The organism is Flavobacterium sp. ASV13 (genome assembly GCF_000745775.1).
Classification (GTDB): Bacteria; Bacteroidota; Bacteroidia; order Flavobacteriales; family Flavobacteriaceae; genus Flavobacterium.
The window spans coordinates 113320-344005 of record NZ_JQJY01000005.1 but is presented as its reverse complement, the minus strand read 5'-3'; the positions used below and the strand labels follow the sequence as shown (position 1 = coordinate 344005).

General features: G+C 35.7%; 204 protein-coding genes, 2 tRNA genes and 5 pseudogenes (2 of these 211 running past the window's edge). 90 read left to right on the top strand and 121 right to left on the bottom strand.

From position 1 onward, the window contains the following. The 7 genes from GQ47_RS15390 to GQ47_RS15360 form a co-directional block, all read left to right on the top strand. Nucleotides 1-661: the 3' end of an MBOAT family O-acyltransferase gene (locus GQ47_RS15390; protein WP_051951577.1), read on the top strand. 1022 nt of this gene lie to the left of the window's left edge; 661 of the gene's 1683 nt are visible here — the last part of the coding sequence; the start codon falls outside the window, past its left edge; its stop codon occupies nucleotides 659-661. Nucleotides 662-1014: 353 nt separating this feature from the next. Continuing rightward, the gene (ffh, locus tag GQ47_RS15385) at nucleotides 1015-2367 is read left to right on the top strand and encodes a signal recognition particle protein (RefSeq protein ID WP_035650191.1); all 1353 of its coding nucleotides are present in this window, start codon (nucleotides 1015-1017) and stop codon (nucleotides 2365-2367) included. 126 nt (nucleotides 2368-2493) lie between these two features. After that, nucleotides 2494-3381, top strand: coding sequence for a bifunctional 5,10-methylenetetrahydrofolate dehydrogenase/5,10-methenyltetrahydrofolate cyclohydrolase (locus tag GQ47_RS15380; protein ID WP_035650704.1), 888 nt, complete (start codon nucleotides 2494-2496; stop codon nucleotides 3379-3381). Nucleotides 3382-3599: 218 nt separating this feature from the next. Beyond that, the gene (locus GQ47_RS15375) at nucleotides 3600-4526 is read left to right on the top strand and encodes a magnesium transporter CorA family protein (protein WP_035650188.1); all 927 of its coding nucleotides are present in this window, start codon (nucleotides 3600-3602) and stop codon (nucleotides 4524-4526) included. 316 nt (nucleotides 4527-4842) lie between these two features. Then, nucleotides 4843-5457, top strand: coding sequence for a hypothetical protein (locus GQ47_RS15370; protein WP_035650186.1), 615 nt, complete (start codon nucleotides 4843-4845; stop codon nucleotides 5455-5457). Between the two features lie 4 nt (nucleotides 5458-5461). Continuing rightward, nucleotides 5462-5752, top strand: a complete 291-nt coding sequence (locus GQ47_RS15365) for a winged helix-turn-helix domain-containing protein (RefSeq protein ID WP_026727744.1) — start codon at nucleotides 5462-5464, stop codon at nucleotides 5750-5752. Between the two features lie 58 nt (nucleotides 5753-5810). After that, complete coding sequence (locus GQ47_RS15360; RefSeq protein WP_035650183.1) at nucleotides 5811-7205, top strand: DUF4153 domain-containing protein; 1395 nt, start codon at nucleotides 5811-5813, stop codon at nucleotides 7203-7205. 54 nt (nucleotides 7206-7259) lie between these two features. Here the strand turns inward: GQ47_RS15360 and rluF are convergent, their stop codons facing one another. The 3 genes from rluF to GQ47_RS15345 form a co-directional block, all read right to left on the bottom strand. Continuing rightward, complete coding sequence (rluF, locus tag GQ47_RS15355; protein ID WP_035650181.1) at nucleotides 7260-8084, bottom strand: 23S rRNA pseudouridine(2604) synthase RluF; 825 nt, start codon at nucleotides 8082-8084, stop codon at nucleotides 7260-7262. 88 nt (nucleotides 8085-8172) lie between these two features. Next, on the bottom strand, nucleotides 8173-8520 hold the full coding sequence (locus tag GQ47_RS15350; RefSeq protein ID WP_035650179.1) for an antibiotic biosynthesis monooxygenase family protein: 348 nt from the start codon (nucleotides 8518-8520) through the stop codon (nucleotides 8173-8175). An 8-nt stretch (nucleotides 8521-8528) separates the two neighbouring features. Beyond that, entirely contained in the window at nucleotides 8529-9680 is a 1152-nt protein-coding gene (locus GQ47_RS15345; RefSeq protein ID WP_035650175.1) for a cytochrome P450, read from the bottom strand. Between the two features lie 74 nt (nucleotides 9681-9754). On the opposite strand from GQ47_RS15345, the gene GQ47_RS15340 reads away from it, so the two are divergent. After that, nucleotides 9755-10435 (top strand): ArsR/SmtB family transcription factor, encoded by a 681-nt coding sequence (locus GQ47_RS15340; RefSeq protein WP_035650172.1) that lies wholly within the window; start codon nucleotides 9755-9757, stop codon nucleotides 10433-10435. 199 nt (nucleotides 10436-10634) lie between these two features. Here GQ47_RS15340 and GQ47_RS15335 read toward each other — a convergent pair whose 3' ends face one another. From GQ47_RS15335 to GQ47_RS15325, 3 genes are all read right to left on the bottom strand, one after another. Next, on the bottom strand, nucleotides 10635-11492 hold the full coding sequence (locus tag GQ47_RS15335; protein ID WP_035650171.1) for an alpha/beta fold hydrolase: 858 nt from the start codon (nucleotides 11490-11492) through the stop codon (nucleotides 10635-10637). An 82-nt stretch (nucleotides 11493-11574) separates the two neighbouring features. Next, nucleotides 11575-12354, bottom strand: coding sequence for a zinc ribbon domain-containing protein (locus tag GQ47_RS15330; protein ID WP_035650170.1), 780 nt, complete (start codon nucleotides 12352-12354; stop codon nucleotides 11575-11577). A 13-nt stretch (nucleotides 12355-12367) separates the two neighbouring features. After that, on the bottom strand, nucleotides 12368-13462 hold the full coding sequence (locus tag GQ47_RS15325; RefSeq protein WP_035650158.1) for a Nif3-like dinuclear metal center hexameric protein: 1095 nt from the start codon (nucleotides 13460-13462) through the stop codon (nucleotides 12368-12370). A 106-nt stretch (nucleotides 13463-13568) separates the two neighbouring features. Between GQ47_RS15325 and GQ47_RS15320 the strand changes: the two genes are divergently transcribed. The 3 genes from GQ47_RS15320 to lpxK are packed head-to-tail and all read left to right on the top strand — an operon-like array spanning nucleotide 13569 to nucleotide 15095. After that, a complete protein-coding gene (locus GQ47_RS15320; RefSeq protein ID WP_035650155.1) occupies nucleotides 13569-13811 on the top strand; it encodes a DUF2683 family protein in 243 nt (80 codons plus the stop codon). After that, nucleotides 13787-14068: a Txe/YoeB family addiction module toxin gene (locus tag GQ47_RS15315; protein ID WP_035650152.1), complete on the top strand. Its 282-nt coding sequence runs from the start codon at nucleotides 13787-13789 to the stop codon at nucleotides 14066-14068. The genes GQ47_RS15320 and GQ47_RS15315 overlap by 25 nt, the downstream gene beginning before the upstream one ends. 4 nt (nucleotides 14069-14072) lie before the next feature. Further along, a complete protein-coding gene (gene lpxK, locus GQ47_RS15310; RefSeq protein ID WP_035650149.1) occupies nucleotides 14073-15095 on the top strand; it encodes a tetraacyldisaccharide 4'-kinase in 1023 nt (340 codons plus the stop codon). Nucleotides 15096-15114: 19 nt separating this feature from the next. Here lpxK and GQ47_RS15305 read toward each other — a convergent pair whose 3' ends face one another. From GQ47_RS15305 to lipA, 3 genes are all read right to left on the bottom strand, one after another. Continuing rightward, nucleotides 15115-17289 (bottom strand): tetratricopeptide repeat-containing hybrid sensor histidine kinase/response regulator, encoded by a 2175-nt coding sequence (locus GQ47_RS15305; protein WP_035650146.1) that lies wholly within the window; start codon nucleotides 17287-17289, stop codon nucleotides 15115-15117. Between the two features lie 25 nt (nucleotides 17290-17314). Continuing rightward, entirely contained in the window at nucleotides 17315-18313 is a 999-nt protein-coding gene (gap, locus tag GQ47_RS15300; RefSeq protein ID WP_035650142.1) for a type I glyceraldehyde-3-phosphate dehydrogenase, read from the bottom strand. A 73-nt stretch (nucleotides 18314-18386) separates the two neighbouring features. Next, entirely contained in the window at nucleotides 18387-19253 is an 867-nt protein-coding gene (lipA, locus tag GQ47_RS15295) for a lipoyl synthase (RefSeq protein WP_035650139.1), read from the bottom strand. A gap of 328 nt (nucleotides 19254-19581) precedes the next feature. Between lipA and GQ47_RS15290 the strand changes: the two genes are divergently transcribed. After that, on the top strand, nucleotides 19582-20463 hold the full coding sequence (locus GQ47_RS15290) for a M48 family metalloprotease (protein ID WP_035650136.1): 882 nt from the start codon (nucleotides 19582-19584) through the stop codon (nucleotides 20461-20463). Nucleotides 20464-20526: 63 nt separating this feature from the next. On the opposite strand, the gene GQ47_RS15285 is transcribed toward GQ47_RS15290, so the two are convergent. The 6 genes from GQ47_RS15285 to murB all read right to left on the bottom strand — a co-directional run bounded on the left by GQ47_RS15285 (nucleotide 20527) and on the right by murB (nucleotide 25484). Further along, nucleotides 20527-20907 (bottom strand): PH domain-containing protein, encoded by a 381-nt coding sequence (locus GQ47_RS15285; protein ID WP_035650134.1) that lies wholly within the window; start codon nucleotides 20905-20907, stop codon nucleotides 20527-20529. Nucleotides 20908-21080: 173 nt separating this feature from the next. Continuing rightward, nucleotides 21081-21902: an energy transducer TonB gene (locus GQ47_RS15280; RefSeq protein WP_035650132.1), complete on the bottom strand. Its 822-nt coding sequence runs from the start codon at nucleotides 21900-21902 to the stop codon at nucleotides 21081-21083. Between the two features lie 156 nt (nucleotides 21903-22058). Then, a complete protein-coding gene (locus tag GQ47_RS15275; RefSeq protein WP_035650130.1) occupies nucleotides 22059-22610 on the bottom strand; it encodes an RNA polymerase sigma factor in 552 nt (183 codons plus the stop codon). Next, on the bottom strand, nucleotides 22601-23707 hold the full coding sequence (locus GQ47_RS15270) for a glycosyltransferase (RefSeq protein ID WP_035650128.1): 1107 nt from the start codon (nucleotides 23705-23707) through the stop codon (nucleotides 22601-22603). Before GQ47_RS15270 ends, GQ47_RS15275 begins: the two co-directional genes overlap by 10 nt. Before the next feature lie 83 nt (nucleotides 23708-23790). Continuing rightward, entirely contained in the window at nucleotides 23791-24405 is a 615-nt protein-coding gene (locus tag GQ47_RS15265) for an FMN-binding negative transcriptional regulator (protein ID WP_035650127.1), read from the bottom strand. 65 nt (nucleotides 24406-24470) lie between these two features. Further along, entirely contained in the window at nucleotides 24471-25484 is a 1014-nt protein-coding gene (murB, locus tag GQ47_RS15260; RefSeq protein WP_035650125.1) for a UDP-N-acetylmuramate dehydrogenase, read from the bottom strand. 133 nt (nucleotides 25485-25617) lie between these two features. Here murB and GQ47_RS15255 point away from each other — a divergent pair, with 133 nt between their 5' ends. Beyond that, nucleotides 25618-26349: a hypothetical protein gene (locus tag GQ47_RS15255; RefSeq protein WP_035650122.1), complete on the top strand. Its 732-nt coding sequence runs from the start codon at nucleotides 25618-25620 to the stop codon at nucleotides 26347-26349. Nucleotides 26350-26358: 9 nt separating this feature from the next. Here the strand turns inward: GQ47_RS15255 and GQ47_RS15250 are convergent, their stop codons facing one another. The 3 genes from GQ47_RS15250 to GQ47_RS15240 form a co-directional block, all read right to left on the bottom strand. Continuing rightward, nucleotides 26359-27411 (bottom strand): glycosyltransferase, encoded by a 1053-nt coding sequence (locus tag GQ47_RS15250; protein WP_081909366.1) that lies wholly within the window; start codon nucleotides 27409-27411, stop codon nucleotides 26359-26361. Between the two features lie 72 nt (nucleotides 27412-27483). Then, nucleotides 27484-28161, bottom strand: coding sequence for a DUF2461 domain-containing protein (locus GQ47_RS15245; protein WP_035650120.1), 678 nt, complete (start codon nucleotides 28159-28161; stop codon nucleotides 27484-27486). Nucleotides 28162-28284: 123 nt separating this feature from the next. Further along, complete coding sequence (locus GQ47_RS15240) at nucleotides 28285-29364, bottom strand: DNA replication/repair protein RecF (RefSeq protein WP_035650118.1); 1080 nt, start codon at nucleotides 29362-29364, stop codon at nucleotides 28285-28287. Nucleotides 29365-29605: 241 nt separating this feature from the next. Here GQ47_RS15240 and GQ47_RS15230 point away from each other — a divergent pair, with 241 nt between their 5' ends. The 7 genes from GQ47_RS15230 (at nucleotide 29606) to GQ47_RS15200 (ending at nucleotide 36631) form a co-directional block, all read left to right on the top strand. Beyond that, the gene (locus GQ47_RS15230) at nucleotides 29606-30385 is read left to right on the top strand and encodes a tetratricopeptide repeat protein (RefSeq protein ID WP_035650114.1); all 780 of its coding nucleotides are present in this window, start codon (nucleotides 29606-29608) and stop codon (nucleotides 30383-30385) included. 96 nt (nucleotides 30386-30481) lie between these two features. Beyond that, nucleotides 30482-31054 carry a 6,7-dimethyl-8-ribityllumazine synthase gene (ribH, locus tag GQ47_RS15225; protein ID WP_035650112.1) on the top strand — a complete coding sequence of 191 codons (573 nt, stop codon included), beginning with the start codon at nucleotides 30482-30484 and terminating at the stop codon, nucleotides 31052-31054. A 210-nt stretch (nucleotides 31055-31264) separates the two neighbouring features. Further along, nucleotides 31265-33196 carry a DNA mismatch repair endonuclease MutL gene (mutL, locus tag GQ47_RS15220; protein WP_035650109.1) on the top strand — a complete coding sequence of 644 codons (1932 nt, stop codon included), beginning with the start codon at nucleotides 31265-31267 and terminating at the stop codon, nucleotides 33194-33196. Continuing rightward, nucleotides 33193-33942 carry a rhomboid family intramembrane serine protease gene (locus GQ47_RS15215; RefSeq protein WP_081909365.1) on the top strand — a complete coding sequence of 250 codons (750 nt, stop codon included), beginning with the start codon at nucleotides 33193-33195 and terminating at the stop codon, nucleotides 33940-33942. The genes mutL and GQ47_RS15215 overlap by 4 nt, the downstream gene beginning before the upstream one ends. 46 nt (nucleotides 33943-33988) lie before the next feature. Further along, nucleotides 33989-34852 carry a rhomboid family intramembrane serine protease gene (locus GQ47_RS15210; RefSeq protein ID WP_035650106.1) on the top strand — a complete coding sequence of 288 codons (864 nt, stop codon included), beginning with the start codon at nucleotides 33989-33991 and terminating at the stop codon, nucleotides 34850-34852. A gap of 17 nt (nucleotides 34853-34869) precedes the next feature. Continuing rightward, nucleotides 34870-35922, top strand: a complete 1053-nt coding sequence (locus GQ47_RS15205; protein WP_035650103.1) for an endonuclease/exonuclease/phosphatase family protein — start codon at nucleotides 34870-34872, stop codon at nucleotides 35920-35922. A gap of 94 nt (nucleotides 35923-36016) precedes the next feature. After that, complete coding sequence (locus GQ47_RS15200) at nucleotides 36017-36631, top strand: tetratricopeptide repeat protein (RefSeq protein ID WP_152561040.1); 615 nt, start codon at nucleotides 36017-36019, stop codon at nucleotides 36629-36631. A gap of 159 nt (nucleotides 36632-36790) precedes the next feature. Here GQ47_RS15200 and GQ47_RS15195 read toward each other — a convergent pair whose 3' ends face one another. From GQ47_RS15195 to GQ47_RS15170, 6 genes are all read right to left on the bottom strand, one after another. Beyond that, nucleotides 36791-37405: a WbqC family protein gene (locus tag GQ47_RS15195; RefSeq protein ID WP_035650100.1), complete on the bottom strand. Its 615-nt coding sequence runs from the start codon at nucleotides 37403-37405 to the stop codon at nucleotides 36791-36793. A gap of 91 nt (nucleotides 37406-37496) precedes the next feature. Then, nucleotides 37497-39053: a signal peptidase I gene (lepB, locus tag GQ47_RS15190; protein ID WP_035650096.1), complete on the bottom strand. Its 1557-nt coding sequence runs from the start codon at nucleotides 39051-39053 to the stop codon at nucleotides 37497-37499. Between the two features lie 66 nt (nucleotides 39054-39119). Continuing rightward, complete coding sequence (gene dapB / locus GQ47_RS15185; RefSeq protein ID WP_035650093.1) at nucleotides 39120-39821, bottom strand: 4-hydroxy-tetrahydrodipicolinate reductase; 702 nt, start codon at nucleotides 39819-39821, stop codon at nucleotides 39120-39122. A gap of 37 nt (nucleotides 39822-39858) precedes the next feature. Further along, nucleotides 39859-40431 carry a DUF5683 domain-containing protein gene (locus GQ47_RS15180; protein ID WP_051951575.1) on the bottom strand — a complete coding sequence of 191 codons (573 nt, stop codon included), beginning with the start codon at nucleotides 40429-40431 and terminating at the stop codon, nucleotides 39859-39861. Next, complete coding sequence (locus GQ47_RS15175) at nucleotides 40431-41333, bottom strand: ParB/RepB/Spo0J family partition protein (RefSeq protein ID WP_035650087.1); 903 nt, start codon at nucleotides 41331-41333, stop codon at nucleotides 40431-40433. Before GQ47_RS15175 ends, GQ47_RS15180 begins: the two co-directional genes overlap by 1 nt. Before the next feature lie 5 nt (nucleotides 41334-41338). After that, nucleotides 41339-42106, bottom strand: coding sequence for a ParA family protein (locus GQ47_RS15170; RefSeq protein WP_035650085.1), 768 nt, complete (start codon nucleotides 42104-42106; stop codon nucleotides 41339-41341). A gap of 498 nt (nucleotides 42107-42604) precedes the next feature. Here GQ47_RS15170 and GQ47_RS15165 point away from each other — a divergent pair, with 498 nt between their 5' ends. Continuing rightward, entirely contained in the window at nucleotides 42605-44785 is a 2181-nt protein-coding gene (locus GQ47_RS15165; protein ID WP_035650082.1) for a hypothetical protein, read from the top strand. 630 nt (nucleotides 44786-45415) lie between these two features. On the opposite strand, the gene GQ47_RS15155 is transcribed toward GQ47_RS15165, so the two are convergent. The 9 genes and pseudogenes from GQ47_RS15155 to GQ47_RS15115 form a co-directional block, all read right to left on the bottom strand. Beyond that, nucleotides 45416-46150, bottom strand: coding sequence for a metallophosphoesterase family protein (locus GQ47_RS15155; protein WP_035650077.1), 735 nt, complete (start codon nucleotides 46148-46150; stop codon nucleotides 45416-45418). Nucleotides 46151-46171: 21 nt separating this feature from the next. After that, nucleotides 46172-47248 (bottom strand): annotated as a pseudogene (gene arsB / locus GQ47_RS15150) (ACR3 family arsenite efflux transporter). A 2-nt stretch (nucleotides 47249-47250) separates the two neighbouring features. Further along, nucleotides 47251-47865, bottom strand: a pseudogene (locus GQ47_RS15145) (low molecular weight phosphatase family protein). Between the two features lie 45 nt (nucleotides 47866-47910). Next, nucleotides 47911-48384: pseudogene (locus GQ47_RS15140) on the bottom strand (DUF6428 family protein). A 206-nt stretch (nucleotides 48385-48590) separates the two neighbouring features. Further along, nucleotides 48591-48959 (bottom strand): GNAT family N-acetyltransferase, encoded by a 369-nt coding sequence (locus GQ47_RS15135; protein ID WP_371199639.1) that lies wholly within the window; start codon nucleotides 48957-48959, stop codon nucleotides 48591-48593. Nucleotides 48960-48969: 10 nt separating this feature from the next. Then, nucleotides 48970-49304, bottom strand: a pseudogene (locus GQ47_RS15130) (ArsR/SmtB family transcription factor). Nucleotides 49305-49919: 615 nt separating this feature from the next. Further along, nucleotides 49920-51152: a hypothetical protein gene (locus GQ47_RS15125; protein ID WP_035650074.1), complete on the bottom strand. Its 1233-nt coding sequence runs from the start codon at nucleotides 51150-51152 to the stop codon at nucleotides 49920-49922. After that, a complete protein-coding gene (locus GQ47_RS15120; RefSeq protein WP_035650071.1) occupies nucleotides 51149-51589 on the bottom strand; it encodes a Rieske (2Fe-2S) protein in 441 nt (146 codons plus the stop codon). The genes GQ47_RS15125 and GQ47_RS15120 overlap by 4 nt, the downstream gene beginning before the upstream one ends. Before the next feature lie 2 nt (nucleotides 51590-51591). After that, complete coding sequence (locus tag GQ47_RS15115) at nucleotides 51592-52797, bottom strand: di-heme oxidoredictase family protein (RefSeq protein ID WP_035650068.1); 1206 nt, start codon at nucleotides 52795-52797, stop codon at nucleotides 51592-51594. A gap of 350 nt (nucleotides 52798-53147) precedes the next feature. Between GQ47_RS15115 and GQ47_RS15110 the strand changes: the two genes are divergently transcribed. From GQ47_RS15110 to GQ47_RS15095, 3 genes are all read left to right on the top strand, one after another. Then, nucleotides 53148-53333, top strand: a complete 186-nt coding sequence (locus tag GQ47_RS15110; protein ID WP_035650065.1) for a hypothetical protein — start codon at nucleotides 53148-53150, stop codon at nucleotides 53331-53333. A 742-nt stretch (nucleotides 53334-54075) separates the two neighbouring features. Further along, the gene (locus GQ47_RS15100) at nucleotides 54076-54744 is read left to right on the top strand and encodes a response regulator transcription factor (protein ID WP_035650060.1); all 669 of its coding nucleotides are present in this window, start codon (nucleotides 54076-54078) and stop codon (nucleotides 54742-54744) included. 54 nt (nucleotides 54745-54798) lie between these two features. Continuing rightward, the gene (locus tag GQ47_RS15095) at nucleotides 54799-55479 is read left to right on the top strand and encodes a DUF1345 domain-containing protein (protein WP_152561039.1); all 681 of its coding nucleotides are present in this window, start codon (nucleotides 54799-54801) and stop codon (nucleotides 55477-55479) included. 513 nt (nucleotides 55480-55992) lie between these two features. On the opposite strand, the gene GQ47_RS15090 is transcribed toward GQ47_RS15095, so the two are convergent. From GQ47_RS15090 to GQ47_RS23870, 10 genes are all read right to left on the bottom strand, one after another. Next, complete coding sequence (locus GQ47_RS15090) at nucleotides 55993-56748, bottom strand: methyltransferase family protein (protein WP_193745230.1); 756 nt, start codon at nucleotides 56746-56748, stop codon at nucleotides 55993-55995. Between the two features lie 450 nt (nucleotides 56749-57198). After that, complete coding sequence (locus tag GQ47_RS15085; protein ID WP_238567998.1) at nucleotides 57199-58932, bottom strand: LTA synthase family protein; 1734 nt, start codon at nucleotides 58930-58932, stop codon at nucleotides 57199-57201. A 796-nt stretch (nucleotides 58933-59728) separates the two neighbouring features. Then, nucleotides 59729-60463: a ZIP family metal transporter gene (locus GQ47_RS15080; RefSeq protein ID WP_035650053.1), complete on the bottom strand. Its 735-nt coding sequence runs from the start codon at nucleotides 60461-60463 to the stop codon at nucleotides 59729-59731. A gap of 311 nt (nucleotides 60464-60774) precedes the next feature. Continuing rightward, nucleotides 60775-61956: an efflux RND transporter periplasmic adaptor subunit gene (locus tag GQ47_RS15075; protein WP_035650051.1), complete on the bottom strand. Its 1182-nt coding sequence runs from the start codon at nucleotides 61954-61956 to the stop codon at nucleotides 60775-60777. 11 nt (nucleotides 61957-61967) lie between these two features. Beyond that, entirely contained in the window at nucleotides 61968-66341 is a 4374-nt protein-coding gene (locus GQ47_RS15070; RefSeq protein ID WP_035650048.1) for a CusA/CzcA family heavy metal efflux RND transporter, read from the bottom strand. Between the two features lie 87 nt (nucleotides 66342-66428). Then, entirely contained in the window at nucleotides 66429-66749 is a 321-nt protein-coding gene (locus GQ47_RS23875) for a DUF6660 family protein (RefSeq protein ID WP_371199638.1), read from the bottom strand. Between the two features lie 341 nt (nucleotides 66750-67090). Further along, nucleotides 67091-69091 carry a heavy metal translocating P-type ATPase gene (locus tag GQ47_RS15065; protein ID WP_051951571.1) on the bottom strand — a complete coding sequence of 667 codons (2001 nt, stop codon included), beginning with the start codon at nucleotides 69089-69091 and terminating at the stop codon, nucleotides 67091-67093. A gap of 50 nt (nucleotides 69092-69141) precedes the next feature. Next, nucleotides 69142-70029, bottom strand: a complete 888-nt coding sequence (locus tag GQ47_RS15060; protein ID WP_035650043.1) for a bestrophin family protein — start codon at nucleotides 70027-70029, stop codon at nucleotides 69142-69144. Nucleotides 70030-70141: 112 nt separating this feature from the next. Continuing rightward, the gene (locus GQ47_RS15055) at nucleotides 70142-70600 is read right to left on the bottom strand and encodes an MgtC/SapB family protein (RefSeq protein ID WP_035650041.1); all 459 of its coding nucleotides are present in this window, start codon (nucleotides 70598-70600) and stop codon (nucleotides 70142-70144) included. A gap of 446 nt (nucleotides 70601-71046) precedes the next feature. Further along, nucleotides 71047-71388 carry a DUF6660 family protein gene (locus GQ47_RS23870; RefSeq protein WP_371199637.1) on the bottom strand — a complete coding sequence of 114 codons (342 nt, stop codon included), beginning with the start codon at nucleotides 71386-71388 and terminating at the stop codon, nucleotides 71047-71049. A 112-nt stretch (nucleotides 71389-71500) separates the two neighbouring features. Between GQ47_RS23870 and GQ47_RS23785 the strand changes: the two are divergent. From GQ47_RS23785 to GQ47_RS14920, 27 genes and pseudogenes are all read left to right on the top strand, one after another. Further along, a pseudogene (locus GQ47_RS23785) lies at nucleotides 71501-71757 on the top strand (heavy metal translocating P-type ATPase); the annotation flags it as partial. A 373-nt stretch (nucleotides 71758-72130) separates the two neighbouring features. Next, entirely contained in the window at nucleotides 72131-72448 is a 318-nt protein-coding gene (locus tag GQ47_RS15050) for a hypothetical protein (RefSeq protein ID WP_035650038.1), read from the top strand. Nucleotides 72449-72599: 151 nt separating this feature from the next. Further along, on the top strand, nucleotides 72600-73454 hold the full coding sequence (locus GQ47_RS15045) for a DUF3347 domain-containing protein (protein WP_035650037.1): 855 nt from the start codon (nucleotides 72600-72602) through the stop codon (nucleotides 73452-73454). Nucleotides 73455-73467: 13 nt separating this feature from the next. Next, nucleotides 73468-74538 (top strand): hypothetical protein, encoded by a 1071-nt coding sequence (locus GQ47_RS15040; RefSeq protein ID WP_035650035.1) that lies wholly within the window; start codon nucleotides 73468-73470, stop codon nucleotides 74536-74538. A gap of 136 nt (nucleotides 74539-74674) precedes the next feature. Further along, on the top strand, nucleotides 74675-75367 hold the full coding sequence (locus GQ47_RS15035) for a DUF3347 domain-containing protein (RefSeq protein ID WP_035650691.1): 693 nt from the start codon (nucleotides 74675-74677) through the stop codon (nucleotides 75365-75367). A gap of 244 nt (nucleotides 75368-75611) precedes the next feature. Continuing rightward, entirely contained in the window at nucleotides 75612-76124 is a 513-nt protein-coding gene (locus tag GQ47_RS15030; RefSeq protein ID WP_035650034.1) for a DUF3347 domain-containing protein, read from the top strand. A gap of 1 nt (nucleotide 76125) precedes the next feature. Next, complete coding sequence (locus GQ47_RS15025; RefSeq protein WP_035650032.1) at nucleotides 76126-76596, top strand: heme-binding domain-containing protein; 471 nt, start codon at nucleotides 76126-76128, stop codon at nucleotides 76594-76596. 4 nt (nucleotides 76597-76600) lie between these two features. Next, entirely contained in the window at nucleotides 76601-77911 is a 1311-nt protein-coding gene (locus GQ47_RS15020; RefSeq protein ID WP_035650031.1) for an efflux RND transporter permease subunit, read from the top strand. Then, on the top strand, nucleotides 77883-79832 hold the full coding sequence (locus GQ47_RS15015) for an efflux RND transporter permease subunit (RefSeq protein WP_238567997.1): 1950 nt from the start codon (nucleotides 77883-77885) through the stop codon (nucleotides 79830-79832). Before GQ47_RS15020 ends, GQ47_RS15015 begins: the two co-directional genes overlap by 29 nt. Further along, entirely contained in the window at nucleotides 79816-81066 is a 1251-nt protein-coding gene (locus GQ47_RS15010; protein WP_238567996.1) for a TolC family protein, read from the top strand. The genes GQ47_RS15015 and GQ47_RS15010 overlap by 17 nt, the downstream gene beginning before the upstream one ends. Further along, entirely contained in the window at nucleotides 81044-82384 is a 1341-nt protein-coding gene (locus tag GQ47_RS15005) for an efflux RND transporter periplasmic adaptor subunit (protein ID WP_035650029.1), read from the top strand. The genes GQ47_RS15010 and GQ47_RS15005 overlap by 23 nt, the downstream gene beginning before the upstream one ends. Nucleotides 82385-82387: 3 nt before the next feature. Beyond that, nucleotides 82388-83602 (top strand): efflux RND transporter periplasmic adaptor subunit, encoded by a 1215-nt coding sequence (locus GQ47_RS15000; protein WP_035650027.1) that lies wholly within the window; start codon nucleotides 82388-82390, stop codon nucleotides 83600-83602. A gap of 21 nt (nucleotides 83603-83623) precedes the next feature. Continuing rightward, nucleotides 83624-84163, top strand: a complete 540-nt coding sequence (locus tag GQ47_RS14995) for a DUF3347 domain-containing protein (RefSeq protein WP_035650025.1) — start codon at nucleotides 83624-83626, stop codon at nucleotides 84161-84163. Nucleotides 84164-84342: 179 nt separating this feature from the next. After that, nucleotides 84343-86868 carry a heavy metal translocating P-type ATPase gene (locus GQ47_RS14990; protein WP_035650023.1) on the top strand — a complete coding sequence of 842 codons (2526 nt, stop codon included), beginning with the start codon at nucleotides 84343-84345 and terminating at the stop codon, nucleotides 86866-86868. 26 nt (nucleotides 86869-86894) lie between these two features. Next, a complete protein-coding gene (locus GQ47_RS14985) occupies nucleotides 86895-88139 on the top strand; it encodes a hypothetical protein (RefSeq protein WP_035650020.1) in 1245 nt (414 codons plus the stop codon). A 12-nt stretch (nucleotides 88140-88151) separates the two neighbouring features. Continuing rightward, entirely contained in the window at nucleotides 88152-89024 is an 873-nt protein-coding gene (locus GQ47_RS14980) for a DUF2911 domain-containing protein (protein ID WP_035650017.1), read from the top strand. A gap of 150 nt (nucleotides 89025-89174) precedes the next feature. Continuing rightward, on the top strand, nucleotides 89175-89663 hold the full coding sequence (locus GQ47_RS14975; protein ID WP_238567995.1) for a DUF305 domain-containing protein: 489 nt from the start codon (nucleotides 89175-89177) through the stop codon (nucleotides 89661-89663). Between the two features lie 27 nt (nucleotides 89664-89690). Continuing rightward, complete coding sequence (locus tag GQ47_RS14970; RefSeq protein ID WP_035650012.1) at nucleotides 89691-92201, top strand: multicopper oxidase domain-containing protein; 2511 nt, start codon at nucleotides 89691-89693, stop codon at nucleotides 92199-92201. Between the two features lie 1258 nt (nucleotides 92202-93459). Continuing rightward, on the top strand, nucleotides 93460-93837 hold the full coding sequence (locus GQ47_RS14960; RefSeq protein WP_035650007.1) for a single-stranded DNA-binding protein: 378 nt from the start codon (nucleotides 93460-93462) through the stop codon (nucleotides 93835-93837). 43 nt (nucleotides 93838-93880) lie between these two features. Further along, nucleotides 93881-94954, top strand: a complete 1074-nt coding sequence (locus GQ47_RS14955) for a DUF932 domain-containing protein (RefSeq protein ID WP_035650005.1) — start codon at nucleotides 93881-93883, stop codon at nucleotides 94952-94954. Nucleotides 94955-95039: 85 nt separating this feature from the next. After that, nucleotides 95040-95204 (top strand): DNA-binding protein, encoded by a 165-nt coding sequence (locus tag GQ47_RS14950; protein ID WP_238567994.1) that lies wholly within the window; start codon nucleotides 95040-95042, stop codon nucleotides 95202-95204. Nucleotides 95205-95216: 12 nt separating this feature from the next. Continuing rightward, a complete protein-coding gene (locus GQ47_RS14945) occupies nucleotides 95217-95411 on the top strand; it encodes a hypothetical protein (protein WP_035650004.1) in 195 nt (64 codons plus the stop codon). A gap of 12 nt (nucleotides 95412-95423) precedes the next feature. Next, a complete protein-coding gene (locus GQ47_RS14940) occupies nucleotides 95424-96026 on the top strand; it encodes a PRTRC system protein E (RefSeq protein ID WP_035650003.1) in 603 nt (200 codons plus the stop codon). 25 nt (nucleotides 96027-96051) lie between these two features. Further along, the gene (locus GQ47_RS14935; protein WP_035650001.1) at nucleotides 96052-96270 is read left to right on the top strand and encodes a PRTRC system protein C; all 219 of its coding nucleotides are present in this window, start codon (nucleotides 96052-96054) and stop codon (nucleotides 96268-96270) included. Nucleotides 96271-96286: 16 nt separating this feature from the next. After that, on the top strand, nucleotides 96287-97462 hold the full coding sequence (locus tag GQ47_RS14930) for a hypothetical protein (protein WP_035650681.1): 1176 nt from the start codon (nucleotides 96287-96289) through the stop codon (nucleotides 97460-97462). Further along, on the top strand, nucleotides 97459-98181 hold the full coding sequence (locus GQ47_RS14925) for a PRTRC system protein B (protein WP_035649999.1): 723 nt from the start codon (nucleotides 97459-97461) through the stop codon (nucleotides 98179-98181). Before GQ47_RS14930 ends, GQ47_RS14925 begins: the two co-directional genes overlap by 4 nt. After that, complete coding sequence (locus GQ47_RS14920) at nucleotides 98181-98987, top strand: PRTRC system ThiF family protein (protein ID WP_035649997.1); 807 nt, start codon at nucleotides 98181-98183, stop codon at nucleotides 98985-98987. Before GQ47_RS14925 ends, GQ47_RS14920 begins: the two co-directional genes overlap by 1 nt. Nucleotides 98988-99244: 257 nt before the next feature. On the opposite strand, the gene GQ47_RS14915 is transcribed toward GQ47_RS14920, so the two are convergent. The 13 genes from GQ47_RS14915 to GQ47_RS14860 form a co-directional block, all read right to left on the bottom strand. Beyond that, nucleotides 99245-100765 carry a PAS domain-containing sensor histidine kinase gene (locus GQ47_RS14915; protein ID WP_051951570.1) on the bottom strand — a complete coding sequence of 507 codons (1521 nt, stop codon included), beginning with the start codon at nucleotides 100763-100765 and terminating at the stop codon, nucleotides 99245-99247. Nucleotides 100766-101409: 644 nt separating this feature from the next. Continuing rightward, nucleotides 101410-101850 carry a DUF3872 domain-containing protein gene (locus GQ47_RS14910; protein WP_035649993.1) on the bottom strand — a complete coding sequence of 147 codons (441 nt, stop codon included), beginning with the start codon at nucleotides 101848-101850 and terminating at the stop codon, nucleotides 101410-101412. Between the two features lie 11 nt (nucleotides 101851-101861). Next, nucleotides 101862-102422 carry a conjugal transfer protein TraO gene (locus GQ47_RS14905; RefSeq protein ID WP_035649990.1) on the bottom strand — a complete coding sequence of 187 codons (561 nt, stop codon included), beginning with the start codon at nucleotides 102420-102422 and terminating at the stop codon, nucleotides 101862-101864. 24 nt (nucleotides 102423-102446) lie between these two features. Then, on the bottom strand, nucleotides 102447-103340 hold the full coding sequence (traN, locus tag GQ47_RS14900) for a conjugative transposon protein TraN (RefSeq protein WP_035649987.1): 894 nt from the start codon (nucleotides 103338-103340) through the stop codon (nucleotides 102447-102449). Nucleotides 103341-103363: 23 nt separating this feature from the next. After that, nucleotides 103364-104686 carry a conjugative transposon protein TraM gene (gene traM, locus GQ47_RS14895; protein WP_035649984.1) on the bottom strand — a complete coding sequence of 441 codons (1323 nt, stop codon included), beginning with the start codon at nucleotides 104684-104686 and terminating at the stop codon, nucleotides 103364-103366. Next, nucleotides 104673-104957, bottom strand: coding sequence for a hypothetical protein (locus tag GQ47_RS14890; protein WP_035649981.1), 285 nt, complete (start codon nucleotides 104955-104957; stop codon nucleotides 104673-104675). The genes traM and GQ47_RS14890 overlap by 14 nt, the downstream gene beginning before the upstream one ends. A gap of 20 nt (nucleotides 104958-104977) precedes the next feature. After that, nucleotides 104978-105415 carry a hypothetical protein gene (locus GQ47_RS14885; RefSeq protein ID WP_035649978.1) on the bottom strand — a complete coding sequence of 146 codons (438 nt, stop codon included), beginning with the start codon at nucleotides 105413-105415 and terminating at the stop codon, nucleotides 104978-104980. A 12-nt stretch (nucleotides 105416-105427) separates the two neighbouring features. Next, nucleotides 105428-106051 carry a conjugative transposon protein TraK gene (gene traK / locus GQ47_RS14880; protein ID WP_035649976.1) on the bottom strand — a complete coding sequence of 208 codons (624 nt, stop codon included), beginning with the start codon at nucleotides 106049-106051 and terminating at the stop codon, nucleotides 105428-105430. Nucleotides 106052-106062: 11 nt separating this feature from the next. Continuing rightward, nucleotides 106063-107067, bottom strand: a complete 1005-nt coding sequence (gene traJ, locus GQ47_RS14875; RefSeq protein WP_035649973.1) for a conjugative transposon protein TraJ — start codon at nucleotides 107065-107067, stop codon at nucleotides 106063-106065. A gap of 2 nt (nucleotides 107068-107069) precedes the next feature. Then, nucleotides 107070-107690 carry a DUF4141 domain-containing protein gene (locus GQ47_RS14870; RefSeq protein WP_371199645.1) on the bottom strand — a complete coding sequence of 207 codons (621 nt, stop codon included), beginning with the start codon at nucleotides 107688-107690 and terminating at the stop codon, nucleotides 107070-107072. 42 nt (nucleotides 107691-107732) lie between these two features. Beyond that, nucleotides 107733-110237, bottom strand: a complete 2505-nt coding sequence (locus GQ47_RS14865; RefSeq protein ID WP_035650676.1) for a TraG family conjugative transposon ATPase — start codon at nucleotides 110235-110237, stop codon at nucleotides 107733-107735. Beyond that, nucleotides 110234-110566: a DUF4133 domain-containing protein gene (locus GQ47_RS23210; protein ID WP_081909364.1), complete on the bottom strand. Its 333-nt coding sequence runs from the start codon at nucleotides 110564-110566 to the stop codon at nucleotides 110234-110236. Before GQ47_RS23210 ends, GQ47_RS14865 begins: the two co-directional genes overlap by 4 nt. 12 nt (nucleotides 110567-110578) lie before the next feature. Next, nucleotides 110579-110884: a DUF4134 domain-containing protein gene (locus GQ47_RS14860; RefSeq protein WP_035650673.1), complete on the bottom strand. Its 306-nt coding sequence runs from the start codon at nucleotides 110882-110884 to the stop codon at nucleotides 110579-110581. A 209-nt stretch (nucleotides 110885-111093) separates the two neighbouring features. Between GQ47_RS14860 and GQ47_RS14855 the strand changes: the two genes are divergently transcribed. After that, nucleotides 111094-111894: a TIGR02391 family protein gene (locus tag GQ47_RS14855; protein WP_051951568.1), complete on the top strand. Its 801-nt coding sequence runs from the start codon at nucleotides 111094-111096 to the stop codon at nucleotides 111892-111894. A gap of 90 nt (nucleotides 111895-111984) precedes the next feature. Here the strand turns inward: GQ47_RS14855 and GQ47_RS14850 are convergent, their stop codons facing one another. The 8 genes from GQ47_RS14850 to GQ47_RS23465 form a co-directional block, all read right to left on the bottom strand. Continuing rightward, the gene (locus GQ47_RS14850; protein ID WP_152561038.1) at nucleotides 111985-112968 is read right to left on the bottom strand and encodes a hypothetical protein; all 984 of its coding nucleotides are present in this window, start codon (nucleotides 112966-112968) and stop codon (nucleotides 111985-111987) included. 50 nt (nucleotides 112969-113018) lie between these two features. Continuing rightward, entirely contained in the window at nucleotides 113019-114719 is a 1701-nt protein-coding gene (locus GQ47_RS14845; RefSeq protein WP_035649965.1) for a restriction system-associated AAA family ATPase, read from the bottom strand. Then, a complete protein-coding gene (locus GQ47_RS14840) occupies nucleotides 114716-116125 on the bottom strand; it encodes a restriction endonuclease subunit S (RefSeq protein WP_035649962.1) in 1410 nt (469 codons plus the stop codon). The genes GQ47_RS14845 and GQ47_RS14840 overlap by 4 nt, the downstream gene beginning before the upstream one ends. Further along, nucleotides 116125-117744: a class I SAM-dependent DNA methyltransferase gene (locus tag GQ47_RS14835; RefSeq protein ID WP_035649957.1), complete on the bottom strand. Its 1620-nt coding sequence runs from the start codon at nucleotides 117742-117744 to the stop codon at nucleotides 116125-116127. Before GQ47_RS14835 ends, GQ47_RS14840 begins: the two co-directional genes overlap by 1 nt. 369 nt (nucleotides 117745-118113) lie before the next feature. Continuing rightward, nucleotides 118114-118746: a hypothetical protein gene (locus GQ47_RS14830; RefSeq protein WP_035649956.1), complete on the bottom strand. Its 633-nt coding sequence runs from the start codon at nucleotides 118744-118746 to the stop codon at nucleotides 118114-118116. A 3-nt stretch (nucleotides 118747-118749) separates the two neighbouring features. Further along, on the bottom strand, nucleotides 118750-119154 hold the full coding sequence (locus GQ47_RS14825) for a DUF3408 domain-containing protein (protein WP_035649953.1): 405 nt from the start codon (nucleotides 119152-119154) through the stop codon (nucleotides 118750-118752). Between the two features lie 12 nt (nucleotides 119155-119166). Then, nucleotides 119167-119922, bottom strand: coding sequence for a ParA family protein (locus tag GQ47_RS14820; protein WP_035649950.1), 756 nt, complete (start codon nucleotides 119920-119922; stop codon nucleotides 119167-119169). A 3-nt stretch (nucleotides 119923-119925) separates the two neighbouring features. Then, entirely contained in the window at nucleotides 119926-120135 is a 210-nt protein-coding gene (locus tag GQ47_RS23465; protein ID WP_152561037.1) for a hypothetical protein, read from the bottom strand. Between the two features lie 484 nt (nucleotides 120136-120619). On the opposite strand from GQ47_RS23465, the gene mobA reads away from it, so the two are divergent. Further along, nucleotides 120620-121057, top strand: a complete 438-nt coding sequence (mobA, locus tag GQ47_RS14810) for a conjugal transfer protein MobA (RefSeq protein WP_035649941.1) — start codon at nucleotides 120620-120622, stop codon at nucleotides 121055-121057. Nucleotides 121058-121059: 2 nt separating this feature from the next. Next, nucleotides 121060-122337 carry a conjugal transfer protein MobB gene (gene mobB / locus GQ47_RS14805; protein WP_035649938.1) on the top strand — a complete coding sequence of 426 codons (1278 nt, stop codon included), beginning with the start codon at nucleotides 121060-121062 and terminating at the stop codon, nucleotides 122335-122337. Between the two features lie 50 nt (nucleotides 122338-122387). Here the strand turns inward: mobB and GQ47_RS14800 are convergent, their stop codons facing one another. Together GQ47_RS14800 and GQ47_RS14795 are read right to left on the bottom strand one after the other, a co-directional pair. After that, the gene (locus GQ47_RS14800; protein WP_035649936.1) at nucleotides 122388-123218 is read right to left on the bottom strand and encodes an oxidoreductase; all 831 of its coding nucleotides are present in this window, start codon (nucleotides 123216-123218) and stop codon (nucleotides 122388-122390) included. Between the two features lie 80 nt (nucleotides 123219-123298). After that, nucleotides 123299-124192, bottom strand: coding sequence for a helix-turn-helix domain-containing protein (locus GQ47_RS14795; protein ID WP_035649934.1), 894 nt, complete (start codon nucleotides 124190-124192; stop codon nucleotides 123299-123301). A gap of 241 nt (nucleotides 124193-124433) precedes the next feature. On the opposite strand from GQ47_RS14795, the gene mobC reads away from it, so the two are divergent. The 12 genes from mobC (at nucleotide 124434) to GQ47_RS14735 (ending at nucleotide 137701) form a co-directional block, all read left to right on the top strand. Then, nucleotides 124434-126431 (top strand): conjugal transfer protein MobC, encoded by a 1998-nt coding sequence (mobC, locus tag GQ47_RS14790; protein WP_035649932.1) that lies wholly within the window; start codon nucleotides 124434-124436, stop codon nucleotides 126429-126431. A gap of 302 nt (nucleotides 126432-126733) precedes the next feature. Continuing rightward, nucleotides 126734-127099 carry a DUF2147 domain-containing protein gene (locus GQ47_RS14785; RefSeq protein WP_035649929.1) on the top strand — a complete coding sequence of 122 codons (366 nt, stop codon included), beginning with the start codon at nucleotides 126734-126736 and terminating at the stop codon, nucleotides 127097-127099. Nucleotides 127100-127112: 13 nt separating this feature from the next. Next, the gene (locus GQ47_RS14780; RefSeq protein ID WP_081909363.1) at nucleotides 127113-128420 is read left to right on the top strand and encodes a TolC family protein; all 1308 of its coding nucleotides are present in this window, start codon (nucleotides 127113-127115) and stop codon (nucleotides 128418-128420) included. Between the two features lie 31 nt (nucleotides 128421-128451). After that, complete coding sequence (locus GQ47_RS14775; RefSeq protein ID WP_035649920.1) at nucleotides 128452-129585, top strand: efflux RND transporter periplasmic adaptor subunit; 1134 nt, start codon at nucleotides 128452-128454, stop codon at nucleotides 129583-129585. A 143-nt stretch (nucleotides 129586-129728) separates the two neighbouring features. After that, a complete protein-coding gene (locus GQ47_RS14770) occupies nucleotides 129729-130970 on the top strand; it encodes an ABC transporter permease (RefSeq protein ID WP_035649918.1) in 1242 nt (413 codons plus the stop codon). A 213-nt stretch (nucleotides 130971-131183) separates the two neighbouring features. Continuing rightward, nucleotides 131184-131855 (top strand): ABC transporter ATP-binding protein, encoded by a 672-nt coding sequence (locus GQ47_RS14765; RefSeq protein WP_035650668.1) that lies wholly within the window; start codon nucleotides 131184-131186, stop codon nucleotides 131853-131855. Between the two features lie 90 nt (nucleotides 131856-131945). Continuing rightward, nucleotides 131946-132437: a DUF6515 family protein gene (locus GQ47_RS22920; RefSeq protein ID WP_051951566.1), complete on the top strand. Its 492-nt coding sequence runs from the start codon at nucleotides 131946-131948 to the stop codon at nucleotides 132435-132437. 238 nt (nucleotides 132438-132675) lie between these two features. Next, entirely contained in the window at nucleotides 132676-133644 is a 969-nt protein-coding gene (locus GQ47_RS14755) for a DUF6268 family outer membrane beta-barrel protein (protein ID WP_035649916.1), read from the top strand. Between the two features lie 32 nt (nucleotides 133645-133676). Continuing rightward, complete coding sequence (locus GQ47_RS22915) at nucleotides 133677-134651, top strand: sensor histidine kinase (RefSeq protein ID WP_051951564.1); 975 nt, start codon at nucleotides 133677-133679, stop codon at nucleotides 134649-134651. Nucleotides 134652-134683: 32 nt separating this feature from the next. Next, entirely contained in the window at nucleotides 134684-135430 is a 747-nt protein-coding gene (locus GQ47_RS14745) for a LytR/AlgR family response regulator transcription factor (protein WP_035649914.1), read from the top strand. 211 nt (nucleotides 135431-135641) lie between these two features. After that, a complete protein-coding gene (locus GQ47_RS14740) occupies nucleotides 135642-136337 on the top strand; it encodes a DUF4397 domain-containing protein (protein ID WP_035649912.1) in 696 nt (231 codons plus the stop codon). 131 nt (nucleotides 136338-136468) lie between these two features. Then, on the top strand, nucleotides 136469-137701 hold the full coding sequence (locus GQ47_RS14735; RefSeq protein WP_152561036.1) for a hypothetical protein: 1233 nt from the start codon (nucleotides 136469-136471) through the stop codon (nucleotides 137699-137701). A gap of 26 nt (nucleotides 137702-137727) precedes the next feature. Here GQ47_RS14735 and GQ47_RS14730 read toward each other — a convergent pair whose 3' ends face one another. Then, on the bottom strand, nucleotides 137728-138081 hold the full coding sequence (locus GQ47_RS14730) for a winged helix-turn-helix transcriptional regulator (protein WP_035649906.1): 354 nt from the start codon (nucleotides 138079-138081) through the stop codon (nucleotides 137728-137730). A 151-nt stretch (nucleotides 138082-138232) separates the two neighbouring features. Here GQ47_RS14730 and GQ47_RS14725 point away from each other — a divergent pair, with 151 nt between their 5' ends. Next, nucleotides 138233-139099 carry an SDR family oxidoreductase gene (locus GQ47_RS14725; protein WP_035649903.1) on the top strand — a complete coding sequence of 289 codons (867 nt, stop codon included), beginning with the start codon at nucleotides 138233-138235 and terminating at the stop codon, nucleotides 139097-139099. Nucleotides 139100-139150: 51 nt separating this feature from the next. Further along, the gene (locus GQ47_RS23205; protein WP_371199636.1) at nucleotides 139151-139300 is read left to right on the top strand and encodes an RteC domain-containing protein; all 150 of its coding nucleotides are present in this window, start codon (nucleotides 139151-139153) and stop codon (nucleotides 139298-139300) included. On the opposite strand, the gene GQ47_RS14720 is transcribed toward GQ47_RS23205, so the two are convergent. The 5 genes from GQ47_RS14720 to GQ47_RS14700 form a co-directional block, all read right to left on the bottom strand. Next, nucleotides 139295-144697, bottom strand: coding sequence for an N-6 DNA methylase (locus tag GQ47_RS14720; RefSeq protein ID WP_035649901.1), 5403 nt, complete (start codon nucleotides 144695-144697; stop codon nucleotides 139295-139297). The two genes, GQ47_RS23205 and GQ47_RS14720, sit on opposite strands and share 6 nt — an antisense overlap. Continuing rightward, nucleotides 144684-145121 (bottom strand): DUF1896 domain-containing protein, encoded by a 438-nt coding sequence (locus GQ47_RS14715; protein ID WP_035649898.1) that lies wholly within the window; start codon nucleotides 145119-145121, stop codon nucleotides 144684-144686. The genes GQ47_RS14720 and GQ47_RS14715 overlap by 14 nt, the downstream gene beginning before the upstream one ends. 230 nt (nucleotides 145122-145351) lie before the next feature. Next, nucleotides 145352-147436, bottom strand: coding sequence for a type IA DNA topoisomerase (locus GQ47_RS14710; protein WP_035649896.1), 2085 nt, complete (start codon nucleotides 147434-147436; stop codon nucleotides 145352-145354). 5 nt (nucleotides 147437-147441) lie between these two features. Beyond that, a complete protein-coding gene (locus tag GQ47_RS14705) occupies nucleotides 147442-148896 on the bottom strand; it encodes a DUF3945 domain-containing protein (protein WP_035649893.1) in 1455 nt (484 codons plus the stop codon). A gap of 75 nt (nucleotides 148897-148971) precedes the next feature. Beyond that, on the bottom strand, nucleotides 148972-149286 hold the full coding sequence (locus GQ47_RS14700) for a helix-turn-helix domain-containing protein (protein ID WP_035650660.1): 315 nt from the start codon (nucleotides 149284-149286) through the stop codon (nucleotides 148972-148974). 414 nt (nucleotides 149287-149700) lie between these two features. Between GQ47_RS14700 and GQ47_RS22910 the strand changes: the two genes are divergently transcribed. After that, a complete protein-coding gene (locus GQ47_RS22910; protein WP_051951561.1) occupies nucleotides 149701-150189 on the top strand; it encodes a Panacea domain-containing protein in 489 nt (162 codons plus the stop codon). Between the two features lies 1 nt (nucleotide 150190). Continuing rightward, nucleotides 150191-150547, top strand: coding sequence for a hypothetical protein (locus GQ47_RS14690; protein ID WP_035649890.1), 357 nt, complete (start codon nucleotides 150191-150193; stop codon nucleotides 150545-150547). A gap of 111 nt (nucleotides 150548-150658) precedes the next feature. On the opposite strand, the gene GQ47_RS14685 is transcribed toward GQ47_RS14690, so the two are convergent. From GQ47_RS14685 to GQ47_RS14670, 3 genes are all read right to left on the bottom strand, one after another. Continuing rightward, nucleotides 150659-151501 (bottom strand): RteC domain-containing protein, encoded by an 843-nt coding sequence (locus GQ47_RS14685; RefSeq protein WP_035649889.1) that lies wholly within the window; start codon nucleotides 151499-151501, stop codon nucleotides 150659-150661. Nucleotides 151502-151674: 173 nt separating this feature from the next. Next, a complete protein-coding gene (locus GQ47_RS14680; RefSeq protein WP_035649886.1) occupies nucleotides 151675-152550 on the bottom strand; it encodes a helix-turn-helix domain-containing protein in 876 nt (291 codons plus the stop codon). 283 nt (nucleotides 152551-152833) lie between these two features. After that, nucleotides 152834-153544 carry a hypothetical protein gene (locus GQ47_RS14670; protein ID WP_035649882.1) on the bottom strand — a complete coding sequence of 237 codons (711 nt, stop codon included), beginning with the start codon at nucleotides 153542-153544 and terminating at the stop codon, nucleotides 152834-152836. 413 nt (nucleotides 153545-153957) lie between these two features. Between GQ47_RS14670 and GQ47_RS14665 the strand changes: the two genes are divergently transcribed. Beyond that, nucleotides 153958-155571, top strand: a complete 1614-nt coding sequence (locus GQ47_RS14665; protein WP_051951559.1) for a helix-turn-helix transcriptional regulator — start codon at nucleotides 153958-153960, stop codon at nucleotides 155569-155571. Between the two features lie 53 nt (nucleotides 155572-155624). Here GQ47_RS14665 and GQ47_RS14660 read toward each other — a convergent pair whose 3' ends face one another. From GQ47_RS14660 to GQ47_RS14635, 7 genes are all read right to left on the bottom strand, one after another. Next, complete coding sequence (locus tag GQ47_RS14660; RefSeq protein ID WP_035649875.1) at nucleotides 155625-155993, bottom strand: hypothetical protein; 369 nt, start codon at nucleotides 155991-155993, stop codon at nucleotides 155625-155627. 41 nt (nucleotides 155994-156034) lie between these two features. Beyond that, entirely contained in the window at nucleotides 156035-157792 is a 1758-nt protein-coding gene (locus GQ47_RS14655; protein WP_202965020.1) for a diadenylate cyclase, read from the bottom strand. 377 nt (nucleotides 157793-158169) lie between these two features. Beyond that, entirely contained in the window at nucleotides 158170-162033 is a 3864-nt protein-coding gene (locus GQ47_RS14650; RefSeq protein WP_035649872.1) for a protein NO VEIN domain-containing protein, read from the bottom strand. Between the two features lie 128 nt (nucleotides 162034-162161). Continuing rightward, the gene (locus tag GQ47_RS23655; protein ID WP_193745229.1) at nucleotides 162162-162332 is read right to left on the bottom strand and encodes a hypothetical protein; all 171 of its coding nucleotides are present in this window, start codon (nucleotides 162330-162332) and stop codon (nucleotides 162162-162164) included. A 116-nt stretch (nucleotides 162333-162448) separates the two neighbouring features. Next, complete coding sequence (locus tag GQ47_RS14645) at nucleotides 162449-163174, bottom strand: peptide arginase family protein (protein ID WP_035649867.1); 726 nt, start codon at nucleotides 163172-163174, stop codon at nucleotides 162449-162451. Between the two features lie 296 nt (nucleotides 163175-163470). Beyond that, a complete protein-coding gene (locus GQ47_RS14640; RefSeq protein ID WP_051951556.1) occupies nucleotides 163471-163713 on the bottom strand; it encodes a hypothetical protein in 243 nt (80 codons plus the stop codon). 210 nt (nucleotides 163714-163923) lie between these two features. Beyond that, nucleotides 163924-164253, bottom strand: a complete 330-nt coding sequence (locus tag GQ47_RS14635; protein WP_035649865.1) for a hypothetical protein — start codon at nucleotides 164251-164253, stop codon at nucleotides 163924-163926. A gap of 664 nt (nucleotides 164254-164917) precedes the next feature. Here GQ47_RS14635 and GQ47_RS14630 point away from each other — a divergent pair. From GQ47_RS14630 to GQ47_RS14620, 3 genes are read left to right on the top strand one after another with little or no spacing between them, the layout of a single operon-like run. Beyond that, a complete protein-coding gene (locus GQ47_RS14630; protein ID WP_035649862.1) occupies nucleotides 164918-167947 on the top strand; it encodes a SusC/RagA family TonB-linked outer membrane protein in 3030 nt (1009 codons plus the stop codon). A gap of 12 nt (nucleotides 167948-167959) precedes the next feature. Then, complete coding sequence (locus GQ47_RS14625; protein WP_035649861.1) at nucleotides 167960-169354, top strand: RagB/SusD family nutrient uptake outer membrane protein; 1395 nt, start codon at nucleotides 167960-167962, stop codon at nucleotides 169352-169354. A gap of 2 nt (nucleotides 169355-169356) precedes the next feature. Further along, on the top strand, nucleotides 169357-171936 hold the full coding sequence (locus GQ47_RS14620; RefSeq protein ID WP_035649858.1) for a S9 family peptidase: 2580 nt from the start codon (nucleotides 169357-169359) through the stop codon (nucleotides 171934-171936). Nucleotides 171937-171971: 35 nt separating this feature from the next. Here the strand turns inward: GQ47_RS14620 and GQ47_RS14615 are convergent, their stop codons facing one another. The 3 genes from GQ47_RS14615 to GQ47_RS14605 form a co-directional block, all read right to left on the bottom strand. Further along, the gene (locus GQ47_RS14615) at nucleotides 171972-172247 is read right to left on the bottom strand and encodes a DUF6520 family protein (RefSeq protein ID WP_026726920.1); all 276 of its coding nucleotides are present in this window, start codon (nucleotides 172245-172247) and stop codon (nucleotides 171972-171974) included. A 93-nt stretch (nucleotides 172248-172340) separates the two neighbouring features. After that, complete coding sequence (locus GQ47_RS14610) at nucleotides 172341-173870, bottom strand: MauE/DoxX family redox-associated membrane protein (RefSeq protein WP_035649855.1); 1530 nt, start codon at nucleotides 173868-173870, stop codon at nucleotides 172341-172343. 236 nt (nucleotides 173871-174106) lie between these two features. After that, nucleotides 174107-174871, bottom strand: a complete 765-nt coding sequence (locus GQ47_RS14605) for an XRE family transcriptional regulator (RefSeq protein WP_035649853.1) — start codon at nucleotides 174869-174871, stop codon at nucleotides 174107-174109. Nucleotides 174872-174956: 85 nt separating this feature from the next. Between GQ47_RS14605 and dinB the strand changes: the two genes are divergently transcribed. Beyond that, nucleotides 174957-176138 (top strand): DNA polymerase IV, encoded by a 1182-nt coding sequence (gene dinB, locus GQ47_RS14600; protein ID WP_152561045.1) that lies wholly within the window; start codon nucleotides 174957-174959, stop codon nucleotides 176136-176138. A 3-nt stretch (nucleotides 176139-176141) separates the two neighbouring features. Further along, a complete protein-coding gene (locus tag GQ47_RS14595) occupies nucleotides 176142-179204 on the top strand; it encodes a DNA polymerase III subunit alpha (protein WP_035649851.1) in 3063 nt (1020 codons plus the stop codon). Between the two features lie 179 nt (nucleotides 179205-179383). On the opposite strand, the gene GQ47_RS14590 is transcribed toward GQ47_RS14595, so the two are convergent. From GQ47_RS14590 to GQ47_RS14575, 4 genes are all read right to left on the bottom strand, one after another. Further along, nucleotides 179384-181252, bottom strand: coding sequence for an SMC family protein (locus GQ47_RS14590; protein ID WP_035649850.1), 1869 nt, complete (start codon nucleotides 181250-181252; stop codon nucleotides 179384-179386). Then, nucleotides 181249-181737, bottom strand: coding sequence for an ABC-three component system middle component 2 (locus tag GQ47_RS14585; protein WP_152561035.1), 489 nt, complete (start codon nucleotides 181735-181737; stop codon nucleotides 181249-181251). Before GQ47_RS14585 ends, GQ47_RS14590 begins: the two co-directional genes overlap by 4 nt. Beyond that, nucleotides 181734-182825, bottom strand: a complete 1092-nt coding sequence (locus GQ47_RS14580; protein WP_035649846.1) for an ABC-three component system protein — start codon at nucleotides 182823-182825, stop codon at nucleotides 181734-181736. Before GQ47_RS14580 ends, GQ47_RS14585 begins: the two co-directional genes overlap by 4 nt. A 159-nt stretch (nucleotides 182826-182984) precedes the next feature. Then, the gene (locus tag GQ47_RS14575; protein WP_035649843.1) at nucleotides 182985-183263 is read right to left on the bottom strand and encodes a helix-turn-helix domain-containing protein; all 279 of its coding nucleotides are present in this window, start codon (nucleotides 183261-183263) and stop codon (nucleotides 182985-182987) included. Between the two features lie 401 nt (nucleotides 183264-183664). On the opposite strand from GQ47_RS14575, the gene GQ47_RS14570 reads away from it, so the two are divergent. Together GQ47_RS14570 and GQ47_RS14565 are read left to right on the top strand one after the other, a co-directional pair. Then, a complete protein-coding gene (locus GQ47_RS14570) occupies nucleotides 183665-184429 on the top strand; it encodes an SDR family oxidoreductase (protein ID WP_035649841.1) in 765 nt (254 codons plus the stop codon). A gap of 18 nt (nucleotides 184430-184447) precedes the next feature. After that, nucleotides 184448-185362, top strand: a complete 915-nt coding sequence (locus GQ47_RS14565) for a helix-turn-helix domain-containing protein (RefSeq protein WP_035649839.1) — start codon at nucleotides 184448-184450, stop codon at nucleotides 185360-185362. A 155-nt stretch (nucleotides 185363-185517) separates the two neighbouring features. Here GQ47_RS14565 and GQ47_RS14560 read toward each other — a convergent pair whose 3' ends face one another. Beyond that, nucleotides 185518-186756 (bottom strand): site-specific integrase, encoded by a 1239-nt coding sequence (locus GQ47_RS14560; protein ID WP_035649837.1) that lies wholly within the window; start codon nucleotides 186754-186756, stop codon nucleotides 185518-185520. 299 nt (nucleotides 186757-187055) lie between these two features. Then, a tRNA-Pro gene (locus tag GQ47_RS14555) sits at nucleotides 187056-187130 on the bottom strand. A gap of 254 nt (nucleotides 187131-187384) precedes the next feature. Between GQ47_RS14555 and trxB the strand changes: the two genes are divergently transcribed. Next, the gene (gene trxB, locus GQ47_RS14545) at nucleotides 187385-188332 is read left to right on the top strand and encodes a thioredoxin-disulfide reductase (RefSeq protein ID WP_035649832.1); all 948 of its coding nucleotides are present in this window, start codon (nucleotides 187385-187387) and stop codon (nucleotides 188330-188332) included. Between the two features lie 164 nt (nucleotides 188333-188496). Here trxB and GQ47_RS14540 read toward each other — a convergent pair whose 3' ends face one another. The 5 genes from GQ47_RS14540 to GQ47_RS14520 form a co-directional block, all read right to left on the bottom strand. Further along, the gene (locus GQ47_RS14540; protein WP_035649831.1) at nucleotides 188497-189330 is read right to left on the bottom strand and encodes a GIN domain-containing protein; all 834 of its coding nucleotides are present in this window, start codon (nucleotides 189328-189330) and stop codon (nucleotides 188497-188499) included. An 86-nt stretch (nucleotides 189331-189416) separates the two neighbouring features. Next, on the bottom strand, nucleotides 189417-190151 hold the full coding sequence (locus GQ47_RS14535; protein ID WP_035649827.1) for a head GIN domain-containing protein: 735 nt from the start codon (nucleotides 190149-190151) through the stop codon (nucleotides 189417-189419). Nucleotides 190152-190162: 11 nt separating this feature from the next. After that, entirely contained in the window at nucleotides 190163-191893 is a 1731-nt protein-coding gene (locus tag GQ47_RS14530; protein ID WP_035649825.1) for a PspC domain-containing protein, read from the bottom strand. Nucleotides 191894-191896: 3 nt separating this feature from the next. Further along, nucleotides 191897-192229, bottom strand: coding sequence for a PadR family transcriptional regulator (locus tag GQ47_RS14525; RefSeq protein WP_017498072.1), 333 nt, complete (start codon nucleotides 192227-192229; stop codon nucleotides 191897-191899). Between the two features lie 98 nt (nucleotides 192230-192327). Further along, the gene (locus tag GQ47_RS14520; protein WP_081909359.1) at nucleotides 192328-192807 is read right to left on the bottom strand and encodes a DUF4870 domain-containing protein; all 480 of its coding nucleotides are present in this window, start codon (nucleotides 192805-192807) and stop codon (nucleotides 192328-192330) included. Between the two features lie 230 nt (nucleotides 192808-193037). Here GQ47_RS14520 and GQ47_RS14515 point away from each other — a divergent pair, with 230 nt between their 5' ends. Beyond that, nucleotides 193038-193490, top strand: coding sequence for a DUF4442 domain-containing protein (locus tag GQ47_RS14515; protein WP_026727702.1), 453 nt, complete (start codon nucleotides 193038-193040; stop codon nucleotides 193488-193490). Between the two features lie 76 nt (nucleotides 193491-193566). Here the strand turns inward: GQ47_RS14515 and GQ47_RS23650 are convergent, their stop codons facing one another. The 9 genes from GQ47_RS23650 to GQ47_RS14475 all read right to left on the bottom strand — a co-directional run bounded on the left by GQ47_RS23650 (nucleotide 193567) and on the right by GQ47_RS14475 (nucleotide 202417). Then, the gene (locus tag GQ47_RS23650) at nucleotides 193567-193728 is read right to left on the bottom strand and encodes a hypothetical protein (RefSeq protein ID WP_154275325.1); all 162 of its coding nucleotides are present in this window, start codon (nucleotides 193726-193728) and stop codon (nucleotides 193567-193569) included. Between the two features lie 129 nt (nucleotides 193729-193857). Then, nucleotides 193858-194544, bottom strand: coding sequence for a hypothetical protein (locus tag GQ47_RS14510; protein WP_051951551.1), 687 nt, complete (start codon nucleotides 194542-194544; stop codon nucleotides 193858-193860). Further along, nucleotides 194541-194873, bottom strand: coding sequence for an EF-Tu C-terminal domain-related protein (locus GQ47_RS14505; RefSeq protein ID WP_051951549.1), 333 nt, complete (start codon nucleotides 194871-194873; stop codon nucleotides 194541-194543). The genes GQ47_RS14510 and GQ47_RS14505 overlap by 4 nt, the downstream gene beginning before the upstream one ends. 34 nt (nucleotides 194874-194907) lie before the next feature. Further along, nucleotides 194908-197148 (bottom strand): multicopper oxidase family protein, encoded by a 2241-nt coding sequence (locus GQ47_RS14500; RefSeq protein WP_035649822.1) that lies wholly within the window; start codon nucleotides 197146-197148, stop codon nucleotides 194908-194910. A 6-nt stretch (nucleotides 197149-197154) separates the two neighbouring features. Beyond that, nucleotides 197155-199689 carry a heavy metal translocating P-type ATPase gene (locus tag GQ47_RS14495; protein ID WP_035649820.1) on the bottom strand — a complete coding sequence of 845 codons (2535 nt, stop codon included), beginning with the start codon at nucleotides 199687-199689 and terminating at the stop codon, nucleotides 197155-197157. Between the two features lie 244 nt (nucleotides 199690-199933). After that, nucleotides 199934-200494 (bottom strand): AraC family transcriptional regulator, encoded by a 561-nt coding sequence (locus GQ47_RS14490; RefSeq protein WP_035649818.1) that lies wholly within the window; start codon nucleotides 200492-200494, stop codon nucleotides 199934-199936. 2 nt (nucleotides 200495-200496) lie between these two features. Next, complete coding sequence (locus GQ47_RS14485; protein ID WP_035649816.1) at nucleotides 200497-201027, bottom strand: DUF3347 domain-containing protein; 531 nt, start codon at nucleotides 201025-201027, stop codon at nucleotides 200497-200499. Nucleotides 201028-201136: 109 nt separating this feature from the next. Then, nucleotides 201137-201463 (bottom strand): hypothetical protein, encoded by a 327-nt coding sequence (locus GQ47_RS14480; protein WP_051951548.1) that lies wholly within the window; start codon nucleotides 201461-201463, stop codon nucleotides 201137-201139. 120 nt (nucleotides 201464-201583) lie between these two features. Then, the gene (locus GQ47_RS14475; RefSeq protein ID WP_035649811.1) at nucleotides 201584-202417 is read right to left on the bottom strand and encodes an AraC family transcriptional regulator; all 834 of its coding nucleotides are present in this window, start codon (nucleotides 202415-202417) and stop codon (nucleotides 201584-201586) included. A gap of 103 nt (nucleotides 202418-202520) precedes the next feature. On the opposite strand from GQ47_RS14475, the gene GQ47_RS14470 reads away from it, so the two are divergent. The 4 genes from GQ47_RS14470 (at nucleotide 202521) to GQ47_RS14455 (ending at nucleotide 210895) form a co-directional block, all read left to right on the top strand. Then, nucleotides 202521-203687 carry an MFS transporter gene (locus GQ47_RS14470; RefSeq protein WP_035649808.1) on the top strand — a complete coding sequence of 389 codons (1167 nt, stop codon included), beginning with the start codon at nucleotides 202521-202523 and terminating at the stop codon, nucleotides 203685-203687. Between the two features lie 561 nt (nucleotides 203688-204248). Then, complete coding sequence (locus GQ47_RS14465; RefSeq protein WP_035649805.1) at nucleotides 204249-207476, top strand: SusC/RagA family TonB-linked outer membrane protein; 3228 nt, start codon at nucleotides 204249-204251, stop codon at nucleotides 207474-207476. 20 nt (nucleotides 207477-207496) lie between these two features. Beyond that, a complete protein-coding gene (locus GQ47_RS14460) occupies nucleotides 207497-209287 on the top strand; it encodes a RagB/SusD family nutrient uptake outer membrane protein (RefSeq protein WP_035649802.1) in 1791 nt (596 codons plus the stop codon). Between the two features lie 30 nt (nucleotides 209288-209317). Beyond that, on the top strand, nucleotides 209318-210895 hold the full coding sequence (locus GQ47_RS14455; protein WP_035649799.1) for a DUF5123 domain-containing protein: 1578 nt from the start codon (nucleotides 209318-209320) through the stop codon (nucleotides 210893-210895). Between the two features lie 91 nt (nucleotides 210896-210986). Here the strand turns inward: GQ47_RS14455 and GQ47_RS14450 are convergent, their stop codons facing one another. The 4 genes from GQ47_RS14450 to GQ47_RS14435 form a co-directional block, all read right to left on the bottom strand. Next, entirely contained in the window at nucleotides 210987-211187 is a 201-nt protein-coding gene (locus tag GQ47_RS14450; protein ID WP_035650643.1) for a hypothetical protein, read from the bottom strand. A 71-nt stretch (nucleotides 211188-211258) separates the two neighbouring features. Beyond that, the gene (locus GQ47_RS14445; protein ID WP_035649798.1) at nucleotides 211259-212179 is read right to left on the bottom strand and encodes a helix-turn-helix domain-containing protein; all 921 of its coding nucleotides are present in this window, start codon (nucleotides 212177-212179) and stop codon (nucleotides 211259-211261) included. Between the two features lie 2 nt (nucleotides 212180-212181). Then, nucleotides 212182-212745, bottom strand: coding sequence for a DUF6642 family protein (locus tag GQ47_RS14440; protein WP_035649795.1), 564 nt, complete (start codon nucleotides 212743-212745; stop codon nucleotides 212182-212184). 144 nt (nucleotides 212746-212889) lie between these two features. Further along, nucleotides 212890-214356, bottom strand: a complete 1467-nt coding sequence (locus GQ47_RS14435) for a glycoside hydrolase family 130 protein (RefSeq protein ID WP_035649793.1) — start codon at nucleotides 214354-214356, stop codon at nucleotides 212890-212892. 477 nt (nucleotides 214357-214833) lie between these two features. Here GQ47_RS14435 and GQ47_RS14430 point away from each other — a divergent pair, with 477 nt between their 5' ends. The 4 genes from GQ47_RS14430 to GQ47_RS14420 all read left to right on the top strand — a co-directional run bounded on the left by GQ47_RS14430 (nucleotide 214834) and on the right by GQ47_RS14420 (nucleotide 218017). Beyond that, complete coding sequence (locus GQ47_RS14430; protein ID WP_238567993.1) at nucleotides 214834-216183, top strand: glycoside hydrolase family 2 protein; 1350 nt, start codon at nucleotides 214834-214836, stop codon at nucleotides 216181-216183. A 42-nt stretch (nucleotides 216184-216225) separates the two neighbouring features. After that, a complete protein-coding gene (locus GQ47_RS23780) occupies nucleotides 216226-216642 on the top strand; it encodes a hypothetical protein (protein ID WP_238567992.1) in 417 nt (138 codons plus the stop codon). Nucleotides 216643-216736: 94 nt separating this feature from the next. Then, nucleotides 216737-217366 carry an MgtC/SapB family protein gene (locus GQ47_RS14425; protein WP_035649790.1) on the top strand — a complete coding sequence of 210 codons (630 nt, stop codon included), beginning with the start codon at nucleotides 216737-216739 and terminating at the stop codon, nucleotides 217364-217366. Nucleotides 217367-217432: 66 nt separating this feature from the next. Then, nucleotides 217433-218017: a 5'-methylthioadenosine/S-adenosylhomocysteine nucleosidase family protein gene (locus GQ47_RS14420; protein WP_035649787.1), complete on the top strand. Its 585-nt coding sequence runs from the start codon at nucleotides 217433-217435 to the stop codon at nucleotides 218015-218017. 53 nt (nucleotides 218018-218070) lie between these two features. On the opposite strand, the gene GQ47_RS14415 is transcribed toward GQ47_RS14420, so the two are convergent. The 8 genes from GQ47_RS14415 to GQ47_RS14380 all read right to left on the bottom strand — a co-directional run bounded on the left by GQ47_RS14415 (nucleotide 218071) and on the right by GQ47_RS14380 (nucleotide 225294). After that, on the bottom strand, nucleotides 218071-218910 hold the full coding sequence (locus GQ47_RS14415; protein WP_035649784.1) for a DUF4249 family protein: 840 nt from the start codon (nucleotides 218908-218910) through the stop codon (nucleotides 218071-218073). 4 nt (nucleotides 218911-218914) lie between these two features. Beyond that, nucleotides 218915-221533 carry a TonB-dependent receptor gene (locus tag GQ47_RS14410; protein ID WP_035649781.1) on the bottom strand — a complete coding sequence of 873 codons (2619 nt, stop codon included), beginning with the start codon at nucleotides 221531-221533 and terminating at the stop codon, nucleotides 218915-218917. 101 nt (nucleotides 221534-221634) lie between these two features. After that, nucleotides 221635-222477: a FecR family protein gene (locus GQ47_RS14405; protein ID WP_035649780.1), complete on the bottom strand. Its 843-nt coding sequence runs from the start codon at nucleotides 222475-222477 to the stop codon at nucleotides 221635-221637. A gap of 12 nt (nucleotides 222478-222489) precedes the next feature. Continuing rightward, the gene (locus tag GQ47_RS14400) at nucleotides 222490-222699 is read right to left on the bottom strand and encodes a hypothetical protein (RefSeq protein ID WP_035649778.1); all 210 of its coding nucleotides are present in this window, start codon (nucleotides 222697-222699) and stop codon (nucleotides 222490-222492) included. Between the two features lie 47 nt (nucleotides 222700-222746). Then, nucleotides 222747-223265, bottom strand: a complete 519-nt coding sequence (locus GQ47_RS14395) for an RNA polymerase sigma factor (RefSeq protein ID WP_035649776.1) — start codon at nucleotides 223263-223265, stop codon at nucleotides 222747-222749. Between the two features lie 260 nt (nucleotides 223266-223525). Further along, nucleotides 223526-224623: a DUF1214 domain-containing protein gene (locus GQ47_RS14390; protein WP_238567991.1), complete on the bottom strand. Its 1098-nt coding sequence runs from the start codon at nucleotides 224621-224623 to the stop codon at nucleotides 223526-223528. A gap of 225 nt (nucleotides 224624-224848) precedes the next feature. Continuing rightward, the gene (locus GQ47_RS14385; RefSeq protein WP_035649773.1) at nucleotides 224849-225106 is read right to left on the bottom strand and encodes a hypothetical protein; all 258 of its coding nucleotides are present in this window, start codon (nucleotides 225104-225106) and stop codon (nucleotides 224849-224851) included. A 114-nt stretch (nucleotides 225107-225220) separates the two neighbouring features. Next, nucleotides 225221-225294: transfer RNA gene (locus GQ47_RS14380), tRNA-Met, on the bottom strand. Nucleotides 225295-225447: 153 nt separating this feature from the next. On the opposite strand from GQ47_RS14380, the gene GQ47_RS14375 reads away from it, so the two are divergent. Both GQ47_RS14375 and GQ47_RS14370 read left to right on the top strand, forming a co-directional pair. Continuing rightward, nucleotides 225448-225840, top strand: coding sequence for an START-like domain-containing protein (locus GQ47_RS14375; protein ID WP_026727620.1), 393 nt, complete (start codon nucleotides 225448-225450; stop codon nucleotides 225838-225840). 55 nt (nucleotides 225841-225895) lie between these two features. Further along, nucleotides 225896-226732 carry an aminotransferase class IV gene (locus GQ47_RS14370; protein WP_035649770.1) on the top strand — a complete coding sequence of 279 codons (837 nt, stop codon included), beginning with the start codon at nucleotides 225896-225898 and terminating at the stop codon, nucleotides 226730-226732. Here the strand turns inward: GQ47_RS14370 and GQ47_RS14365 are convergent. The 4 genes from GQ47_RS14365 to GQ47_RS14350 form a co-directional block, all read right to left on the bottom strand. Next, nucleotides 226729-227289, bottom strand: a complete 561-nt coding sequence (locus tag GQ47_RS14365; RefSeq protein WP_026727618.1) for a YqgE/AlgH family protein — start codon at nucleotides 227287-227289, stop codon at nucleotides 226729-226731. The two genes, GQ47_RS14370 and GQ47_RS14365, sit on opposite strands and share 4 nt — an antisense overlap. Nucleotides 227290-227417: 128 nt before the next feature. Next, complete coding sequence (locus GQ47_RS14360; protein WP_012022249.1) at nucleotides 227418-227690, bottom strand: HU family DNA-binding protein; 273 nt, start codon at nucleotides 227688-227690, stop codon at nucleotides 227418-227420. Between the two features lie 180 nt (nucleotides 227691-227870). Continuing rightward, nucleotides 227871-228818, bottom strand: coding sequence for a methionyl-tRNA formyltransferase (gene fmt / locus GQ47_RS14355; RefSeq protein ID WP_035649767.1), 948 nt, complete (start codon nucleotides 228816-228818; stop codon nucleotides 227871-227873). Beyond that, nucleotides 228818-230686: the 3' portion of a RecQ family ATP-dependent DNA helicase gene (locus tag GQ47_RS14350; protein WP_035649764.1), read on the bottom strand. Its footprint extends 27 nt past the window's final position; only the last 1869 of its 1896 coding nucleotides appear in the window; its start codon lies beyond the right edge, outside the window — the gene reads right to left on this strand; its stop codon occupies nucleotides 228818-228820. Before GQ47_RS14350 ends, fmt begins: the two co-directional genes overlap by 1 nt.

The window sequence follows — 230686 nt, the reverse complement described above, 5'->3', positions numbered from 1 at the left end:
TTTATTTCCAAGTTTATTTTTCTTCGGATTATTGCTTTGGGGAATCACAAGTTACAATACGAGTATAATTCCATTGATTGTTGCGTCCGTTTCAATATTGCTTTTTTGTTTGTCGTTTTTGCTTTCCAGCAAAAAGAAACAAACTTTGGTAACCAATTTAAATTTATTCACCACAATGCTTTTGGGCGGATTGTGGCACGGAGCAGGAGCACAGTTTATTGTTTGGGGAGCATTACACGGATTAGCGTTGGCGATTCATAAAATTTTCGTGGAGATTTTCCCATCCAAAAAAGATAAAAGTCCAAATTTCTTATGGAGATTTTTCTCCATCCTAATTACATTTCACTTCGTAGTTTTCTGCTGGATCTTCTTCCGTGCAAGAGATTTCGAAACGGCATTACAAGTAATTAACAATATTGGACAATTAACATTCGAACCAGAACTTTGGAAAACAATTGTAATTGGTTATAAAAACGTATTCGGATTAATGTTGTTTGGTTACGTTTGGCACTTTTTGCCAGAAACGTTCACGAACGGAATGAAATCTGTTTTTGATAAAACACCGATCTTGGTAAAAGCAATAATTCTGGGATTCGTTTACTGGATTGTATACGCAACAGCAGTAGCAGGATCTCAACCATTCATATATTTCCAGTTCTAAAATAAAGTTACAAAGTGACATAGTTACAAAGGCGCAAAGGTTTTTCTTAGCGCCTTTTTTGTTTCACGTAGATTCTGCAGATTTGAGCAGATTTAATTTCTCAGATTTTAGATGATAATCTACATAAATCTGCGTAAACAAAAACTTTAAGCTTTTGTTGCTTTGCGAATAATCTGCAAAATCTATGCAATCTGCTAGAGGGAAAATTGCAGTTGCATAATTCGAGAAAGTAGTGAAATTCGTGGCTAAAAACCTTTGTCCCTTTGTAACTTTGTCCCTCTGAACCTTAGAAAATAAAAATTGCCTGAAATATCTAATTAGATTATCTTTGCACTTCAAATAAAGAAAATAATATGTTTGATAATTTAAGCGATAAGTTAGATAAAGCGTTCCATATATTAAAAGGACACGGTAAAATTACAGAAGTAAACGTTGCCGATACTTTAAAAGAAGTGCGTCGTGCATTACTTGATGCCGATGTTAACTTTAAAATTGCTAAAGATTTTACAGCTAGAGTAAAAGACAAAGCAATTGGTCAGGACGTACTTACAACCTTACAACCAGGACAATTATTAGTTAAACTGGTAAAAGATGAGTTGACGGAATTAATGGGTGGAGATGTTGCTGGTGTTAACTTATCAGGAAATCCAACTGTTATTTTGATGTCAGGACTTCAGGGTTCTGGTAAAACTACTTTCTCAGGAAAATTAGCCAACTTTTTAAAAACTAAGAAAAATAAAAAACCACTTCTTGTAGCGTGTGATATCTACCGTCCTGCGGCAATCAATCAGCTTCATGTTGTTGGAGATCAAATAGGTGTTGAGGTTTACTCAGAACCAGAAAACAAAAATCCTGTTGAGATTGCACAAAATGCAATCAAACATGCAAAAGCAAACGGTTTCAATGTTGTAATTGTCGATACAGCCGGACGTCTTGCAGTAGATCAGGAAATGATGGACGAAATTGCACGTGTTCACAAAGCAATTCAGCCTCAGGAAACATTGTTTGTTGTAGACTCTATGACAGGACAGGATGCTGTAAACACAGCAAAAGCGTTCAACGATATTTTGAATTTTGATGGAGTTATCTTAACGAAATTAGATGGTGATACTCGTGGTGGAGCTGCACTTTCAATCAAATCGATTGTAAACAAACCAATCAAATTTGTTGGTACTGGAGAAAAAATGGAAGCAATTGATGTTTTCTATCCAGAACGTATGGCTGAGCGTATCTTAGGAATGGGAGACGTTGTGTCGCTTGTTGAAAGAGCTCAGGAACAATTTGATGAAGAAGAAGCTAGAAAACTTCAAAAGAAAATCGCGAAAAACGAATTTGGTTTTGATGATTTCCTAACGCAGATTCAACAAGTGAAAAAAATGGGTAATATGAAAGACTTGGTTGGAATGATACCAGGTGCTTCAAAAGCCATGAAAGATGTAGAAATCGAAGATGATGCTTTCAAACATATCGAAGCAATCATTCACTCGATGACTCCGGGTGAAAGAAGCAAGCCGGCCATTATTGACGTAAAAAGAAAAGCCAGAATCGCTAAAGGTTCCGGAACTAAAGTCGAGCAAGTAAATCAGTTAATGAAGCAGTTTGACCAAATGAGCAAAATGATGAAGATGATGCAAGGTCCGGGCGGAAAAAACCTGATGAAAATGATGGGCGGAATGAAAGGAATGCCAGGCGGAATGCCGAGATAATAAAATTAAAAGTTTCAAGTTTCAGGTTTCAAGTTAGAGACTGAAATTTGAAACTTTTTTCGATTAATAATATTTGGTTTCACAAGTAACGTGAAGCATGAAACTTTAAACCTGAAACAAAACACAATGCAACTACTAGACGGTAAAAAAACATCTAACGACATTAAAAACGAAATTGCAATCGAAGTTCAAGCTATAAAAGCAGCTGGAGGAAAAGTGCCTCATTTAGCAGCAGTTTTAGTTGGAAACAATGGTGCAAGTTTAACTTATGTAGGAAGTAAAGTAAAATCATGTCAGGAAATCGGATTTGATTCAACTTTAGTAAGTCTGCCGGAAACAATTACTGAGGACGAATTGCTTGCTAAAATTAAAGAGTTGAACGAAGATGATAATCTAGATGGCTATATCGTTCAGTTGCCTTTGCCGAAACATATTGACGAGCAAAAAATATTATTAGCAATCGATCCAGATAAAGACGTAGACGGATTTCATCCAACGAACTTTGGTAGAATGGCACTTGAAATGGAAAGTTTTATTCCAGCAACACCATTCGGAATTATGGAATTGTTAGAGCGTTACAAAGTTGAAACTTCAGGAAAACATACAGTTGTAATTGGAAGAAGCCATATCGTTGGACGCCCAATGAGTATCTTGATGAGTCGTAAAGGAAATCCTGGAGATTCTACAGTTACATTAACTCACAGTCGAACTAAAGATTTAGCTGAATTCACTAAAAATGCTGATATTATCATCACAGCCTTAGGAGTTCCAGAATTCTTGAAAGCAGATATGGTAAAAGATGGAGTAACAGTTATCGACGTTGGAATTACTCGCGTAGATGATGCTTCAAATCCAAAAGGATACGTAATCAAAGGTGACGTTGATTTTGATGGCGTAAGCAAAAAAGCATCATTTATTACACCAGTTCCGGGTGGAGTAGGGCCAATGACAATTGCGATGTTGCTTAAAAATACACTTTTAGCACGCAAAATGAGAAGCGCAAGAAATAAATAATTTCTTTTCAAAATACTTTGCAAAGCCTGTTCATTTGAGCAGGCTTTGTTGTTTTTAATATTTAATTAATAGTTTAAAGTTTTGGTTCTTAAAAATAAAGGATACTTTTGCACCACTTAAAAAACACTTCTCCAAATGGACGATTATTATTCGTTAGTATTTAATTAAAAGCAGCTTTTGAAATTTCAAAATGCTGCGATAAAAACCTGTATTTTGAAATGAAAGCCTTTTACACAAACGACAACGGATTACTAGAAATACCAAAATGGATTCCAAATTGCTGGATAAGTATCGAGGATCCTACAGAAACAGAAAAAAAATACTTATTAGAAGAACTTCAAATTCCCGAAGCATTCTACAATGATATTGAGGATATTGATGAAAGACCTCGTATAGAAGTCGAAGACGGGTGGACACTTATTATCATGCGTGTTCCTATAAAAAGTAACGATATTAAACTTCCTTTTCAAACCATTCCGATGGGTGTGATTTTCAAAGATGATATCTGCGTAACAATTACTTTTTACAAAACAGAGGTTATATATGATTTTATGTTGTATTCACGACGCAAATGCATTCAGGTAAAAAACAATTTTGACTGGGTTTTGAGATTGCTTTTGTCATCGAGTGTTTGGTATCTAAAATATTTGAAACAAGTAAATCAAAAAATAAAACTGGCCGAGGATAATTTAGAGAAATCTATTAAAAATGAAGAGCTGCAAGCATTGCTTCAAATTGAAAAATGTTTGGTTTTCTTTATTACATCTTTAAAAGCAAATGATGTTTTATTTCAACGCATTAAAAATCTAAAAGCACACAAAGCAGAGTACGATTTGGATTTGTTAGAAGATGTTGAAATCGAATTAAGTCAGGCACAAGACACGGCAAATATTTATAGCAATATCTTGACTGGAATGATGGATGCTTATGCCTCGGTGATTTCAAATAATATGAATAACATCATGAAGCAGATGACTTCAATTTCGATTATCTTAATGATTCCAACTCTAATTGCCAGTTTGTACGGAATGAACGTACCAAACGGTCTAGAAGAAAGCAAATACGGAATCTGGATTCTACTTTTAGTCTCTATCATCTTATCAACTTTCGGAGTCTTTTTATTCAAAAGAAGAAGATGGTTTTAAATTAAAAATTCACAACAACAAAAGCCTGTTCATTATGCGAATAGGCTTTTTTCGTTTTATATGCTTTGGGCGTGACCGTCTCGTTGCAAAAGGGCAAATATGCTTTATGGTTATGCGCCCTTTTGCAACGAGACGGTCGGGCTATCCGCTCCGCCGCGGCGGATAGCTCCTATCCCTCACGCAACTCACAAGTCCTTTTCTATTTCTGTTAGCTTTTTAGAACTTGACGGGTAGAATTTTCAACTAGAAAAAAAAGTGTTTTTTTATTTGTCAATCCAAAATAAATAATAACTTTGTATTGCAAAGTACTTTTATTATGAATCAGAAACACCAAGAAGATTTAGCACACATTCGTTCCATGATGGAGCGTTCTTCACGATTTATATCATTAAGCGGACTTTCGGGAGTCTTTGCTGGACTTTCGGCCTTAATTGGCGGTTTGTATGTGTATCAATTGTTTAAGATAAATGGTATTGAGTATTTTACAGATGATCATATTTTGTTATCTGGAGATTTGGTTTTTCATTTATTCCTGACAGGAGTTGTAATTTTAGTTTGTGCATTTGTATTTGGAGCCTTTTTTACAATCAGAAAATCGCGAAAATATAATTTGCCAATTTGGACATCGGCAACAAAAAAGATGCTGTTTAATTTAGCCGTTCCATTAATGGCGGGAGGTATTTTTTGTTTGGCTTTAATCTATCACGGATATTTCGGTTTAGTTGCGCCATCAACTTTGATATTTTATGGTCTTGCAGTGATAAATGCCGAAAAATATACATTTTCAGATATAAAATATTTGGGCTTTTTGGAGCTTATTTTAGGAGGTATTTCGCTTTTTTATATAGGTTATGGTTTGATATTTTGGATCATTGGATTTGGAATTCTACATATTATATACGGATTAGTGATGTTCAAAAAATACAAATAACCCAATGGGAATTATTGATAAACTAAATAAAGATTTTGAAAGCCGTGTCAGACTGGGTATTATGTCCGTTTTGATGGTTAACGACTGGGTAGATTTTACCGAGATGAAAACTCTTTTGAATATCACCGATGGTAATTTAGCAAGTCATGCCTCAGCGCTTGAAAAATCAGAATATATTGAAGTTAAAAAAGAATTTGTTGGAAAGAAACCTCGAACTTCCTATCAGGTAACTGCTTTAGGACGTGCGGCTTTTAAAGAACATCTTTCTTACCTTGAAAAATTAATGAAATCTTAATAACTATATTTTTTTGTCTACTAACTTTGAAATACAAAGTACTTTTAATTAAATAACCATGAAAAAACATCACATTATTTTAGTTTGCAGTTTTATCTTTTTACTGCTTTTTTATAGAGAAGATCCAGGACTTAACTGGTCTATTTTTGGACTTGTATTAACGGGATTTATTTGCTACTTCTTTCAGGATAAATTTACTGAAAGAACACATTTAATATTGGTCATAACATCGGTTTTGTCTTGTTTGGCTTTCGGATGGTACGGTGATGCGGCTTCTTTCTTTGCAATGGCAATTTCGATTTTGTTTTTGCAGTTCAAAACGCAGGACAATAAATTAAAAATCGTTCAGGTTTTTCCATTGATAATCCTAAACGGAATAACTTCTTTAGGGCGCATCTGGATTTTCAAACAATGGCTTCCAGAAAAGCAAATTCATAACAATTTTGCTAAAAAGTTGGTTGCTTTTGTTTTAATTCCAGCTATTTTTCTAGGATTGTTTTTCATTGTTTATTCTTTTGGAAGCGAACACTTTTCTTCTCTTTTTACAGATTATCAATTAGATATTGATATGCCACAGTTTTTGCTGTTGAGTATTGCAGGTTTTTATATTTCATTTAGTTTTTGGAATTATTGGGTTCCTGAAGTTTGTTATGAAAAAAATGAGCTTCTTGATAATGAATTTAAAAATATTGCCGAAGTCAAAAACCAGAATACATTTTCATTCCTAGATTTAGATTTCGAAAGAAAAAGTGGTGTAATTACTTTGGTACTTTTAAATTTGATGCTTTTGGTTTTTATTGCAACTTACAATTACGAACAGTTTTTTGAAGTAGCTACGGCACAGGCTTCTAAATTGAGTGCTGATACACATGAAAGAGTAAATTCTGTTATCCTTTCAATTCTAATGGCGGTTGGCGTAATTATGTTTTATTTCAAAGGCGGATTCAATTTTGATAAAAAAGCAACTCTTCTTAAAACACTTTCTAAGATCTGGATTTTTCTAAATGGAGTTTTGATTGTAAGTACCTTTGTCAAAAATGCTGAATATGTTTCATTTTTTGGTTTAACATATAAACGTTTGGGGGTTTATGCTTTTCTTATTTTGGCAATTATTGGTTTAGTTTATACTTTTTTGAAAATAGCAAAACAGAAAACAAACGCTTATTTAGTAAATCAAATGGTTTGGTATTTTTACGGAACGGTTCTTTTATGCAGTTATGTAAATTGGGGAAATCTAATTACAAATTATAATATCTCTGTAAATAAAGGAGTGACACCACAATTTCTAAGCAGTTTGAATTTTAATGACGACACTCGAAGAACCTATTTTTCACAAAACCATTTAGATGGAGGCAAAACTGAAATACAAAGAGAGGAATTGATCGATTTTTACCAAAACTCTACTTTCCTTTCTAAAGCATTGTACTACGATTTTCTAACGGAGAAAAAATAAGAAATTAAAAATCCCGAACTGTTTTATGGTTCGGGATTTTTTTATGATTTCACTTTAGTTATCGCCTCTTTTTTTAAATCGGGGATCGTGTTTTGAGATAAATGTTGTTCTTCTATTGGAAGTTGGTTTCGGACTTTCAACTTTTGGAAAACTTGCTTCTTCGGTTTTACTCGAAGGCTCAATCAACTGATTTAATTCTTTAATTTCAGCATCCGTCAAATCGCGGTAACGACCAACTGGAACATCTAAAGAAATATTGATAATTCTGATACGTTTCAACGCCGTAACTTCATAACCTAAATATTCAGACATTCTTCGAATTTGTCGGTTTAAACCTTGAGTCAGAATAATTTTGAAAGTGTATTTGCTGATTTGCTCAACTTTACATTTTTTAGTTACCGTATCCAAAATCGGAACACCATTTCCCATTCTCTGAATAAAACGATCTGTGATGGGTTTGTTTACTGTAACCGTATATTCTTTTTCGTGATTGTTTCGGGCGCGCAAAATCTTGTTTACGATATCACCGTCATTCGTCATAAAAATTAATCCTTCACTCGCTTTGTCCAATCTTCCAATCGGGAAAATACGTTTTGGGTAATTAATATAATCAACAATATTGTTTCGAACTTCTAAATTGGTTGTACATTCAATTCCGATAGGCTTATTGAACGCCAAATAAATCATTTTTTCGTGCTTTTCCACGATTAATTTTCCGTCTACGCGTATTTCATCATTTGGCGAAACTTTGGTTCCCATTTCTGGCACAACGCCATTTATTGTCACACGTCCTTCTTCGATAAGTTTATCGGCTTCACGACGAGAACAGAATCCCGTTTCGGCAATAAATTTATTAAGACGTTTTAAATTTTCTTCCATACTGCAAAAGTAGGCAAAATTTAAATTTTAAGCTTTCATTTCAGATTTAAAAAGCTTAGTAGCTTAGAATCTTAGCATCTCAGAATCTTTATCGATGATGAAATTCTTTGCTGTCTTCCGGAGTTTCATTTCTTTCAAACATTCCATAATCGCGAACAACAGTTGCAATTCGTAAATGATAATCTTTAAAAACTTCATTTCTGCCTTTTTCCTGCGCCTGACGGTGCATTTCAAGATTTCGCCATTGTTGAATGCTTTTTTCATCTCTCCAAAATGACAAAGACAAAATTTTTCCGGGATCAGCCAAGCTTTGAAATCTTTCTATAGAAATAAATCCATCAATATGGTTTAATTCAGGTTTTAGATTTGCGGCTATATCTAAATATTCATCTTTTCTTCCTTCATTCGGAATAACTTCAAAAATTACAGCTATCATATTTTTATTTATTGTAATGAAATCCAAATTGCTTTTGGCAGTCTGGCGTTGATCATTGGTTCGTATTGTATGTTATTTTCTAAAAGTTGTATCGTTTTATAATTATCAAATAAAAACCATAAAGCATCAGTGGCTAAATGGATTGAAAAATGTTTGGCGAGGCACATATGTCCGCCAATTCCAAAAGTTAGATTTTCGTTATTGTTGCTTCTTTCAATGTCAAAGTTAATTGGATTTTCAAATTTTTCAGAATCAAGATTTGCCGATGCAAGTACAATTAATATCTGATCACCTTTTTTAATTTGGCTTTCGCCGATAGAAATATCTTCTACAGCAATTCGTCTTGTATTATGAATTGGAGGATCAAAACGCAACGTTTCAATAACCGATTTTTGTATTTCATTTTTATTTGAAAACGTCTTGTAGTTCAGAATCTGCAAAAATGAATTACTTAAAATTCCTCTTCCGGCATCAAAACTCTGAATGAATAATCCAATTAAATTGCTAATGCTTATTGTTTTAATTTCGTCAAGCGAAAGAGAATTGGAGTTAGGAATTTTGGATGATAAAGATTCGAAAAAATGTAATGAAGAAAGCTGTTTTTCTGCAATTGAAAATATCGCTTCTGAAATTTCATTGATAGAATTTACTTGTATTTCTGTTTTCTGCGGAAGCATTATTTTAACCAAAGATTCAATTTCATTAGAAACAAAATCACAATCCTTTTCTTCAAAACCAAAACTTTTTAAAACAACTAAAACGGGCAACTTTTTGCAAACCGAATTTACCCAATCGATTTTGTTTTCAGTCAGATCACTTTTTATTAATTGAGAAATAATCGAATTAATATCAACTGATTTCATTTTTGAGAACAGCAACATTGCAATTTCTTTTGAAATTTCATGCTGAATTCCGTTTGATAGTCGTGTCAAATTATTTAAAATTTCTAAAGCCTTTTTATTCAGTTTTTGTTCGTTGTTCGCATTTACAACCGGAATTTCGGCTTTCGAATTTTTTAAAATTGAAACGCAATCTTCATAAGAATATATTGCCCATATTTTATTCGTTTCATCCCAATAAACCGGATTGTTTTGCAACATGGTTTTATAAATCAAATAAGGATTGCTGACATCAGATTGAAGGAATAAAGTCGGATTCATGTGGAATGTTTTTAGCAAAGTTATTTAACTTTACAAGGCAATAGTTCATTCTGTACTTAACTATGAAAATTTAGATGGAAGATCAATTTATAAAAACGGCATCTTTAATTGGCGACCCAACGCGCGCCTCAATTCTATGGACTTTAATGAACGGAAGAGCTTTTACAGCCACAGAATTAGCGGTTTCTGTAAATACTTCACCACAAAATATAAGCATGCATTTAGGAAAACTTCTCGATGCCAATTTACTTTGTGTAGAAAAACAAGGCCGTCATAAATATTATAGATTTTCGAACAAAGAAGTCGCGTACGCCCTTGAAGCAATGGCAAGTTTGGTTCCGAAACCTGAAATTCCTTCAAAAAACAAACCCGAAAAATATCCTCCAATAAAATTCTGCCGAACTTGTTATGATCATTTAGCCGGAAAAATTGGCGTTGCGTTGACGGATAGTTTATTGGAACAAAATATTATTAAAGAAAATAATAATGCGTTTGAAATTAGTACCGAAGGCAAAAAATGGTTTTCTGATTTTGGAATTAATTTAGAAGATGCTCAAAAGCAAAAACGAATATTTTTAAAACCATGTCTAGATTGGAGCGAACGAAGAAATCATATTTCAGGTTCAGTTGGAACTTTGCTTTTCAATAAAATGCTGAAAGAAGATTGGCTAAGGAAAACTGAAAATTCCCGAGCAATAATTGTGACTGCAAAAGGAGAGAAGGAGTTGTTGAAGTATTTTAAAATTGTTATTTAGACAACTTAGACTTCTTAGATTATTAGAATTTTAGATTTAGAACTTTATATTTTCGCGTAAAGTTTGTCATCCTGAGCGAAGTCGAAGGGCACGCAAGAAACCCGTTCCTAAAATCGCCGATCTTTGTACAGCTTCTCGCGGAGATTGCTCGTTCCTCGGAATGACAAAAAAGAGAAACCTCTGTCCCTTTGTCGCTTTGTTACTTTGAACCTTCAAACAAAAACTCAATCACCTTATCATACAATTCATCATCATGCATTCCGTGACCTAAACCAGTTGTTTCAATAAATTGACTGTTTTTCCAATTGCTTGCTATTTTTTTTCCTTCTTCAAAAGCAACAATTTTATCGGAAACATCGTGAGCAATCAAGCCCGGAATATTAAATTCTGAAGCAAATTTTTGCCCTGAAAAATCTTCTAATTTAAAATTGAAACGATCAAGAAATTTGCTTTCCAAAAGCGAAAACATTTTGGTATTCAGGCTCAGCATTGATATGTAATTGTCAATCAAAGTTTTCAATTCAGATGGCGCTCCCAGAATCACCATTTTATTAATACTGGTATTCGGAAATAAATATTGATGATATATAGATGCCGCACCGCCAATAGAATGCCCGATAATTATTTCTGGCTGATATTTTTCGACTGCCTTATTAATAAATTCTGCGTAAAGAGGAACATTGAATTCTTTTCCACTACTTTGCCCGTGCGCTGGCGCATCAATTGCGATAATAGTGCTTCCTGATTTTTGCAGATGAGGTAACGTTTTTTTCCAACGTGAAGCATTGCTTTCCCAGCCGTGAACCAATAAAATTTTGGTTTCATTTCCTTTCCAGATATAGGTTTGAAAATGATGTTCGTTATGATGGAAAATTTCTGTTTCTGTATTCTTTAAAACTTTTGGTAGTTCTTCTTTTTGCAACCTTCCAATTCTTGGCTGGCTAAAAAGTGCATAAGAAAGTTCAACGGCTTTTTGCGGACGCACATAACTCAAAAGGTTAATATAAGATCCAACTGATTTTAATGTAATGAAGCGAATGCCTTTTTTAATTCCCAAAACTTAAATTTTTTCTAAAGGTAAAAAATATGATTTTAATCTGTGGCAAAAAAAAAGTCCCGATTTAATCGGGACTTGATATTTAGAATTTTGCGAACAATTGTTCCATTTTTTCTTTTTCTTCTTCAGCTAATTGCGTATCAACTAAAATTCTTCCAGAGTGTTCATCAGTGATGATTTTCTTTCTTGAAGCAATTTCAACCTGAGTTTGTGGTGGAATTGTAAAGAAAGATCCTGCAGAAGCTCCTCTTTCAATAGAAACTACAGCTAAACCATTACGAACACTGCTTCTGATTCTGTTGTAAGCAGCTAATAATCTGTCTTCGATTTGAGAAGCATATTCAGCAGATTTCTCGCTCAAGAAAGCTTCTTCTTTCTGAGTTTCAGCCATGATAGCATCTAATTCAGATTTTTTATGTTTTAAATGAGAGCTTTTAGCATCAAGTTTTTCTTTTAAATTAGAAATAACTTCTTTTTTGTGCTCGATAGAAGCTTTCATTTCTTTGATTTGCTTTTCAGCTAATTGAATTTCCAATTCTTGAAATTCAACCTCTTTAGTCAAAGAATTAAATTCTCTGTTATTACGAACTGATTCTTGTTGTTTTGTGTATTTTTTGATAACCTCTTTGTGCTCCTCAATAGCATTTTTCTTAGCTTTGATTTGCTCCTCAATCACTTCAAGTTCACTTTTCAGTTTCTCTGAACGCGTGCTTAAACCTGCAACTTCATCTTCTAAATCTTCCACTTCTAAAGGAAGTTCTCCTCTCACGTTTCTGATTTCGTCAATTCTAGAGTCAATAAGCTGTAAATCGTATATTGCTCTTAACTTGTCCTCAACACTTAATTCTTTCGTATTCGCCATATTCTATAAGTTTCTATAAGTACTTAACTGGATTTGTATTTTCTTCTGATAAAATGATGGCAAAATTAAGGATTTTTTTTCGAAGATAATCAACAATATAGTTTTTTGTATAGCGTTCGCTCTCAAAATGACCAATATCTGCTAAAAGTAGTCGGTTTTCAGCCTCATAAAATTGATGGTATTTTAAGTCGGCGGTCAAAAATGCATCGGCTCCTGCCTGAATTGCATTTTTTATGGCAAAACTTCCTGATCCGCCCAAAACAGCCACTTTCTTTATTTTTTTTCCTAAAAATGCCGAATGGCGGATTCCGTCGGCAATCATTTTGTTTTTTACGAAGTGAAGAAATTCCTTTTCATCCATTTCATTTTCAAATTCGCCAATCATTCCCAAACCAATATTTTGATGCGAATTCTGTAAATCATAAATTTCATAAGCGACTTCTTCATATATATGATTGGAAAAAAGTGCTTTTAAAATTCTGGATTGTAAATGTTTTTCAAACGTAACTTCGATTTTTATTTCTTGAGTTTCGGTCAATTCATGACGTTCTCCAATAACAGGATTACTTTCAGAATTTCCTTTATAAGTTCCAATTCCTTCCGAATTAAAACTACAATTGTCATAATTTCCAATCGTTCCTGCGCCAGCATCAAATAGAGCCTGACGCACTTTTTGAGCATTTTCTGGAACGGTATAAGTGACCAGCTTTTGAATAAAATTCTGTTTCGGAATTAAAACCTTGGTATTTGTCAAACCCAAAGCATCACAAAATATTTTGTTTACTCCAGCCGAATGATTGTCTAAAGCGGTGTGAACGGCATAAATCGCAATATCATTTTTGATTGCTTTTAAAATGGCGCGTTCAACATAATTCTTTCCAGTAATTTTTTTGATTCCCGAAAATAGAATTGGATGAAAACAAACCACCAGATTGCAGTTTTTCGAAATGGCCTCGTCAATTACATTTTCCAGAGCGTCGTGGCAAACCAAAACGCCTGTGCTTTCGGTTTCAGCATCTCCAACTAAAAGTCCTACGTTGTCAAAATCTTCCGCATAAGCCAAAGGAGACATTTCTTCGAGAACTGAGATTATATTTTTGATTTTCATTTTGGTGATTTCAAATTTTTGTTAGTACAATTACCTTGTACTAAATGTGTGAAAAGTTTATACTAAATACAAATTTAGTACATTTGTAATATAAAATTTATAAGTTATGACAACTATAAAAATTAACGAACATACGAAGACAGGAAAAGCATTTATGGAAATGTTCGAAGCTTTTTTTAAAGGTCTTGATGGTATCGAAATCATTGAGACAGATGGTTATGGACAGGTGAACGAAGAGGAAAGTCCATATAATCCAGAGTTTGTGGATATGGTTTTAAAATCAGCTAAAAGTAAAAATAGTACAGAAATTAATCCTAAAGACGTATGGGGAAGTTTAGGATTGAAATAAAAGAATTAGCAAAAAAGCAAATTATTCAACACTATAAATCTGGAGATAAAAAAAGTATTAAAAATATTGAAAAAATTCTATTAGAACTTTCTGAAACTCCTTTTGAAGGGATTGGAAATCCGGAACCTTTAAAATATGAACTTACTGGTTTTTGGTCGAGAAGAATAAATCAAAAAGACAGAATGATATATTATCTTGAAGATGAAACGGTTACCGTTTTTGTCGTTTCAGCAAAAGGCCATTATTCTGATAAATAATTCTATGAATCTACTTCGAAAAATACTTTTTCCATTTGCCATTTTATACGGATTCATTACTTCGATCCGAAATTTTCTATTTGATAAAGGAATTCTGAAATCGACTTCATTTGATATTCCGGTAATTGCTGTTGGAAATTTAAGTGTTGGCGGAACCGGGAAAACGCCACAAATCGAATATTTGATTCGGTTATTGTCAGATAAATATCAAATCGCAACTTTAAGCCGAGGTTATAAAAGAAAGTCGGAAGGTTTTGTTTTAGCCGACGAAAATTCCAATGCCGAAATTTTAGGAGATGAACCTTTTCAGTTTTATCAAAAATTTCCATTTGTTATGGTTGCTGTTGATGCGAATAGAACAAATGGGATAAAACAATTGCTTTCACAACAAATTACGCCTGAAATTATTTTGCTTGATGATGCCTATCAACATCGAAAAGTAAAAGCCGGTTTTTATATTTTATTGACTTCGTATGATGATTTATATGCCGATGATTTCATGCTTCCAACAGGGAATTTACGCGAAAGCAGGAGCGGAGCAAACAGAGCAAAAATTGTAATTGTAACAAAATGCCCAAGAGATTTATCAGATGAAAAACAGGCTGAAATTCGATTGAAATTAAATTTAAGTTGTTCGCAACAAAGCTTTTTTACTTTTATAGATTATGATGATGAAATTTATAGTAAAGAAGAAAAAATAGAAATAAATCAAATAAAATCAGAATCAAAATTGCTTTTGGCTGGAATTGCAAAACCAAAACCATTTTTCGATTATCTTAAAAATGAAAATGACGAATGCTTGACTTTTCCTGATCATCATCACTTCTCTGGTGCCGATTTAGATTCCATTCAGGAAAAAGCAAAAGGCAGAAAAATAATTACAACTGAGAAAGATTACGTAAGATTGAAAGATTCAAAATTGGTTTCGCAATTGTATTATCTTCCAATAAAAAGCACTTTTATCAATCATCAACAAAATTTTGATGCTACGATTTTAGAGTATGTGAAAAATAACTTAGGAGCTTAGATGTTTCTTAGATGCTTAGTTAATCAAAAAACTTAGCAATTGTACTGTAGAATTCGTCAGGCACAAATGGTTTTGTAATTACATCGTTCATTCCGAAAGATAAAAGCATATCGCGATTTTCGTCAAGTGAAATGGCTGTCAAGGCAATAATTGGAGTTGTTTTGTCAAACTCTCGAATCAATTTTGTAGCCGTTGTTCCGTTGATGCCAGGCAAATGTACATCCATCAAAACCATATCAAAACGTTTTGCTTTTAAAAGTTCGACAGCTTCTTCACCATTGTCAATTATATCACAGCAAATGGCTTTGTTTTCCAGCATTTTTCGAGTAATCATCTGATTGATTTTGTTGTCTTCAATCAATAAAATCGATTTATGCTCTAATTGTTTGTCGCTGTATAATTTTGTGTTTTCTTCAACGACTTCTAATGGCTCAGTATTAATGTGGAAATTTAATTTGAAAGTAAAAGTAGAACCTTTACCAACTTCACTTTTTAATTTTATTTCGCCGCCAAGTAACTCAATTAATTTTTTTACAATAGTAAGACCTAAACCTGTTCCGCCATATTTACGGTTTACTTCAATAGAACCTTGCGAAAAACTTTCAAAAACAGATTGTAGTTTGTCTTCCGGAATTCCAATTCCAGTATCTACGATTTCAAAATAAACCGTGGCATTTTCTTCTTCAATCGCATATAATTTTGCGATTACATTGACATGCCCATTTTGTGTGAATTTTAAAGCGTTGTTGATTAAGTTGAGTATAATTTGAGACAATTTTGTTGGGTCACCAATCAAATTATCAGGAATTGCTTCGTCAATTTCCAGATTGAAGTAGTTTTTATTGGCTGTAGCCAATTCTTTTAAAGAACTCTGAATGTTAAACAACAGTTCTTTTAAATTGAAACTAATATATTCAACTTCAACTTTAGTGGAGTCAATTTTGTTGATTTCCAGAATTTCATTGATAAAAGTAGTCAGGTAGTTTCCTGAGAATTTCAATGATTCTAGATATTTTAATTGATTTTTTTTAGGATTGTCTTCTAAAAGTAAATGTGTAATTCCGTTGATTGCATTAAGCGGAGTCCGGAGTTCATGACTTACTGTTGATAAAAATTCAGATCTGGCTTTTGAAGCTTTTTCGGCTTTGTTTTTTGCCAAAATCAGTTCTTTGTTTTTTTCTCTTAAAAGTAAATTATTCTGGTTTCGAATAATATTGTTTTTGTAAAGCGCCAGACTTAAAAGTGATAAAATCGAAATCAATGCAATTGCCAGAATACTAACCAATTTTGAATAACGATAGGTTTTAAGCTGGATTTTCTGGTCACTTTCTCGCTGAATCGTATTGTTTATGGATTGCGTTTTTTTGAATTTCTCAAATTCATTGAGATCCAATTTTGCGTTTTTAAGTTTTAAAATATAATTTTCAATCTGATAATGCTCATCTAAATAAGAATAGGCAAGATCAAAATTTCTGTGTTTTTTGTAATACTGACTGATAGCAAGTATAATCTTAGATTTTTGAACAAGATTGTTGTTTTTTGCGCTATAATCGAGAGCATTGTCAAAATAAACTAAAGCCGAATCATTTCGCTTAAGTGCAGTTTCAAGAAGTCCAAGTTGATAATAAGAATCTGCTTTTGTTTTAAGGATTTTTGGATTGTCAGGTTTCTTTACTATTTTTTGGAAGGTCTTTGCAGAAAGCGGCAAATTTTTTCCAATTTTTAAAGCCATCGCTTTTTGATAACCTAAAATTTCGCCATGATCGACAATTTTTAATTCTTTTAATAAGCTGTCTGCTTTTTTGTAATAAATATTGCCAATTTCAAAATTTCCCTGTGCGGTATTGGTGGCTCCAATATAATGCAAAGCCAATATTTTTGTACATGTTGGTTTTACTTTATCAAACAGCGAAACGCTTTTATGAAAGTTTTTTAAAGCCGCATCAAATTTCTGCTGGTTGTAATAAATTTTCCCCAGTTTGAAAGTTTGATTGGCTAAATTTTCAGTTTTATTATTAGTTTGGCAAAAATCAATAGATTTTTTAGTGTAAAAAAGTGCCTTATTGTACTTTTTCTTTTCAAGATTTGAGTTGGCTAATTTATTGTAATAGGAAATACTATCCGTATTCTTTTTGGTTTGAGAATACAAAATTGAACTAAAAAAACAAACAAGAATAAGAATGCGGTATTTCATGTATGGCAATGCTTTTACAATGAATTTATGTTTTTCTTATCAGTAAAATCAAATCTATTAATCTTGATGAATAACCAATTTCGTTATCGTACCAGCCCACTACTTTTACCATTTTATCAATGACAGAAGTAAGTTGAGCATCAAATAAGCACGAATGTCTATTTCCAATTATATCAACAGAAACGATCGGATCTTCTGTGTAATCTAATATTCCTTTTAAATTTGTTTTTGAGGCTATTTCAAATGCTTTATTAATTTCTTCAATAGTAACAGCACGTTTTACATTGAATGTAATATCTGTTAATGAACCATCGGGAACTGGAACACGAATACCACATCCTCCGATTTTTTGATGCAATTTAGGAAAAATTTTTGTTAATGCCTTAGCTGCACCTGTAGTTGTTGGAACAATCGACTGACTTGCGCCTCGCGCCCTGCGTAAATCCTTATGTGGCTGGTCGTGAAGACTTTGGTCAGTTGTGTATGAATGTATCGTTGTAATATAAGCTTGTTCAATTCCGCAAAGATCGTCAATGATTTTAATCATAGGCGCAGCATTATTTGTTGTGCAGCTTGCATTTGAAACAATTGTCTCATTTCCTTCTAAAATATCTTCATTTACACCTAAAACTACTGTTTTTATTGTGTCAACTTCTGACGGAGCTGAAAGAATTACCTTTTTTGCTCCAGCTTCCAGATGCGCATTTAATTCTTCATGCGTTTTATATTTTCCGGTTGATTCAATTACAAAATCAATATTGTGGCTTTTCCAATCTAAGTTAGAAATATTTTTTTCATGAAAAAACTTAAAATGTTTATTATCAACAATAATTGATTCTTCATCATGACTCACAGTAAAAGGCAAAACACCATGAATACTGTCGTATTTTATTAAATGTGCCATCGTTTTATTGTCGGCAATATCGTTGATGGCAACAACTTCAATTTCTGGATGATTTAAAAGTAGGCGAAATAAATTTCTGCCGATTCTTCCAAAACCATTTATAGCAATTCTAGTTTTCAATTTTTCGTTTATTTGTTTAATCGTTTAACCGTTTAATCGGTTTTACAATTAAACGATTAAACGGTTAAACTTTTTATAAAATATGTTTTTGTGCTTTGTATGAAGAACGAACCAATGGCCCGCTTTCAACATGACGGAAACCTAATTCAAGTCCAAATTTTTCGTATCTCGCAAATTGTTCAGGAGTAATAAATTCCTTTACAGGCAAATGTTTTTTACTTGGTTGTAGGTATTGTCCAATAGTAACGACATCAACATTTGCATTGCGTAAATCAGTCATCGTCTGAAAAACTTCTTCTTCAGTTTCACCAAGACCTAACATAATTCCAGATTTAGTTCTGTTGATTCCTTTTTCTTTTAAGTAACGCAAAACTTCAAGACTACGGTCATATTTTGCCTGAATTCGAACTTCTCGTGTTAATCGGCGAACCGTTTCAACGTTATGAGAAACTACTTCAGGATTTGCTTCGACAATTCGGTCTATGTTTCTTTCGATTCCCTGAAAATCCGGAATTAAAGTTTCAAGTGTAGTATTTGGGTTCATTCTTCGGATTGCTTTTACAGTTTCAATCCAGATTATAGATCCTCCATCTTTTAAATCATCTCTGTCAACGCTAGTAATTACAGCGTGTTTGATGTTCATGATTTTAATAGAGCGGGCAACTTTTTCTGGCTCATCCCAATCTACTGTTTCTGGACGTCCGGTTTTTACACCGCAAAAACCGCAAGAACGTGTACAGATGTTTCCAAGAATCATAAAAGTTGCTGTTCCTTCACCCCAGCATTCCCCCATATTTGGGCAGCTTCCAGAAGTACAAATTGTGTTTAAGCTGTATTTATCAACTAAACCACGAAGTTCAGTATATTTTTGTCCAATTGGAAGTTTAACCTTTAACCATTTAGGTTTTCCAGTTGGTATATTTTCAATGACTGTTTCCATATATCAAAATTCAAAATACAAAGATAAGGAATGTAGTTTATTTTGGGATTTGTTTGTGGGTTTATTTGATGATTGATGTTTATGAAGTAGGAAGTTCTGTTTGAATATAATTCAGTTTAAATGTTAAAAATACGATTTTTAAGAACCACATTTGTCAAAATATTCCTCTTTTTGTTTGTCTAGCCTCTTAAGCCCAATAATTATGATATATAGTTGACTTTTAATCCTTTAATTTTTATACCTTTATTTGTTATAAAATACCTTTTTTTGAAATAAAAATAGAAATATAATGTAGTACATTTGTTGTTAAATTGTAATAAATAAAAACATGAAAAAGAAATTAATAGTTTTAGGAATTTTATTTGCCACATTGGGATTTACTAAAATGAATGCGCAAATTAATTTAGGAGATAAAGCAATGGGAGCGCTGCAAAAAGGTGTCACTAGTTTTACCTTGACTAATGCTGATGCAGCAACTTTATCGAAAGAAGCTGTTCGTAAATTAGATTCGACAAATGAAGTTGCAGGACCAAACGATGGTTATACTTTAAGATTAAACAGGGTTTTTGGAAAATATACTTCTGGTGAAGGGTATACGCTGAATTATAAAGTTTATAAATTGAAAGAAGTAAACGCATTTGCAACTGCTGACGGAAGTGTTCGTGTATATTCAGGTTTAATGGATATTATGGATGATAATGAATTGTTGGCGGTTATTGGTCATGAAATTGGTCACGTAGCAAATAATGATACGAGAGATGCTATGCGAGCGGCTTATCAAAAAGAAGCTTTAATTGATGGAGCATCTTCACAATCAACAAAAATTAGTGCTGTAACAGATAGTCAGTTAGGGAAAATAGGAAGTGCAATGATTGATAGTAAACACAGCCGAAAACAAGAAGCTGAAGCCGATTTGTTTTCGTATAATTTCTTAAAGAAAAATGGTTACAATGTAAATGCTGAAGAATCTGCTTTTAGAATTTTGGCTAAAATGAGTCAGGGAGCTGAAGCTTCTTTTCTTGACAGAATGATGAGTTCGCACCCGGATTCTGCTAAAAGAGCCGATGATGCTAAAGCAAGAGCAGAAAAAGATGGTTTATATAAGCCATATGTACAGCAAAAAATTGTAAATACAGCTCCTGTTGTCAAAACTACTACAACAAAAAAAGCAACTACAACAAAGAAAACGACAACAACTAAAAAGAAATAGTTGTTCTGATTTAAATAAAAAAAACGGCAAATTTTAAATTTGCCGTTTTTTTTATTTAAAAGATTATCCTAAAACGTGGTGTGCCAAAACTTTTTGAACATCATACACATTTACAGATTTATTGAATTGTTTTACAATACTCGGGTTTAATTCGCTTGAAACCCAAATTTTCAATTCGGCATCCAAATCAAAAGTACCGGCAGTTTCAACACTAAAACGAGTAATGCTTTTATAAGCGATTGATTTGTATTCCGTTTTGCTTCCTGTAATTCCTTGAACATCAACTAGAATTAATCTTTTGTTTGTGAAAATAAAAGTGTCACGAATCAATTTAAAACCCATTTCGATTTCTTCGTTATCAGTTAAAAGTTGTCCGTATTTTTTAAGTAAATCTTCTTGACTGACAGTACCTGCATTGCCCATAAGAGCAGAAAATATTCCCATTTTTTAGTTTTTAGTTTTAGTGTAAATGTTTTGCCTTTTTAAGGAATAGCAAAAGTAATTAAAATTAAAAAATAAGTTCGTCTTTAAATAATAAATGAGATTTGTGAGGTTAAGTTTTATAGCATAAAAAAAGCAGAACCTAAGTTCTGCTTTTCTGTTTTTCGATTATTATTTTATTCAGGTTGTGTTTTAATTGTAATAGGAAGATTATATGCTGTTCTAACAGCTTTTCCATTTAAAACACCTGGAACCCATTTTGTTTTTAATGATTTTAATACTCTAATAGCTTCTTTGCCCATTCCGTAACCTGGATCTTTTTGTACCATGATGTCAGTTATTGATCCGTCTCTTTCAATTACAAAAGAAACATATACTTTAAGAGTCATTTCAGCGTCCAATTCTGGTCTTTTAAAGTTATTTCCAACATAGCTGTAAAACTTGTCCATTCCTCCAGGAAAACTAGGCATTTTGTCTAGTGCTGCTGCAATTACAGGGCTATTGTCAACCGGAGCTGGATCGGAAACATTTCCTTCTCCACCGCTTCCTGGCAATGCATTTGTTACAGTTCCATCGCCACCTGTAGCATTGTCTACAACCGTATGATTTTCAACATTTGTTGCAATTTCCTGAACAGCTTCTTCTGTACGAGATACAACAGGATTTGTTAACTGTTCCGAAGTAATTGGTTTAGTAGCTTCCTGTTTTTGTGCAGGTGGAGCAACAGGTTCCTGTTTTTCAGGTTTTACCAATGGATCTACTTTTACAACAATTGGATCTGGAAGAGTAGTAATAGGTTCAACAGCTTCATGTGGTCTTAACTTATTAATCAGCATCGATGCGCTTCCTAAGGCGGCTATCAACAGCAACGCCATAAATAAGGCAGTAACTGTTGTTTTAGAATTTTCTTGGCGTAATTGATACGCTCCATACTCTTTGTTTTTGTTTTCGAAAACAAGATCGGTCCACTTGCTTTCATAGATGCTTGATTTTGACATGATTTTTGGATTTTAAGGTTAAGTAACTTTAAATCATACGCGAATAGGGTTTGGGTTTTAGCAAACAACGTAGGAGTTGTTGTTTTAGTATGTTAGATAATAAGTTTTTTAAGAAAAAGTATGACAATACTTTAATCTTTTCTTAAAGATAATAAATTATCTGTTACGTTCAATGATTTCTGCCAATAATTTTTTGGCACGAAGAAGTTTGACTTTTACATTGCTTAAAGGCTCATCAATTTTAGAAGCGATCTCCTGATAGGACATTTCCTGAAAATAACGAAGTTGAATAACTTCCTGATAGTGGGGTTTTAATTCTTTGATGCATAAAAGCAAACGAGAGAGATTTTGCTCTTTAATTAATGCATCTTCTGCAGATGGAGTAGGGTCGGCAATGTTGTATGCCTGCTGATCTTCGCTATCTGTGATTTCGATAAAAAGATTGGTTTTCTTTTTACGCAATAAATCTATATAAACATTTTTTGCGATGCTAATCAGCCAGGTATTGAATTTAAATTCGGAGTTGTATGTGGCGATCTTGTCGAAAGCTTTTGAGAAAGTTTCAATAGTGATATCTTCGGCAATTGTTTCGTTTTCGGTGCGCTTCAGCATGAAGCCGTAAACTTCATTCCAATAAAAATCTAATAAAAAAGTAAAGGCGATCTGATCGCCTTTTTTTGCTTTTTCTATTTTAGAATTTATTTCCAATGTACCGGTTTTGAAAAGATATTAGTTATAAAGATATTAATTTGTGTCAATATAAGCATCATCTCTACAACAGGAAACCAAATTTTCAAGTCTTTTTCTTTTAGTTTTCCAGCTGAAAATCCCATTACGGTCCATGCAACGGTATAACGAGTCGCTAAAATTGCCAACACTGCAATCCATTGAAATTGGAAAGACAATAAAAGGATAACCAAAATAAAGAAAAATAATTGTGAGATATAAAAAATACCCAATTGCATTTTGTCAAAAAACTTGTAATGTTCTGCAGTCGAAACGTGTCTTCTTTTTTGATTGAACCACTCTTTATAAGATTCTTTCGGTTTTGAATATGTAAAACTTTCAGGATTATAGGAAATTGTTGTGTTTGATTTGTTTGCTGCCTGATTTATGAATAAATCATCATCACCAGAACGCACTTGAATGTGATCAATAAAACCATTTACATTAAAAAATTCTTCTTTTTTGTAAGCAAGATTTCGTCCAACTCCCATATATGGAACGCCTATTTTTGCCCATGAAAAATATTGTACGGCAGTTAAAATGGTTTCAAAACGAATTACTTTGTTTAATATTGAACGATTTATTTTTTCATAACCTCCATAACCAAGAACAATAGTTTTGTTCATTGTAAAATGCGAAGTCATTGAAGTGATCCAATTTTTAGAAGTTGGATAACAATCGGCATCAGTAAATAAAAGGTATTCTTTTTTCGAAGCTTTGATTCCTAAAGTCAGCGCATATTTTTTATTTCCCCAGAAAGCTTCGTTATTTTCAACTTTCACTAAACGAATATTTGAATACTGTTTTTCAAATTCTTCAAAAACCTCTAAAGTTTCATCTCTTGAAGCGTCATCAATTAAAACAATTTCAAAATCCGGATAATCTTGTTCGGCTAAAAGCGGTATAAATTTCTTGACATTTTCTTCTTCATTTTTGGCACAGACAATTACGGAAACCGGAAGTTTTTTGGGTGTAATTTCTTGTTGTTTAGCGAAAGCAAACTTTCCAAATACTCCTAAGTAATAAAAAAGTTGTACGACAACGATACCAATAAAAAAGTAAAATAAAATTGTAAGCATCTGATTTTAATATCTTTTAATTTCTGAATCTTGCGAGTGCAAATGTACTTATGAATTCCTAATTTTCAATGTCCAAAACCAATTTACTTTCGGCATTTTGACATTTCTTTTGCAACAGCAATAGCCTGAGGGTTTTCGGTTTTTTCTAATTCCGAAATTATGTTTTTATAATTAAAATCATCACGATTTTGAGATAGTTTTTTAGTTGCCTGAATTTCACTGATTTCGATTTCAAAACCGAAGATTCCTCTTGCTTCACGCATTGTTTTTTCTGATAAATTTTCAACACGAACAGGATTTTCTGAATTTGCTTCGTACTTATCAACCAATTTTTTTAATTGCTCAACAGAAGTTTCATAATCCACAATCTTGATTTTTCCATAAACATGTACGGCTATATAGTTCCATGTTGGTACATTTTCATGATCATACCAAGAAGAAGAAATATAACTATGCGGACCTGTAAAAACGGCTAAAACCTGATCGTTTTCCTTAAAACCTTCTGCTTGCGGATTCAGTTTTGAAATATGTCCTTGCAAAATTTCTTTTCCGTCAGCATTAATTTCAAGTTCTATTGGAATATGAGTTGCGCACAATTTTCCATTAGTTTGATTGATTAGGATTCCAAAACTGTTTTCTTTTAAAAAAGTTCTGATTTCTTCAGGATTTTCGTTTTTGTATAAATCTGGAGTGTACATTTTTTTCTTTTTTAGGTTCAAAGGCTCAAAGAAACAAAGGTTCGAAGGTTTGAAAACCTTAATTTTTAGATCACATTGACTTCGGCTTCAATATGAATTCCGAATTTTTCAAAAACTGTTTTTTGAACTTCTTTAGAAACAGCCAAAATTTCCTGCCCCGTTGCATTTCCATAATTCACTAAAACCAAAGCTTGATTTTTATGAACTCCGGCGTCGCCAAAACGTTTTCCTTTAAAGCCCGCTTGCTCAATCAACCATCCTGCCGGAACTTTAACTTCAGTATCTGAAACTTCATAATATTTCATTTCAGGGAATTTTTGATGGATTTTCTCAAAATCAGATTTTAATAAAATCGGATTTTTGAAGAAACTTCCGCTATTTCCTAATTCTTTCGGATCTGGCAATTTGCTTTGTCTGATAGCAATTACAGCATTGCTTACATCTTTTAATGTTGGTTCAGAAATGTTGTTTTTAGCCAATTCAGCTAAAATATCTCCGTAAGAAGTATTGATTTTATGATTGCGTTTCGTCAATTTAAAAATAACCGAAGTAATAATATATTGGTCTTTTACTTCGTGTTTGAAAATACTTTCGCGATAACCAAAATTACATTCGGCATTTGTGAACGTTTTCATTTGTTGCGTTACAATATTCATCGCTTCGCAAGAAATAAAAGTATCTTTAATTTCGGTTCCATATGCGCCAATATTCTGCACTGGAGTTGTACCAACATTTCCTGGAATCAACGACATGTTTTCTAATCCGCCAAAATTGTTTTCGATTGTCCAAAGAACGAAATCGTGCCAGGTTTCGCCGGCTTGACTTTCAACCCAAACAAAATCGTCGTCTTCTTTTGTGATTTTTTTTCCTTTTAAATCAATATGAATAACTAAGGCCTCAATATCTTTCGTTAAAAGCATATTGCTTCCTCCTCCTAAAATGAACTTTTTCTCGTTTTTGTTTTCTTCTAAAATTGTTTTTAATTCATCGATAGAATGAACGGCAACGAATTGTTTTGCATTGGCTTCAATACCAAAAGTGTTGTGTTTTTTTAAAGAAAAATTGGATTGGATTTCCATATATAAAAGGCTTTTTAATCAGTGTCAAAAGTAAGGATTATAATTTATTTGAAACGGGTTTTAAATAAATATCAAGCCTCGAAAAACAAATTGATTTCTTTTGTAAGTTTGAAAGAATTATAATGTTATAATTATGAAAGAATTTTTTCTTAAGAATAAAGTTTTCCTCTTTTTAAGTTTCTTTTTATCAATTTCTTCTTTCGCGCAAATTAATATTGTCGGTGAATGGAAAACGAAAGATGTAATTGGATATACAGATGTTGCAGAATATTCTTTGATTAAATCTAAATCAGCACAGAATAATTATGGTCGCCGTTTAATGTTCAAATTAGATGGCACATTTTTATGTGATGAGCCAATTGAATGTCCTAATGGTTGCTCTGTTTTTACTTCAGGTACTTATACAGTTGTTGATGAGGATCATATACGTATGATTGTTGAAAATATTCGTTTTGTTGGGTTTTATTGTGGAGGGAAAAAATCACAACTGGGAGATGTTAGTAAAGATTTAGGTATTTTTTATGTTTATAAAGAAAAAGAAGATGTTATTCGATTAATTCCGAGTAACGGAATTTTACAGGAAGATAAAGATAAAATTCTATACAATCAACTGACCAATAATTTTTACAAAGAATGGAAAAAGTATGATTACTCATGGCAAAATACTAATGGAAGCAATCAGCAAGAAATTATAAAAGATTGCGTCGATTCTAAAAAACAGATTGATTTATCGAATTGCGAAGTTGTTTTTTCTGCAAAAAAGGATTTAGAGGAGTTTTTAATTTTGAAAGATGAAAAAGAATTTCATTATGTAGTTTATGATTCTTATCGTAAAAAAGTTTCTTTAGCTTATCCTAAAGAATAAAGGTTAAGGTTATTTCATTGTTTGTGAATTTAATAACTGATGATATTTCTCCGAAATAACTTTCATATTAATATCATAATTCGCATTTTCCTCAACAAATTTTCTATTTCGAATAATACTCTCATTTCGTAATTCAGCATTTTCAAACGACCAAATCAATTCTTCTGCAAGCATTTCGATATTATCAATTTCAATCAATTGTCCGTTTTCACGATGTGTTATCCAGCTTTGATTTCCAGGAATGTCAGAAACTACAGGATAACAATTGCAGGCCATGGCTTCAAATAAAGATGCCGAAACACCTTCAGTAATTGGCATGCTGATATAAATATTAGATTGCTGTAATAATTTAGGAAGTTCTGTATTTGGAATTCTTCCGGTAAAAATCACTTTGTTTTCGATTTGAAGTTCTTTCGCTAAATCTTTTAAAGATTGCAATCTTGTTCCGTCTCCAACAATTGTCAAAGAGAAATCAATTCCTTTTTGATTTAAAATTCCGAAAGCTTTTAAAATAGAATCGTGTCGATATTCAGGCTGAAGCGAACGCGTAACAATCGCTTCAATTTTATTTGAATTATTGGTTAAAGGAGTGAAAAGTTCTAAGTCAATTCCTTTTGGGAGTACCAAAACTTTGTTCATGTCAACGCCAGTTGCTTTCATGTGAATTGCCATAACAGGTCCCCACGCATGAATTAAATGCGCTTTTTTGAAAGCATATTTCTGAATGAATTTTTTATAAGGATATAAAACAGAAGTTTCTGGCCATAAATCGGTGCGGCCTTGTTGTGCGATTGCGATAGTTTTAGATCCGGATAAAGCAGCAAGAAAACCGTAACTAGTAGTTCTTTCTGCGATAACCATATCTGGTTTTTCTTTTTTGATGATTTTACGAATAGAAATCGGAGCGAAGAAATACTCTAGAATACGTTTGAATCTCTGATTGTTTGAAGTTTGAAGTTCCCAAGTGATAATTTCAAAATCACCAAATTCTTTCAGGCCTTTCATCCAAGTTATGGCGTCGGCGCGATACGATTCTCCAAGAAAAAGTATTTTTCTTTTCATTATAAAAGTTTTTCGCTGCGAATTCACGAATTAATTTTGAATAATTCATGAATTCGTGGCGATTTTTTATCTCTAAAATTCTTCAGTGTCTAAAGCGCGATTGATAAATTCGTTTAGAGGTTTTAAAGCAATTAGTTTTTTGCTGATTTTTGCAACGAAATCTTTCTGAGTCACTTCAGAAATATCATATTTTTGAGTTGCAGTGAAACTCTTTAATTTTAAAAATTCAATCGCCGGATGGTCTTTTTCGTAACCACGCGGCATGCTTTTAAGCGAATTATTTTCGTTGAAATCTAAATTTCCGAATTCTTTTTTGAAGTCTTTTTCGTTTAAAATTTCCTGTAAATCATCATAGAAAAAGGCAATTTCTTTACGAACCTTTTTCAAATCTTCTGACTCGGGAGAATAAAATCCGCCGGCGATAAAACTGGCGCCTTTTTCGATATGAACATAATATCCTGCTCGGTTTAAACCTCGAATTCCGCTTGACATCCAAACACCTAAATGTGCTTTATAAGGAGATTTGTCTTTAGAAAAACGAATATCACGATTGATTCTGAAAGTACAGTTTTTGACTTCTAATAATTCTAATGACGGATCAAGTGGTTTCATCGCATCAAGAAAATCACTTACCAATTGATGGTAATCTTTCTTGAAAACTTCGTATCGCTTTTTATTTTCCTGAAACCATTCTCGATTGTTGTTCTTTTTTAAATCGTCTAAAAATTGCAATGATTCTTTCGCTAGCATATTCCTTAAATATTTATTGCAGTTGTTTTTTAAGTTTTGTTCTGGCTAATTTAATAATTTCTATTTTGGGATTGATTGTAAAAACTGATACAAATTATATCAATTTTAAATCATCAGATAAAATCACAAATTGAATATTTTATAACTCTGATGTGTCGATTTTACAATCGTTTCGGTCCTTTCAGGATGTGTGTCAGAAATGAAAAGTTGACCAAAAGTTTCGCTGTTTACCATTTCGACAATTTTGGCAACGCGAGTTTCATCCAATTTGTCAAAAATATCATCAAATAAAAGGATTGGTTTTACGCCACTTTGTTTTTTCAAAAATTCAAATTGAGCTAACTTTAAAGCAATCAAAAAAGATTTTTGTTGACCTTGCGACCCGAATTTTTTTATCGGATGCGAATCAATTTCAAAAGACAAATCATCTTTATGAATTCCAACTGTTGTATAATGAAGCACACGGTCTTTGTTAATGTTTTCCTGTAGAAGCGTCAATAAGTCTTTTTCAAACAAATGACTTTCATAAACCAACTGAACACTTTCTTCAGATCCTGTTATAGCTTGATGATGTGTATTAAATATAGGTATAAACTGCTCGAGGAATTCTTTTCGTTTTTCAAAAATCGATTTTCCATATTCTTGCAGTTGCTCATTATATATAGATAAGGTATCGTTATCGAATGTATGATTGAGGGCGAAATATTTCAAAAGCGCATTTCGCTGCGTAATCACTTTTTGATAATTTATCAGTTCATGTAAATAGGTTGAATCGAGTTGCGAAATTACGCTGTCCATAAATTTACGACGCGTTTCGCTTCCTTCAACAATTAAATCTCGATCGGCAGGCGAAATAATCACAAGCGGAATAAATCCAATGTGATCGGAGAATTTGTCGTACGCTTTTCCGTTTCTTTTTAAAACCTTTTTTTGTCCTTTTTTTAAACTGCAGACAATTTGCTCTGTTCTGTTATTTTTGTTTATTTCGGCATCAATTACAAAAAACTCTTCGCCATGTTTGATATTTTGAACCGCAAGAGGATTAAAATAACTTTTTCCGTATGCTAAATGATAAATCGCATCGAGTACATTGGTTTTTCCAATGCCATTTTTTCCCACGAAACAGTTGATTTTGATGTCGAAATCAAAACTTGCTTCAGAAAAGTTTTTATAATTGAATAATGAGATCTTGTTTAAATGCATTTTTCAGGGACTCCATTTGTAAATTTACCGTTTTTGGACGGTGAAAATTTGAGGGTGCAAATTACCGAAAATTATCGATATAATTGGCTTTACGGCAGTCTTGAACCGATTTATTTTATCGCTTCCGCGAAAGCGCAAGTGAATAAGAAAATTATTTTTTTTAAAATAGTGATAAAATTGATTTTTTTTGCCTCAGTTTCAAGAAAAATTTTATTTTTGCCGTTCACTAAATTATTTTTAAATGGCAACTTACAATAAAAGAGGATATAAGACACCAAAAGAGAAGGAAGTTAAAGAAGTTACTGAAGAACAACAGGTAGTTATTGACGAAAAAGACAGCGCAACTGCTGGTGTTTTTTCTAAATTAGATGAGACTGCTTCAAGAACTGAGGATTGGGTGGCTAAAAATCAAAAAATCATTATTGGTTTAGTTGCTGGTATTGCGGTGGCTACTATTGGTTATTTGGCTTACCAAAAATTTGTAGAAACTCCTAAGCAAGATGAGGCTGCAAACGAAATGTTCGTTGCACAACAAAACTTTGATAAAGCTGTAAACGGTGTTGCAAGTGATTCATTGTACAAATTGGCATTAAACGGTTCAGAAGGTAAATTCGGATTTGTTAAAATTGCTGACGAATATTCTGGAACAGATGCTGGAAACTTAGCAAACTACTATGCTGGTATGGCTTATTTGAATACTGGTAAATTTGATGATGCTATCAAATATTTAGGAGAATTTAAATCTGAAGATGCTATTTTAGGTGCTTTGGCAACTGGGGCTATCGGTGATGCTTACTCTCAAAAAAACAATCAAAAAGAGGCTTTAAGCTATTATGTTAAAGCTGCAGGTGTTAATAAAAATGATTTTACTACACCTCGTTTCTTGCTAAAAGCGGCTAAAACAGCAATCGCTTTAGGTCAGAAAGAAGATGCTTTAAAATATTTAAACGATATCAAAGATAATTTTGATGCTACTCCAGAAGCTGCTTCTGTTGATGTATTAATTGGATTAGCACAATAATTTAATTTTTAGAGTTCAGATTTAGTTTTTAGATTTGTATTTTTACAATCTGAAATCAAATTCCGAAGTACCGGAATTAAATCTTAAATATTAAAAATGGCTACCGAAAATAAAAATTTATCAGAATACGATAAAAACACAATCCCAAATGCGAAAGACTTTCGATTTGGGATTGTTGTTTCTGAGTGGAACGACACTATAACCGAAGGACTATACAATGGTGCATATGATGCGCTTGTTGATTGTGATGTTCCGTTAAATCAAATTATTCGCTGGAATGTTCCAGGAAGTTTTGAGCTTATTTATGGCGCTAAAAAAATGCTTCAGACTCAAAATGTTGATGCAGTAATTGTAATTGGATGTGTAATCCAGGGAGAAACAAAACATTTTGATTTTGTATGTGAAGGCGTAACACAAGGAATTAAAGATTTGAATGTTCAAACAGATATTCCGGTTATTTTCTGTGTTTTGACAGATAATACAATGCAGCAGTCAATTGACAGAAGTGGAGGAATTCACGGAAACAAAGGAACTGAAGCAGCAATAGCGGCAATCAAAATGGCATATATTCGTCAGCAGGCTTCAATGTCACATCCATTTAATCAGCCATTATTGTCTTCGGGTGCGCTTCAAATTGAAGATAAACCTAGAAAAATCGAGAACGAATAAAACACAATTGTTTTAAAAATACTAAAACCTATACTGTGTAAAAATAGTATAGGTTTTTTGTTTTTTTTATGAGTATAGATGTTCTGAATCACAATCAAAATTCATTAAATTTGTACACCTTGGTTTTTTAAAATCAAAGAGAACTAACATTATCAATCTAAGATTTTTAGTAAATAAAGTCGAAGAGAAACCTTTAACCCAAATTTTTTAATGTCGAGTATTATTCAATTGCTTCCAGATCACGTTGCTAACCAAATTGCTGCTGGAGAAGTGGTTCAAAGACCAGCTTCAGTTGTAAAAGAACTGTTAGAAAATGCCGTTGATGCGAAGGCAACTGATATTAAATTGATTATAAAAGATGCCGGCAAATCGTTAGTTCAGGTTGTTGATAACGGAGTTGGAATGACGGTTACAGATGCGCGTTTGTGTTTTGCTCGCCATGCGACTTCAAAAATTCGTCAGGCTGAAGATTTATTTTCACTTGGTACAAAAGGTTTTCGTGGAGAAGCACTGGCTTCTATTGCAGCGATTGCGCACATGGAAATGAAAACCAAACAAGATCAGGATGAACTTGGAACGCATATTGTAATTGAAGGAAGTAAATTTGTTTCACAGGAAGTAGCAGTTTTGCCAAAAGGAACATCATTTGCGGTTAAAAACCTTTTTTTCAATATTCCCGCCCGACGTAATTTTTTAAAATCAGACACAGTTGAGTTTCGCCATGTTATGGATGAATTTCAACGTGTTGCTTTAGCGCATCCAAATATTCATTTTAGTTTTTATCATAACGGAAGTGAATTATATAATCTTCCATCATCAGGATATCGTCAGAGAATTGTCGGAATTATGTCTGGCAAAACCAATGAAAAATTAGTTCCGGTAAATGAAGATACCGAAATTATAAATATTCAAGGATTTGTCTGCAAACCTGAATTTGCTAAAAAAAGCAGAGGAGAGCAGTTCTTTTTTGTAAACGATCGTTTTATCAAAAGTGGTTACCTGCATCATGCTGTTATGGCGGCTTATGACGGTTTGTTGAAAGATGGTTCACAGCCAAGTTATTTCTTATATCTGCAGGTTCCGCCAAATACAATTGATATTAATATTCATCCCACAAAAACGGAAATTAAGTTTGATGATGAGCAGGCTTTGTATGCTATTTTAAGAGCGTCTATTAAACATAGTTTGGGACAATTCAATGTAGCGCCTGTTTTGGATTTTGAAAGAGATTCTAATTTAGATACGCCATATCACTACAAAGATGTAGAAGCTGAAACACCAACCATTCAGGTAGATGGAACTTTTAATCCTTTTACAGATGATAAAACAAATCAGCATTATACAAAAGGAAGTTCGGGATCTGGCTATAGCTCGGGTTCATCTTCTTCATCAGGCTCTTCTTATTCCGGATCATCATATTCTGGTTATTCAAAAAGAGTCGAACCAACAGCGAGCTGGGAAAGTTTATATGTTGGTTTAGACTTAGAAAATCCGGAAACGATTGAAAGTTCTCCGTTTACATTTGAAAATGAAGAAGTGACTTCTTCCTTGTTTAATGATGATGAAGTAGAGCAGGCAAGTCAGAAAACCTATCAAATTCATAAAAAATATATTGTTTCGCCAATAAAATCAGGAATGATTATTGTAGATCAGCAGCGTGCGCATCAGCGTATTTTATACGAGCAATTTTTGTTGAATATGACTGTTAATCAGGCTTCAAGTCAGCAATTGCTTTTTCCGTTAGATTTGTTTTATTCGACTGTCGAAATGAAATTGATTGAGGAATTAAAACCTTCGCTGGAAACGACAGGATTTATTTTTGAAGATGCCAAAACGGATCATATTGTAATTTCAGGAATTCCTGTAAATATTACTGAAAGTGAAGTTTCAATAGTTATCGATCAGTTGTTGAGTGATTTGCAGGACGGAATTCCGGCAAATAGTTACAGTCAGAATGATACAATTGCCAAATCGATGGCGAAAAGTTTAGCGGTTAAAACCGGATCATATTTAACCGAAAAAGAACAAGATAATTTAGTAAATGGGTTATTTGCCTGTAAAGATCCAAATATTTCACCTTTTCAAAAACCTACCTTCATCACCATGCGTGTAGAAGATATAGATAAAAAGTTTGCCTTATGATGAATATTACTCCAGTTGTCAAACAACTGCTTATAATTAATATTATCTTTTTTATTGGTTCTCAGTTAGTGCCAGTATCTTATGATTATCTGATTATGTATTTTCCTGAAAATCCAGATTTTAAAATCTGGCAGATAATTACGCATATGTTTATGCATGCAAATCTGTTGCATATCGCATTCAATATGTTTGCATTATATTCATTTGGATCTATGCTGGAGCATTTTTGGGGCGGTAAAAAATTCTTGTTTTTTTACATTTCATGTGGTTTAGGTGCTGCTTTGTTGAATTTTGCAGTAAATTATTATTCTTTTCAGGAAGGTTTAAATATTTTGATTGCGAACGGATATTCAAAATCTTATGTTTTACAGCTTTTGAGTGAAAATCAAATAGCAGTTAAATGGAAAGAAATATTGACAGTTACTCAATTTGAAAATTTTACAACAGCATATGGAAGTGCAGTTCTAGGTGCTTCAGGGGCTATTTATGGTTTACTGACGGCTTTTGCATTTATGTTTCCAAATGCAGAATTGGCTTTAATGTTCATCCCAATTCCAATTAAGGCTAAATATTTTGTGCCAGGACTTTTATTAGTTGATTTATTTTTAGGTTTAAAAGGAAGTTCTCTTTTTGGAAGCGGCGGAACTGGAATTGCCCATTTTGCACATCTTGGAGGTGCTGTTGCTGGTTTCTTAATGATGTTATACTGGAAAAAAAATCAGTTTAATAACAATCGTTGGAATTAATTTTTAACTTTAATTTATTAACTTTAAAAAACGAAACGAAGACTTTATGAATATTCTTGATGATTTAAAACTGCAATACAGATTGGGAGGCATCGCAATGCGTGTCATTTATTGGAATATTGCTTGTTTTCTTGTTTCCTTGATTTTTTTCTATCAGTTTTCAATTGGTCAGTTTGATTTTCCGAATTGGCTGGCATTATCTTCAGACCCTCAGGTTTTCATGTTTAAGCCATGGACATTTTTAACCTATGCATTTTTTCATTTTGGATTCATGCATTTGTTGTTTAATATGTTGGTTTTGAACTTCGCAAGTAATTTATTTTTGACTTTTTTTTCTCAAAAGCAATATTTAGGGCTGTATATTTTAGGAGCTATATTTTCAGGAATTGTATTTGCTTTAAGTTATTATTTTTTAGGAAATTCTGCTTCAATTGTTGGTGCCTCGGCGGCAATTATGGCAATTTTGGTTGCTGCAACAACATATCGGCCTTTAATGGATGTTCGACTGCTTATAATTGGTAATGTTAAGCTTTGGCATATTACTGGCGTTATTTTGCTTTTAGATTTAATGCAGTTTCGTTTAGAGAATATGGGTGGCCATATTTCACATTTAGCTGGAGCTTTTTTTGGATTTATATTTATAAAATTGCTTCAAAATGGTACCGATTTGAGTATCATTGTTTCTAAAGTTTTAGACTTTTTTGCTAATCTTTTTAGAAAATCCCCAACGACCCCATTTACAAAAGTTCATAAAAATTACAAAAAACCTACGGAAAAAACTTCGTCAAGAATTGTTACGAAAGACAAAACGCAGCAACAAATTGATGAAATTTTGGATAAGATTAGCCAATCTGGTTATGACTGTCTTACAAAAGAAGAAAAAGAGTTTCTATTTAGAGCTGGAAAATAATCCTTTTAGCAAATAATATGAAAAACCTTTCGTGGTTTAACAAAATAATGTTCTTTCTGAATATAGTGCTGACTGTTCTCACATTTAGCGTCTATGTTTTACCATTTCTAGCACCTAAGAGCTTTCCGCTTTTATCGGTGCTAACGCTGTTTATGCCAGCTTTTTTTGTTGCCAATGGGCTTTTCTTTGTTTATTGGGCAATTCAGTTTAAAAAACGCCTTATTTTATCTGGTTTGGTTTTGTTGATGGGGATTACATTCATTAGTAAATTCTATAAATTTTCAGCGAAAGAATATGTAAAAGATGAAAGGGATTTTTCGGTTATGAGTTATAATGTTCGTTTGTTTAATGTTTTTAAATGGCTGGATCGTGACGACATTCCTGAGAATATTAAAACTTTTATAGATGATAAGGATCCTGATATTTTGTGTATTCAGGAATATTCTAATTCAGCACATTTGGATTTAAAAGTATATCCGCATCGTTATATTTTTATCGATGGAAATCAGATCAAAACGGGTCAGGCTATTTTTTCAAAATTTCCAATTATTGATGAAGGAAATATTGTTTTTCCTAAATCAGATAATAATGTGGTTTATGCAGATATTAAACGCGGAAAAGACATTATTCGTGTTTATAATATGCACTTGCAGTCTATTAAGATTTCTCCAGACGTAAGTGATATTTCGGATAATATTGACAATGTAAATCAGAAGAAATCACAGCGCATTTATGCGAGAATCAGTAAAGGATTTACGCAGCAACAAGAACAAGCTGAAATTTTTAAAGAACACATCAAAAAGTGCAAATATCCAATTATTATTTGCGGAGACATGAATAACAGCCCGTTTTCATACGTTTACCGAAATATTAAAGGAAAACTTAAAGATGCTTTTGAAGAGGCCGGGGAAGGCTTTGGAGCAACTTATAAATTTAAATACTATCCTGCGCGAATTGACTATATTTTTACTGACACCAAAATGAAAGTAAAACAGTTCGAAAGTTTTTCTGATTTTGAAAATTCAGATCATTATCCAATAATGACAAGACTTTCGATAGATCAGTTTTAGTGGAAAGTTGGCAAGTAATTCGCCAAATTGCCGTGAGCTAAAGCTAATGGAGAAAGTGAAAAATGGACAATACTAAAAACAAAACGACTACATAATGAAGTTAATACGGATTCTAATTGTTTTTGTTTTTATTGCCACTGTTTCTTGTATGGATGAGTCTAATTATTATAATAGGGGAATAGAAAAAAGTGAGTTGGAAAACCATGAAGGAGCTCTTTTAGATTTTTCTAAAGCAATAGAATTAGACAAGACTTTTGTAGAGGCTTATCGTCGAAGAGGAATTGAAAAGCATATTTTAGGAGATTATAATGGAGCAATGATAGATTTTTCTAAAGCAATAGAAATAGATTCTCATAGTTGCTACTCTTATTACCATCGAGGGCTTGTAAAAAATGATTTAGCTAATTATCAAGGAGCAATAGATGATTTTACAAAAACTATAGAGTTTCAGCCAACTTCATGGGCGGCTTATTCTGATAGAGGCTTGGCTAAATATTATTTAAAAGATTACAAAGGTGCAATCAGCGATTGCACGAAAGCAATAGAAATACATAGTGATATGGCTTCAGAAGCTTATTATAATAGAGGAATCGCTAAATTAAGAATAGGAGATAGAGATGGGGCTTGTTTTGACTTAAATAAAGCTGACGAGCTATGGGTTATAAATGGACAAAGGTGTCGGGATACTATAGAAAAATATTGTAAATAAAAAACTACTACCAACAATCTCTATAATAGATTTGGCAATTGAATTATTGGAAAGTTGGTTCTGTATTTTAGATGATTTGGCAAATCCGAATAATGGGCTTAATTTAATCCCTAACCCACGGTAGCACAAGAACGTTAGAAGTTAAAAGTAAAGCAAAACTTATATTAATTTCTGGGTTTTTAAATAATCCATCGCAAACTTACCTTCATTAAAAAGCAAATCCAACACGCTTAAATTGTTGATAAAACCATGTTTGTCATCAAAGACCTGAGTGTATTTTTCGAATGAATTAGCGTCTTTTTTGCCGTTTGCTAAATATCTGAAATCCGAAATATTTTCCACTTCATGAAAGTATTCAGAAGTTTTTCCAAATTCTAGTTTCATTCTAAGGCATTTTGTAACGATCTCTAAAACTTCTAAATTTAGATCCATTAAAAAAGTGTGCTTTTTTTCGAAAATAGGAGTGATATCATCTTCAAAAAACTCAAAAAACGGAGAACTTCTGTAAGCAGCTTCTAAAGATTTGAAGTGCTGTTTTTGCCAATCAAATTCATTTTCTATCAAAACGTCTTTTGTTTTTTGGTGAGCCGATTTTGAATGTTTTACAGGAATATTTAATAACTGAATTCCGTTTGGACTATAAATATAAGTTCTGTTTCTATTAGTCTGCTTCTGAAAATTATCTTCCATTTCAAAAGTAATCGTCTCAGATTGAGCCATTACTGCAAAGTGACTGATGGAAGGGAAATAAGTAGGAAGTAATAAGGAATTCATGGTCATTTTTATGTTTAATCGGTAAATCGTTTAATCGTCCTTTTTTTGAGAAACGATTAAACGATTTACTAGTTTAACGAATTAACGTTTTTTATGCTTTGTTTTCTTTTTTCTTTCTCCAAAAGAATTCTCCAACGAAGTAAAGAGCAAGAAGAATCAAGAAATATTTGAAATAGGATTGAGGCTGTCCTTCACCATCAACAGTTGTGAAAACGCGGCTCCAACGAATTTTGTTTATGCCTTTTCCGTTTGTGTCCCAGCTTAGCCAGATGAAAACAGGTTTTCCAACAATATGGTTTTCCGGAACGTAACCCCAATAACGGCTATCTTCAGAATTGTGACGGTTGTCTCCCATCATCCAATAGTAGTTTTGTTTGAAAGTATAAGTAGTTGTTGGTTTTCCATTGATGAAAAACTTTGAATCTCTTAATTCTAATGTATTCCCTTCGTAATTGGTGATAATATCTTTGTAATATGGTAAAGATTCATTTGTCAATGCTACTGTTTTTCCAGCTTCAGGAATATAAATTGGCCCCATATTATCTTGGCTTCCTTTATTAATATGCGGATAAATAGCATTATCGTTTCCTTTGTCAATTTTTCTGATTACTGCAGTAACGCCTGGAGTATTTCTAAATCTTTCAGCACCATCTTCTGTTAATGCGCCTAAAACAAGAGTGTCTCTTTTTTCTTCATTTTTGAAATATCCACCATCAGTGATATCCAATTCTTTTACTAAAGACTGTAAATCAACAGGAGTTTTTCCGTCAAATGCTATTGTATAAGAATATTGTGGTTTAGCTCTTTCAGGAAGAATTAATTTCTTGCCATTGATGAATACATAACCATCTTTAATTGATAAACTGTCTCCAGGAATACCAACACATCTTTTTACGTAATTTGATCTTTTATCAATAGGTTTTATAACACCTGGTTGGCCTTTTCGCTCATAAAAATAATGAACAGTATCAGCAGGCCAGTTGAAAACGACAATATCGGTTCGTTTTATTTTTTCAAATGCAGGTAATCTGAAATATGGTAATTGTGGCCATTTTAGATATGATTTGCTTTTTGTTAATGGAATAGAATCATGAACCATTGGTAAAGCAACTGTTGTCATTGGAACTCTTGGTCCGTAATTTAATTTGCTGACAAATAAAAAGTCTCCAATCAATAATGATTTTTCAAGAGAAGATGTTGGAATTGTGTAAGGCTGTACCACATAAGTGTGTACTAATGTTGCTACGATTATGGCAAAAAGCAATGAACTTACAGTGTCTGCAGTTTTGGTTTTTGGAGTTAAATCTCGGTCTGCACGGTATTCTAGTTTTTGAGTGTAGTTTACGTAATAGATATAAAATCCTAATGTAAAAATTCCCAAAATAGTATCTAAAGTTGATCTTTTTCCAAAAGTTCTCAAGGTTTCAACCCATACAACCGGAAACATAATTAGGTTGATGATTGGAATAAAAAGCAACAAAGTCCACCAAGTTGGACGGCTTATTATTTTCATTAAAACAATTGAGTTGTAAACCGGAATTGCAGCTTCCCAGCTTTTTCTTCCAGCTGCCTGATACAATTTCCATGTTCCGATAAAATGAATCACCTGAACGGCAAGGAAAAATACAAACCAAAGATATAGTGTCATAATATTTTTGTTTAAAGTTTGAAGTTTAAGATTGTCGGATTTGAAATCTTAAACTTTAAATCAGTTTTAGTTTAGATTTAATACGTCTTTCATGGTATAGATACCTGTTTTTCCTGCTAACCATTCAGCAGCAATAACTGCTCCAAGAGCAAAACCTTCACGATTGTGAGCGGTATGTTTAATTTCAATGCTGTCAATAGCTGAATCGTAATTTACTGTATGAGTACCAGGAACTTCGCCAATTCTTTTTGCTTCAATATGAATTTGATTGTTTTTTGCTTCGTCCAAAGTCCATTCAGAATAATTGCTATTTTCAATAACACCTTTTGCTAGAGAAATTGCAGTTCCGCTTGGAGCATCAAGTTTATGAATATGGTGAATTTCCTCCATTGAAACTTTATAAGAATCAAATTGGTTCATGATTTTCGCCAAATATTCATTCAATCCGAAGAAAATATTTACTCCAAGACTAAAATTTGAGCTAGATATAAAACCTCCTTTTTTTTCATTGCAAAGCGAAATCATTTCGTCATAATGTTCTAACCATCCCGTTGTTCCGGAAACTACAGGAACATTGGCATGAAAACAATTTGAGATATTATCAACAGCAGCAGTTGGAACACTAAAGTCAATAGCGACATCAGCAGTTGAAAGTCCTTCGTATGTGTTAAATTCGTCTTTCTTTAAAACAATTTCGTGGCCTCTTTCTAAAGCAATTCTTTCGATTACTTTACCCATTTTGCCATATCCTAAAAGCGCAATTTTCATTTTGTGTATGTTTTTTGAATTTTAAACAGTATTTGTACTATTTAAAAGTGTAATTAAAAGTTAGTCCAACGTTTGGTCTGAATGTTACATCGTTGGGGTATATTTCTGGACGCATTGATAATCTTTCGTTTACATTAAACTGAATCAAAGCGGCATCAACATTGGCATCAATAATATTTAAGACATAAAAGCCAACTACAAAAAGGGCAGATAAATCTCTGTTTCGCTGATAGAATTTTTGACCAGCAATAAGTCGGCTGTCGTCTAGAAAATCGTATTTTCCACCAGTTCCAGGGCCATAGCCTTCGAGTCTTCGTTTGTATTCGTCTCGATAATCATGGTATTTTTTGTTGTTGTCAATGTAGAAATAAAGGCTAGTTCCAATTGCTCCGTAAACGAGGGGGATTTTCCAGTATTTTTTGTTGTATGCTTGACCTAATCCGGGTAAAATTGCAGAGTAAAATGCAGCTTTTGCTGGTGTAAGCGGGTCTATTTCTTGAAGTTTAGTAGTGTCTTTAGCGACTAAAACCGCATCTGATTTTGCCTGGGCAAAAATAGAAGCGGTTCCTATGAGAAAGAACAATAAACTTATGGGGACAATCTTATTCACTATCCATTAATTAATTTTATAATCCTGTTAAAGTCGGCTTCAGAATTAAATGGAATTGTAATTTTTCCTTTTCCATTGCCAGCCACTTTAATATCAACTTTTGAGCCAAAATAATCGTTGAAGGTGTTTTTTTGAGTTTCTCTAACCACAAAAGAAGATTCCGCTTTTGGCTTTCCTTCTGCTTTTGGTTGTTGACCTTCGTGATAATTTTTAACTAAAGCTTCAGTTTCGCGAACAGATAAATTTTGACTTACAATTTTTTGATAAATATCAGTCTGAACATCTAAATCTTCAATATTGATGATTGCGCGACCATGTCCCATGCTAATAAAACCGTCACGAATTCCGGTTTGGATAATCGGATCTAATTTTAAAAGACGTAAATAGTTGGCAATTGTAGAACGTTTTTTTCCAACGCGCTCACTCATTTGTTCCTGTGTCAATTGTATTTCGTCAATCAAACGCTGATACGAAAGCGCAATCTCAATTGGATCTAAATCATGACGCTGAATATTTTCTACTAACGCCATTACTAATGATTCATTGTCATTAGCAATACGAATATATGCCGGAACATGAGTTAACCCCACTAATGTTGAAGCACGCAAACGGCGTTCTCCGGAAATTAGCTGGTATTTGTTGAATTCTAATTTTCGAACAGTAATAGGTTGAATTACACCAAGTTCTTTGATAGAAGTGGCTAATTCACGTAATGATTCTTCGTTAAAATTGCTTCTAGGCTGAAACGGATTTATTTCGATAGCACTTATTTCAAGCTCAATGATGTTTCCAACAACTTTATCAGCATTTTTATCGTCTACTGATTTAATGTCGTTTTCCGGATCCTTTAATAATGCTGATAATCCTCTACCTAAGGCTTGTTTTTTAATTGCTTTTGTCATAAAAACTATTTGCTGTTTTTCTTTATAATTTCTTGAGCTAAGTGAATATAATTCACCGCACCTTTGCTTGTTGCGTCATAATTAATGATGCTTTCTCCAAAACTTGGCGCCTCGCTTAATTTTACATTTCGCTGAATAACAGTTTCAAAAACCATATCGTTAAAGTGTTTTTGAACCTCTTCAACAACCTGATTCGATAAACGCAGTCTTGAATCGTACATCGTCAATAATAAACCTTCGATGTCAAGATCCGGGTTATGTATTTTTTGAATACTTTTAATAGTATTCAATAATTTTCCTAATCCTTCAAGTGCAAAATACTCACATTGAATAGGAATAACCACAGAATCCGCAGCTGTTAAAGCATTTAAGGTTAACAAACCTAGAGATGGTGCACAATCAATAATGATATAATCATATTCTTGTTTTGCCTCTTCTAATGCTTTTTTAAGCATATACTCACGGTTTTCTTTGTCAACCAATTCAATTTCGATAGCAACAAGGTCGATGTGAGCAGGTATCACGTCAACATTTGGAGCTGTACATTTTAAAATGGCTTCTTTTGGTGTTGCAGTATGTTCCAGAATTTGATACGTTCCAACTTCAACTGTTTCTACGTCAATTCCAAGACCAGATGTTGCATTGGCCTGAGGATCAGCGTCGATCAATAATACTTTTTTCTCTAAAACACCTAATGAGGCAGCAAGATTTACTGATGTAGTAGTCTTTCCAACGCCTCCTTTTTGATTAGCAATAGCAATGATTTTGCCCATTTATTTTCTGAATTTTGAACCGTAAAAATACAATTATTTATGGTTTTTGAAAATCTATTTTGTTAACATTTATGAAACGTTGTTTATTCGTGGTTTCATGGGTCTTCGGAACAAATTATTTTTAGTTATAAATAGAATTGCCAATTGAATTTTGATCAATTTAGATAATGTTATTGCTGTAAAAAGGCAGGAATTTAATTTTGCCTTCGAGAAACGGTCTCATTTTAAAATTTAAACGTTTAGATAAACTAAAAGCGGTTTTTCTATTATAAGATGCACTCATCATTTAGATTCTTCATTTTTAATTTTTGTTGACTAGCAAAATCTATGTAGAAACGAATGAAAATATTGTACACGGCTTGTTTGTGCCAAGAAATGTTGATTTTGTATAGTTTTTGATAAGAAAAATGAGAGTAAAAATGGACTTTCAGGTTAAAGATTATCGCTATTTTGGATTCTTTAAAAATTACTATTATTACAAACTATTAAACCACAAAAATGAACATTCTTAAGAGTAAAAAAGCGATTTCAGTATTTGCAGGATTCATGTTTATACTGATTTTATGCAGTTTCGTTTCGCCCTTTTCAGTTGATGAAAAAAGCGAGCAGAATAAAATAGAATACAAAATTGAATACAATAAAAAGAAACACAACATCACATTGGCGTGGACAGCTTTTGGGACTTCTGGAAATTATGTAATTACCAGAGGAGGAAGTCGCCTGGCGTCGGATTTTGTTTCGGTTGGCTCGACTTCTAAATTAACATTCACAGATAATAAGCCAAATGGAGATAAATATGAAAACTATTATAAAGTTACCCGTAACGATATAACCATAATAATTTCATTAGAAAACCAAATTTTTGGTGACACTATGTATTTCTATGATAGAAAGCATGAAAAAGCCGAAACAGCACGAAACGAAATTAATTCGCAATTTGCTACTATTGGTTTAGGGGGTGCAAATGGTGAGTGGACAACAAAACGTCAGGCTTATTATTTCAAGCCAAATGTTAACGGACAAACTTATGATGTCGGCGGATCTGGTTCTGCATCATCAGCGGAAGCTAATGCAATCGAATTAGGTTTTTATTCTCATATTGGAGGTTTAGGAAGAGTTCCGTCAGATGTGAAATTGGGTGCTATATTTACAAGACCTCATCTTTCAGGTGGTGCAAATGCTACTTGTACTTTTTGGCGTTCTGTTGAAAATGTTGAAGTAATGCGCGATTTTTCCTGGACCGTTTCTCAGTCAACGAGCGCACGAAGAATGTTGATTGAAAGTACTTCAAAATATATTTCAGATATTGGAAATACTAATTTTTGGGGAAGTGGCGGTTTCATTGCCGATACGCATTACACAACTGACCGACCAAACTGGAAAGGACAGCAACAATGGTATACAAGAAATACTGTTTTCCCTGCAGGTTCTGAAGCAATGGGGGGCTCTTATAATATGGTTTGGCAAGGGTGTGTAAATCCTCCTCAGGCAGATGAGAAGAACTCGCCAGTTCCTATGACACCTATTATTAGAGAAAAACCTTTTCTTTTCATTGATAAAGATGGCGAATATAAAGTGTTTGTTCCGGCTTGGCAAAAAGATAGAGTAGGAGTTTCATGGTCATCAACAGATATGGGTAAAGGCAAAATTCAAGATTTGGTAACGGAATGGTATGTTACTAAAGAAGATGATACCGAAGTAGAAATCAACAATGCTTTGACAGCTGGTAAAAATATATTTTTTACTCCAGGACATTATTCGCTGAATGCTCCAATTCAGGTAAATAGAAAAGATGCAATACTTTTAGGCGCTGGGATAGCTTCAGTGACATTGGAGCCTACTGAAAAAAATACTTGGGGATGTATTTATGCTGATGATAAAGACGGAATTATTATCGCCGGTCTTCTTATGGATTCTTTCAATAGCACAACTTATCAAATTAGAATAAGCAATGAAGGTGCAAAGGTTGATCATTCTGCAGATCCAATTCTACTGACAGATATCACATGTAGAGTAGGTGGGGTTCAATCGAAAAATGTTCAGATACAAGCTTCAATGCAGATAAATAGTAACAATGTTGTTGGAGATCACTTTTGGCTTTGGCGTGCTGATCATGGCTCGCAAAAAGGTGGTGCTGCAAGATGGACTAGAGACAGATGCAAAAACGGACTTATTGTTACCGGTAACGATGTTACGCTTTATGGGTTATTTGTTGAGCACTTTCAAGAATACGAGGTGTTATGGCTTGGTGAACGTGGTAGAACTTATTTCTTTCAAAATGAACCACCATATGATGCGCCAAATCAAGCAAGCTGGAGTAGTCAAAACGGAAAAGTTGATGGTTATGCTGCATTCAAAGTGGCTAATACGGTTAAAGAACATCATAGTATAGGAATGGGATCTTATGCTGTTATGACAGGAACCGATGGAAATGTAAACAAGAAAAATGGTTTTGAAATTCCGAACAGCCCAAATGTGAAACTCGAAAAAATGTGTACCACGCGTTTTGCAGGTTCAGGAAATATTCAAAATGTTATTAATAGCGAAGGCGGAAGCACGGCAACAGGTGTTAAGCGTGTACTGTCATATAATAATGGATCGGGCACACAACCTTTTGATGAAGAATTTACTTTGCCAAGTCGTGAATCGTATCCTGCTTACATTAAAATGGAGAAATAAATAAAATATAATATTTTTTAGTATAGCCTGCGGTTTTAACCGTGGGCTATTTTTTTACAATTGAACAATGAGATTTGGTTTTCAGTTTATTGCAAAAAAAAAGTCTTTCCAAGTAAATGAAAAGACTTTTGTCGGGGTGGCAGTCCCGAAAGCTTTCGGGAGAACCTGCGGCCTTCCCGATCTCAATCGGGACGAGATAACCGTTCTATGCTATAATTTTATATTTCAGTTTACTGCAAAAAAAAAGCCTTTTCAAATAAATGGAAAGACTTTTGTCGGGGTGGCAGGACGACCTACCTATTCCTTAATTCGTTGATTTTATTGGTATTCTCAAGCACTCTTCCAAAAAGGGTAGCCGAATAGGTCTCATTTATAATGACTTACCTTGTAGCCCCTTTGTGTCCTTGATCAATTTAACCGCAGTCAGTAAATGTACTTTTATAAATGTAAATGTATTAAAAATGATATTAAAACACAACATAATAATCTTGAACTGCAAAATAGCTATTTTGGGTAAACTATAGCTTTTAAAAGATTGGCTGTAATTTTCAAATTCCTGATTGCTTATAGGGGTGATGCTATTTAACAATAATTTAAAACTTTCCATAAATGATTTTATTGTGACAGCTTTTAATATGCTTTTCTGAGCATAAGTGAGTAAACATTTGGCAGTGGACTTTCTTCAATAGCTTGCGCTGTTTTTTCGATATCATAGTCGACTCTGATGAATTTGACCTGTACACCATCTTTTTTTGAAAAATTACTGCTTTTATCAATGGTTATTATTGCATAGCAGCATTTTGGATTTCCATCTTTAGGTTTGCCCACGGATACTGTGTTTACAGCATAGAAATAACTGCCTTTTTTATTTGGGTTTTCTAAAATTCGACGATATGGTTTGTGGGAATGACCGCAGATAATGATATCTGCACCAGTGTCAAGAAAAATATCAGTAAAGTCTTTTTCTTTTTTATCCTCAAGCAAATATTCCTTATTACCGTATGGACTGCCATGTACCATTAAAATCTTGATTAACTTATCAGCTGCCTGATATTCCAATTTAATATGGGCAGGCAGAGCAGAAAGGTATTTGATCTGCTCTTTGCCCACAATCTGATAAGCATAACTTTCTGAGTCGTTGGATCCATCATTGTGTATATCTACAGCTTTTACTTCATGGTTTCCTGCCAGTGTAGGAATATGTCTTTTTCGGATTTCATTGATTACAGCATTTGGACATAGATTGTAACCTACTAAATCTCCCAGGCAGTAAATAGCATCAATATTTTGTTCTTCAATGCTTTTTAAGGTTTGTTCTAGTGCCGGAAAATTGGCATGTATATCTGCTATTATTGCAATTCTCATATTAAACAGTTATAACAATTATTAGTTGGTAACTGGTTTTGTGTAATATTTTTTTCTGAACCAGAAAGCAACATTAACTAATGCAATAAGTGCTGGCACTTCTACCAAAGGCCCTATAACTCCTGCAAATGCCTGACCGCTGTTTAAGCCAAAGACACCAATTGCTACTGCAATAGCGAGCTCAAAATTATTACCGGTAGCCATAAAAGCAATAGCTGTCGCTTTTGAATAATCTACACCAAAATATTTTCCAACGAAAAAGCTTATGATAAACATTATGGTAAAATAAATCACTAACGGAACTGCGATGCGTATAACATCCAAGGGGATTTGAACAATCAGTTCTCCTTTAAGGCTGAACATAACAATGATTGTAAAAAGTAAAGATATTAGAGTGATTGGTGAAATAAAAGGGACATATTTAGTTTCAAACCATTCGGCTCCTTTTATTGCAATTAAACCATAGCGACTTATGATTCCAAGTGCGAATGGAATTCCTAAATATATTCCGACACTTTCGGCAATCTGAGCAATACTAATATTAACTTCAAAGCCATGATAGCCAAAATACGGTGGCAGAATTGTAATGAATACATAAGCGTAAACACTCTAGAGTAAAACCTGAAAAATACTATTAAGTGCAATAAGACCTGCTGCGTATTCCCTGTTTCCATCAGCCAAATCATTCCAAACTACTACCATGGCAATACAGCGCGCTAGTCCAATTAGAATGACTCCGATCATATATTCCGGATAACCATTTAAAAAAAGCAAGGCTAAAGAAAACATTAAAATAGGTCCAACAATCCAATTTAGAAACAATGAAGCTCCTAAAATTTTAGTGTTTCTAAAAACCTGTCCCATTTGCTCGTATTTTACTTTTGCCAAGGGTGGATACATCATAAGAATAAGTCCAACAGCCAAGGGAATGTTTGTTGTTCCACTTGAAAATGAATTGATGAAATTTGCACTGGAAGGAATAAAATAACCTATTGCCACGCCAAGAACCATAGCAAGGAAAATCCACAGGGTTAAAAATCTATCAAGGAAACCTAATTTCTTTCGCCCCGCGACAGGGGCACAGTTATTTGCTGACATTTTTATTGCTTGATTTGTGAGAATACATAGAACATTTCAGTTCCGATTTGAAAACTGCGCTCCTGATATACCTGTTTTTGTTGTGGTGTATTATCGGATACTTTTGGATCTTCAAAAGTAATTGGGATACGTTTTTCTGCACCTGCAATAAAGGGACATCCTCCATCGGCTTGTGAGCAGGTCATAATAGCAACAAATTCGCTCTCCGGATTAAAATCATCATCATAGGTTTTAGAAAATCAAATAACAGGAAGTTCATTCGATGAATATTTTATGGAATAAACAGGATTTTCACCCTCTGAAATAGCTTTAACTTTAAATCCTGAATGATGCAGAGTTTCGGCAACCATTGGAAATAAAGCAGTAGCTTCAGTACCTCCCGAATAGCATGAAACATTTTTTATATTATAATATGCAGCGGCAGTTTGTGCCCAGACTTGAGATAAATGACTCCTTCTGGAATTGTGTGTACAGATTAAATTAAGTCTAATCTGTTGGTTATTGTCTGCTTTGCTTTGGATATATTCAACTAATGGCTGCAGGATAGTTTTACGTTCTGCTGAGATTTGATTAAAATCAAATGAATTAATTGTGTTTTTTATTTCAGTAAATAACATAGTTTTTTTGGTATTGAAAAAAAATATTACGTTATAGTTTAAAAATTAACAACAGCCTGCGCCAGGTGTGCATGAATTTGTACTGTCAGCACTTAATTGAGATAACTGTATCTTAGATTTATCTGACGGGATTCCACATTGATCCTGAGCCAGACACGCTGTCTGTCTGTTTAATAAAATGAAATTTTTACCATTAAAATCTAAATCGTATTTACCAATTGTGGTGTCCTGATATTCTACTTCAATTTCATGATCTTCAATACCCAAAACCTTTTCAGAAAGTTCAATAATATGAATTAATTTTTGAGGTTTTAGTCTGTGTTCATAATCATTGGCATCTCATAATTGAAAATTCAAAACCGTTTCTTTTCTAACTACCCCACCGCAGTCAATAAAATTTTTAGTAATCAAACCAACTTCAGTCACATGGAAATATTCCGGTACAAGAGTTCCGTTCGGTAGTTCGAAATTTACAGCTTCAACTGTTTTTAATACTTGTTTAATTTCTGAAAGTTTCATAATTTATGTGTTTTAAAAATTTATATCTTTTTCCTTTACAGCAAAAGCATGAGTAATAATTAATTTACCAATGCTGTTATACTATTTGTAATTATTTAATCAATCGCTTCGTCTTTCCAGGAGTACAGTATCTCTCCAGATTCCATTCTGTTTCCCGATTTTTTCGCGAATGCCTAATATTCTGAATCCAGCTTTCTCATGGATGCTCAGACTTGCTCTGTTTTCAGGAAATAGACCAGCTTGTAAAGTCCATATGCTTCGGCCTCACTCAGATGAACAAGATCATTTAAAAGCGCAAGACCTATTCCATTTCCGGAATGTTCAGTGTCAACGTATACGCTTACCTCGGCTACACCCGCATAAACACATCTTGAAGAAATAGGAGTGAGTGCTTCCCATCCTTTAATCAAATGATTACTTTCGGCAACAATTCTGCAGGTGGCAAGATGCGAATCATTCCAGTCTTCCCAAGTTGGTGTGGTGGTTTGAAAAGTGGCATTGCCTGTATTTATTCCTTTTTCATAGATTAATCTAACCTGTGGCCAATCGGCACTTAATAGTTTTCTGAATTCCATATTTATAAGATTAGCAGCACTCGTTTCTCTTTTTTTTCAAGATGAGCTGTGATATGTTCGAAAAAACCTTTTATTTTTTCTAATCCAGGTTCATTAATACAGTAACAAATAGAGTTACCATCAATACTTCCTTTTATTAAACCAGCGTTTTTTAAGTTCCTTAAGATGCTGAGATACCGTTGGCTGAGAGAGTGGAAGTTCGTTAACTATATCTCCGCATATACAAGTGTCTACTTTTAATAAATATTCCATTATGGCTATTCGGGCAGGATGCCCTAATGCTTTAGCCAAAACGGCAAGTTCGTTTTGATTATCTGTAAAGTGATCTGTTTTTGTAATTCCCATCGTTTTATATTTATATTGCAATATTGCGATATGTTTTTACAATTAAAGCATATTGCATAATTTTTTTTAAATCACCTTGTATGCTTTATAACTGAAGTAAGTGTAATATTCTGATAGGATACTAGATAGAAGAGATTGTATTCCTGTTGATTTCAAAATTTCAAATATGTTGAAAATAAAAGAAGAAGTCTTAAACCTAAAACAAGTTCTTGAGAATTGCATATTTCAGATCCACACTCCAACAGGAGTCCGAATAAAAAATAGAAAAAGAGGCGGTCTCAGAACTTAGTAAAACAGCCTCTTTTATTAGTTAGATTTAGAACACTGTTCTAAGATTCTTTTATCCTGTCCTTGAAGATTTTTTTGTGCTCAATTAATCTATCAATAATGTGAAAAAAATGAAACAAAACCCATTGCACCAGTAATCATAAGAACACATTTCCAACAATTTAGTCTATTACTCATTTTGAAGTGTTTTAAAATTAATATAAATATATTATTACAATTTTTATGCCATATATAAAATAGCTTGCAAGTTTTATGATTATATTATAGTAAATAAATAAGTGAATTACTAAGATATAAGTCGATGGGAATCTTTTTATAAATGTGTATTTAAAAGTAACTAGAAATCCCCATATTAAATCCATCAGTAATTGATGGTGGATTAGAAAAAATGTCTCTTTGTTTTAAATAGCGATAGTTTAGACGAATTACGGTTTGAGAGGTTGGTCTGAAACTAATGGCAGGCATTATACTCCATACATCTTCACCAATATTGCCTCCTGTCTCTTTAAATTTTCCCACATTCCAATCCACATATTCTAATCTGCAGGCAATGTTTATAGTTGCTTTTTCCCATCCCAGAATTGTTTTTGTCAAGATAGGCTGTACAATATCTATAAAGCCCCCCTTTTGTTTATTTCCGAATTGTTGAGAATAAGTTTCGGGAACATCAACATAAATCCAGGCAAATTCTGTAGTGATAAAGGTTTTGATTTTTGGCAGAGTAGTGTTAAAATCCAAGGCAAAAACTGCTACACGTCTTTTCTTGTCAATAACAATTCCTTCATCCTGGAATTTGTTATATATTCCACCCATATATGAAATTCCCAGTTCACCTATTTTATTATTCCTAAGGGCTATTTTTCCTGTAAATAAGGGTTCGCCACTATTTATTTCTTCAAATCTTTCAGGGTTATTTTTTGCTGCCGGCAAGAAAGTTTTATTTTCGGTGTTCTCAATTATAGAATTATCAAAACTTCCAGATAAATAGGCTTCATATCCAAACATCCAGTTTTTTGTATATTTTTTCCCAAAAAGTCCCGCGCCGGCATTACTAAATGTATCGGGTAACATTTGAGTTGATGAAATTGGCCGGTCGGTAAATTCCCATTTGGGGCCGTCATGATTTTGATTGAAAGAACCTATTGGATTCAAAATTATTCCAGCCCTTAAATTTACCAAAGGATCAAATTCAACGTCTACAGATGCAAATTCAATTGCAATTTCTTTTCCTCCATCTTCAAATTCAATTTCACTTAAAAACTTCACTCTTTTACTAATGGCTGATGACATGAAAATAGATAATCTTCTGGCTTGAAATTGATGACCTTCTGATACTCCGTCTGTGGTTAGTTTTTGCCAGTTCATTTCAACGTACCCACCAATAGAAATTGGTGTTTTGTTTATATTCAATGCCGGTCTATTGTAAACAGCATCCATGTTTAAGATGTTTTTTACAGTATCTTTTGGTACCCTTTTTAGTAAATTGGGATCAATTTGTGCAAAACAATTTGCGTAAAAGAAGAAAGCGATTGCCAGAAATAAAGTTAGTTTTAATCTCATTTTAAAGATATTTTTAGAATATTATTTTCTATTGCTACCGGAAATTTTCTAAGATCTGTATTTGCGGGACCGTTCTCTAAAATACCCCGGTTGCTGAATTCACTTCCGTGTGCGGGGCATTGTAATTTATCTCCAAAAACCTGTAATTCCGCACCCTGATGTGTACATAACATAAATATGGCGCAATAATCGTTTGCATCAAATCGATACACACAAATTGGTGCTTTTAATATTTCATTTTGAATGATGATGTATTTTTTAAATTCTGTTTTTGTTCCTTTTTGTATTATAAAATCAGAAATGGGAACTAAAAGATCAGAGTCTTTAATCTCTCTTGAAAGAATCTGGGAAGAAGCACAGCTTTGTAATAAAGTTACTCCGGCTATTCCTGCCAAACATCCAAAACCACATGTTTTTAAAAATTGTTTCCTATCCATTATTATAATGATTTTATAAATTTCAGTAAAGCTTCTTTATCTTGTGTAGACAGTTTTTCAAATGCATTTCTGCTTTGTTGCGCCTCACCGCCATGTAATGTTATGGCTTGTTCAATAGTTTGTGCACGACCGTCATGCATCAGAAATAAGTTTCCTCCTTGTGAATTTTCTGAAAGACCTATCCCCCAAAGTGGAGGAGTTCTCCATTCATAGGTTTTGGCACTTCCCTCTGTGTAGCCATCATCTAATGCGCTTCCCATATCATGTAAAAGCAAATCAGTGTAAGGGGCAAAAGTTTTATAAGAAAGGGCGTTTATAGGAGAATAACTTGTCTTAAGTTCACTTTTATGACAAGCCACACAATTAATTTGAGTAAATATGTTTTTACCGCGAATAACACCGGCATCATTTTGATTTCGCTGAATAGGAGCTTTTAAGCTGCTTAAGTAAAAAATAACATCATTGACTTTAGCAGTTGAGATTTCAGGATCAATTTCTAAATTAGAATAATGATCAATAGGATTAAATACAGATGTAATTCCCATATCCTGATTGTAGGCATTAACTGTTTGATGCAATAAATCAAAAGCAGATGCTTTTTTGCCATATCGTCCAATATGTTTGCTGTTTTGGGTTATTGCATTGGAAGCTGGAATTGAATAACCAGGAATAGTAATCCAGTTTACAGTACCTGAAATACCATCTCCATTACTATCCTCCGGATCTGTCATCTGAATTAAATCATTATCCGAAACATATTGTAAAAAGCCCAAGCCTGTAAATGCCGGGGGTGTAAATTTAGAGAATGTTGCCCCGGCTGGGATTTGTTCCGGCAAGTAACCTGGTAAAGCTCTGTTTTGAAGCTGTGGACCTCCCTGATTTAAAAATTGATTTCCTGTCTCATCAATTTGCCCAAAACGAGTAAGTGTGGTAAATAAATGCCCTTTTCCGTCTCCCGCATGGCAATTGATACAGCTCGTTCCAACAAATGTTGGTCCCAGACCAGTTTCCCGGGTAAAAACTTCATTTACTGCTGCATCACCTCTTAAGAATTGTGCAGATTCAGAATTCGACAAACCATCAACCGGACCGTCCAGTATTTCATCATTGGCTGGTATTTCAACATAACTTGTATCACAAGATAATAGTGTAAAACAAAAGATTAGCAATAAGAAAGGTTTTCTTAAAAAAATATTTTTATAACACATGATTTAATTTTTAGGCAAATCTAATTTTTTTTTTAAATAAATAATGTTTTATGCGTGGATATTTGTAAAATAAATGGGAAGTTAATTATCTATAGAAAAGTTCCTAAAAATATTTTAATTTGTACCATTTTCTATATATTGAGAATGTTTACTTTTTTAAATAATTAAATTCTAGCTGGTTTAGAATAATAATCTAAGATCTTAATTTTTTGTTATTCATTAAATCTTAGTTTAATCTTAAGGAACCACTTTGAATTATTACGTAAATTAGTATAAATGACTACAGGTGCCGTTTAGTAATTGATTTTTAGGTATTTGTAAGGCTAATTTATTAATTAAATATATACATTATGAACACAGAAAAAAAAGAGGGACATGTACATCCGGAACATGACAAACATAAGGAACATCACCAGCATCCGGAACATCATGAAGGAGAACAGGGAAAAAATGATCCGGAACATCATGATGAATTAGAACACCACGATGAAAAAGAACATCATAAAGAAGGTGAGCATCATAAGGAAAGCAAATAAAAGTAGAGAATGCCAAAAAGTCCCCTTATAGTCTTTTGATTAAAGGGGCTTTTTTTATCTGCTTATATTATTAAATTTTGCGGATTTTATAAAATATAAATTACTTTTCTTTTTCTTTTTTTTGTAAATTTACAATGATGACTTACCAGAAATCTATTTTCGTAATCTTGTTGGCGGTACATTTACTGACCGTACTTTTCATTCCTTGTATAGATATGGAAATTTCTAGCAGTGGCGGGAGGACTGTAGTTTCCCACCAAACAAGTACTGGTTGTGATAGTAATAAACAATTATGCTGTTCAGTCTGCCACTGTATTACCTGTAAGTGTGACATTACTCTTCCAATGAAAAATATGCTATTTTTCCCCATTAGCGTTGTGATTACCGATGCTAATTTAATATTATATCAATCCTTGAGGTCTGATTACCTTAATTCAATATGGCAGCCACCGCAAGAGCTTGGTGAGGCATAGCCAAAAGACACAATCTCTTGGGGAGAGTTGTCTGCATATTGACACAATACAGCTTTGTTAGCTTTATTGAATCAGTATGTCATCACAATTTATCTATGTACTGTACCATCTATCTTTATTTTTCTGTTTATTAAAATAAATTGCGGATTATGTTCGCACGTTATTTTAGGGTCGCTGACTGAAATGCACAAACATTTGGCAGGTTTTCAGATTAACACTCTTAAAATCAGAGAGCCCTAAATCTCCAACAATTAATTACCGTCTTAACAATGAATATTCTTATAATTGATGACCAACCAAAAATTGTAAACTTCCTGCGCATTGGACTCGAGGAAGGAGGACATTTTGTCCATACCGCTGAGGATGGTAAGGAAGGGGTTCTTAGAGCAGCTACAAGAAACTATGATTTGATTCTTCTGAACTGGATTCTTCCTACAGTTTCAGGGATAGAAGTATGCCAGGCAATCCGTGTATCCGATACCCAGACGCCTATAATTTTTATCACCACAAAAGATACACTAGAGGACACCATAGTTGCCCTGGAACATGGAGCAAATGATTATATAAAAAAGCCGTTTAGTCTTGAGGAATTAATTTCAAGAATTATGGCCTATGAAAGAAAAGGACAAAATTCAGAACGTGAATACTGGCTTTCAGATATAAATATAAAAATGAATACTTATAAAGTTTTTAAGTCAGGCCGAGAGGTTCTAATGACTCGTAAAGAATTTCTGCTGTTGGCTTATCTGCTGCGGCATAAAGGACAAGTATGTTCTCGCACAGACATTATCAAGGAGGTATGGAGTTCAGACTATGAGTATGACCCTGGCATTATTGATGTTTTTATGAGTAATATAAGAAAAAAACTCCGAATCTCTGCCACCGATGAAAGACTTCGAACTGTAAGAGGTATCGGTTTTATTGCTAATGAATCTTAATACTAATAAATCAATATTCTACGGGAGTTGATTAAATAATTTAAATTAAATATTTTGAAATCAAAGATAATTTGGATGAGCAAGATTGACAGTAACCTTCGATTATATATATCATTATCCATTGGTGCTGCTATGTTTTTTATGTTGGAAAATACTGAAAAAGCATCCGTACATTGGATGGCTTCATGGCTGGCTTTCTCTGGCGCCTATCTTCTTTTATGCTGGATGACAATTTTAAGCTTTCATCCTAAAGATTTGCATAAAATTGCAGAGAAGCAGGATTCAGGCCGCTCTTTAATTATGATACTGATTTTGATGGCTTCCATAATTAGTTTGATTGCTATTGTTTTGTTTTATAGGACTTCAGGTGAAATGAAAGGAACTGAATTGCTTATTCATATTTTACTTACGGTTTTCTCAGCCATATTGGCTTGGTGGCTGGTTCACACGACTTTTACATTTAAATACGCACATTTATACTATGCTGTGGGAGAAGAAAAAGCGGGGAGGCGTGTATTTGGAGGTCTGAATTTTCCTGAAGACAATACGCCGGATTATTTGGATTTTTGTTATTTTTCGTTTGTTCTGGGAACCACATTTCAGGTATCCGATGTTAGTATCACGGCAAGGCATATCAGGAGAATAGTTTTACTGCATGGTATGCTTTCCTTTTTTTTTAATACTATTATTTTGGCCCTAAGTATTAACATAATAGGCGGTTTGATCCAAAAGTAGTCCTATTCTTAGATATAAAAAGATCAAATAATGACTTTTTTATAAAGATGGAATTCATAATTAAAATTAATACTGAAAACTTTACGGTAAATGGCTATCTCAAATATAAAGTATGAATCGTATAGCGAAGGTTTTTGAGTAACTATTTTTGAGAGGCTTTAGAGTAATTTTATCATTGGCCTTACCTTAATCAAGAATCGAAGAGGTTTATTTGTAAAAGAACAGTATATAGTTTGTTTTATTGCCAAATTGTGCAGGCTGTCTAACAGTTTTTCAAAAAAAAGATTGTAGTAATCTGAAAATAATATACTGTGAATTATTTGTTTTTTATCAAATATAGAACCCCTCTGGATGCATTAATGGCTTTATGCATCCAGATAGGGAACTATTATATTGGGCAATACATATTCCCGGATAATTTCAATGATAATGTAATATTTATGAATATTTCATCATTTTGTAAATAATAATATCCATTTAGAGATTTCTTCGGATTTAATTCTATTTACACTCTTACCTCATTTTTACAATTATTCTCCGGAAAAAGGAAATTATGGATTTCAAGTTTTCACAGATATAAATAATACCGAAGATCAAACTTATTATAAGTGATACAAAATTATAGTTGTTTTTTCCTTGCATTAACTGACAGGAAATTTCAAACACAAAGAAAATAAAAAATGTACTGCAGAGACGCCCGGTTTCACTCTTTCTTATTTTTTTCCAGTTAAAAGATGAGTGTGACTTTTTATACAGCCAGACATTAGGAAGTATTGCAGGTACTTTTTCAGCCCAGCGAGAGTATTTAAAACCAAACGTACTTTTTAATTGCCTTTCTTTTGCCATCATTATTCTTTCAAGATATATAAAATATAAAAGTGCAAAGGCAAAGATGAACCAAAAGTCACCGGTGATGACAATCATTCCAAGCCATATTATAAAATTGCCTAAATACAAAGGATGCCTGACCATCGAATAAGTACCAGAGCTATAATGATTGGATACACCTGTTTTTTTATGTTCATGTCTTGGAATACTGGGAGTGTAACCTACGGTGAGTATTCTAATGGTGCATCCTAGAAGGCTTATTGCCAGGCATAAATATTCAAATAAGCTTTCAAAAGGTGATTGTCTTAAGATTAACCCATTTGGATTTTTTTCAGACTTAAGCAGTAATAAATAACCTATAAGAAGCATAATGTGGGGAAATGTTTTCCCGTATTTAAGCAGCCATATACTTTGTTTCTCGAATTCTTCCTGAAGTGCCATAATTATAAGTATTACAAGAATTGATATAGGAATGTAAGCAAGTGATGATATAGAAATTTGCATTGCTGAAAATTAGTTTGTAAGGCTAGAGTATGTTTTATCTGCCTAATTTTTAAGATAATAATGGTATAAATACATCATCGATATAACGATGCCTGCAATAATTACCAGAATAGCAAAAAATATAGCAAGATCCCGCAATCTTTTCATGGACTTGGAAGTTTTCCTGCTGTAGCGGGAATGACTCTTGTATACCGGCTGTTTTCCTTTTTTCATTTGTAAAATTTTTAAAGTTATACATTCTTGATATAGCTTGTCTTAAAGTAATTTCTCTTATGGCTCTGGACCAATTGGATGGGATTTGGTGAAGAATCATAGTAATAGACGAAAAAAACCTCCATTAGGTGTGTACTGGTACTGTTTTTTTCTGCAATTAATTTGTAATTAGAATTATTTCAATAATTTATTGGTAAAAAAATGATCTGCCGTCTGATACCATGCAATCGTTTCTTTTAGAAAAACCCTGTCCATGGGTATTTCCAATAGACTGTTGTCTTCTTTTTTCCATTTGTAAAACGACTGTCTTTTTTGATCGGATAGGATCATTACTTTATTTCTCTTCATCAGGGCTAGTTTTCGGTATGTTCCCAAAAAAGCACGTTGTTCAAATGAATTCTTTAAGACGTCTTTACCAAAAAAATTGGTCTGATAGCTCCAGTTCATAACGCCAAAAAGAGTAGGAAAGATGTCTATTTGCGAACACAATTTTGGAATATTTTGGTTTTGAGATGCTGGAAGATTTATAATCATGGCTGGAATATGGTAGTTGGCTACATCAATGGCATCTTTTCCTGCACTGCTGGCACAGTGATCACCAATTATGACAAAAATGGTATTTTTATACCATTCTTTTTTGGAAGCTTTTTTAAATAATTCCCGAAGTGCAAAATCAGTATATTTTACGGCTCCTTCACGGCTTGTTCCCGAAGGTATGTCAATTTTTCCTGAGGGATAGGTATAAGGTCTGTGGTTGGAGGTTGTCATGATAAAATTAAAGAATGGAACACCTTCTGTATATTGTTTGTCGGCAACACTTAACATTTTATTGTAGATATCCTCATCGCAAATACCCCAAGCATTTTCAAATGTAATTTTATGGTCCTCAATATTATTTCTGACGGTTCTAATCTGGTCACTTAGCACACTTCCACGTCCACGGTCGTAAATAGTAAAACCATTACCGCCGAAATAGGAATTCATATTGTCAAAATAGCCATCCCCGCCGTAAAAGAAATTACAATCGTATTGTTTTTCCTTAAAAACGCTGGCAACAGTAAAGAGATTTTGGTTTTCAGGTCTTTTTACAATACTTTGCCCAGGGGTTGGAGGGATTGATAATGTCACAGCTTCCATTCCTCGGACAGTTCTTGTCCCGGTGGCAAAAATATTTTCAAAAAAAATGCTTTTTTGAGCCAGACTGTCCATAAAGGGTGTGATATCCTGCTTATTTCCAAATTCTTTAAGAAAACTGGCACTAAGGCTCTCCACCAGGATAAAAACAACATTTCTTTTTGATGATAATTTCAAAGAGTCATTAATCTTTCTATGTATTGAAGGATATTTACCTGTAAAGCTGGCATTTGAATCTGACAGTTTACTGCGAACCAATTTAAAAGCCATGTCATCATCAATTGAAGTATAAAATTCATCATACTTCATTTGATTGTTGCGAAAGGCTGCAAAGAAAGAATAAATTCCCGATTTTGAAATTTCAGAATTATAACGGTTAGCAGACCACTCTGCCTGGGCATTTGAAATGTAAGAAGTAAAGAATGCCATAATAACTACAGTTATGGATAAAAAGGCTATTCTAGTGGAAGGTTTGGCGATAAACTCAAAAGTTTTTCGAAATGATTCCCGCCATTTAAAGATCAAAATGATGATCAAGGAGATTAGAACGGTTCCTCCAATTAAGAGTGGCATCGGATATGACTCTTCGATATTGGCCACTACCTCATGGGTATAGATCAGGTAGTCAACAGCAATAAAATTGAATCTAGTTCTGAATTCGTCCCAAAATGTAATTTCGGCAAAAAAAACTAATACCAATATAAATACGATAAGGAATGTGAAGAACCAGATTAGGATTTTATCAGTATATGTTCCAATCCATTTATTAGGCATAACTGCATAGTATAGCACTGCTGGAAATATAAGAAAGGAAATTGCTCCTATATCATAAAATAGTCCGATAAAAAGTGTTCGAAGCACGTCCAATATCTTCCATGAAACTTCCTGATACTGCCATATAAAAAATAAGAGCCGCAAAAGAAATGAAGCAGATATAAAAAATAAGATTAAATCCCTTATAAGGGCGTATCTTGGTGATAAAAATTGTTTATAAGACATATGATGTATCGTTTTAATTAAAAATTAGAGTTCTATTTGTATGTACTAAAAATTGTACAACAATATTTACTGTCGCTAAAAGACATTGTAAGGCAATTCAAAAAATAGCAATCAGCATACAAGCAACTTTTTTTATTGCTTTTTATTTATAGAGGCCTGGACTTTAAAATAGTGGGAGTGCTTTACATTAGGTCCAAATCACAATTTTTAAAAGCCATTTTTTTTTGAATCTCAATCTGGTAGACGTAGATTAATAATATCATAATCGCATCAGGTATTTAATTTAGTATGCCAACAAAGTTTGTATGATTTTTTTCTGATCGTAAAACTTCGGGTGTGACGTGCCATGCACTTAAACTTTTCTTGTCTTAGTCTAACTCAAATGCATTCTTATGAATCAAAGTGAGCAGAAATTAAAAATAATTAAGCCGCAATATCAAATCATCCTAAAAAAATAAATTCAATCTTATAAGGAAGTTTTCGTAAAGGCAGAATTTCTCTCCAAAAAACAATCAGTACAAATACATGTCAGCCGCCAGATATTGTTATAATGAATCAATGTTTAATTACATCAGTTCATCATACCCAGTATTAGAAATAACAGGAAACCAAGAAAAAAACAGGCTGTCTGGATTGGCGACTCTTTTTCTTCATGAGCCTCAGTCAGCAGTTCTTCTGTTACAAGAAACAGCAAGGCCGCTAAACCAAATGAAAGCAGTAATTCTAATAATTCCTGAGACAGGTGAGAAAGTAAAGTTATTCCTAAGAGCGCTCCAATAAAGAAGGTCAGGCCAAGTCCTGCCAAAATCAAAAAGTTTTCTAACTTTGAAATGCTGCTTTTGCGACAGGCTATCACTACGGCCAGCCCTAAAGAAAATGTTTCCAAACCCAGTGCAACAGAAAGCAGTATTCCTTCCTTCTTGCCAGCGGCAAACCCAATACCAAGCAAAAGCCCATCAATAATTAAATCAATGATTAGAGCACTAAGCAGGCCGAATGGCAGCCGATCTTTATTTTCATTTAGCGCATTTTCTGTTTTTTGGTTTCTTTCTGTAAAATACTTTACAAAAAGCATTAAAACAATCCCCATGCTAAAACCTATTCCAACCTCAATAGGCAGATGATTTTTAACAATATCAGGTAAAAGTTCCACAGCTACTACAGAAAAAACAACACCCGCAGCAAAATGTAAAATGGAACTGCGAATTACACCGCCAGGATTTTTGTAAAGTCCGACAGCCCCTCCAGCGATTATGGTTATTACGGGTAAAAATGCATATCCTAAAACTTCAGAAAGTATTTCCACTACTGTATATTTTATTTAATATTAACATACCTGTTTCCAGTTGCACTAAATTTGCCTTCCAAGCCTGCTGATCATGATTTGTTGCTTTTTGATCAGCTTACGTCCCAGTTGGTTTGATCATCTTTTGTATTTGTCCTTTTACTATTCTCTTAAAGACCGCTTATTTGTCATCTTCATGGTTATTTGTTTAAGATAAAACAGTCTGCAGGACAAATGTTTGTCACTACGGCCACTAGCAAAACTAATGGCAGTATATGACAATTTTGACCAGCGCGGAATTCTGAGCTTATAAAGAACTGTGTATCGGGGTGTTAATCTTCTTCGCCGCTGTTTTTCATTTTCGACAGTAAATCATAAGCGCCATTAATAACTATTTTAAGGTTTTTATAATCAGTCTGTTCATCAAAAATGATTTCAGTATAGTTCAATTCTGAGATTCCTGTTTTAACGTTCATTAATTTAAAACGGTTTACATTACCATGCTTATCTTTTGTCTGGCCATCTGCTACAAAGATATATTTGCTCCCTTCGAATTCCACGACAGCTTTTGAAACTACTGCAGGGACCTGTGAGCTTCCGCTCTCAACGAGGGCTTTCAGATACATCCCCGGCAAGAGATTCTTATCATTCTGATCTAATTTACAGTGGATCTGCACTGTTCTTTCTGCACTGATTTCTCTACCGATTAAAGTTACAGTAGCGGTTCTTTCTTTTGTTTCATTTGCAAGTGTGAACCTTACTTTTTGACCTATTTGAAGTTTTGGAACATCTTTTTCAAATACCGTAAGTTCAGCGTGAAGATTTCCCGTGTCAGCAATTTTAAAGAGAACATCTTCAGAATTTACAAAAGCGCCAATATTTGTATTTACTTGGGTCACATACCCATTTATCGGTGAATATAGTGGAATTGAGCTTTGTATAGTTCCCTTTTCAAGGCTTAAAATATTGACATTCATTAACTGCAGTTTTGATTTAAGCCCTGCAACGCGTGCGCGGACACTCTCATATTCTGATTTGGATTTCTGTAATGTTTTTAACGCATTAACATTTTCTTTCGACAATTGCAGCTGACGATCATAATCCTGTTTCAAATAGTTCAACTGGCTTTTAAGATCGATATAATCCTGCTGAGGCTGTATATAATCAGGGTTTTGCATCATGGCCACGAGCTGGCCTTTGCTTACTTTCATTCCCTGTAACAATGTTGTACTCTTCACAAAGCCTCCAAATGGTGTAGATATGGAAACAAGATTCTGCGGAGGAACATCAAGTATGCCATTTACCTTGGTAGTGCCACTTAACGCTTTTGATTCAATGGAGCCGAGTTCGATAGCTGCTGAATTATATTGCTCTGCGGTAATCTCTACAATGTTTGCCTGTGCTGCAGGTTTTGCCTCAGCTGCAGCAGGCTCTGATTCCTTGGTCTTATCGCCGCATGCTGTAAACAGAGTTACAGCTAAAAATAACATAGATGTTTTATATAGAATATTCATATTTTTTGATTTTATCTTGATAATTGGTTTGTTCCTGAAAGGTATTCCAACAGGGAAATACTCAGGTTGTATTGTAAAATTGCTGACAAATAATTCTCCTGGATTCCGGTGGCGGTCCTTAAATTAAAAAGATTTTCGGCATAACTGATATCACCATTTTTGTATGCGCTTTCACTTTTGTTTAAGAGTAGTTCAGCATTTGGCAAGCCAGATGTTAGATAGTAATCAATACTTGTTTTATTTTTCATGTATTCCTGCGAGGCCTGCTCAAACTGTCCTTTTATCGTTATCTGTTGACTCTCCAGTGTTTTAGAAGCTACCTGAGTATTAATTTCGGCTGCTTTTACTCTTGAACTGTATGAGCCAAAGAAAATTGGTAAAGAGATACCGGCCTGAAACCCCTGAAACCTGTCGCCTGAACGGGCGAGCTCGGTTCCCGAAGCATTAAGAGGAGAGCCTATGAGGGATTGATTAAAATAACCAAAGGTTAGATCGGGCAGTGATTTTGTTTTCTGTACTCTTTTTTGAAGTTTTGCAACCTCGATCTGTTGCTGTATAAATGCCAATGCAGGATTTGAAGATGCAAGTGCAGCATTATCCACAGCTGTATAATCGGAGAGTACTAAAGTTTTATCTGCAATAGCTATACGCTCGCTGCTTCCCAGTAATGCTTGAAGCTGCGAAAGATAAATTTCAATATTTGCCTCGTCCTGTCTTAAAACATTCCGTGTCTCGTTTAGTTGTGTCTCAGCAGTGCTTTGTTCCAAGAGGGTACTTTCCCCTGTTTCGAAGCGCAGTTTTGCTGATTTAAGGAAGCCGGAAAATATACTGTCCTGCTTTCTCAGAAGGGCCTGCCTTGCATACAAATACTGTAAATTTGTATATGTGTTTCTGATACGGTAGATTAGTTCATTTTTAGTGATATTTGTTCTTAACTCACTACTTTTTACCAACGCATTTCCTAATGCTGCATTTGCTCCAAAGACAGTTGGAAAAGGAATAGTCTGGGATACAGCAAAATTTTTATCGTTTTTCACATAGCTGTTGTATTGTCCAAACTGACCTGAAATTTCAGTTTTTGGGATTTCTACAGCGGATTTTTTCAGCTGTTGCTGATAATTAATATCCAATTGAGAGATGAGTACTTCGCGGTTGTTGCGCAATCCCTCTTCGATAGACTGTTCTAAGGTTAAGGTCTTATTTTGTGCTGTCGCAAAATTAGCTGTAAGCACTAAAACAATAATGGCTACTGTTGGATTTATCTTCATAGCTTTTTTATTAAATTTTTCAAACCAGATATAAAGTATTGGCAGGACCAGTAAAGTAAGCAACGTTGCAGTAAATAAACCGCCTATTACTACTGTCGCCAGAGGTTTTTGCACTTCTCCTCCACTACCATGGGATAGAGCCATTGGCAAAAATCCAAGTGAAGCCACAAGGGCTGTCATTACTACGGGCCTTAGCCTGACAGAAGTTCCCTTTATAACGATTTGTTTTAGGTCATCCATACCTTCTCTCTTCAGGAGATTAAATTCGGCAATCAGTACTATACCATTTAATACTGCAACACCAAAAAGAGCGATAAAGCCGACTCCAGCTGAAATACTAAACGGCATGCCTCGCATCCATAAGGCAAATATACCTCCAATGGCTGATAAAGGAATGGCAGTAAATATTAGCAATGCCTGCTTAACGGAACCAAAAGCAAAGAACAATAATAAAAATATCAGCATAAGCGATGCAGGTACAGCAATAGTCAGACGTTCTTTTGCAGCCTGCAGATTTTCAAATGTACCTCCATAAGTAGGATAATAACCTGATTCGAATTTAACCTGTGTGTCTATTTTTTTCTGAATTTCAGCAACAACACTCTCTACATCCCTTCCACGCACATTAAAGCCGACAATAATTCTTCTTTTGGCATCTTCTCTCTGTATCTGGTTTGGACCTTCTTTAAAACTAACATTGGCAAGCTGATCTAAAGGAATCTGATTTCCATTAGGGGCAGTAATAAAGAGGTTTTTTATATCATCGATCGACTGTCGATTTTCTTTTCCAAGTCTTACTACCAGACTGAATCTTTTCTCGCCTTCAAAAACCAGTCCTGCGGCTTCACCGGCAAAGGCCGAGCGAATCGCTGTATTTACATCTTCTACATTTAGACCAAACTGTGCTATTTTATCTCTTTGAAAGCCAATTACAATTTGTGGCAGCCCTGAAACCTGCTCCACATAAATGTCCTCTGCACCATTGATTTTACCCGCTATTGAACCTATTTGTTTAGCGTATTTGGATAGTTTATCTAAATCTTCACCAAATATTTTAATGGCCACGTCCTGTTTTACACCTGAAATTAATTCATTGGAACGCATTTGAATCGGCTGTTGGAATCCAAAAGTGGCTCCTGCTATATTTTCTTCAAGTTTTTTCTGCATCAATTCTGCGAGGTCGGCTGAATTGTCAGCACTTGTCCACTCACTTTTATCTTTTAAGATAACCATCATATCACATGCTTCTACAGGCATGGGGTCGGTAGGAATCTCAGAAGAACCAATCTTACCAATAACTTCCTTTACTTCAGGAAAATTATCTTTAAGTACCTTAGCTGTTTTTTGTGTTGTTTCAATGGTCTGAGAAAGGCTGCTGCCGGTCAGGACTCTAAGTTCTACAGCAAAATCGCCTTCTTCGAGCGTCGGAATAAATTCGGCTCCGAGATAAGTAAACACGATCATGCTTAATACCAGCATTCCAACGGCAATCCCCACTATAATAGCTTTGGAGCGAAGTGCAAAAGCCAAAATCGGTGTATAGGCCCTTTGTATAGCATTAACAATCCGATCTGAAATATTTTCCTTTACAGCTACTTTTTTGCTTAAAAATAGCGCACTCATAACAGGCACGTAAGTCAATGAAAGTATAAAAGCTCCCAATATTGCAAAAGATACTGTTTGTGCCATAGGCCTGAACATTTTGCCTTCTACGCCTACCAATACCAGAATTGGTAGATATACGATAAGAATCACGATTTGACCAAAGGCAGCAGAACTCATCATTTTACGCGCATTACTCATAACGCTGTGATCCATCTGTTCCTGTGTAAGGACTTGGCCCTTATGTTTGACATGCAGATAATGCATTGTGGCCTCTATAATTATGACGGCTCCATCTACAATTAATCCAAAATCAATTGCACCCAGGCTCATCAAATTGCCATCGACACCAAAGAGATTCATAAGGCATATAGCAAATAGCATAGCCAGTGGGATTACAGATGCCACAATAAGTCCGGCTCTCAAATTTCCTAAAAGCAATACCAAGACAAATATTACAATAAGTGCTCCTTCTGCAAGATTTTTGGTAACTGTGCCGATAGCATTGTCAACCAATTTAGTCCTGTCTAAGAAAGGTTCTATAGTAACACCTTCCGGCAGAGTTTTTTTAATCTGCTCCATTCGGGTTTTTACATTCCCAATTACTTTGGATGCATTGGCCCCTTTTAACATCAAAACAATTCCGCCGACCACTTCACCTTCATCGTTTCTTGTCATTGCACCATACCGGGTAGCTGCCCCAATATTAACCTCGGCGACATTTCGAATTAAAACAGGAGTACTGTTAGCATTGGTTTTAACGACAATGTTTTCAATATCATCAACATTATTGATTAAACCCTCGCTTCGAATGAAGTAGGCATTTGGTTTTTTATCAATATAGGCTCCGCCCGTATTTTGGTTGTTTTTCTCAAGTGCTTGAAAGACATCATTTATACTGATGTTCATACTGCGCAGTTTGTCAGGATTAAGGGTTATTTCATATTGTTTAAGAAAACCTCCAAAGCTGCTGACATCAGCGATACCGTCAACTCCTAAGAGCTGTCTTCGCACAATCCAGTCCTGAATGGTACGAAGCTCTGTGGCATTATACTTTTTTTCCTGTCCTTTTTTAGGATGCAGTACGTATTGGTAGATCTCACCTAAGCCGGTTGAAACGGGAGCCATCTGCGGCAATCCCATACCAGGAGGAATTTGTTCGCTTGCTTCGCTAAGACGTTCTGCAACTTGCTGTCTTGCCCAGTAGATATCAATATTTTCCTTAAAAACAACAGTAACAACTGACAAGCCGAAACGGCTGAAAGAGCGAACTTCCTCTATGTCTTTAATAGTTGCCATTGTCTGTTCCACAGGAAAGGTGACAAAGCGTTCAATATCTTCTGCTCCGTTGCTTGGAGAACTGGTTAGGATTTGTACCTGATTGTTTGTAATGTCAGGGACCGCATCAATAGGTAGCTGTCTGACGGAATAAATTCCCCAAATTATTAAGGCTAAGACCATAAGCCCAATAATCAATTTGTTCTTTATAGAGAACTGGATGATTTTGTTTAACATGAATGAAAATTTAGTTAAATGACGATAAATAGTATGGCATGATGCCACAACGAATCACTTCGATCTGATCGAAAATACAAAAGTCATTTAACTAATTTTGGGCGGTTGCCAGATGGAACCGTGAAAACGGGAGTAAGCTACTGAAACGTAGCTTTGTTGTTTTTTTCTTATAGGTGAACTTGCGATCACTTCTTTTGCGATCTGGCTACCAAAATCCAAACAAAGAATGGTTCTGCAGCAATTACAGGTGCAAAACGGAGAACAATCATCTTTACTTTGTTTTTTATGTGAAGAAGAATCTGAGAAGGAAACATGTGAAGTACTCAAGGCATTACTCTGACTATCGGCACATGGAATGGCCGAAAGGGTGATGAAAATCAGAGTTAATATGGTGCATATGTATTTCACGAAAGCAAAAATACATAATTATATAATATGGATGCAGATAATTGTTTTTTTTATTATAAGCAGGAATTCATTTTAAATTATACAGTTCAACTTTCTACATTTTTTCCAGATTAAGCACAATAACTTAATACAGGTGACAACAGATAATTTAGAAAATAATGTAGCAGCAGTATCCGATTTAGAACACATTTATAAAAAAATTATGGATCCATACTATTTGTATGAACCCATAATTTTTAAAATTCCGTAATCTTTTTGCATTTGTTTACTGAAAATAGTAAGATGCCATTTTTTATATCAAGCTAGTTCTCTCAGATCAATAAAATTTTCAGTAATAAATATTAGATTTTTAATCTTTGGATCCTAACGGCATTAAGTATAGCTAAGAGCGATACCCCAACATCAGCAATAACAGCTTCCCAAAGGGTGGCAACCCCCCCGGCGCCTAATGCCAACACTATTACCTTTACGACCATTGCCAGGATAATATTCTGCCAAACAATTTTTTTTGTAAGTTTTCCAATTTTTATTGACGTAACGATCTTAGAGGGCTGGTCATTTTGTATCACAATGTCAGCAGTTTCGATTGTGGCATCACTGCCCAGTCCACCCATGGCAATTCCGGCATCTGCCAATGCTACAACAGGAGCATCATTGACGCCGTCACCGACAAAAGCAATTTTCTTTCCTTCATTTTTCAGCGCTGTAACTTTTTCTACTTTTCCTTCCGGCAGCAAATCTCCGTACGCATTGTCAATGCCGAGGTTTCTGGCAACTTCATCGACAACGGTTTGCTTATCACCGGAAAGCATTACAGTTTGTATTTTTAATTCATGTAAATCTTTGATGGCCTGTAAGGCATCTTCTTTTATTTTATCTGCGATGGTTATATGTCCTGCATACTTTTTATCAAGGGAGAGTACTACAATAGTATATACAATCGCATCAATTTCGGCAGGATATTCGATGCCAAATTTTTTCATGAGCTTTGTATTTCCGGCAAGGACTTCCTTGCCGGCTATGGTTCCTTTGAGTCCATGGCCGGATATTTCTTCCACGTTGGAAATTTCTATACCTTTAATGGAATCCTTCCCGGCATGTTCCACAACAGCAAGTCCAATAGGGTGTGTGGACTGGCTTTCAATAGCTGCGGCATATTTAAGAAGCTCCTCCTGGGGAATTTCTTTTGATTTGATATCCTGCACTTTAAATATACCTTCGGTAAGAGTGCCTGTTTTATCCATGACAACTACATTAATTTCAGTCATTACATCAAGAAAATTTGAACCTTTAAAAAGTATGCCATTTCTTGATGCCAGTCCGATTCCACCGAAATACCCAAGTGGTATCGAAACCACAAGAGCACAAGGACAGCTTATGACCAAGAACACTAAGGCTCTGTAAAACCATACATTGAAAACATAAGGATCTACGAAGAAAAAAGGAATAAAACACACTGCGAGCGCCAGGGCAAAAACAATAGGAGTGTAAATTTTAGCAAACCTGCTGATGAATAACTGTGTTTGCGATTTGCGCGATGTGGCATCCTGAACCATTTCCAAAATTTTACTTAGCTTGCTATCCTGAAAAAGTGAGGTAACCTTGATTTCGGAAACGGTATTTAAATTGATCATACCAGCGTATATCTGTTCTCCTTTATTTTTGGTGTCAGGTTTGCTTTCTCCTGTGAGTGCTGCTGTGTTAAATGAAGCTTTTTCAGAAAGCAGTTCGCCATCCAAAGCCACTTTTTCACCAGGCTTTATTTGTATAATCTCTTCTGGTTTTACTTCTTTGGGATCCACGACTACAAAACCACCATCTCTTTGAACAGCAACCTTATCAGGCCTGATGTCCAGAAGTGCCTGAATGCTTCTTTTGGCGCGGTTAACTGCAGCATCCTGAAACCACTCGCCTACAGAATAAAACGCCATCACAGCAACACCTTCGCTATAAGACCCAATTACAAATGCCCCAATCGTGGCAACGCTCATCAGGAAAAATTCATTAAAAAAATCAAATCGTTTAGCTTTTCTGTAAGCCATATATAATACATTGTAGCCTGCAAGGAGATAAGCGGCAGAAAAAATTATAAGGTTGGCAGGGAATGGCGGGACAAACTCAAAGCCAAATTCAAGTACTAACATTGCCACCAGTATTATAATGGCAAGTAACAGCTGCCAGTGGCTTTTCCATCCCGAATCCGTATCAGTTGCATTATGGTCGTGACCATCATCATCTGAATGTATTGTTTGTTGCTTTTCCGGAGCTGATTTATCGTGCTCAGCATGATTGCTATGTTGGTCTCCGGCCTGAATATCTGAATTATTGCTGTTTTCAATCATAATATCTGTCTTTAAATAGTGTGAAATTCATTTCACAATGTTAATCTAAGTTAATTAATGTAATAATAATTGTCTGGTGCCAGTGGCGGTATGGCAGTATCACTGCATATTTTTTTTATGTTATTTTTAATCAGGGCGCTTAATGCACTCATGGGTACATCGGTTGGACTGTTTTCGAATGGATCCTGCATAATGATTGCAGTTTTTTCTACTCCTATGAGCATAGAGGCTACAACTATGGTCAGAAAAATTTCAAGGATAGGAAAGTTATCTTCAAGTCCAAAAGGAAGTATGGAGATTAAGACGTAAATTAGAAAGTGAATCAGTAAGCTGTATGACTTTGGAAATACGGTATTTTTAATTCTTTCACATTTTCCCATTGCATCATTCAGACGTGCAATGGTCGTGTCAATCTGTACCTGCTTGTTATCGTTTATCTGGTAGGTTTTGCAGATTAAGGCAAGCTGGTCTGCATGCCTGTTGAGAAGTTCGGCGGGAATATTATTGGCCGTAATTTTATGTTGTTCTAAATAGTGCAGCACTTTCTCAGAAAAAGGAATCTTTCTCAGGCTCTCTGACAAGGCATAGCACCAAATAGTCTGTCTTTGTGCAAATTCTTTAAGTTCTCTCTGATATTCCAGCTCAGGTAAAAACTGCTTGATCTGTCGAAGAAGTGTTCTGGAATCATTTACAATTTCACCCCATACTTTCCGTGCCTCCCACCAGCGCTCATAGGATTGCGCCGTCCTGAAAGCCAGAAGTAATGCCACTATAGTGCCCATTATGCCGGTTATAGGCAGAGGTATGGCAATCTGCCTGAGTATGGTCACGTGATCCAGTGTGCCTATTAAAACCGCATAGATGACTATGGCAGTAATATCAAGCCAGATGGATCTGAAAAAATAGATTATTGAATCTTTATTGTTTTTAACTAACATAGTATGAACTTTCTTTAATGATTAATTCATGTAGGTATTTCAGACGAAGATTCTGTCCAAAGTTTTCCTGACTACCTTTTATTTATTATTAGTAGTATATTTTAAGGATGACCTATAGGTTCTCATCATGGTTATATTTTATCTTTTTTTTCCATCTTACATACCATTTTTGATGATGCAGTGAGAGCAGGTAGTATAAAGCAGCGGAACTTGCCACAGCAATAAGGTACATGTTAAGGCCCACAGCTACTCCTACAGCAGAAGTACACCAAACTGTAGCTGCTGTTGTTAGTCCATGTGACGAATTGGCATGATTGTTCCTGTATATTATTCCTGCACCAAGAAAGCCCACACCGGTAACAATATTGGCTATTACCCTTGACGCGGCTGCAGGATCATTGGCTAAATGAACCGTGATGGAGGTAAACAGAGTAGCTCCAATGCAGACTGCTGCATAAGTTCGTACTCCGGCATCATGGTCATGTCTCTCTCTGTCCAGACCAATAAAAAATCCTAAAATAAACGAAACGATTATTTTGACAAGTATTGCCAGTTCTGTGTTGATATCCATATCTATCTAAATTAAGAATTAATTTCCAGCTACAAAAATTTCTATCAATCCTTTAGAAATCAAACACTTATGAAGTTTATCTGGCCATGTAGCCAATTTTTTTCATCAGAGTTTTTTATGATTGTTGAAAATGTACGACGCTTTTAATGTGGCAAATAGGATGCTTTCCTTTTATTTTATGTAATTTTTCTTTTTCACAATCCTGAGTATGTGCGGCAGTGTAATGATTTATTCTTGTTTGTACTTTTAAAAACAGTAGATTCATGACATAAAATAATTTGAAAAATGACAAAGGGTTAGATTTTCTTTCACTTTCTTTAGATACAGTACATTTGAATTAGGGTATTCCCGTGCACAACCTTTTTTTGATGCTAGGATATAATTAATAATATTACATAATTATAATGATACACATTACTGAAACAGAGTTCTCATAATAAATAATATTATGAAATAATCTGTGGAGGCTGCCAAATGCTTCCAAAGAAGCTTGACGTTAAAAGTGATTGGTAGAGGGAAATCTGAGGCAAAATTTCATGAAATACAATAGGAAAATCAATAGGCTCATTTTCTACAGCACTTACAACATGAATACCGCAGCAGGCACAACAGCATAACGGTGAGCATAAATCATTTTTTGAGTTGTGTGAAGTTGTATCCTTGCTAAAATTGAACTGTTGCACTATTCTAGCGGATGATGAAACAACAATTTGTGTCTGCGAATCGGCGCAGGTAAAACACGGCAGGCTTAGCAGATAGATTGTTAATATGAAGTTCAGAAATTTCACATTATAAAAGTAGACAATTAATTGTATGGAGTCAATAGAAAATTAAAAAAAAATCGAATGCTTTTTTATAGGCTCACCATATCATCCATGAAAATTTAACCATGTGGTCTGCGATACCAAAATTGAAACCGCTGATGTAGTATTTCAGGATGACAGGTCAAGTAAAATTTCGATTACCATAAATAATAGGAAAGAAAACCAAAAAAAAAATTTTCCGGCAAAATATAACGTTGACTTTTGTAAAGGGAATCGTTTTAATTACTGATGCAAGTGGTCTTACTGCGCTCTGGGAAGTAGTGATAGCCGATGTAGGAGTATCTCTTTTGGCCATATTAAAATGCCGTAAGAATACAAAAGATTAAGTTTTAGAATATGCAAGATATACTCTTTCAAAAGAATACGTATCGAAAGAGGCACGTGTTTTTCTAAAGTGCAAATTTTAATTTCCTATTGATAAAATGAGGTAATTTGACTATTTTTTGTTTGAGCTGTTCCAATTCTGGTAAAGTTTCAAAACTTTAAGAATTATATCAATCAATGTTTTGTTTGGAGCTATTTTATTTGTCGAGTTCAGAGAAATCTAAAATAATTGATTTTGCATTTTAGGAAACCGTTGGCTGTAATAACGGTTTTAACTTTTTTTTATTAAAATTAAAAAAAATATAAGTAACTTTGTATCTATTAATTCTTTCACATGAACCGATTTTACATCATATTAATTTTTATGCTTGGCTTATTCCTAATGCCAGCAAAGAGTTTTGCTTGTGAAAAAATTGTGGTAGATCTTTCTTGCGCAAAAGAAACTTCTAAACCTGCTAATGATTGTTGTTCTAAAAAGAATCATTTAGATGACAAAAACCACGATGGTTGTGGCGGAAAATGCGGACATTCAATGTGTAGTTGTGCTTCAGTTTGCAATGGAGGTATCTCCTTTTTAAGCGAACTGGAATTTAAAAACAATACTTTGAGTCTTTTTTCTCAAAAACAAAAATTCTACAATTCAGAAACCTCAATTTTAACAGGCTTCTATTCTATCTGGCTTATACCTAAAATAAGCTAAAAACCTTTTTTGATAGCCATACGTGTGCCAAAGAAGGAAGCCATTTGTTTTTCATTATTTTAATTTTTCGCTTATATAGAATAATAGTCTATACACCTCGTATATACAATTATTTCTCATAAGGCTACATTCACTTCTAATACATTTTAAAATGAAATCAATTCAAAAAGGATTGATGGCAATTACAATATTGCTATCAGTCATAGTGTATGGCGCACCTATAAAAAATGCCAAAACCGTAAACACAAAAATTTATGGTAATTGTCTAATGTGCAAAACTGCTATTGAAAAAGCAGGAAACATCAAAAATATCGCTTCGGTAAACTGGGATGAGAACACCAAAATTGCGGCCATTACCTACGACCAGAAGAAAACAAATCAGGAGGAGATCTTAAAACGAATTGCCTTAGCGGGATATGACAGTGAGCAATTCTTATCTCCTGCCGAAGCATATGTAAAACTTCCACAATGCTGCCAATATGAAAGAACAAATAAGATGGCTGTCACAATGAAAGAATCAAAAATGGATATGGAGAAAATGGATCATTCCCAGCATACAACCGCAGTTCTTCCAGATGCACAACAAGACAGTCCATTTAAAACAATTTTCGACAACTACTTTGAGCTAAAAGATGCTTTAGTGAAAACAGATGCCAAGACTACTGCAATCAAATCTAAAGAACTTCTTACTGCAATCAATGCTGTCAAAATGGACAACCTAAAACCTAAAGAACATACTGCATGGATGAATGTAATGAAAAGTTTAGCTACAGATGCAAAAAACATTTCTGAAACCCAGGATATTAAGAAACAAAGAGAATCCTTTAAAGGCTTATCTAAAAACACTTACGATCTTATAAAAACTACCAATCAGCCACAACCGGTTTATTATAATCATTGCCCAATGGTTGATGCGAATTGGCTGAGCAAAGAAAGTGGTATCAAGAATCCGTATTACGGTTCCCAGATGCTAAGCTGTGGATCAACTATAGAAACAATCAAATAATCCCAAATCAAAAATGAAAAATATAATTACAGGTACTTCAATCCTTGGAGCATTAATCTTAGGAACCCTATGGCTGTCTTCTTGCAGTAAATCAGATGATATGAATATGTCCGATCCAAAATTGAACATAAACTATCCTGCTGCATATGTGGTCAATGGTCAGGACGGCACAATTTCAGTAATCAAATTGGCAACTAATGAAGTTACAGAGACCGTCAGCCTTATGGGGACCGGAACTGATATGATCATGTGGCCTCACCACATTTCTTTACATTCTAATCACCTGGCCATTGGCGTGCCCGGAATGGACTTCTCTGCCGGTCATACTGCCGGCATGGAAGGAATGACAGGTAAACTCCTAGTAATTGATGCCGTCAATGGAACAACTGTAAAAAACATTAACCTGCCAATGATGAACCATAACACGATCTACAGTCCAAATGGTTTAGAAATTTGGGTACCTCAAATGGACATGAATGGAAAAGTTCTGGTTTATGATGCATTAACATACACATTGAAAAATACCATTGCAGTGGGCATGATGCCTGCTGAGCTTACCTTTTCTTCTGACGGCACTAAGGCTTATGTCGCTAATGGAGATGATAATACTGTGTCAGTTATAAATACGACAACCAAACAAGTTACAGCCACTGTTGCTGTAGGGAACAACCCTGTGGGTGCTTGGACAGGAAGTGACGCCAGAATGTATGTTGATAATGAAGACGGGCAATCTATCTCGGTAATCAATGTGGCAACGGATGCTGTAGATCAAACCATTGATTTAGGATTTATGCCTGGAATAGCGTCTCACAATGGCAATAAGAAGGAACTTTGGGTAAGCGATCCTGTTAATGCAAAAGTACATTATTGGACTTGGGACCAGACTATGATGATGTGGATGCATGGAGGTGTATTTACTACTGGCTCGGGTGCACATGCAATAACATTTACAGCAGATGGCAATACAGCATATGTGACCAATCAGACAGCCAATACAGTCTCTGTAGTTAACGTATCAAATCACACTGTCTCTAAAACTATTAATGTAGGCAGAAAACCCAATGGTTTGGTGCTAAAAATGTAAATCCTATCCTAAAAGGTATTCAAAATGCCAACCGGAAATTGAATTTGCACAATCAAAAAAAGAATTATTCGTATAACACTCAAATAAAAGAATGTTGGACAAAACAACATTTATAAGAGATCTAAAACTAAAAAAAATGAAAAAATTAATTTTCTCGACCCTTATAATGGCAATTGTACTTACAGCCTGTAATTCAAAAAACAAGGAAACTACAGCTCCTGAAGCTGCTTCCGGGACAGCTCAGAGTGATTCACAATTGTATGCCTGTTCCATGCATCCTGAAGTTACAGGAAAAAAAGGAGACAAATGTTCCAAATGCGGAATGGAATTAACCGAGCCAGTAAAGGAAACTACTGAAAAAAGTGCAGAGGTAAAAACAACTCAAGGTGCTCAAACAACATTTTCTATAAACGAAATTGTGAGCAATTATCTGACTTTAAAAAATGCATTAACCAAAGATGATACAAAAGGAGCTGCAAATGCCGGACAAGCATTGTATGCAATTTTTAATAATGTAAATCCCAATTCAATAGATGCGAAATTAAAGACAGAATATCTTGATATTGCTGATGATGCTAAAGAACACGCAGAACATATTGGAGCTAACGGTGGAAATATCGAACACCAAAGAGAGCATTTTGCCATGTTAAGTAAAGACATGAATGATTTGATAAAATCTTTCAAATCAGAGCAAAAATTGTATCAAGATTTTTGCCCTATGTATGATGGTGGTAAAGGAGCTATTTGGATAAGCGAAACCAAGGAAATCAAAAATCCATATCAAGGTAAAAAAATGTTAACCTGTGGTTCTATGAAAAAAGAACTGTAAAGCAGTTAACTACTTCTAAATATATCGGGTTATTTACATAATGACCACTCAATGTTACGGTGACTATTGATGTTCCGAATTTATTGAAATGGAAAAAATGCATCTAATTTTTTAGACTGCCCTTTGATCCGTTCTTTAACCAAATAGTCACTTATGATATGTCTTTTCATGTAAGTAAGTTGATAGACATATTTTCAGAAACATCAATAGTACCCTTTTTTTTAACAATTAAAATTTAATAAAAATGAAAAATGTAATTCTTTCAGCCATAGTTATGGTATTTGTAATGGTTTCAGGTAATGCACAAAGCAAAAAAACAGAAACTAAATTTTCAACTGAACAAATTGTAGCAAATTATTTAGCATTAAAAAATGCACTTGCAAAAGATGACACCAACGGAGCTGCTAAAGCTGGAAAAGCATTGTATGCGACTTTCAAAAGCGTAAATGTAAAATCGATAGATCCAAAATCCAAAGCAGCATATCTTGATATAGCTGACGACGCCAAAGAGCATGCAGAACATATTGGGGCTAATGGTGGCAATATTGAGCATCAAAGAGAGCATTTTGCCCTACTGAGTAAAGACGTAAATGATTTGATCAAGACTTTTGGAGCTCCAAAAACACTATACCAGGATTCTTGTCCTATGTATGATGGAGGAAAAGGAGCTATCTGGATTAGTGAAACAAAAGAGATAAAAAACCCTTACTATGGTTCCAAAATGCTTACCTGCGGTTCAATGAAAAAACAATTGTAAAATGAAACGATTCATCAGAAAGATTCTTTTTATTGGGTTAATTATTTTTCTACTGATGCAATTGTATCAGCCTGCCCGAAATTCCGATTACGGGCAGGTTTTACCAATTCACATTTCGAGAGTCTATCCCATTCCCAAAAATGTACAAACGATTCTTCAGACTTCCTGTTATGATTGTCACAGCAGCAACACGCAATATCCATGGTACTCCTACATACAGCCGGCACGTACTTTCATGGAGGGGCATATTACTAAGGGTAAAGAAAATTTGAATTTTAGCCAATGGGGAAGTTATTCCAAACGAAAACAGGAAAATAAATTAGACCGAATTGCCAAGCAGATAAAAGCTAACGAAATGCCTTTGGCTTCCTATACGCTGATCCATAAAAATGCAGTGCTGAATACTGTTCAGAAAGAACAACTGCTCAATTGGATTGAAAAAGTAAGCGATAGTCTTGCACAAATAAATTAAATCTATGGTACACAAATTAATAGAATGGTCGCTGCGCAACCGTTATATCGTTTTACTATTATCAGCAGGAATATTTGTATGGGGTATCATCTCTATTCAAAAAAATCCTATTGATGCTATTCCCGATTTATCTGAAAATCAGGTAATCGTTTTTACAGAATGGATGGGACGTGCTCCACAGCTCGTTGAAGACCAGATCACCTATCCCTTGGTTACCAACCTTCAGGGATTGCCCAAAATTAAATATGTAAGAGCTGCTTCCATGTTTGGTATGAGTTTTATTTATGTCATTTTTGAAGATGATGTTGATGTATACTGGGCAAGATCAAGAGTACTGGAAAGGCTCAGTACTATTAGCAGCACCTTGCCCAAAGGAGTTGCCCCGCAATTAGGACCCGATGGAACTGGGGTTGGGCATATACTCTGGTATACTTTGGAGGCACCCGGTGTTGACCTTGGCGAACAAAGAGCCCTACAGGACTGGTACGTCAAGTTTGCTTTGCAAAATGTTCCCGGAGTGAGTGAAATTGCTTCTTTTGGAGGATTTCAAAAAGAATACCAGGTTACCATTGATCCAAACAAACTGCTATATTATAAGCTGTCTGTCCCGGAGGTTATAAGTGCTGTACGTGCCAATAATAATGAAAGCGGCGGAAGAAAATTCGACATGAGTGATATTGGTTATATCATTAAGACATCCGGTTATCTGAAATCCATCAAAGAGATTGAGGATATCCCACTGAAAAACCAAAATGGCATTCCTATAAAAGTCAGCGATATAGGAACTGTCCAGATGAGCGGGGAAACCCGATTGGGAATCTTTGATCATAATGGCACAGGCGAAGTCGTTGGCGGTATAGTAGTGATGCGTTATGGTGAAAACGCAGATGCTGTAATTGATAATGTGAAAGAAAAAATGAAGGAAGTTGCTAAAGGGCTCCCAAAAGGGGTAAAATTCAATATTGTATATGACCGGGGACATCTGATTAAAGAATCTATTGATTCGGTTAAGCGTACCTTAATTGAAGAAATGCTTGTAGTGTCGCTTATCGTTATTATTTTTCTTTTTCACTGGCGCAGTGCACTGAGTATTATCATCCAGATACCAATTACCATTGCAGCAAGTTTCATACTGCTCAATGCCTTTGACATATCCTCCAATATTATGTCCCTTACCGGTATAGCACTTGCCATTGGAGTAATAGTTGACAACGGTATTATTATGAGTGAAAACGCCTACCAGCATCTCTCGCAACGGTATGCACAATGGGAATCTGAACAAAAAAATGAAACAAACTCTGATGAAAAGAATTAAAAATATATTTCGCAAAAAACCACAGTGGATATCCGAAGAGGAAAGACTCAAAATAATTGAGAAAAGCAGCAAGCAGGTTTCCCGTGGGGTGTTCTTTGCCACTGTAATTATAATTACCTCTTTCTTGCCTGTGTTTATGCTTACCGGACAGGAAGGAAAACTATTCCATCCTTTAGCCTTTACAAAAACATTCATACTGATTGTGGATGCCCTGTTGGTACTTACATTAGCTCCGGTACTGATTTCTTTTTTTATGAAAGGAAAATTCCGTCCAACCGATGCACATCCAGTAAATCGCTTTTTGGAAAGAGGTTATGAGCCAATTATACGCTGGGTTCTGAAATGGAGAAAAACAACTCTTGCAGTCAATATTCTGGCATTATTGATTTCTATTCCATTATTGATGCGGCTCGGAACGGAGTTCATGCCTCCATTGGATGAACAGAGTATTTTATTTATGCCTGTTACCCTCCCTGATGTATCTAATGGAGAAATCAAACGCATTTTGCAGGTACAGGATAAAATAATCAAATCGGTTCCTGAAGTAGAAAGTGTTTTGGGTAAGGCAGGGCGAGCTAACACAGCTACGGATAATTCCCCAATGAGCATGATTGAGACCATTATCATGCTAAAACCAAAATCACAGTGGCGTGAAGGAATAGATAAAAAAGATATTATTAAGGAACTCGATACCAAACTCCAGATACCTGGTGTAGTAAACGGCTGGACACAGCCCATTATCAACCGAATCAATATGCTGGCAACAGGAATTCGTACCGACGTAGGAATTAAAGTCTACGGACAAAATCTCGACACCATTGCTCGTGTATCTGAAAGGGTGAAAATGGCTTTAGAAGGGACTCCAGGAGTGTCTGATTTATTTGTAGATCCTATTACCGGAGGTAAATACCTTGATGTGGATGTTAATCGCCAGGAATTGGCCCGATATGGATTAACAGTAGATGATGTAAACCAAACCGTGGAATTTGCTTTAGGTGGTGCATCCATTGGCAATACTGTTGAAGGACGAAGACGTTTTTCAATAAGTGTGCGTATGGCACAGGATTATAGAAATAGCGTGGAACGCATTAAACGCATTCCCTTACAGTCTTCTACGTTTGGAGAAGTGCCTTTATCTGCCGTTGCTGATATTAAATTCGTAGACGGTCCTCCAATGATCAGTTCTGAAAATGCACTCCTTCGCGGAGCAGTCATGTTCAATATACGTGATCGTGATATGGGAGGAACCGTACAGGAAGCGATGAAAAAATTAGAAAGTGCCAAAAACATACTTCCTGAAGGTTACTTTATAGAATGGAGCGGACAATATGAGAACCTGATCAGCGGAGAAAAGACCCTTAAAGTCATTGCGCCGCTAGTATTGCTTATTATTTTCTTCGCCCTCTATTTTGCCTTTAATTCCCTTAGAGAAGCCTTTTTAAGTCTTATAACAGTTCCTTTTGCTTTAATTGGAGGTGCCTATATAATTTTTTTCTGGGATGTCAATCTATCAGTAGCGGTAGCTGTAGGTTTTATTGCCTTGTTTGGTATTGCCGTGGAAACCGGAATTGTAATGGTTATTTATCTCAATGATGCCATGGAGCAGCTTATCAAGGCCAAAGGAAACTCAAGAGAAACCATTACTAAAGAGGATCTAAGGGAATATGTGGTACACGGCGCCGCAAAACGATTGCGCCCAAAACTAATGACCGTTTGCGTCTCATTATTTGGATTGGTACCTGTCCTGTGGTCCAATGGTGTTGGAATGGATGTAATGAAACCAATTGTATTGCCTATGATTGGCGGCGTATTTACCTCTGCCGTACATATCTTATTAGTAACCCCGCTTATTTTCCTAATGTCCAAAGAATATGAACTAAGAAAATATGGCAAACTCGAAGTACATGATGTCAAACATTAAAATACTGGCAGTACTATTGCTTTTACTGCCATTACAGCTATTGAGCCAGACCAAACAGGTCTTGTCTCTCGATACAATCCTTCAAAGGATTGATAAAAAAAATGTGCTTCTGCAAAGTTATAGTTTAAAGGCAGAAGGATATAAATACAGTGCCGATGCCGCAACAGCATGGATGGCACCAATGGTGGGTGTGGGAACCTTTATGACCCCCTATCCTTTTCAGGAAGTTATGGATGACCGCGACAAAGGCTCTTTAATGTTCAGAATTGAACAGGACATCCCCAATGTAGGAAAGCTAAACAAGAAGAAAAAATTCATCCAGTCCCAGGGAAACATTGAGAACGCTACCCGTGCCGTTACCCTTAACGACTATAAAGCACAGGCCAAACAACTATATTACAGTTGGATGGTGGCAGAGCAGCGAATAAAAGTTTTGGATCAGAACGAAAAGATAATGCTCACCATGAAAAAGATTGAGGAAGTGCGCTATCCCTACAACCAATCGCAATTGGGTAATGTATACAAGATAGATGCAAGGATTGAAGAAAATAAAAATATGGTCCGCATGCAGGAAGGTGAAATCGCAAAAGCAAGAGCATGGCTCAACAGCTTGATGAACCAGCCCGGCAATGCTGATTTTGCCATAGACACGAGTATTATCCCCGTCTTTAACCCTGCTTTGCACGACACCACAAGTCTTGCAGGAGTGCGTGGTGATATTAAGAAGATGGATGCAGGGATTGAATCGATGCAGCTCAGTATTGAGGCCATGAAAGCAGAGAAAAATCCCTCTTTTAAAATCCAGTTTGATCATATGAATTCTTTTGATAAAATGATGCCCAAAGCCTATTCGGTAATGGCAATGATGTCTATTCCTATTGCTCCCTGGTCATCAAAAATGTATAAATCGGATACCAAAGCAATGCAATATAATGTGCAGGCAATGGAGAAAGAGAAATCCGCCATGCTGCAGGAAACCCAAGGTATGTTATATGGTATGCAATATGAAATACTGACCATGCAAAAAAGGATTCAGGGACTCGAAACAAAAATAATCCCTTCTATGCAAAAGTCCCTGGATGTAAACTTTCTGAACTATCAGGAAAACAAACTGCAGATTCCTGTAGTAATTGATTCCTGGGAAGCTTTAAATATGCTGCAGAATAACTTATTAGATGAAAAATTAAAACTATATCAAATGATTGTCGATTATGAAAAAGAACTCTATCGCTAAGTTAGTCGCATTGTTATTCGTTTCGATATTATTATTGACAGCCTGTAACAAGAAAACCGAGTATAACAGTAAGCCATCACATCAGCATGTTACAAATCAGGAATATACCTGTCCGATGCATCCTGAAGTTATTCAGGATAAGCCCGGCAGCTGCCCAATATGCGGTATGGAATTGGTTCCAAGACATACCCCTGGTACGGAAACAGCTATAGACAGCAGCCTGAAACACCTTTTAAAACCCGTCAATGAACAGGTCGTTTCTAATATATCTGTCATAAAACCTCAGGGAGGTACTAAAATATTCTCTCTGCAGGTACAAGGAATTATTACCTACGATACCCGTGAGCAGACCAGCATTTCCAGCAGGGTAAGCGGAAGGATTGAGCGCCTGCTGATTAAGTACAATTACCAGCCCATAAAAAAAGGACAGCTAATCATGGAAATCTATTCACCTGACCTTGCTGCCGCGCAAAGAGAATTGTTGTTTATTTATCAATCTGATGCAAACAATCCGATGCTTCAAAAAGCAAAAGAGAGACTGTCTCTGCTAGGTATGCAGCAGAAACAAATACAACAGGTATTAAAGACAGGTAAAATTTCCTATCGCATTCCTGTTTACAGTAATGCCACCGGGTACATCTTAGACAATACTGCGACAGCAAACGCTTCTGCAGCAGCTCCTTCGGCTTCACCTCAAAGCTCGGTGTCAGATGATGGCATGGGCGCTATGGGCTCAAGTGGCAATGCAGCATCAAATAATAGCGCATCTACCCCTGCTGCCTCTGCTATTATGCTAAGAGAAGGGCAATATATCGGTGCTGGACAATCACTCTTTACAATCTATACCAACAAAAACCTTATCGCTGAGTTTGCTTTTGATCCATCGGTATCACCCCAGATTAAAAAAGGACAAAAACTGGTGTTTTATGAACCATCAGATAAGCAAACCGTATATACTGGTACTGTCGGACTCATTCAGCCCGTCTTTAAAGAGGGAAGCAACTTTACTATAGCAAGGATTTATTTGCAGGATAATAAATTTCAAACTGGAAAATTAGTAACTGCAACCATTCCTATTGTCAGCAAAGGCTGGTGGCTCCCGCAAAGTGCCGTTCTCAATCTAGGAAATAAATCCATCGTTTTCAAAAAAGAAAAAGACGTCTTTGTTCCCAGAGAAGTTAAAACGAAAAACAATGCTGATGGAATGGTCCTAATAGATCAAGACATCAGTGATTGGGGTATTGCCGGCAATGCGGCCTATATGATAGACAGTGAGAGTTTTATCAAGATAGCTTCAGAAAATAAATTAAAAAATTAAGTCATGAACAGTAAATCAATAATTCGTACTATTTTGCTCATTGCAATGGTTTTTCCACTTCTATTTACAGCATGTGCCCAAAAAGAAGAAAAAAAAGTCAGTCAGGAAAAAGTTCAAACCTATACCTGTCCCATGCATCCGCAAATTGTAAAAGATAGTCCTGGCTCATGCCCAATCTGTGGAATGGATTTAGTGCCCTTCGAAAAAAACAACTCACAGGACTTTCTAACCTTGGGGCCAAGCCAGCAAGCTCTAGCCAATTTGACTACAATAACTGCCGGAGAAAATGAATTTTCAAATTCTTCCCGTCTCAATGGACGTTTGGTTACTGACCCTGAGCAAACTATTTACATCTCAAGCCGAGTGGCAGGAAGGATTGAAGAGTTGTATGTAAAAGAAACTGGTGTTCCCGTTCAAAAAGGCCAGCCTTTATACAGAATATATTCAGAGCAGCTATCAGCCCTGCAACAGGAGTACCTCATCGCCACAGCACAGGCCACAAGCTTTGCCGAGGATAAACGCTTTGCCCAAATAAAAAGTGCTGCAAAACAAAAACTATTATTGTACGGTCAGTCCGAAGCCCAGCTTAATGAATTATTCAAAAAACAAAAAGCATCCCCTTATGTTGATTATTATTCTCCAAACTCAGGAATAGTTGCAGAACTTTCCATTACAGAAGGCCAATATGTAGCAGAAGGAGCCTCTATTATGAAATTAGAAGATTACAATCGTTTATGGGTCGAAGCTGATGTTTATCCAGCCGATGCAGGTAAAATTAAAACCGGCCAAAAGGTTAAAGTTATAGTCTCGGGTTATGAAGATCAGCCCCAAACAATGACCGTAGATTTTATAAATCCTGCCCTGCAAACAAGTAAGCAGATAATACAGCTGCGTGGTACTATTGCCAATCCAAACAATCAATGGCAGGCAGGTCAGCAGGCAATTGTTTTACTGCCTTCCTCAGAACAGAAAATGAAATTGACCATACCTGTGGATGCTGTTATAAGAGACGGAAGCGGCACACATGTTTGGATTGAAATTGGAAAAGGCAAATATCAGCCTAGAATGGTGGCGATTGGTTCGGAAACCTTCGATGAAGTCGAAATTACTAGCGGATTAAAAAAAGGTGATGTCGTTGTTGCATCTGGCGCCTATCTCCTGTACAGTGAATTTATATTAAAGAAAGGTAAAAACCCAATGTCAGGAATGAAAATGTAATAACCAATCTCACAACAGACGATGAAAAAAATAATCAAAATAGGAATCCAAATATTATCAATCTTCTTACTTATTGCCTGCGGTAATAATGAAAACAAAAAGCAAGAGAATCCTAAGGATAGTGAAACTTCTGTCCCAATTTCAAAGGAAGCCGAAATCAGGATAAATGATGATGTCTTAAATGCGATATACAGCCAGTATGCCCATTTAACAGTAGCCCTTACCCAAGATAATCTCGGGGAAGCAAAACTGGCAGCCAATGCGATTGAAGCGGGAGCACGGGAAATTAGCAACAGCAGTAATCTTGCAGCAAGCGCTGCATCAATCGTTTCAGCTCCTGATATTGAAAAGCAGCGGGCTGCTTATTCTAAACTAAGCAATGAAATGGTTGCCTTGCTAAAAAAAGCAGGAATGGCCGAGGCTGAACTATACGTGGAATATTGTCCAATGGCTTTCGACAATAAAGGAGCCGTATGGATTAGTCCTACCAAAGAAGTGCGTAATCCTTACTTTGGAGAAAAAATGCTCAAGTGTGGTGAGGTGAAAGAAATAATTAAATAATTAGAATCTAAATACATAACTATTTGTAATTATTTTTCAGTGTTTTACAATAAGCTGTAACAGCTGATGAACAACAAGTCATTTTAAGTAAATTGAAATCACACGTTTACTAAAAAAAAAACACTAACTTTCTATATATTAAGTAAATAACGCTTCTAAACTGTAAAAAAAATAACCTTATGACACACACCTATACAATATCGGGAATGACTTGCGATGGATGTCGTACGAAAGTAGAAAAAACATTAAATGCTGTGGAGGGAGTAAAGGCAAATGTCACTCTAGATCCCCCATTGGCAACCATTATAATGGAAAAACATATTGCGACCGAGCAACTGCAGGAAGCATTGACTGCGGTTGGAAAGTACACCATTGAAATGACCCACACGACTCATTCGCAAGAAAAAACAGCAGAGAAATCATGCTGTAGTACTGCTAACGATCGTGATCATAAAAAGTTAGCTGCGCCTCATAATGATGCGGGTGGAAAATACTATTGCCCGATGCATTGTGAAGGCGATAAAATGTATGATAAACCGGGAGATTGTCCTGTATGCGGAATGCATTTGGTACAAGAACCAGCCGTTGTTCAGGTTCAGCAATACACATGCTCTATGCATCCGGAAATTATAACCAATGCGCCAGGATCATGTCCTATTTGCGGGATGGATCTAGTACCAATGGAACCAAGCGAAAATGAAGACCAAAGAATTTATAAGGGTTTGGTTAAGAAAATGAAAATAGCGGTTGTATTTACAGTTCCTATTTTCGCAATTGCCATGATAGAAATGGCACACAACAATCCTCTACTTCAACTAATGGATGCGGCTAAATGGAATTGGGTACAGCTTATTTTATCACTTCCTGTTGTCTTTTATGCCTGTTGGGTATTTTTTGTACGAGCATGGAAATCAATAATCACATGGAATTTAAATATGTTTACCCTTATCGGAATTGGTACAGGAGTGGCATTTTTATTTAGTTTAGTTGGAATGTTTTTTCCAGATATTTTTCCAAGTGAATTTAAGACCCAGCACGGAACAGTACTATTATACTTCGAGGCCACAACAGTTATTCTAACTTTAGTTTTGTTAGGACAATTGCTTGAAGCCAGGGCGCACAGTCAAACCAGTGGTGCTATAAAAGAATTATTAAAATTGGCTCCTACCGAAGCTACTTTGGTAATTGATGGCGGTGATAAAGTAATCTCAATCCATGATATAAAAAAAGGTGATTTATTACGGGTAAAACCCGGAGATAAAATTCCTGTGGATGGGAAAATAACCGATGGTGAAAGTACAATAGACGAATCGATGATTACAGGTGAACCAATTCCTGTAGATAAAAAAATAGGAGATATGGTGTCTTCAGGAACTATAAACGGAAACAAATCATTTATAATGATTGCCGAAAAAGTTGGTTCGGAAACCTTGCTTTCGCAAATTATACAAATGGTTAATAATGCAAGCCGTTCCAGAGCACCAATTCAAAAACTAGCCGATAGTATTGCTAAATATTTTGTACCAATTGTTGTTGTAATTTCCATTCTTACCTTTTTCATTTGGGCAAAATTTGGTCCCGAACCGGCATTGGTCTATGGGTTTATAAATGCCATTGCGGTATTAATTATTGCCTGTCCTTGTGCTTTAGGATTGGCAACGCCGATGTCTGTAATGGTAGGAGTTGGTAAAGGCGCTCAATCGGGAATTCTGATAAAAAATGCTGAAGCTTTAGAAAAAATGGATAAGGTAAATGTTCTGATTACTGATAAAACAGGAACAATTACAGAAGGGAAACCTTCGGTAGAAAAAATTGTTGCATTACAATATTCAGAAGATGAACTGCTGCAATACATTGCGTCTTTAAATCAGTATAGCGAACATCCTTTAGCACAAGCAGTAGTAAAATTTGCAAAAGCTAAAAATGTCTCTTTAACGAAAGTTGATGATTTTGAAAACATTGCAGGAAAAGGAGTTATTGGAACTGCTATTGATAAAAAGATCGCATTAGGGAATAAAAAATTAATGGAGCAAGTAGGCGCAGCTATTTCTGCCACAATTGAAGAGAAAATTATTGCCGAACAAAAATTAGGAAAAACAGTTTCTTATATCGCTGTAGATAAGAACGTAGTGGGATTTGTAACGATAACCGATGCTATAAAAGAAACCAGTGCTGCTGCTATAAAAGAATTAATGCGTCAAGGAGTTGAAGTAATTATGCTTACGGGAGATAATGTAAATACTGCCAAAGCTGTTGCCGACGAGTTGCATTTAACCTCTTTCCAAGCAGGTTGTTTACCGGAAGACAAATTAAAAGTAATAGAGAAATTACAAGCTGAAGGAAAAGTTGTTGCTATGGCAGGAGATGGTATAAACGATGCGCCAGCTTTGGCACAATCGGACATTGGCATTGCGATGGGAACAGGAACAGATGTTGCGATCGAAAGTGCCAAGATTACTTTGGTAAAAGGAGATTTGCAAGGAATTGTAAAAGCAAAAAATCTGAGCCACGCTGTAATGAGCAACATCAAGCAAAACCTATTCTTTGCTTTTATATATAATGTCTTAGGTGTACCAGTTGCTGCGGGAGTTTTATATCCGTTTTTCGGAATATTACTTTCTCCTATGATTGCTGCCCTGGCAATGAGTTTTAGCTCGGTATCTGTTATTGTCAATGCATTGCGATTAAGAAGCTTAAAACTCTAAAGAATAATAAATTATTATAAAAACAAATGACCAATCTAGGACAAATTATTCTGCAGTATAAAAACGATAACGAAAGTGTTTACAATACCTGGTTTATAGATAACAACCAACGGTTAAAGGCATTTCGGACTATAAGACGCGGTGTTTTACAAGTCATTGAGGATATTAAAAAGAAAACCTTTCCTAATGATTTTAAAGAAAGCAGTTTAGAATTTGTTCTGAGTTGCATTGCCGAACAAAAACAAGTCTTTGCAGGGGTTTCCCATCCGTTTTATTGGAAACCCAAATTGCGCATTCCTGATATCTATGAAAATCAAAACAATAAATTGGCTTTCGGTCAATTCCTTGAAAATTGTATCAATGCCAAGTCTGAAGAACAGGTTGTAAAAGAAATCATAAAACTCGATGAATTAAAAATTAAAGGATTAGGACCTGCGGTTGCCAGTATTTTATATTTCATACACCCAACCTGGTTCCCGCCATTCAACACTGCTATTCTCAATGGTTTTAATTTTCTTTTTAAAGACAAAAAAAAATTGGGAAGCTGCACAGAATATCTTAAAATAAGAGAAACTTTGATGGAAACTAACACTTTGCATAAATCTCAGCTGTCAAATGATTTGGGTGCCATTGCAGGATTGTGTTTTGAAATTGGAACTCAGAAAATGCTAATCGGTAACGATGAATACTTAAGCGAGGCAGAACGTTCAAGATTCGAAAAAAACGTACACAAGCGTCAAAAAGAAATACTCGAAGAAAAACTGGAGGAAAATCTGCATAGTGAGATGCAATACCATCTGCTAAAAATAGGTATTTCTCTCGGTTTCGATGTTACCCCGGCAAGCAATGATAAAAACAAATCATTTAATGGACAAAATTTCTCATTTATTTCACTGGTAAAATTCCCTGAGTTGCCTACCGACAAGGACACTCAAAATACCATTAAGCTTATTGATGTGCTCTGGTTAGAAAAAGGCACAAACAAAATTATAGGTGCCTTTGAAGTAGAAAAGAGCACTAGTATCTACTCTGGCATACTGCGCTTGTCTGACCTATACTTTAGTATCTCAAGCGGACAGGAAGTTTTTTATATTATTATTCCCAATAGCAGGGAAAAGGATGTAGTGCTTCAGCTAAATAGGCCCGTTATAAAAAACTCGAAAATGAATATAAAATATATCCTGTTTTCTGAATTAAGAGCTAATTGTGATGCCATCTGCAAATTTGGAACCGACCATTCGGTAATGGAAAAAATATCAAAATCAATTTAAAATTAAAAAACTATGAAAAAAATAATTGTATTAAGCTTCATTATTATACAATCGTTATCAATTTCTGCACAGGAAAAAGTTCAAATTAAGCTTACTTCTGCAAGCCCTTCAGCATCATTTCAACAAGAAATTGGAAGTTCAACAATAAAAATGGCCTATAGCAGACCCTTAGTAAGAGGACGAAAAATATTTGGGGAACTGGTGCCCTTTGGCAAACTCTGGCGAACAGGTGCAAGTGACTGTACGACCATCAGTACTAATGAGGATATCACCTTAGGAAATAATATTTTAAAAACAGGAACCTACTCTATATTTTCAATTCCATCAGAAAATGAGTGGACTATCATTATAAATAGTGATATTACTTTACATGGCGAAACTGGTTATGATGAGAAAAAAGACGTTATGCGTTTTACCGTCCCCACAGAAAAAACAACTAATTTCTACGAAACTTTTACCATCGAATTAAATGACATCAATAGTAAAGGGGAAGGTTTCCTTAAAATAGAATGGGAAAATACTATGGTTAAAATACCAATGAAAAGCAAAGCTGACAAAGAAATTTTAGCCCTAATTGACAAATATATTATTAAAGAGAAAAGTCAAAATGCTACTTTATTGTTTCAGGCAGCAAATTATTATTCAACCACGGGAAGAGCAAATAACCAAGCAGTATCCTGGTTAGCTGAGGCTGAAAAATTGGATCCCGAAAATTTTTATTATCCCACTTTAAGACAGAAAGTATCTTTAGAACTGAAGGATTATCCCAATGCTATTGAGGCAGCAAAAAAAGCCTTAACAATTGCAGAACAGAAAAAAATGAAGGGTACTGAAAAATTAAAAAATCAGATTGAAGAGTTACAATTATTACTTAAAAGTAAATAAATAATAAGTATTACAATATCACATTGAAAACTACAGGAGCATAAAAAAATCCTTGCCATTTAAGCCGATATAGTGTTATAGTAACATTAGACTTGTTTTGTTCAGGGAAATAGATAAATCAAAATAACTTTTAAAGCTAAAAATATGAAAATGGAACACGCAACACAGCAGCATTCTAAAGAGGCAGACTCCAAAATGTACAAAAAATTAGCCCTTATGATCGTATTGTCATTTATTTCTATGTACATACTAATGTATTCGATGGTCGATATTTTTGCTAATGTCATTCCCAATGTAAACCAATTTTACATGGCAGGACTAATGACAATGCCAATGCTCGTAATTGAGATTATTGTAATGGGTAGTATGTATATGAATAAAAAATGGAACATAATGTTAATTATAACAGGCAGCCTTGCCGCAATCATTTTTTTTTCCTGCATCAGACAGCAAGCAGCTGTTGATGATAAACAATTCTTAAAATCAATGATACCACACCATGCGGCGGCAATTCTCATGGCTCAGGAGGCTTCTCTTCACGATCCAGAAATAAGTCAACTTGCCCAAGACATTATAAAAGCGCAACAGGCTGAAATTACACAGATGAAAGCCAAGTTGAAAGAGATGAAAAAAAAATAACAGAACACTATTCTTTAAAAAAGCAATATGAAAAATATACTGACAATACTCGTATCTATCATGCTTCCTGTCCTAATTCAGGCGCAGGATATGAAAACAATGGAAATGGATAAAAAGCCAGCGAAAGAAGAGTCAAATCCTACTACCTATACTTGTCCAATGCATCCTGATATTCATGAATCCAAACCGGGAAACTGCCCAAAGTGCGGTATGAAACTAGTTCCGGAAAAAACAAAAAAGCAAACAAAAATATCGCAGCATAAAGACATTCCCAAGAAACAAACTGACCACGGAAATACAGCAATACAGGACAACAATAATAGTACAATTGCTCAAAAAAAACCTGAAGAAAATAACGCACAGCCACGTGTGGTTCGATATGACCTGTATATCAGAGATACAATTGTAAATTTTACAGGAAAAACAAAAAGGGCTATAGCCGTGAATGGACAAATACCCATGCCTACCCTGACTTTTACAGAAGGAGATATCGCTGAAATCTATGTTCACAATGAGCTTGATGAAGATACTTCCCTGCATTGGCATGGCTTATTCTTACCTAATCAATATGATGGTGTGCCAAATCTAACTCAAATGCCAATTAAACCCCATACCACGCATCTATATACTTTTCCCATTATTCAGCATGGCACACATTGGTACCACAGCCATACGGAACTACAAGAACAGATAGGCATGTACGGCTCTTTTATAATGAATAAAAGAACAGATGATCCAACTTTCCGTAAAGGAATCGATGATCTGCCTTCTGTTCCCATAGTATTGAGTGAATGGACAGATATGAAACCTGAAAATGTACACCGACTGCTGCACAATGCATCGGACTGGTTTGCTATTAAAAAAGGGACCACACAAAGTTATGCTGAAGCTATAAAGCAAGGGTATTTTAAGGACAAAATAAAAAATGAATGGAAGCGAATGAATGCGATGGATGTCAGTGATGTTTATTACGACAAATTTTTAATCAACGGAAAAAATGAAAATCAGCTTTCTCAATTTAAAGCAGGTGATAAAGTCCGGCTACGGGTTTCCAATGGAGGTGCATCAACCTACTTTTGGCTTACCTATGCCGGTGGGAAAATTACGGTTGTGGCCAATGATGGAAATGACGTAGAACCAGTTGAGGTCGATCGATTAATTATTGCAGTTTCTGAAACCTATGACATAATTGTAACCGTTCCAGCTGACAAAACAGCTTATGAGTTTTTGGCAACACCGGAAGACCGCACAAAATCTACCTCCCTGTACATTGGCAGCGGGGCTAAGCAATTAGCGGCACCCCTGCCAAAGCTTAAATATTTCGAAGGAATGAAGATGATGAACGGTATGATGAAAATGAATGGAGATCTGGATGATATGGGCATGAGCATGAGCCTTAATAAAATGGATATGAATGTAGTGATGTATCCCGAAATCACGGGTGAAACCAAGCCTAAAACCAATACAAAGATGGATGGTATGAAAATGGATGCTGAGCAATACAATGCCAATGCGCTTTCAGATATTACAACTCTAAATTATGCAATGCTTAAATCGCCTACCAAAACAACACTTCCTGAAAACGCCCCAATTAAAGAACTAAAATTTGAACTTACCGGTAACATGAATCGATATGTCTGGAGTTTGGACAATAAGGTAGTTTCTGAATCTGATAAAATATTAATTAAAAAAGGCGAAAATGTACGCATCGTTTTACATAATAATTCAATGATGCGCCATCCAATGCACTTACATGGTCATGACTTCAGAGTCCTTAATGGCCAAGGAGAGTATGCACCGTTAAAAAATGTGATTGATATAATGCCGATGGAAACAGATACGCTGGAATTTAATGCCAACGTAGATGGGGACTGGTTTTTTCACTGCCATATTTTATACCATATGATGAGCGGAATGGGAAGGGTTTTTACCTACGAAAACCAACCTGCCAACCCTGAAATTCCAGACCCAAAATTAGCACAACGAAAACTCTTTGCAGACGACAGGAAATTTCATTTTATGGCAGAGAATGATTTTGCAACCAATGGAAATGATGGTGAAGCAATGTATCAAAGTACGCGCTGGAGTATTGGAACCGAATGGAGATTAGGATACAATGATATGCATGGTTATGAAACTGAAACACACATTGGTCGATATATTGGAAAAATGCAATGGTTAATGCCATTTATAGGATTTGACTGGAGATATCGAAAAATGGGAGAAGATGAACAGGAAAAAAATCTCTTTGGACAAAAAAATACTAAAGATAAACGTGCAGTAGTAAGTCTAGGGGTCAACTATACCCTTCCAATGTTAATAGTAGCACAGGCAGAGGTTTTCACAGATGGTAAAGTCAGATTACAGTTTGAACGTAAGGACATCCCAGTTTCTAAAAGACTTCGAATGAATTTAATGTGGAATACAGACAAGGAATATATGGCAGGGTTGCGCTATATAATTACCAGATGGGGTTCTCTATCCTCTCACTATGATAGCGATATGGGCTTTGGCGCAGGTTTTATTTTAAATTACTAAATTTTTAACTTAAAAAATTAGCATAGAACAGTTAAAGCAAAACAGGGAAGAAAACAATTCATGAAGAATACAATATTTGATAATTCTAAATACCACATTTAATCCGACCAGCCTTTATAGGCTGGTTTTTTATATCTATTAACACTTTCTTTTTGTACTGCAACCAAGTCATCATAAAATGCTCTTAAGTGTCAATCAATAGCAAGGCTTTATAATAGGGTCTTTTTCAACTAGATATTAAGCTGATAGGGAAATGGATTCATACTTGGTTTAGTGCTGCAGAAAAAAATCTTTAAAATTCGCAGAAGCAGTTTTGTCTTATATAAAGGAATTGATGGAAAACAATAACAACGATTCTACTGATGAAGATGAACCATTTAATGTGTCACAGACCTGGCGAAAAATATAGAAAATCGTAAAATTTTATTTTTTATTTAAGCTAAATTTCTTCAGTATTTTATCAAAGTCTGATAGTGCTTTATAATGTTCTCTTATTTCCGTTACAGTACTTACATTCCATATGCTCGGAGCATAGATATCCTTCATCTTTATGTAAAGCTCGGTTGCTGTGTGTGATTTCAGAATCTGCACATCACCACCAGTATCAACGACTATCTTTATTAGCGTTGTGTTAATGCTTCGTATTGTGAAATAGCAGAGTATGAGGTAGATATAGCGCATTGCTAAAGATAAAAATTAATTGTAATATATTGCAAATCAGATATCATAACTAACTCTCCTTATCCAAAAAGCCCAAGAAAATCAATGATTTTCTTGGGCTTTTTTATGCATTATTCAAGCTAATTTCTTCGATTCTTGCAAAAAAAATGACATTCCTTTTCAAGTCCTCAATAGGAGCAATTATTGTGATCACATTGAATTCCTTTGCCTGACTGCATTCTCCATTGCTTCCCCTTCATTTTTAAGTTCAATAACCAGTATGCTTTTGTCTCATTTCAGCAGCAAAGGTAACTCCGTGTTCTTAACGCAATAGCAAGGCCAGGCCCTTCAGGTTTGACAAAAAATCTCCACCCATCCGGGTTGTATTTTTTGTCAAAACCTTGCTATTGCTAAACACTAACCTTTTTATGCTCCCGAAACGAAACATAGCATACTCCGGCTCTTTAGACGAATAAAAAAAATGTCAGCAATGAGAAATAAAATATTAAAAATGGATTTGATGAAACAAAACAGCACCTCCTCTCATTGCCGAATAAAATTTCAAAAAAAAAAATAATCACTAAAAATCGCAGGAATTATGAACATCACAGGAAGAGTGACAGCGGATGCGCAAGTACGCAACGTGTCAAACAGCAAGACAGTAGTAAACTTTTCGGTAGCCATCAACGACAGCTATAAAAACAAAGCGGGCGAGCGCATAGAGCAGACAACGTATTTCGACTGCGCCTACTGGCTAAGTCCCAACGTTGCCAAGATACTCAAAAAAGGTGCAGTGGTAGAACTGACAGGCAGGGCAAGCGCAAGAGCGTGGACAGGCAGTGACGGAGAACCGCACGCAGGACTGAACTTCAACACCTCGCAAATCAAACTGCACGGGGGCGGTAAAAAATCGGAAACTGTACAGGCTCCCACAGGAAACAGCATCGACAAGGAAAAGGACGACCTACCATTTTAACAACGAGCACCTAAATAATTCAAACAATTTAAAATTTAAAATCATGGCACATAATATCAATTTTAACAGCGAAACAGGACGTTATTCATTCTTTAGCGTAAAGGAAAAAGCGTGGCACGGACTAGGGCAAATTGTAGAGCAATACCCAACAAGCGAGGAAGCTATCAAATTTGCAGGGTTAGATTATGAAGTCGTTAAAAGTCCGCTATTTACCAAAAGTTCGGGTATTATTCAAACGGCTGAGAGTATCGAGATAGGCAGTAAAGAATTGGAAGTCCCTAGCTATTTTGCCAATATACGCACGGATAACAACGCAGTATTGGGCGTGGTAGGCAAAGACTATCATATCGTGCAGAACCGTGAAGCATTTAATTTCTTTGATGCCATTGTAGGCGGTGGAGACGGAATACTATATGAAACCGCAGGAGCGCTGGGTAATGGGGAACGCATATTTATCACAGCCAAACTGCCCGACTATATCCGAGTTGGAAATGGCGATGATGTAACCGAAAAATACATTTTCCTGACCACTTCGCACGATGGTAGCGGAAGTATCACAGCCGCTTTTACTCCTATTCGTATCGTATGCCAAAACACGCTTAACGCATCCTTGCGCAGTATGACTAATGTAGTGCGTATCAAACACACTTCGGGAGCAAAACAGCGTATTGAGAACGCTCACAAGATTATGGGATTGGCGAACACCTTGAGTATCCAGTTAGAGAATATTTTCAATGAATGGGCAAAAGTAAAGGTAAAAGACAAGGAAGTGAGAAAGCTAATCCAATTGGCACTCTGCCCTAATAAGGAAACGTATGATTTGATTAAAAAAGGTGCGGAAGAAGAAATCTCCACCGTGTTCAAAAATACAGTTGAGGATGCTTTTGCATACGCTATGATTAGTGACACACAGCAGATGGACACTACAAAAGGCACATTGTTCGGAGCCTACAACGCTGTTACAGGCTACTATCAGAATGTACGCAATTACAAAGACGATGAAGCCAAGTTGCAGAGCATTGTTTTGGGTGGTACTGCACAGCTCAAATCACAAAAAGCATTTGACTTGTGTACAGGCTTTGCCTTAGATGGTGCAGAAATCCTAAATTTTAATTAGATAAACAAGGCTACCGCCTTAATCGGTGGTAGCCTACTATAAAATAACTGATATGAAAGCAAAATCAATAGAGAAAGCTAAAAATATGGCTAAATCACAAAGCCTTGAAACGAAATACAAAGACGAAGCTATATATATCATTTACTGCAATAGAACAGAGTATTTCTATATAGATACCAATAGCCTTTTAAGGACTTGGGAACAGCTTACAGGCTATTACGAAAACGGAGTTTATACCGCTGAAAACTGAACTGATAAAGTGATGAAGATAACAGATTTAAACGGTTGCCCTATTGAGGTGACCAACCTTAAAGAAGCCATTAAAACGGCAGGACAGTATAAGAAATACCGCCACGAGGACAAACGTTTCTCCGAGTTTGATAAAAGGCAAAAAGCGTATTGGACAGATATGTACGAGAAACTTAGAGCAATTAAAAAACAATTAGACGACAAATAAAATTTTAGAGCGATGAACGCAAATTTTTTCAATCAGATAGCACAGTTGCAGATTATAGGTGATTTGCAACTCACCATAGCAAAAGGAGCAGAAAACAACCTAATCGTATCGGTTATGCTCCAAAACGAACAGTGCGGAGATAACGCAAAGAACATCATACCACCGCTTAATCTTCGGGGAACAGCAGAGGAACTCGACAACGGTTTTTTCGAGAACATAACCACACCCATACAAACCGCTTCAGGCTTAATGGTCGATATGGAAAGCTTTATGAAGCAGTTGGAAGAAACCAAAAAACAGTCTGCAATGGAAAAGGACAAAGTTGACAGGCAGAAGAAAGAACAGGAAGCCAAAGACAAGAAGTTCAAAGACGCAATGGCAAAGGCGGACGAATTGGAGAAAGAGGGCAAATTCCGTGAGGCGTGGGTAAAAGTACCTGAAATAACAGAGTTCCCTGAAAAGGCAGACGAGATACGGAGACGTAAAAGAGAACTGTCCGACAAGTTTTCTGCGCCAAGTCTTTTTGGAGCAATCGAGGAAGAAAAACACGAACCTGCAAAAGCGGAAGAAGTTACAGCGGATTATTCCCAAGATGCCACGGACGAGGAAGAATAAATTGTTAACCTAAAATTCAGAAATCATGTTATTAGCAACGCATTTGGAACGAGTATTTATACTCAAAGATAAAGGTCAGGATATAAGGCTGACCGACCCTGAACCACGTTGGAGCGTGGAAGCAGTACTAAATTTTTACGCCAACACATATCCCATTTTGACCACCGCCAAAATATCCGCACCCGCCATTAAGGATGATGCGGTTGAATACAAATTTGAAAGTGTTATGGGCACTAAAGGTTAAATCTAAATTTAAAACAATGGACTATGCACAAACATATCATATCGGGAACAATCAAGCTACCCGAACAAAAAAGACAAAGGCAATTGTACCAACAGCTCAGCGAGTTCGCCCAATGGATGCAAAAACCCAAAGATGCGAGCGAGGTTCAAAAAGACAAACGCAGGTCAGTACCTGTGGAAATGTTGCCAATGGTTTTCTAAGGACTTCATTCCTGCCTAAACTGCAAGAAACTGAAACGGTACAGGCTTGCACAGAAACAGCAAAAATGCAGAAGGATTTTTACAAGTCGCTGTCATTACTTGCAGAGCATTATAATGTTGAACCTATGCAAACCAACCAATTTGACTATCCTTACAATATCGCATTGGCTATAACGGATATGGAAGAAAAGTTAAAGCAAAGTGTTCTGAATTGGCAGGAAATAAGTTTAGTACAGGACAGTAAGAAAACCTATTTCATCAGTGAGGAAAAATACAACACCGGTACAACCCTGTATTATATACCGATTGAACCGCTGTATCAGATGCTCCACGACCACAAGCGCAAAAGAAATGCACAATTGCTTGTTTCTGTCTGCTCTTACCTCTACCATATTGCAGACATTCCCTATTTCAGACAGGAAGACAGCTACCTGTATTGGATGTATGAAATGCACAAAGAATGGGTGGAGCAGGACGACGAAACGGACGAAACCCAAGAGTACAAACTTGAGTTTGAAAAAGCGGAGTTCATAGGAGATTGTATCGAGCAAAAGATTTTTAACCCTATGAGCTTGCAGGTATTCGGTCAGCGTTTAAACACTTTTAAAAGTAGTGATGCATTCGACCACGAATGTTGGCAGATTGCGTGCAACGCCTTTGCCTTGTACACAGAATACCCCAACGCAAGCATTTTCCGAAATGCGCCAATGCCTGAACAAGACCCTGATAACGATGAGGACGACAATGAAACCATTGGTATGGAAAAGTATATTTCCTTTATATCGCACACAAAAGGATGGCTATACGAGAACCTTGCCCAGAGCATCAACAACGAGTTTAATGAATACGCAGAAATGCAGGAACCGACCATCTGCAAACGATTTGACACAAAAGCGGTAACGAAAAACACCCTTGATTTTGAGAACAGATTATTTGCCATTTTGGACGATATATGCGATTTGCTTTATAATTATAAAACCACAAGAAAATGAAAAATACAATAGATATAACAGGAAGCTTTGGTACGTTGTACCATCCTAAATCTGCACTCGTTTTCTATGAAACCAAAGGAGCGAACAGCGATGTATATGTGGAGCATTTCGACATGGACAAGAATGGAAGTCCAATTAATGCCCACCCACTAACAGAAAGGGAAGCAAAAGTATTGGCAAGGGCGTTGGTAACAGAAAAGGACAAGGATCAAGCCTTTTTAAAATCCAGCGGAATACTGCCGACAAACATACTGAATATCAATCCGAATAAAGAGAAAGGTGCGGTACTATGGTACACCAAAGCACAGCAAAGGCAGCTGTATTTTGTTGACAGTCTTGGCATACCGAGCGGAAAGGCACAAGTTCCTGCAATGGTTTGGTTAGCGAGCAAAAGCAATCTTACCGTGTTTGCTTTGGCAAACGACAGAAGACCAACCGAGAAAACTCCATTGCATCATGCACCATTTTTCAATATCTACGAAAAGGGCAATGTCTGTATGGGAACGGTTAATATTGATATTAAAAATTATGCTTCAATTGAGGAATTTACCCGTGGGTGGGAACACTATTTTTTTAATTCCTATTTCAGTCATTCATTATGCGGAAACCTTACAGTAAAAAACATTATAAACCTTTGGAAAGACCTTATCAATACAGACAAATCCTTTCCTAAAGAGGTACTGAAAAAAAATAACAAAACCCTTAAAAATCTATTGTGATGAATACCGAGAAAACAAAAATACATTTTACGGATAACTACCTCATAAATCCGACTAACCCTATTGCAGTAAACGTAATCGGTGCAGGTGGCACGGGTTCAAAAGTAATTACTGCCTTAATGGAAATGAACCACAGCCTGATTGAATTGGGGCACCCAGGGTTATCCGTTCGCCTTTGGGATGATGATGTTATCACAAGTGCCAATTTGGGAAGACAGCGTTTTGCTGAGTGTGAGGTTGGGTTATATAAATCCGTTGCCCTCATTAATCGGGCAAATCGTTTTATGGGAACTTATTGGAAAGCGGAAACGGTGAAATTTGAGAAAGATAGTTTGGGAAGACTGCCCCAAAATGCACAGGCAACTATCTATATTACTTGTGTGGACAATGTAAAGGCGAGATTTGGTGTTGCTGAAATACTTAAAGAATTATGCAACCGCAGAAATCATAGAGATACACCTAAATATTGGTTAGACTTTGGCAACAGCCAGCATACAGGACAAGTAATATTATCCACTATCGGAGAGATTAATCAGCCTAATTCAGAAAAATATGAAACGGTGACAAGCCTGCCATTTGTTACCGAAGAATTTGGGGAATTGCTACTACAGTCCGAAGAACAGGACGACACTCCAAGCTGTTCCTTAGCCGAAGCCTTGGAAAAACAGGAATTGTTTATCAATTCTGCCTTGGCACAAATGGGATGTTCGCTGTTGTGGAGTTTGTTCCGCTACGGCATGACCGAATACAGGGGATTTTTCCTTAATCTTGGAAATTTTCAGTCACAACCCCTAAAAGTCGCCTGACCTGAAAATCGGGCGGCAAAAAGACACTCCCTCCCAAAAGGTCGGGACAGTCTTTTTGCGTTTAAGCGGTGCAGCCACTTTAATAAAAATGCACAATGCGCCATTTTATCAAACAGGCTGCGATTTGATTTTTAAGGACTATTCCTTAACAAGTTAATAAAACTTAAATCAATTTTTGATAAGGAAATAGAGTTTTAAGCATATTGGAAATTATGGAACATATACTTATCTTAAAAATGCCTTCTAAGAGGAAGAGGTCAGATTTTATTGCCTGTTTGTTTTAAAGGCAGGGTAACGATGAATTCTGCTCCATCATCCTGGTTTCCGATTGCCTCTATAATACCTTGGTGCCGTATTACAATTTTCTTGCACAATGAAAGCCCGAGACCAGTACCTTCAAAAGCATCTTTAGAATGTAGTCTTTCAAAAGCATTGAATATTTTTTCTGCAAAGACAGGATTGAATCCAATACCATTATCTCTAATACTTATCCTTACATATTCTGTACCCTTGATCATAGTTGTTGAACATGATATAATTACCCGAGGAGGATTATCCGGCCTTGAAAACTTGAGAGCATTATGCATAAGGTTATAAAAAAGCTGGTGTATCAAAATTGTTGCGCCCTCTATTCTTGGCAATTTATCTGTTATAAGGATAGCTTTCTTTTCTTGCACAATCAATTCAAGATCGGTCTTGATATCCTCAATTATTGTATTAAGATCAATTTCTTTAACTAAATGACCGTCTTTATTTAATTTCGAATAGCTTAAAACATCTTCAATAATTGATGTCATTCGCTTTGTAGAGTGTTGTACTTTGTCAAAGTACGATGCATTCTTTCCTTTAATTGAGCCACCCAGCTCATTTTTGAGTAAATTATTAAAAATTTCTATTTTACGAACAGGTTCTTTTAAATCGTGGCTGACTATATTGGCAAATTGTAATAAATCTTCATTCGATTTCATCAACTCGGAAGTTCGCTCTGTCACGAGTAGTTTTAATTCTTCAGAAAATTTCTTTTGCTCTGTAATATCTTGAACAATACCAAGAAGAGTTAAAGGCTTGCCGAAAGCATCAGAAATTATCTTGCCACTTATTCGTACCCAGCGTAATGAATTATTTTTAGGTATTATTCTCAATTCGTAAGATATGTTGCCTGATAATTGGGATTCTTTATGCGCTTCATCCCTTATATGTAAGTCTTCAGGATGTATCTTATTGATAATATCCTCTCGGGTTACATCCCTTGTTGTTCCCCATATTCCGTGAAAATTCCCAGAAGTGGTAATTTTATTGGTAGTTAAATCTACTTCATAAATACCCAGTTCCGCCGATGCAACAGCAAGCCTTAACTTTTCTTCGGTTTCCTGGACATGTTGACGCGCTATATTCAAATCAGTTACATCAGCACCTGTATTCATCACAGCATATGCAATACCTTTTGAATCTTTTATTGGTGTAAAACTATAATTAAAATAATGTGTCTTTAGAGCCCCACCAATGATTATATCAACCGGACTGTTTTTAGCATGAAAAGGTATTCCTGTACTAACTACAGATTTAGCCTGAGAGAATATTTTTTGGTTTTCGAGTTCAGGCAATATTTCAGTATAATACTTGCCAATAACATTAGGACCTTTTCCCCATGCTTTAATCATGGCTTCATTTGCTAATGCAATTTTTAATTCTTCCCCTACGTAAACCCCTATTGGAAGAGGTGCATTCTCAATTACAATTTGCAGGAGCATAAGGTTTTCATGTAATGATTCTTCCATTTTTTTCCTATAAATTTAAAAAATCTTAGTTCAACTAAATTATATAATAAATTCAACTTGTTTTAGAATTTCAATATATTTTAACTTAATAAGTTCAATAAAAGGTTAGACAAAAGAAGAAATAATTCCTGTTTTTTTGTTTTATTATTTATCCGGTTTTATTTATAGTGAAATATTTGCGAACCAAAATCGATACCCTCTTTATGAATAAAAAGTTTATTTGAAACCGAGGGGCTTTCAGAATTCAAAAAATATCTGAGTTCTTCCGATCAGCAATTATGTGGGAAGAATTTTAAAATCAGGTCATCCTGGGATTTTAATTTGCCAAAGGTAATTATTGGTCTTAAGTATTTTCCCAAATCATCCAATCCAGAAGAACGACCATTTCAAAAATACGGACAGATAGAATTTGTATTAGAAAAAAATAAGATTATTAGAATTATTGATGAGAGTTAAATTATAACTAATTCATCCATAACAAGCTTTGGATTTATATAGAACAGGTAAGGTAAGATAAAATTTAAAAAATGTCCGCCAGACAATTTTATCTAATTATTTAATTGGCCCAGAAGAAAGACTTATTAAAAAGGCGTGAAAGCAAAAAACCGACCTCTACAGTCGGTTTTGTTTTATATAAACAGTATTTAATCACTACTGTTGAACTGAAAACTCAATTGCTTTTCATTTCCGAAGCTATCAGAAATCCACACTTCAAAAGACTGGGAAACGGTGGAGCTTGAAGTGTAATACAGCCTGAATTGATCTGTTGGTATCGAATATAAATCATTTGGCTGGTAAGGCGGTTCATTGTAATAACGCAATATGCCCTTCCCGTCAAATTGAAAGTAGCGAATGAAATAGTGAGTACCCGTGTAATTACCTGCTGGCTGTATTGTTAACCTTATCTCCACGGTACCTCCATTGGCAATGTCCTTGGGTACGGGCATCACCTTTACTTCAAATGGAAAATCATCTTGTATTTCCAGTTCGTCTTTATCACAGGATAAAAGTGTAACGGAACTTATCAGGACTGCCAGCAATACCTGCAGTAATCCTATTTTTAACTTATTAAAAAATGCTGTCATATTTTTTCGTTTTAAAAATTAAATCTTAATCCCACACCTGCCGATGGGCGGAACTGTTTCAGGTCAGTACCCCAAAAAACCTTTGTACGCCCTTGCAGTACTAATACAAATCGGTCGGACAGGTATGTTTCCAAAGACAGCCGTCCGCCAGCGCCGTAAATGAAATTGTCTTCGCTTACTATTTTCGCGCCGTCAAACAACAACTCTTCACCGCGGTTGATGCTTTCATAACCGACAACACCTGTTACACCTGCATTGAGTGTAATGTTCTTAAGGGCATCTCCCATCAGGAAGAAACTGTACCCGCCCTCTGCTGTATAGGTTTCCTGCGGAATACGGAGGTCTTTATATTCGTAATAGTGATGGGAATATTCCAACGCCCACAACTGGTAATTGCCGTTTTTACCATTGACGGTCATTGCCACATTGATATAATAATCATTGCCGATTTTGTCATTGGATAATACACCTGCATTTACTTCCAGTCCTTTTTGTTTATGCAGCATGCGCTGTGCCTGTGCAATTGTGATGCTCATTAAAACAAGCACCACTGTATAGATATACTTTTTCATTTTCTATTGCAGTTTAATGGATTACTAAAATTTCAGGTGCATGTCGCTTATCAATCGCGCTTTTATTAAATCTGAATTTTCCACCTGAAGCGTCTGATGCCTGCCGCCGTTTTTCTCGAAAATCTCAATCAGCAAGACCTTATCGTCGGCAATGGTAAACTGGTCCAAGAGGAATACGTTTTGTTGGACTTCGTTACCGCCGATCGCACCAAGAGACTTGTAACTGCGAAGCGGTATCAAGGGTCTTTCCTGTATCACGGTGCGTTTGGCTATTTTCTTATCTACCACTTTGAAATTCATAAATTCAATCTGGAAAGGAACATTTGTGCGATTTTCCAGCTCCGTATGGAAATAGTATTTACCGTTATGAATGTAAATTCCTTTGAGAATAAACTGTACACCGAAACTTTTTGCACCAATATGTTTTACAAAACGTTTGTCCTTTTTATAGATTGTTTCCAGTATTAAACCCGCCAGAGATGGCGAGTTGTTCCCCAGCTCCTCAAAAAGCACATCCGCTCCGGCAGATTTATCCTGTGCCTTTTGCATCGCCTGAAGGTTGTAACTCAATGTAGATGGGCAGGCACTATAATAAGCGTCGAAGCTGTAAAAACGGCCGTCATCGGTAATCACCGAAAAATTAGTTTCAGGCCCAAAATCCTGTACAGATGCTTTTACACGAAGTACATTTTCTGCATCTTCTGCTTTCCCAGCAATTAAATACTCACTCCCCAGATCGACATAACGTATTGCGCTTGGGAAAATCAGATGGGAAGTCTTATCGTAAGTAACCTGCATTTCGTACGATTCTATCTTGCCCAAGGCAAGCGAAGTTTTTGCTGTGTCCTGCGCAAAAGAAGCATCGGCAGAGCCGATCATAAGGGCAGCTGCCCAAAAGGTTTTTAAATAATTTTTCATTGTTGATTTATTTTAGTTTACTATTATTTTTTAGAGACAAGAAATACCTGATAGCCTGCTTTGAGGGTAACTTTAGGTGTTTTTACTTTTTTGGAGAAATAGCCTGAAATGCCTTGTACAACCCCTTTGCTCAAATCTGCCGCAACCTGCTGTCCTGCGGATTGGGTCAGCATCAGGCTCGTTCCTGAAGTCTGGCTCATATTGCCTGCCATCTCAGTAAGGGCATTCATTTCAGGAGAATACGGGACGTACAAACCCTGCTGCCCGTCAAGGTCATAAGTGGTTACGTCTACAGGGATAATATTACCACCCAGTTCTATGGAAGTAACTTTCAACTGCAGGCGACCACCCTGGAATTTAGCGATTGCCGTTAGCAGCGTTCCCTGCGGGATGATGCGGTTTGGGGTTTGGGCAGGTTCCAATAAACGCAGGCGCACGCCGCTCTCACCAATAATGGTCTGTGTTTCCTGTATACATGCTTTCACGCTGTTTTTGGGCTGGGCAATCTGCCCTGCAGATCCCGCAGTATAAAAATTCCTGTTTCTCTTTGCGCTCCAATCTGCTAAAAAAACACTATCTGTAGGCTCTCTGTACAAAGCCGAAACGGCTTTCTTTGCTGCAGGGACAAATGCCACAAAATATTCCTTTTGCGTACTGGCAGAAGCTGTACTGCCTTTGTTGGGGGAAGTTTCACTATTATTTGTACTTGTCGGAAGATATTTTGCAGCCATCTGATAGGACTTTTCCATGAGTGCCAGCTGGTCATCTACAGTCACGCTTTTGGGAACGTCTTTATCAGCCAGCTTTTCTTTCAGCTCATCAAGCTGTCTTCGGAGTTCTTGCGTTTCATTATTGTCATCCTTATAAAAGGAGCCAAGCGCACTTTGAGAATTGCGGTAACTGTTTAATGCCGGATTAGATGATCTTCCCGGATTATTACCGTAACCCATGCTTTGATCTTCCTGCTCAGCGAGTGTATCCTGATTGTCTTTAGACGAACTGTCCTCATTCCAGTAATCGGAAAGCGTGGTCAAGGCATTACGTTTTTCCTGGTCTTTCTGCTCCAGCATTTCCTGCTCATATGCTTTCTGTTTGTCGGCCTGCATGCCGGCTTCGCTGGCCTGCGGGACGGCATCGTTCAGCCCGATATTCTCGATTTCCTTCTTGTCTGAAGACGGTTTAAATATCAGGTACATACATCCGAGAAAAACGATTCCCATAAGTATGAATATTACCGGTTTTTTAAGCTGTTCTTTGCTGCTCTTTTTATCATCGGGCAGATTGGATGCTCTGGATTGGTCAGCTTCTTCAACCAGAACGCTGACCCTTTTTTCATTTTCTTTCATAAATCTTTTCTTTTAATTTTGTTGATAATGTGTCCAGTTGGGAGGCAGGACTTTCTTTTTTACGGACAGGGTTGTCAATATGCTCGATGACCATCCTGTTATCAGATTTTGCCATGTCGTAGCACACTTTTAAAATAACCACGACGGTAAGCAGCAGGTACGCTAAAAAAAGGCATAGCGTATATCTTCGCTGTCTGTCTAAGGATAAGGCCCGCCAGCTTTTATCCTGCTTGTCAAACCACTTGTCTATATTTATTCTTATTGTTTTCATACTTTAAAGATTATGGGTTATCACATTCTAAACCCTCTTTTTCGCGGAGCAATCTCTTCATTGGGTTTTTCTGACACTTGGGCAATAGCCTCCTTTATCGTCGGAAGCGAACTTGCTGTAAGGTTTGTCTGTTTAGATTCCTTCATTAATTGCCCGTAGCGGTCTGTTCTTTTTATATACATTTCTGTATCCCCTAAATCGAATTTCCCGTTCTCGTATCTTACCCGCATATTGCACTCAACCTTTGGCCTGTCTTCGCCATTCCATTCGAGGTAGGTGGATAAATGCAAGTAATTTGCTAATCTCGGAGCATCATTACCATTCTCCCAAGTCTGTAAAAACCCGCTAATGCTATCCTTTAGTTTGCCTGGGCAACAGCCCTCAGTGTGGAAAGAACCGTCATATCCCTTATCGGTCAGGGTTTTTACCAATGCGTCTAAATGAAGTAAAAGTTTCATTTTCCTTAATTTTTAACGTTCAATGACTTCTATGTCCTTATTTTCCACCACGGAAAATTTCTCGATATTAAAGCCCTGCGGGTTATTGTCCGAGCGGACGGAGTTAACCAGAAAACAGGAGGTCACAAGGTTACGTTTTGTCACATTGCTCGAACGGATAATAAACTGTTTGGCGTAGGTGCGTACGGCATACGGATAATTCTCGAAATTGCAGGCCACACTGTCTATTTCAATGCGCTGCTGCACATTGCCCGATATGATACGGTTGTAATATCCTTTTTCCGAGAGGTCTTTGTAATAATCAAAGGCACTTTTATCGGCAAGATTAAATGCCCTTTTCATGTTGCTCTCAATAGCATTTTTATCCGGAGCAAGCGTAAAGAACAGTTCGTGGAAGCGCCTTACGTGTTCCCTAGCTTCTACGGGACGGTTTATAGACGCGTCCTGAGCGAGTGCCAGCATAAGTGATTTGCCATTGTCCAGCACATATATTTTTTGTCTCTGCTGTTCGGCAAAACTGTAAGATCTCCATACGGCATATCCTGCAATGCCTGTGCAGAGCACAGCAAACACAATAGCATACAATCTTATCTGTCTGAAACTGTTTTCGATATTTCTTAGCGTTTTAAATTCCATTTTCTTTAGTATTAGTTATTTTGTTTGCTCATCAGCCTGCCACCGATATTTCCTGCTGCTGAACCGGCTCCCGCTCCGGTAACATTTCCTGCTTTCATCGCTGTCTGGTTGACATTGCGTGTAAAGTTTCCGGCGCCGCCGGCTTGGATAATCCAGCCTGTTACCGTAGGAATAGTGAAGTAGCCTACAATGCCGATAATCATAAAAATGATGTACACGGTATTGGATGTGTCGGGAATGAATGTCGGATCAGAGAGCATTTCGATGTCACGCTCCAGTATCAGGGATTGAATCCTGGCCAGCATTGAACTAAAGAGATCCGCTACAGGAAGCCAGAGGTAGACACTTATATATCGTGTGAACCACTGATTAAGGGTAGACTGAAAACCGTCCCACACGGAAATAGCAAAGGCAATCGGGCCAAGGATGGACAGGACTATCAGAAAGAATGTCCTGATGGTATCAATAACCAGTGCCGCTGCCTGAAAAAGTATTTCCAAAAGATTACGGAACCACTCCTTAATGGCTTTCTCAATCTTATACTCCTGTCTGTCCATATACATTCCTGCCATTGTGCCAATGTCTGAGGGCGACCAGCCTAGTTCATCCAGCTTCTTGTCGAACTCAGCGTCCGAGACCATATAGGCAGTTTCGGGATTTCGTACCATTGCTTCGTAATCGAGCTGGTCTTTCTGTTGCTGCAATTTATTCAGATCAAGCACTTGGTCTTCGAGTATGGTGTGGGTTCCTGTAACCACCGGGCTTAATATTGCATTGACCGTTCCAAGGACGATCGTGGGAAAAAACATGATACACAATCCCAAAGCAAAAGGCCGTAGCAATGGGAACACATCAATAGGTTCGGCTCGGCTGAGTGCCTGCCAGACCTTCAATGCCACATAGAAAAGTGCGCCCAGTCCTGCGAGCCCTTTGGCTACCGCTGCCATATCACCGGCGAGCGGCATCATGTCATCGTAAAGCGAGCGAAGGACTTCATGAAGATTATTCCATTCCATTTTTACCAGTATTTTTGGTTGGAAGTCCCATATAGTTCAAGCACTCTCTTGGCATCATTTTTCTTTTTAGCCCTGAGGTAACTCACTGAAATATTCTTGCTGGTATAATAGCGTACAAGGCTGTGATATTCCTTGACTTCTTTATAAACGCGGTCGATTACGTCCATGCGTTCTTTGTCATTCAGAGAAAGATTCGTTGCAGTTACAATCTGCTTGAGTTCATTCAGAAGTTCGGTACTCTCATTGAGCAGAGCTGAATAGCCGTTGCCAATCGCGGCCAATTCCTGCGATGTGAAGTTGGGATCGTTCATCATTTTGCCGAAATTCGTAACGTACATTTCTGATACGTCACCGACCAGAAGTACGGTCTGTTGTACTTTACGGGCATCTTTCACAAGATTGCTAACGGCTTTGAGTTTGTCGTAATACTCTTTTCCCTGATTGTACACCTTTTCCACTTCCTTGAAATTTTTGACAACATTGGATACCGTGGACGAAGTCTGTACGATTTCATTAGCGCTGTTGAGGATACCTGAAGCCAGGTTCGTAGGATCTGTAACCACCCACTGGGCTTTCACCGAGGGCGCTGTGGCAAGCATTGATACTGCATAAGCCAAGAACATTAGTTTTTTCATTTTTCTTTAATTTAAATTGTTAATTATTTATTACTGATTTGCCTTATCGCGCCTCTGCATAGCAATATGCTTGATGGCGAGTTCCACATTCCCGTCCAATTCCGATGCGAGATGCATCACTTCCATTTTTTCTGTTTCTTCCGTGGTATAGGCGAGATACTCCTCAAGGCTCACTTCTGTAGCATATACTGCTGAATCCGTACCACCCAGGCCTATCCATACTTCCTTGTAAAGACGCGAAGCATCATTATTCATATTTATAGAAAGTACCTGTGCCTTTTCCTTGTCGGTTAAGCCCAACATGGCTTGTATGTCATCAAACTTGTTCATGTACTTTCGCTGGTCGAGAAGGATTTTGCAGTCGGAGTTGTTGATGATACTTTCCTTGACGATAGGTGACTGGATGATATCGTCCACTTCCTGCGTAACGACTATTGCCTCGCCAAAGAATTTCCTAACCGTCTTAAAAAGATACTTTATGTATTCGGCCATTCCTTCCTTGGCAATGGCTTTCCAGGCCTCTTCAATGAGGATGAGCTTACGGATACCTTTGAGCCTTCTCATCTTATTTATAAAGACCTCCATAATGATGATGGTCACGATGGGAAAAAGAATTTTGTGGTCTTTAATGGCATCAATCTCAAAAACGATGAATCGCTTGGACAGCAGGTCTAACTGCTTATCGGAATTGAGCAGATAATCGTACTCTCCGCCTTTGTAGTAAGGCTCCAGTACATTGAGGAAATTGGCAATATCAAAATCTTTTTCCCTAACCTGTTTTTCCTGAAGCACCCGGCGGTAATCACCCTTAACATATTCATAAAAGCCATTGAAAGACGGATATACATCATCTCCTTTAATGCGTTCGATATAGCCGCTGACGGCATTGGACAGAGCCACTTCTTCAGATCTTGTGGGCGGCTCGTCATCCCGTTTCCAAAGGGTAAGAATGAGCGTTTTGACACTTTCCCTTTTTTCAATGTCAAATACACCATCATCTGTGTAGAAAGGGTTAAAGGCAATGGGATTGTCCTCTGTATAGGTAAAATATACCCCGTCTTCGCCTTTGGTCTTGCCTTTTATTAGCTCACACAATCCCTGATAGGAATTACCTGTATCGACCAGGAGGACATGCGCGCCCTGCTCGTAATACTGTCTTACCATGTGGTTGGTGAAAAAAGATTTACCGCTTCCTGATGGACCCAAAATAAATTTGTTCCGGTTGGTGATAATCCCACGCTTCATTGGCAAATCAGAAATATCCAGATGGATGGGTTTGCCTGTGAGCCTGTCTGCCATTTTGATACCGAAGGGCGATGGCGAATTGTGGTAATTCGTTTCTTCTGTGAAGAAGCACAAAGCAGGTTCAATGAAGGTGTAAAAACTTTCCTCACTTGGAAAATCACCTGAATTGCCCGGCATTCCAGCCCAGTACAGCGTAGCCACATCGGTGGTATTGTGTCGTGGCTTGCATTCCATTAGCGCCAGTGCACTCCCGCTGTCATTTTTTAGCTGTTTAAGTTCTCCCGGATCATCCGACCACGCCATAATGTTGAAGTGTGCCCTGATGGAAGAAAGACCGAATGAATGTGCTTCGTTCAGGTATTTTTCTATCCACTCTTTGTTGATCTGGTTCGCGCGGCTGTAACGGGCCAGAGAGTGCATATTTCTAGCGGATTTTTCAAACTTTTGAAGGCTTTCGTCGCTGTTATCCAAAAACAGGTATTGGTTGTAAATATGATTGCAGCTCAGAAGCAACCCAACCGGTGCTGCAAATGAAAGTCGGCAGTCGCTTCGGTCTGTAGAAAGTTTTTCATAACGGGTATCTGCCGAAACGGTTCCCGGCAGGTCGTCCGTATCGGACAAAGTATGCAGGCACAGCCTTTTGTTTCCGATACGAACCTCTTCAGCGCCCAGTACAATATCCTGCATCGGTGTCGCGGCTTCTCTGGAAAGCGTTAAGTATTGTTCCAGTAATCCCTGCTTTTCATCTGTACCAACAATGTCCTCTTCACTCAGGCGGTTGAGCTTGATAAGTCCGCTGTCGTTAATAATACGCTCAAACTGTGCTACTGCTTCCATAAAACGATGGATCGCTTCCTTGTCCCTGATTTCCTTTGGTATGAGCGAACCTTTGCATAGCGAAGAGAAATTGCTCTGCATGCGCATCCTTTCCTTAGTGGTCTTGGTCAGGAACAGGTAGCAGTAATGGTTCAGGAACGGACGCTCATTAAAATGGCGCTGGTAGGATTTTGCCAAAAAACTTTGGTCATCCTCTGCCAAATCAGGGGCGTAGTTTTCCTTGATATACCAATCCTGTTTGTGGATTACCGTAAAATCAGGCAAAGTCTTGATAGCCTTGTACCAGGCGGAATGAATGGCTTCATATTCCGCAGATGCAACTGTAAAGAGTTCCGGCAAACGCACTTCAAAGCAGGCTGTAATATCCGCATCTTTTGAAAGGATACAGTTGTTCTCTACTGCAAGCAATGGAAATTTACTTTCCAGCGTTGTTGTCTTTGCTGTGTTTCTCATAAGGCATCGCATTTTGTAGTGATTCTTAGGTAGCGATGTACAGGCTTGCGGCAAATGATGTAACGGGGATGTCTTTTCTTCGCGCCCACTTTCATAAGTCCGTGCTCACCGTACTTTTTATTAAGGGAGAAAGTCTGCCATACGATAAGAGTAGCACCACCGGCTCCGAGAAACAGGCAGATGAAGGAGTTAACCCCAGCCATGTATAGAATCATGACCAGGATAAGGGTTCCGAGCAGTCCGCCGGCAAAAATGAAAAGGTATTGTGCTTTCAACCCTTTAAACTCCACGGTTCTTCCAATGCCCTTGTTGATGTTGTAATTATTCATAAGACTTTGGGATTAAAGGAAGAAGGAGCGCAGGATGGTAGCAGCAACAATTAAGAAAATACAGGCACCGAACCAGCTTGCTGCTGTCTTGCTTGTATCAGGATCTCCGCTGCTGAATTTGTTATATACCTTCACGCCTCCTATAAGACCTACCACTGCTCCGATGGCATAAATAAGCTGTGTGGCGGGATCAAAATAGGAGGTTACCATTTGCGTGGCTTCATTGATACCCGCCGTACCATTGCCCTGTGCCAACGAACCGAAACCTGTCAGCATTGCCACTGCTGCCAACAGGATTTTTTTTGTTTGTTTTTCCATGATTAAAAACTTTAATTGTTTCTGATTTCCCACACTTTGCAGGCGTTCAGCACAAAGATGTTATGGAAATCAAGGCGTGATTAGAAAGTGGCAGTCAGTGGAATTCTTTGGCCGAAAGTGGCGCTAGCGAACTTTAAAAAATGTATCTTAGCACACTCCAGCACCAACATAATATTGGTTTGTGACTATAGCAATCAATAAATAATAATATGGGAAATATTAAGCAGCCACCGTTTGAAGCACATATATTGGAAGGAATATGCAGAACGATAGGAGATTCGGCAGATGGCCTAAGTGGTACTGAAATTGGTCAAATTCTTTTAAATTCTAAGATCCCCGACATTGATCCCCAAAATACTAAATGGAAAAGATTATACTCGTCATTTGCGGCTTGGCAAAATCAATATCAGTGTTCAAATCACATACTTAGGTTTGTGCAAGATGCTCTACAACCAGTACGTTATGTAGGAAAAGAAGAAATTTTTCATAACCGTAGATTAGAAGTGAATAAACGGCTAGCTTTTATAGGGACCGAGCTAACAGAGGAGGGAAAATTTAGGCTAGTGGATAAGGCCAAAACAATTTCCGATGCTGAGCAGAGTGCTAGTCGGTTGAAGCATAAATTACAAAATAGAAATGTACATTTAGCTGTATTTGAATATTGTCGGGCTGAATTGTTGCTTGAAAATTATTTTCATTCAGTTTTTGAAGCGACCAAGAGTATTGCTGAACGCATAAGAAATATGACAGCATTATGTGCAGATGGTAATGCTTTAGTAGAAACTGCATTTTCAACTACAAACCCGTTAATTAAGATTAATAATTTAATAAGCGATACAGATAGAAGTGAGCATATAGGATTATCTAATTTGATCAAAGGTATTTTTGGACTAATAAGAAATCCTACCGCACATGAACCTAAAATTAAATTCGAGATTACCGAAGAAGAAGCTCTTGATATTTTAAATACCATCTCCTACATCCATAAACTACTTGATAAAGCTCTATGATATAATATCATTCGTTAAAGATGAAAAAAGATCTTTTAGATTAGATAATTTTATTAATTTAGATAATATTTTTGTGAAATAAGTTTATTGTTAAACGTAGTTATTAATTCCATTTAAAAATGCTGCTTTTAAGAAATTCATGTCACCCACTCTGTTACGCTCCAATGCTTCGATATATTCATTGTGCGTTTTTCCAAAATTTAGATCTGCTACATATTGCTCTTCATAATACATGTACATCTCCTCTGAGCAACATTCGGCCAGATAATTTTCTTTTATTCCGAAAAGTCTATCCCATGATTGGACCTGTTCTTCATATCCAATAGATACCAAATTAATGTTCATATCATTTGGAATCATATCCTCAGAAAGTGCTTTGTTAAGTGTAATCTCAACATCAATTTTTGGATATGGATTAATCTTACTGAATGGATAAAAAGTTCGTTTTCTTGTTTTAGAGATAATTCTACTGTTGCGTTTTATAATTTCGTAAATAGTATTTTCTCCTAGCTTATATTTACTATTACATGTATCACAAATCGGCAAAAGGTTATTTGTATTAATAGATGTAAACGGAAAATAATTTCTCGGAAAATAATGATCTAACGCACTTCTTTTCGAATGAAATTTAATTAAAACTTTATTTATTCCACAGCATCGGCAGGTTCTTGATTTACCAACAAGACTTTTATAATAATCATCTACCTTTCCATACTCATGATAGAACACTGCTTTGTTCACTGCTTCATCGTAAAGTTTATCAAAGAATATTTTGATTTGTGTGCTTAAAGGCGAACTTATAATATCAATGTCAGAATATTCTATTGGAGCCAAATCGCCATTGCAAAGTAATCTTATTTTATTATTTTGATGAACCCCTCTTTTTAGTGCTTTTAAATTTTCTTTGGAAAGTGTTTTACAAATACTGTAACATTCCTTAATAGGGTTAAGTAAGTATTCATGGTTTACTTCATTTATTAACGGCGCATATTTCGGAAGCACCAATGATATGTCAAATATATCTTGACCTATATAGGGAGCACGAAATATAACATCTAAAAATAAGTGATTCACAAAAGATTGAATTTTGTGAAACCTAGAATTAATATGAACATACGGTCTTATCATCTTTTTTTAATTATGTCTGTCATTTCCTTTATTAATAAAACTTTCTCTATTGAATCTCCTAGTTCGGAATTTAATTCTTCAATTAATCCCTCTACGTTATCTGTTTGCAGAAATCTCTCCCTATATGCATTCAATTTTTTAAGTGAATATTCTCCGATTGTATTTTTTCGCTTGAAGATCTTATTTGTCAAGATATTTACAGATGTTCCAAAGGTGTCAATATCTAAGTCCTGCGCATTTTGAGGTTGATGACCTCTATCAAATACTATAACCTTATCAGGAAAACAATCTGAAATAATAAATGGTGAATGTGAAGTAATTAAAATATCGCGCATTAAATGATTTGTGCCACTTTTATTTAAGCAATCTTTCAATAAACTTATAAATTCTGAACGCCACTCAGGATTAAAATGTGTTTCAGGCTCATCTAGTAACATCAATGTGCTTTTATCACCTAATAACAAGCATATTCCCATAGTATGTAAAAATTGATGCTCGCCATCAGAAAATGCTTTTAAGAGCATCTGGTCGTTCGAATTTTTCTTTTTTAAGCGAAATAGATTAAAGTGAAATACGTGTTCTTTTTGTTTAAAAGAAGGTATCTTATACATCGCATACAAACTTTCAGAATTGTATACTTCATCCTTTAACTCTTTATCCACGACCCTTAAATTTAGGAGATTGAGAACCTGAAATGCCTTAAATAACTGTAATGGTGATTCGAAATATTGCTGGAACAATGTTTTTAAGTTACTTTCTTTTGTTAACTTATTTTCATCAAAATAAAAATCCAGAACTTCATATTCATATCCTCTTTCGTCATTTGCTGGCTTTGTAAACTTCGCAGTAGCACATTTACGTAGCTTATCTAAAGTTTCTTCAACTAACGGTAGCAAGTATCCTAATCCCGGATCTTCACTTTCGTAATATAATTTGTGATTATTTATGACCAACCTGAAACTGTGAAGTTTGTCAATATTTAACTGTTCTTTGATTGGTTTGATTGTATCTTCATTTTGCAATAGAAAATTAGCTAAGAGTATAGCTTGACTCATATGGTAATCCATATAAACTAAGCTACTTTCAGGCTTCTCCTCTAACTTATAATCTAATACAAGTCTAGTTCTGTTGCGTAGATGATAAATGTATTCATCCAGCTGAAGCAGTCTAGATTTTATAAATGGCAAACTTAATATTTCATTTTCTCCAGATGAATATCCGATGACCAATTCTGGTAGATATGTTCGAATTGAGTCAGAGATATCAATAAATATTGGGACTTCCGTTTGGTCTAAAGCCTTAATTTTTATTTGAGGTAATTTATCTTTCTCTTTTCTGACAATCACATTATGATAATTTTCGACATTCTTGTCTGCTTCTCGAGGTATAATAAAATATTCTAATTCATATGCGACAGGTTCAGATTTCTCCTTCTTAAAATCATTTTGTAGAAATTCTGATGTCTCAGGAGCTATAGTACAACATTCTAGATGATAAAATATATTAGATAACGCTTCCAAAACATTGGACTTTCCGCTTCCATTTAATCCTGCAAAACAATAGGGATGAAAATTTACCCAATCTTCATTAGGTTCATCATCTCGAAAAATTACAGTAAAATTTTCTGTGCCTTGTTCTATTCTTATATCATCAAGGCTCCGGAACTTTTCTAATATTGTTAATTTAACTAGCTTCATTTTACCCTTAATTTAAGATTGTGGTCCTCTTCAAAGATTTGAATAATCTCTTCTTCTTCCATAAGTTCAAACAAGATTTCCCTTGTTTCAGTATAATCCATAATCTCGTCGAAATTTTGCTCCTCAAAAAGATTTATTAAGTATTGTAATCTTTGTTTATTGCCACGTAAGTCTTGGGCCGTAAATTTTTTAATCAAGTCCTTAAAAATAGGTTCTTCGTCTATCTGAACATCAGGCTTAAATGCATTATGGAGAATGACCAGAAATAAGTCCTGCAATATTTTTAAAGATTTTTCCACGTTAGAACGCAATTCAGAAACTAAATCATAATGAGATTGAAATTTTTCCTGTAGTTTAAGATCGGGAATAGGAATTTTGAATCCTTTAAGTTTGTCTAGATTAAGTTGAGCAAAAGTTGTCCCTTTTACCTTCCCTTGAATAAGGAACTGGAAGCCTCTGCTTTGAATCGTGCATAATAAATATGCGGGTTTTACAACACTTTGGTTTAGCGGTATTATTGCCAAGCCTCTAGTAATATTATATCCACTATAACTTTCAGTTACAACTGCAGCCTGACCAATACTAGCTCTGATAGTAAGGATAACATCCCCGGTTTGACATATACTTCGCTTAAATTTTTCGTGAATTTCTTGGCTTGTAAAATTTTCTTTATTAATTTTTATCTCTCCACCTTTAATATTACTCGTCGTTAAATAGGGATAACCATTTTCCAAATTATTACCAGGATTTTCCATTCCTCGAGTAACACCTCTCTTGGGATCAGAAATTTGATTTATAGTTAATTTCTTAAATCCTTTCTGATTATTTACGGGATCTCCAAAAATTTGGAAATATAGTGAGTGGATTAGCTTTTCAAGTATTTTAATTATCTCAATTTTTTCATTGATATAAAACTGAATACTATCCAGCTGAGACACTACTTTTCTTTGAAGCTCTAAATCTTTTGGAAAACTAATATTGAGTTTTTTAAGATTTGTGTTGTTTAATATAGGGATAGTTACCTTATTAGCCTTATATCCTAGATATTCTTTATTTCTAATAATCCAGTAGTAGAAAAACTTTGGAAGAATTAGATTGTTCTTTACTCTTATACCGGTAATTTGTTGATTGCTTGCCGCTGCTTTTTTAACTATTGCAGTTTTACCAATATCTCCAATACAGCTTATTAATACAGTGTCCTCTATATGAAGAAAAACTTGTTTGTCTAATATTGCTAATTCTGATATTTTGGTGTTTGTATCTGAAATATATTGTTGCCCTTGCAAATCCGTAGGAGTTACCCAAAGCACCTCACCTTCATAATATAGAGGCTCTTTCGTGTTAGGGGTTTTCCCAGTTTGTGCACTTTCTACAATTTCTCCTATTGTTGTATTAATATAATCCATTAAAACTCTTTTTCTAATAGTTTTAAAGAGTTAAACAACTCTTCTTCAATTTTTAAAACTTGCTTTAGTAATTTTGCTGGCTCTTCGTACTGCATCTCTTCAAAAACAAATTCTTTATATAGATTATAATTTAATTCAAACCCATTCTCTTGAATTTTATTTACAGGAACGTAAAAATGTTTCTGCTTACGGTCTTTTTGTGGATTGTTTTTTTCGTCTTTCGTTTTATACTGCTTGACAGTCTCAGGTAATGGAAAATCATTCTTAATTTTTCTCCTGCTATTATCCAAAGTGTAACCATCTGAATCCATCCCATAAAACCAAACCTTTTTGGTATGATACTTATCTGAGTCGGACTGTTTTTTGGTAAATAAAAGAATAGAAGTTTTAACACCTGTATAGGGATTGAATACTCCACTTGGTAAAGATACCACAGCTTCTAAATCACAATCTTTCAGTAATATCTCCCGCGTTGCCTTGTAAGCCTTTCCAGAATTAAATAAAACTCCTTCAGGAATCACTACTGCAGCTTTTCCATTTTTTTTAAGCATATATACAATACGTTCTAAAAATAAAAGTTCAGTTTGTAGTGATTGTGCTTTGTCTTCTTTTATTTCATAAATACGATTTAAATTTTTACTTATCGATTTACTGTTGACTTTGGCGGCGAAAGGCGGATTTGCTAGGATAAATGAAAATTCTTCCTTCCCTAAGGTCGGAAATATCTTTTCATAGTATGCTTTTTCTTCTCCTTTCAAAATCTGAGCTTGCGTGAAATTTTTCTTTCTTGCAGTATAATAGAAATTTTCATATTCGCTAGATATAGTATTCAGATTTATAATATGGGGTTTTTCAATACCGTGCATCATCATATTCATCATACCAATCCTTACCATCGTAGCGTCAATATCAAATCCATAAAATGCACTCTCATTTAATTGTTTTTTCTTTTTTGCCGTTAGTTTATCTCCGTCCAGGCCTTTTTCTAATTGATTGTCATCGTCCAGGGTAACAACTTTACTGTTTTCTTTAAGAATATATTGGTAAGAGCCAACTAGAAAGCCTGAGCTACCACTTGTTACATCACAAATCTTTGTATCTATATTGTCTATATTGGGATTAACAAGTTCACTCATCATTTGAATTATATGCCTTGGAGTTCTAAATTGACCATTTTTACCAGCTTCATTTGTTGCTCGCAAAAGATATTCGTATACATCTCCTAATAGGTCTTGGAAGTGTTGATTTTTTTTTTCTTCTGCCTCTACTAAAGAAAATATATCGTCTATTATCTTTACCACTTCCTCCAATAAGGAAGGTGTATTTATTCCAAACCGTGCGTTTTTCATCTCAATCGCAAAAGGTTCGCCTTCTCTTGACAAATCGTTTTGAATAAAACCAAATACAGATTCAATTTTATTTTTGAGTTCAATTCCTTCCAAATTATTGTAAGTACTCCATTTGTAATCATCATTAACTTTGGGATGAAATTTCTCTAAACGTTTCATAAAGATAAGGTAAGAGATATTATCAATCGCCGTTATTGGATTGGATAGACCTCCTGCCCAAAGTCTGTCCCAAAGAAGCTGTACTTTATTTTTTATTACTTGTGATAACATATCGTTGTATATATTTCTAATTTTATATTTTTTAAAGTTTTTTTCAAAACCGTTTCAAGTCACTAAAATGCTAAAGTTACTCAATTGATTTTGACAACTCTTATTGTCTACATTAGTGTTGAGCTATCTGTGTTAATGTTTCTACAGAAGGTTGCATTCATTAGGACTCCATGGAGAGACGGTATCTTCTTCACTTATACCAATTGCGAATTTACAATATTAGCTACATTAAAAAATGCATTGATTAGATATTTCTGTTATTAGCAGATTTTTTCAATTTTAGATTTGCTTACTAATGCTAAATCACATTTGCAATTAATTCAGGAGAGTAAAAACCGAGGACGTAAAATACAATAAAGGGAAGCTTGCTCACACAAACTCCCCAATATCAAAATCACCCAAATCATTTTTCCGCAGAGTAGAAGAACCGGAACCAGTTTCAGAGAGACTGCTGTCCAACAGCATGGCTATTTTTCTTGAAGCACCCTCAATGGAATTTTCCAGCAGGCTGAATAATTCAGTACCCTGTAATTTTTGAACTATCGCAATGGCCGTTTCTTTTTGGGCTTGCACCAAATTTTCTTTTTGGAGTAACGCCCCTACGGAGCTTAGTTCATCATAGGTAACCCCTTGGGCAAGACTGTCATCATCTGCGGATATTCCGTACCTGTTCCATTCTTCCTCCTCCTGTTCAAAATCAGGCACATTACTGAAAACTTCGTCCAGCTCTTCCTGCGGAATTTGAACACCTACGTTTTCATTTTCGTCGTATTCAATGTCTAAATTATCGGGATTTATCTCTATTTCCTCGATTTGGCTTTCATTGGCACTGTTTGGAGCTGAAAGGCTTGTTGTAGGCTTGGGCTGACCCATAATATTCGGCAGGTTTGGGTTAACCTTCTCCTGTTTCGTCTGTTGCCCCGAACTTTTTTTGATGACAACCTTGTCCTGTACAAGTAGTGCAATGACTATCAGCAGGCATATCACAATTACAATTTCCATAGCTTATAAAATAGGTTTGAAACGTTCATTGAAATAATCAGTAATATCATCCCCAAACTCCTTAAAGTGATGTTCAAGGATGTTGTCTATATAGGAGTAAAGTGTTGTCTTTTCTTCCCTGGTTAATTGCACAATGCGGATTAACCTTTCGTGGTATTCGGGACGTATGTAAACAACCTTTCCGGTACGGCCTGAAGGAAACCGATTGACCATAAATATCTCCTCATAATCCACCTTCTTTGAAGAAGCAATGCGGACTTTTTCTTTTGGTTTTGGTTCCTTCTGTTTTTCTTGTTGCTGATTAGCTTCGGGTACAATAGAAGACTTATTACCACTCATGATGTTCATTATTAACTCTTCATCAACAGCAGGTTTATCAAAGTCTTTTCTTTTTTTATCTATGGACATCCTTAAGTGTTTTTAGAGATTAACAACTTTTAAAAACTCCTCGACAAACAAATCCATTCTGGTTGCTTTCATAAGCTGTGGTTCGGCAGGCAGCAAACTTGACCGAAATACACTGTTGAGTGTATCATCCGTTTCTTTCCTAAAACGTTTGCTATCCATTATTTTTGAGGTCATTACAGATAAATCAAGCTCGTTAATAACACTTTGATAAGCCTCGTATATTCCTGTCTTCTCCCGACCATCTACCTGATTCCAAAACATCCACATTTTTTGATCTTTATTACTCTGATCTGTTTCGGGCAAACCAAGGAAAGCTTTAGTAAAGCTCAACGTACTTTCCATAACCAGACGGTCAGCAGTGATTGGAGAAAAAATAAAATCCATTGTTCTTAAGGTAGTAAGCACACCCTTTGTATTGGCTGTACCCGGAAGGTCAAAAAAAATTATATCAGGCTCCAGTGCAGATTCATTTACGTATTCCAAAGCCTTTGACAAGGCATCCTCCGCTTTACAACTGATAATCGGATATGCCTTTTTATTGATACTTTGATACAACTTCATTGCAGCTCTTTTATGGTAGTCATTCTGCATAATCGTTTTTAAATCTCTTTCTCTCATATTGGTTAAACTGTGTTGTGGAAAATCACAATCCATTACAAGTACATTAAATCCTAAACGATAATGCAATACACTTGAAAGTAGTGCTGTCATAGTAGATTTTCCAACACCGCCCTTAGGCGTTGAAAAACTGATTTTTAAGGTTTTCATTTTTTAAATATTTATTGTTACACATTTTACTTGTTTGGCAGGTTTGAATATTGGTGTATTTGAATAGTAGCTGTTTTCCGTATGCCTGTATTCCCCTTTTGAAAATTTCCTTGATTGTTGTTTGCTTTCATTACAGCTTTGTGAATAATAATTTTTAGCAAATGGTAAACGTTGCAAATGGCAAATTGCTTTACCATTTTTATGCTTTTGCATTTTTACATTTTTACGCTTTTAAAACCTTTTACTTTTATTCCAAAATATCTGTATCCAAATACTCCTTTCTTGTTTACCTGTACACATTTTTTATAACCTGCATTAAAACCATAAAGCAAATAAAGCGATTGAATTAGCTCCCTATTGATGTGTCGCAGTGTTTGGCACTCAAAGGCAGAGTTTGTCCAGTGGTTTCATTACAATATTCTCACATGCAGTTATTTACTTTGTCAAATGATTTTTATGAACAGATTTACGCGAAGCATCTCGACAGAATGGAAACTAAACAGAACGGCATCGAGCCGTTTTTCCCTGTTACGTTTAATCCGTCCCGAAGGGCGGATTTTTGTGTTCGCCAGAACACGGCAAGTTGTGTTTTGAGCATCTCGAAACGATTTCCGATGCTCAAAACAACTTGCCCTGCCGGGGGCTGGAAAACGCTCTCCGAAGTCGAGGTTTTTGCGTTGATTAAAATGGATTTATTATGAAGGAGGATAAGAGACAACAGTTCAGAAAGACAGGACGCCGACCTAAGAAAGACCCGGCGAAAATCCGATATACGATTTCTTTTAATGAACAGGAAAATGCACGTTTTCTAGCCCTGTTTGATCAGTCGGGCATGAAGGTAAAAGCTCATTTTATAACCTCATGCATCTTTGAAAAGACAATCAGAACTATTCAGATCGATAAAGGAACCGTTGATTTCTATATGCGGCTGACTTCATTTCACAGCCAGTTTCGCTCCGTAGGCGTGAACTATAATCAGATTGTAAAGCTCCTGTACAAGAATTTTTCCGAGAAAAAAGCTGCAGCTTTCCTGTACAAACTTGAAAGACAAACAGCTGAAATGGCGATGCTATGCCAAAAAATTATTCAGATAAGTGAGGAATTTGAAACAAAACATCTTAAAAAACAACCTTAAAAATGATAGCGAAAATCGGAAGAAGCGGAAATTTATACGGAGCATTGGCATACAACCAGCTCAAAGTGGAGAATGAAAACGGGCAGATTTTGTTTACCAATAAAATGATTGAAACCGCTAGCGGTGGTTATTCCGTTGCACAATTAGCCCAATCCTTTGCCCTTTACCTGATAGCCAACCGCAATACCGAGAAACATACGTTGCATATTTCGCTCAATCCCGACCCGAATGATAAGGTAAGCGATGACAGCTACAGGGAAATGGCAGAGCAGTATATGAGGGAAATGGGTTACGGCGAACAGCCCTTTGTGGTATTCAAACATACCGATATTGACCGTAGCCATATTCATATCGTATCGGTTTGCGTGGACGAAGATGGCAAAAAGATTTCAGACAAGTTCGAGAAAATGCAGTCTATGAATGTGTGCCGTGAACTCGAAAGAAAACACGGATTAATACCCGCTATAGACAAGGAGCATCGGCAGAAAGACAAGGTTTTCAGTCCGGTTGATTATCGAGCAGGCGATATAAAAAGCCAAATCGCTTCAGTAGTTCGCCACTTACCGAATTATTATAAGTTTCAGACTTTGGGCGAATACAATGCCTTGCTTTCCCTCTTTAATATTACCACTGAAAAGATAGAGGCAGAAGTGCAGCGGCAGCCGCGGCAGGGTTTATTATACATTCCGTTAAATGACAAAGGCGAAAGATCCGGGCATCCGTTTAAGGCTTCGTTGTTTGGTAAAGAGGCAGGTTTAATGGCTTTGGAACTCCATTTTGTGAAATGCAAAACGGAATTAAAAGATAGTCCAACTAAGCTAACCTTACAATCAGCCGTTACGATCGCCCTGAAATCAACAACTGATGAATTAAGTTTTAAAAAGCAATTAGCAGAACAGGGTATTAATGTCGTGGTGAGGAGGAATGATACTGGGCGTATTTATGGAATGACGTTTGTAGACCACAATTCTAAAGCGGTTTGGAACGGTTCACGTTTAAGCAGGGAACTTTCTGCCAATACCTTCAATGATTATTGGAACAATAACATCAAACCGGAGATTAAAGAGCCAGTTAGATTAGAACCGGAAATATCTATATCAAATGATACGGATCTTCCCGCGGAAGAACCGCATCATTTGTTCGACTTCTTAAATAGTGAAAAGCACCAAGACGGCCTGTTTGAAACATTGGGCGGTTTGCTTCCCGAAGCACAGGGAGAAGATTACGAGGAGCAGGATTTTGCCAGTAGAATGAAAAAGAGAAAACATAGGCGAAAATGAGAGCACTCCAAGTCAGCAACGTTATCCTTTTCTTATAATTACAGACTTGCTTATTCTTCAAAATCTGTTGATGCAGAAAGATTTTTAAATTGCTGAATTTGGTGTGACAGTTGAGTGATTTTGTCATTTGCCCTATTGTAAGCATCGCTTCCTAAAAATAAAAGTGCCGGAGGATTTTGATTGTTCACTAATTCAATGAAAGTGTCAGCGACTTTGTCGGGATTGCCTAACTGTTTGCCGTCTATTTCATTCATTTTTTGATGTGCAGTTCTCAAAAAGCTGTAATCGTCGATCTGTCTTTTACTAAAAGCAATAGAGTCTGGTTTTGCAAAATTAGTGCGAAACCAACCGGGTAAAACTGCTGTTACATTTATTCCTAGTGGTTTCAAATCATTGGCCAATGCTTCTGATAAACCTGTGACTGCAAATTTCGCTGCGCAATAAATGCTCCAGCCAGGTCCTGGAGCGAAACCTGCAATTGATGAAATGTTTATAATATGCCCTGAACGCTGATTTCGCAAATAAGGCAATGCTTGTTGGATTACTTTTACAACAGCAAAGAAATTAACATTGAAGTTTTCGTTTATTTCCTGTTCAGACAGTTCTTCTATTGCGCCTCCAATTCCATAACCTGCGTTGTTCACAATAACATCAATTTTACCAAAAGCTCTTTTAGTTTTTTCTAATGATTTTGCGATTGATTTTTCGTCCGTCAAATCAACTTCCAAAGGCAAAAAGTTTTCACTTGTAATTTCAGACAATGCAGAAGACTGTCGTGATGTTGCAGCAACTTTATTTCCTTGCAGTAGCAATTGTTCTACTAATGAACGTCCAATACCTTTAGACGCTCCTGTGATGTACCATACTTTTGAATTGTTCATTTTTATACTTTTTATATCTGCGAAATTAGAACACACTGCTTATACAATGATGGTAAGAACAGTACCAATATTTGTAAAAATCAAACCAATCTAAAAGATGTGGGATTTATTCCTGTTTGCTTTTTGAAGAACTTGTTAAAGTGTGCAAGGTCATCAAAACCTAAAACATCACATATTTCAGATATTGACCAATCAGTATGTTTAAGCAAAATTTTTGCTTCTGTATTTAGCCGCTCAAACAGGTGTTGTCTTGTTGTTTTCCCCGTGACTTTTTTTAGACAACGATTAAGGTAATTGACGTGAATAGACATTTTATCAGCATACGCATTTGGCAAGCGGAGTATAAGTTTGTCTGTTTTGTGTTGAATGGGAAATTGTTGTTCCAATAATTCCAAAAAAATTATTGTAATTCGTTTGCTGGCGTCACCATATTGATAAAGATTTTCTGGCGGTGTCCATTTCATTGCCAGGAAGTACAATTCACTGGCATAACTCCTGATCAGTTCGTATTTGTAAATGTAGTTTCCCTCTATTTCCTGAAGCATTTTCTCAAAAAGAACTTTTACATCTTTGAAATTACTTTGGGATAGTTTAAAAACAGGCTGGACTGATGATTTGAAAAGAGAAAGATTGCCTACATCCAATTTATAATTTTCCTGAAAGAATTCACGCCTGAAAACACAAAAAAAACCTTTTGTTTCGGGTGCTAAAGGTTGGTAAGAATAAGGAATATCGGGATGAAAAAACAGCAAGGTATTTCCGTCTACTTCAACATTTTCATTGCCATATCTGAAGACATTTTTCCCTGAAAAAAGCATTATTTTAAAAAAATTCCTGCGAATGTGTAAAGGTAATTCTTCATTTCTTTTTATACGGTTTTCAATATTAAACACATTAAACTGCCCGATAGTATCGTGCAAATTATCGGGTAATTCATTGAATTTATTTTTGTAAAATTCTTCTATTGTCTCCATCAAATAATTGTTGATAATATTTCACGATTAGTAAAAACGAAACCAAATTACAAATTCTTAGCTAAGAAGACAAATCGCAATAATAATTACGATTTATGTCAGATGATTAGTTTCTCGGAAACTTATACAGTTGAAAAAAGCTGTAAGCCAAACACCGCCATTCACCGCCAATGAATTCCACATTTTGAGAACCATTAGCAACAGCCTCTAAATTCACTCCCGAACATTAAAACAAAAAATAATGCAGGGAGACGACGACTTAAGAGGACTTGCCAAGATTATGGCATTTATGCGGGCAGTAAGTATTCTTTTGATACTGATGAACCTTTATTGGTTCTGTTACGGTTTCTTTATGGAACGTGGCTGGACGTTAGAACTCATCAATAAGATCTTAGGCAATTTCGATCGAACGGCAGGATTATTTTCGCATACCTTATATACCAAAGTATTTGCTTTGGTATTGCTGGCTTTAAGCTGCTTGGGTACTAAGGGAGTCAAGAACGAAAAAATAACCTGGTCTAAAATATATTTGGCTCTGGCCATTGGTTTTATCCTGTTTTTTCTAAACACGCCTTTATTAAAGCTGTCGTTAAACGCCGCTACATTCCTTTATATTCTTTCCACAAGTTTTGGTTATATCCTCCTGATGGTAGCCGGAGTTTGGATGAGCCGTTTGCTTCGTAACAACCTTATGGACGATGTTTTCAATAACGAGAATGAGAGTTTTCAGCAGGAAACAAAGCTTATGGAAAACGAATACTCCGTCAATCTTCCTACCAAATTTTATTACAAGGGCAAATGGAACAACGGCTGGATTAACATCGTGAATCCCTTTCGGGCAACGATTGTATTAGGAACTCCGGGATCTGGCAAGAGCTATGCAATCGTAAACAACTATATCAAGCAGCAGATTGAAAAAGGCTTCTCCATGTACATCTACGATTTCAAATTTGACGACCTTTCTACCATTGCCTACAATCATTTATTGAAGCATCTGGATAAGTACAAGGTTCAGCCCAAATTCTACGTCATCAACTTTGACGATCCACGCAAGAGTCACCGTTGCAATCCACTTAATCCCGACTTTATGACCGACATTTCAGATGCTTACGAAGCCGCATATACTATAATGCTTAACCTTAACAGATCCTGGATACAGAAGCAAGGGGATTTTTTTGTGGAAAGCCCAATTATCCTATTAGCTGCCATTATTTGGTATTTAAAAATCTATGACGACGGTAAGTATTGTACTTTTCCACACGCTATTGAACTCTTGAACAAAAAGTATTCAGACGTATTTACTATTTTAACTTCATATCCAGATTTGGAAAATTATTTGTCGCCTTTTATGGATGCGTGGCAAAGCGGGGCGCAAGACCAATTACAGGGTCAGATTGCATCGGCTAAAATTCCTTTATCAAGAATGATTAGCCCACAATTGTACTGGGTTATGACAGGAGATGATTTTTCATTAGACATTAATAATCCTAAAGAACCTAAGATTTTGTGTGTAGGTAACAATCCCGACCGTCAAAATATTTACTCCGCAGCATTGGGTTTATACAATTCAAGAATTGTGAAACTCATTAATAAAAAAGGGCAATTAAAAAGTTCAGTAATTATAGATGAGTTGCCCACAATTTACTTCAGAGGATTGGACAATCTTATCGCAACTGCCAGAAGTAATAAAGTAGCAGTTTGTTTGGGTTTCCAGGATTTTTCGCAACTAACGAGGGATTACGGCGATAAGGAAAGTAAAGTAATTCAGAATACAGTGGGTAATATTTTTAGCGGCCAAGTGGTCGGAGAAACTGCAAAAAGCCTGTCGGAACGATTCGGGAAAGTATTGCAGAAAAGGCAGAGTATGAGCATCAACCGTAATGATACATCTACTTCAATATCTACCCAATTAGACAGCCTTATACCGGCTTCCAAAATATCCACATTGACACAAGGTTTTTTTGTTGGTTCTGTATCGGACAATTTTGATGAACGCATCGAACAGAAAATCTTTCATGCTGAAATTGTCGTGGATAATGAAAAGGTGGCTTCTGAAACTAAAGGGTATCAAAAAATACCGGAAATTTTATCTTTTATTGACGAAAAAGGGAAAGACAATATGAAGCATGCAATCGAGGATAATTACAGGCAGATAAAGCAAGACATTTTACAGGTTGTCAAAATGGAACTGGAGCGTATCAAGAATGACCCGGATTTACAGCATCTCGTGCAGAAGTGATAGTATTGACTTTATCCGTTTTAAATAGTTTGTTTTTTATGCGTTTTAATTTTAAATTTTGAAATATATCAAAATTACCTGCCAAGTATCTTGCGAACTATTATAGAAGAAATTAAAAAATCCAAATTTTTAACGGCCTAGTCTTTTTGTAGTGGTCAGTCTATAGTACTAAATTTCAGCTTTTATTTATTTAAATCCTTCTCTGTTCATTTCGACCCCCAAAATGTTCAACTCACTCAATTGTACAGAGCAACAGCTCAAAAGCAAATGCATCTTTGCATTGAATTTAAAACTTAATATCAATGCAAAAGATTCTTTTAATGGCAGCCGGGCTGCTTTTCAGCCTTAATGTTTTAGCCCAAACAACCAATGATAAAATTTTGGGTAAATGGACAAACGAAGACAAAACCCGTATCATCGAATTTGTAAAGAGCGGTGATGCTTATGATGCCATCATTCGAAAGGCAGAGGACAATAGCTTAGTTGGTAAAAAGCAAATAACGGCTCTGAAAGCAACTGGTACCACTTCATTTTCGGATGGTACGCTGCACATTATCAAAAAAGGGAAAACGGCAAAATGCACGGCTTCACTTTCTGGGGATACTACGCTCTACATTAAAGGGAGCTACGGTATGATGTCTAAATCCCTAACCTGGACTAAGCTCTAAATTATTCCAGGCAATGAAAACTATTATTTTAGCACTATTGGGTTTCACCAGCTTCAATGCAATGGGTCAGGTACAGTTTGGCTCATTGCAGGAAGTGCTGGCTTATGCAGATAAAAATGCCATCTCTATCCAAAGTGCGTTGCATCAGGAACAAATAGCCACCGTAAAAAACAAAGCATCAAAAACAGCCTTATTACCTACTCTAATTGCATCTGCCGGATTTAATGATAACATTACCCTACAGCCAACCTTGGTTCCGGCTAATTTATTCAATCCTGCTGCACCGGAAGGTACCTTCAATGAATATACTTTTGGAAAGAGATATGTTTATAACGCCGGCATACAAGCCAATTGGGATGTTATTAACTTTCAGAAGTGGTTTGATATAAAGATTTCCCAAGCTGCTTCACTGTTAAACCAAGCCAATACCATCAATACAAAGTATCAGGTTTACAACCAACTGGCTCAGACTTATTTTTCCATTTTGCTAACGGAAAAATATTTGAAAATAAGCAAAGAAAATATTGTAACAGCAGATAACATTTACCAAATAGCAAAAGATAAATATGACATCGGAATTTTCACGGAAGAAAACCTGAACCGCAGCAAGATTCAACTAGTACAGGCAAATCAGCAAGTAAGCAGTCTGGAGTCTTCTTTGGAACAACTCTACAACCAATTGCAGTCACAACTTAACATCGATGAACCACTCATTTTAAAAGATGAACTTCTTGATAAAGAAATGGATACTGGTAATGCACTTGTAATAACAACATCTCATCCAGAGGTATTGGTGCAGGAAGCACAGGTACAACTAAGCGAAAAGCTACTAGCCCAAACCAAATCATTGCATTATCCAACCCTTACATTGGGTTATCAATATAATTATAATTGGGCAACAGATAAGATGACGGATTTTTCGGAAGCCAATAACCTGCCACAACAATTTTGGGGACTAAAATTGAGTGTACCCATCTTCAACGGCTTGAGTACCAAATCGAAAATCAAACAGTCGAAAATCCAATTGGAACAAGAGCAAATGGTGCTGGACAGTAAGAAGCTAGTGGCAAAAAAAGATGATGACAATCTGCAAATACAGTACAGACAAGGAGCTGAGGATTTTAGAAAACAGGAAGAGGTTTTGCAATTACAGAATAAAAATGATACACATTCCAAGAATCGCTACGATAGTGGCATCATTGGTTTAGATGAGAGATTGGATAAATTCAAGGATTTGCTGGAAGTACAAAATCAATATATGCAAAGCCTCAGCAACCAATATATCAGCTATTACAAGCTTTATATCCGCAAGCAATTTTAAGCATAATCATAAATGTTATTATAAAATATCAATGAAAACAAATAAAATAATTGTTGGGTTATTCCTTCTTCCAATGCTGGGCCTATTGTCTTGCAGCCGTCAGGAGGAAATAACACCACAACACATGACTATACAGCAGGCTATTTTTGCAAGCGGGAACCTAGAGCAGGAAGATGAATATATAATTTCAGCAGCTGCCGATGGTACTATCCGGGAATTGAGCATTCGTGAAGGTGATTATATTTCTAAAGGAGAATTACTGGTAAGGATTGATAGTGATGTTTCTAATACGCAGTTGCAGGAAGCACGGGTAGTTTATAACGATGCGAAACAAAATTCATCAGCTAATGCGCCGCAATTAGAGCAGATAAAATCACAGATAAACCAGTCTAGGAATCAGCTCAATCTGGACAAAATCAACTATCAGCGTTATGCTGATTTGCGCAAGAAAAATTCTGTATCGCAGTTGGAATATGAAAAATCAGAACTACAATACAAAGCCTCACAAAGTAGTTTGCAGGTATTGGAGAAGAGTTACAAACAAGCACAGGATGCATTACAATTAAATGCTGATCGTAGTCTGCAACAGGTAAAAACACAGCAAGCCATTTTAAACGATTACAGCATACTAGCAGATAAGGACGGTATTGTGCTGGAGGTTTTAAAAAAGAAAGGCGAACTGGTACGAAAGGGCGAGGTGATTGCCAAAATCGGCAGTGGTAAAAACATCCTTAAGCTATTTATTGCAGAAGATGATATTACAAAACTTTCGATAGGTCAACAAGCGATTGTGCAAATGAACAATTATCCCGACACAACATTTACCGCATCGATCACCAAGATACTTCCAGCGTTTGACGAGACAGAACAATCATTCACAGCAGAGGCAACCTTTGTAAATCCACCACAGCTTTTACTTTCAGGCACACAGCTTCAAGCAAATATTAAGCAACAAGGCACAAAGAAAGTTTTAGTTATTCCAGCAGCAGCGGTCATCCGTGGCAAATATGTAGAGTTAAAAAATGGTGAAGAAAAAGAAATAAAGACCGGACAAAAATCAGGCAATTGGGTGGAAGTAAAACAAGGCTTGACCGAAAAAGATATTATTCTTTTACCAAAGGGGAAGGATAAAGAACAAGATGTTACAAAGCCAGTTACAGAGTAGAGAATATATTGGTATGGGCTTACATTTTGGCGTACCACATCTTCATATTTCTAATGGCAATAATAAACAGCAAAAAAGAAATTCTGCACACGACAGCCATGGATTATTTGTTGGATTAAGCTGGAATTTAAATAAAGAAAGAAATGGCAAATATAAATAACAAAATTTCCTGGACACATCTTACTTCAAAAGTAAAACAGTTGATTGTAGCAGTACTAAGCGTAACATTTGGGATATCGATGTACGTTTTTATGAACAGCTTTATGAACGGTGTAAATAATGCTCAAACCGATATCACATTTACCTCAATGTCACACATAAGAGTATATAATGATCCTGCGGGAGAACCTACAATACTGCTGTCACAAAAGAATACTTCGGATACATTGACTATGGTGAGCAATGCCAAGCACATCAATTATACAGAAGGTATGATTAATGCCGATGAAGTAAAAGAAGTATTGCAAAAAAACAAAGACATTGTCGCTATTACCGAGCAGGTCAATCAAAATGTGTTTTTCAGAAATGGCGTAACCAAAGTAAGCGGTTCACTTTCTGGTGTTGATGTAGCGAACGAAATTCAGATGTTTAACACCACAGAGTATATAACCGAGGGCAATTTAAATGATTTAGACAAGCGTTCGGATGCTGTTGTACTTGGCACTGGATTGGCAAATAAGTTAAGTGCGTCAATTGGGGACAATATATCGCTTACTACAGCCGATGGCGTAAATAAAGTTTTTAAGGTAGTGGGATTAATAGAAACAGGGAGTGGAAGTGTCGATAAGAGCCGTGCCATTATTTCTATTAGCACAGCACGACAGTTATTATCCAAGAATAAAAGTTATGCAACAGATGTGATGGCAAATGTAAAGGACTACAACGATGCGAAAACTATTACTAATGAAGTACGTCCAGATATTAAATACAAAACAGAAGCCTGGCAGGAAGGCAATGCCCAATTAGAATCTGCCAATACGTTGCGAGACATCATAGCGATTGCTGTTTCCCTTACCATACTTATTGTGGCAGGCTTTGGAATTTATAACATTATGAATATGACTGTGAGTGAAAAGATACGGGAGATTGCCATCCTGAAAGCAATGGGTTTTGACGGCAAAGACATCGTGTATATTTTCCTGGTTCAATCTGTTATCATCGGGTTAATAGGTGGTTTTATAGGTTTGTTATTAGGTTTTGCTGTTGCTTCTATTGTAGATAGAATTCCATTTAAGATTGCATCATTTGATACATTGCCCATTACCTATCTGCCTGCAGATTATATTTTGGCAATGCTATTTGGCTTGGCCATTACGTTTATTGCCGGCTATTTACCTGCGAGAAAGGCATCCAAAATAGACCCTGTAGAAATTTTAAGAGGATAATGAAGAAATATTTTAAAGAGAAATTTCCACGTGAAGAAGTAGAATTTATTATGTCGATTCTTCTTTTAGGAGTATTAGCTTTAATTCTCGGCTATTATAACTATTACTGCTATTACTGTTACAACTATTACTGCTATTATTACCCAAATAGCTATGAATGTGAGTGTTATTGGTATTACGATTATTACTATGGGTGTTATTAAAAATAAAAAAATGAAAGCATTAACTGCAAATAAAATTACAAAATACTTTCACGACCCTGAAACGTTTCAGGTATTGAAAGACGTGAGTTTTGACGTAAACAAAGGAGAATTTGTCTCCATTGTTGGTAAATCAGGTTCGGGTAAATCTACCCTTCTGTATCTTCTCTCTACAATGGATACATCTTACGAAGGAAACATCACTATCAATGACACAACGGTTACCGGGCTAACACAAAACGAGTTAGCCAAATTCAGGAATGAGCATATCGGATTTGTATTTCAGTTTCATTATTTGTTGCCGGAATTTTCCGTTTTGGACAATGTAATGTTACCGGCATTGAAGCTTAAAAAGAAATCTAAAGAGGAAATAGAAGCAAGAGCAATGGAATTATTGACATTGCTTGATATTAAGGGACACGAAACTAAAAAAGCATCTAAAATATCGGGCGGTCAACAGCAAAGAGTTGCTATCGCAAGAGCTTTGATCAACGAACCAGCCATCATTATGGGCGATGAGCCTACTGGAAATCTGGACAGTAAAAATACCAAAATTGTGTTTGATATTTTTCGCCAGTTAGCCAAAGAAAAAGGGCAAACTATCATAGCCGTTACCCACGATGACGAATTTGCTGCCAATTGTGACAGGATTATTGAAATGGTCGATGGGAAAATCATTCAATAAGCGGGTTTTATTATAAAGCCGATATTAAAAAACGTAATGTCCATTAATCCATTGATTTGAAAAAAACTTAAATATTAAATAAATACTATTATGAAAACTATTCAAGAATTCTTAACCAAATTTACTTTTACGATAGCCCTTCTCATTGGTCTATCATCCAACCTACAAGCTCAACGTATTGTAAGGGCTGTGCCACGGAACAACACTGTGGTAGTTTATAGCGGTGTTTCCTATCGCTATGCGAACGGGTGTTATTATAAACCGCATCGCAGTGGCTTTGTGGTGGTTACGCCTCCAGTTGGGTTGCGTGTGCGTATATTACCAGTCGGATATACCAACGTGGTAATCGGTGGAAGAGCTTATTTTTATTTCGGAGGGGTTTACTACATACAGCTACAGCCTAATAATTACGAAATTGTCGAAATTCCGAAAGAAGCCTTTCTAACTGGTCTTCCTGAGGGATCCGAAACTATAACAATTAGTGCTAAGAAATATTATAAAATTGGTAATACATATTACGAAAAACTTATCTCCGAAAACGGCACAGAACGATATGTAATGGTAGGGGAAAAAATACAATAGTATCCTGTTTATAGCATGCCGGACTTAAAAATTGTTAATAAGAAATTAAATTTCAAAAAGGATATTCCAAAAATAAAAATTGGCAAAAATGCAATTCTCACAACTCTAATAACCCTTACTTGTGCTTCTTTTCAGGCACAGGTAAGAAGAGTTTATTCATTCAGCAATACAACTATGGAAATATTGGACTGGAAAATTATATTTTTTAAACAGCAATCACCAACACAATATTTCTCGTTTGAAACAACCCATAGCAAGTGTTCCCGCATTTAAAGGCATTTCTATAAACACTGGTTTGGGCATAAAAATATCTACAAAAATCAAGATGAATAAACATAAATACCTTTTATTAACGACATTCTTATTTACCAATATCTTATTTGCTCAGGATAGGGATTTATTGAATGTCAGCTATTCAGTTTCGACATTAAAATATAATGATACCGTTGCTAATGCCAATTTATTTGATCTAAAACTCAAACTACCGGTGTTACAAAAAAAAGAGAATACCATTGTCGGAATAGTGGGTTACAAAAATCTATCGCTACAGAATTTCCCGTCGGATTATACCGGTAATTTACACGGCATCACTCTACAGGGAGCCTGGATTTATAAATTATCCGATAGAAAAAGCCTGACCTTTTTTGCTCAGGCTGGATTGTTTTCAGATTTACAGGATGTTAGCGGCAAAGATTTCAGGTACACTGCCGGCTTGCGTTACAGAGTAAAACATTCCGAAAAGTTAAGCACAGGTTGGGGCATGGCTTATTCCAGACAGTTTTTCGGTAACCAGATTATCCCATTCATTGATGTAGATTACAGACCCAATGATAAATGGAGCATTACCGGACAGTTCCCCATCAAACCAAAAGTGCTTTACCATTTTAATGATAAATGGAGTGCCGGGATTGAAGTATCCGCGGATGCATCCAGCTACAGGCTTTCAGCAACGGAAAGTAACAATCAGTATATCCAGGTCAATCAATGGACTGGTTTGGCAAAGCTGGAATATCAGTTTGCAAAAAGTTGGCAGCTAAATATTGGGGCCGGTAGAAATTTTAGACAGAGCTATAAACTTTATGAGGATGCAGCTACTACACCCTGGACCGTTATTACTATACCTTTAGGTAAAAAGCCCGATCCCATCTATGAAATAGACAACAATGGATTGAATATCCAAGTAGGTATTTCATTTAAACCGTTTTAGAAAACCTTACTTTTTGTAACTTTATCAGAAAAATGAAATTACCCATAGAAAAAATATTACCCATTGCTTTATGTATCGTGTTTCCTGCTTTAAATGCGATCACAACCAGGGGTATTATCAACATTATGGATGTCGATTCCTTGATATTATTTCGGTGGATTTCTGTTTCTGCAATGCTTTACCTGCTTTGGATGTTGCTGGATTATATTTCTGAAAAAGCGGAAACATACAAGTTTCTTAAAGCAATTACTGGAGCAACGGCACTACTTATTATAATTTACAATATATTTCTGCTCACACCGCTATTTCAAAATAAGAATTTACAATGGATGTTTGTGGCCAGGTATTTTATTGCCATTATTCCATTTTTAATAATTCAATATGCCTTTCGGGCTAACAAAAAAGTAGCGCAATTAGAACTGGAAAAACAGCAGATACAGACAGAAAACTACAAAGTTCAATTAGAAGCATTACGGACCAAAGCCGACCCACATTTTTTATTTAATTCTCTTAATACGCTTCGTACAATGGTGCGTCATCGAGACCCGAAATCTGAACAGTTTATCCTTAGTCTTTCCGACTTTTACCGACAAACTTTACGGTACAACGAAAGCACATTGATTAAACTGATTGATGAGGTAAAGGTACTGGAATCCTATTTATTTCTAATGAAGAACAGAAATGAGGAAGCTGTACAAATCAGTATTCAGATTGCTGAAGAATTGTACGAACACCAAATTCCTACATTGGCATTGCAAACCGTGATAGAAAACTGTTTCAAGCATAATATGATGACATCGAAATTGCCTTTGTATATTGAGATCAAAAGTGCCGATAATTATATTGAAATTAAAAATAATGTTCAACCCCGGATAGCCAACGGTTCATCTTCCGGTTACGGATTGGAAAATTTGAAAAAGAGATATGAGTTGCTAAACATTGAAAACGGAGTGGATATTGAATCGACAGATGACCATTTTCTTATAAAACTTAAACTTATTTTATGAAGGATGCCATCTAAATTCTCAACAGAAATAATATGAACGTACTGATAGTAGAAGACGAATTACACACCTCGAAATTGCTGAAAGAAATAATTGAGCAGGATGAAGATTTTTTGGTAACCGAACGTCTGGAGTCTGTAGCAGAAGCCGTGCAATATCTAAGTAAACACCAGCAGAAATTAGACTTGATTTTTCTGGATATTCATTTAGCCGACGGGCATAGCTTTGAGATTTTCAACCATATTGACGTTACTGTTCCCGTTGTGTTTTGTACTGCTTATGATGAGTATACTTTACAAGCCATTAAAAACAACGGCATTGATTATATTCTCAAGCCTTTCAAGGAGGAAGACATTCACGCCGCACTAAACAAATACAAAAGGCTGGCTCAAATCTTTAGGGATAAATCATTTACACCTTTACAATTCCCTGCTACAACTCAGTACCAGCAAAGCTTTCTGACACAATATCGAGATAAAACGCTGGTAAAATATGTAAAAGATATTGCTCTTTTTTACATTGAATTTGAAACTGTTTATATATACACATTTAATGGTGAAAAATTTTCTTTGTTCAAAAATATGGAGTACATCGAATCAGTTTGTGACCCTAAACAGTTCTTTCGCATTAACAGGCAAGTATTGATTAGTAAAGAAGCAGTATTGTCTATTGAGCCATATTTCAACAGAAAAGTCATTGTTCAAACGAAGTTCAACCTATCAGAAAAATTAGTTGTAAGCAGGTTGAAAGTTACTGCTTTTAAAGACTGGTTGGAAACGTAGTTTACATGGTTTATTTCTATTCGTATGTGATATTTTGATAATTACTTTCTACTAATTTCTACTTACCCTTAATTTAAAATTCATTGCAATTAAATTCAAAGTCTCAAATGTTCAATTGAAGTTTTTGTTTGTTCAATTCATCCAAATTTCGAGTTGTTTAAAGGTTAACACTCAATAGTTTTGCTTGTATAAACAATAAAACTTTTATGTTATGAAGAAACTATTTATTTTCAAATTAATGATCATTGCAATGTCGGTAACAACTTTAATATCTTGTAATGATGATGACGACGATTGTTATTATGTAGAACAACAGGATGCTGCCCGCGGAACTATTACCAATGCGAGTCCTAATTCTGGCAGTTTAGACTTTTTCTCAGATGAAAACAAGATCAATTCTTCTGCCCTGAATTATACCGATACATTTGGCTATTACAATTTCTATATTGGGAAAAGAACTTTTAGCATTAAAAACAATGCTGGAGATATATTGGCACAAACGGATATCGACCTGAAAAATGGCGACTATTTCAGCGTTTTTGCCGTCAATACCTTCAATAATATAGAACTCGTAACCTATAATGACTTTGTCACCTATCCTAAAAGCAATAACGCAGTTGTACGTTTTATAAATCTTTCATCTGACTCCCAAGCCATAGATATAAAGAGCGCCACCAAAGATTTTGCAGCTGATCTGTCTTTTAAGGAAGACACCAAATTTATCGAAGTATCAAGTGGTTTTTATGATTTTACTTTTTATAAAACCGGCACCGACCAGGTATTATTTTCTCAAAAAGATTTCGAACTCAGACCTGGCAGAATTTATACTATCTACACCAAAGGTTTTATTACCCCGCCAAGCGGAAGTAATGACACTTTTTCGACTAAAACAATCGTAAACTTTTAGTGCTGCATTTTTAGCTGCATTTGATAAAATTACTCAGTGCAAGGATATTGGATATATCCTTGCATTTGGTATGCTCTTCATTTGGTTTGTATAACGATCAAAAAAACTAAACCTCATCTATTTTATCTTTAATGAAAAACACTATACCGGTATTTTTACTGATTTTCATCACACAAATACTTCTTGGACAAACCAATAGGAACTTTAAATTTAAAGAACGCGACATTGCGTACACAGCCTACTCTAATTACAAAGGCCATCTCGATAATCTGCCAGGTATGAATGTGGCAATCATAATGGGAAAGCCTGAGGAAAACACGCAGGAGCTATTCAAAAATGATACTTTAAACAAAGTTGAAGGAAAAAGTATGATTGATTTTACATGGTTTTATTACCTGCCGTTTCAAAATTTAGATGAAAATAATGTATATGATTTCCTAAAAAATTTTATTGAACAAAATTTTGAAAATGACAGCTTTGATCGTAACCGGATATTTTTGTATTGGCCCAGTACGAATCCATTATCATGCGAGAAAATTAATGAACTTAATACAATTATTTCCGGAATTTGTGTTGCTGAGGATAATACCATGCTCCAATGTAATGAAAATGTTTTTCCTGCTAAATCAATTACAAAAATTAAAAAAAGAAACACCCTGACCTCTATAAAATATGAAGTTCCCACCAGCGTGGACATAGAAAAAATTAAGGAGAACAAAAATGTGCTGCGATTGTCCAGCAATTGGAAAAAATTGATGTTTATTGATATCACTTACGGACAGCAATATATTGATCAAAATCACTTTGCTTCTTTTGACAAGGAGAGTGGTATCGACTTTTCTGAGATCAATACTTTTTGGAACATAACTACAGGTTATTATATAAGTAATCGATTTGGCCTGAGTGCAAATTTTGGATTGATCCGGCAAGCAGTAGAAAAAGGAATTGATGAGATTAGTGAAGGTGCGGACGGAAGCATAACCGTAGAGGGTTCCGGAAAAGGAGCAGGTCTTTACAGACTGGGCATAGGAGCAAGAATGATTGTATTTAGCAAAAACAGGTTTAGTACCTATTTCGAAGCTTTGACCGGCAGTTTAACAGCAAAGGCAGGAAGTAAAAGTCAATCAGCAACAATTGGCGGAATAGGAAATTCATATGGTCAAAGCAATATCTCCAGCCAGCAAGCTCTTTTCCTTACTTGCATAACAGCAATGAATTACAGACTCAATAAAACACTATTTTTGACTACTAATATTCAATATACTTTTTCTGAATTTGATCAGCCTATTGGTTCGATTTCCGGTTTTACAGGTTTCTCATTTAATTTTGGTATTGGATTCTCTTTTTATGTAAAAAAACAATAAATATTGGTTTAAAATATAAGATAATCTTACTTGTCGACAAGTTTTTGCCGATACGTTTTTCCCCAATTTCCCATCGCTTCGATAACAGGTTTTAAGCTTTTGCCTTCATCAGTCAATTCATATTCCACTGTGACAGGCATTGTATCCTGTACGGTTCGTTTTACCAGATGATTCATTTCAAGGTCTTTCAATTCCTTGGAAAGTACTTTAGGAGCTAGTCCGGCTATATGACGATGAATTTCCATAAATCGCGATTTATCGTTATAATAAAGCATACCGATGATTGACGTTTTCCATTTGCCGCTCAAAAGGTCCTGAGTGTCTTTTACGCCTTGAATGTTTTGTCTGCACGTATCTGTTAAGGAAATTTTCTCTTTCATGTTTTTTATTATCATAACGAAGATACGGAAAACCGATAACTTTATTCCCTACAACTTACCATTTGGTAACTACTTACCACATGGTAACAGAAGTATAAGCAGTTAAACTTCAGGCTAACTTTGCAGTATTAATAACATTAATATTTTAACTATGATTTTAGTAACCGGAGCAACAGGAAATCTGGGCTCAGCAGTAGTAGATCAATTATTGAAAAAGAAATCTATAGATGAGATTGTCTGTTTGGCAAGAAACGAAGACAAAGCACAGCCCTTGCGTGACAAAGGCGTGCAAGTTATCATTGGAGATTTAGAGGATGTGGAATCATTGCAGAGAGCCGTGCAGGGAATTAATAAAGTTTTGTTGATTTCCACAGTAGATCATCACCGTTTTCAGCAGCATAAAAATCTGATTGATGCCGCCACAACAGCTGGTGTAAAGCATATCGCGTATACCAGTGCACTGATAAAAGATGTGGCCTCTTCAGCTGTAAGTGCACATCTGGAAAGCCATTTCCAGACAGAGAATTACATCAAGGAAACCGGGTTGACTTATTCTATTTTCCGAAACTCTTTGTATGCAGATATGATTCCCATATATGTTGGCAAAGAAGTTTTTGAAAAAGGTATTTACTTACCTGCAGGAAACGGAAAAGTCGGGTATGCCCTTCGCAGGGAAATGGGAGAAGCTATAGCTAATACACTTGTGCAAACTGATAACGAAAGTAGAATTTACGAATTGACAGGAAGTGAAATGTATTCATACCAGGATGTGGCAGAGATTCTTTCCGAAATAGCCGGAGAAGATGTTTATTACACTGATGCAGATGCTGTCACTTTTCCAGATATATTGAAGCAGTTAGGTATACCTGAAAGGATGATAATGGTTGCATCTGGTTTTACCACAGACATCAGAAATCATCAATACGAAATCGTATCTCCAAACCTGGCAGAACTATTAGGAAGAAAACCAAAGAATTTGAGTGAAGCCTTAAAAGAAATTTATGGCAATAAAAGCTAAGCAATTATCTGCAGCAGTGGCAGAATTGAAGAAAAAAAAAGAGTTGATGTTTTGGTATTTATGGTAAAAATAGGAGGCAAAGATACTTTTATGAAACTTCAAGCACGGAAAATAAACCGCACCAGATTCCTTGATAGCTTGCGTGATGCCTTGATTAAGAAAATGGATGAACAGGACCAAATCCCAGGAACATTTTTATAATGCTCCACGAGGTATGTGAAGACCTTTTGTTTGTATATTTCTTTCAGAAAAAACCAATGGGGCTTCTTTCAGTTTTTCAGCTTGTTCGGGTAGTTCCTCCTTAGTTTCCGGAGCGATTGATAGCTGTATCTTTCGCTCCAGGGCAGCAAGATCCGTTTTGAGTTCACTCAATCGGCTTTCCTTAGACCAAGTACCGTTTATCACTTCCTGAAGAACAGGTAGATCTTTTTGTATTTCAGTAATCTTCTTTTTTTCCTGTTCGATATAACCTGGTAATTTCTCCAGTGCGTTCATGAAGTTCATAGCGGCGAGCTTTTCATCTCTAGCGATTACACCGTTGTTATAGGTATATTTGATGTTACCCTCGCCCTGTACTAAAAAGCGGTTTACCCGAATATCCACGCCCTCTTTCTCTGATATTTCGGTTTTGACCAACAAGGTAAAACCGTACAAACTGCCGATTTCCTCATACTGACCTCCGGTGCGGGTTTTGTCTGCAAGCTGGTTCAGCTTTTCGCTGATTTGTTTTATATCCGCATTGGGCGATAAGCCTTCCAATTGCACAGGATTAGCAATATTAGAGTCAGAACGATTTTGTATACGTTGTTGTAAGTTTTCCCAATCAAGGCTCATTCGGTTAAGACGTGATTGGGCACTTTCAAGCAATTCTGTGAAATCCTGCAGCTTGTATTTGGCACTGAACTTAGAACGGTTAAACGCCTGCTTTTCGCTTTCCAATCCTCCAATCTGTTTTTCCAGTTTGGCTTTATCCAAAAGGTCTGTATTTCCTGAAAGGATAGCCACGTATTCCGAAAAGTTCATTCCCGATTTTTCGTCCATACTGCCCTCGTCAATGGTCCTTTTGCCGAGATTGTTGTTTTTTAACTGGTTTATGAAAAGTTGCTTATTGTAAAGTAAATTAAACTTATAGCTGTCCAGTGATTTTTCTACGGCGTATATAATGACATCTACTTTGTTGTTGGCGAAGAATTTTGCAATTTCGTTGCCTTTGCGAACAGCTCTTCCGTCACGTTGGGCAAGGTCGCTTGGTCGCCACGGCGTATCGAGATGATGAACAGCAACGGCTCTTCTCTGCGCATTTACGCCTGTTCCGAGCATACTAGTTGAACCAAACAGCACACGGATATTGCCCTCGTTCATACCCTTGATAAGTTCCTTGCGCTGCTTATCATTTTTAGCCTCTTGTATAAAACGGACTTCGTGTGAAGGTACGCTGTGGTCTTCCACAAGTTTGCGTTTAATTTCGGAATACACATTCCATTCATTTGGTTTGTATGTGCCCAAATCGGAAAAAACGAACTGCGTTCCTTTCTGTGCTTTATATTGATAGTAATACTTGGCTATGTTGGCCGCACAATGCGAAGCCTTATTATCGGGGTGGTCATCATACGCACCGCTTACCATTCGCATATCAAGCGACATTTTCCGCGCATAATCTGTCGCAATAAGCATCTTTGCTTTCTCTTCACTTTGCGACAATGGTGGCCTTCCAAGCAACTCGCCATTTCCTGTTTTTGCAAAATCCATCAGCTTTTGAATAAATGCTGATTGATCAGGAGTTGGGGGTATGTTGTACAAAACTTCATTCTTATTTGGTCGGTCAATACCAATATCTTTTGCCGTTCGGTAATCTGTAATTTCCGAATAGAATTGCGCCAGCTCCGGCACTTTAATAAAGTATCGAAAACGTTCTTTTGCCACAATATTATTGGCGACCGAAAATTCATAATCTGTCGTTTTCCTTGCATAGATAGCTGCCCACGCATCAAAAGAATGAATACCTTGTTTTTCCAGTGCTCTTGGTCGTAGATATTTGAATAATAGGTACAGTTCAGTCAAAGAATTACTTATGGTTGTACCCGAGAGAAAGGTTGCCCCCATATCTGTATCGATACGTTCCTGAATAGTACGGATCGCAAACAAAAGGTTCATTGCCTTTTGGCTTCCGTCCACATTGCCCAATCCGGCAACTCTTGTATGTCTTGTATTGAACATCAGGTTTTTGAATTGGTGGCTTTCGTCCACAAACAAATGGTCAATAGCCATCATTTTAAAATCCACTACATCATCTTTGCGGTTTTCAATATCATGTTGTAGGGTTTTGAGCTTGACTTCGAGGTTTTCTTTCCGTTTAATTACTCCGGCAAGCATTCCTCTGGTCACTTCCGTGCCTTGCGATTGCAACGCATCTAGATTTCGTTCTACGCTATCTAATTCGATTTGTAGAATTTCTTTTTGCATTTCGGGCGATTGCGGTATCATTCCGAATTGGTCGTGTGTCAGTATCACACAATCCCAATCGTTGTTTTTAATGTCCCCAAATATCCGTAGTCGTTTTTGGGGTGTAAAATCTTCCTTTCCCGGAAACAGTATTTTAGCGTGCGGATAGGCAGTACGATAAGTTTCGGCAATTTCATGGACATTGCTCTTTAGCCCTATGATCATTGGCTTATGGGCTAATCCCAAACGCTTCATTTCCTGTGCAGCCGTACACATTACCAGCGTTTTTCCTGCGCCTACTTCGTGGTCGCAGATGGCACCGTTGTTCAGCTTTATCATCCAAACAGTATCCTTTTGGCTCGAATACAAATCTTCGATACCCAATGCTTTGCGGTCAAGTCCCGGAAAATCCTGATGGCTTCCGTCATAGTTCGGGCGGACAAAACAGTTAAAAGTGTCATTGTATTGACCCGTCAGCCTGTTTTTAAACTCGTCGTTTTGAGCGTGCAGCCACTCGCTAAAAGCGGCGCGAATTTCGTCGATCTTGGTGTTCGCCATTTGAATGGCTTCCATATCCCGCACCTTGACCTCCTGGTCGCCAACGATTATTTTTTTGGTAATGTCAGGTGTAGTATTGACCAGGGCGTGTTTGAGAAGGGCAATCCCGTCAAAAGTCCGGCTTTCGGCTTTGACAGCAAATTTTTCCCATATATGTAAATTTCCCTGGTGGCACTTTACGAAAAAGTCATCGGAGCTTTCTGAGTAATTTATATGTACATCTGCATCGAACAGATGTGAAGCAAAACGGGCATAAAGGCCTGTGGGTATCCAGCGTTCTCCCAAATTAAAATCGAGTTCCTCAAATTCGATACCTGTTGGTCGGGCTTCCTCCAAAACAATAAGGCTTGCTTGGGCTTTGGTATCTTCAGGATTAATTTCGAGGTAGGCCTTGACCTCATGGGCTTTTTCTACCACATTCCCTGCAATCCAGCGTTCGGATATTTCATATTCCTTTTGCAGAGGATTGTAGTAAATACGACCGTGTAACTCTTCTTTCAAAGCATCGTTGGTCATATTGCTGATTTCAGACATATAGTCCAAATCGACCTTTCCGTATTTGTTCAGCGATGCCGCCAGCGCTTCCTCAGGATTATCTGTTGCTATTGTTAATGTGGAGAAGCTTACAGGATGGCTGAAGATATCAGCTTTGTGTACAACGCCGCCAATTACACGCTCCAAATAAGGAATTTCCTTGCCGGAGCTATCAGTTTTGATGAGCTTGATATTATCGGCATTATTAAGGCTGCCGTATCTTTTGACAAAGGCATCATAAAGGAGGTTAAGGTTTTCCCTTTCTTCTTTTAGTTCAGTATGAAACATTGCCTCTTTATTATAAAGCTCTTGGTAAACATCACGTACACCTATGTACGCTTCGGCTCTTGCTTTCTGTAAAGCCGGCAATTGCAAAGGGTGGAAAACCGCCACGCCGCCTGATGTATCTACATCCTGCAGATGACCGACCCAGCCATTATCTACAACAAGGCTGTCATTGCGATGGAACGATTGCACTTCGCCACTATATGGAGCAGGTTCGGAAATGGCTGGCATATCAGCTTGACTATTACCGCTCGTACTGGAAAACAGATCGCCGATAGCTTCCTCTTTTTTATCTTCTGCTAAGGGATTTTCACTTCTAAGCGCTAGCGTGTACGGCTGCTGTATCGCACTGAAAAGGTCGGTTTGCCGACCTGTTGTGCGGCTCTTTTTTTTAGCGCTTTGCCTTGTGACTTTGGGTTTTCCTTTGGGCTCAACAGTTAACATTACAGGTTTGTCCACATTTTCAAACAGGTCAAAAATGCTTAACTGCTTTGATTCCTGCCGGCTTTCCCGATTGCTTACGGAAGTTGGAACAGATAGCGGCTTTTGTTGACTGTTCACAGGTTCTACAATTTCAGGTGCAGTCGTTGTTTCGATCGGGATTTTTGCTGTAGGCTCAGCGTTACCTTCGCCTTTATATAAACCAAAATTCAGGTGCATTCCAAGATCATCGGAAAGCATTTGTTTCAGGTCTTTAGCAATTCCCTCAAGTCCGTCCTTATGCGTATAGATTAGTGCTGGCTGTCCATAGGCGTCGGTATCTAACTTACGCTTGGTATGCACAATTCTTGTGCTGTCCTGAAAGAGTGCGTTGCCCGGTGTGTTGTATTCTGTCTGTCTGCTTTGACAAAACAGATCTTCCCTTTGGGTCAGACCTTGTTTTGCTTTGTTCTTTTGCAGGATAATCAAATCACTTCCAACTGCTGTTCCTGCGTAATCCGTAAAGAGGTTGTTGGGCAAGCGAACAGCTGAAACCAGATTATTATCCTGCATGAGCGCCCTGCGTATCGCCTCATTGTTCGGACTGTTGAGAATGCCCTGTGAGGTAATGTAAGCCAGCAGACCACCCTCACGGAGCATATCAGCACCCTTGAGAAAAAAGTAATTGTGAATGCTTCGGGATGCCTGTACCTTTGCACCGTCCTTGCTTCGGGAATAGGAAAGGTCGAAAACCGAAGTGTCACCAAAAGGGATGTTACTGGCTACTACATTATAGCTGTTTTGTTCTTTTTCGGGGATTTCCTCAAAGCCGGTAATGCGGATATTGCTTTGAGGATAAAGCAGTTTTAAAATCTTCCCCGTGAGTAAATCCTTTTCATAAGCAGTAACATTGGCTTTTTGATTTTCTGAGAAGGATTGTATAAATGACCCTATACCTGCGGAGGGCTCCAAGAATTTATCAATGTTCAGGCCACTATCACGCAAGGTTGCGGAAATCGCATCTATAACCTCTGGCGGTGTATAAAACGCCGTCAGAACAGAGCTTTTAATGCTATCCACATACCTGCGGTAGTGCTTTTCGTCATCTGAATTTTCTTTTAATAGCTGATGTAGTTCGCGGGTGATTGGAAAAAGGTCATGTTCGGTTTTTCTCCAATTATTAATGTCCATTTCGTTCCCTATGGGGTTCAATACGAATTTAAGACCGCCAAATCCGCTGTATTGCATCATTAGCAGTCGTTCGCCTACGGTGGCTTGTCGTTTCTCCTTTTCCAGTTTAAAAGCAATTCGCAGGGCATCGATGTTCTGTTGGAGATGCTGTTTTTTACTGAAGCCCATGTTCCTGTATCCATATTGCGATTACTCCCGTTATTTCTGTATAGAGCAGGTCAAATTCATAGCTGTACGCGAAGTCATCGGTTAGCTCGTATCGGGAGAAAACAGCCTCGCAGACAGGAAACATTTTTAGGGTAAATGGTCGCAGTTCCTCGTCTGCCATTATGGTATCAAACTCATTGCAGACAACAAGAAAAACAGTGTCAAACCTAGAGAAATTCAGGTTTTCAAACAGGATGTAATTTGCTATTTCACTGCATTGCTCAATAGTGTTTCCCGAACTAAATGCGCCCTGGTACGCATTGGCTGCCCACGAGGAACGCTGTTCGATAAACTTTTGGTCGTTAGCTTTTTCGGGGAAGCTGTTAATTAATAATTCTTGCAGTCGTAATCTGAAATACGATAGGTCTTTTAGTTGTGTGTCCATACTATATTTTTGTTTAGAATTGGCATGAAACCTAAAATTATAGCAGTAAATCAGAAACTTTGCTGAAGTTGAATGATTTGGCTTTGTGTGGCAGAATTTGACGTAATGGATAATAAAAAACCTCTAAATAGTTAGAGGTTTTATGATCGTTTAAGATTTCGACTTGCCTTCCACATATGGAATAAATCAGATTTTTATTTCTATTGTACTTATGATAGGCTTGTTTTTTATTACTTTTTGAAGTTTTTATTTTTGACAAACTCAAAGGAAGTTTCAGCATTATCGTTAAGTATGATGTAAGCATCAAACATCTTTCCTGCCTTGCTTTTCATTCCTTTGATGAGTGAAGTTTTTCCCTTGCTGACAAGGCTATCAATATCGTCTACGCTGATTTGCAAACCGCAGACATTGCGGAACTGTACCCAGCTGCAAGCTTCATCAGGACACTTTACTATTTTGTCACGTATAATGAGCCCGTGGCTTTTACATTTCGGGCAAACGAGTGTTGGCAGGTTATTTTGGGCAATGGAAGTCTGCAACAATTCATAGGTAATAGATGAAGCGTAACTTTCCATTTCCTTTTGAAATGGCCCGGCATCTGATTCGTTGTTTTCGATTTTCTGCAATGCGAGTTCCCACTGGGCGGTCATTGCGACATCTGCTATTTTTTGGTCTTTGACCAATTTATATACCTGCAGTCCTTTTTCTGTTGGTGTCAAAGATTTCTTATCCCTTTGGATATAATGACGGGTAAATAACGTTTCAATTATCGCAGCTCTTGTCGCCGGGGTGCCGATACCAATATTTTGCAATACTTTGCGTTCGTCTACATTTTCAATTTCTTTTCCGGCACTTTCCATTGCCGACAAAAGGCCTGCTTCGGTATAAAGCACAGGCGGTTTGGTTTTCTTTTCCAAAACGGAAGCTTCTTTTATTTTGAGATCATCCCCACTTTTCAACAGGGGTAAATCCTGTATAGGTTCTGTATCATCATCGGAGAAACTGCCTTTAACGGAACGCCAGCCCGCTTCTATAATTTTACAGCCTTTTGCGGTAAAATCATAATGCAATGCCTGTAAACCGACATCCGTTAACTCTTTTATGCAGGCTCCGGAAATGGCTTCGAGTAATCGAAAGGCAATCATATCATAAACCGCATTTTCCTTTGCATTCAGCGCTGAAGGGATTTTATCAGTTATCAATAATCCATGATGGTCCGTCACCCGCAAATCGTTCACGATACGTTTATTAAAACGGCCCCATTTCACTTGAGATGCGGCTTGTTTAATGTTTTCCCTGTTTTGCAATGCTCTTACCAGGCTGGGAATTTCTGTCCACATATCTTCAGGAATGTATTTGCTTCCGGTACGCGGGTATGTGATAAACTTTTGTTCGTAAAGGCTTTGAGAAATGTTGAGTGTTTCTTCGGCAGAAAGATTCAATTTTTTGTTGGCTTCTTTCTGCAAGCCAGTAAGGTCGAACAATAAAGGTGGCTGCTCTGTAACGCTTTTGCTTTCTACCGATGTAACTGTAGCCGTTTCACTGCGCTGAATGGCTTTCAGCGCATCACCGGCAAGTTTTCGATCTTCCCATTTGATTTTTGAGATACTTTTAAAATCTATCAGCTCTTTATTATGTGACAACTGTATCTGCCAATAATTTTTTACCGTGAAACTCCTGTTTTCCAGATAACGTTTGCATATTAAAGCCAGTGTTGGTGTCTGAACTCTTCCGAGTGAATAAACCCCGTTGGCTAATGCAATGGAGAGTGCCTGTGTAGCATTGATTCCCACGATCCAGTCGGCGCGGCTTCTGCCTTGCGCTGCCTGATATAATCCGTTAAATGCTGCTCCGTCTTTGAGATTATCAAAACCTTGTTTAATGGCTTTTTCGGTGAGGGAGCTTATCCAAAGGCGTTCAAAGGGTTTGCTGCATTTCAGGTATTCATAAATGTACCTGAAAATTAGTTCGCCCTCACGTCCTGCATCGGTGGCTACGATAATACTATCGCTGTTTTTAAATAGCTGTTCAATGATTTTCAGCTGCTTTAATGCACCTGTATCGGCAGCATAGCCTTTATCTTTTTTGACTTTTCGGACAGTAAGTAAAAAAGGGTTTGGGAGTATTGGCAGTGATGCTTTGTCAAATCCCGTGACCCCGTAATCTTCTGGCAGTCCCAGCCCTATAAGATGGCCTAGTGCCCAGGTAACAAAATAGCCGTTTCCTGTCAGGTAGCCGTCCTTTTTCTCGGATGCTCCCAGCAAGCCGGCTATTTCCCTTGCTACGCTTGGTTTTTCTGCAATTATTGTTTTCATACCTCTTACATTTTACGCCCTTTCGATTTGGAAGGTGCTTCTTGTGCTTCCTGTTGTTCCTGTTGCTTTCTGTTGTTGGGATTTGCTTGTCCAGATTCCAAGGGCTCTTTGATTTTCTTGGTTGTCTCATTGGTTTTGCCTTCTGAATTAACCGCAGTCTGTGTTTTATGTGCTTCAGAAGGTTTGGCCTGTTCCTTAATCTTATCCGGATTTTGGAAAGAGAAATCCGTTTTATTGGTTTGCTTGTTAAAAGTGATATAACCATTATATTCTTTTCCCTTCTTATCCACCAATCCGCTTACATAAACCGTCTGCCCATCCTTGAACTTTTGATATTGCTCTTTATCCAGTTCTTTGTCCCTGAAAGTTTTCGGAACTTCCTGCGATTGGTTTCGCTGGGTGTCCTGCGTCTGTTTGTTGTAGTTGTTCCTGTCGAACTGGAACTCTACAAAACGCTTGTCGGCATTGAATTGCAACGTTGCATCGAATTGAGTTCCTTTCTTGGAAATCATTCCTTCTAAATAAAGTGGCTTGCCCTCCATTAAGGTTTGTTTCTGCTCATCATTAAGTTTTACACCTTTAAGTTCATCAGGGATTTTGATAAACTCAGTACGTAATGCCACCAGTTCATTGGTGAGCCTGTCCACACTGATAATGGAAGGAATGGTCTCGTTTGGATTTTTTATATTGACCAGATTGACCACACGCCCCATATTTCCTGTTTCTAGCAGGTTGTTCTTGTCTGCCTGGCTGAAGCTATGCCCGAAAAACTCAAAGTTTAGGTTGGGCTCTTTGCGGATTCCATGGATGGCAACCACAACCTGTCCGTCGTCATTCGATTGCAGGGATAATCGGGCATCCATTCTTGTAACGGCGGTTCCCAGGTTTTGACTTACAGGTACAAGTTCATTTGTCTTGTAACCTTTAAGTAGCGGATCGAGAAGGTTCAATTTTTCAAGTTTTTCTTTACTTAATCCTAAGTTATTCATGGTTTCCCAATCAATCTGTTCCGGTTTGTATTTATATTCATTTGTATCCGGTGTGTTTTGCGTTGTTTCCATATTATTTTTATTTTTTTGTTTATGATTCTTTTCTGGTTCTGTCTGCACTTCGTGCTGCTTCATTAACTTATCCCCTTCTGATGTTGGCTGATCTACATTTTTTTGCATCTCTTTTGCCAGATTAACAGTCAACGGTGCGGGAATTTTGAAAAAGGAAAAATTGGTAGGGTTCTTCAGCTGGCTGAAAAAATTAGAAAAGAAGTTGGAAAATAAATCACCTTGCTTATCCACCCGCATGAACTGGTTCTGGTTTTTTTTTGTAGGTTCAACGGTTTCCAGTTTTCCATTTTCATCGATGCCCTTGACAGCCATAATTTTCATTTTCTCTTTATCCAGCACCAATAATATCTCGGATAGCTGTTCTGGAGATTCTGTTTTTTCTAAAATTTGCTCGCTCATAGTTTAAAATTTTAAATTCAATCCCGAAAGTAGAAGAGGTCTTTGCTTCCTGGTGTAAAATGGCATCCGATGGCCTTATTTGTCACTTGCTGGCTTTTTTTTGGGAACCGGAGCTATAAAGCTTTCCCTGACCAACTGGTGTATGTCGGAGAGCTTATAGTAAATTTTCCCGCTGATTGTATAATAAGGCAGTTTGCCGGAGGAACGGTAACGCTGCAGGGATCGCGGACTTATCTTGAGCATCTGCATAATATCCTGATTGTCCAACAACTCTTCTCCGTCAACAGCAGTATGCTGATTTTTACTTGTGCTTACCGCCTCCATAAGGATGTCGAACCTCTCCATGATTCGGTCCATCCACGCCGTGAATTCCATTCTATCGATATTCATAATCAGTATTTTTGGTTCAACATCACAAAATTGAAGCATAAAAAAGATATTCCTTGCCAAGGCCTGCCCATTGGCAGAACAAAAAATTTTAATAAAAAGACAAGGATGTGAATGAGATAGACCTTTTTTTGATCATAAATTCGGTTAAAGTGAACATGGACAGTGAGCTATGGCAATTGGCTGATATGGGATAGAAGAAGGTATAAAGGAGGACGCTCTCTTCATAATTTTTGCACAATTTCTTTAAGAATAAGCTGCCATTTTTAAACCGGTTGCTGTATTGAGGTGTTTTTTTTGCATTTGCCAACCTTTTGACAGTTAATATTTTAAAATAAAATTCATAATCAATATATAATATTTGAATTGTGTATTAGATTAAGTAAATTTGTAACTTGTAATCAAAAATAAATTGTAATGGAAAATGTATATTCAGTGGCGAATGAATTTCTAACACTCGCAGAAAGTTCCAACAAGCAATTAACTAATTTACAATTAGCCAAACTTTGCTATATAGCTCACGGTCTATCTTTAGCAATACTTAATAAGAAAGCTTTTAATGAGCCTGTACAAGCTTGGAAGTTAGGGCCTGTTATTCCCAAACTTTATCATGAATTTAAAGATTTTGGAGGCAATCCAATAGATAGAAAGGCTACTGTATTAGATTTAACAACTTTTCAAAGTAAAGCTCCTGAAGTTCAGGATAACAATTTAAAAAAAGTTATTGCACTGACTTGGAATATTTATAAAGATGTTTCTGGAAACGCCTTAGTTTCAATTACTCACCAAGGCAATACGCCGTGGTCTTTAACATTTGTATCTGGTGAAAACAAGGAAATTAGTGATGAATTGACTTTAAAATACTATAAGAAGTTTATAGAAAATTTAGAGCACGAACTAGCATAATATGAGCGCAAATGTACTCCTTGATGATTTACTGGCGAGGTCTTCAGCTTCACCTTTAGGTGAAGAAAGTGTTCAAAATATTGAACGGGAAAGTTCGCTGACCGCAGAAGATATTAAAGACCGTATACAGGACAGGGATGAAAGAAAAAAGTATGCAAAACAAACTTTTTCCTTTTTAGTTGCCTTTACATTCACAGTTCTTTTAATTGTAATAGCAGTCGGGTTAGATAACTGGATCTGTTTTCATTTATCTGATACAGTCCTAATTACGTTGATCACGACTTCTTTAGCTTCAATTGTCGGCATCTTTGCTATTGTAATGCGCTATCTTTTTAAACAAACATCTAATCTTTCATAAGAAATAAAATTATAATAATTCATTTCATTAAAAAGAAAGCTCGTGATACATATATCACGAGCTTTCTTTTTGAAATAAGGTTAGATATCTGCTTTATACTTTATATTCTGACTAAACGTCCTTATCCATATATTGTTCTAATGAAAATTTAAGATGATCAAGAAATGAAGTTCTTGTGCCGGCCCTGTCCTTCATACGGTGAAAGGAATGATGTACATCGCCGAGCGGTACGCGAAAAAGAATCTGAAAGACAAGCGTAATTTTGCGGATACCAATTTTCCCATGAGATATCACTCCCGAAGCGTAGAGTGCATAAATGAGTTCAATTAGTGCATTTTTTGAGTCTGTCCAAAAAATATCTTTGGTTGAATCATGATTATTCAGCATAGAATTTGAATGCTCCTCTGGATTTATCTTTGTTATCAGATAGGTATAAATTAATTCGTTGGCCATAATCCTGGCAACTTTAGAATCGTAGTAAGTAGAAAACTGGTGGTCGATTTCAAAAACGTAACTGTTGAGTCCATCCCGGTAATTAATTTTTCCTCTTAAAAAATATTCCTCATCTCGGTCAATTCTACCCGATCTGTAATAGCGATAAAAATGACAGCCGCAGACATCTTCTTTAAATTCCTGTTTAAGTGCCTGAAGCTGGTTCATAAAAAATTTCTGGTACATCTTGCCGTTTTTTACCGGACAGATTGTTTCAATTCTGAATACTTTATTATAATAAATCAGCTGTCCTAAAATATAGGGCTTAATGTCACGGAAAAATTGTATCTCGTCGGCTTCATCAGTAAAGCCCTCTTTTAAGATTTGTTCTCTGGTTGTATTCAGCAGCTCATTCAAATAGAGTGTCATCTGATAAGCCTCATCAATCAGATGGGAGGTTTCCCGCGAGATTTGATCTTCCTTATTATGGATTTCGGAAATAATTGTACTCAGTAGTTTCATAGCTCATACGGTTTTAATGTAATACCTTTCAAAAAAACTTATGGACTATATAAACATTACTGTGCTTACTGTACAAATCATGCTATACGATTAAGATGGGGCTATTCACAAGCAAAACCAATTATGAAAAGATATTACGGTCAGTAGATTTACAGTTGGATTATAAGAACGGATTAAAATTTTAGGTTTAAGCGATATTGGGTCGGAGTTAATTTGGTATGTTTTTTAAAAAAATGGCTGAAAGATTGGGGATTTCTAAAATTTAAGTGCTCACCTATCTGGGTAATGGTAAGGTTATCATCTGCCAATAGTATGTAAGCTTCTGATATAATAGCCATTTCAATATAATGTTTGGCAGACATTCCGATAGCATTCCGTAAAGCCTTACCCAAATGGCCCTTGCTGACAAATAAAGCGTCCGCATAAAAGCTTACATCATGGCGTAGTCTGCAATGCAGTTGTACAAGTGTCATAAAGCGCATACTGATTTTTTCAGTGCGACAGTGAAGGTTGATTATATTTTCGCCGTGCTTGTAGCATAGCCCGCTGAATTCATAAAGTATAAGATTGAAATAAAGCAGTACCATTTCTTCCTGAAAAATACTTTCGTTGCTACTAATTTTTTTCTTAAGAAATCCGAAAACCTCTATCAAATAACTTATTTCAGGCTGTGCAAGTGAAATTACAAAAGGTGAGTAGCCGGTAAGAATTTCTATGTAACCGATACTGGATTTTGAGAACTTGTTGGTAATGGCAAAATCCCTTTTACAGGACATAAAGCAGACTTTCAGCGACGGTGTCTGTTTAATTACTTCAGCCGTACTGGGAACTGCATACATATCTCCATGGGAAAGGCGGACCGTTGAAGGACCGTCCATAAAATATATTGTGCCGGATACTACCACTAGGAGAGAAAACCAGTTTGGATTCAGCAGGGTTTTGCGTGACTTGACAGATTTAAAATCTGTCAGATGCAGGACTTTTAATTCTTTTTGCCAGCGTCTATTTTTTAAGATGTCCACGATGTTAGTGTTTTTTATTAATGACATGCCACTCAAAGCGTTTCATCGCTTAGTCAGCTTTTAGTACAGTAGGCGCATAACGCCGTAAAAACAAATAGTATATTGAATAGTGCCGGAATTAGTAAAACATAGACAAAATCATGTGGGTCGGAGCTCTTAAGCCCACCTGCAGCGAGATAACCCACCATTTCATCATAGCTCAGAAGATCTATGATGAAATAAAGGCTACCTACATTCAACATTATGAGCAGAAAACCTGAAGTTATAGCAAAAGCTCTCTCATAACGTCGCAACAGAATTATAATCCAGCTCACTGCGTGGGGTTGTTGCTTTGATATATTTCGACTGTTAATGCCATTTTTACCCCCAGAACCAGGTTTTGCTTTGCACCGCTAACGGTCGCTGCAATACTAGTAACATTGTTTTCCCAGTCCTTATCCTTTCTTTTCTTATCATAGGCTGCATATCGGGTGACTGAAGTAGCAGTTAGGATTATGCGTTTATCCTCATCCGAAAATCCGGTATTGGCGAGAGTACTTGCCTCATAAGAAACAATAACCGAGTGAATATCTTCATAAGGATTAGCAGCAACCAAACTAAGGTTATTTACAAATGTTAGGAAGTTTGCCTTAGCACTTTCACCCATCGTACCTTCTGTCAGCACATCAGTAATAGCATTTTCGTTATTTACTATCCAATTGATTTCTGATAGTCTGCCGGACAAGTTATTACCGCTGGCTAATGGCATCAGCTCAGGGTGCGCAGATGAAACCGAATCAATTAGAATAGCGATCTCTTCAATAGATTGGGAATTAAAGTCGGTTTCGTTGATAATCCCTAGAATTTGATTATGGATACTTCCTGCAATATCGAATGGATTCGCTGGATTACCAGGCTCAATGCCGAATTTTTTTGCACTTTCTGTTCTATGGGCAGTTTCCGTAATCTCAGCGGTATAATCATCTGAGCAGGCAATAGTGAATAAGGGCAGGATTGCCAACAATACTTTTAAATTTTTCATGTGTACTAGTGTTAAATGTGACTGATTACTTTTTTTTCGTCAGTTCATTTTTCACCTCGAGGGAAAGCAGAACGTTGCTGGTTTTAAACCATACTTTGCTTTTGAATTCAGAGCAAAAATATCTGCTAAATGCGCCATTGACAAATGGTTGTCTGGACATTTACAGTATTTTTACTATCGATTTTCAGAAAATCGACACAGCTATTTTGCACGTTTTTTGTACGTTTTTCCTGTTTTTATACTATATTTGATATATTCATCACTATTTCGTTCGCCTCAACTCTCGCTCTGATACTCATCATATTAAATGGGAGTTCGTATCAATGGAAATAGCTTAAACTTAACCTATGATTAAAAGATATTTCCTTATAATATCTTTATGCTTTAGTCATTGTATACACGCACAAAAGCATATGATTCAAATTCCTGATTCGTTAAAGGGTAAAGATTTTGATTATATATTTGATCGTATCGAAGATGATAGAATCAGTTATGGTGCTAGATCAGTATACCTGATCTCATTTCTGATAAAGGCCAAGTCGGAGGAAAACTGGGAGGAACTTTCCAATGGCTATAAGAACTATATCTACTATGCCCCAGACCAGTCAAAACTTATCTACGCCGATAGTATGGTTTGGGCAGCTAAAAAATCAAACAACGATGAAATTATAGGATCAGCATACCTGTCAAAAGGCGTTGCTTACTATAGTCAAAAACGTCTCAAAGAGGCAATGGATATTTACTTAGTCGCCGACTACTACATAAAAAAAACAAATGATCCATACCTCATTCACAAAACCAAATATCAAATTGGGCAGATAAAACTTTATTTGGGATATTATAACGAAGCGATCGCACTTTTTAAGGAGTGCATCAGCTACTTTAAAGATTCCAATGTCAGGGCATACTTAAACTCTCTGCATGCATTGGGAGTCTGCTATAAAATGGTTGGCAATCATGGGCTATGTACTGCTACAAATGAAATAGGTATAAGTGAAGGAATCAAAACCGGAAACCTCGACATGCAGTCCTACTTCATATTTTCAGAAGGAGTCAACCAATGCCTGATCCGCAATTATGCCATAGGCATTAAAAAGCTGCAAGCTGCATTGCCAGACATTCTGGACAATAAGGACTTTTCCAATGAAATGGTGGGATACTTTTATATTGGAAAATGTTACTGGGGATTAAACAATAAGGAAAAGGCTCTGAGATACTTTAAAAAAGTTGACCAAATCTATATGAAACGGGATTTTATGCGTCCTGACCTGAGGGAAGCATATGAGTTTATGATTACTTATTACAAGGACAAAAATATAATCAAGTTGCAGTTACATTATGTTGAGAAATTACTCGAAATAGATAAGAAATTGCATCATACCTATACCTATCTTCAAGGAAAAATCCGTAAGGAATATGAAACTAAAGAATTGCTGGCTGTTCAGCGTACGCTTAAGGGAAGGCTGGATCGGCAGAGCTATAAGAATCAGATATTGTTTTCTATCATTGGAGTAATGTTCATTTTCATAGTATACGGGATAGTTAATTATTTTAGAAATAAGAGAGAGGCTAGGATTAAGTATGAAGAATTGTTGCAAAAAATTGAAAACTCAGAAAAGACTAAAGACAATAAGTTAGATGAGCACGATTTTTCAATGAGCAAAGATGCGGAAGACGCAGTTTTAAACAGTTTGAAGAAATTTGAAAATAGTAAAAAGTTCCTTGAAAAGGATCTGAATCTAACTAAGCTGGCAAGCTACTTCAAGACCAACACTAAATATTTATCACTGATAATTGCCCGTCACAGAAATAAAAAATTCAATGGATATATTAATAGCCTTAAAGTAGAAAATATTGCCAAGAGAATTCGTAAGGAAAAAAATCTGCAGAATTATACCCATGAGGCGCTCGCTGATGAAGCGGGATTCAGCAGTACCAGAAGGTTTGTAAAGGCCTTTGTGGCCGATACTGGAATAACCCCTAAATATTTTATTGAAGAATTAAAGAAGGAAGATATCCAGCAATAAAATGCAAAGAATCACGCTTAATATTAACCAGACAATCAAATGCAGAACATGTTTTAATTATCAAAGTTTAAATTTATCCATCTATTACTATTATAAATCAATTTTGAGTAAAGAATTATTTGTCTCTCATTAAACTCTCTATCTGTTAGTTTGCTAAGAATTAAAATTATCAAATCTTTAATAATTCTATATTCGATCATTTCTTTTGAAAATTCTCTGTGGCTTAAAGTAATCAAATCTTGCAAATCTCTATAAACTGTTCTTTCGATAATGTACGTATCATTTTCAGCATTATAGCTAAAAATCAAATTGGCTTCAGAATTTGTTCCCATTCTAATTTGCTGAGAACCTAAATTGTTGTTACTCCAAAAGTAAAGATTATAGTTACTCCATAAATCTTTCAAAATATCTTCTGTGTTCATCTATTTGTTTATTTTATTTGTTCATGAATTTAGCATCATAATTATTTGTAATAACTGTCGTTCATTTCCGGACTAGATTTCAGGTCCTCGTAAACGATTCGCATCTCTGCCAAATCAGTTTTAAATTTTTCTTCAATTTGCTTGCGAGTATCGTTTATTTCATCGCATTCGGATTGGCTTAAATAAAAGTTGATACTCTGGAAATCGCTCATGCCATAATTAAAAGATTTATGATTCAAAGAACTGCCAGATAATATATTCTTAAATTTTGCAATGGCGTCACTAATATCGCGTTTTTTGATTTGAGGCTTTAAATCAGGAATAAGATTTATCATGCCGTCTTCTGATATGATCACTAACGCCAAGCCTCCTCCATTGCCGAACTGTTCATAGTACCGAACTGCCGAATTATATCTCGCTCCACGGGAGGAATCTCCCTTCTCAGTTGCAAGTCCGTCCAGAATAACTCCAATTGCATAACAAACAGAGTTCCTGTCTAATAGAACAGCTCCATCTATTGATGTAATCTGCTGGATCAGACTATCACTTAGCTTAATTGGTTTTAGCGGAAAACATTGATTCCCCAATCGCTCTGATTCCGAATTTGCATTATCGGAAATCACAAGCATTGTCCCATGTTTCTGTTTGGTTGCCTCCAAGGCTATATCCCATAAATCATCTACATCATCTTTAGAAATAGAATCGAAAAGCCTGGGAAGATCGGAATAAAACTTTTCCCTGTTAATTTTTTCTTTTGGCAAACGCGGATCTCTATATTCAACTTCCATCAGACTATTATTGTCATGAGAAAGCTCCCACTGAAAATGGCTTGTAAAATTGACTACGAACACAGATTCTTCCTTTGGATTGTATTTGCCTTTTAATTCTCCAAGTCCATAAATGACTGCAGAGTCTGAAATTAGTGCTGATCTGTCGTCAGAAATTTCTAGAAACTTTCTAACCTTTCTGTAATCCCTAACTCTGATAGGGGTCTTAAGCTGAAGTGTAAATTTGAGATTTTTATGATCCTTGGGCGCGAGTATCATTTTCCCCAATCCGATAGCACCTTCATATTTCATTGAAGCAATTTCATTGCATGCATCATATAAACCATGTAGTCCCATAATATCACCACCCGCAGCTGCGGCAGTATACATAAACTGTCGTCCGGCTTCTCTTAATAACTCTTCAGCCCGACGGTCAATTGCTCCGCCAGAAGTATGAGGGTCTTTCAACGCATTTGAACATTCTCCTAAAAAAATATTTATAGCGCTCTTTATCAGAGATCGGAATATAGTATATCTGTCGTTAAAAAAATCTTTGGTTAGTTCGTAATGACTATCAAGTATTTTTTTATTTAACGCTAACACGGTAAATACATGGTAGCCGTCAATATATGTTGGCGTTGCAACAAAATACTCCTTTTCTCCAAATACACTTTCTCGCTTTAGAATTTTGCTTATAGCCTCCTTATATGATCTGGTAGCAATCCTTCTGTTATGATTTTCCTGTGCTATTTCATGGGAGTGGAAAATCCTATTCTCTTCATCGACCTTTTCCAGCTCTTTTGCTAGTGAATGTACATCGGAAAAACTTTCCGGTAAAAAGCCGATGTCTTCAGGTTCAAGGCAGATTGGATGCCTGTCTGGTTTTTCTTCGACAAGAACTCCAATAAAAAAAACTTCTGGATCAAGCCTAGAATCTATTTTTTTAAATAAACTTTCAGCACTCACTTTGAATGATACCTGTACGTGTAACTGATATCCCCACATAAAATAATTAATTAGATGTCCCTTCATGTTTATTTTTGAATAATTTATAAATTGGTAGTACGGCGAGATCGATAAATATCGGTGTGTGCTATTATATTCTGTGAATCGAAAGATACAAAATTTAAGAAAATATTGATTTCATAGTCTTTAGTTATAGTGGCATAAAGCGAGCCTGCTTTTTGGTTTTGGTGAAATCAAATATCAAATCGTTAAGGCTGGCATTATCATTTTCTTAACCTTCCCTCTCAATAATAGTATGCCTCCCAAGTTCTTTACCTAAAGTTTAATAGATATATTTGGTGATTGACTTATAAGTTTTCCAATCTAAATCCTTAGTTGCACGCATTGCGATTTGTTTAATATGGAAATAATATGTTACTACTAGATAAGCTCAAAATATATGTTTAAATTATTAGTTGAATAGGTGACGGCATGACAATTCCGCTCTCAACCATCAGGCGAACATTATCGATCCTTTCGAATTTAACATCTTTTGTCCCTGCACCATAGATACGGAATATGGAATAGTTGATGCCATTATCAAACATCACTTTCCATTCTGCTGGAGACATATATATCATTTCCTTACTAGCAGATGGCGTACCTTTAACCTCAATAAACTTGGTAATGCCATCTTCTACAACTTTGAAGTCGTAAGGAAGCATGCTTTCCTTATCTTCGTTTAGCCAATCAATATCGGTATAAATTGACGTGTTTTTTTTAAAATATCCGAAAACGAATTCTTCAGACCATCTGCCAATATCAACCATTACCTTTTGATTGCTTATTCTAACGTATTCTTGCGGCGACGGCGGCGCAACATTTACAAATTCTTTATTTACAGGATGTACATTCTGATAATCAATTTCAGAAGCTTTTATTTTCGGAATAAATGTTTCTTCAATTTCAATATCTACTCCGTCAAATTTATTGTCTTCCGGGATTATAAATTCTTCTTGAATATATTCGTCACTGTCCGCTGTAATAATTTCAGTATTATAGCCCTGTTCTGCGAGCCACCCAATGATTTCTTCATCTGACAGTTGAAGAATAAGCTGTATTTCTCTTTCTAAATATTTGAAGCCTAAAAGTGAACAAATAGTGCTGCTTAAATCGTATAAAGTAAGTGGAGAATTCCACTTTCCTATGTAATAAAATCTCTTTCCTTTGTCATTCCAGGAATTAATTTTTGAATCGAAGATAACCTCACCACTATCACTCTTGTAAATTAGATTTAATTTTTCTGCCTGAAAAAATTGAGTTTCTGCAAATATATTATTGACTCCTGACAATACTTTGTTATAATTCTCATTGCTTTTATTTGAATGCAACAATGCTAAAAATTTTGATTTAAGCTTTAAAGTCTTATGAAGGGAATCTTCAGTGACAACTCCTTCTGGAATAAATTGAAGCACATCGAAAGTAATTACAGGTATGCTGAGCAAATTACAAAATGCTTCTAATTCTTCGAAGCGAGTGATTGTTAGTTTTACGAACCTTTCAGAATTAATTGGTGCATTTGCTCCATGCACACTGAAACAAAAAAGATCTTCAATTGGCTGGAAGGAATTGCTTAAAGTTAGGAGAGTGGCACTTTTCCGCCAATCTTCTATTGTTGCACGAGTAGCTTTACTAACGTCACCAGATTGGTTAATTAATTGTTCGTATATAGATGAAATCTGTTTAGTGACTTCAGAGTTAACTACCTGATCAGCTATAGTATTCAAAAGACTGAGGCAATCTCTGATCGAAATTGTTCTTTTAAAACCGAAAAATTCTACTTGCTCATTGGTCATTGCAGAAGGAAAATCTGCTACTGGAAAATAATTCCCTATAACAGATTTTAATGAAGGAGCAAATACATTCAGCGATGGATGACAATTACCATCTGTACAAGGAATTGCATTGTGATTTTGGATAAAATATTCTACGAAGCTTGGTATGATATTATTTTTTCCTCCATAGTAAAAGTATGTTGTATGTGAACAACGTTCTTTAAAAATATCCCAATTTTGTAACATTTTGCTCCAAAAATATTTTGAAAAATCAACTTCCTGGAGATGATCCCTAAAATCTATTGATGTAAAATATTGAATGTAATGTTGACCTTGTAAACGATAAGGTCTGTAGATTTCTGGATAATGAGTATTTGCATCAAGCCAATTAAAATAGGGAGCAGCATAAGGATTGTAGGTTACGAAATCTGTTCGCTCTGACTTGTCCTGCAAAACCTCAATTGATATACTTTCCCTAATGCCAATATTTTTAAAAAATGCTTTCCAATTGGGTATACTTTCATCATCTTCTGGATAAAGGTCACTAACAAAATTTGCGTTCGGGATAATGGTAGAGAGCTTTTTCTCTGGATTATATTTATCAGACAAATAAGTGCGTCTGGGAAGCGCTAATCCGTTTAAAGTTTGAAGTTTAAGCGATTTTAAAGTTTGATAATCCAAGTCCTGCAATAAACCTGCGCAAAAGACTTTAAAAATAAATCTTGTAACCTTTAAAAAGTTGTCCTCCGTTACTCTGTCGTTAAGAATGAATGGGATAAGTGCTTTTTTAACAATTTCCAATTCCGTTGGTTCTCGTACACCCAAAGCCTGCAGCCATTTTATTACATCAAATGCGTTTTTGAAATGATCCAAAATGGTTGAATGTACATAACTAATATCGTCAAAATCAAACTCAACAGTTTCATCGGAGCTGCCTGGAATAAATATTTCCTTAGGTGTTTTGTAATTGCCACTCTCATCCAAAATAAAAACCGCATTCGCTAAACTTGTAAGCCATGCTTTATTCTTTTCTCCAAGTGTATTGTTATAAAAAAATACTATAATATTTGTAGCCTCCAATGGGTCAACAATAACGCCCGAAGCTATTAAGTCAAGTAATTGTGGAAAAGAAAACTGTTTACTACCAAGTCCTGCAAGATTGCTTTGTCCTACCAGTTTTAAATCTAAAACACGCTGATATGGATTTGCAGAGAGGAAATCAGTTACAAGCTTAGGTTCAAATAAGGAACAAAACTGAGGAATATCTACAATTGCATTATTAATAGAAATTAGTTGTGTGCTTTGCTCTTGAGGTAGAAAAGGAATTGTACTAGCACCGTTTGAGAGACTTGTATTATAAGAGTTCTCAATATCAGTTGCTGAGTAAGCAGTATATTTACCTTTGAAGAGTTTGAGTATTTCGTATTTGAAGTCTGTAGCCTGTAACTCGGCGAACCATTCTAATTTTTTTGTAGCTATTTGTGTAAAAAGAAATTCATTCCAAATATTAGGTAGCAGTTCTGTTCTTTCAGCATTGGTGAGGAAATCTCCGTTTATAAGAAATGGGAATCCCTGTGCTGCTTTCGTAGGTAGGTAAGAATAAATTACTGCTGCCTTGAGTGGAATGAATTGGTTTTCCTCTACGCAAGCAGCAAATGTAATTTTAGTATTTTCAGCTTCTTTTAATTTCTGAGGACATTCGACATCGGATAATTTTTCTAGTTTTTTTGTCAGGTCACCGCCAATTGGAAGAATGAAAGTTTTTGTAACCCAAGAACTTACTAACCTAGCATTATCATATAAGTCAATGACTCCTGAGGTAGTATCGTTTTTTGAAATTTTAAAAACCACGTTTCCATTGTCCGAAAAGGTAATACTATGTACTCTACGAAGAAATAACAGAATCTGGCAATCTTTAAAAACCTTAATAACTTCATCGCTTATTGACTTTTTATTTTTTATACCAATAATCGTGTTTACATTTTCGGTATTAATCCAATCAGCAACTTCTTCAACGGGCTCTTCCGTCCAAATTGGAATAACCTGCCACGGATAATTTTCATCATTATTCCAAGCGGTGTGATTTTTATCAAAGCGGAATGAAAACCCACCCGAAACAATGTGTACATAATCAGATGTGCCAAATACAGATTTAAAGCCAATTCCTTTATAACCCGTTTTCTCGATACTTTGGTCTTTTTCGCTTGCCCTGTTGCCGATACTGGAAATTCCGACTACATCATTCTCTGCAAAGTGAGCACCGTCATGCGAGAAAATTAAGTAGTTCTCCAGTATATGAAAATCTACTTTAATATCCTTTTTTTCCTCTATTGAAGAATCATCAGCATTTTGCAACAACTCAAACACAAATCTATTAACATCGCCAAAAACTGTTTTCGAGAGGACATCAAGACCGCGTGAGAGATCTTTTGAGTTGCTGTCGTTTTTCGCTTTTTCTTTGTATATGTTATTTACTATTTCTTCGGTATTCATATAAAAATGTAATTTTCCTAAATATCAAATATATGATATCGTCTTTATAATTAAGAATTTACTCATTACCTTCGATTAACTGCAAAAGATAGCGTGTGATTCCGGAATTGATTATCCAACTTCTATAATTATTTTTTTGAAGATCCTGAAGACTTTGAAGATCCTGATGATTTTGAAGAGCTGTTCGATGGAGAGGAACCACTTGAATTATTACTTCTGCCTTCGCCTGATTTATTTCCTGTGGTTGATGGCCATCCTCCAGAATTGCCCTGTCCCGATTGTCCTGTCTTATTTCCCATGAATTTGTGTTTTAGTGTATTTTTTGTTTAAAATATTTGCATTGAGTTAAAATTTAGTGGACTAACTTCTACTTGAATCAAAAATTTTATTTTACGAAATTGAACGTGAAATTATTTTAAATTTGCCATTCTACTCCAAGTTCTCTCAGTACTAATTTTGCTACCCTTTCTGAATTTGCCCAATTACCACACATTTCGGGGCTTAATGCTATTGTCAGAACTTCAACATTTTTCATTGATCTTCTTATTTCCTTAGCAATTCTAATTATGAAGTCATCGCTATATAATTGAAAATATTTATTGCCATCATAATTTGTAAAAAAGTAATCTATATCCAAGTTTATAATCCACTTTTGATCACTATCATTTACCCAATAGGATAAATTTTCCTGGAGATCCCAAGCATCAATTTCAGAAATTTCTATTTCTTCAATTGCATCTCCATCTTTATGGGTCGCAAAAGTATTTGAAGCTAATAAATCAGGATACAGCCTATTTAAAATAGTAATATAATTATCCCAACGAAATATTGGATAAGTATCATTAGTTGGCATACTTTCGTGATTATACCTTAATGAAATTAATTCTTCAATTGTTAGGTTAGCTATATCAATATTTTGATTTTCTAAGGCTTCAATCCACCAGTCAAGTTGGCTATTCAATAAATCATAATGTCTATCAATATGTAAAAAATTGTACTGTTGATTTACATTCACCTTTTGTAACCAACACCAGCTTGCAGCTAGGTGATTGTCCATTATATAAATTTTTTCCTGATTGCATAATATATTTAAATCATATGCTCCCGAATGTTTTTTGCCATTAAATACAATTGTTTCCATTTTGCTAATCACTTATTAAAAATTGTGTTTTTTATTATAACTACAGGAAAGATTCTTTACGAAACTTTTTTGCAGTAAAAGAGTGAATTTACAAAGTACTTTTTTCTCTATTATACGGTTTTCCGTAATCATTATTAAAACTTGCAAAATACTTCTTTTAATGATGAAAAGACCACCGTATAATTACCTGTTTTTGATTTCGAAAGATCATAAAAAAAGATGCAAAATGCATCTTCGTTGTATTCTTTTTTTATATCTTAATTATTTTAGACTTAATCAAATTATGTTTAATACTATTATAGTAACCACTTTACCATCGCGAGAGCTATTATTCCAAAAATAATAAGCAACCCTCCAATAAAAGTTAGGATACTCTCCCAAAATGGAGTAAGTAATGCACTACGGTAATTTTTATAGCCTTCTGCACCTGAAGGACTTCGGCGATAGAATCTTCTTCTGCCAATATAGAGTTTAAGGATAATGCCAATTAGCAAGGCAAGAACACCGAAAATGATAAGTACTGCATTATCTCTATTCATAGCATTTGCTTTAAATTAGACAATTAATTAATTCTATTTGCGAAGAAAAGTTGGTTAATTCTCACACTAATTTATAAAAAAATAAAGTAAAATGGAACATTTACTTTATGTACATTACAATAATTAATTATTCCGTTTCCAAAAATTAGTCTTTATTAAATTGAAGATAAAAGAATGATTTATGAAATTTTTCGAGGAATGAAAAAAGGTCTATTTTTTAGTATTTCTTGGTTGTTCAGCTAATTTCTTTTTAAATAACTCTATGTCAGAGGTTACAATTGAATCATAAACTTTTGAAAAATCTATCAAGGAAAAACCCATTGCTTCAATAATTAAAAACAATGTTAATGAATTTGGAACTGACTTTGCATTAAAAGTATTAGATACAGTAGCCTTTCTGATATTTGCAGTCGTAGCAATTTTATCATAGCTCTGCTTTATTGGCAAGTTACCATTGCTTTCAAGTAGCTTTCGTAGACTAATTGAAATCTTAAATATAGTATTGTCGTCCGTCTCTTTTTTCACAACTGCAATTAACATTAACTAAAATAATTTATCGGTACGTTTTGACGTACCGATATTTTTTAATATATTTGGCTCAGTACTAGTTAATCAGTACGTGTTTTATTAAATTTGCGATTCTTCAATAGAAAATATTTGAAGCATTCGCTTGGAGTCTCGTTTCCGAAAACTGGTAATTTTTAAATGCGCGAGATGATAAGTGTAAATGCTCACGCCTATAAAGGGCGTGGGCTCACTTATTCGCGCATAAGGGTATACCAGTACCTCGGAAGCGGATATGTTGAGTTCCGCGCCTATTTTTTTTCGGCAACATCCTCAACTTCTCGAAGCTACTTCACGATATAGAAAAGAATCGCAGTCGTATGTTTAACCATTATCGGTTTGCCTATGTTGTAGTTTCTTTATTTCATTTTTATAATGCCTGGCCCTGTTTTGGTATCCTGCTGAGTTAGTCGGGGGAAGGGCCGGGTTATTATGCTATCAGCTTTGCCTTTAGCATTACTGCAAAATTGCAAATCGTAAAACCACACAAGAACAGGTCTTAACTTATAAATAACCAAAACCAAATTACGCCTATGATTAATTAATTAACAAGAAAAGCCTTCTATAACTCGTGGTCGAATACTAGCATAGAAGGCAGAGAAAATCAAACTTTCGTTCAATTTTAATCCTTTTTAAATTTATGAAAAATCTTTCATTTAACAAGGGCAGGCCTTACTGTCTTTGTATATTTATTTTCGCAATACTGCTTTCTAATCATAGTAATGCCACTGGACTAACGTTCAGAACCTACACGAAGCAGTTACAACATCAAATTACAGGTACAGTTACCGATGTCACTGGACCACTTCCAAGCGTGACGGTCATTGTCAAAGGAACTACAACTTCAGCCGTAACAGATGAAAAAGGCAATTTTTCAATTACGGCTAATTCAACAGACGTACTCATCTTTTCATTTTTAGGTTATGCCACGCAGGAAATAATGGTTGGAAACCAAACTCCCATAACTGTGATATTAGCAGAAGACAGTACACAGCTTAAGGAGGTGACCATCAATGCAGGTTATTACAGTGTAAATGACAAAGAAAGAACCGGAAGTATTGCCCGCATTACATCCAAGGATATCGAAACTCAACCTGTAAACAATGTTTTGGCAACCATGCAGGGAAGAATGGCCGGTGTGGAGATAACACAGAACACAGGAATTGCAGGAGGTGGTTTTGAAATTCAAATCCGTGGACGTAACAGCATTAGGTCTGATGGCAATGCTCCTCTCTTTATCATAGATGGTGTGCCGTATTCATCAGAAGCCATCGGCTTTAGCGGCACTATGAGCGTACTGAACACTTTTACAAGTCCCTTAAATAACCTGAATCCTGCCGATATACAAAGTATAGAAGTACTAAAAGATGCCGATGCCACTTCTATTTACGGATCGCGAGGCGCTAATGGTGTCGTACTGGTTACAACTAAAAAAGGTAAAGCAGGACAAACAACGGTTAACGTAAATTTTTCAAGCGGAGTGGCACAAGTAGCACATTTCATGGATCTTCTTAATACGCAGCAATACCTCACAGTTCGAGCCGAAGCATTTCAAAATGATGGCATTACTGAATATCCCAAGGGCGCTTATGATATAAACGGAACTTGGGATCCTAACCGTTATACAGACTGGCAGAAAAAATTATTAGGCAATAGTGCCCAAATTACAAACCTCAGTGCAGGTATACAAGGTGGCAGTGAATATACCCAGTTTTTACTATCTAGTAATTTTAATCATGAAACCACGGTCTTTCCGGGCGACTATGGATACAAAAAGGCTAATGTAAGAACAAGTATCTCACATCAGTCCAAGGATAAGCGCTTCCACTTGGATTTTTCAGGCGGTTATACAGTTCAACATAACAATCAGCCCCTTGCAGATCCAACACTCGAAGCAATAACCACTCCGCCAAATGCACCTGAAATGTATGATGCACAGGGTAACATTAATTGGGAGAACAACACCTTTGAGAATAACCCTGCAAGAAACTTTCTGGGAAGCTCACAATCACAGACGTATGATTTGATTGCCAACATCCAGTTATCGTATAAAGTCTCGCAGGATATTACCCTTAAGACTAGTTTAGGCTATACGGACCTTAAACATCACGAGGCATCCGCTTATCCTTATACTATCTATCTGCCAAATTATGGGCTTGGCGCTGAATCTTCGGCCATTTATTATAATGATGTGGCACGTCGCTCCTGGATTATTGAACCTCAACTTAATTGGAAAAAATTATGGGGCAGGCTTCAGACTGACTTACTAGGAGGAGCCACTTTTCAAAGACAGGATAACGAGCAGATTGCCATGTCAGCATTAGGTTTCGCCCATAACAGCCTGATGAATAATCCCGCAGCAGCAACCTACCTTACAGTATCAGGCAACGATGAGTCCATATATAAATATCAGGCCCTTTTTGGACGTCTAAATTTGCAGTTGGATAACCGTTACATTATAAATCTTACAGGAAGAAGGGATGGTTCGAGCCGCTTTGGTCCGTCAAATCGTTTTGCATGGTTTGGGGCAATAGGCGCGGCATGGATTTTCTCAAGCGAAGATTGGTTTGTTAAACAGGATGTCCTTAGTTTGGGGAAACTCAGGGCTAGCTATGGAATCACCGGCAATGACCAAATAGGTAATTACCAATATTTGGACAGTTATGGTACTTCGGGCAACAACTATCAGGGAATTCCGGGATTGCAGCCTAGCCGCCTGTACAATCCTGATTTTGGATGGGAAACCAATAAAAAATTGGAATTTGCCTTAGAAACTGGATTTTTACAGGACAAAATTCAATTCACTGCCGGCTGGTACCGTAATCATTCGTCGAATCAACTCGTAGGTGTGCCTATGCCGGGAACAACAGGCTTTCCGTCACTTCAGGCTAATCTTGATGCCACCGTAGAGAATAAAGGCATCGAATTGACACTACAGACGACTAATATACAGACCAAAGATTTTAGCTGGACCACGGATTTTAATTTCACATCAGTAAAAAATAAACTGATATCCTTTCCAGGATTGGAAAACTCCACTTATTCTGATCAATATGTAATTGGACAACCCCTGAATATCATTAAGCTATTTCACTACACAGGGTTGGATTCACAATCAGGAATTTACACTTTTGAAGATATAAATGGCGATGGTTCTATAAATTCCCCAAGTGACAAGCAGGTTTTGCTTAATCTCAATCCCAAATTTTATGGCGGCGTGCAAAATCAATTCCGGTATAAGAATTGGCAGCTTGACTTTTTGCTTCAGTTTGTAAAGCAGGACAATATTGATCCAAGAAAAATTATTGGTGTTCCAGGAGAAATGGGCAATAGATCTACACAAATTCTCGATCACTGGTCTGCTCCGGGAAATAGCGATGCTGTGCAGCTTTATACAACAGGAGTAAATTCGGATGCAGAAAGTACTTTCTTTAATTATGCAGCCAGTGATGCTGTAATTACAGATGCATCTTATATACGTTTGAAAAACCTTCAACTCTCCTTTAACCTGCCTGCCAAATGGATAGGCAATACCAAATGCAGGCTTTATTTACAGGGACAGAACCTCTTGACCTTTACGTCTTTTAAGGGACCTGATCCTGAGTTCCGTGCTGTTGGAACATTACCTCCACTTCGAATCCTTACTATCGGCACACAAATAAGTTTTTAAAATATAGAAAAAATGAAAACAAAATTTTATAAAAACACGATGATAAAGGCTTCCTTAAGTCTTATCGCCATATTGCCCCTTATGGGAGGATGTGATAATTTTACCGAGACTGGCCTTACACCAACGCAGCTTGACACGAATGCAGTATTTGAAAATTCAAGTACTGCTACAGCTGCCCTAACGGACGTTTATGCTCACATAAGGGAAGCAAGCCTGCTTTCGGGAAAAAATAGCGGAACAGGATACCGCCTTGGTCTTTATGCTGACGAGCTCACCTGGTATGGCAGCACTGCTATTCAAACCACATTTTATAATAATAGTGTACTTCCTTCTACAGCCGGCCTTGATGTTATGTGGAACAATACCTATTCACAGATTTATGCTGCAAATGCTGTTATAGAAGGGGTAGCTGCTTCTCAAACACTGCAAGAATCCGACAAACAGCAATTAACAGGTGAAGCCCTTTTCATACGTGCTCTTGAACATCTTTATTTAAATCAGCTTTGGGGCGAAGTTCCTTATATAACCGCAACAGATTACCGCATCAGCAGTATTGCAAGCCGGGTATCCCAGGAAGAATTCAATCAGAAATTAATAGATGATTTAGAGCAGGCTGCACAATTACTCCCCGATGCATATATCGACATTGAAAGGGTAAGGCCCAATTCATTTGCCGCCCGTGCATTACTGGCAAGAGTATACTTGTATGCACAGCGCTGGGCAGAAGCGGCAAACGAGGCATCAGCTGTCCTGAACCAGACTGAGCTTTATGTATGGGACACTGACCTGAGCCAAGTATTTTTAAAAGATAATGCTACCACGATCTGGCAGCTGAAACCAAGAAATGAAGGATTAAACACTGACGAAGCTTCCTCGTTTTACTTCAATTCAAAACCCTCTGTTGTAAGCCTGAGTCCCGAATTAATTGCGGCCTTTGAAACAGGAGATCTTCGTCTAAGCAACTGGACCCGTAAAGTCACCAATAATAACGGTACATGGTACCATGCCTACAAATACAAAGAGCGTACAAATACTGGGAGTTCTGTTGAATATTCAAAAATATTACGCCTCGCAGAGCAATATCTCATTAGGGCTGAAGCCAGGGCGCGTCAAGGCGAGCTTATTGGAGCACTAGAAGATTTGAATGTAATTAGAAATACAGCTGGTTTAGGAAATAGTCTGGCTGCATCTCAGGAAGAAGCTATTCAGGCAATACTGAAGGAAAGAAGGGTCGAATTATTTACTGAGTATGGTCATAGATTTATGGACTTAAAACGTTACAACCAGCTTGATGCCGCTTTGCAAACCGTAAAACCGGGATGGGATTCTACTAACAGGCTCTTGCCCATTGCGGAAAGTGAATTGAGCCTGAATCCAAATCTCAAGCCCCAAAATCCGGGTTATTAATTATGAAATCTTTTAATCAAAATAGCGTTATACTGTTCTTTTTACTTTTCTTAATTTATGCAGTCTGTCCCGCACAGGGGCAGTCTCTTAAAAGACAGCTTACAGAACAGGATTACAACAAGTGGGGAATGATAAAACCCGGCCCGATTTCGCATGATGGAAAATGGTTGAGTTGGTCTGTGCATTACGATGCAGGGCAAGATACTCTTTTTGTTGCGGCAAGCAGTGGCAGGAACTGTTACAAATTTGCTGCAGCCCTACAAGGCAATTTTCTTGGAAATGAAATTTTTTACTTTCAGAACACAGGAAAAAACGGCTATCTTATTGAGCTAACTTCCGGGAAGCATCACAATATTGGACAAACCGGCAAAACAGTTGTTTGGGAATCATATCTTGTGGCTGCTAATCCAGAATTTAAAGGTATATCAGTATGGAATAACGAGGGCAGTAAACTAAAAGAGATCAAAGACATTAAGCAATTTTCAGTTTCCTCTTCAAGACAGGCTCTTCTTTATATAACGCACACGAATAAAAAGAGCTGGTTGCATCTATCATTATTAAACTCAAAGGAAAAAATTTCTGAAAGTGAAATCAGTTTAGGCGAATATCAAGATCTAACTATTTCGAAACCTATATGGTCTGAAGACAATAAATCTGTATCTTTTTATTGTAAAACCGAGCGCGACACGACAGTATTTTATTTTGACATTAACCGTAATGAGTTAAGGCAATTAAATAACAGCCATTTTTCAAACGGGATGAAAATCGATTTTGACGGAAATCTAAGCCTGACTTCACGAGGCGAAGTACTTGCTACAATACGTGATGCTGCATTAGAATCAATTGAAACCCCAATAGTGGAAGTATGGAATACTTTGGATAAGGTAATATACCCTAAAGCTCTAGAAACCCATAATTGGAAATATGCCCCTAAAACTTTACTTTGGAATCCCAAGACAGGCAAAATTCAGCAACTCACTACTACGGATTATCCTCAAGCCGCACTTGTGCCTGGTGGGCAATATGCATTGATATGGAACACGGATCACTATGAACCTCAATTTGAATGGGTTTCTAATATTGACCTCTACTTATTGAATGTAGGAGCAGGAGAAAAAAAGATTCTTCTAAAGAATCAGCAAAACAGCTCCTTGTCATGGCAAATATCTCCTGATGGTAAATACCTCACCTACTTTACCGAAGGTAATTGGTATAATTATAATTTTTCGAAGGGTATTCATGCAAAGTTGTCGAATAATTTTCAGGCTGGCTCAGATACATCAAGCTCTAAGGCAGCACCTAATGCAACTGTACTCTGGACAAAGGATGCTAAATCAATACTTCTGTGTGATGCTTTTGATATTTGGCTGGTATCGGCTGACGGTACATACACCAAGCGGCTAACTAGTGGAAGGGAGCATAATATTATTTTCAGGATACCCCAGCAACAGGGCGTTAGTCCTTTAAAGCCTATTATCGATGGCTGGGGTAGCTCCAGCGTAGATATGACAAAAGATATTGTCCTTGAGGCCAGGGCCCCGGACTATAGCAAGACAGGGTATTATCTCTTAAAGAAAAATGGTGTGCTGGAAACTATAGTCTTTGACCAGTCACGTAACTACAATCTGGCGCAAGCCGGGAAGACCATTAGCTGGTATTCGGAACGTTATGACAGTCCCACAGCAATTCGTTGCCGGACAGGAAAAAAACCACTTGTAGATGTAACGCAAAATCAAAAGTCAATCGCAGAATTTTACTGGGGAGAGTCAAAGCGAATTTCTTATCAATGGAAAAATCATTTACTAGGAGGGATATTATATTATCCGGCAGATTTTAGAAAAGGAAAAAAATACCCGATGATCGTTCACGTATATGAAAAACAATCCCAGCGCTTACATTATTTTATAAGGCCAAGCCTTTACGATGGTGAAGGTTTTAATGTCACAAATTTAATCAACAAAGGCTATTTCGTTTTTCTGCCAGATATTGTGTACCAACTCGGCAGCCCAGGCGATTCTGCACTGAATTGCACTCAGACTGGTGTGGCAGCTGCTATTACAGATGAAGCTGGAATTGATGCTGCGCAGTTAGGTCTTATCGGCTATTCTTTTGGCGGATTTGAAGCGAGTTTTATTGCTACCAAAAGCACTATGTTCAAGGCTATTGCCGCTGGAGCTGGGATTACGGATTTTGCAAGCAGCTATTTTTCCTTGGCAGAGAACTACAATATTCCAGAATATTTCCGGTTTGAAACTTTCCAAATGAGAATGGGAAAACCTTTCCATGAAAACATTCAGGGGTATATCGAAAATTCTCCTGTTTATCAGGCAGCAGGTGTAAAAACGCCTATCTTAATTTATACTGGAGGGAAGGATAAACAGATTCGTCATAATCAAAGCCGTGAATTTTACTTTGCCCTTAGACGATTGGGAAAACCAAGCATTCTTCTAGTTTATCCACAAGAAGACCATGCTTTTGAAGATCGAAAGGCAATTATGGATCTGACCCATAAAATTGAAGTATTCTTTGGACATCATCTCAAAGGACTTGAAAAGGAAGACTGGATGGAACCCAATTTTTAATAACAATGCAGCCCTGGGGCTGCATTGCTTTTTTGCTATTGTGGGCGGAAAAGCTGCACAATACATTGGTTGTTCTGATTCTTTTTCCATAAGCGTGTAGCTCCTGGAACATCTCCCACCGTACACATCTGGCTTCCTGTAGGAGAGCACTCGTCGGATGGTTCACAATCGGTAAGATTGCTGTGGCGTATATACCCCACCTCATTAACAAGTGCATTTTTTACCGAATTTTGCGGTGCATTCATCGCCGCTGCTGCGGCAAATCCCATCACTACGACAGGCAAAATGAATTTCAATAATCTTGTTTTCATGATTTAAAAAATTATGGTTTGCAGCCTACTCTTTTTCAGGTTTTCGGCTAAATCCCTGATACCCCGGCCAGGTATATTTAAAACTAATTGCTTTTAGTTTAAGTTGACGGACTTTGATTTATATTTATTGGTAAGATCTTTATTAAGAGGCACTTTCGATATCCAATTTCCGCTAAGGGCATATAAAGTATTTCCCTGAACCATAAAACTGCGCATGGGTTTGTTTTCCACATGGTAGATGTAAAAACTGGAATCGTATGAATTATTGTTTATATTATAGACATCTATGATGCTGGCCTGCCTCCACATCTGTGCATCTTCATATCGCCCGATTAGCTGGGAGTTCACAAATAATAAATTGTCATATGCCGCTGCGGTTCTGTTGACAATAAGAGGTGGTGCCGATAATTTTCTCTCGTGACGACCTTTTAAATAAGCAACCTTCAAATTAGCCTGATAAACGGTATCAATAGTATGTGCCCTTCCTCTCATTATTAGGCTGCTATCCAATCTGAAAAATTCATTGCGATAAAAATAGATGTAGTGAAAATCGGAAGTGTATCCATTTCTGAATAATAGACCATCACTGTCAAAAATACCATCATGTTGGGATATAATTAGGCCGGGCTTCCATATAGGATTTGCTGAGCTGTTAAAATCCAATAACGCAAGGGAGTTCTGCATTTGTGTGGGATGGATTGCGCGTATCACCATATGAAGGGAATCAATAGGCTCAGCATGAGTAAAAGGTACTTCCTGTTTATCAATTAGCTTTGCCTTCCAATCTTTCAGATTACCACGAAATACGCAAGGCACAGTACCGTCGGTAAGATAAAAAAATGGAGGTGCAACCCGAATATGAACTGCCCTGAAAGGCAAATCCATATGATCAAGCTCAATTAGAATACGGTCTACTTTATTAAAGCTCGTATTAATGGCAAGCACCATTCGTGGTGCCAGTGTATTACCAAGATAGATGGTTGATCCGTCGGCACCGGCAAAATAAAAAGAGGAGGATTTAAGATCAAGCTTTTTCCTCTCAGGTTCAGAAAATGCAGAATAACGCCGGACAAAATTATTGCGGTGGTGGATAATATCTTCCGACCATACGTAAAGCAGGGCCATTGTTATAATATTAAACACAAATAGTATGAGTATTCTAAATGCTGCTTGTAAAGGTCTTTTGAAAAACTTATCTTCTTTTGATGTCAAATCTAAAATTATCGCCAGAAATAATAGAAGAACAAAGAAAAGATTAAAAAGCAGATGTTCCTGCCAACTAAGCTTTTCCAGTACACCGCCACAGGAACATGGAACATATGATCCGTAATTCAGTATAATATAGATATAGGCTGTGAACATTGCCATTAATGAAAAAGCCAGAACTAATCCCACGAATCGGCTACGGGGTATCGCTAACATTATTGCTATGATAAGTTCGCTCAGCGGAACCAATATTGCAACCCATCCAGCAAAAGCACTTAACATGGGTGACTGTCCAAGCTGTACACTAAAATTTTCAAAATCCACAATTTTACTGACAGATGCATAGACGAATAACAAAATACAAAGAAGACAAATAATCTCAATGATAATATTTCTTATGGATTTAGGTATTTTCATCTCATCAGTTTTAATAAAGTAAAAAGCGGCTTTCTGATACGGAATTATTAATTTCCAATTTATGTTCGACTAAAGTTTTGATCTTCAGCCACAAAGCGAAATTAAAACAATAAAAGAGAAGGATTGTTAACAAAAACGATCCAAAATTTGCAAAAAACGATCCATTTTGCATTGTATGAGAGAATTACAAACAAAAAAGCTGGCATAAGCCAGCTTCATAATTCAGACTATCCCATTTATCTCTTTCGTTCCAGTCTTCGAATGTCATTCTTTAATTCCATAAACATTTCTTCAATACTGCTGGGAGTAATGGTAATCTTCTTCTTGTCTTTTTTGCCTAGATTACATTTGAATTCCCATATTTGTTCAATTTCTGATGCCCTGACTTCATAAGGATTATAAAAAGATTCGTCAGATTCGAGTACCAATACATTTTTTTTGTTTTTATTTAATCTTTTATAAACGATACCATCATTTTTAGTTATTATAATATAAGTCCTCCCATCTACTACCTCACTAAGTTTCTCAATATATTTGGCGACAATAACATCATCATCATCATGTGGAGGCATAGAATCCCCATCAACTGTAAACCCCCTATGAAGACCAGGACCTAAAAACGGCAGTGAAATACGCGGTAGGTTTTCGATATATTCCGGATCTGAATATCCATTCATATAGCCTGCCTTAGCTTTTTGCGTAACAATTTCTATAAAACTTTCACCTTCATTATTCACTATAACTGGTAATAGAACCCTGTTATCCTCAAGCTTGACCAAATCATCAATTTTGACTTTCCTTACGTCAATGCACAGCAGGATGTCAATGCTGACGTGGTAATATTTTGATATTCTTTTCAATATTTCATAGGGAGCTTCAGAAGTCCCGTCTTCATACTTCGCATACCTTCCACGCGTTATTAGAAGGCTTGTAGCGACTTTTTCCTGAGAAATTTTCTTTTTTAGCCGTAGGCTTCTGATGTTGTCGGAAAATAAAGACATATAGTTTTTGTTACAAATTGTATCAACAAATATAATTTATTTGTTACAACCTGTGCTAATTTTGTATGGTACAAAAATGAAAATTATGGGAAGGGCAATTGTACATATGGATTTGGATACATTTTTTGTGTCCTGCGAGAGGCTGACCGATTCACGATTGAATGGTATCCCGCTTATTATTGGCGGGGGGGAAAGAGGTGTTGTGGCCTCATGTTCTTATGAAGCGCGAACTTTCGGGGTGCGCTCTGCAATGCCTATAAAAATGGCTCTTCGACTATGTCCCCAGGCAAAAGTGATGAAGGGTGATATGGAGCTATATTCCAGATTATCCCATGCCGTAACCGAAGTGATTGAAGAAAAATCGCCGGTTATGGAGAAAGCCAGCATCGATGAATTCTATCTTGATATAACGGGTATGGATAAGTTTTACGGCTCATACACATGGACCAACGAACTTGCACAATCTGTTACAAAGGAAACAGGTCTGCCCATAAGTTTTGCCTTGTCTGTCAATAAGACCGTATCTAAAATAGCTACCGGTGAAGGAAAGCCTAAAGGCAATCTTGAAATATCAGAAGAGATGGTAAAACCTTTCCTAAATCCGCTATCCATAAGAAAAATACCAATGGTAGGAGATGCTACTTTCCAGTTGCTATCACGTATTGGCGTTAGAAATATCCAAACACTTTCTGAAATGCCTGCGGAAGTATTACAGCAGATGATAGGCAAAAACGGAATCGAATTATGGAAAAAAGCAAATGGAATAGACAACAATCCTGTAGAACCTTACACAGAGCGCAAATCAATTTCTACCGAGGATACTTTTTTGCAGGATACAATTGATATCAATATGTTAAAAAGCATACTTCAGGGTATGGTAGAAAAGCTGGCTTTTCAGCTTCGCTCTGAAGAATGGCTTACCTCAACAGTAACCATTAAGATACGATATTCAAATTTTGATACTGAAACCAAACAATGTAAGGTTCCATATACTTCTGCTGACCATATACTGATTAAGTGTGTAATGAATCTGTTTGATAGATTGTACCAGCGCAGAATGCGTCTTCGCCTGATCGGCATACGATTTAGTGGTCTGGTAAGGGGTACATATCAAATAAATATGTTTGATGACACCGAGGAAATGCTTTCCCTCTATCAGGCTATGGACAGAATGAAGACCCGTTATGGTTTCGATGCTGTTATGCGTGGGGGTGGTGCTATCTTAAAGCCTAATAATAAGGCTGAAATATTAAAGAGAAAAAAGTAAGCTATGTATCTTAACTGTCATTCTTTCCATAGCCTTCGCTATGGCACAATCCCTGTTGAAGAACTAGTCCAACAGGCATCGAATTGCTATGTAAAAGCAATGGCGCTGACAGATATTAATACAGTAACTGGAATTTACGATTTTATCAAATTATGCCAAGCCGCAGATATAAAACCTTTAGTAGGTATTGAATTTCGTTGCAACAATACATTGCGATATATAGGCCTTGCCGTAAACCGTGAGGGATTAGGCGAAATGAATCGGTTCTTAACACAGCGTAATTTTAATGATTTGCCTTTACCGGCAATGGCTCCTGTTTTTGAAAATGTTATAATTATATATACACTTATTGATGCGCCCTCAGTCTTAAAAGAACATGAGTACATTGGGATAAAGAGTGATGAACTCATGCTGTTGTTCCAAGATAAGTGGAAAAATAGGCTTGATAAACTAGTGCTCTTGCATTCTGTTACTTTTAGAAATAAGAAAGAATATAATCTACATAAAATATTACGCGCCATAGATCTCAATATATTAGGTTCCAGATTATCACTAAATGATTACTGTAGTAACTTGGAGACTATGTTGCCGCTTTCAGAATTATTGGAAAAATATGCGGATTATCCCTCTATCATTCAAAACACTCAAAAGATAATTGACCAGTGTAATTTCGAATACGAATTTGGAATACCACGTAATAAAAAATATTTTACTAACAGCCGTGAGGAGGATATGCAACGTTTGAGAACACTCGCCCAGGAGGGTATGGTCAAAAAATATGGTCCTGATAACATCATTGCAAAGCAACGTGTTGAAAAAGAACTAAAAGTTATTGAAGAATTGGAATTCAGCGGTTATTTCCTCATAACATGGGATATAATCCGCTATAGTACCAGTATGGGCTTTTTACACATAGGGCGTGGCAGTGGTGCTAACAGCATAATTGCCTATTGTCTGGGCATTACCGATATCTGTCCTATTGAACTTGATTTATATTTTGAACGGTTCCTAAATGTAAACCGCAAGAGCCCCCCCGATTTTGATATTGACTGGTCTTGGAAAGAGCGCGATATAATACTGGAATATATCTTTAAACGTTATGGAGCCGATCACGTGGCTTTTTGCGGTACTAATGTTGAATTTAAATATCGGTCAATATTCAGGGAAGTTGGAAAAGTATTTGGACTCCCAAAAGAGGAACTTGATGCCCTAGCTAAAAATCCGATTGAGCTTCATGATAGCAATAAGGTAGTAAGGATGGTTCAGGAATATGGAATGATGCTTGAAAAATACCCGAATCAGAGAAGTATGCATTCATGTGGTATACTCATTTCTGAAGAACCTATTACAAATTTTACAGTGCTTGAAATGCCGCCAAAAGGATTTCCAATTGTTTTGTTCGATATGCATACGGCTGAAGACATCGGTTTTGAAAAGTTTGATATATTGAGCCAGCGCGGAATAGGCCACATTGACGATAGTGTAAAGTTGATACTGAAAAACCGTGGCATCAATGTCGATATTAGGGATACTTCACTTTCTAAAGATGAGGTTTTGTGCAATCAGTATTTAGGTCGTGGCAAAACTATCGGCTGTTTTTATATAGAAAGTCCCGCAATGCGCGGGCTTCTCAGAAGACTAAAATGTAACAACTACAAAATCCTTGTTGCTGCATCGTCCATTATTCGTCCTGGCGTTGCTCAAAGCGGAATGATGAAAGAATATATTTTTCGCCATAATAACCCTGACAAGTTTGAGTACTTCCATCAAGTATTTAAAGAGCAGCTTGGAGAAACCTACGGCATAATGGTATATCAGGAAGATGTTATAAAAATCGCGTTGCACTACGGCGGGCTTCATGCTGCCGATGGGGATATATTAAGAAGAGCTATGAGTGGTAAAGGCAGGTCAAAAGCTGCTCTTCAAAAAGTCAAGGATCATTTCTTTGAATGCTGTCAAGAACAAGGACATCCCGTCGAGCTTAGCCAGGAAATTTACCGTCAGATCGAATCATTTGCCGGATATTCTTTTTGCAAAGCTCACTCAGCATCTTATGCGGTTGAAAGTTATCAAAGTTTATATCTTAAGGTGCATTATCCTATTGAGTTCATGGTTGCTGTTATCAATAATCAAGGAGGTTTTTACAGGACTGAAGTATATATACATGAAGCAAGAATGTCTGGTGCTACCATCCACAATCCTTGTGTAAACAAAAGTGAATATGAGACCACCTTATATGGTAGTGATATTTATCTCGGGCTGATGCATCTTGAAGGACTTGAAACTAAAGTAGCTCAGCAAATAGTTTCCGAACGTGAGTTACATGGAGATTACCTTGGATTGGAAGATTTCATTAATAGGATTCAAATTGGGATTGAAAGCATTCAAATCTTGATTTTTATCGGCGCATTTCGATTCACGGGAAAAACCAAAAATCAACTACTTGTAATTGCTCGTTTGATATTGGTCAATTTTAAACCGGAGAACAGAAATCTTATGCTGATACAAGAACCTATCAAAGAATACAGCCTTCCAAAACTCGAGCGCTCAGAATTTGAAGATGCCTTTGATGAAATTGAACTGCTTAGTTTTCCTGTTTCATGTTCACCATTTGATTTGTTACAGACAAAATTCAGGGGTGATGTATTGGCTAAGGATTTATTAAAGCACCATAAGAAACAAGTTCGCATGTTAGCCTATCTGATATCCCGTAAGCATGTTCCAACAAAATTAGGAGCCATGTACTTCGGAACATGGATAGATGCGGAAGGCGAATTATTCGATACAGCGCACTTTACAGGTAGCTTAAAGGAATATCCCTTTCAAGGTGGGGGCTGTTATCTGCTTTTGGGTACTGTCGAGGTTGACTATCATTTTCCAACGATTACAATAACTAAAATGGCGAAAATGCCGTTTATATCTGATCCTCGCTATTCCAATGCTGATGAGAGGCAGTTTAAAGTACATGAGCAAATTAAAGAAGATGTCAGTATGACCCATAGGCAACCATATCCGCAGGAGCATGAAATTAATCTTCCAAGGCATAAGATGGTTAAAAATGGGTAATCTTCCAGAGAACTCATTTTAACAATGTATTTTTTGTTGTGTTGAATAATTAGCGGTAGTTTAAGCGCGTTGGTAGATGAACTATAGTGCTTGCTTTCTTCAACCTCTCAATCAAAGCGACATCTACCGCGTAGTAATTAAAATCGCAATAATTTTGTTGGTTAATATAGCTAGCAGAATTATTGTGGAAAAAAGCCCTCGCGTCCACTTCCCTTTTGCCCAGTAAAAACAATCATATTTAGTTTGCTACTAAGGGAATTATAGGTTTCCTCATCTGGCATTTTGTTGTCGAATATAATTACCTGAGAGTTCGCTGGAATTTTGACAAGGTCAATAAAAAAGGATTTTAGAATCTCTGTCTGTATACTTTCAGTAGCAACATTTATTTTTTGTTTTTCTTCGTAAGTTGTTAAAGGAGAATCTAATACTAATAAATTGGAAAAATTCCTGTCGTTAGTTTGGCAGTAATCAAGTAATCCAATCAGGCACGCTGCATAAGATATTGATCTCTTACCTTTTCCATAGCTTCTTCTATTTTTACCAGAAATTATAATGTCGAATATGTTGTAATGTGAATCAAAGTTTACCTTCACAGCATTTTCATAATTCCAATTCTGTAGCCGTTGTTCAATAAACCAACATAAATCGGTTATAAGTGAATAGGGAACCAAGTTGATTTCTTCTTCCACTGGTTTTTTTGCATTTAAAAGGGTTTCCAAACGATCCTTTTCTTTGAAAAGTTTGTCAATTTGATTATCGATAAATACGATTTCCCGAGAGAAGTTTTCTATTTCCAGATAATTGTTTAGTTCGTTTTTCAGATCTGAGATTTTTGTAGAGAAATTTCTATCTAGTTCCTGTTCTAGATCAATTAACTCATTTTTCAGCTTTTCTATTTCAGCTTGTAAAACATTCTCTTCAATTATTAAATTTTCGGAAGTATCTTTTAAGCCCGCGCGCTTGGATTGTATTTTACCAAGTTCGTTGGTGGCAGCCTCGATAAAATTTTCTTTTTCTTTTATATGATAGAGATGGTCTTCATGTAGTGGTGAGGAGCACAGTGGGCACACAACATCTCCCAATTGTTCAGAAATGACGTGAGTCTCAAGGATAAAATCAAGTCTTTCAGAATCACTTCTGTACTGCGCTTCAAGTATGACAAAACGCTTCGATAACTCCTTCTTATAAGAAAGTTCGGCTATCAGATTTTGGTTCTGCTGTAATACATAATTTTTTCTATTTATAAGTTCTTTTGCTAGTGCAACATTCTCTTTCAAGCTAGAATCAAGTTCTAAAAATTTCTGCTTTTCATTTATAAAAGGTGAAGATTGTGTTTTTTCAACTAGCGTAGCTTTTTCATCAGCATACTGTCTCACCTGGAAATTTAAGAATTCGAGTTTACCCAATAATTGATTTTCCCTAATAGTCAAGTCTTCCTTTTCCACTACTTCAGAAAAATCATTGCCGGAAAGTAAAACATGTAAAAGCGATTGAGACATTACCCTTTCCTTGTATTGCTCAGAGATATAATATGGCGAAGTGGTTTTGATAATTGTATCTTCCGCTATAAATGTCAAATTTAACAGGTTACGGAAGTTAATATTTGTTGTTTTTCCCGATGATTTGTTTACCAATATTTTTTTATCATCTAATCCAATCAGTCCCAAAAGGAAACTTGAAATATGTTCTGGATTTATTAGTGGGCCAGTGGACGTAAGTTTCGTGAAATTTATGCTCTTAGTATAAAAATTTTGGTAACCGCATTCTTTAACATAAATTGATGGTTTGCCCATTTCACGTCTAAACGTAAAGGTCTTACTATCCTTATGAGTAATAATCTCAATTAAAATTTCATTGTAGCCTGCACTTTGTGGAATATCTTTAGGTGGTTCCCCGACACCAAGTGCATAGTTCATTGCCGAAAAAATATAAGATTTTCCAGTATCAGAGGCACCCGTTATCAAATTTGCACCTTTAGTAAAACTTATTTCAGCTGGTTTAACATTATTTCCTCTAATGTAAAGACCCTTAATATAAAATCCTGTCATGAGTTATTGGAATCGTCAAGGGATAGAAAATCTCCGCCCCAATTTTGAATATTAACATCTATAAAAGATTTTATTTCATGAGTACTGGAGTTGCCCCACTTTTCCAATACCCACGTACTCCTATTAACAAGATCTAAAAAGTATTTTGTTTGGAATAAACCCAAAAAGAGTGTACCTGCTTCAGTAATTTGATAGAAAAAACCTTCCGGCTTAACAACCAGCTGAATTAATTCCTTTGTCATCATAATCGATAAACCTTTCTGTATTAACTCTTTCTTTGAAAATACCTGAACACCACGACTTGGAATCGGAGCATGCAAACTTTCTGGTCCACCAATATCTGACGTATTTAAACAGAGATAGTCCAAATACATAATTTTCTCCAAATCCATGACTTGATTTTTACTTGTTTCAAGTATAATTAACGACCTTAACCCTAATTCAATCGGTGTATTGTAAATCTTTATAGTTGGTTCTTCTTTCATGGTACGATCCATTTAATCCGGTTATCATTAGCCAAATGATTGCAAAGTCCATCCTTGTCTAAAGGTCTCATTTCGGTTGAGAGAGGATTACTCGCAAATGTTTGTCTTTTTATTTCTTGCGCAGCAAGAAGAGATCTTTTAAAACCAGACTCGGAAGAGTGGAGTTCTAATGTTGTGTCAACAACTGAATATGCATCATCCATTAACTCTTCAAAAGGAGAAGGAAGTGCTTCAGGAAAATTTTCCCTGCTGAATTTTTCTAATGACTCTGCGCTATAAAAGCTATTACGTTGGGTGTTAAAATGCGTAAAATATCTATCAAAACTTTTTAGATCCTCGACTTTATCAATTCTTGTATTAAGCTCCTGTGCGTATACTTCAAATAATAATCCTGTATAATTTTGTTCTCTGGGCTGAATGACCATTTCGGGAATGGGAATTAAATCCCGATATTTTTTTATTCCGCCACCAAAACGCAGTATGTGGTACTCAGTAGCCTTGTGTTGATCAATAATCTCATGGGGAGCCAAATCTTTAATTATCGAAAAGTCAAAATCAATTATGTATTTACGCAGTTTATCATCTAAAAGAATGTCAGCTTTTTTAGTGATTTTTTTTGAACAGTAATCATCCCAATTGTCAATTAATTTCTGATTAATCATACTCGGATTGTCAATCATATCTAATATGGTTGATCCACATCCTTTTGGAGCAACGATATAATACGACTGAGGAATTGGATAATGATTTTCAAAGGTGTAATAGCAAAGTTTTCCTAATTCGGGATAAAGTGTAGTTGGTGCAATTTTAGTGTCATAGTGTTTACATTGATAGATATCAATTTTGCCATCACCATAATAGCCCACTACATCGCGCCCCTTGTCTCCAGCACCTGCGAATGATCTAGTTTTAGTATATTTTTTGTCTAGATATCCAAATATCCATTCGAGGATAAAGACTTCATATTCATCTGAAGACATCAATTCAACACGGTTCAATGGAGAAACAACCGATCCCTGAAGAGTTTCAAGAGCCGATATCCTTCTAATTAAGGCAGGTTGTGTTAAAGTCAGTTCTTTAGGTGTCAAACTTTTAAATTTGAGATTAGTGTTGTGTTAGATTGCAAATTAGTTTTTTTTTATCACTTTTAACATGTTTAGTGCAAATTTAAACAGTAAATACATTTTAAATATGAATATTAGTCAATCAACTTCTTTTTAATGATTGTCTTACTTTAAGCAGTGCGATTATTTAATATTGTTCACACCATCCATCAATTTTTGAATGTCCTCGTAGCGATAGTACATAAGTCCACCAATTTTATTATAAGGAAGAGTGCCATTTATCCGAAGGTTTTGTAAGGTTCCCGCTGAAATATTTAGAAGTTTACGAACCTCATAGCTTTTAAGCCATACACGAGCTTCCTGACCTTGTTTACGCGGATATTGCTGATATCTCCGAATTTCTTCTAACAATTCTTTTTTAAATTTATCAAGGTCATCCCTGGTAATAAGATCCACATTCATAATTCTCACTTTTAATATTGAACACTATCTAATTTATATTTTGGCAATTTTTACAAACCATTTACAAAATAAACTCATGAGTGAATTGAAAAAGTTATAACGTCCATCTTTGGCTGATTGTGGCTCTCTTTTACCAGAAAAATGCGGTTGCTATTCATATACACAAAAGGCTGTCAATATCGACCACCTTCTAAATATCCATATTTTTGTGTTAACGCATTTGCATCGGTGTAAACAAATGATTAGCGCAATGCTATTTTGAACCAGTAAAAAACTTATAGCTTTTAGGATATTGAGCAACTAGCTTGCGATTAAAAATGGCTACAACATTCAATATTTTGGCTACATAGCTAAGGTTAGATATGCGGAACTTTGCTCTGTAAAATCTAAGCAAATAAGTTATGTCAACTAAAAGTAAAATCGCAGTAGTAACGGGAGGAAGCCGTGGACTGGGCAGAGATATGGTTATCAATCTGGCTAAAAAGGGAAACAATATTATTTTTACCTATCACAGTAATAAGACGGAAGCTGATAAGGTTGTGTCTGAAATATTATCGCTTGGACAAAAGGCAATTGCATATCCATTGGACCTTGGCAACATAAAAGCGTTTGACAGTTTCGTAGATCAGGTCAATGAGCATTTATTGGAACATGAAGGCGCGCCGAACTTCGATTATCTGATTAACAATGCAGGTGTAGGTCTATATGGTTCTGTAACAGATACTACCGAAGAGGTATTTGATACCCTGATGAACATTCATTTTAAAGGAGTTTATTTCTTAACACAGAAATTGTTGTCCCTGCTAAATGATGGAGGCAGAATTATAAATATATCATCTAGCCTAACTAGAATTTCTTCTCCTAATGTATCTGCTTATGCAAGCATGAAAGGTGCAATTGAAACCTACACAAGATATTTGGCAAAGGAATTAGGCTGCAGACAAATTACAGCTAACAGTATTGCCCCCGGCGCTATTGCAACTGATTTTGCAGGAGGTTCAACAAAATCTGATCTGAACGCAAGAAATGCAATAGCATCAATCACAGCACTGGGACGTGTGGGCGAGCCTGAGGATATTGGTGGCGTGGTTGCCTTCCTTTGTAGTGCTGAAGCTGGTTGGGTAAACGCACAAAGAATTGAGATCTCCGGAGGAAGGATGATTTAATATTTGTAAATTTGTAATATGAGTCAAAATCAGGTACATAAGGTAAAATCAATTGCTGAGTTTCATAAAATGAAGGGTCTGCCTTCCCCTGAGCATCCTTTGATCAGTTTATTTGATTTTGAGACTTTTGTATGCTCCAAAGAAATAAACAACAAGAATTTTGTATTTGATTTCTATCATATTTCTATAAAACGCAGCATTGATGCTAAATTTAAATATGGTCAAAGCCATTACGACTTCGATGAAGGAGTTATGTTTTTTATAGCTCCAAATCAGGTTTTTGGCATTGAAAAGATTGAAGAAATTGCCAGCAGCGAAAGCGGATGGGTCCTTATGATACATCCTGATTTTTTATGGAATACTCCACTGGCAAAAAATATAAGCCATTATGAATTCTTTGACTATGCTGTAAATGAAGCGTTGTTTCTTTCTGAAAAGGAAGAAGCAACACTGAACGCTATCGTGAAAAATATTAAACAGGAATGCAATGCTAACGTGGATAAGTTTAGCCAGAGCATAATTATCTCGCAGTTGGAAACGCTTCTTAACTATTCCGAGCGTTTTTATCAGAGGCAATTTTTTTCCCGTAGAGTAAGTAGTCATCAGATTTTAGATAATGTCGAAAAAACCATTGAAGATTATTTTAATAATGAAAACACCTCTGGGCTGCCTACAGTTCAATTTGTTGCTCAATCCATGAATATATCTCCTATGTATTTAAGCAGTTTATTAAAATCTCTTACGGGTCTGACGACACAACAGCATATCCACGAGAAACTGATCGAAAAAGCCAAACAAAAACTATCGACTACTGAATTGACAGTTTCCGAAATAGCTTTTCAACTGGGATTTGAACACAGTCAGAGCTTCTCGAAATTATTTAAAAATAAAACAAGCATATCGCCTATAGAATTTAGAAACTCATTTAATTGATGACAGCACAACTCATCTAAATGCATACACTGCTAGTCCTTAAATTATGATTCTCTCTCAAACTATAAAAATAAAACCCCAGCAAATAGTGGGGTTTTATTTTTAGTGGGTGAATGAGTGATTCTAACCACATAACAAATTGTCTTTTTTGGATATTACGACACACTTGCAGACATCCGCTGTTCAAGATTGCGCATATCCTCACTGAGTTTATGTTCAACTACTTTAGCATAGATTTGTGTAGTACGAATACTTGTATGACCAAGCATTTTTGATACACTCTCTATAGGTACGCCGTTGCTTAGTGTAATGGTTGTTGCAAAAGTATGCCGAGCTATATGAAATGTCAATGTCTTGGTTATCCCACAAAAATCAGCGATTTCTTTCAAGTATCCATTCATTCGCTGATTTGAAATTACAGGGAAGACAGTACCGTTATTAATAGCTCTCGGATCATCTCTATATTTCTCCATTAATTCTATAGCCTTTGGTAGTAGTGGTACACGTACATCTGTATCTGTTTTTACCCTGCTTGTAGAGATCCAAAGCCCTCCATCTATACCTATTACAATTTTGTTTGGCGTAAGTTCGGCTAGTTCAATATACGAAAGTCCGGTATAGCAGCTATAGAGAAACATATCTCGCACATGCATAAGCCGTTCGATGGAAAACTCTTTATTGGCTAATGCTGAAAGTTCTTTACTATTCAATGACTCCCGTTCCACTTTATCAAAATGTTTCTTAAAGCTGGTAAAGGGATCTTTACTCAGCCAATCCAATTTGACAGCCATATTTATCATTTTGCGAAGCCTTTCAATGTGCTTCATGATGCCGTTGTTATTGAGAGGTTTTTGATGGTCCTTGGGAACATAATTAAAAAGGTAGCGTTCAAAATCCAGAATAAATTTGTACTTAAGCTGCGATAGGGCAATATCATTTCTGTAGAGTTTCTCCCTTAGGAATGTTTTTACATACCGTTGCGTGGTATGGTAATTCTTCATGGTTCCCGGAGCAAGTTTATGCATCTGCTGTTCATTATGATATTCCATCAGTGCCATTAAAGTTGGAGTTGTGTTGTCCGTGCCCATTACGCGGTCGCGTATCGCAGGGCCGTCTATAGCATCATCATTCAATAGCATCTGCTGATAGGTATTTATGATTTTTGCCTTGAACTGGTTAAGAAAAATGTTGAGTTCAGTAATTTCTTTGCGGTTTCCCTTAGCCATGCCTTTTCTTTCATCCCATTCGGCTGCCTTAACAGAACGCTTGACTGAAATCTCAGTCCGTTTTCCATTTACCGTTACTCGGGCACAGATAGGAGCCGAACCTTGGATCGTGGTTTTTTGGGTCTTTAGGTAAAAGAGGACCCCGAATGTAATTCCTGCTGTTTTCATATCTCAAAAATTTAATGTTTCAAAAGATTTGCACATTAAATGGGTCTCAATACATATGATTTTTTGATCAAATAAACGCGTATTTTGAGAAGCATCAAATGTTAAAATTTGAGTACAACAGACTGAAAACGATGGTATTAAAATGATTTTTGGAACCTGCAAGGTATAAAAAGAAAAGGGGTAGCCGAATAGGTCCCATTTTATTTGATATAACTTGAATATTTTGGAGTTGAATAAAAAGAAAAACCCCTTAAATCATTGGATTTAAGGGGTTTTGACTGACTTTGAAGTCTAAAAAGTCGGGGTGGCAGGATTCGAACCTGCGGCCTCCTGCTCCCAAAGCAGGCGCGATAACCGGGCTACGCTACACCCCGTAGCATTTGCTTATTGATCGTTACTGTGGTCTTCCCGCCTAGAGCGGGACACGATAACCGGGCTACGCTACACCCCGAAGATGTATTTGTTGTACTGCCCGTAAGCGGATGCAAAGATATAAATAAATTTCGTTTACAAAAGGAAAAAATGAAAATAAATAAAACTTATTTGAACATAGTTATTTCGGATTTATTTTCGCCTTTATTTTTTATAATAAAGTTTACATTTGCATCACAAAAAAACTATTCACATTATGTCAGATACAATCGAAAAAATTAAATGCCTTATTATAGGTTCTGGCCCTGCAGGTTATACTGCAGCTATTTATGCAGCCAGAGCTAACATGAATCCAGTATTATATCAAGGAATGCAGCCAGGTGGACAATTAACTACAACTAATGAGGTAGAAAATTTCCCAGGTTATGTTGATGGTGTTACCGGACCAGAAATGATGATTCAGTTACAAGAACAAGCAAAACGTTTTGGTGCTGATATTCGTGATGGCTGGGCTACAAAAGTTGATTTCTCTGGAGATATTCATAAAGTTTGGATCAATGATTCAATCGAGTTACACTGTGAAACTGTTATTATTTCTACAGGTGCATCAGCAAAATATTTAGGATTACCATCAGAGCAGCATTATTTGAATATGGGTGGAGGAGTTTCTGCTTGTGCTGTTTGTGACGGATTCTTCTATAGAAATCAGGAAGTTGTAATTGTTGGAGCTGGAGATTCTGCTTGTGAAGAAGCACATTACCTATCTAAACTTTGTAAAAAAGTAACCATGTTGGTGAGAAGTGAGAAATTCAGAGCTTCAAAAATCATGGAAGAACGTGTTCGTAAAACTGAGAATATCGAGATCTTAATGAATCACGATACTGTTGAAGTTGTTGGAGATAATCAAGTAGTTCATGCTATTAAAGCATTAAACAAAACTACTGGAGAAGTTATCGAAATTCCTGCAACTGGTTTCTTCGTAGCAATTGGACACAAACCAAATACAGACATTTTTAAAGATTACATTACTCTTGATGAAACAGGATATATCATAAACACTCCAGGAACATCAAATACAAATGTTGCAGGTGTTTTTGTAGCTGGTGATGCTGCAGATCATGTATACCGCCAGGCTATTACTGCTGCAGGTACAGGATGTATGGCTGCTTTGGATGCTGAAAGATATTTGGCTTCTAAGGAATAAGTTGAAAAGTTTCAGGTTTCAGGTTTCAAGTTTCAAGTTGTTGGAACGTATAAACTTTGACAATAAAAAAATCCCGGTCTAAATTTTAGACCGGGATTTTCTTTTTATAATAAATGTTCTTAATTTGAACTTGAAACCTGAAACAAGAAAAACCTGAAACAAAATTATTTAAGCTTTTTAATCAATTTAGCTTCTTCAGAAAAGCGTGTCAATTGTATAGTTGGGTTTCCAAATAAAGAAAGCTCAGCTTTGTCTCCAACTGCGATTGAAATAGTAGTTTCGGCTAAAATACTTCCGGTAGAGTAGCTTTCTGCGGTAATATTAGCATCTTTCATAGTAAACTTTGTTCCGGTGAAAACAGAATTGTTGTCTAAACGAATAGTTGCTTTTTCAGCAATTCCTTCAATTGCAGCATTTGATTTTTGGTACAAATCACATTTAAATTTGATTGCAGAAACCAAAGATTTAAGTCCCGCATTTTTGCTTAATTGTATAGTAGCTTCTTCTGCTTTCAGATTTATTTCAGATCTGGATTTGTCATCTGCAACTAGACCGAATTTTTTTGCATTTACATTCAAATACAGTTTTGAATAATCAACGCTGTTAAAGGTAATATCATCTAATTTAAGTTCCTGAATTGCATAAATAATTGCTTCGTTTTTTGCAATTACTTTATTTAATGTCCCCGTGTAAGTAACACGTACAGAAAGTTTTTTGAAAATTGTACTTTCTTTTGAAGTATATAAACGAAGGGTTTTATCTCTTAAATCCATCGCAACAATATCATGAAGATTATCGTCGGCTTCAATTTTGATTTCATTTTTTTCTCCGCGTTCTAAATAAACTTCCAAATTGTCATCTACTTCAAGACCGTCAAAACTTCCAACTTCTTTTATTGATGTTGTAACGATTTTAGTTCCTTTTATTTTTTCTCTTCTTTGTGCAAAAGTTAATGTTGTAACTAATAGTAACAGAACCAGGGCAGTATTTTTTTTCATTAATTCTAGATTTGATTTTGACAAATATAAAAAAATCATCCACTTTTGATGAATGATTTCTTTTATATTTAACACATAAATATTGACTATCCCTGACTGATGCTTCCGCCAGAATGTGAACTTTTTTCAACAGTCTTTGGAGTTGAGTCATAATTGATGCTTCCTCCGCTTGATGCTTCCGCTTTAAGACTTACAATCGGATGCACATTTACACTTCCTCCGCTTGAAGCTTCTGCATGAACTTCGTTTGCTAATAATTTTTCTGCATTAATATTAGAACCGCTAGATGCTGAAGTTTTGATTTTTAATGCTTTTCCTTCAACTGAAATAGAACTTCCGCTTCCAGATTCTGCCGAAATATTGTCAGATTCTACATTAACAGTCATAGTTGCTGCGCTTGAAGTTTCCAAATCGATATCCTGTGACTGAATTACATTTTTGCTTTGTACCGTTGCAGCGCTCGAAGCTTCAAGCTTATCAATAACCGGCATTTTTACAGTTACTTTTTTAGTCGTAACATTTCTGAATGAACTGAATTTACAGCTAATTACCAATGTTCCGTTTTCAACTTTTGTAATGATTTCTTTTTGCAAATTATCATCAGCTTCAACAACAATTTCAGTTGAATCAGACTGTACGATTACTAAATCAATCGCATTGCTTACAGATACTTTTTTGAAATCTCCCTGAACAATTCTTTTTTCAGTTGTTACATGTCCGCTTCCTTCAACTGTATTCAAATTAAAGTTGCAAGAAGCAAATAATAATGCGGTAACAGTTGCAATAATAAATTTTGTAATATGAATGATTATTTTGATCATGGCCTTAGTTATTAGTTGATTTTAATTATAACTCCGTTTTTATCAGTGGTTAACTTTCCTTTGGTTTTTTTTCCGTTTAAAACTTCTTTTCCGTTAATTTTAATCGAAACTTCCTTTACAGTGTCATTCTCAATAGTGTTTTCGTCACTATCATAATCTCCATCATGATATTCATTCTCTTCTGCAGGGCAGTTTAAACATTTTATTTTTGAACCTTCAACTTTGTAATTGTAATCTCCGCTAAAGTGCAGGTTGAAGAAATCATTTTCAGAATCGTCGTAATCTTGTACTGAAGAATCTGGCTTAAATAATTGCCCTTCTGGCAAGTACAAATATACATCAACTTCTTGTCCTCTGAACTTATTTTTCACATCTGTCAGAAAATAATTATCCAAAATTAAATGATTTCCGTTAATCTGAACATTATAGTTGATTTTTTCGGCTCTTTTCTTTGCACTTGAAAATGAATTTCCTCTCGCACTTTTTTCAATTTGCAAATAAGGAGAAGTATTATCAGTGTATAAAACATGTAAACGAACATCATTAGAATAAATCAAGTTGTTGTTTGCAGAATCTTGTACGAATGTAAATTCATGATGATGATTCAAATCCTTTGCATAATAATCATTGTATCTGAATTTTACATAAAGAGTATCTTTTGATGTAATGTTCAATGATTTCTTCTCAACTGTTTTGTTATCGTAAGATATTTCAGTCGCTTGTTTAATTCCGATGCTGATTGCAATCGCAACAGCAATAATCCAGATGGCAAGCAAAGTATATTTTGTAATATTTCCGATTGATTTCAAATTTGGAGACAACAGTTTAAATCCTAATAAAGTCAGGAAGAAAAATGGAATTCCAACTGCAAAAAGCATCAATAAACCGAAAGACCAAATAGGATATTCTGTAAAGTTTCCTGCTTCAATAAAGTTTTGCCAAGGGAAATCAATAAAAACATTTGTTCCTAAAGTAAATACTCCAATTAATAAAAGAATTAGAGTAGTGATTCCCGCCATGATTAGAATTACACCTAAAAATTTAGCAAAGATTTTAAAAACCGTCATGACAAAGTCTCCAAATGAACTACTTATTCTCTCAGCTCCCGACTTTACCTGGTTTCCCATTTTGTCATAATCTGCATTTTTGAATTTTTCAGACAATGAGTCAATTTCTTCACGCACTTTTTTTTCGATGTTTGAAATCGTAACTGGTTCTCCGGTCATTTCCAGTTTCTCTGAAGTTGTTACCGCTTCAGGAGTTACAATCCAAAGTACGAAGTAAGCTAAGATTCCAGTTCCAAAACCTGCAAAAACAAAGATTAAGAATATGATTTTGATCCAAACGGCGTCAATTCCAAAATAATGTCCTAAACCAGTTGCAACACCGCCAATCATACCTTTTTCTTTGTCACGGTATAATTTTTTATGCTGTCTTCCGCCGTAATTGTTGAAAGATTGATTTTGGCTTTCTTCATCTTCAATTCGGTAATCTTCAGGTTGGCCCATCACCGCAATCACTTCGTCAACGTCTTTTAAGCCAACAACATGTTTTTCGCTTTTTTGTTTTTCTGTTAATAATTCAGAAACGCGCATTTCGATGTCTTTAATAATTTCATCTTGTCCAGACGAATTGTTCAATGATCGTTTTATAGCGTCAAAATAGCGTGTCAATTTTAAATATGCATCTTCATCGATGTGAAAAAACATACCGCCTAAGTTAATATTTACTGTTTTGTTCATGACTTATTGATTTTGATTGGTGATTAGTTTTACGGCGTCAGATAATTCTGTCCATGTGCCGCTAAGTTCGTTTAAAAAAGTTTGTCCTATCTCGGTTAATCCATAATATTTTCGTGGCGGCCCTGAGGTCGATTCTTCCCAGCGATAATTTAGTAAACCGTCATTTTTCAATCTAGTTAACAACGGATAAACGGTTCCCTCTACAACTAGTAATTTTGCGTTTTTTAAAGTGTCTAATATTTCAGATGTATATGCGTCTTTCTCTTTTAATACTGATAAGATGCAAAACTCAAGAACACCTTTGCGCATCTGTGCTTTTGTGTTTTCAATGTTCATAATTTCATTTTGTTTTTTTTAGATTGAACAATTCGTTTTTTGATTGATGATGATTGATTGATGATTGATTGTGTCTATAATCTTTTAACCCTTTTAGATTACTTTATAAAAGGAATCGTAAGCGGATAATTGTATAATTCTCCGTTTGAAGCTTTTATCGAAGCATAAATCACTAAAAAGAATTCAACAAATTTTAGCAATCCAAAAAGTAAAACAGCTGTCGCGCCGATACTTAATAAGGCAATGTTTCCTTGAAAATTGAAATTTCTGATTACGAAATCTTCGTCGTTAAAAACAGCTTCCATCGGAATGTTTTGCAAAACTACTGATACGAAAATCGGAATTGCGATTAAGGCTAAAACCAAAGTGTAAAGCAATAAACTCAATTGAAAATTCAATGTCTGTTTTCCGTGGTGATTTACAAATTCTGATTTGTCTTTGTAGCTCGACCAAATAATGATTGGGAAAATATAATTCCCAAAAGGAATAATGTACTGACTTAATGTACTTAAATGTGTAAACGCTGATGTGTTTCTTTCTGATGTTGTTTCCATGATGAGTGGTGTTGTTGTTTCCATGATTAAAAGTATATAGTATTTTCTTATGCAAATATATGTCTAAAAAACAGTATCTTGTTTTGCATAGTACCAAATATTAACAAAATATTAACAAGTTTAATATTTGTAGTACAAGGATAATTTGCTGAAAATCATTCGGAATACCTGATTTTATTGATGTCTTTCAAAAGTGTACCGAATTTATTGTGCGTGCATAGTTTTTTTGTATTTTTACTAAAAAAATATATCACATGGCAGTTTCAGTTTCCAAACTCAACAAATTTGTATTGTTCAAATTACCATCAGCATACTTTTGCGGGGTACGTGTAAAAGCTATCGATAAAGACAGCTGTATTGTAAGCGTCAAACATAGATGGATCAATCAGAATCCGTTTAATTCGATGTATTTTGCCGTGCAGGCTATGGCGGCAGAGTTGACAACAGGGGCTTTGGTTATTTCTCAAATTCAGGAAAGCGGTCGAAAAATCTCTATGTTGGTTGCCAATAATAAAGGAAACTTCACTAAAAAAGCAACGGGAAGAATCACATTTGTCTGCAACGACGGACATTTAATTGCTGAAGCGATTCAAAGAACTATTGAAACTGGAGAAGGACAGACATTCTGGATGAAATCTATTGGAACAAATGAAGAAGGTGTTCAGGTTTCAGAAATGGATTTTGAATGGAGTGTTCGATTGAAATAGTTTATTAGTCATGAATTAAGATATAAAAAAGGCCTCAAATATTTTTGAGGCCTTTTTCTTGAAATTAGTATTTCAATTATTTTTTTACACAACAAGATTTTTTGTCTTTTTTATCTGTTGACGTTTTTTTACAGCATGATTCTTTTTTTGCTTTTTCTTTTTTAGCAGGCGCAGTATCTTGAGCATTCACGCCAATTGTAAATAAAGCAACAGTAACGATTGTAATAACTTTTGTCATTTTGATTTAATTTATTTTTGTTAGAGAATTGTAATTGGTGAATCAAATATAGGAACATTTCTTAAGGTTGATTCTTACAATTTAGTTAATGTTTTTGTAAAAAAAACAAGCTGAAAAAGGTTAGATAATTTAGAAACCAAAGGCAATTTTTCGCTCTTTATATTTTCCTTTTTCAATAACCCAAACAATTTCATAACCTCCAGCTCCATCGCTATTGCTGGATGTGATATATAAGATATCGTTCTTTTTGTCGTAATTAATTTTAGTGTTATAAAGACTAGGTTCGAACAAATCATCAAAAGAATTTTTAGGAAGTTCAATAGTCTTGTTGTCAATCACTATAGTTATGCTTTTATAAGTCTTTTTTGGAATTCCTCCGTCAGTTCCCCAAAAAGCTTTTCCATTAATCTTTTTAAGTATAGATTTGTCCTTCTCAAGAAAGGTTAATTTTGCTGAATTTGATTCAAAATTTCTGCTTTCAATACTAATATCAAAACCATCTTTCTTAAAAAGAACTTTAGTTTGAGTTTCTTTAACTAATGGAATGGTCATAAATTCAGATAAATATTGAACCCGATCTTTGTATAAATAACCATTTCTGTCTTTATTGTTTTTGGAATAATCGATATTGATCCAATTGTTTTTTGGTTCGAAACAATACACAACAAAACCGTTGTTCAATTTGTCTGAAATGTTATTTCCTTTTGAAGTTTCAGTTCTGATATTTACATAGCCGTCTTTATCTTTTATTACTGCAAATTGAGCAAAGGCATTTATTTGCGAAAGTATTATACACAAGAAAAATATTTTTTTCATTTTTGAAAATTGCGGTCTAGTTTTGAGTCTAAAATTTTACTTATTTTCCCTGTTCCAACAATATGTGTGCCTTCTCGAAAATCAAACTCTAAACCTTCATATAGTTTGCCTTCAAAATATTCGACAGATAAAATGCTTATTTCTGCAGAAACGGATTCTCCTGGAAGTACAAATTCTGTATCAATGAAAAGTTGCATTCCAGAAGTCATATATTCGTCAAATGAAAACTTTATGTGTGGTCTGTATCCAGAGCTTGCTGCAGTTTTTCGGCCGCCTTCTTCGGTACTTTTGTATTGTAATAGTGCAATAAAATGAGGTTCGCCAAACATATTAATTTGATAAAATTTCTATGCTAATATAAGATTAATAATTCAAATTTGCTCCAAAACCAATTCCCATATCGCTGTCATAATGTGTCGTAATTCCAAAGTTTCGTCCAGCAACATATTTCAATCCTACCATATATTCTTTATCCGTATTCCACATTAAATTCATTCGAAGTCTTTGGGAAAGCGGAATATCTTTTCGTTCAAATTGTACTCTCACATTTCCATCCGTATAAACCTCAACTTGCGCTTTTATAAGCATTGGTAAAGTATATTCCGCACCGATGCTGAAAACTGAACGATTGTCTTTAGTGTTTTTTTGACCAAATAAGTTTTGTTCCTGTTCATCCATTCCCATTTTTCTATAACGCCAGTCAAAACCGATGAAAGGCATCAGCCATTGATTTTTTCCGATATATCTTCCAATATGAGTTTCCGTTTCATAACCGTGTTTGTCGTTATAACCCAATCTCCATTCCGTTCCGATACTCCAACGCGTGTTACTGAACATTGCTTCACCATCATTTCCATTCGTGGCAAAATCATTTTCTGCCATAAAATGAAACATTCGATCGTCCATTTTCAACATTTTAAAAGCCATTTCCGGATGATGAATCAACGGATTTGGCGCTGAATTTTCATAACTAAAAATTCTTCCCATTCCAGCCATCATGTGATATAAAATGTGGCAATGAAAAAACCAGTCACCATCAGCATTTGCCTGAAACTCGATCGTATCGGTTTCCATTGGCATAATATCAATTACATTTTTGAGTGGAGAATAATCCCCATGTTCATTTAGAATTCTAAAATCATGTCCGTGTAAATGCATCGGGTGTCGCATCATCGAACCATTATATAAAACAATACGAACGTTTTCGCCTTTTTTGATTAAAATTTTATCCGTTTCAGAGACCACTTTATTGTCTAAACTCCAAACATAGCGATTCATATTTCCAGATAAAGTAAAACGTAATTCTTTTACAGGCGCATCTTTCGGAAGATTGGTTTTAAAAGGCGATTTCAGCATTCCGTAATTTAAAGTCACAATTTCGGAGGTTTCAGTGCTGTCACTTTCCATTTTCATGTCGCCCATATTATGATTGGAATGATCCATTTTTGGTTTCGAATTTTCATCTTCACCCGAAATTTCTGGATACATTACGGCATTCATGTCCATTTTAGTCAAAGACATATTCATGCCCATATCGTTCATTTCGCCGTTCATTTTCATCATATCGTTCATCATTTTCATTCCTTCAAAATATTTTAATTTTGAAAGATGATGAACAGGCTGTTTTTCTCCATTTCCTAAAAACAAAGAGGCAGATCCAGTTCTATCTTCGGCTGTAGCCAAAAAGGCAAAAGTTTTATGGTCTTCTGGAACAGTAACGACAACATCATAAGTTTCAGAAACTGCGATAATCAAACGATCAACTTCTACGGGTTCAACATCATTTCCGTCACTGGCTACAACGGTAATTTTTCCTCCGCCGTAAGTCAGCCAAAAATAACTCGAAGCGCCTCCGTTGGCAATTCGTAATCGGACTTTTGAGCCAGGTTTAAGGTCTGAAAACTGTTGTTCATTTTTACCGTTGATTAAAAACTTTTCATAATAAACATCGCTTACATCCATCGCGTTCATTCGTTTCCATTCGTTGGTCACTTTGGTATTAAAATGTCCCTGTTTTATGGCTTCGGCATAACTTTGTGTTGTTCCTTTTTTGATGGCAAACCAATCATTGGCATTATGAAGCATTCGCTGAATATTCTCTGGTTTCAGATCAGACCATTCGCTTAAAATAACAGGAATTGTCGGCAAATCGTCAATTCCTTTTCGAATAGTCGGATCGTCTTTTTTCTTGTTGATGATAAAAAGTCCGTACAAACCAATTTGTTCCTGTAGACCCGAATGACTGTGATACCAATACGTTCCATTTTGAATAATTGGAAAAGAATATTTATGAGTTGTTCCAGGTTCAATCGGCATTTGTGTTAAATATGGAACGCCGTCTTCTTTATTTGGCAGAAACAATCCGTGCCAGTGCATTGAAGTAGTTTCCTTTTTTAATTCGTTATGAACGTAAATTTCTGCAATATCGCCTTCGGTAAAAGTCAAAGTCGGCATTGGAATTTGCCCGTTTACAGCAATCGCACGTTTTTCTTTACCCGAAAAATTCACAACCGTATCACGAACATGTAAATCGTAACGTACTACTTTTTGGGCCTTTAACTGAAAAGCAATTAAGAAAAGTATAAAGAGATATTTGATTTTCATGATCGATTATAATTTTAGATTTCTCAATCGCAAAGCATTTACGATTACGGATACAGAACTCAGACTCATTGCTACTGCAGCCAACATTGGCGAAAGTAATATCCCTAAAAACGGATATAAAATTCCAGCAGCAATTGGCACACCCAATGTATTGTAGATAAAAGCAAAAAATAAATTCTGTTTGATATTTGACATCACAGCATGGCTGAGGTTTTTGGCTTTTACAATTCCGTTTAAATCACCTTTTACCAAAGTGATTTTAGCACTTTCAATAGCAACATCAGTTCCAGTTCCCATTGCAATTCCGATATTGGATTGTGCTAAAGCTGGAGCATCGTTGATTCCGTCGCCCGCCATGGCAACAATTTTTCCTTGTGCTTGAAGGCGTTCAATTTCTCTTAATTTCTCTTCTGGAAGACAATCCGCCTTGAAAGAACTCAAATGTAAATGTTCGGCAACGGCTTTTGCGGTATTATGATTGTCGCCCGTCATCATGATAACCTCAACGCCTTGATCAATTAATTCTTTAATGGCTTTTGCGCTGTTTTCTTTGATGGCATCAGTTATGGCAACATAACCTAAAACAATATTTTCAATTGCGATGTACGAAATAGTTTTGCCTAAATTTTGTTCGGCTGTAACTTTTTGTTCTAAATCACTAGAAATAGAAGCGCCAATTTCTTCCATTAATTTTTTATTTCCTAAAGCTACTTTTTTACCTTTGATAGTTCCTAAAACTCCTTTCCCAGCAATAGTTTTAAAACCTTGAACTTCTTTGAATGAACTATTTTTTGCTTTCGCGAAATTGACTACTGCCTGCGCCAAAGGATGTTCGCTATGCTGATTTAAAGAAGCAATATTTTGAAGCAGAAAATCTTCCTCATTAGTAACAGAATATATTCTTTCTACAGATGGTTTTCCTTCAGTAATAGTTCCTGTTTTATCGGTTATTAAAACATCAATTTTATTCATGTTTTCTAAGGCTTCGGCATTTTTAATTAAAATTCCGTTTTGAGCCCCTTTTCCAACACCAACCATAACCGACATTGGAGTTGCCAACCCAAGCGCACAAGGACAAGCAATAATTAAAACCGCAATAGCATTAATTAATCCGTAAACGTAAGCGGGCTCTGGACCAAATTTTGCCCAAACAAAAAAGGTTAAAACAGAAATAATAACAACTGTAGGTACAAAATATTTAGAAACACGATCGGCTAATTTCTGAATTGGAGCACGAGATCGGCTGGCATCATTCACCATTTGGATAATTTGCGAGAGCATGGTTTCTGAGCCGACTTTTTCGGCAATCATTACAAATGATTTTGTACCATTTATAGTTCCGGAAATTACGGCATCGCCAGTTTTTTTATCTACCGGAATTGGTTCTCCCGTAATCATAGATTCGTCGATATTGCTTTCGCCAGTAGTTATTTTTCCATCAACGGGAATTTTTTCTCCGGGTTTTACACGAAGTAAATCGCCTTTTTTAATATTATGAATAGAGATTACTTTATCTACTCCGTTTTCAACTAGAGTCGCTTCAGTTGGTGCTAATTTTAATAATTCTTTTATGGCTCCGTTGGTTTGTCCGTGTGCTTTGGCTTCCAACAATTGTCCTAATAAAACTAAAGTGATAATTACCGTTGCTGCTTCAAAATACAAATGAATGGTTCCATGATGCGATTTGAATTCGGATGGGAAAATATCAGGAAAAAACATTCCGACAATACTAAATAGAAATGCAACGCTTGTACCGATTCCAATTAAAGTAAACATGTTTAAATTCCATGTCACAATTGATTTATAAGCACGAACAAAAAACATCCATCCTGCATAAAACAAAACTGGAATTGAAAATAAAAGTTGAACCCAATCCCATTTTTCAATTGACATTATATTATAAAGTGGATTATTTGGAATCATTTCTGACATTGAAATAATGAAAATAGGAAGCGTAAACAAAATCGCAATTTTCATCTTCTTCAATAAATCAGAATAGGTTTTGTTTTCTTCATTTTCAGAAGCCTGCATCGGAACCAAATCCATTCCACAAATTGGACAGTCGCCCGGTCCGTTTGAAACAATTTCAGGATGCATCGGACAAGTAAATTGTGTTGCAGTTATGGCAACTTGCGGAACTAAATCCATTCCGCAAACTGGACAATCTCCAGGTTTGTTGTATGTTTTGTCACCTTCGCAATGCATTGGGCAATAATAAATACTGTTTGCACTGTGCTGATGTATTTTTTTTGTTCCCAATTTATGATGATTGTGGTTCTCTTTTTTATGACCTGAACAGCAAGATTTTTCAGCTGTCTCAGAATGGTTTTTAGGAGAATTCATTTCAATTGTATAATTTCCAGCTGCAGCTAAAACTTCTTGAAATTTTTCTGTAGCAACATGTTTCTCCATTGTTATCGTAGCCGTTGGCGGATTCAAGGTTACTTCTGCCTGAATTCCTTCAATTTCATTCAAAGTCTTTTCTACTTTGGTTCGGCATCCGTTGCAAGACATTCCTGAAATTATATATTGATGAGTCATTGTATTGGTTTTTAAGTATTACAATGCAAATTTCAGAACTATTGGTGAGTTCGGTTTGTAGAATTTTGGAAATGATTTGTAAGATTTACAAATTGTTTTTTTAACCGCAAAGGGCGCAAGGATTTTTGATATGCTGGGTTGTTTAAAAACGCAAAGTTCGCAAAGCTTTGTCTTAAAATAGCTTTGCGAACCTTGCGTAAACCTTTGCTCCCGATAGCTATCGGGATTGCGGTTAAGTTAAAAATTACAAATTCTCAATCTGAATACGTTTTTTATCTTTCAATTGTTTGAACGAAGTAGGAGTAAAGCCCGTAATTTTTTTGAATTGATTACTCAAATGTGCCACATTACTGTAATTTAAAATATCAGCAATTTCGCTTAACGAAAGCTCATTGTAAATCAATAATTCTTTTACTTTTTCAATTTTTTGACTAATGAAATATTTTTCGATTGTTGTGTTTTCAATTTCAGAAAAGAGATTGCTCAGCGAATTATAATCCTGATTTAGATTTTCGGCTAAATAATCGGACAAGTTGATTTTTAAATCATTGTTTTTATGATGAACCAAATCGACAATTAAGTTCTTTATTCTTTCGACTGTTTTCGTTTTTTTATCATCAATTAAATCAAAACCCAACGATTGCAGGTTTTCTAATAAAACTTCTTTTTGGTTATCGGTGATTTCTTCTTTAAGTTCTACTTCACCCAACTCAACAGAAATAGTTTGGAGTCCGAGTTTTTCAAACTCAGACTCCACAACCATTTTACATCGGGCACACACCATATTTTTGATGTAGAGCTTCATATTTATTTGATCGTTTCTACAACATTTCCACAAGTCAGCATAGAAGAACCGTAGTACGGATTCTTAACTGCTTTTTCTTTGCTTAACCAATCAGCATCTGCCATTGGGCAATATTGTTTGTAGATTGGCTGGTCTGGACTTGAAACTTTTATTAAATCATAAGTGCTTTTTGATAATGATTTAAAAGTCTCACGTTGCTTTTTAAGATCTGTTGTTGCAGAAATGTTTTTCGCGTCAGCAGTTAATTTCTTTACCACTTTCATCCAAACTGTATGTTCGTTGCTTTTTAGTTTGTCCATTTTTACAGCTGTAATTGCTGTCAATAAAGCTGTGGCTTTTGCCGAAGTTAATTTGCTGTCACTTTTAATAAGCGCATCTTTTACATTGAAATAAGCATCATAAACAGATTGTAACTGACTAGCTTCAATAATTTCTGTTGTTCCTGATTCTGATTTTATTGTATTCGCCTGAATAGTATTTGAAGTGAAAACAAATGCGATTATTGCTGTTATAATTGATATTGACTTTTTCATTTTATATAGATTTAGAAGGAATTCGATTTCCTTAATTAGTTTTTATTTTTGAAATGATTAATGTAAATTGTGTTTGATTTAGAGCCAATTATGGCTGTTACAAATACAATTATTTTATTTTTGGCGGTGCCCAAATTGAAGTAAAACCGTCCGAAATACTACTGTTTTTATAGTACATGATTGGTTTTTTAAAAGAAAAATGAAATAATTCGCTGTTGATGTCGAATTGATTTTCAGTTATTAAACTAAACTGTAAGCCTGAAGTAGTGCATCCGGAATGATTGCATTTTCCACTGCATCCGTGGTCGTCTTTTTTTGAATTATGAGTTTCTTTGCAACACTCTTTTTGACAAGAATCTTTAGCTGGATTCATTTTCTTTTCGCATAAATTTTTCTCAGCCGATTTTCCACAAGCATAACTCGCATTCGACATCATAAAGAAGCCAAAAGTTAAAATGAGAAATAATATGTGTACTTTTTTTGTCAAAGGAAATATATTGGTGATACAAATTTAGATAAAAATCTTTAGCTCAAATGTGTTTTAAGATTTCAATAACTAAAGCTTCTTGAAATCTGTTGGCTTCATGTTTTTTCTTTTCTTAAAATAATTAGATAAATGACTTTCATCGGTAAAACCAAATTCATACGCAATTTGTTTGATAGGTAACTGATTGTTGTGAATTCGTTTTTCAATCAAAGTAGTTCGCAGATTGTTGATATAATCGCGATAGCTTATTGAGAAAGTCCGCTTAAAGTAGGCACTGAAATAAGTTGGCGCAATATTGAAATGCTCTGCAATTACTTTAATCTGAACCAGTTTTGGTTGATAAATATTCTGATGGATGTAATTTGCAATTTGTTCATTATCAATATGTGTCGATTTCAACTGAAGATTCATTCCACGTATTGTTTCTTTAATCAGCCCAAAAATGGAGAGAATCTGATAAAATACGATTGGCGAAGAAGTGACATCAACATATTGATCGTACGCTATAATATTGGCTACTGTATTTTCTAAGATAGTTTTGCAGGGTTCATCAAATTTCAGGACAGTTTCTTTCAGAATTTTATCTCGCATGAAACTTTCGGGCGTATTGACCAGAAATTCGTCGCAAGTTAGATTTTGTTTCGAATTGAAATAATTGTCGGTGAATTTAATGTAAACAAAACGCGTCTTTTTCCTGATGTCGAAATAATGTTCATCTTCGGGAGAAATCACAAACAAATCACCCGCTTTATAAGGGAGAAGATTTTTATTCAAATGATGAATACCGCTTCCTTTTTTAATATAGATAATTTCGTAATAGGTATGTGTATGCGGTGGAAGATGGAATTTCTCGTCTTCAAATTCATGAATCACTAAAGTTTCAAACTGATTTAATTTAGGCATGACTTAAATTTACAATTTTATGTCGTAAATATACAACTTATTTTGCGCTTAACGGTGTTAAATTTGCATCATAGAAAGTCTAATACTTTCTTGTGTAAAACAAATGAAAAAAAGTCTTATTGCGCTCTCGCTTGGGGGCTTAACTATTGGAATAACTGAATTTGTAATGATGGGTTTATTGCCTGATATTGCTTCAGATATGAAAGTTTCGATTCCGGTTGCCGGATATTTAATTTCATCATATGCGTTGGGTGTTGTTATTGGCGCACCTTTATTAGTAATCTTAGGACGCAATTTTCCGCCAAAAAAAATGCTTATTATATTAGCATTGATGCTAACGGTTTTTAATTCACTTTCGATAATTGCGCCAAATTATAATTTTCTATTTGCTTCGAGATTTCTTTCGGGATTACCACATGGAGCCTTTTTTGGGGTTGGAGCTGTAGTGGCAAGCCGTTTGGCTGATAAAGGAAAAGAGGCTCAAGCTATTTCTATTATGTTTGCCGGACTTACTTTGGCAAATTTAATTGGTGTACCAATTGGTACTTATATAGGGCACCATTTTATTTGGCGTTATACCTTTATATTAATCGCCTTTGTTGGTCTATTGACTCTTCTGTTTATTTCTTTATGGATGCCAAATCTGGAAAAAACCGGTGATGTAAATATGAGAACACAATTGCAGTTTTTTAAGAAAACAGAAGCTTGGTTGATTATCGGAATTACTGCTATTGGTTTTGGCGGACTGTTTGCATGGATCAGTTACATTGCACCTTTATTAATAAACATTTCTAAATTTTCACCTGAAGATGTCTCTTATATATTGATATTAGCTGGTCTTGGAATGGTTGTAGGGAATTTTGCAGGTGGTAAATTAGCCGATAAATATTTACCGGCACCAACCGTTTTGGCTTTACTATTTATAATGGTACTTGATTTACTAATGGTTTACTTTTTCTCTTTTAATCAATATGTATCATTATTCCTGACATTTTTAACTGGAGCGATTTCTTTTTCAGTAATTGCACCTATACAAATGCTTATGATTAAAACGGCCAAAGATGCTGAGATGATTGCATCGGCAGCGCTTCAGGGAAGTTTTAATATTGGAAATGCTTTAGGAGCATTTTTAGGTGGACTTCCGTTGGCGGCAGGTTATGATTTTGCTTCTCCAAATCTTATAGGAGTAGTGATGGCTGTAACAGGAATGATTATAACATTTACTTTAATGCAAAAACACAAAGCAAATTTGCAGCTTCAAAGAGCATAAAAATTAATTAAAATACTTTTCAAAAGTCCTTAAGCTTAATTGTTTAAGGACTTTTTTTATGCTTTATTTTAAGATTTATGAAAGTGTTGTATTGGTATAGTTGTAGGAATTAGTTGGTTTTTTGTTAATATCTCAAGTTTTGTATTGTTTATGCGTCCAGATTTTTTCTGTCTTACGCAAACGATATTTTTTTCATGTAATCGATTGTTTTTTTGATAAAAACGAAAGAATTTAATATATCACAATAATATAATTACTATTTATTCATAATATAAATTACATATGTGGTATAAAAAAGTGCTTTTATTTTTGATATGTAATTTTTTTTAGCAAATTTTTATGAAAATTAATTTTTTATATAAAAAAAATATCTATGTTTGTGTAATCGATTACATGATTTGATTTCTGTTTATTTCAAATTGTTTTTTTAAAACGAAATCGATTGAAAAACTTTGCAGTTGCTTAGGTTTTTTAAAAATCAAAACCACATAACAATAAAAAATTAGAATTTCAAAACCACATAAATTACCATTAACCAATTAATAACTTAAACAATAAACCATGAACTTTAAAGAATTTTTAAACAAAGGAGCAAATTATTGCTCTGCACTTGTTTTCTTATTGTGCTTGCTTATGAGTAGTCAGGTAAATGCACAGACTACAACTATAGAGGGAACCGTTAAGGATGCTGCCGGACTTACTTTGCCGGGAGTTAATGTACTTGAAAAAGGAACAAAAAATGGGGTTTCTTCTGATTTTGACGGACGTTATAAAATCAAATTAACGAACCCTAAAGCTGTTTTGACTTTTTCTTTTATTGGATTTGGAACTAAAGAAATACCTGTTGCGGGAAAGACTAAAGTAGATGTAGTTTTAGCAGAAGATTCTAATAACTTGAATGAGGTTGTTGTAATTGGATATGGAACATCTAAGAAATCTGATTTAACTGGAGCAGTTGCTACATTCTCTGGAAATGAAGTACGCAAGATTCCGGTTCCTAACGTTGCAGAAGCTTTAACTGGACGTATTGCCGGAGTATCGGTAACATCTTCTGAAGGTTCACCAGACTCAAATGTTCAAATCAGAATTCGTGGAAACGGATCTTTAAGTCAGGATGCATCTCCATTATATATTGTAGACGGATTTCCGGTAAACAATATCAATGATATTTCTTCTTCTGATATTGAAACAATGACCGTATTGAAAGATGCGTCATCAACTGCAATTTATGGTTCTAGAGGAGCTTATGGAGTTATTATAGTTACGACGAAAAAAGGTAAAGATGGTAAAATAGCAGTAAACTTTAATATGTTCTACGGAATGAAACAGATGGCTAATACTATTCCTGTTACATCTCCTGAGGATTATGTGAAATGGCAATATGAATATGCATTGCTTGATCAAACAGATAAAACTATTTTGAGTAACCCAAGTTCTTACACAAAATATTTTGGTAACTGGCAAGATTATGACCAATACAAAGGCATGAAAGGGAATGACTGGCAAAAACAGGTTTTTGGCCGTACAGGTGAAGTTCAAAGCCGTGACTTGTCTATTCGTGGTGGATCTGATAAAATAAACTATAATTTCAACTATGCTCATTATGATGAAAAAGCAATTATGATGGGATCAGATTTTAATAGAAACAACTTGTCTCTTGCCTTAAACAGCAAAGCTTCTGATAAAGTTGATTTGTCTTTTACAGTACGTTATTCTGATACTGAAATTAATGGTGCAGGTATGAATGAGCAAAATGAGGTTTCATCAGCAGATTCTCGTTTAAAAAATATCGTAGGATATGCTCCAATCCCAGTTCCTGGTTTGACTACAGATGATACAGATGAAGCTGTAGCAAACAATTTGACGCACCCTTTTGTGGCAATTGTAGATAATAACCGTCAGCAGTTCAGAAAAAACTTCAATACTTTAGGAAGTTTTTCTTGGAAACTGACTCAGGATTTGATCTTTAAAACAGAATTAGGTTTAGATAATTATAACTTTCAAGATTATCGTTTCTACGGACGTACAACGTATTATGTGAAAAATAATCCTGCGGCAGAAAGACAAGGAATGCCAGCTATGATAATGGCAGACAGAAAAGATACTCGTTTTAGAAATGCGAATACACTTAATTATGATTTGAAAAAATTAGTTGGAGAAAATCATAATTTGAAATTGCTTTTTGGAGAAGAATCTATAGAATATAAGAGAAATGACCTTACAAGTACAATTCAGGGGTATCCATTATCTTTTGAATTAGATCAGGCTAAAAAATTGACTACTCAAGGAACGCCAGTTTCAGTTGATAATTTCTATTCTCCAGATGACAAATTGCTTTCTTTTTTCGGGCGTGCTAATTATGATTATAAAGACAAATATCTTTTTACAGCGACTTATCGTGCCGATGGATCTAGTAAATTCTTAGGAGATAATAAATGGGGATTTTTCCCAGCGGCAGCTGCAGCTTGGAAAATATCAGGAGAAGAATTTTTGAAAGATGCTTCATGGATCAATTTGCTTAAATTAAGAGTGAGTTATGGTGAGGCTGGAAATAATAATATTCCAACTGGACAAATGGTTCAAAGTTTTATTTCTTCTACATCTACTTGGATCAATGGTGTTGATAATTTCTGGGCAGCTTCTAAAACAATGGCTAATCCTGATTTAAAATGGGAAACAACTGTTACTCAAAATATAGGTTTAGATTTTGACTTGTTCAAAAATAAAGTGACAGGATCTGTCGAAGTATATAAAAATAAGACAAAAGATTTATTAATGCTTTTCCCAATTTCTGGAGGTTATGATAATCAATACAGAAACATGGGAGAAATTCAAAACAGCGGAGTTGAAGCTACTTTGAATCTTAATCTTATTGAAAGAGAAAAGTACGGAGTAAGTTTATCTTTCAACGCTGCATTTAATACGAACAAAATTAACTCGCTTGGTGTAATGAATAACTTTACTGCATCATCAGGATGGGCTTCTTCGTCAATTACTGGAGATTATTTAGTAAACGTTGGTCAGCCATTAGGTATCATGTATGGATATAAGAGCGATGGACGTTATGAAGTAGCTGACTTTGATTATGCAGCCGGAGCTTATACTTTAAAAGGTGGAGTGCCAGATGGTAGTACAGTAGTGGGCAAAATGCAACCAGGAGCTATGAAATTAAAAGATATTGATGGTGATGGAAAAGTAAATGCAAATGATTTAACTGTTATTGGAAATGCAAATCCAAAAAGCACAGGTGGTATGGTGTTGAATGCAAATGCTTACGGATTTGATCTTTCTGCAGCTTTTAACTGGAGTATTGGAAACGATGTTTATAATGCAAACAAAGTTGAATTTGCAACTTCAATTCCAAATGGACAATATAGAAATTTAGGTGCTGAGATGGCAGACGGACAAAGATGGACAAATCTTGATCCTTCGACTGGACAATTAGTAACAGATCCTGCTGCATTGACTGCTTTAAATGCTAATACTACAATGTGGTCACCTTACATGCCTCGTTATGTTTTTAGCGACTGGGCTGTTGAGGATGGTTCTTTCTTGAGGCTTAATACTTTAAGTTTAGGTTATACTGCGCCAAACAATTTAATTTCTGCTTTAGGGGTTTCTAAACTAAGATTTTATTTTACAGCTAGTAATGTTTTTGTTTGGACTAACTATTCAGGTCCAGATCCTGAATCTTCAACTAGAAGAAATACGCCTTACACACCGGGAGTTGATTATTCAGCTTATCCGCGAAGCAAACAGTTGATTTTTGGTCTAAACCTTAATTTTTAATTCAGTAAAATTTTCACAAGATGAAACATAAAATATTAATAGCAGGAATGTTTGTTGCAAGCCTTTTTGCTTCTTGCTCAGACGATTATTTAGATGCTCCGGCACAATCGACATTAGATGAATCTGTTATTTTTTCTAGTCCAGGATTAGCCGAAGCCGCAATTGACGGTATTAAGATTCCGTTTGCAGAGACCAACTCATACAGAGGACGTTTTCTTCCTTTCTACGGATTAAATACAGATACGGAATGGTACAATTCTTCGCAAACTGTAAGTGATGCTTCAGATTTATGTACGTATGATGCAAAACCGAATAACTCACAGATGAACACTACTAATAATGCTTGGGCAATGATGTATTCAGGTATTGAGCGTGCTAACATTTGTATTCGTGGTTTGCGCGCTTATGGTAATCCAACTCCTGGATCTCAATTAGGATATTTATTAGGAGAGGCGCTGACTTTAAGAGCAATTTATTATGCTGATTTGGTAAAAGCTTGGGGAGATGTGCCTGGAAGATTTGAGCCATTAAATAATGCAACTATTTATGTTGGAAAAACAAGCAGAGATGAAATTTATAAACAGCTTCTAGCTGATTTAGGTGAAGCAGCGACATTGGTTCCTTGGCCAGGTGAAATTAAAGAAACTACTAGTGTAGAGAGAATTAATAAAGCTTTCGTAAAAGGATTACGTGCTCGTTTAGCAATGGTTGCAAGTGGTTATCAGCAATATCCTGACGGTATCAGAAGAAGTAGTGATCCTGCTTTGTCAGTTGCTAATATGTATGCATTGGCTTTAGCTGAATCTCGTTCGGTTATCGCAAGTGGATCTGCACATTTAGAATCTTCATTTGAAACATTTTGGAAAAAATACAATCAGGAATATTTAGTTGCGGGAGGAGAATCATTATGGGAACTTCCTTTTTCAGATGGTAGAGGTCGTATGTTGTTTACTTTTGCTGTTCGCCATACTACAAACGATCAATTCCATGCCAATGGAGCAAATCGTGGAGGAACTGCAGGACCGCTTCCAACTGTATTCTATGATTACGACGTGAAAGATACACGAAGAGATGTAACTTGTGTTCCTTACAAATACGGAACAGCTGTCAATAATATAGCAAAACAAGAATTAGGAACATTAAATACATGGTATTTCGGGAAATACCGTTATGAGTGGATGACACGTTTTGTTACTTCAACAAACGATGATGGAGTGAATAAAATTTATATGCGTTATGCCGAAGTTCTATTAATTGCGGCTGAAGCTGCAAATGAATTAGAAGGCCCTGCAGCAGCAGCTCCATATTTAAAAGAAGTTAGAAGAAGAGCATTTGCAACAGCTGATCAGGCAACAAAAGTTGAAGATTATGTAAATAGTAAGTCAACAAAAGATGCAATGTTTAAAGCACTTGTTGATGAAAACAAATATGAGTTTACAGGTGAAATGGAGCGTAAACAAAATCTTATTCGTTGGAATTTGCTTAAAGCAAAATTAGACGAAGCTAAAGTGAATATGAAAAGTTTAGCAGATCATACAGGAAATTATGCAACTGTTCCAACAACATTATACTATAAGTTTAAAGCAGATAACGTAAGCCTTGATATTTATGGTTTGAACAAAGGAGAAACTACTAATCCGGGAGCTGGTTACACAAGCATTGCATGGACATGGACAGGTGCGGCAGCCGATACTAAGATCAATACTTTGTACAAACCAGGAGTTAATCCTGACAATAGACAATTTTGGCCAATATGGCAAGTATTCCTAGAAGGAAGCAACGGAAAATTGACTAATGATTACGGGTATTAATAAGTTTCTGAAAATTAATAAAGTATAATTATGAAAACAAAATATATAATAAAAGGAGTATTTACTGCATTAGCTCTGATGTTGACTTTTTCTTCTTGTGACACTTTTCAGGAAGAAGTAATTGATACTTTGGATGTAAACAGAGCGTTTTCTCCAATTGAGCTGAAAGCGACAGTTAGAAATGAGACTTCAGTTGAATTGAATTGGACTGTAAAACCAGATGCAGATCATTATGTAGTGCAATTTAGTGCAGATGATATTGAATTTAAAACCATTTATAAAACAGTAAATGTTGCTCCAGATGAATTGCCCGTAAAAGTGCAACTTGAAGGAGAAACGGTTTATTCAATTAGAGTAAAAGCAGTAAGTTCAACAGGTTTAGAAGATTCTAAATGGTCGGTTACTACTGCTACAACTTTGTCTGAGCAATTGCTATATGCGGTTCTGCCAGCAGATATTGAAGCTAAGCAAGTAACTTTAAGATGGCCTGCAAATACAAACGCTACACAAATTACATTGCAACCAGGCAACGTTACTCACACAATTACTGCGGCTGAAAAAACTGCAGGAGTAGCTGTCGTGACAGGTCTTACAAGTGAAACAGCTTATACAGCTACTTTGTTAAACGGAACTAAGAAACGTGGTACAGCAACTTTCACAACGGGTATCGATATTGGAACAGGAATTTTGATTAAAGCGGATGATAATTTATTGCAAAAAATTATCGATGCACCTGCTGGATCTGTTTTGGTATTAATGCCGGGTGATTATATAGCAGATAATCAAGTTGGAACAATTAACATAAATAAAGAAATCACATTACGAGGATTGCGCGTAGATAACAAACCGAAACTGCATGTGAATTTTGTAATGGTTACGGGATCGGCTAATCTTAGTTTGATAGATTTAGATTTAAAAGGTGATAAAGGCGCTGGTGCCGCAGCTGTTTCTGTAATAAAATACAATGACAATAGTGTTTCTTATGGCGATCTTTTAATAAGCGGTTGCAATATTCATGACTACGGAGTATCATTAATTAGTGCCAATTTAAATGCTGCAAAAGTGTCTTCGATAACAGTAGATAATTCAATTGTTACAAATATATTAACAGCTAATGGAGAGTTTATAGATTTTAGAGGTTCACAGTTAGCGAAACTTACTCTTAAAAACAGTACATTTAATAATGTTGCAACAGCTAGATATTTTATTCGTGCAGATGCTGGTCTTACAGGATTAACTTCTACTATTGTAATTGATGCTTGTACAATCAATAATCCGAATATGATTGCTGCGAACACTAACGGAATTTTGTATACTCGTTTTGTTACTACTAGTTCAATTACGGTACGCAATACATTGTTTTCGAATACGGCAGCACCATATACAAGAGAGACTGCAACACCAAATCCAACATTTGTAAGTAATAATTATTTTAATTGTCCAAATTTAAATAGTACTGCTGGAGCGCTTGCTAATAACAGACCTGACTTATCAGCAACTGCAACTGCATTAGACCCACAGTTTGTAAGTGCTGCTACAGGAAATTTTAAAGTACAGAATCAAACTTTGATTGATAATAAAATTGGAGACCCTCGTTGGCTTAAATAAATATTTTTATAGTTAGTTTGAAAAGGGATGCAGCACTAAACTGCGTCCCTTTTTTGTTTTATAGAAAATGAAATTTATTGAAGTTGCCAAATTATTCTAATTCAATACAATCGAAAATGCCATTGTTTAAAATTAAATCGACTATTTCGTGTTCACTGTCAATTCGCAAAATATTATCACAGTCTTCAAGGTCAAAATTCCATAAAGTTTCTGGCAATAATTTGTGAAGCAAGGCCGAAGCCGATTCTAATTTTGACGGACTGTCAACGGAAGTTTTAAATACATAAATCATAATTTGCATTTTTTGAACGGGCAAATTTCTGAAAAATGTCTTGGTAATTGCTAGGATTGTATAATCAATAATTAGGACTTATCAATCATTTTTCGATATTGAATTGGAGAAATCCCTTCGTGTTTTTTGAAAAATCGGCTAAAATAAGACTGATCTTCATGACCAACCTGTGCTGCAATTTCGTTAATAGAAAGTGTAGTTTGAAAGAGTAAATATTTGGCTTCCAATAATATGTTCTCATCAATCCATTTTACTGCAGATTTTCCAGTTACTGTTTTTACGCATTTGTTTAGATGATTGGGAGTAACGTTAAGTAATGAAGCATAATGATTGACCTGATGCTGGGTTTTTATATGAAGATGAATTAATTCTTTAAATTTATTAGTAATGATTTCTGCAGCCGAAATAGGTTTAGAAGATTTAACCGAGTTTTTATTCATCTCATAAAACAGGGCAATCAAATAAGTTTGAACAATATTCAAGTCTGCAAGATTTGTATCCGTGTATTCTTTTTGTAGCCTGTCAAAAATGGTTGTAATTAAAGGCACATCATCAATAGATAATTTTGTTTTTGGATTTCCTGAAATTTTTAAAAAATCAAAATCATTAAGCATTTCCCGACTTCCGAATTTTCCAATTAGAATATCGGGATGAAATTGACAAATATAGCCGCTGTGTATATTATTAACATTATCAAGCGAGAAAATTTGGCCTGCAGGCACCACAATTATTTCATTATTGATGGTTGTATATTCCTGATATCCTAATTTCATAACATGCTGACCTGATGAAATAAAAATCAAGGTATGGCAAGAATGTTTAGAAGGGGGAACTGGATGTTGCATATGCATCATTTCCTCAATTTCAAGACAGAAAAAATGATCCGAATTCGATTTAAAAAGTAAATGAATAGGATTGTCTTCTCCTAAAAACTTCTCTCGAAATCCTTTTGGAGTATACGTTTTTATTTTCTCAATTGACCTTGACTTCATTTTTAATAATACAATCTAAAATCAAGCAATTTGCAAAGTGCATAATGTTTTTGGTACAATTCTTCAACCACTTCAGTAAGATCATCATTTTCCTGATACAGACTAAAAAAAGCCTTATCGATTGTACTGTAACTGGCTATTTTATTATAAGAAGATCCATAGCCAGAAATAGCGCGTGCGCCGGTAATGTCTAGAAAGTATTGTGCTTCATCGTCGTTGAGGTCTAATTTTTTTTTATTGGCAAAATGAATAATTTTTCCTTTCATTTTTCCTTCAAAAAGTTCGGCTATTTCTTCGATGCTGTAATAATAATCATGAAGGCAAATGCTATTTTCCTGCCCTGGCATAACCAAATAAATGATTTCATAATCCTTAAAATTATGATCGTCATACAAAAGTGTATTCAAACTTTCTTCTAAACCTTCAATCGTATCACAGGTTTTATGAATACTGGAAATACCTTGGTCGATAGCAATTTCTTCCAGATTTTTAACAACATCGGTAGTTGTAACCTCATCAACATCAGGAACTCCTTCGAGGCAAAAAATAAATTTTTCGTTTTCCATACGAATGTCTTTTTCGTTTCTTTTAAAAATAGAAATGTGGTTTTTGACAAAAGTATTTTTTTACACGGAAAAACTGTTATGACATTGAGATTTTAACGTGGATTTTTGATTTGATTAAAGTTTAGGAAACCTAATACTAACTATTTATTGACCATATTTAAGAGCTCCTAGCAGTTCCGTTAAATCGACTACGGCATAAGTCGAAGAATAATCAGAAACGGCATATGGCAAAATAAGGCTGTTATTATGAATAATAGCACCGCAGGAATAAACAACGTTAGGCACATAGCCTTCTCGTTCATCTTCTAATGGTGCAAGCAATGGTTCGCGGAGTCTTCCAATTTCTTTTGAAGGATCATCTAAATCAAAAAGGGAAGCCCCGATACAATAGCGTCTCATTGCTCCAACGCCATGTGTAATTACAAGCCAGCCTTCATCTGTCCAGAGTGGTGATCCGCAGTTTCCAATTTGTGTAAATTCCCAAGTATATTTTGGTTCCTGCAATAAAATCGGATTGTTCCATTGCGTTGCTCTTTCGGAGTACATAAGGTAATTGTTGACGCCATCAATTCGGGCAAGCATCGCATATTTGCCTTTTATTTTTTTTGGGAATAAAGCTAAATTTTTGTTTTGTGCACCATCACCATGTAAAGGCAATACTCTAAAACTATAAAAGTCTTCGGTCAAAATCAGTTTTGGTAAAATCGCATGTCCGTTGTATGCGGTATAAGTTGCCATAACACGAGAAGAACCATCATCATCTGTAAAACGGACAAAACGTGCATCTTCGATACCTCGGCTTTCGGAATCAGAAATTGGAAAAATGACACGTTCTGTAATATCTGAATCGTGACTGAACTGAACATCATAAAAAGAATTGGCAAGCCAGATTATTTCCTCTAATGCAGTTCTTCTTTCCTGACGAATCGAAGGGTCACTTAAAGCGGTATTAACCATATTTTTCAAAACAACAAACTCAAATGCATCTGGTAAATCCTGCATAATTTGGTCGATGTATTTGTTTGAGGTATGCATTTCAGACAATTTCGTCAGAAATCGTTCTTTGTTCAATAAGGTTTTATGTTCAATTTCGGCTTTATCAATTTGATTGCCAATTTTCATTATCTGTAAATTATTGTCTTTGTCGAGAATTCCTCTTCTAAAAACGATAGAAGAAATATGTCCTTCTCCGGTTGCTCTAAACGAAATAATAATTCGTTTTTCGCCAATTTCAAGTCCAGACTGATCAAAATCTTCTATAATTGAAGGATTAAAAATGGCGGCAGATTCGATTGCATATTCCATAGTACAATAGGAACCTATAAGCATTTTTCGATTTAACGACATACCTTCATAATCAATTTGCATGGCTTCAATCAGCGGTTTTATTAGTTCGCAGTGTCGAAAAAATATGGCCGAAATATTTCGGTGTCTTCTCGCAAATTCACGAAGTGTCTGCTCGAGTGTTTCATAAACTTGTTTTTCATCAAGTGACATTATCCGAATTACCATCTGCTGGGTTCGCTCGTCGCCATTCATAAAATATCGGGCAACAACTCTTCTAGAATCTGGGGTAAATTTTATGTTTTTTCGGATAACGGATACTCGCATAGTTTTATTTTTTTTAATTACAATAAAATAAGTGCCTTCAGTAAAATTGTTTTGGGGGAAATTTTAATTTGCTTTTAGAAATATAGAATACAAGCGTGTAAACAAGAAATTTATTGTGTAATGTTCTTAAGCATAAACAAGTTAGTGATTTTGAAAACGAAAAAAAACTTTATTATTAAAAATTTTGCATTTGCGTTTAAACATTTAGGGTAAATAATATAGAAAAGGTATTTAAAAAAAAGATAAAAAGTAAAATTTCAGTTTTATAAGGAAAAGCAAACCTTTAGAATCATTAGATTTTTAGAAAAAATAATAATATCTAGCTCAAAATGCATTAAAAGGCAGTTTTTAGCGTATAATTGATAAGTATTTGATGAGGTGTTTTGAAAAAAATCTGAACTTTTGTAACCCTAATTTTTATAATAAAAATTTAACTTTAGCAGTTAAGAATTTCGAAAAAAATAAATGTTTTTAGTTATGAGAAAAATTATAATGCTGTGTTTTGCTTTTTTGTTTATTGGAAAAACAATAGCGCAGGAAGTACCATTATTGTCTAATATTTCGGCAAGAGATAATATTAATTTAAACGGAAAATGGCATTACATCGTAGATCCGCTTGAAAATGGATATTATGATTATCGTTTGATGCCTTTAAAAGACAATGGTTTTTTTGAAAACAAAAAGTTCAATACTTCAGAATTGTCAGAATATAATTTTGCAACTTCAGCTGTTATGGATATTCCGTCAGACTGGAATTCGAAGGACGAAAGATTGTTTTTTTATGAAGGGACAGTTTGGTTTCAAAAAGACTTTAATTATAAAAAAGATGCAAACAGCAAAGGGATTCTTCACTTTGGGGCGGTTAACTATGATGCAAAAGTTTATGTAAACGGAAAATTAGCCGGAACTCACATTGGCGGTTATACGCCTTTTAATTTTGATGTGACAAATTTATTGGTTGACGGAAATAATTTCGTTGTTGTTAAAGTCGATAATAAACGTCATAAAGATAATGTTCCAACTGTAAATATGGATTGGTGGAATTATGGTGGAATTACAAGAGACGTAAATTTAGCCCAAGTTCCAAATACTTATATCGAAGATTATTTGATCCAATTAGATAAAAAAGAAAAAGGAAAAATTTCGGGTTGGGTAAAGATGAATAGTGAAGCGATAAATCAGTCGGTTTCGATTTCTATTCCCGAATTGAAAATCAAAAAAGAGGTAAAAACTGATGCCAAAGGAATGGCTTATTTTGAATTAAAAGCGAATCCAGTTTTATGGACTTCTGAAAATCCAAAATTATATGAAGTAACAATCAGCAAAGCGGATGAAAATATTGCGGATAAAATTGGCTTTAGAACTATTGAAACAAAAGGAAAAGAAATTTTGTTAAACGGTAAAAAAGTCTTTTTGCGAGGAATAAGTATTCATGAAGAAGCACCGTTCAGGTCCGGAAGAGCCTGGTCTACAGAAGATGCTCATACTTTGTTGACATGGGCAAAAGAATTAGGTTGCAATTATGTTCGTTTAGCGCATTATCCACACAATGAAAATATGGTAAAAGAAGCCGAAAAAATGGGATTGATGATTTGGTCAGAAGTTCCAGTTTACTGGACGATTTCATGGACAAATCCAGCTACTTATGAAAATGCAGAACATCAATTGCATGATATGATTTACAGAGATAAAAATCGTTGCGGAATCGTAATTTGGTCTATCGCAAACGAAACTCCTCACGGCGATGACAGAGATGTCTTCTTGAGTAAATTAGCAAAATATGCGCGTACACAAGATAATTCCCGATTAATCAGTATGGCGATGTAAGTAACCAAAAGCCCAAACAACATCAATACACTTCAGGATAATATGAATGAATATGTTGACATTGTAAGTTTTAACCAATATTTAGGCTGGTACAGAGGAACAAACGAATCTTGCAAAGACATGCAATGGGTAATTCCATATAACAAACCCGTTATTGTGAGTGAATTTGGAGGTGAAGCTTTACAAGGTTTGCATGGCGACAAGAAAGAGCGTTGGAACGAAGAATATCAGGAAGAATTGTATATTCAGAATACTCAAATGTTCAATCGCATTGAAGGTTTGGCGGGAGTTTCGCCGTGGATTTTGGTTGATTTCAGATCACCAAGAAGACAATTGCCAAACATTCAGGATTTCTTTAATCGAAAAGGTTTAATTTCAAGCAACGGAATAAAAAAGAAAGCTTTTTATGTTATGAAAGATTGGTATGCCCAAAAGGAAAAAGAATACAAGAATAATTAAGAACATTTTCTAAAAAGTTAAAAACCTTCAGAGTCATTTTGATTTTGAAGGTTTTGTGTTTTTTGCGTAATTTTAACTGAAAAATACAATTTAAATGGAAGTAGAAATTGTCATAAGATTGCTTTTAGCTGCATTTTGGGGAGCTTTAATTGGTGCTGAAAGGGAATATAGAGGAAAAGCGGCAGGTCTTCGTACCACTATAATGATTTCTGTGGGTGCTTGTTTCTTTACATTTATGTCTCAATGGATTGGCGGACCTGGAAACGCAGACCGAATTGCTTCAAACATTGTAACTGGTTTAGGGTTTTTATGTGCCGGAGTAATTTTTAGGTCAGACAGTCATGTTAGCGGGATTACAACTGCGGCAACAATTTGGTCAGTAGCGGCTGTGAGTATGGGAGTAGGAGCGGGTTATTATTTTGCTTCGGCCTGCGCTGCATTGATGATTCTTTTGATTTTAACGCTTCTTACATTTCTTCAAGATAAAATTGATATCAGCAATGAACATAAAGTACTCCGTATTACCTTTAAGCGCACAGATGATGGTTATAAAAGATGTAAAGAATTATTTTCGGATTTTAAGGTACAGTCAAAGCTTATTGTTCAACGTCGTAATCTGGATCATATAACTTTAGAATGGCAAGTACATGCTTCCAAACATTCAATGGAATCGCTTTCGGCAGCACTTTTGCAGGATCCAATTTTTGAAGAATTGATTTTGTGACATAAATAATTCTTCTTGTAAAAACAATTTTAAACGTATTTTTGCGACCTGAAATTAAAATCTCTCATGATAAAAATTAATCAAACGGAATCTTTTGCCGATGAAGATATATTATTCTGTTTTGCTCTTGAATCTGAAGCAGCAGAAGTTTTTAAAGAAAATAATGTTGTATTTACTGGAATCGGAAAAGTGAATGCAGCTTATGAATTGTCAAAAGCAATTCAAAATAAAAGACCTTCAATAATTATAAATTTAGGATCGGCAGGAAGTAGCAATTTTCAAAAAGGTGATGTAATTTGTTGTACCAAATTTGTGCAACGAGATATGGACGTTCGAGGCTTAGGTTTTGCATTATATGAAACACCATTATCGGGTTTGCCTACAGTTTTAGAATATGGTTTGCTGATGGATAACCTTCAGGAAGGTGTTTGCGGAACTGGCGATAATTTTGAAATGGAGCATTCTTCTGATGCCTATAATGTTGTAGATATGGAAGCTTATGCTTTGGCGATGATTGCAATGAAAGAAAATATTCCGTTTTTATGCCTTAAATATATTTCTGACGGAGCCGATGATAATGCAGCAGAAGATTGGACGATTCAGGTTCATAAAGCTGCAATAGCTTACGGAAAAATTTTAGGATTGATTTAAATATAAAAACCCTTAACATGAAAGTTAAGGGTTTTGTGTTTTTGTAAAATAATCTATTTCACAACATAAGAAACAGCATCTGCTTCACAAAGTCTAAAATAGCCCAATGCATAGTTATTAGCATTGTTTGTATTGACAATATTTCCTCTAATATTCCCCGGCGGAACCTGAAACGGATTTGAGTTTGAAGCGTCTAAAATTAACTTCATATAATTAAAAAAGTTTTTAGAAATACCTCGATGTAAAATGTTTAAAGTATTTCCAGGCTTCATATCTTCATGCGAATATCTTGTGCTGATTTCATTTCCATTATAAAAATCATCATTTGTTATTTCATATTCCGGAAATATTAGAAACTCGCTTTGATAATCGGTTAAATAAAAATTGACTTGATCTGCGGGGTCTTTGTAATAAAAAGTAACTTCGATTACATCTTCTCCACCAAAATCAGGAACAATTTTTTGCTCTACTTTATCAATTGGCGTTACTGAAGTCAGTTTTTCTACAGCAGTAAAATTTTGTCCTTCGGCCTGAACAAATAATTTATAATCCATGTTGATGACTGGAACAAAATTAGTGCACTTGTAAACTCCAGCCGCCGTTTCTGTAAAAGTAAAAACATCGCCATTGCTGTTTTCCACTCGAACTTGTGCTCCAGAAACTTTTGGCGTTGAGCCGTTGTAATAAGGAGCTGTTTTGCTGATTTTTATCGTTTGCTCATTTCCGGCAGTTCCTTTTTTCCAGACAATTTCAGCATCGATTACAATTTGGGTCTCACCGGTTTCTAAATCCAGATTTACAACATCTTCGCAGGAACTGAAAATCAAAACCAAAATCAGACTTATAAAGGCCAATGCTCTATTCATGACGTTATATTTTTTTAATTTATTCATCGCATTAAAATTTAAAATTATAAGAAACCCCAGGGACAATTCCGAAGATCGATAGCCTTCGGGTTTCATTAAGTCCGGTATCTTCATTTGTGGTGAAATTCATTGAAGCAGCATTTTTTCGGTTGTAGATATTATAAATACTAAATACCCAATAGCTTTGCCATCCTTTCTTTTTTTCTGGTTTTGGCGTATAAGTTGCAGCGACATCAAGGTGGTGGAAAAGAGGAAGTCGGTTTTCGTTTCTCAAAGAATAATTAGGAACATGAATACCGCCAAATTCATAATAGCCATTAGCATACGTTACCGGCTGACCTGATTGCAAAGTAAAATTTCCATTAAATGACCATTTTGGACTGAATTCATAACTTCCAACAACGCTTAAATTATGCAGTTTGTCATATCCAGATAAATACCAGTCACCGTTTGCGATCCCCGGTTCTTCAGGAGTTCTTCCCGGTGTTTTTTGTTCGGCGCGTGATAAAGTATAAGAAATCCATCCGGTAAAATTTCCTGTGTTTTTTCTAAGCAATAATTCCATTCCGTATGATCTGGCTTTTCCATTCAGGATAACCTGTTCAATATTGTTGTTGGCCAAAACATCGGCTCCATCAATATAGTCAATTCGGTTTTGGACATTCTTATAAAATAATTCTCCTTCAAAAGAATAATCGCCGTCTTTGAAATTTTTAAAATAACCCATTGCATACTGATCCAGCATTTGCGGTTTTGTAAAAGGCCCGCTCGGTGTCCAGATGCTCATTGGCAGCGGAGATTGCGTATTTGATAAAATATGAATGTATTGCGCCATTCTGTTGTAGCTTGCCTTAATCGAAGTGTTATCATTAAAAGCATAAGACAAAGCGGCTCTAGGTTCAAAATTGTTGAAACTGCTTATCTTCTTTCCTTTTCCATAAGAAATTGTTCCCGTTGGAGTTCCTTCCTGATAAATATTATAGAGCGGATTAAAAACAACAGCCTGACCATTTTCATAAGTACTGATTTCTTCTGAACCTAAACGATAAAACATGCTATAGCGTAGTCCGTATCTGAAATTTAGTTTTTCTGTAATTTGATTTTCAAAATCAATAAATGCAGAAGTTTCTAAAGCATATTTTTTGTCCAATTGCTGATAATTAAACTGCGAATCAATACTTGTTGGCTGCACAACTCCCGGATTAAAATTGTAATACAAACCATCAATTCCGTAGTTGATTTTGAATTTTTCTGATTGCTGATAAAACCAATTGTATTTCAAACCGTAGCTTTTGATATTGCTATCCCATTCAAAATTTTCTGAAGAAAGTCCTAAATTGAATTTATAATCACTGTAAAATGCAGAAAGATTGGTGTTTAAGCGATCTGAAAACTTATGTTTCCAACTTAAAATTCCCATTGTACTTCCGTATTTGCTAGAGAAACGATCGTTGATATCAAAAACATCATTTCCGAAATATCCAGAAAAAGTCAAAGTATTATTAGCATTAAAGCGATAATTGAATTTGGCATTCAAATCATAAAACATAGCCGAATTTTTATTGTCGGCCAATTTTAAAAATAAATGCGCATATGAAGCTCGGCCAGAAAGAATAAAAGAGCCTTTGTCTTTTTGTAATGGACCTTGAACCAAAAGTCGGCTAGAAATTATTCCAATTCCACCATTTACTTTATAATTTTGAAAATCCCCGGTTTGTTGTGTAACATCTAAAACAGAAGAAACACGTCCGCCATATTTTGAAGGAATTCCGCCTTTGTATAATTCTAAACCGCTGATAGCATCGGCATTAAAAATGGAGAAAAATCCAAACATATGCGAATCTGCATAAACAGGAGCACCGTCCAAAAGAATCAAATTCTGATCAGCAGCACCTCCGCGCACATTAAACCCTGATGAAGCTTCTCCTGCATTGGTAACTCCCGGCAAAGTCAAAATCGATTTTAAAGGATCTGGTTCGCCCATTGCAACAGGAATTCGTTTTATTTCTTGCATCGAAAGCTTATTGACGCTCATTTGCGTGTTTTTGATGTCAGTGGCTTTGTTGGTCGTAACAATAACTTCTCCTAATTGCTGACTATCAGATTCGATGTTGAAATTGATATTGGCATCATCCGAAATTGTAATTTGTTTTTCTTGGTTTTTAAATCCAACGTAGCTAATTACAAAAGTATAAGTGCCATTTGGGACTTCAATGCTGAATTTTCCATTATAATCCGTTACGGTGCCGGTTTCCAATTCTTTAATAAAAACATTGGCACCAATAACGGGTTGTTTTTCATCATCAATAATCTGGCCTTTCAGCTTGCTTTTTTTTTTAGCTTGTTTTTGAGATTGAGATTTCTGCTTCACAAAAATATTATTGCCAACAATAGAAAATTGTACCGTTGCCGTTTTGTTTAATTCCGAAATCAGTTTCTCAACTTCGATTTGCTTGTATGTGTTTTTTTTGGTAAAATATTTTTTATCGGTGTCGATTTGATCTGTAAAAGCAAATTTAAAATCGGTTTGATTTTCAATCTGCTTAAAGAATTCTTTTAAGGTTACGTTTTTATCTACAGTTACAGTCACCTTTTGAGCAGACGCCAATAAACTGATTAAAAAAAAGCATGCTGAAATTATATGCTTCATGAAATTTTGTATTTTTGGATTATTATTAAATGGAATAACTTCGTGTTATCCTGATTATAAGGAGGATGTGTAGTTTCGCGGCTTGCATCCTTTTTTCTTTTCTACTGAAAAGTAATCTGTTTTAAATCTTCATTTATTTCAAAGTTTAGGTTATACATTTCTGATATTAATTGTACAATTGTTTTTAAATCCTCTTTTTTATTGATTCTGATTGTGATTTTCTGATCTAAATTTTCCTTCGGAAGAATTACTTTATAACCATAATTTTCTTCAATATATTGGCTTACTTCAGAAAGTTTTTGATTATCAAAGTCAATGAATCGGCTAAATTCTGTTACCGAAGCAGTTTGGTTTCCGTAAGTGAATTTTTCTCCCGGCTTCAAAATCCATTTTTGATTTTGGCCTTTTACATTCATTTGAACGCTTCCTTCATAAAGTTCAACCGTTACTTTTTCATCTTCCGTTTCATTTACTGTAAAAGAAGTTCCTAATACGGTAGTTGTCGTTTCATTACAAAAAACCTGAAACGGATGTTGTTTATCTTTTTTTACTTTGAAATAGACAAGTCCATCAACTTCAATTTTTCGATTCAAAGCAAAATTATGTCCGTAAGTGATTTTAGAATTTGGACTTAATTCTACTTTTGAATCATCTGGCAAGACAACAAATTTTATTTTTGAAGAGGTGTTTTCAATTACGTTTTCGGCAAGAATTATATTTTCTTGTTGAGGTTTGTTGTTAAAGAAAATTCCGGATCCAATCAAAACAAAAAGCAAAACTGCTGCAGCGGCATAATAGCGCCAAGGTTTTGTTTTCTTTTTCTTCGGAGCAAAAGTTTTTGAATGGAATTGTTTCCAGCAAGCTTCTTTATCGTTGTCAGAATTTGAAACAGGAGTTTCGTCCCATAGTTTTTTAAATTCTTCATCAAAGTTTTCCTTATCCATGATTTTTGGGTATTAAATGATTTGACAATGAAAACCTTGTTTGCTGAAAACTCGATAAACCATTTCTTTAATATCACGATTGGTTTCGATTTTTAGGATGGTTTCCTGACCTTTTTCATCGAAATTTATGATACAATCTGAAATGACGAATTGTAAAAGAGCGACAAGTAAACTTGCGTCTTTTTTTGTTTTGACATTAGTTTTATATGCTTCAATATGCATTTTCTGTTCTTGTTTTTTATATATAACAAACGAGAACAAAAAAGTTCCTAATGGTTTTCGATTTTTTTCCGAATAAATTTACTGGCAAGATAAATATGATTGGCAATGGTCTTTTCAGAAAGATCCGTAATTTCTGCAATCTCCTTATAGCTAAGGTTTTCCAGTTTGTGTAAAGTAAATATTTTTTGTTGTTGTTCAGGAAGCTGATTGATGAAACTGTGTAATTTTTCACTTCTCTCATCAAAAACTGTTGAATCAGTTTCTTCCTGTAAGATATCAACTTGAGGATCAAGCTGAATTATTTTGTTTTCTCTATTAATGTGATTGAGAATGATATTCTTGCAGATGACAAATAATTGTTTGTCGAGCAAAACATCTTCGTTGAGCAATTCTCTTTTATTGTATAATCGTATGAAAGTCTCCTGAACAAAATCTTCAGGTGTAAGTACAGAAGAGTTAAATCGTCTGGCAATGTTTATCAATTTATCGTAGTAATTGAAATACGCCTCTTTAAAGGCGGCTTCATTACCCTTTTTTAAACTTGAGATAAACTTTTTATTGTCCATAACGAAAATATAGCAACTAGTTTTTAACTAGTCTAAACTCATTGGTTTCAATATTATTGTATTCAAAAATTGATCAATTTCAATTGCGAATGTAACAAGTTGCAAAGAACCGCAATTAAATTCTATATTTTGACGCTAATGTTTGAAAATGTTACAAAAAATAGATTGTTTTTTATTTCGAAATAATCTACAGAACAAAAAAAGCCGTTAAAAAATTAACGGCTTTTGTATACAATGCAATGAAATATGTTGTAATGGTATTATTTGACAATTTGAGCTTCAGGAAATTTCCAAGTACCATTTAAAACTTCTTTATGTGGACGATAAAGTCTTACCCAATAATTCCAGCCAGCAACAGTTGGAATACAATTTGGTGTTTTTCCGTCACAACCGCCAAATTGTATTGTTACTGACCCGTCAGCATCTTTTTTTGCAGTAATATTATTCAATGTATAAGAGTCAAGATCGTTTTTTTCAAAATAGCCGTCTTTATTATAAACGCTTACAGACCAAAATCCATCAACTGGTACATTTTTTACTTTTAATTTATAGACCGTTTTTCCATCATTTTTGGCAGGATTGACTGAAAGATAAAGAGCATCTTTTTCAGGATTTCCTCCCCATCCGGTAGCACTTCCAATTAAATGAAGTGTTTCGTCTACTTTTCCTCTTGGACCAAACATTCCTTTTGTGTCCGATAGTTTTTTTGATACTTCAATTAATGAATCCCTAACTTTCTTTTGGCTTACTTTATCCCAATTTGGAATTTCAAAAGTTCCTTTTTCTTTTTGGTCAATTTTAATTGCATTTTGTAAAGCGGTTACAATTGGCAAATCTTTCGGGTCATTTGGGTTGATAAAGGTTCGAATTCCTAACATTAAGTAACGCGTGCCGACTTTTTCTCTGGTAAAAGTAAAAGTTCCGGGCGCATAATAAGTTTCAGAATATTGATCTTGGTCGAATGTTTGCATCGACATGAATCGCTTGCCTGGATCTGGCAGTGTAACTGTTACGGGGCCGGCGTCGAGATCAAAAACACCAGACGAATATAAAACATCGCGATTAGCACGAATAACAGTTTGATTATCTATGGGCATTAAAGTTCTGAAATGAAAAATAGCACCAGTACCATTTGATTGTTTAACAGAAGTGCTAAAATACAAATCGGTTTCTGCTCGATTAAAATTAGCGGCAGTTACAAGATCGCCACTTTGTGAAGATAAAGAATCTGTTGTTGTAACGACTGAATCTTTTTTTGTTGATTCAGAATCCGTTGTTGGTTTTTTTTTGCAGGCAAAAGCCAGAAATGATAAAACTAATAAAACCATTCCTGATGATAATTTCTGTTTGATTTTCATAAGATTTAAGTTTTAATGAGAAATAAAAAAAAGTATTTTTTGTAAAATTCTGCTTACTAAGTTATGAAATTATTTTAAGTCTTATGTTTTAATCGTTTGGTTAAGTGGTTTTTATGTCGTTGGAGGATTTGTTTTTTGTGAAGTTATTATTGAAGGAAAGCCAAGTTTAAATAAAAAGCCCTTAAACATATTGCTTAAGGGCTTTTTTTTATTTGTATAGAGTATTTACTCCTCATTCTGTAAACTGTCAGCTGCAGAAATCTGATCCAGAATATTCGTTTGATTTGGCGAAATGTAGTTTTTGTTTTCGATGGTAGCTTCTTTCTTAAAAAGAAGATCTAATGCATTATATAGTTTTAATAAAACATCTCTGTCTGCTTTTTCTATTTCTAAAGCAGTATTAAAATTAAAAACATAATTATTCGAATTTCGTACTTCGACTTTTATTGTTTTAGATGTGATTTTAAATTTAACTATATCCATACGTGTGTAAATTACTTTGTGCAAGGTACTAATTTAATAAAATTCCTTGCAAAATAATGAGTTAATTCAAATAAAAAACCCCTAAACATTGCTGTTTAAGGGTTTTACCTGTTGTAGCGAGGACGGGAGTTGAACCCGTGACCTCAGGGTTATGAATCCTGCGCTCTAACCAACTGAGCTACCTCGCCTGGACTACAAGTGGAATGATTTCCTCATTGCGGGTGCAAAGATAAAAATAATATTAAAGCATACAAGCATAAAATGAAGAAAAAAAAATATTTTTAAAAACGCATTGTTTTTGGACATATATTCTTATATTTCGAAAAAATTAAACGCAGCACATGGATTCAAAAATACGTTACGAAATCGAGTTCCCGATCAATTCTTCGCCGCAATTATTGTATCAATATATATCAACGCCTTCAGGTTTGTCTGAATGGTTTGCAGACAATGTAAATTCAAGAGGTGAATTTTTCACTTTCATTTGGAATGACTCGCAAGAAAAAGCGCGTTTGGCATCTAAAAAAACGGGTGAGAAAGTGAAGTTTAAATGGGTCGATGAAAGCAGTAAGGATACGGAGTATTTTTTTGAACTTCATATTTTAGTTGACGAATTAACTAAAGATGTGTCTTTAATGGTAGTTGATTTTGCTGAAAAAGAAGAAGTAGGAGAGGCTAAACAATTGTGGGAGAATCAAATCTCAGACTTGAAACATCTTATAGGTTCTGTTTAGTATAAAACTATTTTATCCCTTATATTTGCCCTGAACAAAATTCAGGGTTTTTTTTATGATCAATTTTAACGGAAACGTAACGCAGGAAGAAAATATATTAACTCAAAATCGCGCCTTTTTATATGGAGACGGCGTTTTTGAAACAGTGAAGATTTTAAACAATAAAATTTTATTTCTGGAAGATCATTATTTCCGCTTAATGGCTTCGATGCGTGTGGTTCGAATGGAAATTCCAATGAATTTCACTATGGAGTATTTTGAAGAACAAATTTTAAAGCTTGTTCAGGAAAAAAATATTTCTAATTCAGCAAGAGCTAGAATAACTGTTTATAGAAATGATGGCGGCTTGTATTTGCCAAAAACAAATGAAGTTTCGTTTTTAATTCACGCAACGCCCCTTGAAGGTACTTTGTATGTTGTAAATACGGCTGAATATGAAGTAGATCTGTATAAAGACTTCTATGTTACTAAACAATTATTATCGTCGATTAAAACGACTAATAAGATGATAAATGTAACAGGAAGTATTTTTGCTCATGAAAATGGTCTGGCTAACTGCATTTTAGTAAATGATACAAAAAATGTAGTAGAAGCTCTTCAGGGAAATTTATTCATGCTTACAGGAAAGAAATTGATTACTCCTCCAATTTCTGAAGGTTGCTTGAATGGAATTATGCGTAAACAAATTTTGGCCATAGCTAAAAAAGTAGAAGGCATAGAAATTTCCGAAGAAATAATTTCACCGTTCGATCTTCAAAAAGCCGACGAATTATTTCTGACAAATGTAATCACGGGAATACAACCGATAACTAAATATCGAAAAAAAGATTTTACAAGCAATCTGGCTCATTTATTAGTGCAGAAGCTAAATGAATCCATATCTGAAAATTAATTCAGATATGGGTTTTCAGGTGCGTTAGACCAAATAAGATAATCACCACCAAGCTCAATAATTTGTTCTTTCCAAAAGTGAGTGGTCGATTTTCCGATAATTTTGTTTTTGTAATTATTATCGGCAATGATCCAGGAGTTTCCCTGCATTTCATTTTCAAGCTGATTCTCATCCCAGCCAGTATATCCTAAGAAAAAACGAATGTTATTTTTACTGATAGATCCGTCGTTTATTAAGTCTTTCGTGGATTCAAAATCACCACCCCAATAAATCCCATTAGAAATCTCGACACTATTCGGGATCAGTTCAGGAATATTGTGAATGAAATATAGATTGTCCTGTTCAACAGGGCCTCCGTTGTATATTTTGAAGTTCGCATCAATCTCCGGTATTAAATCATTAATAGTGTATTTTAAAGGCTTATTAATGATAAAACCAATTGATCCTTCCTTGTTATGGTCTGCTAATAAAATTACCGATCTGTTAAAAGATAAATCTCCAATTATTGAAGGCTCGGCAATAAGCAGGTGTCCTTTTTTTAATTTTTCTGAAATCATACGGCTACAATTTTTATTAAATTTAATCATAAAATTTCAGAATACCCAAAAAAAATCGTTAAACCGCATAAAAAAACCCTCCATAAGGAGGGTTTCAATTATATTATAAGTTTAGAGAACTTTCTTACTTAGTTCACTGCACCTTCTAATTCAGCTCCTGCTTTGAATTTTACTACATTTTTAGCTGCAATTTTGATAGTTTTTCCAGTTTGTGGATTTCTACCGTCTCTAGCAGCTCTAGCAGATACTGACCAAGATCCGAAACCTACTAATGAAATTCTTCCTCCTTTTTTCAAAGTAGTTCCTACATTTCCTAAAAATGACTCTAAAGCTAATTTTGCCGCAGCTTTTGTAATTCCTGCATCAGCAGCGATAGCATCGATTAATTCTGATTTGTTCATAATAATTAGTTATTAATTGTTGGTTAAAAAAAATTGTTAATACACAAATTTAGTAGGAAATCCGTTGCGTGCAAGTGTTTTCTCTAATTTTAGCAATAATTGTTAATAACTTGCTTTTTTTGTTCATAAAGCATGTTGTTTATCGATGAAAATCAGGTAGAAACCCCTGTTTTACTGAGGTTAATAGACCTTTGCGTCATCAGAAAAAGTAATGCCGTTTAGGATTTCCGCAGCCTGCATTCTCTTTTTTCCTGGAAATTGCAAGCTCAAAAGCTGAATGAAGCCATCTTTTACTGCAATTTTAATTTCTTTTTTGCTGCTGATCAGCTTTCCAGATTCATATGAATGACTTTCTGAAATCAATTTTGCATCATATATTTTGATATTCAATTCCTCGTTTTTGTCTTTCAAAAAACACCAAGACGCAGGATATGGACTTAGGCCTCGAATTAAATTGTTGATTTCGTTGCCCGATTTTGTCCAGTCGATTTTGCAGTTTTCCTTATTTAGTTTATATGCTGTTTTGATTTCGTCATTGTCTTCCTGAATTGTTGTGGTAACATTTCCGTTTTCAATAACTTTCAAAGTTTCAATTACAGTTGTGCTTCCTAAATTCATTAAACGGTCGTGCAATTGTCCGGCATTTTCTGTTGGTTCAATCGCAATTTCCGAATTTAGAATCATTGCTCCGGTATCAATTTTATCATCTATAAAGAATGTCGTAACTCCAGTTTTAGTTTCTCCGTTAATAATAGCCCAGTTTATTGGTGCCGCGCCACGGTAATTTGGTAATAAAGAAGCGTGAAGGTTAAAAGTTCCTAAACTTGGCATTTCCCAAACCACTTTTGGCAACATTCTAAAAGCAACCACAATTTGCAAATTCGCATTCAACGCTTTTAATTCGGCTAAAAAACTTTCATCTTTTAAATTGGTCGGCTGTAATAAAGTAAGGTTATTTTCTAAAGCGTATTCTTTAACAGCTGAATATTTTATTTTTTGTCCGCGTCCTGCTGGTTTATCAGCAGCTGTAATAACGCCAACAACATCATAATTGTTTTTGATAATGGTATCCAAAATGCCAACGGCAAACTCCGGAGTTCCCATAAATATAATTCGTAATTTTTCCATTATGTTTTTAAAGTGTATTTATTGTTTGCTAAAATAACGATATGATTATTTTCTAGTAATTCCTGAAGAACCAAAATCACATCTTTAGCGTCTAGTTTTATTTGGTTCTGAATTTCGCGCGAAGTTAAGGCAGTTGCTTTTAATAAGTGCAGAATTTTATCAGCAATAGAATCGGCTTCGGTAATTTTTCCTTTTTGTGTAATGCAATACGAACAAACGCCGCAATTCGATTTTGTTTCTTCTCCAAAATAATCCAAAACCAATCTATTCTTGCACGTTTTGTCTTCTTTTATATAATAGAGTACAGACGAAAGCTGATCTCGTTTTAGTTTGTTTTGTTTTTCCAGATATTTTGAAACTCGGTTTATTGTCAAATCATCTTCGCGTACTTCATTAAATAAAATAGTCGCGTCGTTGTTTTTAGATTTATATTCAATAATATCTTTTTCTTTTAATTTTTCTAAAAGTGTCGTTACTTGTTCTTCTGTATGATTTGATTTTTTAGCAATTAGCGAAAGATTAAGTGGTGTTTTCATTTCATGAACTCCCGGATATGTTCTTAAAATTGCCAAAAGAATTTCTTCATCATTTGGATTCAGACTCATGTATCGAATCACTTCTTTGGATTCAATTAAAAACTGCATCGTCACTTTTTCCGAAAATTCCTGAGACATTGTAATAATTCCCTGTTGATTTAAAAACTGTAAAGCATTATAGGTTTTTAAAGTAGGAAAATCATATTTATGACAAAAATGATTCATTTTAAAAGAAAAAGAATCGTCTAAACCTTCGCCATAAGCAATCTGGAAATAACTGCAAAGTTTGACATACATCGTTTTTAGAAATTTTTTATCTGGCAGAACATTAATGAATTGCTGTTCTGTTTGGTTTGCATCAGAATTATTGAATAATAACACCGAAAATGCTTTTTCACCATTTCGCCCCGCGCGTCCAGATTCCTGATAATAATTTTCTAAGTTTTCAGGAAGTTGTGTATGAATAACCGTTTTTACGTTGTCTTTGTCAATTCCCATTCCGAACGCATTTGTGGCAACAATAACCTGCGCTTGTTCCGACATCCACAATTGCATGTTTTTATCTTTTTCCTGAGATGAAAGTCCGCCATGATAATAAGTCGCTTTGAAACCTAAGGATTGTAATTGCGTTGACATATTAAGGCACGATTTCCTATTTCGTACATATATAATAGACGGCTGCGGATTTTTCTTCAAAATTTGTTCAACACGATACAATTTGTCTTCGACTTCAAAAACCATATAGGCAATATTTTTTCTTTCGAAAGATTGCTGAAAAAGTTTGGTGTCTTTTAATCCCAATTCTGTTTTAATGTCTTCAACAACTCTTGGTGTTGCCGTTGCCGTTAAAGCCAAAAACGGAATTTTAGGAAAGAATTTTTTGAGCTCTGAAATTTTTAAATACGCAGGCCTAAAATCGTGACCCCATTGCGAAACACAATGCGCTTCGTCAATAGCAATTAAATTGATAGGAAGATTTTTGATGCGTTCTAAAATCCAATCTGATTGTAAGCGCTCTGGAGAAAGATAAAGGAATTTATAATTTCCGAATTGGCAATTGTCCAGAAGATCAATGATTTCTTCCGTATGAATGCCTCCTGTAAGGGCAATGGCCTTTATATCTCTTTTTTGAAGATTCGCCACCTGATCTTTCATCAAAGCAATCAAAGGCGAAATAACGAGACAAATTCCTTCGCGCATCATGGCAGGAACCTGAAAACAAATTGATTTTCCGCCTCCGGTTGGCAGCAGTGCAAAAGTATCTTGCCCTTCTAAAACCGATTCAATAATTTCTTTTTGAAGCGGTCTGAAACTTTCGTGTTTCCAGTATTT

Bases quoted from the DNA above. Each gene is read 5' to 3' on its own strand.
- ffh (WP_035650191.1), top strand. From the start codon at position 1,015: ATGTTTGATAATTTAAGCGATAAGTTAGATAAAGCGTTCCATATATTA.
- GQ47_RS15380 (WP_035650704.1), top strand. From the start codon at position 2,494: ATGCAACTACTAGACGGTAAAAAAACATCTAACGACATTAAAAACGAA.
- GQ47_RS15375 (WP_035650188.1), top strand. From the start codon at position 3,600: ATGAAAGCCTTTTACACAAACGACAACGGATTACTAGAAATACCAAAA.
- GQ47_RS15370 (WP_035650186.1), top strand. From the start codon at position 4,843: ATGAATCAGAAACACCAAGAAGATTTAGCACACATTCGTTCCATGATG.
- GQ47_RS15365 (WP_026727744.1), top strand. From the start codon at position 5,462: ATGGGAATTATTGATAAACTAAATAAAGATTTTGAAAGCCGTGTCAGA.
- GQ47_RS15360 (WP_035650183.1), top strand. From the start codon at position 5,811: ATGAAAAAACATCACATTATTTTAGTTTGCAGTTTTATCTTTTTACTG.
- rluF (WP_035650181.1), bottom strand. From the start codon at position 8,084: ATGGAAGAAAATTTAAAACGTCTTAATAAATTTATTGCCGAAACGGGA.
- GQ47_RS15350 (WP_035650179.1), bottom strand. From the start codon at position 8,520: ATGATAGCTGTAATTTTTGAAGTTATTCCGAATGAAGGAAGAAAAGAT.
- GQ47_RS15345 (WP_035650175.1), bottom strand. From the start codon at position 9,680: ATGAATCCGACTTTATTCCTTCAATCTGATGTCAGCAATCCTTATTTG.
- GQ47_RS15340 (WP_035650172.1), top strand. From the start codon at position 9,755: ATGGAAGATCAATTTATAAAAACGGCATCTTTAATTGGCGACCCAACG.
- GQ47_RS15330 (WP_035650170.1), bottom strand. From the start codon at position 12,354: ATGGCGAATACGAAAGAATTAAGTGTTGAGGACAAGTTAAGAGCAATA.
- GQ47_RS15325 (WP_035650158.1), bottom strand. From the start codon at position 13,462: ATGAAAATCAAAAATATAATCTCAGTTCTCGAAGAAATGTCTCCTTTG.
- GQ47_RS15320 (WP_035650155.1), top strand. From the start codon at position 13,569: ATGACAACTATAAAAATTAACGAACATACGAAGACAGGAAAAGCATTT.
- GQ47_RS15315 (WP_035650152.1), top strand. From the start codon at position 13,787: ATGGGGAAGTTTAGGATTGAAATAAAAGAATTAGCAAAAAAGCAAATT.
- lpxK (WP_035650149.1), top strand. From the start codon at position 14,073: ATGAATCTACTTCGAAAAATACTTTTTCCATTTGCCATTTTATACGGA.
- GQ47_RS15305 (WP_035650146.1), bottom strand. From the start codon at position 17,289: ATGAAATACCGCATTCTTATTCTTGTTTGTTTTTTTAGTTCAATTTTG.
- lipA (WP_035650139.1), bottom strand. From the start codon at position 19,253: ATGGAAACAGTCATTGAAAATATACCAACTGGAAAACCTAAATGGTTA.
- GQ47_RS15290 (WP_035650136.1), top strand. From the start codon at position 19,582: ATGAAAAAGAAATTAATAGTTTTAGGAATTTTATTTGCCACATTGGGA.
- GQ47_RS15285 (WP_035650134.1), bottom strand. From the start codon at position 20,907: ATGGGAATATTTTCTGCTCTTATGGGCAATGCAGGTACTGTCAGTCAA.
- GQ47_RS15280 (WP_035650132.1), bottom strand. From the start codon at position 21,902: ATGTCAAAATCAAGCATCTATGAAAGCAAGTGGACCGATCTTGTTTTC.
- GQ47_RS15270 (WP_035650128.1), bottom strand. From the start codon at position 23,707: ATGCTTACAATTTTATTTTACTTTTTTATTGGTATCGTTGTCGTACAA.
- GQ47_RS15265 (WP_035650127.1), bottom strand. From the start codon at position 24,405: ATGTACACTCCAGATTTATACAAAAACGAAAATCCTGAAGAAATCAGA.
- murB (WP_035650125.1), bottom strand. From the start codon at position 25,484: ATGGAAATCCAATCCAATTTTTCTTTAAAAAAACACAACACTTTTGGT.
- GQ47_RS15255 (WP_035650122.1), top strand. From the start codon at position 25,618: ATGAAAGAATTTTTTCTTAAGAATAAAGTTTTCCTCTTTTTAAGTTTC.
- GQ47_RS15250 (WP_081909366.1), bottom strand. From the start codon at position 27,411: ATGAAAAGAAAAATACTTTTTCTTGGAGAATCGTATCGCGCCGACGCC.
- GQ47_RS15245 (WP_035650120.1), bottom strand. From the start codon at position 28,161: ATGCTAGCGAAAGAATCATTGCAATTTTTAGACGATTTAAAAAAGAAC.
- GQ47_RS15240 (WP_035650118.1), bottom strand. From the start codon at position 29,364: ATGCATTTAAACAAGATCTCATTATTCAATTATAAAAACTTTTCTGAA.
- GQ47_RS15230 (WP_035650114.1), top strand. From the start codon at position 29,606: ATGGCAACTTACAATAAAAGAGGATATAAGACACCAAAAGAGAAGGAA.
- ribH (WP_035650112.1), top strand. From the start codon at position 30,482: ATGGCTACCGAAAATAAAAATTTATCAGAATACGATAAAAACACAATC.
- mutL (WP_035650109.1), top strand. From the start codon at position 31,265: ATGTCGAGTATTATTCAATTGCTTCCAGATCACGTTGCTAACCAAATT.
- GQ47_RS15215 (WP_081909365.1), top strand. From the start codon at position 33,193: ATGATGAATATTACTCCAGTTGTCAAACAACTGCTTATAATTAATATT.
- GQ47_RS15210 (WP_035650106.1), top strand. From the start codon at position 33,989: ATGAATATTCTTGATGATTTAAAACTGCAATACAGATTGGGAGGCATC.
- GQ47_RS15205 (WP_035650103.1), top strand. From the start codon at position 34,870: ATGAAAAACCTTTCGTGGTTTAACAAAATAATGTTCTTTCTGAATATA.
- GQ47_RS15200 (WP_152561040.1), top strand. From the start codon at position 36,017: ATGAAGTTAATACGGATTCTAATTGTTTTTGTTTTTATTGCCACTGTT.
- GQ47_RS15195 (WP_035650100.1), bottom strand. From the start codon at position 37,405: ATGAATTCCTTATTACTTCCTACTTATTTCCCTTCCATCAGTCACTTT.
- lepB (WP_035650096.1), bottom strand. From the start codon at position 39,053: ATGACACTATATCTTTGGTTTGTATTTTTCCTTGCCGTTCAGGTGATT.
- dapB (WP_035650093.1), bottom strand. From the start codon at position 39,821: ATGAAAATTGCGCTTTTAGGATATGGCAAAATGGGTAAAGTAATCGAA.
- GQ47_RS15175 (WP_035650087.1), bottom strand. From the start codon at position 41,333: ATGACAAAAGCAATTAAAAAACAAGCCTTAGGTAGAGGATTATCAGCA.
- GQ47_RS15170 (WP_035650085.1), bottom strand. From the start codon at position 42,106: ATGGGCAAAATCATTGCTATTGCTAATCAAAAAGGAGGCGTTGGAAAG.
- GQ47_RS15165 (WP_035650082.1), top strand. From the start codon at position 42,605: ATGAACATTCTTAAGAGTAAAAAAGCGATTTCAGTATTTGCAGGATTC.
- GQ47_RS15155 (WP_035650077.1), bottom strand. From the start codon at position 46,150: ATGAGAATTGCAATAATAGCAGATATACATGCCAATTTTCCGGCACTA.
- GQ47_RS15135 (WP_371199639.1), bottom strand. From the start codon at position 48,959: ATGGAATTCAGAAAACTATTAAGTGCCGATTGGCCACAGGTTAGATTA.
- GQ47_RS15125 (WP_035650074.1), bottom strand. From the start codon at position 51,152: ATGAGATTAAAACTAACTTTATTTCTGGCAATCGCTTTCTTCTTTTAC.
- GQ47_RS15120 (WP_035650071.1), bottom strand. From the start codon at position 51,589: ATGGATAGGAAACAATTTTTAAAAACATGTGGTTTTGGATGTTTGGCA.
- GQ47_RS15115 (WP_035650068.1), bottom strand. From the start codon at position 52,797: ATGTGTTATAAAAATATTTTTTTAAGAAAACCTTTCTTATTGCTAATC.
- GQ47_RS15110 (WP_035650065.1), top strand. From the start codon at position 53,148: ATGAACACAGAAAAAAAAGAGGGACATGTACATCCGGAACATGACAAA.
- GQ47_RS15100 (WP_035650060.1), top strand. From the start codon at position 54,076: ATGAATATTCTTATAATTGATGACCAACCAAAAATTGTAAACTTCCTG.
- GQ47_RS15090 (WP_193745230.1), bottom strand. From the start codon at position 56,748: ATGGCACTTCAGGAAGAATTCGAGAAACAAAGTATATGGCTGCTTAAA.
- GQ47_RS15085 (WP_238567998.1), bottom strand. From the start codon at position 58,932: ATGCCTAATAAATGGATTGGAACATATACTGATAAAATCCTAATCTGG.
- GQ47_RS15075 (WP_035650051.1), bottom strand. From the start codon at position 61,956: ATGAATATTCTATATAAAACATCTATGTTATTTTTAGCTGTAACTCTG.
- GQ47_RS15070 (WP_035650048.1), bottom strand. From the start codon at position 66,341: ATGTTAAACAAAATCATCCAGTTCTCTATAAAGAACAAATTGATTATT.
- GQ47_RS15065 (WP_051951571.1), bottom strand. From the start codon at position 69,091: ATGATTGAAAACAGCAATAATTCAGATATTCAGGCCGGAGACCAACAT.
- GQ47_RS15060 (WP_035650043.1), bottom strand. From the start codon at position 70,029: ATGTTAGTTAAAAACAATAAAGATTCAATAATCTATTTTTTCAGATCC.
- GQ47_RS15055 (WP_035650041.1), bottom strand. From the start codon at position 70,600: ATGGATATCAACACAGAACTGGCAATACTTGTCAAAATAATCGTTTCG.
- GQ47_RS15050 (WP_035650038.1), top strand. From the start codon at position 72,131: ATGCCAGCAAAGAGTTTTGCTTGTGAAAAAATTGTGGTAGATCTTTCT.
- GQ47_RS15045 (WP_035650037.1), top strand. From the start codon at position 72,600: ATGAAATCAATTCAAAAAGGATTGATGGCAATTACAATATTGCTATCA.
- GQ47_RS15040 (WP_035650035.1), top strand. From the start codon at position 73,468: ATGAAAAATATAATTACAGGTACTTCAATCCTTGGAGCATTAATCTTA.
- GQ47_RS15035 (WP_035650691.1), top strand. From the start codon at position 74,675: ATGAAAAAATTAATTTTCTCGACCCTTATAATGGCAATTGTACTTACA.
- GQ47_RS15030 (WP_035650034.1), top strand. From the start codon at position 75,612: ATGAAAAATGTAATTCTTTCAGCCATAGTTATGGTATTTGTAATGGTT.
- GQ47_RS15025 (WP_035650032.1), top strand. From the start codon at position 76,126: ATGAAACGATTCATCAGAAAGATTCTTTTTATTGGGTTAATTATTTTT.
- GQ47_RS15020 (WP_035650031.1), top strand. From the start codon at position 76,601: ATGGTACACAAATTAATAGAATGGTCGCTGCGCAACCGTTATATCGTT.
- GQ47_RS15015 (WP_238567997.1), top strand. From the start codon at position 77,883: ATGAAACAAACTCTGATGAAAAGAATTAAAAATATATTTCGCAAAAAA.
- GQ47_RS15010 (WP_238567996.1), top strand. From the start codon at position 79,816: ATGATGTCAAACATTAAAATACTGGCAGTACTATTGCTTTTACTGCCA.
- GQ47_RS15005 (WP_035650029.1), top strand. From the start codon at position 81,044: ATGAAAAAGAACTCTATCGCTAAGTTAGTCGCATTGTTATTCGTTTCG.
- GQ47_RS15000 (WP_035650027.1), top strand. From the start codon at position 82,388: ATGAACAGTAAATCAATAATTCGTACTATTTTGCTCATTGCAATGGTT.
- GQ47_RS14995 (WP_035650025.1), top strand. From the start codon at position 83,624: ATGAAAAAAATAATCAAAATAGGAATCCAAATATTATCAATCTTCTTA.
- GQ47_RS14990 (WP_035650023.1), top strand. From the start codon at position 84,343: ATGACACACACCTATACAATATCGGGAATGACTTGCGATGGATGTCGT.
- GQ47_RS14985 (WP_035650020.1), top strand. From the start codon at position 86,895: ATGACCAATCTAGGACAAATTATTCTGCAGTATAAAAACGATAACGAA.
- GQ47_RS14980 (WP_035650017.1), top strand. From the start codon at position 88,152: ATGAAAAAAATAATTGTATTAAGCTTCATTATTATACAATCGTTATCA.
- GQ47_RS14975 (WP_238567995.1), top strand. From the start codon at position 89,175: ATGGAACACGCAACACAGCAGCATTCTAAAGAGGCAGACTCCAAAATG.
- GQ47_RS14970 (WP_035650012.1), top strand. From the start codon at position 89,691: ATGAAAAATATACTGACAATACTCGTATCTATCATGCTTCCTGTCCTA.
- GQ47_RS14960 (WP_035650007.1), top strand. From the start codon at position 93,460: ATGAACATCACAGGAAGAGTGACAGCGGATGCGCAAGTACGCAACGTG.
- GQ47_RS14955 (WP_035650005.1), top strand. From the start codon at position 93,881: ATGGCACATAATATCAATTTTAACAGCGAAACAGGACGTTATTCATTC.
- GQ47_RS14950 (WP_238567994.1), top strand. From the start codon at position 95,040: ATGGCTAAATCACAAAGCCTTGAAACGAAATACAAAGACGAAGCTATA.
- GQ47_RS14945 (WP_035650004.1), top strand. From the start codon at position 95,217: ATGAAGATAACAGATTTAAACGGTTGCCCTATTGAGGTGACCAACCTT.
- GQ47_RS14940 (WP_035650003.1), top strand. From the start codon at position 95,424: ATGAACGCAAATTTTTTCAATCAGATAGCACAGTTGCAGATTATAGGT.
- GQ47_RS14935 (WP_035650001.1), top strand. From the start codon at position 96,052: ATGTTATTAGCAACGCATTTGGAACGAGTATTTATACTCAAAGATAAA.
- GQ47_RS14930 (WP_035650681.1), top strand. From the start codon at position 96,287: ATGGACTATGCACAAACATATCATATCGGGAACAATCAAGCTACCCGA.
- GQ47_RS14925 (WP_035649999.1), top strand. From the start codon at position 97,459: ATGAAAAATACAATAGATATAACAGGAAGCTTTGGTACGTTGTACCAT.
- GQ47_RS14920 (WP_035649997.1), top strand. From the start codon at position 98,181: ATGAATACCGAGAAAACAAAAATACATTTTACGGATAACTACCTCATA.
- GQ47_RS14915 (WP_051951570.1), bottom strand. From the start codon at position 100,765: ATGGAAGAATCATTACATGAAAACCTTATGCTCCTGCAAATTGTAATT.
- GQ47_RS14910 (WP_035649993.1), bottom strand. From the start codon at position 101,850: ATGACAGCATTTTTTAATAAGTTAAAAATAGGATTACTGCAGGTATTG.
- GQ47_RS14905 (WP_035649990.1), bottom strand. From the start codon at position 102,422: ATGAAAAAGTATATCTATACAGTGGTGCTTGTTTTAATGAGCATCACA.
- traN (WP_035649987.1), bottom strand. From the start codon at position 103,340: ATGAAAAATTATTTAAAAACCTTTTGGGCAGCTGCCCTTATGATCGGC.
- traM (WP_035649984.1), bottom strand. From the start codon at position 104,686: ATGAAAGAAAATGAAAAAAGGGTCAGCGTTCTGGTTGAAGAAGCTGAC.
- GQ47_RS14890 (WP_035649981.1), bottom strand. From the start codon at position 104,957: ATGAAAACAATAAGAATAAATATAGACAAGTGGTTTGACAAGCAGGAT.
- GQ47_RS14885 (WP_035649978.1), bottom strand. From the start codon at position 105,415: ATGAAACTTTTACTTCATTTAGACGCATTGGTAAAAACCCTGACCGAT.
- traK (WP_035649976.1), bottom strand. From the start codon at position 106,051: ATGGAATTTAAAACGCTAAGAAATATCGAAAACAGTTTCAGACAGATA.
- traJ (WP_035649973.1), bottom strand. From the start codon at position 107,067: ATGGAATGGAATAATCTTCATGAAGTCCTTCGCTCGCTTTACGATGAC.
- GQ47_RS14870 (WP_371199645.1), bottom strand. From the start codon at position 107,690: ATGTTCTTGGCTTATGCAGTATCAATGCTTGCCACAGCGCCCTCGGTG.
- GQ47_RS14865 (WP_035650676.1), bottom strand. From the start codon at position 110,237: ATGAGAAACACAGCAAAGACAACAACGCTGGAAAGTAAATTTCCATTG.
- GQ47_RS23210 (WP_081909364.1), bottom strand. From the start codon at position 110,566: ATGAATAATTACAACATCAACAAGGGCATTGGAAGAACCGTGGAGTTT.
- GQ47_RS14860 (WP_035650673.1), bottom strand. From the start codon at position 110,884: ATGGAAAAACAAACAAAAAAAATCCTGTTGGCAGCAGTGGCAATGCTG.
- GQ47_RS14855 (WP_051951568.1), top strand. From the start codon at position 111,094: ATGGGAAATATTAAGCAGCCACCGTTTGAAGCACATATATTGGAAGGA.
- GQ47_RS14845 (WP_035649965.1), bottom strand. From the start codon at position 114,719: ATGAAGCTAGTTAAATTAACAATATTAGAAAAGTTCCGGAGCCTTGAT.
- GQ47_RS14840 (WP_035649962.1), bottom strand. From the start codon at position 116,125: ATGGATTATATTAATACAACAATAGGAGAAATTGTAGAAAGTGCACAA.
- GQ47_RS14835 (WP_035649957.1), bottom strand. From the start codon at position 117,744: ATGTTATCACAAGTAATAAAAAATAAAGTACAGCTTCTTTGGGACAGA.
- GQ47_RS14830 (WP_035649956.1), bottom strand. From the start codon at position 118,746: ATGGAAATTGTAATTGTGATATGCCTGCTGATAGTCATTGCACTACTT.
- GQ47_RS14825 (WP_035649953.1), bottom strand. From the start codon at position 119,154: ATGTCCATAGATAAAAAAAGAAAAGACTTTGATAAACCTGCTGTTGAT.
- GQ47_RS14820 (WP_035649950.1), bottom strand. From the start codon at position 119,922: ATGAAAACCTTAAAAATCAGTTTTTCAACGCCTAAGGGCGGTGTTGGA.
- GQ47_RS23465 (WP_152561037.1), bottom strand. From the start codon at position 120,135: ATGCAAAAGCATAAAAATGGTAAAGCAATTTGCCATTTGCAACGTTTA.
- mobA (WP_035649941.1), top strand. From the start codon at position 120,620: ATGAAGGAGGATAAGAGACAACAGTTCAGAAAGACAGGACGCCGACCT.
- mobB (WP_035649938.1), top strand. From the start codon at position 121,060: ATGATAGCGAAAATCGGAAGAAGCGGAAATTTATACGGAGCATTGGCA.
- GQ47_RS14800 (WP_035649936.1), bottom strand. From the start codon at position 123,218: ATGAACAATTCAAAAGTATGGTACATCACAGGAGCGTCTAAAGGTATT.
- GQ47_RS14795 (WP_035649934.1), bottom strand. From the start codon at position 124,192: ATGGAGACAATAGAAGAATTTTACAAAAATAAATTCAATGAATTACCC.
- mobC (WP_035649932.1), top strand. From the start codon at position 124,434: ATGCAGGGAGACGACGACTTAAGAGGACTTGCCAAGATTATGGCATTT.
- GQ47_RS14785 (WP_035649929.1), top strand. From the start codon at position 126,734: ATGCAAAAGATTCTTTTAATGGCAGCCGGGCTGCTTTTCAGCCTTAAT.
- GQ47_RS14780 (WP_081909363.1), top strand. From the start codon at position 127,113: ATGAAAACTATTATTTTAGCACTATTGGGTTTCACCAGCTTCAATGCA.
- GQ47_RS14775 (WP_035649920.1), top strand. From the start codon at position 128,452: ATGAAAACAAATAAAATAATTGTTGGGTTATTCCTTCTTCCAATGCTG.
- GQ47_RS14770 (WP_035649918.1), top strand. From the start codon at position 129,729: ATGGCAAATATAAATAACAAAATTTCCTGGACACATCTTACTTCAAAA.
- GQ47_RS14765 (WP_035650668.1), top strand. From the start codon at position 131,184: ATGAAAGCATTAACTGCAAATAAAATTACAAAATACTTTCACGACCCT.
- GQ47_RS22920 (WP_051951566.1), top strand. From the start codon at position 131,946: ATGAAAACTATTCAAGAATTCTTAACCAAATTTACTTTTACGATAGCC.
- GQ47_RS22915 (WP_051951564.1), top strand. From the start codon at position 133,677: ATGAAATTACCCATAGAAAAAATATTACCCATTGCTTTATGTATCGTG.
- GQ47_RS14745 (WP_035649914.1), top strand. From the start codon at position 134,684: ATGAACGTACTGATAGTAGAAGACGAATTACACACCTCGAAATTGCTG.
- GQ47_RS14740 (WP_035649912.1), top strand. From the start codon at position 135,642: ATGAAGAAACTATTTATTTTCAAATTAATGATCATTGCAATGTCGGTA.
- GQ47_RS14735 (WP_152561036.1), top strand. From the start codon at position 136,469: ATGAAAAACACTATACCGGTATTTTTACTGATTTTCATCACACAAATA.
- GQ47_RS14730 (WP_035649906.1), bottom strand. From the start codon at position 138,081: ATGAAAGAGAAAATTTCCTTAACAGATACGTGCAGACAAAACATTCAA.
- GQ47_RS14725 (WP_035649903.1), top strand. From the start codon at position 138,233: ATGATTTTAGTAACCGGAGCAACAGGAAATCTGGGCTCAGCAGTAGTA.
- GQ47_RS14720 (WP_035649901.1), bottom strand. From the start codon at position 144,697: ATGGGCTTCAGTAAAAAACAGCATCTCCAACAGAACATCGATGCCCTG.
- GQ47_RS14715 (WP_035649898.1), bottom strand. From the start codon at position 145,121: ATGGACACACAACTAAAAGACCTATCGTATTTCAGATTACGACTGCAA.
- GQ47_RS14710 (WP_035649896.1), bottom strand. From the start codon at position 147,436: ATGAAAACAATAATTGCAGAAAAACCAAGCGTAGCAAGGGAAATAGCC.
- GQ47_RS14705 (WP_035649893.1), bottom strand. From the start codon at position 148,896: ATGAGCGAGCAAATTTTAGAAAAAACAGAATCTCCAGAACAGCTATCC.
- GQ47_RS14700 (WP_035650660.1), bottom strand. From the start codon at position 149,286: ATGAATATCGATAGAATGGAATTCACGGCGTGGATGGACCGAATCATG.
- GQ47_RS22910 (WP_051951561.1), top strand. From the start codon at position 149,701: ATGGAAAATGTATATTCAGTGGCGAATGAATTTCTAACACTCGCAGAA.
- GQ47_RS14690 (WP_035649890.1), top strand. From the start codon at position 150,191: ATGAGCGCAAATGTACTCCTTGATGATTTACTGGCGAGGTCTTCAGCT.
- GQ47_RS14685 (WP_035649889.1), bottom strand. From the start codon at position 151,501: ATGAAACTACTGAGTACAATTATTTCCGAAATCCATAATAAGGAAGAT.
- GQ47_RS14680 (WP_035649886.1), bottom strand. From the start codon at position 152,550: ATGTCATTAATAAAAAACACTAACATCGTGGACATCTTAAAAAATAGA.
- GQ47_RS14670 (WP_035649882.1), bottom strand. From the start codon at position 153,544: ATGAAAAATTTAAAAGTATTGTTGGCAATCCTGCCCTTATTCACTATT.
- GQ47_RS14665 (WP_051951559.1), top strand. From the start codon at position 153,958: ATGATTCAAATTCCTGATTCGTTAAAGGGTAAAGATTTTGATTATATA.
- GQ47_RS14660 (WP_035649875.1), bottom strand. From the start codon at position 155,993: ATGAACACAGAAGATATTTTGAAAGATTTATGGAGTAACTATAATCTT.
- GQ47_RS14655 (WP_202965020.1), bottom strand. From the start codon at position 157,792: ATGAAGGGACATCTAATTAATTATTTTATGTGGGGATATCAGTTACAC.
- GQ47_RS14650 (WP_035649872.1), bottom strand. From the start codon at position 162,033: ATGAATACCGAAGAAATAGTAAATAACATATACAAAGAAAAAGCGAAA.
- GQ47_RS23655 (WP_193745229.1), bottom strand. From the start codon at position 162,332: ATGGGAAATAAGACAGGACAATCGGGACAGGGCAATTCTGGAGGATGG.
- GQ47_RS14645 (WP_035649867.1), bottom strand. From the start codon at position 163,174: ATGGAAACAATTGTATTTAATGGCAAAAAACATTCGGGAGCATATGAT.
- GQ47_RS14640 (WP_051951556.1), bottom strand. From the start codon at position 163,713: ATGAATAGAGATAATGCAGTACTTATCATTTTCGGTGTTCTTGCCTTG.
- GQ47_RS14635 (WP_035649865.1), bottom strand. From the start codon at position 164,253: ATGTTAATTGCAGTTGTGAAAAAAGAGACGGACGACAATACTATATTT.
- GQ47_RS14630 (WP_035649862.1), top strand. From the start codon at position 164,918: ATGAAAAATCTTTCATTTAACAAGGGCAGGCCTTACTGTCTTTGTATA.
- GQ47_RS14625 (WP_035649861.1), top strand. From the start codon at position 167,960: ATGAAAACAAAATTTTATAAAAACACGATGATAAAGGCTTCCTTAAGT.
- GQ47_RS14620 (WP_035649858.1), top strand. From the start codon at position 169,357: ATGAAATCTTTTAATCAAAATAGCGTTATACTGTTCTTTTTACTTTTC.
- GQ47_RS14615 (WP_026726920.1), bottom strand. From the start codon at position 172,247: ATGAAAACAAGATTATTGAAATTCATTTTGCCTGTCGTAGTGATGGGA.
- GQ47_RS14610 (WP_035649855.1), bottom strand. From the start codon at position 173,870: ATGAAAATACCTAAATCCATAAGAAATATTATCATTGAGATTATTTGT.
- GQ47_RS14605 (WP_035649853.1), bottom strand. From the start codon at position 174,871: ATGTCTTTATTTTCCGACAACATCAGAAGCCTACGGCTAAAAAAGAAA.
- dinB (WP_152561045.1), top strand. From the start codon at position 174,957: ATGGGAAGGGCAATTGTACATATGGATTTGGATACATTTTTTGTGTCC.
- GQ47_RS14595 (WP_035649851.1), top strand. From the start codon at position 176,142: ATGTATCTTAACTGTCATTCTTTCCATAGCCTTCGCTATGGCACAATC.
- GQ47_RS14590 (WP_035649850.1), bottom strand. From the start codon at position 181,252: ATGACAGGATTTTATATTAAGGGTCTTTACATTAGAGGAAATAATGTT.
- GQ47_RS14585 (WP_152561035.1), bottom strand. From the start codon at position 181,737: ATGAAAGAAGAACCAACTATAAAGATTTACAATACACCGATTGAATTA.
- GQ47_RS14575 (WP_035649843.1), bottom strand. From the start codon at position 183,263: ATGAATGTGGATCTTATTACCAGGGATGACCTTGATAAATTTAAAAAA.
- GQ47_RS14570 (WP_035649841.1), top strand. From the start codon at position 183,665: ATGTCAACTAAAAGTAAAATCGCAGTAGTAACGGGAGGAAGCCGTGGA.
- GQ47_RS14565 (WP_035649839.1), top strand. From the start codon at position 184,448: ATGAGTCAAAATCAGGTACATAAGGTAAAATCAATTGCTGAGTTTCAT.
- GQ47_RS14560 (WP_035649837.1), bottom strand. From the start codon at position 186,756: ATGAAAACAGCAGGAATTACATTCGGGGTCCTCTTTTACCTAAAGACC.
- trxB (WP_035649832.1), top strand. From the start codon at position 187,385: ATGTCAGATACAATCGAAAAAATTAAATGCCTTATTATAGGTTCTGGC.
- GQ47_RS14540 (WP_035649831.1), bottom strand. From the start codon at position 189,330: ATGAAAAAAAATACTGCCCTGGTTCTGTTACTATTAGTTACAACATTA.
- GQ47_RS14535 (WP_035649827.1), bottom strand. From the start codon at position 190,151: ATGATCAAAATAATCATTCATATTACAAAATTTATTATTGCAACTGTT.
- GQ47_RS14530 (WP_035649825.1), bottom strand. From the start codon at position 191,893: ATGAACAAAACAGTAAATATTAACTTAGGCGGTATGTTTTTTCACATC.
- GQ47_RS14525 (WP_017498072.1), bottom strand. From the start codon at position 192,229: ATGAACATTGAAAACACAAAAGCACAGATGCGCAAAGGTGTTCTTGAG.
- GQ47_RS14520 (WP_081909359.1), bottom strand. From the start codon at position 192,807: ATGGAAACAACAACACCACTCATCATGGAAACAACATCAGAAAGAAAC.
- GQ47_RS14515 (WP_026727702.1), top strand. From the start codon at position 193,038: ATGGCAGTTTCAGTTTCCAAACTCAACAAATTTGTATTGTTCAAATTA.
- GQ47_RS23650 (WP_154275325.1), bottom strand. From the start codon at position 193,728: ATGACAAAAGTTATTACAATCGTTACTGTTGCTTTATTTACAATTGGC.
- GQ47_RS14510 (WP_051951551.1), bottom strand. From the start codon at position 194,544: ATGAAAAAAATATTTTTCTTGTGTATAATACTTTCGCAAATAAATGCC.
- GQ47_RS14505 (WP_051951549.1), bottom strand. From the start codon at position 194,873: ATGTTTGGCGAACCTCATTTTATTGCACTATTACAATACAAAAGTACC.
- GQ47_RS14500 (WP_035649822.1), bottom strand. From the start codon at position 197,148: ATGAAAATCAAATATCTCTTTATACTTTTCTTAATTGCTTTTCAGTTA.
- GQ47_RS14495 (WP_035649820.1), bottom strand. From the start codon at position 199,689: ATGACTCATCAATATATAATTTCAGGAATGTCTTGCAACGGATGCCGA.
- GQ47_RS14490 (WP_035649818.1), bottom strand. From the start codon at position 200,494: ATGAAGCTCTACATCAAAAATATGGTGTGTGCCCGATGTAAAATGGTT.
- GQ47_RS14485 (WP_035649816.1), bottom strand. From the start codon at position 201,027: ATGAAAAAGTCAATATCAATTATAACAGCAATAATCGCATTTGTTTTC.
- GQ47_RS14480 (WP_051951548.1), bottom strand. From the start codon at position 201,463: ATGATGTCGAATGCGAGTTATGCTTGTGGAAAATCGGCTGAGAAAAAT.
- GQ47_RS14475 (WP_035649811.1), bottom strand. From the start codon at position 202,417: ATGCCTAAATTAAATCAGTTTGAAACTTTAGTGATTCATGAATTTGAA.
- GQ47_RS14470 (WP_035649808.1), top strand. From the start codon at position 202,521: ATGAAAAAAAGTCTTATTGCGCTCTCGCTTGGGGGCTTAACTATTGGA.
- GQ47_RS14465 (WP_035649805.1), top strand. From the start codon at position 204,249: ATGAACTTTAAAGAATTTTTAAACAAAGGAGCAAATTATTGCTCTGCA.
- GQ47_RS14460 (WP_035649802.1), top strand. From the start codon at position 207,497: ATGAAACATAAAATATTAATAGCAGGAATGTTTGTTGCAAGCCTTTTT.
- GQ47_RS14455 (WP_035649799.1), top strand. From the start codon at position 209,318: ATGAAAACAAAATATATAATAAAAGGAGTATTTACTGCATTAGCTCTG.
- GQ47_RS14450 (WP_035650643.1), bottom strand. From the start codon at position 211,187: ATGATTTATGTATTTAAAACTTCCGTTGACAGTCCGTCAAAATTAGAA.
- GQ47_RS14445 (WP_035649798.1), bottom strand. From the start codon at position 212,179: ATGAAGTCAAGGTCAATTGAGAAAATAAAAACGTATACTCCAAAAGGA.
- GQ47_RS14440 (WP_035649795.1), bottom strand. From the start codon at position 212,745: ATGGAAAACGAAAAATTTATTTTTTGCCTCGAAGGAGTTCCTGATGTT.
- GQ47_RS14435 (WP_035649793.1), bottom strand. From the start codon at position 214,356: ATGCGAGTATCCGTTATCCGAAAAAACATAAAATTTACCCCAGATTCT.
- GQ47_RS14430 (WP_238567993.1), top strand. From the start codon at position 214,834: ATGAGAAAAATTATAATGCTGTGTTTTGCTTTTTTGTTTATTGGAAAA.
- GQ47_RS23780 (WP_238567992.1), top strand. From the start codon at position 216,226: ATGAATGAATATGTTGACATTGTAAGTTTTAACCAATATTTAGGCTGG.
- GQ47_RS14425 (WP_035649790.1), top strand. From the start codon at position 216,737: ATGGAAGTAGAAATTGTCATAAGATTGCTTTTAGCTGCATTTTGGGGA.
- GQ47_RS14420 (WP_035649787.1), top strand. From the start codon at position 217,433: ATGATAAAAATTAATCAAACGGAATCTTTTGCCGATGAAGATATATTA.
- GQ47_RS14415 (WP_035649784.1), bottom strand. From the start codon at position 218,910: ATGAATAAATTAAAAAAATATAACGTCATGAATAGAGCATTGGCCTTT.
- GQ47_RS14410 (WP_035649781.1), bottom strand. From the start codon at position 221,533: ATGAAGCATATAATTTCAGCATGCTTTTTTTTAATCAGTTTATTGGCG.
- GQ47_RS14405 (WP_035649780.1), bottom strand. From the start codon at position 222,477: ATGGATAAGGAAAACTTTGATGAAGAATTTAAAAAACTATGGGACGAA.
- GQ47_RS14400 (WP_035649778.1), bottom strand. From the start codon at position 222,699: ATGCATATTGAAGCATATAAAACTAATGTCAAAACAAAAAAAGACGCA.
- GQ47_RS14395 (WP_035649776.1), bottom strand. From the start codon at position 223,265: ATGGACAATAAAAAGTTTATCTCAAGTTTAAAAAAGGGTAATGAAGCC.
- GQ47_RS14390 (WP_238567991.1), bottom strand. From the start codon at position 224,623: ATGAAAATCAAACAGAAATTATCATCAGGAATGGTTTTATTAGTTTTA.
- GQ47_RS14385 (WP_035649773.1), bottom strand. From the start codon at position 225,106: ATGGATATAGTTAAATTTAAAATCACATCTAAAACAATAAAAGTCGAA.
- GQ47_RS14375 (WP_026727620.1), top strand. From the start codon at position 225,448: ATGGATTCAAAAATACGTTACGAAATCGAGTTCCCGATCAATTCTTCG.
- GQ47_RS14370 (WP_035649770.1), top strand. From the start codon at position 225,896: ATGATCAATTTTAACGGAAACGTAACGCAGGAAGAAAATATATTAACT.
- GQ47_RS14365 (WP_026727618.1), bottom strand. From the start codon at position 227,289: ATGATTTCAGAAAAATTAAAAAAAGGACACCTGCTTATTGCCGAGCCT.
- GQ47_RS14360 (WP_012022249.1), bottom strand. From the start codon at position 227,690: ATGAACAAATCAGAATTAATCGATGCTATCGCTGCTGATGCAGGAATT.
- fmt (WP_035649767.1), bottom strand. From the start codon at position 228,818: ATGGAAAAATTACGAATTATATTTATGGGAACTCCGGAGTTTGCCGTT.